Origin of the sequence: Flavobacterium sp. (assembly GCF_017744675.1) — a bacterium.
GTDB lineage: Bacteria > Bacteroidota > Bacteroidia > Flavobacteriales > Flavobacteriaceae > Flavobacterium.
On the sequence record NZ_JAGIAV010000002.1, the window covers coordinates 173,015 to 403,700 of the forward strand.

Below are 230,686 nucleotides of genomic sequence, written 5' to 3' on the forward strand. Positions count from 1 at the left end.
TATTTTCAACTTCAAAAGCCTGTATAAACTTATTGATATTGTTCTCGTCTTCGCCTTTGTAGGTTTTCAAATTAAAAATCAAACCTGTTAAACGCAAATCGCCAAAAATTAAATCTCCGTCTAACAATCTGCTGAAACTAGCAATATCAGTAGTAATGATATCCGAATAAATCATCGTTTTTTTATGATGATCTAAAATCGTCACTGTCTTTAATTTGACTCCGCCAAAAATATTGATAGCCGTTTTTTCAACGTTAATATTAACCTTGTAATCCTCGTTTAATCGGTTGGTAACATAATTGGCAATCTGTGTTTGAACCACAGGAAGAGAGAGTATGATAGCCAATGCTAACAAAAGTAAAATCAACCCAATTAGGGTTCTGGATATTATTTTCTTTACTTTTTTGATAGCTTCTTTAATTTTAGTTTCTTTTAAATTTACTTTGAACAGACAAAAGAACGGCTGTTTTTGATAAAAATTCTTTAATTTTGGGGCACTGCTTAAATCAAAGAAATGTAATAATTTGATTTGTCAAATATAATTCAAAATTTGTGCCTTTATATGCAAAATCCAGAGGTTTTTATTCTAGCCATCGAAAGTTCATGCGATGATACTGCTGCCGCGGTTTTACATAACGACAAAGTATTGTCAAATGTTGTAGCCAATCAATTAATTCACAACCAATACGGAGGTGTTGTTCCTGAATTGGCCTCACGCGCACATCAGCAGAATATTGTTCCTGTGATAGATGCTGCACTTCGCAAAGCAAATGTACAAAAAGAACAGTTAAGCGCAATTGCATTTACGCAAGGTCCAGGCTTAATGGGCTCTTTATTGGTGGGAACTTCTTTTAGCAAATCACTATCGTTAGCTTTAAATGTGCCACTAATTGCTGTAAATCATATGCATGCCCATATTTTAGCTCATTTTATTGATGAAGAAGGTTATGACAAACCTGAATTTCCGTTTTTAGCATTAACAATCAGTGGCGGACATACTCAAATTGTAAAAGTGAATAGTTTTTTTGATATGGAAATTATTGGCGAAACTACAGATGATGCTGTAGGTGAAGCTTTTGACAAGAGTGCCAAAATTCTAGGACTTCCTTATCCTGGCGGTCCTTTAATCGATAAATATGCTAAAGAAGGTAATCCGAAAGCATTTCCTTTTACAAAACCAAAAGTTCCAGGATTGGATTTTAGCTTCTCCGGATTAAAGACGGCCATTTTGTATTTCATTCAAAAAAACAAACAGCAGAACCCGAATTTTATCGAAGAAAACCTAAATGATATTTGCGCGTCTATACAGCATACAATTATCGAAATTCTGATGGATAAAATAAAACTTGCTGTAAAAGAAACTGGAATTACACAAATTGCTATTGGCGGAGGAGTTTCGGCAAATTCTGGCATTCGAAATACATTGAAGGAAACCGAAAGCAAATACGGCTGGAAGACTTTTATTCCAAAATTTGAATACACAACAGACAATGCGGCAATGATTGGAATTGTGGGATACCAAAAATACTTATCTAATCGTTTTGAAACTTCTTCTGTGGTTTCTAAAGCCAGAATCGAATTTTAAATCATGCAGTTATTCTTTAATCCGAATATAGACGAAACGACTGAAAGTTTTTCTTTTGATAAAGAAGAAAGTCGTCATATTATAAAAGTGCTTCGAAAAAAAGATGCAGATATCCTGCATGTTACCAATGGTTTTGGTTTATTATTTGAAACCCAAATCACATTGGCTTCAGATAACAAATGTACCGTTGAAGTGCTTTCGATAAAAAATGCCGAAAAGCCAAAATTTCATTTGCATTTAGCTGTTGCGCCAACCAAAATGAACGATCGATTTGAGTGGTTTTTAGAAAAAGCGACAGAAATTGGCATTCAAGAAATTACCCCAATTTTCTGCGATCGCTCAGAGCGAAAAGTCATTAATCGAGATCGTTTCGAAAAAATCATTTTATCGGCAATGAAGCAATGCAACGAAACGTTTCTCCCAAAATTGAATGAAGCCATTTCGTTTAAAGATTTTATCAAACAGCAACAAAAAGGCTTGCAATTGATAGCGCATTGCGAAGAAACCGATAAAAAATCATTAAAAGAGGTTTTAAAGCCAAATGAAGATGTTACCATTTTAATTGGTCCCGAAGGTGATTTCTCCGAAAAAGAAATTGCATTGGCATTAGAAAACAATTACAAACCTGTCACTTTAGGAAATACACGTTTACGAACAGAAACAGCTGCAGTTGTAGCTTGCCATAGTGTGGTTTTCTTTAATGAATAAATATAAGTTTGTCATCCTGAGGAACGAAGGATCACATTCGTAAATCAACAAAGATTGGCAAATTCTGTGCAGAGTTTCTTGTGCGATCCTTCGTTCCTCAGGATGACAAAAAAGCATCTCAAGGAAAATGAAGCAAAAAAATATAATTACATGAAAAAAATATTTTACTTACTATTATTAATTTCCTTTACTTCTTTTTCACAAGAAATTGCTTTGCTTAAATACAGCGGTGGCGGCGATTGGTATGCAAATCCGACTTCTTTGCCTAATCTAATCAGTTTTTGCAATGCGAATATAAATACTCGCATCAAAAACAAACCTTCGACTGTAGAACCAAGTAATCCAGATTTGTTTTCGTATCCGTTTGTACACATGACTGGTCATGGAAATGTTGTTTTTAGCGATGCAGATGTGACAAACTTAAGAAATTATCTTACCGCTGGAGGTTTCCTGCACATTGATGATAATTACGGAATGGATCAATTTATTAGAAAAGAAATCAAGAAAATATTTCCAAATAATAATTTAGTCGAGCTTCCGGCAAATCATCCTATTTTTCAGAAGCCGTTTCCTTTTCCTAACGGATTACCAAAAATTCACGAACATGACGGAACACGCGCACAGGCTTTTGGAATTTTTATAGACAACAAGTTGGTTTTACTCTATACTTACGAATGTGATTTGGGCGACGGCTGGGAAGATCCAGAAGTACATAACGATCCTGCAAACGTAAGAGACAAAGCGCTAAAAATGGGTGCCAACATTATCAATTATATTTTTACCAATTAAATTTTAGAAGGTGCAATTAACTCACGAAGAAAATCAATTTGAGAGAAAAACATTTCCCATCACTTTAGTATGCGATCATATTTACTTTCAGCAAAATATTGGTTCCTTATTTAGAATTTCTGAAGCTTTCGGAGTTGAAAATATTATCTTTTTCGGAAAAGATATTCCGCTCACGCCTCGCAAAATCAATAAAACTTCACGAAGCACACATCTTCATGTGGCACATTCTGTAATTGAAGATTTTACAGAACTTCAATCCTATCTTCTAGACAATGATTTTGAAATTATTGCACTAGAAATCGCATCTAATAGCAAACCTTTAAAAGAAGTTATGATTCCTTTCGACAAAAAAATAGCACTTTTGATTGGAAGCGAAATTAACGGAATATCAGAAGAGCTTCTAAAACTTTCCCACCAAATTGTGCATATCAATATGTTTGGTAAAAACAGCAGTATGAATGTGGTACAAGCTGCGAGTATTGCACTTTATGAAATTACTTCTTTGTAGACTTTACAATCAACTTCTTGTCTATAAAATTTATGCTGCAATGCAATTGACTTAAATGAAAATTACATTGAAGAGCAGCAAAGAATAAAAAATAAAAAATCCAATAATCATTGTCAGAAGAATCAAGGCAGAACAAGGTCTTGAGCAGATAAAACACATAAATAATTTAACGTTTTATTTGTAAATTCTTCCTCGATATTTTTACATTAAAACATTTTAATCGATTAAAGGCAAATAATGTCGTTAAAATGCATTCAAAAAATAAAAAGAAAGAAAATACTGCTTAATTTTTTGAAGTCGTTTTTTGTAGGAATCAGTGTTTGTAAGGGGTTGAAAAAATTCCCACAAAATTTTTATTATAATATTTTGCGAAAAAAGTATTTTGTTATAAAATTGCCGCATTATTCAACTAATCAACATTTTTATAACAAAAAACCCAATTTATTATGAAAAAAGTTATTATTACCACATTTACAGCATTAATGCTGTTTGCTTGTCAAAATGATCAATCGGCTGAATCTGCTAACGCAGATGCAAGTGTTCCATCTAGAAGAGGATGCGCAACACAGGAAGTTTTAGAAGCTCAATTAAAAGCTGATCCAACATTGGCTATTAGAATGAACGAAATTGAAACTTTTACTGCACAACATGCTGGTTCAAATTTTACAGGCCGTTTGGTAAATGGCAAAATTGAAATTCCTGTTGTCGTTAATGTTTTATACAGAACGGCTGCTGAAAACATTTCAGATGCACAAATTCAATCACAAATTGATGTGCTAAACAAAGATTTCAATGCTTTAAACTCAGATTACAATAATGTGCCAGCATTATTTGCAGGAGTTAAAGCAAACATCGGAATCTCATTTGTTTTAGACCAAGTTATTAGAAAATCAACAACTAAAACTTCTTGGGGAACAAATGATGCGATGAAAAAAACAGCTCAAGGCGGACTTGCTCCAACTAGCCCAACTACAAAATTAAACTTGTGGTCATGTGTTATTGGCGGCGGAATTTTAGGTTATGCACAATTCCCTGGTGGTGCTTCTGCTACTGATGGAGTGGTAATTGATCCTAAATACTTCGGATTATCTGGTTCTGCAAATGCGCCATATAATTTAGGTAGAACAGCTACTCACGAAGTAGGTCACTGGATGAATTTACGTCACATTTGGGGAGATGCAACTTGCGGAAGCGACTTAGTTGCAGATACTCCTACTCATAACACAGCAAACTACGGAGTTCCTGCTTACCCACATTACAGCACTTGTTCTGGAACACCTGTAGAAATGACAATGAACTACATGGATTATGTTGATGATGCAGCAATGTATATGTTCTCTACAGGACAAAAAAACAGAATCTCTGCTATTTTCACAACTGGAGGAGCTAGAGCTGCATTTGCACAATAAGCTAATCATAAAAAGACAATCAAAGCGAGATGTTTTCATCTCGCTTTTTTTATTTAGGCTTATATTTTAGAATGCTTTTTCCTATATTTATAGTCTAAAACTTAAATTTAATGATAACATCAAAAATTATTGCAAACGGAATTTTAAGAGCTCTTGCTGTCATTTTAATTGTAGCAGGCGCATTATATTTTTTATATGAAGTTCAGACTGTAATTGTCTATTTATGCATCTCATTAATTTTATGTTTGATTGCCAATCCGTTAGTTTTATTTTTAAAAAACAAACTGAAATTTAGCAATTCGCTGGCCGCAACTACAACCATTATCCTTTTTATATTCTTAATTGTGGGTTTTATTCTTTTGTTTGTGCCATTAATTATTTCTCAAGCAAATAATTTGGCGCTTCTCGACACCAACCATCTGCAGTCTAAATTTATGGAGACAGAAATGCATCTTGAAAAATACTTTAATATCCAGCACATTGATTTAAATAAAATAATAAAAGATTCTAAACTTACTTCGCTACTAGATTTTAGCTATTTTACAGGTTTTATCAATTCGATTATTAATTTTATGGCCAATATGGGTATGGGATTAGTTTCTGTATTTTTTATCACTTTCTTTTTTATTAAAGATCAGGATATTTTTAAAGATCAGGCAAGAAGAGTGCTTCCTGATTCTAATGAAGATAAAATTCTGAATTCGATCACAAAAATAAACCATTTATTGACCCGATATTTTATTGGCTTGTTACTGCAATTGATTGTGGTATTTATTCTTTATCTCATTGTATTGCTCATCTTCGGAAATCAAAATGCTTTTGTAATTGCTTTTTTATGTGCAATCCTAAACATAATACCATATTTGGGCCCAATCATTGGGACAACTTTGGCAGCAATTTTAACTATGATAAGTATGATTGGCCAAGATTTTCAATCTGAAATATTGCCAAGAACTATCTACGTAATTATAGGATTCTTGTTAGTTCAAGCGATTGACAACAATATTAGTCAGCCTATAATTTCGTCAAAAAGTGTAAATTCGCACCCGCTAGAAATATTCTTAGTAATCTTGATCAGCGGTATCACGTTTGGAATTGTTGGTATGATAATCGCAATTCCGGCATTTACGATGATAAAAGTGATTTTAAAAGAATTTTTTCCTGAAAATAAAATTGTGTCCGTATTAACCGAAAGAATTTAGCTTTGAACACTTCCCTTTTGCATCCAGATATTCAGAAATTTATAATTGAAAATACTGGTGCAGATATAACCAAATTGGCATTGCAAAAAAATCCGTTTCCAAAAGTGGAATGGATTTTAATTTTAAACCAAATTGAAGCGCGAACAAAAGCTAAAGAAAAACTTCCGACTTGGTTTGCTTCGGAAAATGTAATTTACCCAAGCAAAATCTCGGTAGAACAAACCTCTTCAGAAAAAACTGCGACTTACAAAGCTTCTTTAATTTCTGGTAAAACTTTAATTGATTTAACTGGCGGTTTTGGCGTTGATGATTATTATTTTTCGAAGAAGTTTCAATCAATCACACATTGCGAAATAAACGAGGATTTATCTGCAATTGTATCGCACAATTTTAAACAGTTAAAAATTGAAAATTGCACTTTTCATGCTGGCGATTCTACAGAAGTATTAGAAAAAACCAATCAGAAGTTTGATTGGATTTATATTGATCCTTCACGAAGAAATGACAGCAAAGGCAAAGTTTTCATGCTGAAAGACTGTTTGCCTAATGTTCCAGAACTGCTTGATTTTTATTTTGAAAAATCTGATGCTATTTTAATTAAAACGGCACCTTTATTAGATATTTCAGCAGGATTATCAGAATTAAAAAATGTCAAAAACATTCATATTATTGCGCTCGAAAATGAAGTTAAAGAATTGCTTTTTGAAATTAGAAAAGGGTATTCTGGCGAAATAACTTTAAAAACTGCCAATATTTTAAAAGAAAAAATTGAGGCTTTTGAGTTTGTTTTAGGTGAAGAAATCTCCTATCCGCTTTACGATTTCCCAAAGAAATATCTTTACGAACCCAATGCTGCTATAATGAAATCTGGCGGTTTTGATGAAGTAAGCATCATTTTCCAAATCGATAAGCTTCATAAACATTCTCATTTGTATACTTCTGAAAATTTAATTGATTTTCCAGGAAGAAAATTTGAAATTCAGAAAGTCATTCCGCACAGCAAAAATGAGATGAAAAACGAACTTGCCAATAAACAGGCCAATATTACAACTCGTAATTTCCCAGAAACTGTAGAAAACATTAGAAAAAAATGGAAAATAAAAAATGGCGGTAATTTGTATTGTTTTTTTACAACTGATGCAAAAGATAACAAAATAGTTTTAATTTGCACCAAAATAAACTAATACAATGAAACAACTAATTACACTAGCTCTTTTTTTACTAACCTTTACCGCATTTGCCCAAAAACCATGTGATTATAGTGTAAATGTAAATGACTCAATTGGAAGTTATAAAGCAACAAATGAGTATTTAATGAGTGAGAAATATTTTGGAGGAAACTTTGATTATATCTTCTTTTCATTAGCTCAAACCGACGGATTGCCTACTTTAAATTTACAATCTATTCAAAAAAGCAAAGATTTTATTAAAGCCAACTGTTTTGATAAAAATTCAAAAATCTTTTTACAATTAGAAAACGGAAAAATTGTAACATTGATGCATATCGATCAGGAAAACTGCGGAACCTTAATTCGTGATGACAAAGGATTTAACAATCGTATAAACACAGGAATTTTTATGTTTATGAAAGACAATTACGAAGAACTAAAAAAATCTCCTGTTTCTATCATGCGCGTAAAATACCTTACCAATATTGAAGATTACATCGTAAAAAGAGAACTCACATCTGAATTAAATGGCAAGGTAACCCATCCGAACACCTATTTTATGGAAAACATAAGATGTGTTGAATAATTAATTGCATTTCCATTTCTGGTTCGACACTTTATCTTTTAAACCTGTTTTTAAATTATAGTGCCACCACTCAGAATCAAACGAATTAAAGCCATTTTTAATCATAGTCTTTTTTAAATAAGCTCTTTGCGAAAGAATCTCTTTTGAAAGCTGTTTAAAATTATGGCTAGCCATGATTCCAAAAAAATCAAAAGAAGTTCCCATATCGACTTCTTTTCCTGTTATATCAACCAAAGAAATATCTACGGCTCCTCCTCTATTATGGATGGAGCCTTTTTTTGGATCAGCAACATAGATAGGATCAGACACAATCTCCCACATTTTTTTCTGAATATCCAAAGGACGGTAACAGTCAAATATTTTAATTCTGTAACCTTTCTTTAAAAAATCATTATTGGCAGCAATTAATGCTTTAACTGTTTTTAATCGAAGCATACATTCAGCACAATCGTATACTTTTGTTTTTAAAAAATTATCTTCGGTTGCATACTTCATATCATAAACAAAATCATTGCTGTAGTCGCGCAGATTTACAAACGTCGTATCAGCTATTTTGGTCGCTGCAGCCGAAGTATAAACTTCATTTTGAGCTTGCAAAAAGCCTATTCCCAAAAGAAAAAAGAAGAAAGTTTTTAGAGTATGATTCATTGTCGTATAATTTAAAAAAATGAAATTAATCAAAAAATCTCAAAAATCGGTTCTTATCATTTCTCATTAAATCTAAAAGTTTACTTTTTGAGTTCGTAATCCGTCATAAATTACTTTCAAAACAAACAATATTTTTAATATCTTTATGAAAGTTAGATCATTACGACTTTGTAAATTAAATTATTAATTCAAAAATCAGTTATGTATGAATTACAGAGCCAAATACATTTCAGCAGTTTTATTAACTAGTTTACTTTCTTTTTCGTGCAAAAAAGAAAGTATAAAAAGCGTTCCTAAAACAGATTCTACTTCTATAAAAACAGAAGCTCTAAAAGCAGACAGTACTGTTTTAAATCCAAATGATTCTTTATATGCTTTAGTAGATAAAAGTGTTATCGGCACACAGTTTTTAACTAAAAGCAGTTTAGCTCCAAGATTACAAAAATTACTTGGCGCCAACTACGACGAAATGGTAAAAAACTGGAATACCGAAACTCCTTTTGAAAAACAAGACAATATACTGCACGCTTGGGGATGTAAACAGCATGATTGCAACACCTATTCGTATGATTTGTACATTGATGTGAAAAACAATAAAATAAATGTGTATAAATTTGCCGAATCTAAACTGACCGTTTTTAAAGAAGATAATTTTGATATTGAAATTAAAGATAATTTCTTAAAAGATCTGGACATCAAAAAGCAGAATACTGAAACAAAAAAATAATTCAAATCATAAAAAAAGCGGTCTTAAGACCGCTTTTTTTATGATTTTCAGAGTTATATTTCTCCCGTAGCTAGAATATTCTCTTTCACACCTTTGTTTTTCAGCATTCTAAAATGAGAACGAACCGCATGATAGAAAGGATATGAGGTATAAGGAAGATTATATTCTTCTGCATAACGTCTTATAATTGGCGTAATGTACGGATAGTAAGTATGACCAACAGCCGGAAAAAGGTGATGCGCTACGTGATGCGTAAAGCCACCGTATAAGAAATTAGCCAATTTGCTTTCTGTACTAAAATCTTTAGTCACAATCATTTGGTGCATTACCCATGTATCAGAAAGGTTTCCGTCTTCATCTGCATGCGGAAAATGAGCATCTTCATCGACATGAGTAGAAACCAATGCCACTACACCAAGTGCACTACCGCATAAATGCATAGAAAGCCAAGCAAAAAGAACCATATACCAAGGCTGACTTAAAAGCATCATGGGTATAAAAAGCAGGTAAATTAAATTAATAATTTTGGCCGCAAACAATCTGTACACTTCCTGTCTCGGGATTTTATCAACCACTTTCTTTACATAATTATCTTTTGTACCAAAAAAGTCTTTAAAATCTCTGATATAAAGCCAATTTAAGCTGTAAAGAGGATAAATAAACCACATGTAAATGTGCTGGTATTTGTGGTAGTCAAACAGCGGACTAGTTGGAAATATCCTAATGATATCGCTTTGTTTGATATCGATATCCCAATCTGGCACGTTTGGATAGGCGTGATGCAAACTTATATGACGTCGCATCCAAAGCCAATGATTACTCCCAAAGAGTTCTAATACATATAAAAACCATTCATTGTGCTTTGGCTTTTTGAATAAAGCTCCGTGTGCAGCATCATGAAAAGCATTTATAAATAAAACGATCATGGTAATACCAGACAAAACATAAAAAAGAAATAGTAGCGGAGTCTGGTTCCCGAAAATTAAAATGCAGGCGTAAAACACAAAAAATACCGCCAAAAGCCCAAGAGACTTTACAACATTTAACACATACAAAGACGAATTTTTTAAGACCGTTTCATTCACTTCTAAACGCATCTTTTTAAAAAAATCATCTGTTCCTGGTTTAACATAAACCGGTCGTTTTAATTTTTCCATATTGGTTACTGCTAGAAATTGTTAACCAAATTTAATAAAAAAAAACTTAACCTATTAGTTCATATTCAATTAAAAATCAAGTATTTTATAGTAAAAGACCACTCAAAAAGAGTGGTCAATTTAATGCTGTAAAATTTAGAATTGTTAGATTTTTGGGATGCTTTCTATTATTCTTCAAACTTTTTATCTGCTAGACGAAGTCTGATATTATGAAGTCGCCCTTCTATTTCCTGCAAATCATTCAAAATAGTTTGCTTTTCATATATTGCTCCAACTTCATTAAGCATGTTTTGCTCATCGGGAGCAAAAAGATCATTTAAATCCACGTCTGGAAAATGTTTACTTAGGCTAAGAATAAATTCAGAACCTATGCTAGCTGTGCCGTGTAAATACCTTCCAATCATTGCTGGGCTAAATCCTAAAATTGCCCCAACTTCCTTTTGTTTTAATCCTTTATCCCTAAAGAATTTACTTAGTTTCTCGTGATACATCATTTTTCAATTCAAACAAAATATAGTTAAAATATATTTTTTAACATTAAAAAGAATAATAAATATAATATTATTCCTACATTTACACTTACCAATAACCATGTCATTAATAATTAGCAAATATATGTCAAAATTAATCAATAATAGCAATTTTAAAGAAGATAATTCTCACAATAAAAAAGCTTATGAATTTATAGATAAGCATTTACCTTCAACCTATGTAGATTTAACAATTGCTTGTATCGTTAAAAAAGGACAGCCTGCACCAACCAAATCATTAATTAGAAATGTTAGAAACAAAACCATACTCAGAAATGACATCTTACTCGCATTGGTAGAAGTCGCAAATGAAAACAAACAAGCAATTGAAAAAATAAAACTTTTAACCTCAGAACCATAAAAAAACAATACTAACCCATTTTCAATTAAAGCCCTAATTTTTATGACAACTCAGAATATCAACAAAGAAGAGAACAACCAATCTGACTCTATTCAACATCCATTTGAAATTTCATCTCCAAATAAAATCGATTTACAAAATACACCCTATCTGTACGGAATGACTCTTGAGCAATACAAAGAAGGTTTGGAAATTCACTCTAAATGTTTTGATCAAATTAGAAATGTGAAAAGAATAATCAATTGAGAAATTTTATCCATAAAATCACATCAAATACACATCAACGATTTTTCGTTTGGAGCAAAAATGCTAATAAATCTAGTCTGACTTTTTAAAGCTTGCATTTTAAGATAAAGCCGATTATTAAGATATTTTGTAATTTGCTTTTCATAAAGCCAAAAAGGATATTAGTTTTACAAAATCCTATTTGCTTTAATCTTATTTTTTTGTGCTAAATGAAAAACTTTGCCTTATTTATTCTGCTTTTTTTAAACTGTTTCTTGCTGCAGGAATGTCTGGCTCAGAAACAGAAAAAAACACGTTTTAAAATCTTGGTTTTGTACGAAAACGGCGGACATCATCTTGACTTTACAAAAACAGCAAAACCATGGCTAAACAAATTAGCAATCGACAGCAGTTTTACAATCGATTATATCGAAAGCACAAAAAACATCAACAAGGCATTTTTAAAACAATATCGAGTTTTTATACAATTAGATTATCCGCCTTATACGTGGAGCGAAGAATCGATGCAAGCGTTTCAAGAATATATCAATAGCGGAAAAGGTGGATGGGTTGGCTTACACCATGCCACTTTGCTTGGAGAGTTTGACGGATACCCGATGTGGAAATGGTTTTCTGATTTCATGGGCGGAATTCAATTTGTCAATTACATTCCAGATTTTGCAAGTGGCAAAGTTACTGTAGAAGATAAAGTTCATCCTGTGATGAAAGGAATTCCAACAAATTTTACCATCCAAAAAGAAGAATGGTACATTTATAATAAAAGTCCGCGCCCAAATGTTCATGTTTTGGCTTCTGTTGACGAATCTACTTATCAGCCTGATTCAAAAATAAAAATGGGAGATCATCCTGTGGTCTGGACAAACGATCATTTCAAATCAAGAAATATCTATATTTTTATGGGGCATTCACCCGAATTATTTGAAAACGAGGCTTACAGTACTCTGCTTCGAAATGCTGTTTTTTGGACAGCCGGAAGAAAATAATGTTATTTTTACAAAAATAACCTCTCAATTTTAGAGTATTTATTTCTTTATTTTCTCCAATGACTTACAAACAAGTCATATAATCTATTTGCATCAATATCAATTTCCGAAGCGGAGTACATTATATTCAATTTAGAATTTTGTTCATCATGAGCCATTTTCCAAACAAACTTAGAAACCTGACCGTCATACTTAGCTATATTATCAATTGTAACGGCAACCAAAGTATCGCCTCCTACTTTGTTCAGTTGCAAATCGGTAACATCTTGCCATTCTATTCTTCCAAAAGCTTTCGCTACTGGCGTTGTTCTTCCAGAAAAACCTTTTGAATCTATATGAATTAATGGCGATTTGTCTTTTATACTTGCAAGCATTTTAAAAATCAAAGCAAGCATTATCAGAATAAAAGCGCCCGAGGCAATTGATAGTTTTATTTTAAATACTCCATCAAAAGTCCCTATTGCGTATACAAATGCAATTACTAGTAAAATGCCAATTCCGCTAACATATAAAAGTAAGTTTAAGGTTTTCTTGGTGTTTCTGTAGAAATTTATTTCTTCATTCATGGTGCGTAGTAAAAATTCTATTTGTTGTTAAGATTAAAAATGAAGAAGCAATTTACTACAAAATATTTTAAGAAAGCAAAAAACACCCGTAAGCACTGGCCTTATTAAAAAATCACTAATGAAGTATTTTAAGCAACTACACTTTCAAGCAACTATAAATCAATTTTTTATCCAACTGGAAATTGTATAACTTCTGCTTGAAATTAAATACTTCCGAACGCCATCCTCATTTGTACCTTTATTATAAAATTAAATATTCACAATAAAAATATAGGTTATGGCAGAAATTAAAATCGAGAAAAAGAAGCCAATTTGGCCATGGATTGTAGCAGTCCTATTAATCTCGGCACTTGTATACTACGTTTTTTTAAGAGATGATCAAGTGCAAAATGAAAACAGAATGGAAATCGAAAACAATTCTAGTGCAGATAGCACAGCAAATTATTAAGAAACTATGGAAAATAAAGATAGAAATTTATACAGACTAGACGAGCTTTCTGATTATAAAGTCGCTTCGAACTATTCTGATGTAAGAGGTTGGAAAATTGTAGACTCAGACAACCGCACAATAGGAAAAATTGACAATCTCTGGGTTAATAAAGATATGCAGCGCGTTGTGTATCTCGATGTTAATCTAGACAAAGGATTAATTGAAGACAGCCGCAATGAGGTACACGATGCAATAGCTAATGACAACGGAAAAGAATTTGTATACAAAGATGGAAACAGCCATATCATTATACCAATTGGCTCTGTTAGCATAAATAAAGACACTAAGATTGTCATGGCCAATAATATTGGATATGACACATTTAGAAAAACAAGCAGATACAACTTGCAAAATGATTTTGATAGGGAGTACGAAAGAAGAGTATTGAATTCTTATTATCCTACTGAAGAATCGCGCCTTGCATCTGAAAGTAATGATGATACTTTTTACAAACGAAGAGAATTTGACAATTACTAATACCTCTAATTGGCATTAAAAACAAACTCATAAAAAAAAGATCAAACGTTTAAAATAGTTTGGTCTTTTTTTATTTGGGTAAGGTTTCAAAACAAAAAAGCCACTCGATTTGAGTGGCTTCTTGTGATCGCAGAAGGATTCGAACCTTCGACCGCCTGCTTAGAAGGCAGGTGCTCTATCCAGCTGAGCTATGCGACCATTATTTCAATTGTAGTCGGGGTGGCAGGATTCGAACCTGCGGCCTCCTGCTCCCAAAGCAGGCGCGATAACCGGGCTACGCTACACCCCGAGGCAAAATTTAAGCGGAGAGACAGGGACTCGAACCCTGGCGACGGTTACCCGTCGACAGATTAGCAATCTGCTCCATTACCGCTCTGGCACCTCTCCTTGCTCAAGGAATTGCTTCCGTTTTGCGAGTGCAAATGTATAACAACATTCCTTTTCTCACAAGCTTTTTTTTCAGTTTTTTTAGTTTTTTTTTATCTTTTTTCAAAACCACTTCACAATCAAACAAATAGAATTAACAAAAAATTGACCTTAAATTTAAAATCACACCTGTTCAATACAAAATTTGAATTTATTCAAATAAACAGTAAATTTGCTTACTAACTATTATTAAACAGAAAATGAACAAAAGAGTTGTTATCGTTTCTGCCGTTAGAACACCTATCGGAAGTTTCATGGGCGGGTTATCTACTGTACCTGCACCAAAATTAGGCGCTGCTGCTATAAAAGGAGCCCTTTCAAAAATTAATCTGGACCCAAAATTAGTCGATGAAGTTTTCATGGGGAATGTAATTCAGGCAGGTGTCGGACAAGCTCCAGCACGCCAGGCTGCATTATTTGCCGGATTATCAGAAGAAGTTGCGGCTACAACAGTAAACAAAGTCTGTGCTTCTGGAATGAAAGCCGTAATGTTTGCCGCACAAGCAATCGCATGTGGTGACGCTGAAATTGTTGTGGCAGGCGGAATGGAAAGCATGAGCTTGATTCCTCACTATGTGCAAATGCGCGCTGGAAACAAATTTGGTCCTGCAACAATGTTGGACGGAATGCAAAAAGATGGCTTGACAGATGCTTACGACAACAACGCAATGGGAGTTTGCGCTGATTTATGTGCATCTGAATACAAAATCAGCCGTGAAGAACAAGACGCATTCGCCATCCAATCTTACGAAAGAAGTGCAAAAGCTTGGGACGCTGGAAAATTCGACAACGAAGTGGTTCCTGTTGAAGTGCCGCAAAGACGTGGTGAACCTGTTATATTTTCTAAAGACGAAGAATATACGAATGTGAAATTAGATAAAATTCCATCTTTAAGTCCAGTTTTCACCAAAGACGGAACGGTAACTGCTGCAAATGCTTCAACAATAAATGACGGAGCTGCTGCTTTAGTTTTAATGTCTGAAGAAAAAGCAAATGCTTTAGGTTTAAAACCTCTTGCTTACATAAAAGGCTACGCAGATGCTGCACAAGAACCAAAATGGTTTACAACAAGTCCAGCAAAGGCATTGCCAAAAGCTTTAGACAAAGCAGGAATTTCAATCTCAGACGTAGATTTCTTCGAATTTAACGAAGCATTCTCTGTAGTTGGACTTGCCAATGCAAAAATATTAAACCTAGATAACAATAAAATAAACGTAAACGGTGGCGCTGTTTCTTTAGGACATCCTCTTGGAGCTTCTGGAGCACGTATCATTGTTACTTTACTAAATGTTTTAGAACAAAACAATGCTAAAACTGGAGCTGCTGCTATTTGCAACGGTGGCGGTGGCGCATCTGCAATTGTTATCGAAAGAGCTTAAAACAATATCACAAAAAATCAGGAGTTATACTTATACCTCCTGATTTTTCAACTTATAAATTTCCTTAGATGTTTGGAATTTGCAATTTAGCCATAGTACCCGTTCGAGCTGAAGCCAGCGACAGAAGTGAAATTGTCACACAACTTTTGTTTGGCGAACATATCGAAATTTTAGAACGCAAAAATCAGTGGGCGCGAATTAGGATTCAGTTTGATGACTATGAAGGCTGGGTCGATTCTAAGCAATATCAGGAAATTTCCAAAGAGCAATTTGATCTTTTAAGCAAAGAGGCCATTATCTTAAATGCCGATTTAATTGACTATATCACGGCTCCTAACAATTTATTGCTTCCAATTCCGCTTGGAGCTTCCTTATCTTTTTTAAACAATAACGAAATCAATACTTCCAATTTTGATTTTGAAGGAACCAAAACTAGCGGCATCAAACCTAAAAGCGCTTTAATCAAAACGGCTTTTATGTATTTGAACGCTCCGTATTTATGGGGAGGAAAAACACCTTTCGGCATTGACTGTTCTGGTTTTACCCAAATGGTTTATAAATTAAACGGCTATAAAATTCATCGCGACGCCTCACAACAAGCACTTGAAGGAGATCCTTTAAGTTTTATTGAAGAATGCGAACCAGGTGATTTGGCTTTCTTTGATAATGATGAAGGAAATATTACCCATGTCGGAATCATTATGGAGAATAATTATATCATTCACGCAAGCGGAAAAGTTCGTATTGACCGTTTGGATCATACTGGAATTTACAATCCAGAATTAAACAAACACACTCATAAACTTCGTGTAATTAAAAAGATTATCTAAAAAAAAGCACGCGGATAAAACAGATTCGCTTTGCGAAAACACGGATTTATGCGGATTTTTTCTTTTTTCTCTCGCAGATTGAGCAGATTGCGCAGATTATTTTAAAAAAAAAATCTATTTAAATCTGCCTAAATCATATAAAATCTGTGTGAAATAAAATTAGTGCAAATCAGTGAAATTCGTGTTTTTAAGCACTCAATCTAATCGTCTTTCTAAACTCAGATGGACTATTTCCTTTTTGTTTTTTAAAGAATTTATTAAAGTGGCTTTCATCCGTAAAACCAAACTCATAAGCAATTTCATTAATACGCTTATCGCTGAATTGCAAACGATGTTCAATCAGTTTTGTTTTATAATTACTGATATATTGTTGCATCGTTTCGCTAGCATGCTTCTTAAAATATCGACCTAAATAGGTATTCGAAATCCCGAAATAATCGCTGATCGATTCCGCCTTAATTTTTTCAGGGTAGTAAATATTGTTCTGAATGTATTGCAGAATATCCATTGCTTTGGCTTCTGTGTTTATCGTTACTTGCTCAGGAAGATATTTTGCAATATTTCTCGCCACAATAATAATAAGCGTATTTACTAATTGCTGAATCAATTCTTGATTATATACATCTTTATCCTGATGTTCGCGACAAATGGCTTCAATCATCACTTTTACCAAACATTTATCAGGATCATTTTTAAGAATACAGCCTGGCTGATGATTGGCATTTTGAAGAATATATTCCAATCGCTGAATATTTTCATTCTGCAAGCTCGAATTTTTCAAATAAATATCATTGAATCGCAAAAAGAAGAATTTCGTTTCCGTTTCAATCGTGAAATTATGGCAATCCTCAGGCGTTAGTAAAAACAAATGCCCTGGATCGTATTCAAAAATATTCTTATTGATACACTGTCTTCCCGTTCCTTCTAAAATATAAACCAATTCGAAAAAATTATGGCGGTCTCCCACATCTGGATATTCATTCAGCGTTTCAAAAGAAACCGTAAACGGCTCGTATAAATTTTCTTTTTTCATAATTCCATTTATTTGAAGATGCAAATATACCTAAAAAAGACAAATATATACCAAATAAGAATCATAAAAACAGTATAATTTTGCCTCATCAATTTTAAACGAAAAAAATCAACATCATGGAATATAGAAAATTAGGCAACTCAGAACTAGAATTATCAACCATCACATATGGTGCTTTTGCTATTGGCGGAACCATGTGGGGCGGAACAGAAAAGAAAGATTCAATCGACTCCATTCACGCTTCAATCGACCACGGTGTAACTACAATTGACACTGCTCCTTTTTACGGATTTGGTTTAAGCGAAGAAATGATTGGAGAGGCTATTAAAAGCCAAGACCGTTCTAAAGTGCAACTGCTTACTAAATTTGGTTTAGTTTGGGACGGAAGCAATAATGGAAAAGGCGATTTCTTTTTTGACGCAGACGACAATGGTAAAAAAGTTCCGGTTTACAAATATTCATCAAAAGCAAACGTTATTAAAGAAGTAGAAGAAAGCTTAAAACGTCTTCAAACCGATTATATCGATTTACTTCAAATTCATTGGCCAGATTCCACTACTCCAATTTCTGAAACAATGGAAGCCGTTGAAACTTTAATTCAGCAAGGAAAAATTAGAGCATTTGGAGTAAGCAATTACAGTATTGCACAAATTCAGGAAGCCCAAAAAACAGTTCAAATCGCTTCAAACCAAGTGGCGTACAGTATGCTGAACCGTAAAATTGAAGACGAATTAATTCCTTTCACCGTAGCACAAAACATCGGAATCATTGCTTACAGTCCAATGGAAAGAGGTTTATTGACTGGAAAATATTTCACAGACAGCAAACTAAAAGAAAACGACCATAGAAACAGTTATTTCAGCCAGTTCGATCTTCAAAAAGTAAAAACTTTAGTGGAAGAATTAACTTCGTTAGCACATGCAAAAGAAGCAAGTTTATCTCAATTAGTTTTACGTTGGACTTCTTTACAAAAAGGAATCGCAATTGTTTTAGCAGGAGCTAGAAATGCAGAACAAGCCATTTCAAATGCCAAAACAATGGATTTCGATTTATCAGCTTCAGAATTGGAATTCATCAATCAAGCAATTGCTAAAATAAAATAATTCTCTTTTAAAATTTTTAAACACATAGAAACATAGATCCCCTTTGTTTAAAAAGGCGTTTCACTTGCATAATCACACATAGCTATGTGTTAGAAACTAGTTTCTTTCAATTCCCTTTTCAAGAAAGAAAAATCTATGTTTCTATGTGTTAAAACAAAATCTCAAAAAGTATAATAATTTGGGTGTGTTCGCCGCGGCGAACCGGGCTATCCGTTGCAATCTTTTATGCCGAACCCCGGCACAAAAGGATTTCCACTCCTATCCCTCACACATCCGTTTTCATAAGAACAATTAAAATGAAAAAGATATTTATAATCAACGGCGGACAAAAATTCGCGCATTCAGGAGGAAAATTCAACAAAACCGTTCAGGATTGGACCGTTGAATTTCTTTCAAAAAACAACGATTACGAAATAAAAATAACTCATATTGAAGATGAAATTGATCTTCAAAAAGAAGTAGAAAAATTCGTTTGGGCAGATTTAATTATCTACCACACACCTGTTTGGTGGTTTCAATTGCCAAACCTTTTCAAGAAATACATCGATGATGTTTTTACTCAAGGACACAACAACGGAATCTACAAAAGCGATGGAAGAAGCCGCGTGAACCCAGATATCAACTACGGAACTGGCGGACTTTTGCACGGACGCAAATACATGCTTACCACAAGCTGGAATGCACCTGCAACCGCTTTTACACTTCCTGGAGAATTCTTCGAAGAAACTTCTGTTGATGACGGCGTAATGTTCGGTTTCCATAAAATGAACAAATTTACCGGAATGGAACGCATAAACGGATTTCATTTCCATGATGTAGAAAAAGGTGCTACACCAGAAAATATCGTTATCTTTAAGGAGAATTACACGAAACATTTAGAGCAAACCTTTAAAAACTTATAATTATGATTTCGATTACAGCAATTTTAAAAAGTAAACCAGAGCATTTAATTGAAGTTCAAAACTTGATATCACATTTAGTAACCGAAACTAGAAAAGAAGCCGCTTGTATTCGCTACGATTTGCACACTTCAGAAAATGTTTTTATTCTTTGGGAAGAATGGAAAGACCAGCCTGGTTTAGATTTACATAACAGCCAGTCTTACCTACAAGATTTCATCAAAAAAACCGAAAATCTAGTTTCAAGTCCAATTCAGGTTTACAAAACAGCACAGACACTATAAGTTTTATAGCCACGAATTCACGAATTATTTTTTTTAATCTATGCGCAAATATTTTTAAATTAATTCGTGAATTCGTGGCTATAAAAAAGCTAAATTGCCTCTCATTCAGAAACACAAAACTATGAGCCATTATCATCTTGCTGAAATTAATATTGCCAAAATGAAAGGAGTCGATATTAACGACCCCATAATGAAAGAATTTGTAGATAATTTAGACGCTGTAAACACTTTAGCCGAACAAAGTGAAGGTTTTGTTTGGCGTTTAAAAGACGAAACCGACAATGCTACAAGTCTTAATCCGTACAATGACGAACAGGTTATCATCAATGTATCTGTTTGGGAAAGTATCGAAACATTAGAACATTATATGTACAAAACTTTTCATAGCGAATTTTTAAAACGCCGAAAAGAATGGTTCCATAAATTCGGAAAAGCACATACCGCAATGTGGTGGATTCCTAAAGGACATATTCCAACACTTGAAGAAGCCGTAGAAAAATTAGATTACCTTCAAAAAAACGGCCCATCAGAATTAGTTTTCGACCTAAGAAACAAATACCCGATGCCAGTTAACGCATAGTTTTTTTTATAGCCACGAATTCACGAATTTTATTTTTTAAAAGCTATGCGCAAAGCTTTTAAATAAATTCGTGAATTCATGGCTATAAAACTACTTAATCCCTCCAAAAGCTCCGAAACACATGTTTTTGTGTAAAATTTCAACTTTTGAAAAACCCACTTTTTTCATCAAATCCAATTGGTAATTCATAGATCTTGGAGAATCTTCTTTTTCAATATAATCTAAAACCTTCTGGCGATACTCTGCCCCTCCTATTCCTTCCAAATATTCTCCATAACGCTGCCAAGTATATTCATTCAATAAATCGGTGTCTTGTGTGATTAAATCAGAAATCATCAAACAGCCTTCTGGTTTTAATAATTTGAATAATTTAGCGAAAGTCATTTCCCAATCTTGATCATTTCTTAAATGATGCAAAACAGCGCCCGCCAAAATAATATCAAAACTTTCTTCTTCTAAAGCCACTTCACGAATATCACCTTGTTTTATTTCTACTTTCCCGCTTGTTGCTGACGAAACTCTTTCAAAAGCACGATCCAACATTGGCAAACTCAAATCGACCAAAGTGCAATTTAAGTTCGGCACTTTAGACAACATCATTAAAGTATAATTTCCTGCTCCACAACCTACATCTAAAATAGTCGTAGCATTCGGAACAATTCTTTTTGAAGCTTCCGTTATTAATTCTAAAGAAATAGTAGCGTCGATTGTGGCTACTTGTCCTGTTTCTAAGTTGGAAAATCGTTCGACATCATTGTCAAATCGTTCTTTGATTTCTGCAATAGTTGATTTTTTCATGGTCTTTGTTTTTAATTTTTTCACGCAGATTTAAAGGAGATTTAAAAATGATTTTCTTTTTTTATTCTTTCCGATTCAAATAAACAAATCTGCTTTGATCAGCTTAAATCTGCTAAATCTGTGTGAAACTTATTTTCCTTTTTCTTTAATCTCTCGCAGATTGAACAGATTAAGCGAATCTTTTTGCTATTATATGATCGGGATATTATTATGATTAAAATGATTTATCTAAAAATTAATAATCTGCTCAATCTGTTTAAATCTGCGAGAGATTTATTTTTTTCATTTTCAAAACTACTTTATTAATATATACTTTAAAAATACTATTTTTATCAATCATTAATACCTTAAAAGTATCATGGAATTACGTCATCTAAAATATTTCTTAGCTGTAGCTGAAGAACTGAATTTTACCAAAGCTTCAGAAAAACTCTTTATTTCTCAACCGCCGTTAAGCCGACAAATAGCGGAACTAGAAGAAGAACTTCAGGCAAAACTTTTTATTCGAAACAATAAAAAAGTAGAATTGACCGAAGCGGGAAAATATTTTAAAGAAGAAATTATTGCTGTTTTTAAGAACCTAGATCGTATTGCCGCTAAAACAAAAAAGATTGCAGAGAACGTTTCGGGCGAATTCAGAATCGCTTATATCAGTTCGATTTATTCTTCCATCATTTCCGATTTAATAAAACATCTGAAAGCGCAATTTCCTTACGTCAATTTCAAACTTTTCGAAATTTCCACCACCAAACAAATCGATGCTTTAGAACAAGGAAAAATAGAAATGGGAATCATTAGATCGCCCATCCACTCACCGAAAATAAAATCGCACTTATGGTTTAAAGACGGATTTTCATTGGTTTACAATAAAAACGCTTTTCAGATAAAATCGGAAAACGATATTTTAAAACTCAAAAACGAAACCTTTGTTTTCTTTAATAAGGATTACGCGCCACATTATCATGAAGTTTTATTAGAACTTTGCGCTTTTTATGGCTTCACGCCGAAGATTATTCACGAAGCCAATAATATCAATTCAATAGTGCAATTAGTCAAAAATGGATTAGGAATTTCGATTGTTCCGTCAAACATTGCGAAAAATAATCAGGATACAGAGATTGCTTTTATCGAACTAAAAAAGGTTAATTTATTTACAAATGTGTCAATAATAACTTCAAAAGACGATCATTCTGAAATCACGCAATCTGCTGTTGAGTTTTTATTGCTACAAAGGCGCTAAGTCACAAAGTTTTTTTGTCAAAGTAGTCATAAAGTATGCCTTCCTGAGCGAAGTCGAAGGACATGCACTGTATGGATTCAGCATGCGGTCCTTCGACTTCGCTCAGGAAGGCATACTTTATGACTACTTTGACAAAAAAACTTTGTGACTTAGCGCCTTTGTGGCCATAACAAAAATTCGTTACAAATTAGTACAGAAATCCACATCAGAAAAAGAGAACTTTTAAATACCTTAGCAAACTATAATTCCATTCCATAAAAATCAATACAAAATGGCTGAACAATCTTCAATTCAGTGTCCAAACTGCGGAACTCCTATCGATGTCAATGATGTTTTAAAACATCAATTGGAAGATAGCATCCGTAAAGAATTTCAACAGAAAGCAAACATTCAAAACCGTGAATTAGAGCTTAAAAATGAGCAATTGGAAAAAGCCAAAGCAGAGTTTGAAGCGAAGAAAAAACAAGAGAACGAACTTTTTGCTGAACGTTTGGAGCGCGAGAAAAAGACAGCTGAAAAAGAAATTTCAGAAAAATTAAAAGCCAAATTGGAAGAAGAAAACAGAGATCGTTTGTTATTGATGGAAAAAGAACTTTCTGAAAAGTCTGAAAAAATTAGGGAATTAAATAAAATGGAAGGTGAAATCGCAAAATTACAGCGCGAAAAACTGGAAATGAAAGAAGCGATTCAGGCAGAAGCCGAAAAGCAGTTAAATGCTCAATTGGCTTTGGAACGTGAAAAAATCAGAAAACAAGAAGACGATAAAAACGAACTGAAATTCAAAGAACTTCAGAAACAGCTGGAAGAACAAAAAAAGCTGACTGAAGAAATGAAACGCAAGCAAGAACAAGGTTCGATGCAATTGCAAGGCGAAGTAATGGAATTAGCAATTGAAGAATGGTTGGCCAACAATTTCCCTCTAGACAGTATTGACGAAATAAAAAAAGGTGCCAATGGTGCCGATTGTCTTCAAGTGGTAAACACAAGGGAACATCAAAATTGCGGTTCTATTTATTACGAAAGTAAAAGAACTAAAGCGTTTCAGCCATCTTGGATTGAGAAATTCAAAAACGATATTAGAACCAAAAGAGCCAATATTGGAGTTCTAGTTACCGAAGTAATGCCTTCGGGAATGGACCGAATGGGAATGCGCGACGGAATCTGGATTTGCACATACGAAGAATTTAAAGGTTTAAGCGCGGTTTTACGTCAGTCTTTAATTCAAATTAATCAAGCGGTTCAGGCGCAAGAAAACAAAGGCGATAAAATGTCGATGTTATACGATTTCCTTACAAGCAACGAATTCCGTTTGCAGATTGAAGGAATTGTAGAAGGTTTCACTCAAATGCAAAGTGATCTCGATTCTGAAAAAAGAGCCATGCAGAGAATCTGGAAACAAAGAGAAAAACAAATCGAAAAAGTAGTTCATAATACTTTAGGAATGTACGGCTCGATTCGCGGTATTGCTGGAAATGCAGTTCAAAGCGTAAGAGCTTTGGAATTGGATTTTATTGAGGGAGAAGAATCAGAAAATGATGAAGAACCTAAGGAATTGTTTGAGTAAAAGATCAAGTTTTGTCATTCCGAGGAACGAGGAATCACACTCGAAACTCCGCAAAGAATATTTTCAATCTTTGTCGACAAACTAGTGTGATTTCTCCTTTCAGTCGAAATGACAACAGCAACTTGAAACTTTAAACCTGAAACAAAACAAACAAAACCTTTAATCCACTTTCTTAAAAACAACCAATTTCCCTGAAGGATTCGACAAAGTCAATTGGTTATTTCCGATAGAATAGGTTGTTGTGCTTTGTAAAGCTTTTAAAAACTCACTTTCCTTATTTCCTTGCGGACAAGCCATTAAAGTAGAAATGACTTTGGTAAAACGAAGGAGATCTTTTTCAAAGAAGATTTGTCCACTTACTGAATTACAACCGCCATATCCCATAAACTGATTTTCTGTTGAATTAATCTCAATTCTCGGAAATTCTTTTTGGAAATCAGTCGCAAAGACTTTATAGCCATTTAACTCCTCCAAAACCCAAATATCGTGAAGTCGATAATCCGTTAGATATTTTCCGCAACCGCTTAATTTCTTCGCTTCTAATTCTGAGTTATTTTTGATTTCAACTTTTACACTATATGGCGAAATCGCACCAGACATCGAATCCTGACAATCCAATTGCTGAATTGTAATCGTCGCCGAAGTGGTTTCATTACTCACTTTATACATTTTCACATTAGCATCCATTGCTCTAACTGCTTCAACAGCAGGAAAAGTGATTTTTTCTTTTCCAGGAATTAATGATGTAAAAACGATTTCCTCATTTCCAATTTTGATTCCCCAAAACGGTTCATTTCCGGTTCCTTTAAAATAATATTTTAAATCTTCCTCTGTGGAACTTGTTGATGCAGTTGCGACAGAATCTTTGTTTGCAGCCGTTTTGCATCCTAACATTACGAATGATAACAACAATATTGAAAGTACTTTTTTCATGAGATTTCAGTTTAAAAATGCTCCTTTTTTATAAAACACCTATAAAATTCTTATGAATTTACGATATTTTTTTTGAACACTTATTTAGAATCCTTTCAAATTTAAAAAAACTAAGTAAGTATAAAATTTATTTCAAACCCGTACTACGTATGAGATTACAACAAAATACGTAGTCTTTAAAAACACATCAATATTAAAAATAAAAAATACTTACGTATTTTTATAAGTATAAATACTTATATTTGCGTAGTAATACTTAATTAAAGAAATCATGATTAGAGTAATAGTAGTTGGAAACGGCATGGTTGGTTATAAATTTTGCGAAAAATTTGTTGCAAAATCAGGACAAGAAAAGTATCAAATCACAGTATTTGGAGAAGAACCGAGACGCGCTTACGACCGCGTTCATTTAAGCGAGTACTTTGGCGGAAAGACGGCAGACGATCTATCGCTCTCAACAACCGACTGGTATGCCGAAAACAATATTATTCTAAACACGTCTGAATTAATTACAGATATTAATCGTGATGTAAAAACCATACATACGCACTTAGGTAAAACACATACGTACGACTACTTAGTTTTAGCCACAGGTTCTTCGGCTTTTGTTCCACCAATTGAAGGCGTAGAAAAAGAAGGTGTTTTTGTATATAGAACCATCGAAGATTTAGACGCTATTATGTCTTACGCTAAAAAGATAAAGCAAAAAGGCGCGACTGAAGCCGCAGTTTTAGGTGGAGGATTATTAGGATTAGAAGCAGCAAAAGCGGTTCGCGATCTAGGACTGAATCCGCATGTAGTGGAATTTGCACCGCGTTTGATGCCAAGACAATTGGATCAAGGCGCGAGCGATATGCTTCAATCCAAAATAGAAGAATTAAATATTGGAATTCATCTGAACAAAGCAACACAATATATCGACGGAAAGGAAAGTATAACAGGAATGATGTTTGCGAACGACGAATTTTTAAAAGTAGACATGTTGGTTATATCTGCCGGAATTAAACCTCGCGATGAACTTGCCAGAGTTTCAGGACTTGAAGTTGGTGTAAGAGGCGGAATTGTGGTAAACAATCAAATGCAAACATCAGATCCTTCTATTTTTGCAATTGGCGAAGTGGCTCTTTACAACCATAACATTTACGGACTTGTTGCTCCAGGTTACGAAATGGCTGATGTGGCTGCCGAGCAAATCTTACATGGCGATAAAACCATGAGAGAAACCATCGATATGTCGACACAACTGAAATTAATTGGTGTTGAAGTGGCGAGTTTTGGTGATCCTTTTATTGAAAACAATGACGTTACCGCTATTATTTACGAAAATAAACTAAGTGGCGTTTACAAAAGAATCAACGTTACCAAAGATTCTAAAAAACTTTTAGGTGGAATTTTAGTTGGAGATTCTAGCGATTACGGTTCGCTTTTCCAGATTTATATTAACGAAATGGCCTTGCCTAAAAATCCAGAAGATTTAATTTTAGGTTCTCGCGACGGTTCTGAAGGTTCTTCTTTAGGAAGCGTAATTGATTTGCCAGACACAGCGGTAATCTGTTCTTGCGAGAATGTGACCAAAGGCTCTATCTGCTGTAAAATTCTAGACGAATCTTGCGCTACTTTTTCAGATGTTGTAAAAGCAACAAAAGCAACTTCGGGTTGTGGAGGTTGCAAACCTATGGTTTCTGACTTGGTAAAAGCCACTCAAAAATCTTTAGGAAAAGAAGTAAAAGAAGTTATTTGCGAGCATTTCGGCTATACGCGTCAAGAGTTATTCGATTTGGTAAAAATCAATAAATATGAGAATTTCTACGATGTTCTGGATCATCACGGAAAAGGCGACGGATGCGAGGTTTGCAAACCAGTTGTGGCTTCAATCTTCTCTAGTATTTATAATGATACAGCGAATAAACATGTAACAACGCAAGATACAAACGATAGATTTTTAGCTAATATTCAGCGAAACGGAACCTATTCTGTTGTTCCGAGAGTTGCCGGGGGAGAAATTACAGCTGAAAAACTAATCGTAATTGGTGAAGTCGCAAAACAATTCGATTTGTATACTAAAATTACTGGAGCACAAAGAGTAGACTTATTCGGAGCACACTTAAGCGACTTACCAAAAATCTGGAAAATCTTAATAGAAAATGGTTTTGAAAGCGGTCACGCTTACGGAAAATCGCTTCGTGCTGTGAAAAGCTGTGTTGGAAATGCTTGGTGTCGTTACGGAATGGACGATAGCGCCGGATTTGCCATCGAACTAGAAAACAGATACAAAGGAATTCGTTCTCCTCATAAATTAAAAGGCGGTGTTTCTGCCTGCATTCGCGAATGCGCCGAAGCACGCGGAAAAGATTTCGGATTAATCGCTGTTGAAGGTGGATGGAATTTATACATCGCAGGAAACGGTGGTGCAAATCCAAAACATGCGGTTTTATTGGCTGAGAAAATCGACAAAGAAACGGTAATCAAATACATGGATCGTTTCTTAATGTATTACATCCGCACTGCTGGCCCACTGATTAGAACATCAACTTGGTTAGAAAAACTAGACGGTGGTTTAGAGTATTTAAAACAAGTCATTATTGAAGACAGCTTAGGAATTTGCGAAACCCTAGAGGCGGAAATGCAGACTTTGGTAAACACTTTCGAATGCGAATGGAAACAAGTTCTAGAAAAACCAAGATTATTGAAACGTTTCAACCATTTCGTGAACTCTGATGAGAAAGATGACAATATCGCGTTTGTTCCGTTAAGAGATCAAAAAATGCCAAAAGCGTGGACTTAACAAGTCATTTTAATCTTGCAAAGACGCAAAGACGCAAAAAATTTAAATTATAAAACTTAAGAAAAAAACTTTGCGTCTTTGTGGCTTTGTGACAAAACATAATCGCTCCAAAAAAAGAAAAAAAATCATTAAACGTTTGCTGTCCTTCTTACCCTCTTTTTTACTGCGCCATCATATCTCTCTTGATTGTAAAAAGAGGGCTAAGAAACAGGAAACCTAAACGTAATCAAAATGGAAGAAATCTTAAATCAATATGAAACAGTTCACGCGAGCGACGCGACAATTTGGTTCAAAGCTGGTAAAGTTGAAAATTTTCCAACTAACCGAGGAGGCTGCATCAAATACAAAAACAAACAAATCGCAATTTTCAATTTTACGCGCCGTAATGCATGGTACGCTTGCCAAAATGCCTGTCCACACAAAATGGAAATGGTGCTTTCAAGAGGAATGACGGGTTCTGCCGATGATATCCCGAAAATTGCCTGCCCAATGCATAAAAAAACTTTTTCTCTTGTTGATGGTTCAAATTTAAATGGCGAAGATTATAGTATTGCAACGTATCCGATTAAGATTGTTGAAGATGAAGTTTTTGTTGGTTTTGTTGACTAGTGAAATGTAAAAATGTGAAATGTGAGAAGTAAAAACATAACCTCCATCTAACATCTCACTTTTCACATTTAACTTCTCTACTAATTTCCATATCTTTGAAATCTATTATCCAACCAAAAAAATGAGTACACCTTTTCAAAAAGCAAGCGAATGGATAGATGCCGAAAACGCTCAAGATCCAAATATCGAATTAGACCAAAACACCGAATATCCAAAAGAATTATTGTATTCGAACAGGATGTATGAAAAACTGATGCAGTTTGAACCAAATGCTTCAGAAGAAGTTCAGATTGCCTCAAAAGCACAGCACATCTGCCGTTGGAAAGTGGCCCGCGAATCGTACCCTATGGATCGGGTTGGCTATTTAAAATGGAGAGAAGAGCTAAAAAAATTCCACGCAAAAACTACTGCAGAAATATTAGAAAAGGCAGGATATAATCAAACTTTTATTGATCGTGTTTCTTTCTTAATTGAAAAAAAACTGCTTAAAAAAGACGCTGAAACCCAATTACTGGAAGATGTAATTTGCTTGGTGTTTTTAGAATACTACTTAGAACCTTTTGTTGAAAAACATGATGAAGAAAAGCTAAAAAACATCATCAAGAAAACTTGGGACAAAATGTCTGATAAAGGACATCAGGAAGCTTTAAAAATCAAATATTCTGAAGAAAACTTAAACTTAATAAAAGCTTCTTTAGGATTGTAAAAAGATTTAGATGAAAAAAAGCAATCAGGAAGCTGCAGAAAAAATCACTTTCAAAAATTTACGACGACTGTATTTTTTTGCGCTTCTTACTATTGCCTTAACTATAATTATCAGTCAGTTTCTGGTTCAATACAACTTGAATCAGCAGTTAAGTGATTCTAAGATTATCAATTTTTCTGGAAAACAAAGAATGCTGAGTCAGAAAATCGTCAAAGAAGTACTGATTTTACACTACGTTTCAGACTCGGCTACAGCCAAAAAAACTTCTCACTTAAAAGAGGTTTTAGAACTTTGGAAGAAAAACCAAAATGCATTAGAAAACGGAAATGACAGCTTAGCTTTCCCAAAAGAAAAAAGTGAAACGCTAAACAAATTGTATCTGGGAATCAATCCGATTTTCAATAAAATTGCGCAGACGACCGATTCCTTTTTACTCAATTTACAACAGAAAAAATTAGCTTCTGAAAACCAAAAACTAGTTCAGACTATTTTAGAAAACGAAGGAATCTTCCTTTCAAAAATGAATCAGATTGTAACCCAATACGATCTCGAAGCGCACGAAAAAGTAACCGAACAACGCCGAATCGAATATTGGATTTTTGGTTTTACATTGCTCGTTCTTCTATTAGAATTCTTCTTCATTTTCAAACCAACCAATAAGAAAATCGAAAGGTTAATTGCTCAGCTTTTATCCTCTGAAAAAAAGGCCTTAAAACTAGCATACGACACCGAAATATTAAGCGAAATCAAAGAAAACTCGGTAAAAGAACTGAAATCGCTCAATTATGCAATGGAAAATACTTTATTGTATTGCCGAATTTCGCCAGATGGTTCTATCATTCATATTGGAGAAAAATTTGCTAAACTTTTAAATTACACTAAGTTTTCATCTAATAAAAAATTCTCTGAAGTACTGACTGAAGACGAAAAAGAACAGGTCAATTTTGACCGCTTGATTTTCGAAAAACAGCGAAGTGGCTGGCAGGGCGAAATCAAGATTGTAAATAAAGACGAAAAAGAAATCTGGCTCGATTTATCAATGGTTCCCGTAATGATCAAAAAAGATGAACTAGAACTTTTGATCGTTTGTTTCAACATCACCGAACGCAAAAAAGCGCAACGAGAAGTCGAACGATTAAACCTTGAAAACACAACTGAAAAAATCAATCAGCAGAAGATTATTTCGAGCAAAATTGTTGAAAATCAGGAAAACGAACAAAACCGAATTGCTAAAGAAATTCACGACGGAATCGGCCAAATGCTTACGGGTTTAAAATTCAGTTTGGAAAGCATCAATCTAGATGACAGAGAAAAATCGGAACAAAAAATTGAGTACTTAAAGAAACTTTCTTTAGACATTATCAAAGGCGTTCGTACGGCAACTTTCAACCTAATGCCTCCAGAATTAAGCGATCACGGAATTGTTTCTTCTCTTTCAAAACTAACTCAGGAACTTTCTAAATTAACCGGAAAAGAAATCCTTTTTTATAACAAGACCGATTTTGACCAGCGTTTAGATTCTCTAATCGAAATCAATATTTATCGCCTAACGCAAGAAGCAATCAACAACGCCATCAAATACGCCGAGTCGTCGCATATTATTGTACAACTTTCGCATAGTGACACTCTTTTAAGCATCATTGTAGACGACAACGGAAAAGGTTTCGACGTCAATTCTGTCCACAAAAAACGCAACAGCGAATCTGGAATGGGACTTTTGTTTATGAAAGAAAGAATCCAGTATATCAACGGGCGCGTTTTCATGAACTCGATTCCTGGCGAGGGAACTAGGATTACTTTTAACATTCCCATACTTAGATAAATTCCAATCTTTTAAAATTCCAAATTCCAATTCTGCGTAGTTCTGTCAGGCTGAGCGAAGTCGAAGCCTGCGCAAAAAAATTCCATAATCTAAATCGATAATCTTTGTCGAATCTCGCGTGAGATCCTTCGTTCCTCAGGATGACAAATTGGACGGAAAGAACTTTGTCAAAGTTTGAAACTTTGACAAAGTTGGCTCAATCAGCTTTTGGAATTTGGAATTTTCAACATTAGAAATTTTAATATTGGAATTTATTCTTAAAAAAAGTACGTATATTAGCGTCTTCTTTATAGATGAATATACGTAAAAATCTAGAATCTAAATTAAGTAAACTATGAGCAATATCATTCGTGTAGTATTGGCAGATGACCATGTTTTTGTTAGAGACGGAATCAAATCTTTACTGGAAAACGAAGCAAACATCGAGGTTGTAGGCGAAGCTATTGATGGTGTTGATGCACTTGAGGTTGTTGCCGAAACAAAACCCGATTTACTTATAGCCGATATTCGTATGCCAAACATGACCGGTATAGAATTAGTAGAAAAACTTAGAAACGAAAACAACAATGTAAAAATCATAATGCTTTCGATGCATGAATCGGAGGAATATGTATTGAAATCTATAAAAGCCGGAGCTGACGGTTATTTACTAAAAGGTTCGAGCAAAGAAGAATTTTTAAAAGCTTTACACAGTGTTGCTGCAGGCGGAAAATACTTTAGCGGTGATATTTCTTCAATCTTAATTAGTCAATTGACCAATTCTTCTGCATCGTTAGAACCTAAACAAACTTTAGGCGAAGAAATGATGATTACTAAAAGAGAAAAAGAAATTCTTACTCTTTTATTGTCTGGAAAAGGAAATAAAGAAATCGCCGAAGCTTTGGATATTAGTAAACGAACTGCCGAAGTACACCGTTTCAATTTAATGAAAAAGCTGAAAGTAAAAAACCTAATGGAACTTTCTAACAAAGCGGCTGAGTATTCTTTAATTTAAAAAATACGTATAAATACGTAATTATTTTTCAAAAACTGCGTTTTAGCAGGTTTTAACTAAGTTATAGTACTTATTTTTGCATAAAAATATAAGTACTATGAAAAATTCAAACTCACTATCGCAATCACACAAAATTTTATTTTTGAACACATTGGCATTTACAGTGTGTTTTGCCTGCTGGACATTAAACGGGGTTCTGGTAACCTTTTTAGTAGATAACGGAATTTTCCATTGGGATGTTATTCAAGTAGGATGGCTTTTGGGTATTCCAATCCTGACGGGATCAATCATGCGCCTGCCAATCGGAATCCTGACAGATAAATTTGGCGGAAAATACGTTTTTTCTCTTTTATTACTCCTTTGTTCAATTCCGTTGTTTCTCCTTCCCTACTCTAACAGTTTTGCCATGTTTGCTTTACTAAGCTTTTTATTCGGAATGGTCGGAACCAGTTTTGCTGTTGGAATTGGCTACACTTCAATTTGGTACCCAAAAGAATGGCAAGGACGTGCATTGGGAATCTTCGGAATGGGAAATGCGGGAGCGGCAATCACCACTTTTTTAGCTCCATCCTTATTAAACCATTTTTCAATTGACGATCCGCAAAACGGCTGGAAAGTACTTCCTGTTATTTACGCTATTTCATTAGTCGTAATTGGCGTTGCTTTTTTAATTTTCGCTCAAAATAAAAAAATAGAAAGCAGTGGAAAAAGCATTTCACAAATGCTTATACCTTTAAAATCAGAAAGAGTTTGGCGATTTGGAGCTTATTATTTCCTAGTTTTCGGATGCTTCGTTGCCTATTCGCAATGGCTGTTGCCGAACTTTATGAATGTGTACCAAACCAGTTTGGTTATGGGCGGTTTATTCGCAACGATGTTCAGCTTGCCCTCTGGTGTTATTAGAGCCTTTGGAGGTTATCTATCTGATAAATTTGGAGCTAGAAAAGTAATGTATTGGGTGTTAGGTTCATCTGTAATTTTAAGTTCATTACTGTCAATTCCTAAAATGGAAATTACTACCTCTGGGCCTGGAATCTTAGCGGCAAAAAAAGGTGTTGTAAACGAAATCAGTGATAAAACAGTAAAAATTGGTGACAAAGAATATGCAATTGCTCAAAAGAAAGCCAGTACAATCGAAAATGCAATTTTCCCAACCACTTCAAGCTGGCAAGATGTTGTAGTAGCTCACAATCAAAGCGTGGCTAAAAAAGAACTGATTGCAAAAGGAGTTACCGTTATTAAATTTGATGCCAATATGTGGGTATTTCTGGTATTGGTAATTCTAATAGGAATTTCTTGGGGAATTGGCAAAGCGGCTGTTTACAAACATATTCCAGAATATTTCCCGAATGAAGTGGGTGTTGTAGGCGGAATGGTTGGAATGATCGGTGGTCTAGGTGGATTTTTCGGACCAATTATCTTTGGATATTTATTAACTGCAACAGGAATCTGGTCAAGTTCATGGATTTTCATTTTAATCTTTTCTACTATCTGTTTGGTTTGGATGCATTACACTATAACACAACTATCTAGGAAAAAAGAAGTCAAAGTTGCTAAAGCTAAATTAAAGCCAGCCTATTAGATTTAGATTAAAAAAAATTAGAAATATAACGGCAATCTTGGTATATGGCAACATTTTCTTATAAATTTACCTTCCATATAAGCACAATAATTTTATGAAAAAACTTAAACTAATTTTAATACTTATCCTCGGATTAAGTTTCGAAATCCAAGCACAAGAATTAGATGTTAATCTGCAGATTAGGCCTCGTTTTGAATATCGTAACGGTTACAAAACGCTTCTGCCAGAAGGGCAAAAAGGAACTTCACAAATTTCACAGCGTTCTCGTCTAAATATTAATTTCAAACAAGAAGATTTAATTTTAAAATTGACTTTCCAAAATACCAGAACATGGGGAGATGTGCCAACCACAGCAGTTGCAGATAAAAATGGTGTTGCTGTTTTTGAGGCTTGGGCACAATATAATTTTACTGAAAATTGGAGCGCCAGAATGGGGCGTCAAGTACTTTCTTATGACAATCAGCGTATTCTAGGCGAAATGGATTGGGCGCAACAAGCACAAAGCCATGATGCGTTAACTATTTCCTTCCACAACGAAACTCAGAAATTAGATTTTGGAGGCGCTTACAATTCAAATGCAGAAAATGTGGTACAAACTCCCTATACGGTTGCCAATTACAAAGCAATGCAATATGCATGGTACCACAATCAGTTCAGCGAAAATTTAGGCGCAAGCTTTTTATTCCTCAATACAGGTTACGAATACGCTAACGCCGATGCCAAACTTTTGGTAGATTACAAACAGACTTTTGGTCCGTATGTAACTTATAAAACGGGCAAACTAGATACTAGCTTTTGGCTATATGGACAAACAGGAAAAAGTACCGATTTGCAAGTAAGCGCTTGGAATATCGCTGCTAATTTAGGATACAATGTAACAGAAGCTTTTAAAGCAAGTCTTGGCTATGAGTTTTTATCTGGAAAAGCAACAAATGACGGAAGCACTGTAATTAAATCATTTAATCCCCTTTTTGGAACCAACCATGGATTTAACGGTTATATGGATTATTTCTATGTTGGAAATCACTTAAACAGTGTTGGTTTGCAAGATGCTTTCTTAAAACTGAATTACAACATAAACAAATGGCAATTTGCTTTGATTCCTCACGTGTTCTTATCTGCAGCAGATGTTGTTACGCCTGCAAATGAAAAACTAGATTCGTATTTAGGCACTGAGATCGATGCCACTTTCGGGTATAATTTCAAAAAAGACATCACTGTAACAGGCGGTTATTCTCAAATGTTTGGTTCTAAAACCATGGAGTTTATCAAAAAAGGAGATGCAAGCCACACTAACAACTGGGCCTGGCTGATGATTTCTGTGAATCCTAGAATTTTTACTTATAAAAAATAATATATCTGTAAAATTAACTTGTAATTTTTACCCTTTTACCATTTCGGAAAAAGGGTATTTTTTTTAGTTGAAAAAACACTTTAGATAAGCTTTAATTATTTATATTTGAATCGATTATGAACCCCCAATTCTATCCTAATGAAACCATTTTTAAAATTATCTATGTTGACCTTTTTGGTTAGCCAAACTGGTATTGCCCAAAAATTTAATGATGCCTTGATTTCAAAAAGCTCAGAAATTAATTTTGCCAAAACGCAAAAAAGAGGCATCAAGAGAAACAACATTGTCTATTATGTTGAAAACGACTTGCAAACCATATCTGCTTACAAAAGGAAGAAATTAAAATGGCAAACCAATGTCATTTCTGTTTGCGGAAAACCCAAAAAAGGAAATCCTGAAATAAGATATGTTGGCTATAACACAGACAAACTTCTTATTGTAATGGGAAAACATCATTTTGCAGAAATTGATATCAATTGCGGCACAACAAGACTTGTTGGTTAAGAAATAAAACTATGATTAAAATACATCTTTAATTTGCCTTTTTTCAGAATTGAGAAAAGGCATTTTTTTGTTCTAGAAGAACTGATTTTAAACTTCTAAATTAAGTATATTTGATAAGGATTTTGGTTATTCTTATTTCTTAAGAGCTATTTAAAAAATGAAAATCATCACTTGGAATTGTAATATGGCATTCAGAAAAAAAGCTCAATTTCTTCAAGCTTTCAATCCTGATATTGTTGTAATTTCTGAGTGTGAAAATCCTCAAAAACTCCAATTCCCAGAAGGAACAAAACTACCTTCGGATATCCTTTGGTATGGAGCAAATCCGAATAAAGGAATTGGCGTTTTTTCTTATGGAGATTATCGATTTCGGCTTCTAGATTGCCATAACCCAGATTTCAAAAATATTCTTCCAATTGCTGTTACAGAAGGAAAAATCGATTTCACCCTATTTGCTATTTGGGCAAATAACCCAACAGATAAAGATGGGGCTTATGTAACTCAAATTTGGAAGGCGATCAATTACTACGAAGATTTAATTCGAGAAACCAAAACTATTTTAATTGGAGATTTTAATAGCAATACCATTTGGGACAAGCCGCGGAGAGAAGGAAATCATACCACAGTGGTAAATAAATTAGCCGAAAAGAAAATTTTCAGCACCTATCATACATATTTCAATCAAGTTCAAGGCAAAGAAGAACATCCGACTTGGTATCTCTATCGCCATGAAAACAAACCGTATCATCTTGATTATTGTTTCGCTTCAAATGACTTTATCAAGGCTTTAGAACATGTCGAAATTGGAAGTTATCAAGATTGGACTATGCATAGCGATCATAAACCTTTAATCATTAAATTCAATATATAAACCAAATGAACAACACCTGGACTCAAAGATGGGACGACCGTTACAAAAGCGAAGAATTTGCATACGGCGAAGAACCCAACAATTATTTAAAAGAACAAATTGAAAAATTGGAAATCGGCACTATTCTTTTTCCTGCTGAAGGCGAAGGAAGAAATGCTATTTTCGCAGCAAAATTAGGCTGGGAAGTTTCGGCTTTTGATATTAGCGAAGAAGGAAGAAACAAAGCGCTCCGTTTAGCAGAAAGCAATAATGTCTCAATCGATTATCAAGTTGGCGAACTAGAAACTTTAGATTTCCTAGAAAACCAATTTGATGTTATTGCTTTAATCTATGCACATTTTCCCGCCGCTATAAAATCTGAAATTCACAAACAATTGAATCAACTTTTGAAAAAAAATGGCATCATTATTTTTGAAGCTTTCAGCAAAAAGCATTTGGAATATGTAACTAAAAATGAAAAAGTTGGCGGACCAAAAGACATCGAGTCCTTATTTTCTATAGAAGAAATAAAAGCTGATTTCCCTAATTACGAAATCATCGAATTGGAAGAAAAAGAAATCGAACTCAACGAAGGTTTATTCCATAACGGAACTGGTTCTGTAATTCGATTTTTAGGAAGAAAAAAATAAAAACACGACGTAGAGACGCACTGCAGTGCGTTTCTACAAACCTTTGCCCCTTTGTCACTTTGTTACTCTGCACCTCACTAAAAATATTTATGCTCCATAATTTCAGATCGAAGTGCAGCAACTTCCAAAATCCCCACTCGTTTTCCTTCTGTTTTAATCAAAGATTCCTTTTTAAGGCTTGATAAAATACGAATAGCCTGTTCTTCTGTAGTTCCGGCAAAATCGGCAATTTCCTTTCGCGAAAGCTCAATATCAATCAGACCATTTGTTTGTCCGAATTTGCGATGAATATAAAGCAGCAAATCAATCACACGCTCACGCACATTCATGTGTGCAATCTTGCGAATATTATTTTCGCTTTTGTTCAATTCATCGGCATAAAATAACATTAGAGCATAAGTAAATTCAGGAACGTGCTGTAAAATTTCTTTCATCGTTTCATTACTAAAATTGCACAAAACAGTGTCTTCTAGCGCATAAGCACCAATTAGATAGCGTTTGCTCGTTCCGAAGCCGCGGAAACCTACAATGTCTCCGTTCTTTGTTAAACGAACAATTTGTTCACGACCGTTAATTCCCGTTTTTACTGTTTTGGCTTTGCCCTTACAAATAAAATAAAGTCCTTGCAAAGGTGCTCCTTCTGTAATAAACTGATCTGACTTTTTACAGATTATATTCTGTTTTTTAGAAATATAGCTTGCCATCTGCGCCAAATGCAAATGTTTCTTGATAAAACAATTCTTATTCTCGCAGGAATAACATACATCTTGTTCTTCTTTCATGAGTTCTCATTTTTAGCGTATTAAAAACTAATTTGTTGTTCCTCATTTATTTTTATCAAAAATAGAAAAAATAAAATCAAAAAATAAGTATTAATACGTAAAAATACTTATTTTTGCGTAAGTATTTTTTCAAAAGTCAGACCATCCAATAAAAGTAGTATCTCTAAATAGAACTAAATGCAAACTACGAAGATCAAAACTACCTGTTCTTACTGCGGCGTTGGCTGTGGCATAATCGTGACCAACGATGCCAAAAATGGTGTAATGGTCGAAGGCGATAAAGATCATCCTGTAAACAAAGGAATGTTGTGTTCTAAAGGAATGAACCTTCACTACGTAGTCAATGATACTTCAGATCGAATTTTATATCCAGAAATGCGTGGCAGCAAATCGTATCCGTTGGAACGCGTAAGTTGGGATACGGCTCTGGATCGTGCCGCAGCTGTTTTTTCTTCTATCATCAAAAAACACGGACCAGATAGTGTTGGTTTTTACATTTCAGGACAATGTTTAACAGAAGAATATTACTTAGTTAACAAGCTCGTAAAAGGTTTCTTGAAAACCAATAATATCGACACCAATTCTAGACTTTGCATGAGTTCGGCAGTTGTGGGTTATAAAAAAACGTTTGGAGAAGATTCTGTTCCTATTGCTTATGATGATATCGAATTGGCAGATACTTTCCTGATTACAGGAGCAAATCCGGCTTGGTGCCACCCTATTCTTTTTAGAAGACTGGAAAAACATAAAGAGAAAAATCCGAAGACGAAAATCATCTGTATCGATCCAAGGCGGACCGATACGGCAGCTTTTGCCGATTTACATTTGCAGATTATTCCAGGTTCGGATATTATTTTATATCATGCCATTGCCAGACGAATTATCGAAAAAGGTTATGTGGATCATGATTTCGTTAAAAATCACGCTGAAAATTTCAAGCAATACAAAGACTTAGTTTTAGGAACTTCGCTAGAGAAAGCTTCTAAACTTTGCGGAATTTCGGTAAATGATATTAAGCTTGCAGCTGATATTATCGGAAAAGCAAAAGGATTTATTTCGCTTTGGGCAATGGGATTGAATCAAAGCGCGGTTGGCGTGGATAAAAATACGGCTTTACTGAATTTGTCTTTATTAACGGGACAAGTTGGAAAACCAGGTTCTGGACCATTTTCACTAACTGGTCAGCCAAACGCAATGGGCGGGCGCGAAGTGGGTGGCATGGCGACACTTTTGGCCGCGCATAAAGATATCGCTAATCCAACGCATCGCAAAGAAGTGGCAGACTTTTGGGGTGTCGACGAGATTTCAGACAAACCCGGTTTAACCGCCACAGAAATGTTTGAAGCTTTAGAATCAGGAAAAATGAAAGCCGTTTGGATTATTTGCACCAATCCATTAGTGAGTTTACCCGATTCCAGAAGAGCCGAAAAAGCACTTCAGAATGCTAAATTCGTTGTTGTCCAAGATATTTCGCACAATGCCGACACAGCCAAATTTGCCGATTTATTATTGCCTGCAGCGGGCTGGTTAGAGAAAGAAGGAACAATGACCAATTCGGAACGTCGTATTTCGTATTTGCCAAAAGGAATCAACGCCCCAGGCGAAGCACTTCCAGACATTGAAATCTTAATTCGTTTTGCTAAAAAAATGAATTTTAGCGGCTTCAATTTCAACAGTGCCGAAGAAATCTACAAAGAACATTGCGCGCTTACCAAAAATACCAATATTGATATTTCATTTCTAAATTACAATCGTTTAAAAACTGAAGGCACTTTCCAGTGGCCCGTTCCAGATTACAATCATCCGGGAACTCCAAGGTTGTTTACCGATAAAAAATTCTACACGCCTTCTGGAAAAGCAATTTTTAATCTTCCAACTTCTATCGAAAATACTTCGGTGCAACCAAATGACGAATTTCCTTTTATTTTGACCACAGGGAGAATTCGCGATCAATGGCATACGATGACCAAGACCGGAAAAGTTTCAAGATTATTAACGCATATTCCGAGTCCCGTTTTAGAAATAAATCCGATTGATGCTTTTAAAAACGATATTAAAAATGGTGACATTGTGGTGGTTTCAAGCAAAAACGGAGAAGTTCGCGTAAAAGCAAAAGTTACGGATTCCATTAAAGAAAAAGTGGTTTTCCTGCCCATGCATTGGGGGAAACAGCTTCAAAACGATTTGAATAGAACCAATAATTTAACCAATACAGTTGTCGATCCGATTTCAAAAGAACCCGACTTTAAGTTTACAACCGTTTCGATTAAAAAATATATAAAGCCATTTCAGAAAATTGCTATTATAGGTGCTGGAGCGGCCTCTTTCCGTTTCATACAAAACTATCGAGAGTTCAATACAACCGATGAAATTATTGTATTTTCAAACGAAGCAAATCCGTTTTATAATCGCGTTTTACTTCCTGAATATATGACAGGAGAATTTACTTGGGAACAGCTTTTAAAAGTTAAAGACGGCGAAACTTTCAATAAACTAAAAATCACCATGAAAGTTGGAGTTTCTATTGACAAAATAGATTCTAAGCTAAAAACAATTACCGATAGCCAAGGAGAAACGCATACATTCGATTCGCTGATTATGGCAACCGGAAGCCGTCCGTTCGTTCCAGAAAATGCACAGCTTCATCTGCCAGGGCGTTTCACCGTGAGAAGAAAAGAAGATGCCGATCGTTTGAAAAAACATTTAGACAGCACCAATCTTCCACCAGAAGAACAGCATGTGGTTATCATTGGTGGCGGATTATTAGGATTGGAATTAGCTGCAGCTTTAAAACATAAAAAAGTAAAAACTACGATTATTCAGCGTGCCTCACGTTTAATGGAGCGTCAGTTAGATCGTATTTCAAGCAAATTATTGGCCGAAGAAGTACAGCTACGTGATATTCAGATTTACTTTGATAATGAAGTCAGTACGGTTTTTGAAACCGATAATCCGAATGAAATCGAAATTGCTTTAAAAAGCGGAAAAATTATTACAGCCAATGCAATTGTATATACGATTGGAACGATTCCGAATATCGAAATTGCACGCGAAAGTGGTTTGGCGTGCGGACGTGGTGTAAAAGTAAATCAGTATTTGCAAACTTCAAATCCGAATATTTTTGCCATTGGAGAAATAGCCGAATTCAATAATAAACTTTTCGGAATCACTTCTGCTGCAGAAGAGCAAGCTGACATTCTAGCCAATTATCTTGCGGGCGACATCAGCAGCTACTACAAAGGTTCTATTTTAATGAATATTTTAAAACTAGAAGACATTAACCTTTGCAGTATTGGCGATATTGAAATTCCAGAAAATGATGATTCTTATGAAGAAATTGTTTTTACTGATTTGAAAAAACGCTATTACAAAAAATGTATTGTAAAAGACGATCTTTTGGTCGGAGCGATTTTAATGGGCGACAAAAACGAGTTTGCCGAATTTAAAACCATGATTGAAAGCAAAATAGAATTGTCTGACAAACGAAATACGCTTTTAAGAGGAAGCTCAAATGCAAAACCTGTCTTAGGAAAATTGGTTTGTTCGTGCAGTCAAGTTGGAGCTGGAAACATCGAAGAAACGATTAAAAGCGGCGTAAACAATTTTACCGATTTATGCAAAAACACAGGTGCAGGTTTAGGCTGCGGAAGCTGTAAAACAGAAGTTAAAGAGATATTGGCGAAGTGTAAATAGTTTATTTTGTTTCAAGTTTCACGTTTCAAGTTATTGGAACGAGCAAAACTTGAAACTAAAGATAATGAAATGTCACCCTGAGCGGAGTCGAAGGGCGTTCCAATTGGAATCGGGCTTCGACTCCGCTCAGCCTGACAAACTTGAAACAAAGAAAACCTGAAACTTCAAACCTGAAACATGAAACAAAGAAAACTATGGAGTTAACAAGATTAATAGTAAAAGGAGGTGTAATATCACCAGGAGAACTTCGAGAAATTGTAAATATGGCAATGAATCAAGGTTTGGATTCAATTTCGTTTGGATCGAGACAGGATATTATTTTCCCAAAAGGTTTTAAGGATTTTGACAAAGAAGATTTTGGCAAGTTTCATTTTGTTTATCCAGACCAAAAAAGCGGAAACAATATTGTTTCTTCTTATGTTTCGACCGATATTTTTAGAAATACCAACTGGCTTACCGGAAACCGTTTTTTGTATATTCTAGAAGAGTTTAAAGAACAGCCAAAACTGAAAGTAAACATCACCGATCCGAAACAGCAATTGGTTCCTTTGTTTACAGGACATTTGAATTTTATTGCTTCAGAGCACGAAGATTATTGGTATTTGTACATTCGTCTTCCAAAATGGGAAAAAATAGAAGTGTATCCTGTTTTGCTTTACAGCTGGGATTTGGCTAAAATTTATTACGAAATCGAAAAAATATCTGAAGAAGATGCTGTTGATATCGAAATGCTTTTCACTTTCGTTAGCGAAGCTTTAGACACCAATAATAGAACCATTGATAAACCGTTAAATATTCCGTTTTATCCATTTCCATATTACGAAGGAATGAATAGAATGGGAATCGATCAATATTGGTTGGGATTGTATTGGCGAAATAATCTTTACGATTTGGATTTTTTAAAAGAAATGTGCGATTTGTGTTTTGAATGCAAAATCGGGAAAATCTGTATCACGCCTTGGAAATCCTTCATTATAAAAGGAATTCCGAAAGATAGAAAATTAGAATGGGAGAAATTCTTAGGCAAGAGGGGAATCAACGTTCGTCATTCTTTACTGGAATTAAACTGGCACTTGCCCGTTGCAATGGAATGGGCTTTAAATCTAAAAACACTTTTAGTTCGTACGCTAGACCAATTCGATATCAGTACATACGGATTGAATTTCGGCATTTCAGAATACAACCGTGACGGACATTATTTCACTTCAATTGTCATCGAAAAAAATGAACTTCCCGCAGCTTTAGAATCCATTAAAATTAGAGATACCTATAATGTATTGTTTGCAAAGAATTTCGACTCGAATACACGCGAATATATTGTGCATTCTCAGGATATTGACAAACTGGAACTTCCAACGATTTTAATAGAATTAAGCCGAAAATATTTTGAAGAACTTGGGAATACAGCTTCAGAAACGGCAGAGAATCTACAAAAAAAAGAAAAACCACAATTAGACGTTTACCAATGCCAAGAATGCTTAACGCTTTATAATTCTGAATATGGAGATGAACCACAAGGAATTCCAAAAGGTCTTTTATTTGAAAATCTCCCAGAAACCTATTGCTGCTCTCTTTGCGAAGCCCCAAAAAGTAATTTTAGAATTTTGGAAGCCGTTGAAAATTAATGACTTCTAAAAATCGTCTTATTTTGTATTCAAAAATTGCGTATATTTAACTTAACTAAGAATTTGCATTAAAACATCACACTTCAATAGCTTTAAAACCACTTGGTTAACATCTATTTACTCAATAAAAAATACAGTTATGATAAAACGAAATCCAAGCACACCTGCTGTAACTAACACTGATATTCCAGCAGAAATAGCTGTAGAAACTACTACAGAAGTGCAGCCAGAAACTAAAACAACCGTTAAAAGAACGACTAGAACTGCTGCAAAAACACCCACTACTAAAGCACCTGCAACAAAAGCGACTGCTACAAAGGCACCCGCAACAAAAACAGCAACTACACGAACAGCAACTACAAAAGCGCCTGCAGCCACAGTAAAACCTGCTGTAAAAACGCCTGTGAGCGCAGCTTCTAAAACGACTCCTAAAGCGACTGTAAAAAAAGCAGCAACAACACCTGCAAAAACAGCACCTATTGTTTCTGAAATTGTGGAAATTAAAACTAATGATACAGAAAACAAACCTATTGTAACTGTCGAAAAAATTGGTAAAGACAAAAACGATATCAAGTCTAAGCTGAAAGCTAAACTGAAAGCCAAAAAAGAGAAGGAAAAGAAAAGAGAAAAAGCGATTAAGGCTGTTATCAAAAAATTAGAGAAAGCTAAAAAAGCGAAACTAAAAGTTGCCGAAAAGAAAAAAGAAAAAGCGAAAAAAGCAAAAGCAAAAGAACAGGCTAAAAAAGCAGCTGAAAAAAAAGCGAAAGCTTTGAAAAAGTCTAAAGCAAAAGCTAAAAAGAAAAAATAATTGGAAGAAAGGTTTGACGTAATGTTGAGCCTTTTTTGTTGTCGTTACAAAGAAAGAAGCAATCACACCAGAAATTCCAGAAAGAGATCGTGATTTTTGTCATCCTGACGAAGGAAGGATCTTCGCAAGTAACTCGGTACAGTAATTCGCCAATCTTTGTAGAGCTCCTCGTGGAGATCCTTCCTTCGTCAGGATGACAAACTAGACGAAAAAAAAAGATTACCCTCCAATTGCAATCATACTACGATTATCAAAATGAAGAGTGGGATCGTTAATTTCAGAAACGGTTGCCATTCCTGCCCTAACTTTCTTTTTATTTTGAATGGATTCTGAAATCAAGCTCTCAATAGATTCTCCGTTTCTAAACGCTGTCAACAAGTCTGTTTCTGAATTAGAGAAAAGGCAGTTTTTTATTTTACCGTCAGCCGTCAAGCGGATGCGGTTGCAGCTGTCACAAAACGGATTGGTTATCGAACTGATGATTCCGAAATTGCCTTGAAATCCTTTTATTTTATAAGTTCTAGCCGTGAAGTTTTTTTCGTCTTCTAATTTTTGAATGTCACCTGCTGAAAATTGAGTTTCAACCAAAGATAAAATCTCTTTTTGCGAAACCATTTTGCTTCTGTCCCAATCGTTTCCTGCAAAAGGCATAAATTCGATAAAGCGAACAGAAATAGGTATAAACTGAGTGAGTTTTACAAAATCGATAATTTCATTATCATTAAAACCTTTCATCAAAACGACATTTACTTTTACTTCAAAATCATTATTCAAAAGCAAATGCAGGTTATCAATTACTTTCTCAAACTGATCTCTGAGCGTTATCGTATGAAATTTAGAAGAAACCAAAGTATCTAAACTCAAATTGATTTTTTTGACCTTAAATTGCTTTAAAACATCAATGTGCCGATCGATTAAGATTCCGTTTGTTGTGATAGAAAGTGAAACATTCAGATCTGATAATTTAGAAACTATTTCAGGAAAATCTTTTCTCAGCAAAGGCTCGCCACCCGTTAATCGTATTTTATCAACACCATTTTTTACGAAAGTTTCGGCAATAGCAAAAATCTCTTCTGCCGTCATTAAACTGGCTTTTGGAGATAAAGCGATTCCATCTGCTGGCATGCAATACGTACAACGCAGGTTGCATTTTTCTAGCAGGGAAATGCGCAAATAATTGTGTTTGCGCCCGAAACCATCTGTCAAAATAGTGTTAGAGGTTGTCATGGTTTTTACCTTTTAAAATATGAAAAACGTGCAATACATGCGGAAAAACAGCATCCATTGATTCTCTTACTCCGTTTGTTGAACCTGGCAAAGCCAAAACCAATGTCTTTCCTAAGGTTCCTACAACGCTTCTAGAAAGCATTGCATAAGGCATTCTTTGCTGGCCGTAATTGCGAATCGCTTCTTCAATTCCTGGAATTCTGCTTTCTAATAATGGTGTCAAAGCTTCTGGTGTAACATCTCTTGGAGATAGTCCCGTTCCGCCCGTAAAAATGACCAGCTGATTTTCTTTAGCGAAAGCTTTTGTTTTTTCCTGAATGATATCCAATTCGTCCGGAATGATTTCGTAATGAGAAGTTTCGACTCCATACGAATCCAATTTTTCTACAATCACTTTTCCTGATCGATCTTCTTTATCGCCTGCAAAAATCGAATCGGAACACACGAAAACTGCGGCTTTAATTGCATTCGGAAATTTATTTCTGAAAGACGATTTCCCGCCTTCTTTATTGATTAATTTGATGGTCGAAATTTCGATTTCTTTATCAATTGGCTTTAGCATATCATACATTGTCAACGCCACAATCGATGCGCCGTGCATGGCTTCAACCTCAACTCCGGTTTTGTAAACGGTTTTTACTTTGAAAATAATATGAATGTCTAAACCCTCAATATTATATTCTACCGAAGTAAATTCAATAGGAAGCGGATGACAATCTGGAATAGATAAATGCGTGTTTTTTACCGCAAATAATCCGGCAGTTTTTGCCATTTCGAACACGTTTCCTTTTGGCACTAAATTATTGACAACAGCATCAATTGTTTCTTGTTTGCTGACTTTTACAATTGCGGTTGCGGTTGCAACTCTTAAAGTACTTATTTTATGCGTAATATCTACCATTATAATTTTTTAGGTATTTTGTTTCCAAGTGAAGGTATCGTTTTCAAACATTTCTTTGCCAAAAATTGGCACATCGGTTTTAATCCAATTGACTATCGCTTCTGTCGCTTCATAAACTTGTTTACGACGTGTTGCCGAAACAAAGACAAACAAACAGATCTCACCTGCTTTTACAACACCCAAACTGTGGTAAATGTGCATGCAGGTTAAATCGAATTTAGCGAAAGCTTTTTCACGAATCGCATACAAAGCTTCATTTGCCATGTCTTTATAAGCCGAATAGTCAATTGCTACAACAGTATTGTCATGAATAACATCGGCACGAACTTGCCCTAGAAAAATATTGTGCGCTCCAATTGTATGTTTGGATTGGTGTTTGGCGATCGATTCTGCGATAAATTCTGGAGAAATCGATCCTTCTACAAATACATTTTTACTCATTTTTATGTTTTTTTTTCTGCCACGAATGCACGAATCTTATTTTTTCAATTTTATGAATTTATTGATGCAAATTTTATTTTAATTAAAAACCTTCTAACAAACTTTTCAATTCTTTAGTTCTAGTCAAAGTTATCTGCATTCTACAATCTGCGTACATTTTATTTGATATTACTCCGCCAGAACCTTCTGGATAAGTTTTGAATTTACAATTTGAATCTCTAAATTTTATCCAGTCTTTTTGAGAAGTTACTAATGCTGTTTGATCTTTAGTTCCTAATTTGTTTTTTAGCTGATTATAGACTTTATTCAATTCTTTATCAGCCTTTTCGTAAGCATCATAAATTTCTGTTTCTCCTGTAGCATCTACATTTTTTTGGGAAAAAGAAAGTTGTGTAAAACATAAAAACAAAAAGAAACCAAACAATGCTTTTTTCATATTTCAAATCATTAAAAATCAAATAATTATTTTCCTTTCTATAAATTCTATATTTGTTTTTGTTAGGCTGAGTGAAGTCGAAGCCCGATCCCAACTGGAGCGCCCTTCGACTTCGCTCAGGGTGACAAATCCAAATTATAATCTTTCTAATCTGTGTAATCTGTGGCTATATCTTTTCTTCTTTTAATAATTGTTTCATTGCCAAAGCGCCGCCAACAATACTTTTTACATTTTGAAATTGATTTTTCTGAAGCAATTCAGCTGCCACTTTACTTCTAATTCCAGATTGGCAGAAAACGTAAATCGTTTGACTTGAATTCAGTTTTTTTATTTCGTTCTCTAAATTCATTAACGCAATCTGAATGCTATTTTTTAATTTCATTTTTGGCAATTCGTCTTCATTACGAACGTCTAAAAACAAAACGGCATCGTTTTCTATTTCATCCAAAAGATGTTCAAATTTTATTTCTTCTATTTGATTTTGAGCTTTATTGTATTTTTTATCAAAATCTTCTTTAGTCATTTCTACCGTTGAACTTTTTTCGAAATCATATTTCTGCTGTTCGTTTTTCAGGACATTATAAACTAATATTTTTCCGCTTAGAACTTCTCCTATTTCGAGAATCATTTTTATGACTTCGTTGGCTTGAAACATTCCGATAATTCCAACCGAAACTCCAACGACACCAGCATCTTCACAAGTTGCTGCGTTCGAATTTTCATCTGGATACAAACATTTGTAAGTTGGTCCGTTTTGATAATTGAAAACCGAAACTTGCCCTTGAAATCTAAAAATAGAACCGTAAACCATCGGTTTATTGGTTACAAGACAAGCATCATTGATTAAATATTTGATAAAAATATTATCTGTTGCGTCAACAATGATATCGTAATTTTCGAATAAAGAAATAGCATTTTTTCCAGATAATTTCTCCGCAAAAACATTTACCTTCACTTGCGGATTCAGTTCTGAGATCATGGCTTTGGCTTCAGCCACTTTTCCTTTCCCAACAGCCGAAGTTTTATAAATTACTTGCCTTTGAAGATTTGAAACTTCGATTAAATCATCATCTACAATCCCGATTTCGCCAATTCCTGCACCTGCTAAATAAGGCAGAATTGAGGCTGCAAGACCTCCTGCACCAATTACCAAAACTTTCGATTTCAATAATTTGTACTGGCCTGCATCTCCTATTTCAGGAAGAATGATTTGTCGGTTATATCGTGTTGATTCTTTCATTACTTCTTTAGCTCAGCCGTCGATTATATTTTTTTTAAACACATAGAAATATAGTTTTTGCAACTTTAAAAAAGGCGTTTCACTACTCTAAATACACATAGATTATCTATGTGTGGAAACTTGTTTCTTCTAATCTCTTTTTCAAGATAAAGAACTATGTTTCTATGTTAAGTTTTTTTCACATTACCCTCCAGCAAACGGTGGCAATAAAGCCACAATATCGCTAGTCTGCAAAGTATAATCTGCCGATTTTGAAACTATTTTTTGATTTACTGCAACGCTAAAAGTCAGTGATTCGAACTCGTATTTTTCGTTTAAATCCTGCAATAATTTTTGCAGTGATAGTTCTTCAGAAAAAGTTAGTTTTTCGAATTCACATTTTGTTTTTTCGGCAACAGCTCCAAAATATTTTACCTCGATCATTTTATAAATTTAAATTTTGAAAAATGAATTCATCATCAAAATGTTCTTGAAAATATTCGGTCAATTTTGATGTATTTTTCACCACTTCACCAATAACAATAATAGCTGGTGATGAAATGTTTTTTTCGGATACCAATTTAGTAATTGTGTTGATAGTTCCGATTACTTTTTGCTCTGAATTTTTCGTTCCGTTCTGAATAATCGCAACTGGAAGATCGTCTGTTCTATTCTTTTGATAAATCGAAATAATTTCATCCAGTTTATGCATTCCCATCAAAATCACTACTGTTGCAGCCGATTTTGATGCCAAATGAATATCATTCGACAATTTGTGATTGGAAGTTGTTCCTGTAATTACCCAAAAACTCTCTGCAATTTTACGTTCCGTCAGGCTAATTCCGGCACTAGCAGGAACACCCAAAGCAGACGAAATTCCTGGAACAACAGCCGTTTCTAAACCAAATTTCACAGCATAATCAATTTCTTCGCTTCCTCTTCCAAAAACAAAAGAATCGCCGCCTTTTAAACGCACCACATGTCCGTAACGGTTTGCCATCGAAACAATCAATTCGTTAATCTGATCTTGTGTATACGCATGGCAACCTAATCGTTTTCCAACAAAAACAATTTCTGCATTTGATGCATATTCTAGCAACTCTTCGTTTACGAGGGCATCGTACAAAACGACATCGGCACTTTCTAAAGCTTTAATTGCTTTTAATGTGATCAATTCCACATCACCTGGACCTGCGCCTACAATCGTCAATTTTGGTGTTTTTAAACTTCGCATAGCCTCTAGGTTAAATTGATATTCAGGTCGTTTAATTCATCAGTAGAATTAATATTGGTTAAATGAAAGTTTTCGCTTTCTTCGATATTGATAATCTGATGCGGCAGTTTCGCCAGCAAATCCATCATTTTTAATTCGTTTGAATCAATCGCTTCTTTAATGATTGGAACTATATTTTTAGAATAAATTCCGATTAACGGATGTGTTTTGCTTTCTGAGGCAAAAACTGTTATTTCAGCTTCTTTGGTATGTTTTGAAATTAACTCTTGCAACAATTCGGTCGAAATTAACGGAATATCACAGCTTAAAATCAGATTGAATTCGGTTTCAGAATGCGACAATGCCGTGTAAATTCCGCCCAACGGACCTTTATCTACAATTAAATCTGGAATTTTTTCATATTCCAAATAATCGTATTCTTTTGATGCCGTAACTAATTTAATGTTATCGGTAATTGGTAAAATCGCCTGAATGATGTGCTCGATAAATGGTTTATCCTGAAACAAAACCAATCCTTTCTCTGACTGCATTCTGGTGCTTTTTCCTCCGCAAAGAATAAATACTGATATTTTCATGGTTTCTTCTTTTTGTTTCATGTTTCACGTTTCATGTTTCAAATTTCAAGTTTCACGTTTCAAGTTTCAAGTTCCAAGTTTTCTCGGCTTGCGTTCCAGTGGCTGAAACCACTGGTTATGTTCAAAATATTTTCGTTTTCTATTTTTAACATAGCCCAAGGTTTCAACCTTGGGTACACAATGCTCCTCATTTTTTAATCTAAATTATTTAAGGAAAAATCAATTTAACGCTTGCCATTAAAATCACTGTTCCTAAAACCATTTTTAATGTTCTGTTCGAAAAAGAACCGCTTCCGTAAAATCCGCCTAGCATTCCTCCGATAACTGCAATCGGAACTAAATAGAAACTTTCCATCGGAATTGTTTTTCCTCCTAGAAAGAATCCTAACATCCCAGCGAAAGAATTCACAAAAATGAATAAACTCGAAATTGCTGCTGATTCTTTAACCGAAGCCCATCCTAAAAACAATAGAATCGGACTTAAAATAATTCCGCCGCCAATGCCTAACATTCCAGATAATAATCCGATAGCAAAACCAATGGTTAAGGCAAACGGAAGATTGATTTTTACTTCTTCTTTTTCTTTAAAATTAAATACCCCAAACAACCTCAACGCTGCAAAAACGAGTACAAGTCCTAAAACAATTTTATAAATCGCATTATCTAAAGTGATAAAACCTCCGATAAATGCCGCTGGAATCGACGCAATGGCAAACGGGTAAAAGAGTTTAGGCTTGAAATAATTATTTTTATAGTAAAACAAAAACGAAATACTAGAAACAAACAAGTTTAGAAGCAACGCCGATGGTTTCATAATTGAAACCGGAAATGCAAAAATGCTCATCAACGCCAAATATCCTGAAGCTCCGCCATGTCCAACGCTAGAATATAAAAATGCAATTACAATTAAGGCAAAGCTGAATAATAGTATATTTTCGGAACTTAGAAGATTCATTTTTTTTGTTTGTTTTTGTTTTTGTTTTTGTTTGTTTCAGGTTTCAAGTTAAATGCGATATGTTTTTATTTATATAGCGCTCTTTATTCTTTATTCTTTATTCTTTATTCTTCAAAAAAACTCTAATCAATAGGCAGAATCGTAACCGACGCGCCTTTCTTTATACTTTCTATATCATGCGGAACGATTACTAAGCCATTCGCTACAGCGAAAGAATTCAGCATGGCAGAACTTTGTCCGTCCAGAATTTCAACACTATTTTCATTGTACAATGCTTTTAAGAAAAGTGTTTTTCCGGTTGCATTCGTTATATCGTTATCTAGTTTTCGAACAATTTTCGGCAGGTGCGTATTAGAGAATCCCATTTTGTTTTTGACTGCAGGATATACATAAATATAAAAATTAGTCAATGATGACGCTGGATTTCCTGGAAGCGCAAATACCAAAGTATCTTTTTTAGCTCCAAAAAACATTGGTTTTCCTGGTTTCTGATTGATCTTGTAAAAAAGTTCTTCAACTCCATTTTTCAATAACGCGTCTTTTACAAAATCATAATCTCCTACTGAAATTCCGCCAGAAATTAATACAATATCGTTCTTTTTTAAGATTGGCTGCAACGCTTTCTTTGTCGCTTTTAAATTGTCTTTAACTGTATGAACTTTTATTTTAGTAATTCCGATCGTCTGAAGCGCAGCTTGCAGCATTACGGAATTACTTTCGTAAATTTTTCCTTTCGGAAGTTTTTTACCCGGTTTTACCAATTCGTTTCCTGTCACTAAAATAGCCACTTTAGGCTTTCTGTAAACCGTTATTTCTGTTATTCCTAAACAGGCTAAAAAACCAATTGCTGCTGGAGTAATTAAGGTATTGGCATCAAAAACAAGATCTTCTGCATTAATCTGTTCGCCTTTACTTCTTACATTGGCAAAAGTTTCTGGCATTTTTGCAATTAAAATAGAATCTCCATTTACCATTACATCCTCTTGCATTACTACAGTATCTGCATTTTTAGGAACATAAGCTCCAGTAAAAATACGAACAGCTTCGTTTTCTTTTAGTTTTATATTCTTATGGTCTCCTGCCTGAGAAATTCCCACGATGTCGAATTGATGTCTAATAGAACGAGTAAAAGCATAGCCATCCATGGCAGATTGGCGAAATGGAGGCATTGAAATTGGCGAATAAATCGTTTCTGCCAAAATATATCCTAATGCCTTATGAACAGGTATTTTTTGAGTTGACAAAACGGAACTATTTGCTGCTACAATTTCTAGCGCTTCTTTTACTTCTATCATTTTTTCTTATTATAAAACTAAGTAAAAATACTTAATACAAATATAAGTATTTATCATTAGGTTGGTTAAAAATTTAAGTTTCTTTTTAAGAGTCTATAAAATTACTCTAATTTATTCAAAATCAACTTTAAATTTAGATTTAGATTTTACAAATTAAAGTAGCCAAACTGGCATTTTACGACTTTTTAAATCTATTTCTTCAATTAAGAAATCTATTTAAAGCTTTTCTAGCGTTTAAAAATAAGTATAAAATACTACAATTTTAATTACCAGCTAAACTTTTTTTTAACATTTGTTTCAAACTCCAATATAGCGTTAAGTCTTTTAAAATAAGGCAACACACAAGTATATAGCTCTTACACCACCTTTACAAAAGCATATTTTTCAAAAAAAAATCAACAAACTTTTGGTTTTTATTATATAAAATTTAACTTTGTCTATAGGATTAGTAGAGTTTAAAAATAATATTTCAAACCATAAAAACTATTATTGTGAAAACAACAGAAAGCATATCGCATTACATTCTTCCTAAAAATTACACTTATAACACTATTTGTTGTATGTGTATCTGTTGTTAATAATCTACTTTTTTATTTTGTTTGCCTTTAGAGTACATATCGAAGCAAATCATAAAAAACACCACCAAAAATATTTACTGGATTTAACTAAAGAATTCTTCCGATGCATTCAAATGTATGGGGTCAGATTCTTGAAAGTATATCTAATATTCAACATTTTAAATAACTAACAACTAAAAAAACTAAAATGAAAACAATGCAAACCTGTTGCTGTAAATAAAAAAAGCCATTTCTGCGGCAACAGAAATGGCAAGGCTTAAAGAACATTTATCACTAAATCAAGAACACTTTTAGAGTGCTGTATAAACAGTGCTCAGGGCGTCTTGTTAATTACTTAAAACCAACACAAAGAAATGAAAAAAAAGTTAAACATACACATACTGCTGTTTCTACTCTTGACAACGGCAGGAATACAAGCCCAGAATACCACCCCACTTATTCAATCCAAACTAGACGGAACTGTTGTAGATGCTATTACAAATCAGCCAATTATAGGAGCTTCTGTTACGATTAAAGGAACAACGCACGGAGTTGTGACAGATACAGAGGGAAAATTTTATTTTCAGACGGGACAGAAATTTCCTTATACTTTGATTGTAAGTTACATCGGATATAAAAAACTAGAAATAGTTGTGGAGAAAAATCCAGTTATTATTAATCTTAAAGAAGAACGCCAAGAACTAGACGAACTAGTTGTTGTGGGTTACGGAACTCAAAAGAGAAAAGACATTACAGGATCTGTGGCTTCGGTTCCAAAAGCCAATTTGTCTCAGGTAACTTCTTCTGCAGACAATTTATTAAGAGGTGCTGTAGCCGGAGTTGTAGTTACACAAAGTTCTGGCCGTCCAGGCGCTTCTTCAAGTGTACGTATTCGCGGAGGAAACTCGATTACTGCTGGTAACGAACCGCTTTATGTGGTTGACGGAATCTTAATTTACAACGATAACAGCAATAGTTCGGCAGGAGTAACTTATGCAGGTGCCTCTGTAAACGTTCTTTCTACTATTAATCCTGCTGATATTGAGTCTATAGAAGTTCTGAAAGACGCCTCGGCAACTGCTATTTATGGTTCTCGTGGTGCAAATGGTGTTGTAATTATTACGACTAAAAAAGGAACAAAAGGACAAGATAATATTTCGTACCAAGGCTATTTCGGATTCCAAAATATTTCAAAGAAATTAAGACTAATGAACGCTAGCGAATGGGCAAGTTTAAGAAACGACGTTCAGGCTAGTATTGGTCAGGCTCCTTCTTTTTCTCCTGCGCAAATCGAAGCTTTAAAAACTTCTGGAAATTACGATTGGCAATCGGCAGCTTTTGTTACTGCAGCACCTGTTCAAAATCATAATTTATCTTTCTCTGGAGGTGACGAAAAATCAAGATATGCCGTTTCTGCTGGGTATTTTGATCAGGATGGTATCGTTTTAGGATCTGATTTTAAACGTATTTCGCTTCGTGCCAACTATGAAAGAAACTATTCTCAAAAATTTAAATTTGGCGTAAATGCCAACTACACCAATTCAATTGCAAATGGTGTGGGAACCAATGGAGGTGCAGCAGCCGGAAGAAACCCAAACCCATTGGTTAGTGTGGTTTTGAATGCTCCAGTAGTCCCTATTAAAAATGCAGACGGAAGCTATAATGTAACCAACAATCCTTATGCAACTTCTGTAAATGGATATGTTCCAAATCCGATTAATGATTTGGATAATACGACAAACGAAACCAAATTAAACCGAATCTTAACGAGTTTATTTGGCGAATATAAATTCAATAAAGAATTAACAGCAAAAGTGGCAGTAAGCGGTGACGTTTTAAATACAAAACAAAATTACTACGCACCATCGAACACTACTACAGGTGCAGGAACAAAAGGATTAGCTTCTATTGGAGAAAGATTAGTGACTTCTGTTTTAAATGAAAACACGCTTACCTATAACACCAATTTCGGTCAAGATCATAAATTCACCGCTTTAGGAGGATACACGCTTCAATATACAAAAGGTGAAGTGGTCAATGCAGGAGCACAAACTTTTGTAAATGACAATACAACTTACAATTCCATTCAGGATGGTGTTGCCGTAAAACCATATAGTGAAGCTTATGAAAGCGTACTAAAATCTTGGCTGGCCAGAGTAAACTATTCTTATAAAGGAAAATACAATTTCACATTATCTGGTCGTGCAGACGGTTCTTCTAGATTTGGTTCAGAATCGCTTTGGGGCTACTTCCCTTCTGCTGGATTTTCTTGGAATATTACTGATGAAGAATTTGCCAACAACATAAAAGGCGTAACGGAAGCAAAACTGAGAATTACAGCGGGAACAACAGGAAACCAAGAAATTGGAAATTACCTTCCGCTAGCTTCAATGGGTTCTGTAAATTATTCTTTTGGAGGAACTTTATATACAGGTCTTGCTCCTACTCGATTGGCAAATCCAGATTTGAAATGGGAAAAAACAAATCAGTATAATGTTGGATTGGATTTATCCTTATTAGACCGAAAAATCAATTTTGTTTTTGATGTGTATTACAAAAAGACAAAAGATTTATTAATCAACGTTCCAGTGCCTTTGAGTTCTGGTTATGCAACAGTGCTTCAAAATATTGGCGGAGTTGAAAATAAAGGTTTCGAATTTGGTTTAACGACAGAAAATGTAAAAACAGAAAACTTTGCTTGGAATTCTAATCTTGTGTTTTCTCTTAACCGAAATAAAGTTACTGAGATTGGAAATGGTGTAGATCAGTTTTTTCCAGTAGTGCCAAACGGTTCTTTATTGCAACAGCAGCCTGTCACAGTAAAAGTAGGTTTGCCATTAGGAACTTTCTGGGGATACAGAACGAACGGAATTTTCCAGACTCAGGAAGAAGTCAACACACAGCCAAAAATCAACAGTTTGGCCAACACAAAAGTGGGAGACAGAAAATATGTTGATACAAACGGAGATGGTGTAATTACAGCTCTTGATAAAGGAAATCTAGGAACTTCTCAGCCAAAATTTGTTGGAAGTTTCAGTAACACAGTTTCGTACAATGACTTTGATTTGAATTTCTCTTTTCAAGGAGCTTATGGAGGAAAAATCTTCAATGCTTTAAATCAGCAATTAGAAATTTCTACACTTGGAACTAACGCGGCAGCCACTTTAAATGACCGTTGGACACCAACAAATCCAAGTAATGAAATTCCGAGAGCTTCTAGTTCGCCGCTTGGAATTGTTTCTGAACGCTACGTAGAAGATGCTTCTTTCCTAAGATTAAAATTAATCACTTTAGGATATACTTTGCCAAAAAGCACTTCTAAAAAATTAGGTGTAAAAGCGGTAAAAATATATGTATCAGCAGAAAATCTAGTTACATGGACCAAATATACTGGCTATGATCCGGAGGTAAGTTCATACGAACAAAACAATTTATATCCGGGAATTGACTTTGGTTCTTATCCAAACTCCAAAACATTCATCTCGGGCTTGAACGTAACTTTCTAAGTAAAAAAATATCAAAATGAAAAAGATAATTATAACATTCCTTTTTAGTGCCGGACTATTAATATCGTGCACCGATCTTGAGGTAACGCCTACCTCTTTTGTAACCGAAGACAATTATTTTGTAACTCAAGATGATGCTACGGCTAGTGTAACTGCGGTTTACGCCTCTTTAAGTATTGATCCGGGCGAGCAGAGTTTGTTTGGACGAAATCTGTATTTCTTAACCGATATGGGATCTGATTATGCAGCGGCCGGAGTTTCTGCTACAAACCCACAAGTTAGAGCAATGAGCAGTTTAACGCACGATGCTACTAATGACCGTGTTCAGGTAGCTTGGAGACAAATTTATAACGGAATCAATAGAGCTAATGTTTCGATTGATAATATTCCGAAAGTATCAGGTTCTGAAGTAATCAAAACTAGATTGATCAATGAAGCTAAATTCATCAGAGCATTACTTTATTTTCAAGCTGTTCGTCTTTGGGGCGGAGTACCGATTGTTTTACACGAATCAAAATCAATCAATTTAGGAGATTTAAAAACCAATCGTTCTACGGCTGAAGAGGTTTACACTCAAATCATAAAAGATTTAACCGATGCTGAAGCATTGCCAAAAACCTATACAGCGGCAGATGCTGGCCGTGCAACTTCTGGTGCTGCAAAAGCCATTTTAGCAAAAGTATACCTGACTAGAAAAGATTGGCCAAATGCTATTGCAAAATCAAGAGAAGTAATTAATGGCGGTTACGGATATGCTTTGTTTGAAGATTTTCAAGATATTTTCACTAAAACAAAAAAGAACGGAAAAGAGCATATTTTCTCTGTTCAATTTGAGCCAAATCAGGCTGGAAACGGATCGAGCGGAAGTACTTTCCAATCTACTTCTTTTACCGGATTTACAGCAACAGAACCAGCCGATATTATTTCAGATGTTGCGTTGTTTTACGATATCTATGCACCTGGAGACAAAAGAAGAGATGTAAGTTATGCCAAACAGCTGCTAAATCCATCAACAGGAACGCTTTATACATTTCCTAAACCAATCTTCAAAAAATACTTGGATTTAAGCAATCTGGCAACTCCTGGAAATGTCGCGATCAACTTTCCTGTTATTCGTTATGCAGATATCCTTTTGTCTTTAGCGGAAGCTATAAATGAACAAGGCGCACCAACTGCGGAAGCTTACGAGCTAATCAATCAAGTGAGAAGAAGAGCATTCGGCAAACCCATCACAACTCCAGATCCTACAGTAGATCTTGTAGGATTAAATCAGACCACTTTTAGAGCTGCTATTCAGGAAGAGCGCAAAAAAGAATTTGTTCAAGAAGGACAGCGCTGGTACGATTTGGTAAGATGGGGAACATTGGTTACTGAAGTGAAAAAAGTAACAGCCAAAAACTCAGTTTCAGAAAGAAATAATCTGTATCCGATTCCGCAAAGCGAAAGAAATATCAATCCTGACGGTTTGCCTCAGAATCCTGGGTACTAAATCATTAAATTTTAAACATATAGAAACATAGAATTTATTCCTTAGATAAAAGAGTTAAGAGAGAAACACATTTCTAACACATAGATTGCTATGTGAATTGAAATAAGTGAAACGCCTTTTTAAGACAAAGCAAATCTATAACTCTATGTGTTTAGAAAAATCTGATCATTTAAAAAGAACCTTTAACTAAAAAAATTATAGACTATGAAAAATTTTAAAAATAACATTGCTGTCAAAAGTCCGAAGAAAGGGCTTTTGCTTACGGCATTCCTGATTGCCCAATTAGGAATAGCCCAGGAAAAAACAGAGTTTAAAGGAACAATTGGTAAAACTTTAGCCGATTCTAAAGAATATTGGCCAGATCCTGTAACAGCTCCAAAAGGTGCTCCAAATATTGTTTGGATTTTATTGGATGATGTTGGATATGGAGCTGCAAGCGCTTTTGGAGGATTAATCAATACACCAACTTTTGATAATCTGGCAAACAACGGACTTCGTTATACGAACTTCCATACAACTGCAATTTGTGCTCCTACCCGCGCCGCTTTATTAACGGGAAGAAACTCTGGAAGAGTTCACGTAAGCGGTTTTTCTCATACCATTCTTTCAGCAGGTTTTCCTGGTTGGGACGGAAGAATTCCTGCTGATAAAGGAACTATTGCAGAAATCTTGCGCGACAACGGCTACAATACATTCGCAGTTGGAAAATATGGAGTTACGCCAGACGAAGATGCAACAGATGCTGGTCCGTTTGACAGATGGCCTACAGGAAAAGGATTCGATCATTTCTATGGATTCTTAGGTTCTCAAACCGATCAATACAATCCTGATCTGGTAGAAGACCAAGCTCATATTAAACCAGACGGACGCCATTTAAATGAATTGATTACCGACAAAGCCATTAGCTATATTCAGAAACAGAAAAAAGCGGCTCCAGAAAAACCATTCTTCTTGTATTATGCGCCGGGAGCAGTTCATGCACCTCATCAAGTGGCTGAAAAATGGGTTGAACCATACAAAGGCAAATTTGACGAAGGTTGGGATGTTTACCGCGAAAAAGTATTGGCAAACCAAAAAAAATTGGGTGTGATTCCTCAAAATGCTATTTTGCCAGATCGTAACGCCTTAATTACAGAATGGAAAAAATTAACTCCAGATCAAAAGAAAGTCTATGCAAGATTCATGGAAGTTTATGCTGGATATTTAACCTATACCGATTACGAAATTGGAAGAGTAGTAAATTATCTGAAAGAAAGCGGACAGTTGGATAACACTTTAATCTTTGTTGCAATTGGAGATAACGGAGCAAGTAAGGAAGGAACTTTGCAGGGAACTATCAACCAGAGTTTATTTGCTCAAGGTAAAACAGACGAAGAAAACTTTGAGAGTAATTTAAAAAACATTGGAGAAATCGGAACAGCTAAAGGTTTAAATACCAATTATCCTTTAGGATGGGCTCAGGCAACAAATGCTCCTTTCAAAAACTGGAAACAAGATGCGCAGTCTGAAGGCGGAACACGCAACCCGCTGATTGTATTTTATCCGAACGGAATTAAAGACAAAGGCGGCATCAGAAATCAGTACAACCACGTAACCGATCTTTTGCCTACAACTTTGGATATTGTTGGAATTAAAGCTCCAGAATACATCAAAAATATCAAACAAGATATTATTCAAGGTTCAACTTTCAAAGCTTCTTTAGACAATCCGAAAGCAGAATCGTTGCATAAAGTGCAGTATTACTACATCTTTGGAAACAGAGCCATTTACAAAGACGGATGGAAAGCTTCTGCTGCTCATTTACCAGATTCTTTTGCTGTGAAAAAATCTTTAGGAAGCAACGAAAAACCTGCTCCAAGCAACTTCGACACGGATGTTTGGGAATTGTACAATCTAAACGAAGATTTTAACGAACGTAATAATCTAGCGAAAAAATATCCTGAAAAACTGGCTGAGCTTCAAAAATTATTTGACGAACAGGCAAAAGAAAACAATCTATATCCATTGATCGATTGGCAGGATGTTTACAACAGAAGAATTCATAATACAGGAGCCGACAAAGGAAAAACAGTTTCTGATTTAATCAAACAGGCGACAAAACCTGGAGGAACAAATAATTAAAAAAAACTTTTTCAGAGCTATTTATTTCGAATAGCTCTGAAATTTAAATTAAGTAAAAGATGGCAGCAGCAAAACCAATTATTAAAAAAAGCATTTTCGCTTTGGTTCTTGTAGTAATTGCAGTAAGTTTTTACTACCTGACAATATGGGCAACGCCTTATTATGTGCAGCATAAATTTGCTTCAAAAAACGAAGGTTACGAAAATACGCCTCGATTTGGCGATCAGCCCAATGCAGAAAACAGCAGAGTGATTCCTTTACCAAATCCTGATTTTTTATACTCTACAATTAATTACGATCTGAAAGAGAACATTCTCAAAATTTCTGGAGTTGTTCCCGATTCAACCTATTGGTCAATATCGGCTTATCAGGAAAATACAACCAATTATTTTGTTGAAAACGAAGAAAAAGTGAAATCAAAATTTGAATATTATCTAGCTCCGCAAGGAAGTACTTCTGCAGCTTTGAAAGATATTCCAAAAGAAAAAATCATTTACAGCCCTACGACAAAAGGATTAATACTTTTTCGCTATTTAGTTTCAAAGGCTTATCCGGTACAAACATTAGCACAATTACAGCACGGCGTAACAGTAGAAAAAATAGCGAACTAATATTTAAACTTTAAAATCAATTCAAATGGCTTTAAATCAAAAAATAAAGAAAATAGCATCCGGACTAGGATTAGTTCTTTTGGCTATACTTTTAGGAAGCGGTGTTGGCATTTATAACATAGCATCAGGAAAAAGCGATTCGCAACGCACTATTGGAAACTGGAAAACGGTCGATAAAGACAAAGACTTAAACACAGCCGATTTGCTTACAATTGCCCAAGTTGCCGTTTACGGACCTTATGCACTAACTAAAAAAGAAGTAATTTATTTAAGCACAAGTACCGATAGCGAAGGAAATGCAATAGACCCAAAATCAGATTACATTATTAACGGGAAAAAGCTGGATGCAAAATACTGGAGCATTACCGCTTATGACGAAAATGGCTTTTTGATTAAAAACCCAATCAATAAGTACAGCTACAATCTAGAAGATGTCAAATATGAAGCAGACAGCACTTCTTATAAAATCAACCTTTCGGGTTCAGAAAAGAAAGAAAACTGGCTTCCAATCCAGAATGTACAGAAAGCAACTTTGGTCATCCGTTTGTATTTGCCTTCAGAAAAATTAAGAGAGAACCTAACAGTTGAAACGCTGCCAAGCATTCAAAAAGTGAAATAAAAATAAAAATTATAACAAAAAACTAAAAAAATAAATGATTAAATTCTACTATATCTATAGAATTAGAAGTTATTTTATTTATTTTTACATTAAAGAATTAAAATTCAGAGAGATATGAAACGAGTAGATTATGAAATTATAGGAAAAAAGATTGTCGTTGGGATAATCTTATTTTTGGTTCCGCTGGCCATTTTAGCTGGAGGATTATCACTAGTAAATCAATTTTTAAAATAAGAAATCATGGCAATAGTTCAAAAAGAAAAATTAACAAGAGACTTAACAATAAGCTTCTTTATTTATTCATTGCCGGTTGTGGCAATTTACCTTTATTTTAAGTTGACAGGCGGAGCTATAAGCGAATCGCACTTAACATTACCTCCTTTTTTAGAGTTTGCACAACCTGTTTTTGCTAATATCAGAACTTGGGGATTAACGGTATTTATGATCGTTTTAGGAATTATAGAATTTGCCGCAGGCTTGTACGATGACGAATGGACTGGTGAAGAACGCAAAATAGATATTGTTTGTTTCTTAGCGCCAAAATTGCTTCTGCCTCCTGTAATTGCTTTTTTCAGTTTAACAGCTTTACCTTATTTATTGCCAAATTTGGCCAACTCCTTATCATGGGTTCCTTTTTGGGGCGGCTTTTTCTTAATCGCAATTGCAGATGATTTAACGCAATATTGGTATCATAGATTGCACCATCAAGTTCCGTTTTTATGGCGTTTTCATAGAACGCATCATTCTGCTCCTTATATGGGAATGGCAATGGCTTCTAGACAAAATTTTATCTATACGGTTTTCTTCTCTCAGATTTATTTGACCGCTACTTTAACCTATTTGGGCTTAGGATTACCAGCTTTATTCGTATTGGTAATCAAAAGTTTCATCACTTTAGGAGCACACTCAAGCATTCCGTGGGATAAGCCTTTTTACAAATACAAAGTGCTGCACCCAATTGCATGGGTTTTAGAGCGATTAATTTCGACTCCTGCAACACATCACGCACATCACGCAGATACAAGCGGAGATGGTGTTGGACATTTTAAAGGAAACTTCGGAAACATGTTCTTTATCTGGGATGTTATTTTCGGAACGGGATTAATCACTCGTCAATACCCAAAATCTTTTGGAACAAAATCATACAAACAAGAAGAATGGTATGCGCAGTTTCTTTGGCCAATTTTCAAATCTAAAAAAGAAGGAAGTTCTCTTGCCGAAGGAGTACTAGCACTTCCGTTAAAACCTAAAGCTGTAGCAGTAGAAGAAAATCCTGCACCAGTATTAGAACAAGTATAATACTTCTTTGACATGAAAAATCAAATCTTAAAAACCAGTATAACAGCAATTGCCTTTTTATGGGCAGTTGCTGCTTTTTCGCAAAATGAAATTCACAGTTCTTTATCGTTAGATTCATTTTATTCGAAAATAAAAAGCCAGCAGCATCCGCAGATTGTTGATGCTAGAACCCCAGAAGAATTTGCCTTAAATCACATTGAAGGAGCGGTAAATTTCAATCTTCAATCTGATAATTATGTGCAATCTGTTGCCAAATTAGACAAATCTAAACCTGTTTTTATTTATTCTATTGGAGCTGGAAGAAGTGTCGCTTTAGAGAAAGAATTATTAAAAAATGGTTTCGCAGAAGCTTACAGTTTAGAAGGCGGAATTGCCAATTGGATTGGAAACGGAAAACCTTTTTATTCTAACCTAAAAAGCAAATTATCGCTAGCAGAATTCAATAAAATAGTTGCCGATAATAAAACCGTTTTGGTTGATATTGGTTCGAAATATTGCGCTCCTTGTAAAAAAGTAAAACCTGTTTTGGAAACCATCAGATCAGAATACGGAAGCAACTTAAAAATCGTAGAAATCGAGCTAGAAGACAGTCCGCAGGTTATTGCCGATTTAAAAACGGTAAAAGTTTTCCCGACTTTAATTTTATATCAAAACGGAAAAATTGTTTATAAAAAAGAAGGGATAAATGACTTGAAGAATGAGGTTGATGTTGCACTGGCTTCAAAGTAACGCTTTTAAGCTTTGTCAAAGTTTTCTATAAACGTACAGTTTCTCAGGCTGAGCGAAGTCGAAGCCCTGCAATCAAAATCGCCAACCTTCGCGGAGTTACTCGTGGAGATTTGCTCTATCGCTCGGGTCTCCTTCACCGAAATGACAAAAAATGCGCGTAAAACTTTGTCTAAGTTTGAAACTTTGACAAAGTTCCTATAGACAATTCCATTCAAAAACTAACCAAAACCTCATATGGCAACCTATAAAAAAAGAACCAAAATCGTTATCTCCATTTTGATAGTGCTGCTCCTTATAGCAGTATTTTTATTCTGGCCCATTAATACCGATGGAACATTAGTAAAAGAAGACCAAAAACTAGCAGAAGGCAAAAAAGAGTTTTTAGCTTCAAAACCTCTTGATTCTATTGCTGAAAAAAAGCCTAACATCATTATCCTATTAGCTGATGATTTAGGCAAATATGATATTTCGCTCTACGGCGGAAAATCGACTCCTACTCCTCAAATTGATTCTTTAGCCGCATCTGGAGCGACTTTTACTGACGGTTATGCATCTGCTGCAATCTGTTCGCCGTCGAGAGCAGGGCTAATTACCGGAAGATATCAGGAACGTTTTGGGCACGAATATCAGCCAGGAGACCGTTATCCGAAAAACAATCTCGAATATTATGCCTTTAAATACTTAATCAATACAAATGGCTGGAGATTAAATGATAAAATCGATTATCCAAATGAAGCTTCTATTAAAACACAAGGACTGCCAAAATCTGAAATCACTTTTGCTGACTTAGCCAAAAGACAAGGCTACAGCACAGGAATAATCGGAAAATGGCATTTGGGTCACAACAAAGGCTTTTTTCCTCTAGATCGCGGTTTCGATTACCATTACGGATTTTATCAAGCTTTTTCGCTTTATGCGCTAGAAGATAACAATCCCGACATCATTAATCACCATCACAGAGATTTTACAGATAAAACCATTTGGGGCAACGGCCGTGTTGGAATTGGTCAAATTCGTCGCGATACCACTATTATTGACGAAAAAGCTTATCTAACCGAAAAATTTGCTGATGAAGCAGAAGCCTTTATTGATAAAAATAAAAACAAACCTTTTTTGCTTTATATTCCGTTTAATGCGCCTCACACGCCATTTCAAGTTCGCAAAAAATATTACGATCGTTTTCCGAATGTAAAAGACGAAAACAAACGTGTTTATTTTGCCATGATTAGCGCTCTGGATGATGCGATTGGAAGAATTCGCGAAAAAGTCAAAAAAGAAGGTTTAGAAGACAATACCTTAATCATTTTTGCAAGTGATAATGGCGGTGCCGATTATACTTTTGCTACAACAAATGCTCCACTTAAAGGCGGGAAATTTTCTCATTTTGAAGGCGGAATTAATGTTCCTTTTGCACTTTCGTGGAAAGGAAAAATCAAACCGCATACGGTTTACAAAACTCCGGTAAGCACTTTGGATATTTTTACCACAATTGCTTCGGCGATTGGTTCTGATCTGCCAAAAGACCGAGTTTATGACGGTGTTGATTTGATTAAAACAGTAAATGAAAATAAAATCGCCCATAACGATTTATACTGGCGTTCTGGCGATGCAAAAGCAGTTAGAAGCGGTGACTGGAAATTGGTCATTAGCGGCAAAACACACGAAAAATGGCTTTATAATCTTGCTAAAGATAAATCGGAAAACAAAGACCTCTCACAACTAAATCCTGAAAAAGTAAAAGAGCTGGAAACAGCTTTGCAAAATTGGGAAAAAGGTTTAATCAAACCGCTTTGGCCTAATTTGACTTATTACGAATTCGACTTTGGTAAACAAAAATACTTTGTTGATTTGTAGTTTTCAGTTAAAGAAAACCCGATAGTTTTTTTTAACCTGTCGGGTTCAAAACTAAAGAAATAATTTTTCAAATAACAATACCAAACTCAATTGCCTCCAGCTTTAGCTCGAGGTTCTAATTGTCTCAGAAAAGGGCTTTAGCCAAAATCGGATTCGGCTAAAGCCTCTTTATATGCAAATCTTTGACCTCCAGCTAAAGCTGGAGGCAATCCAAAATAAAACCCTTCAAATAAAATGTCAACTTCAACCAAACAATTTAATCTTCACGAAGACTGGACAGTCGTTATTCTCGGCTTTCTAATTATCGGGATTTCGCTTTTTATTTATCTTCCTGAAGTTCCTGTTTTCAAATGGACAAACGGAACAGATTTACTAACAAATGTTTTCAACTTTGGAAACCTAAAAATCATTGCTTTTCAATTTCTTTATTTTCTTTTTATTGGAAGTATCGGAATCTTTTTGGTTGGAAAATCGATCAAAAATTTCATTATCGGATTTCCTATAATTTACGTTTTAACGGTTCTAGCTCTAATTATTGCCGGAAATACGGAAGTAAAAGCGCTCAATCTAGAAGCCGTAATTTTCAGTTTAGCCATTGGTTTGCTCATTGGCAATTTATTTACACTTCCAGAATGGTTTCGTTCTGCTTTATCCACCGAACTTTTTGTCAAAATCGGATTGGTTTTATTGGGAACCAGCGTGATTTTCTCCGATATTTTAAAAGCGGGCTCGTTAGGTTTAATACAGGCTTTAATAGTGGTTTTATCGGTTTGGTATTTTGCTTTTTGGCTTTGCAAAAAATTAAAAGTCGATGACGAATTAACGATGATGATTTCCAGCGCAGTTTCCATCTGTGGCGTTTCGGCTGCGATTGCTACGTCTGGAGCCATAAAAGGCGATTCTAAAAAATTGTCTTATGTTATTTCGATGGTTTTAGTAACCGCCATCCCGATGATGATCTTTATGCCAATTATAGCAAGTCATTTTAATTTTCCCGAAGAAGTTACGGGCGCTTGGCTTGGAGGAAGCATCGATACTTCTGGTGCTGTTGTAGCTTCTGGAACTTTGGTTGGCGAAACGGCTTTAAAAATCAGTACAATTGTAAAATTTTCGCAGAATGTTCTATTGGGTATAGCCGCTTTTGCCATTTCAATTTATTGGACTTATACGCATAATCAGTCTTCAGAAGTTCAGAATTCTAAACCCACTCTTGGCGTCATTTGGGAACGTTTCCCGAAGTTTGTTCTCGGGTTTATTGGAGCTTCAATTCTTTTCTCTTTTTTTATTGCTCCAGAAACGCGTGATACTATAAAAGAGAATTTAAAAAATCTGCAAGGACTTTGGTTTGCATTGGCCTTTACCAGTATTGGTCTTGAAACCAATTTCAAAGATTTGCTTCAAAATAATAGCAAAAAACCTTTGATAGCTTTTCTTACAGCCCAATTCTTTAATATCATTATTACTTTGATTATTGCATTTTTGCTTTTTAATCCTTTAAAATAAAGTAGAGCCAAATCTTGTTCAATTGCTTCCAGATTTAGCTGGAGATAATTGATTAGTATAAAAAAAGGCTTTAGCCAAACCTCGTGTTCGGCTAAAGCCTTTTTCTTTGAAATTTTAAACCTCCAGCTAAAGCTGGAGGCAATTCAAAAAAAATCTTCATAATTTCATTCCGTAGGAATGTCTCGTCGGTAGCCCCAAATTTGAATTGCGGTTATACGTTCCGTAGGAACGTTTGGATTATTAATTTTACAGCTAAACCCGACAGGTTTCAAAAACCTGTCGGGTTTTATATTCTCTTATCGTAAAAATCAGATGTCCCTACAGGACACACTAACTCTGCTCAATATTTTCTACCGACCAGATATTCCTATGGAATATGAAATTTTTGGCGTTATATAAATAACCCTCTATTCTACCCACACATACTGCATATTTTTCTGCCGACAAAATATTCCTACGGAATATGAATAATTAAAAAGCAAGTAAAAACTGCTTAAAGAATATGTTTTTTTCATTTTTTACTGCTTTTTACAAACGTAAATAAAACACTAATAAACAAATAGTTAAAGCAACAACAAATCAAATATAAGCCTCATATTATACACTAGGCTCCAAAAAAATTAAATAATCTTTTGGTTTTCATTATAATAAAATTAACTTTGTCTATAGGATTAGTAGAGTTTAAACTATAAAAACTGCATTTTGAAAACAACAGCTTATACATCACATTACATTCTTCCTAAAAAAAACACTTATAACATCTTTGGTTATATGTGCATGTGCTGTTAAAAATCCTATTCTATTTTCATTTTATATTCAAAATGAAATCAAACTAAAATTTATATTGGCAAATCACGATGTCAAACCGTATAACTAAAAAAAATAATAACTAAATCAAGATTACAATGACCATAATGCACTGCCCTATTCTTTCATAACAAAAAACCATTTCTGCGGCAACAGAAATGGCAAGACTCAAAGAACATTTATCACTAAAGAAAGCCTCGGGAATTGAAGTCTCAATTTCTCGTAAAGCTTTATTATTTAAATCCAAAAAAGTAATGAACAAGCAATTACACGCCTTTTTGTGGTTTTTTGCATTTTTAGTTTCAACTGAAATTAAAGCACAAAATACACAGCCATTAATTAATTCGACCTTAAATGGTACCGTAGTAGATCAGGTAACCAATCAGCCTATTCCTGGCGTAACTATTCAAATCAAAGGAACAACTCACAGTTCGGTGACCGATTTAGATGGAAAATTCTATTTTCAGACAGGTCAAAAATTCCCTTATACTTTAATTGTTAGCTATTTAGGCTACGTTACAGCAGAGCATATAGCGACCAAAGATTTTATACAGATTTCATTAAAAGAAGACGTAAAAGAATTAAATGAAATCGTAATTATCGGATACGGCAGCACTTCTAAAAAAGATTATACTGGAGCTGCCGAAACCGTGGCACAAATGTCATTAAAAGCAACCCAAAAAACACTCGAAAGTTCCCTGCAAGGTTCTGTTGCAGGAGTTAATGTAACACAGACTTCGGGTCAGCCAGGCGCTGGAATGAGCATTCGTATTCGTGGCGGAAGCTCGATTCAAGGCGGAAACGAACCTTTGTACGTAATTGATGGTTTCCCATTATACAATTCTGAAGTAACTTCTGGTGTTTTGAGCGGTACGCCAACCAATCCGCTTTCAACGATAAATCCGTCAGATATCGAATCGATTACGGTTTTAAAAGATGCTTCTTCAACTGCCATTTACGGTTCTAGAGGAGCAAACGGAGTGGTTATTATTACGACCAAAAAAGGCTCAAATAATGCTACAACTGTAAATTACGATTTTACAATTGGTCAGCAATCGGTTCGCAAAAAAGTCGACGTGTTAGACGCGCAAGGATTTTCTAGATTGCGAAATGCGGCATTATACGATTCTAATCCGTCAGGCGGAACAAATCAATATCTAAGCGATGCCCAGATTGCGCAATTAGCAAAAGGAACCGATTGGCAGGACGCCGCTTTTCAGAAAGGCCTAACACAAAATCATCAATTGAGTGTTTCTGGCGGAAATAATCAAACGAAATATGCAGTTTCTGGAAACTATTACAATCAAGAAGGAATTATAAAAAATACAGGTTTTGAGCGTTTCAGCGGACGTGTAAACTTAAATTCTAAAATAAGCAGCAAAGCCCGATTCGGATTGAATTTAACTGTTGCAGAAACCAAATCTAAAGTTGCTCCAACTGGATTGGTAACCGCTTTATTAAGCATGCCTCCAACAGCAACGATTTACGAACCAGATGGAAGCTATACCTTAAGAAATCCGTTTGAGAATATTTTTGCCAATCCAATTGCGACTTTAAACGAGCGTAAAAACCAATCTATTACTGATCGTATTTTAGGAACTGTTTATGGCGAATATGACATTTTGAAAAATCTAGTCTTGAAAGTTTCATTTGGAACCGATATGATTTTCAACAAAGAAAAAAGTTATTTGCCGTCTAGCATTTACGAAGGTTCAATCACGAACGGAGAAGGAAAAATTGGAAATGCCGAATCTAGAAGCTGGTTAAACGAAAATACTTTGACCTACACGACTGTATTTGGCGAAAAACATCATTTGAATGCTCTGGCGGGTTACACGCAGCAAAGTTCTACAAGAGAATTTAATACTTCGGGCTCGCAGCAATTTGTAAATGATATTACGTCTTATTATAGTTTACAAAGCGGAAATGTGGCACTAATGCCAACTTCTGGCGAGAGCACTTGGGCGTTAAATTCTTTCTTAACCAGAGTAAATTACAATTACGATTCAAAATATTTCTTAACAGGAAGTTTAAGAGCCGATGGTTCTTCTCGTTTTGGAAAAGACAATAAATGGGGCTACTTCCCTTCTGTTGCGGCAGCTTGGCAAATCAGTAATGAAAATTTCTTTGCTCCTGTAAAAGACGTTGTGAATAGTTTAAAAATTAGAACGAGCTGGGGTACTACAGGAAATCAGGAAATTGGAGAATATCAGTCTTTATCGACTTTAACAAGCGTAAAATATCTTTTTGGAGATCAGATCTATACAGGTTTTACGCCTACGCGAATTGCAAACGACAATCTGGGTTGGGAATTAACCAATCAGTTTGATGCTGGTGTTGACGTTGGATTTTTCAATGATAAATTAAACTTGACTGTCGATGTTTATCGCAAAACGACAAAAGATTTATTGTTAGACGTTCAGCTTCCGTACACGACTGGATTTACTTCTTCTTTACAGAATTTTGGTTCTGTTCGAAATCAGGGAGTCGAGTTTGGTTTGAATGCTTCTCTTGGCAATACGGCTTTCTCTTGGACTTCGAACTTTAATATTGCCTTCAACCAAAACAAAATTATTGCTTTAGGAAATGGTGCCGAATATTACACTTTCGGAAATTATATTTTAAAAGTAGGACAATCTCTAGGAACTTTTTACGGAGCGGTTACAGACGGAATTTTACAAACGAATGAAGTGGCTACAAAAGGCGTTTATACCGGAAATGCTACTCCAAAAGCAGGAGATCGTTTGTACAAAGACATCAATGGCGACGGTACTTTTACAACTGCCGCAGACAGAACAAGCATTGGCGATGCACAGCCAGATTTCGTTTTCGGATTTTCAAACAACTTCACTTACAGAGGTTTTGAATTGGCCATTTTAGTAAATGGTTCTGTTGGAAATAAAATCCTTAACGGAAACCTGCAAGCGCTAGAATTGTACAACGGACAGCAAAATGCTTCTACCTCAGCTCTAGATGCTTGGACACCAACAAATCCGAGTAATACAACCCCTAGAGCAAAATTAGATCCTGCACCTGTTTTTTCTAACCGATTTGTAGAAGATGGTTCATTTGTTCGTTTGAAAAATATCGCTTTGAGTTACAATCTACCGAAAAAAGTATCGGAGAAATTGAGTTTAACATCAGTAAAATTCCGTGTTATTGGAGAGAACTTATTGACTTGGACAAAATACACAGGTTACGATCCTGAAGTAACCAACGGAACCACGATTTCTCCAGGTACAGATACTGGAATTTATCCGGCTTCTAAAACCATTTCTGGCGGTTTAATTGTAACATTCTAAAAGATTTATCATGAAAAAGACACTTATATTCAGTTTCGCGGCGCTCTTTTTAATTAGTGCCTGCAATTCTTTAGACGAAGATCCAAAAGCATTCATTTCGTCTACCAATTTCTATAAAACAACCGAAGATGCCGATGCAGCCGTTATTGCCATTCATAATGCGATCAACAGTTCGACGCATACGCTATACAATAGATTAATTCAGATTGCGACCGAAATGGCAACCGACGATTATGAAGCGGGACCAAGAGCCAGAAATGCACACGTTAGAGCTTTGTCTAATTTGACTCACGATGCCTCAAACGACCGTATGATCGAGTTATGGAGACAAAGTTATGACGGAATCAACAGAGCAAATGTTGCAATAGATAATATCACAAAAAACCCAAATCTAAACTCGCAAAAAGATAAAGATTTGATTAATGAAGCAAAGTTTTTAAGAGCACTTTTATACTTCAATTTGGTAAGATGGTTTGGCGATGTTCCGTTGGTTTTACACGAAACCACTGTTCTTACGCCAGAAGCGATTAACGTAAGCAATACGCCAGAAGCCGATGTTTACATTCAAATAGAAAAAGATTTGATCGATGCAGAAGCACTTCCTGTCGTTCAGCAAAATAAAGGACGCGTAACTGCAGGCGCCGCAAAAAGTATTTTGGCAAAAGTATATTTAACAGAAAAAAAATGGCAGAAAGCCGCCGAAAAAAGCAAAGAAATCATTGACAGTAAAGTGTATGATTTGTTCGAAAATTTTGCTGACGTATTTAATGTGGCAACCAAAAACGGAAAAGAGCATATCTTCTCTGCTCAGTTTAAAGGTTTAACCAACTGGAACGGAAATATGTTGGCCTCAACTGCGGCGCCAACTTCAGTTCCTGGAATTGCAGGAGATCAAGCCGATGCTTTGCATAAAGAAGGCGGACTTTTTGAAGCTTTTGCTGAAAATGACAAAAGAAAGTACATCACTTTTGCAGTAGAATTTGTGAGTCCGACAGATGGAAAAACGTATAAAGTAACACCTCACTTCAATAAATATTTTGATCCATCAACTCCAGCATCGCCTGGACAATCTTCTAAAAACACGCCAATTATCAGATTTGCAGAAGTATTGCTGATTTATGCAGAAGCTTTAAACGAACAATATAGTGGGCCAACAGCAGAAGCCTATGCCGCAATAGACCGCGTGAGAACAAGAGCAGGAATTCCACTTTTATCTGAAACTTCGCCAGCATTAAGTCAGAACGATTTTAGAGAAGCGGTTTTTGAAGAAAGAAGAAAAGAATTGGTTTACGAATACCAGCGTTGGTTTGATTTGGCAAGAAGAGGCCCAGATTATTTTGTAGCAAAATTAAAAGCCGCAGGAAAAACCAATGCACAGCCCAAACACGTTCACTTTCCTATTCCACAGAGAGAATTGGATTTGAATCCGAATTTAAAGCAAGTTCCAGCTTGGAGGTAAAAAATTTAAACACATAGAAACATAGTTTTTAAATATTTTAAAAATCTAATTAATCAGCCAAAATCTTTTAAATCTGCGTGAAAAAAACTCTGGAGAAAAAGTATTTCACGCAGATTTAAAAAGATTAAAGCAGATAAACACAGATTAAATCTAACTATGCTTCTATCATGAGAAGACATTTTACAAATTAAAAATATACTAATAGTAAATTATAAATAAGATGAATAAAAGAATAAACATTTTATTTTCTGTCTTATTGACAGGAATAATAGGCACGTACGAAGCCGATGCGCAAACTGCATCATCAAAACCAAACGTCATTTTGATTCTGGTGGATGATATGGGATATTCAGATTTAGGAAATTATGGATCTGAGATTAAGACCCCAAACCTAGACCGTTTAGCCAAAGAAGGAACACGCTTGCGTGAATTTTACAACAACTCCATTTGTGCTCCTACAAGAGCTTCATTATTAACAGGACAATATCAGCATAAAGCTGGAGTTGGTTATTTTGATGTGAATTTAGGTTTGCCGGCTTACCAAGGTTATTTGAATAAAGAATCTCTGACCTTGGGAGAAGTCTTCCGTTCTGGAGGTTACAGCACTTTAATGTCTGGTAAATGGCACGTTGGTTCTGAAGATCAAGCGCAATGGCCGAATCAAAGAGGTTTCGATAAGTTTTACGGAATCTTAAAAGGTGCGTCGAATTATTTTGATACTAAACCGCTTCCTTTCGGTAAAACGCCTTATCCGGTAAAATTAATTCGCAACAACGAAGAACTGCATCCAAAAGACGATTCTTACTACTTTACAGACGAAATTGGAAACAATGCGGTTACTTTCTTAGAGGAACAAAACAAAGAAAATAAACCTTTCTTCTTGTATTTAGCTTTTACGGCACCGCACTGGCCATTGCAAGCAAAACAAGTTGACATCGCTAAATACAGAGGAAAATTTGATGAAGGTTGGGATGTTTTAAGAGAAAAAAGAATCCAAAAATTAAGAGAAAGCGGCATTATCCTTCCAAACCAAACCATTTCACCACGTGATCCAGAAGTTCCAGAATGGGATAAATTAACGTATGACGAAAAACAGTTCTGGAAAGCTAAAATGGAGGTTTACGCCGCAATGGTAGACAACATGGACCAAAACGTGGGTAAAGTTTTAGACAAATTGAAAGCGTTGAAGAAAGACAAAAACACCTTAATCATTTTCATTGCAGATAATGGTGCTCAAGGCGGTTTTAATACTTACAATCCGTTAAGAAGAGGTTTAGTTCGAAATGACGGACCTGTGGGTTCTTCTGGATCTTTTGATTATCAAGAGCAAAACTGGGCTTATTTATCCAATACTCCGTTACAGGATTATAAAAACAATATGCACGAAGGCGGATTCAGTTCTCCATTTATCGCTTGGTATCCTTCAAAAATTAAAGCAGGAAGAATCGATAAAGGAACAGGACATATTATTGACTTAGCTCCTACTTTTTACGAATTGGCGGGAATTGAATATCCGAAAACTTTAAACGGTGTAAATTCTAATCCGCTTGCTGGAAAAAGTTTACTGCCAGTTTTATTCGACAATGCTTCTGAGGTAAATCGTGGTGCTCCATTATTCTGGGAAAGAGCTGGAAATAGAGCGGTTAGAGAAGGCAAATGGAAATTGGTTTCTACCTATCCTACTTACCAATGGGAACTTTACGATCTTGAAGCAGACCGTGGAGAGACTACAGACGTCGCGGCTCAAAACCCTAAAATTGTAAATGACCTTTCAGCAAAATATTTTGATTGGGCAGACAAAACAGGCGTTGTAGAATACGGCAAATTCAAACAAAAAGGAGAATTAATTCCGGGTGCCGCACCAAAGAAATAATAAGAAATTATAAAAATTCACCTTTTTGAATTTTTAAAAAGCATTTAAAGATCGAAAAATAAGTGTAAAAAGGATATTCTTTACTTATTTTTCGATCTTTTTATTTCGTTAAAACCAAAACACAAAACACTAATTAACAATATACTACAAACAACAAAACAGATTTATAACCTATTAATTTCATCTCGTTTCAAATAAATTTCAAAAAAGATTTGGATTTTATTTTAATAAATTTAACTTTGTCTATAGAATTGGTAGAGTTTAAACAATTAAAGACTACATTTTGAAAACAGCAGAAAAAATATCGTCTCACATTTTTCCTAAAAATTATACATATAACACGCTTTGTTATATGTGTTTCTGTTGTTAATTCTTCCAACCTTTAGTTTAGCCGATGCGACTTTCATCGGATCGTAAAACGAAATCTTTCATTCAAACACTTTCTTTCCGAACATCGATTTGTTTTGAGGCATTTCTGTTTCAAAATGACAACATGTTGTCTGAAAGATATTTAAGTTGATTTTCCCTGAAATTTATTACCAACTAAAAACATTCTGACATGAATTTATTTTACCAGAAAATAGCAAAGCAACATCAAGAATTGGCGATTCTTCCTGAGAAAAAATTAATACATGAGTTTATAGATAATCTGTTTGCAATATTGTTTTCTAATACGTCAAAATCATTTGAATTTGAAGAAACAATCAAATTTAAATTCAATCAGCTTGAAAAACAGTTTGACGAATTGGTTTCGAATTTTTCATCCAAAAAAGAACAGAAACAGCAGACAAAAATATTCTTTAATGCGATTCCACATTTGCATTACACAGCCATAAATGATGCCCAAACTATTTTTGCCAAAGATCCAGCTGCAAAGTCATTAGAAGAAGTGTTGTATTCTTATCCTGGATTTTTCGCTATTTCAATGTATCGATTTTCCCATCAATTATGGAAACAAGATTTAAGAATTTTAGCCCGGACGCTTTCAGAATATGCGCATATTAAAACAAGTATCGATATTCATCCAGGAGCTCAAATTGGAAATGATTTTGCAATCGATCACGGAACTGGAGTTGTTATTGGCGAAACCTCAATTATTGGCAACAATGTGCAAATTTATCATGGTGTCACTCTCGGTGCTTTGACAGTAAAAAAAGAAGATGCTTTTACAAAAAGGCATCCTACAATAGAAGACAATGTTATCATATATGCCAACAGTACTATCCTTGGCGGCCAGACCACAGTTGGAAAAGACTCTATTATTGGCGGCAATGTGTGTCTAACTTATAGTATTCCTTCTAATTCTGTTGTTTACCATAAAAATGAAATCAAAGTTAAAACTTTATCAAGAGAACCAAAAGGCATTGCTACAGACCATACGCTGCTAACTCTTAACTACGGCACAACCGAAAGATATTTATCTGTCAACGAGTCTTTTGAATAAAAATTATGAATAACTTTAAGGAATCAAAAAATAAATTATAAACCTATTAAAACTCAAAAAATGGCAGAAACAAAACCACAGCAGACCGCATTAGGCGATGTTGCAGCAAGACAACTCGCAATAGCAACTCGTACCGTTCCTCAAATTGGAACTGTAACTCCAAGATGGCTAACGCATCTATTGCATTGGACACCAGTAGAATCGGGAGTATTTCGTTTAAACAAAGTAAAAAACGCCAACCATATCGAAGTAGATTGTTCGGCTCGTGACGAGAGAGTTTTACCTAACACTTTTGTCGATTATATCGATAATCCTAGAGAATATAATCTGGCCGCCGTACAAACTATTGTTGACGTTCACACTCGTGTTTCTGACTTATACAGCAAGCCTTACAATCAAATTTCAGAACAATTGCGTTTGGCTATCGAAACTATTAAGGAACGTCAGGAAAGCGAATTAATCAATAATAAAGATTATGGTTTGCTTAATAATGTTGTGCCTTCACAAATTATTAAAACACGCACGGGAGCACCAACTCCAGACGATTTAGACGAATTGCTTACCAAAGTCTGGAAAGAGCCAGGATTCTTTTTATTGCATCCTTTAGCCATTGCCGCTTTTGGCCGCGAATGTACACGCAGAGGTGTCCCTCCTCCTACTACCTCTTTATTCGGATCTCAGTTTTTAACTTGGAGAGGAATTCCGCTTATTCCATCAGATAAATTGCCAATTAAAAACGGAAAATCAAAAATCATCTTATTGCGTACGGGCGAAAGCCGTCAAGGCGTGATCGGATTGATTCAGCCAGGATTACAAGGCGAACAGTCTCCAGGATTATCGGTTCGTTTTATGGGAATCAACGAAAAAGCCATTGCCTCTTATCTGGTTTCACTTTATTGCTCACTAGCCATCTTAGTTGATGATGCAATAGCCGTTTTAGAAGACGTAGAAATAGGAAAGTATCATGAGTATAAATACTAACACAAACGGTTTACCAAATATAGACGATTTGCAAAATTTAGCAAACGAGCTGTTCAGTGCCTTGCCCAACGAATTTCCAAAAGAAATTTCGTTAAGTCCAGACAAAAGCGAACATCCTCGTGCAACTAAAATTGCAGAAACGCTTTTGAATTCCGGAAATGCAGAATCTTTATCTTCATTTTCTGAGCAAAGTCCGTTGCAGGTAATATCGGTTCCGCAAACTTCGTTTAGTGGTCTTGGAGCTTCTCCAACTGCCGCTGCCAATTATGGAAATACAGTATCATCATCGGCTTTATACCCAAATGCTGGTGCTGGATTTTCTCCGCAAAATGAAAAAATTTCGTATGAAGCTCCAAAAGAAAAGACGCTCAACATTGAGGATCCACACACCGGTTTTCATGATATTAATCTAAAAAGCACTGGCGTACCTCAACTCAATGAAGAATCCTTCTTTTCGCCATTCTTTTTAAACCATAATTATCTTCCTTTTCAAGGCGGCAATTCTTCTTTTGAAGCAGAACTCAAAGCCGCATTAGAAAGCGTTGATACTTATTTTAAAAAACGAATTGATTTTCCGTCAAGCGGAAGTGATCTTCAAAACTCGTATTATTTTTTAGAACAGAATCCATTTGCTTTTGATCAAAAAAATAGCAGTCCGATTGTTGGAAGCTCATTTAGTCCCAAAGGAATTTATGGTTCTTCAGCACCTCATTTTAATGCAGATCTGGTAAAGAAAGATTTTCCGATTTTAAGAGAAACGGTAAACGGAAAACCTTTGGTTTGGTTTGATAATGCTGCAACGACTCAGAAACCGCAATCGGTTATTGATAGAATTGCGTATTTCTACGAGCACGAGAATTCGAACATTCACCGTGCAGCGCACGAATTGGCCGCAAGAGCATCTGATGCTTACGAAGCGGCTCGTGAAAAAGTAAAAGCTTTTTTGAACGCACAATCGGTAAATGAAATTGTTTTTGTTCGTGGCGCTACCGAAGGAATCAACCTCGTTGCTTCCACTTGGGGAGAACATAATTTGGTTGCAGGCGATGAAATCATTGTCAGCAATCTGGAACATCATGCGAATATTGTTCCGTGGAAAAGGCTGGCCGATAGAAAAGGCTTAAAACTGCGAGTAATTCCTGTGGATGATGATGGACAGATTCTATTGGATGAATATGCCAAACTACTCAACCCTAGAACTCGTTTGGTTGCTTTTACTCAAGTTTCTAATGCTCTTGGCACGATTACGCCTGCGAAAAAAATAATAGAACTAGCACATTCAGCTGGAGCAAAAGTTTTGGTAGATGGCGCACAATCTGTTTCGCATATGAAAGTTGATGTACAGCATTTAAATCCAGACTGGCTTGTTTTTTCTGGACATAAATTATTTGGTCCTACAGGAATTGGCGCTTTGTACGGAAAAGAAGATTTACTGAATGAAATGGAACCTTATCAATCGGGCGGAAATATGATTCAGGATGTGACTTTTGAGGAAATCAAATACCACAAAGCGCCAAATCGTTTTGAAGCCGGAACTGGAAATATAGCCGATGCCATAGGACTTGGAGCAGCTATCGATTATGTAACTAAACTCGGAATTGAGGCAATCGGACAATATGAGCATTATCTATTGGAATATGCCACAAGTCAGTTAAAAGAAATTCCAGGTGTACGTTTGATTGGAACGGCCAAAGACAAAGCCAGTGTTTTGTCGTTTACGCTTCAAGGCTACACCAATGACCAAGTGGGTCTGGCATTGAACCGAGAAGGCGTTGCGGTACGCACAGGACATCATTGCGCACAGCCAATTTTACGCAGAATGGGAGTAGAAACTACTGTTCGTCCATCATTAGCTTTTTACAACACGACACAAGATGTTGATACTTTCATCAAAACAGTGTGGGAATTGAAAAAGGTTAGATTCTAAAATAAAATGAGTCAATGCTTTTAACAAACATTGACTCAAAAACATAATTGCTTTTTTTGATATTTTAAGTAATTATAACCAGAAGGCGGTTGTTTTATGCAATCGCCTTTTTATATGATTAAAATTACGCAGAAATATTTAATTTTTAAATTCATTTAAAGATTTCTCGATAATCTCCAAACATTCCTGAATCTGCTCTTCGGTCATGACCAAAGGCGGAGCCAATCTAATTTTGTTTCCGTGTGTTGGTTTTGCCAATAATCCGTTGTCTCTAAACTTCAAGCAGATTTCCCAAGCTAGATCTGATTCTTCGTTTGTCTTGATTACAATAGCATTCAATAAACCTTTTCCGCGTACCAGAGTAATCAAATCATTTTTAGCTGCGATTTCATTCAATCCTTTTCTTAAAATTACTCCAAGACGTTCTGCATTTTCAGCCAGTTTTTCGTTTTTAACAACTTCAAGCGCCGCAACGGCAACAGCTGCTGCAACAGGATTTCCTCCAAAAGTAGATCCGTGCTGGCCTGGTTTAATTACGTTCATGATTTCGTCATTGCACAGAACCGCAGAAACTGGATACACTCCGCCAGAAATTGCTTTTCCTAAAATCAAGACATCAGGCTGAACGTTTTCGTGATGAACCGCCAATAATTTTCCTGTACGGGCAATTCCTGTTTGAACTTCATCTGCAATAAACAATACATTATGCTTTTCGCAAAGTGCTTTCGCTTTTGCTAAATAACCTTCAGAAGGAACATAAACTCCTGCTTCACCTTGAATTGGTTCAACTAAAAATCCAGCAATATTTTTTGATGAATTCAAAGCGTTTTCAAGCGCCTCAAGATTATCGTATTCTATTTTAATAAAACCATCCGTAAAAGGACCGAAGTTTTTACGTGCCGTTTCATCGTTTGAAAATGAAATAATAGTAGTGGTTCTTCCGTGAAAGTTATTTTCGCAAACAATAATCTGCGCTTGGTTTTCTGGAATTCCTTTTACTTCATAAGCCCATTTTCTAGAAATTTTCAAAGCCGTTTCAACCGCTTCGGCTCCTGTATTCATTGGAAGAACTTTGTCAAAACCAAAATAGTTGGTTACATATTCTTCGTAGTTTCCTAATTTATCATTGTAAAAAGCACGAGAAGTCAAAGTCAGTTTTTGCGCTTGCTCCACCATTGCATTCACAATTTTTGGATGGCAGTGTCCTTGATTAACTGCAGAATAAGCAGATAAAAAATCAAAATATTTCTTTCCGTCAACATCCCAAACATACACGCCTTCTCCACGTTCTAAAACGACAGGAAGCGGATGATAATTATGAGCTCCATATTTGTTTTCTTTTTCTATCAAAACTTCAGATTTTGACGAAAGTGTTTTTTCTGTACTTATCATAATATGCTTTTTATTTCTACAAAAATATTAAAATTAAATTAAAATTGGATATAAAATTAAAATTTTGACTTACAAATAACAAAATTAAAGTCAAAACACATATTTTTTAACTTCAAAAAAAGCAAATTTCCTTTGCTAGAATTATTATTTATGAAGGTTTATTAAAAAAAATAATTACTTTTATGAATTCGGAAATGTTGATAAAAATACTTATCGATATTTATCCCAACGTGATTATTCGTTAAGAATAGTACATTGGTAAAATTTATAATATCCCGATAAAATGTTCCATAGGAACTATATAATTCACTAAAAAGAATAAAACAGTTTATAACCCAATTTAAAATAATGGAATTATTAGACGAATTTGATATTAGCATTATTAAGGAATTAGAAAAAGACGGCAGAATGGCTTTTTCGGCAATCGCAGCTAATTTAAAAATATCAAATACGATGGTGCATCAGCGTATTAACAGAATGATTGAGCAAGGTGTCATTGGCGGCATCAAACCTATTATTCAAGAGAAGAAAATAGGTTACGATTGGGCTTCTTTTACAGGAATTACGCTCAACAAAGATTCTGATTCTGATCGCATTATCGAAGCGCTTAAAGAAATACCTGAAATTACAGAATGTTATTATGTAACGGGTTCTTTCACGCTTTACATTAAAATTATTGCTAAAAATCACGAACACATGCGTCGTATTCTTTACGAAAAAATTGACGGAATTCCCGGCATTGCCAAAACCGATTCTATTGTAGAATTGGGTTGCGCTTTTAAGCGAAACATATCTTTATAGAAAAGAAAAACATTCTTTTAAAATATTCGTTACAGACCTCACAAGAATTTAGTTGTGAGGTTTTTTTGTAACATAATATTTCTGATATTTGTTAAAAATTGAAGAAATCATGAAAAATACCATACTCATTTTATTCAGTGCAATCTTATTTTCAAACTTTATGAACGCACAGCTAAAACCTGTAAAATACGCTGAAGGAAGTCAGCAGCTAAATGGCTTGTTTATAAAATCTGCTAAAAAAAGCAGCAACAATCCTGGAATCTTGCTTTTGCCTGCTTGGCTTGGAATTGACAATGCTTCTAAAGGAATTGCAGAAGAATTATCTAAACTAGGTTACAATGTTTTTATCGCTGATATCTACGGCGAAGGAAACTATCCTAAAAATACTGGCGAAGCTGGAAAACTAGCTGGTTTTTACAAAACAAATTACGAAGCTTATCAAAAACGTATCGATGCGGCTTTGAAAGAATTAGTAAAATCTGGAGCAAATGCAGATAATATTGTCGCTATCGGATATTGTTTTGGAGGAACTGGAGTTCTTGAAGCTGCCCGCGGACATCTGAAAGTAAAAGGTATTGCTTCTTTTCACGGCGGTTTAGGAAAAGATGCCAGCAGAAAAACTGAAACCATCCATGCAAAAGTTTTAATCTGTCATGGTGCCGATGATCCGTTTGTTCCTAAAGATGAAATTGCTACTTTCCAACAAGAAATGCGTGACTCTAAAGCAGATTGGCAAATGATTTATTATGCAAATGCTGTTCACTCTTTTACAAATCCAGAAGCTGGAAACGATAACTCTAAAGGTGCGGCATATAATGCGCTTGCAGCTAAAAGATCTTTTGAACATCTACAGCTTTTCTTGAACGAAGTGCTAAAAAAATAAAAACTAAACAACGACACCAAATCAAAACCAACTGAAATAACCAATGTCACACAACAAAATCAGAGAAGACAAAACCTGTTTAAACTGCAGGCACGTTGTAGAGCAAAAATATTGCCCAAACTGCGGACAAGAAAACAGCGATTCCAGAAAAACCTTTCATCATTTATTTGTTCACTTTTTTGAAGATTTAACGCATTACGAAAATGCATTCTGGAAGACCATAAAAAATCTTCTTTTCAAGCCTTCAACACTTACTAAAGAATATCTTTCAGGAAAACGTTTGTCTTATTTAGCTCCTGTTAGATTGTACATCTTCATCAGTTTTATTACCTTCTTATTAATTGCTATGTTTCCTAGCAAAATAAGCGGTGACATTGACAAAAGCGAAAAGGAAATAAATAAAGAAATTAGTAAAGCAACTAAAGATCTAGACATTAAAAAGGAAAACAAGAAGTACTTTACTTTTTTAAATATGAAGAAAATTGATTCTCTTCAGAAATATGGAAGAGAAGATGAAAAGCTTAATGCTAGCAGCTATTGGTTTGCTGAAAAAGCAAGTCATGTCACGGAGAAGTACTCCAAAAAAGAGATTTATGAAAAATTCGTTGACTCTTTCTTTCACAATCTGCCTAAAATTCTATTTATCATTATGCCATTTTTCGCTTTTTTCTTGTGGCTTTTTCACAACAAGAAGAAATGGTATTATTTTGACCACGGAATTTTTACATTGCATTATTTTTCGTTTCTCTTATTGATTTTCCTTATTATGTTTATCATTGACAGAGTAGTCGGTTTATTTGGAGAAAACAGTCCGTTATCTTTTATTTCTGGTATTACGACTTTTGTGGGAAGCATCTGGATGTGTTATTACTTCTACCCCGCCCATCATCGTTTTTATGGCGAATCTAGAATTGTGTCGTTTGTTAAAAGCGTATTGCTCTTTGTAATAAACTCATTTTTTATTCTATTTTTACTAACCTTTTACGTTCTTTACACATTTATTAATTTACACTAACTATAGGAATGAAAAAATTACTCCTTTTATTATTAGTTGTTTCTGCGTATTCATGTAAAACTGCGCAATCAACTGCTTCCAAAGACAATTCTGATCCTTCAAAATATATTAAGGCAATCAGTGAAAAAGATCTTAAAACAATGCTTTATACTGTTGCCTCTGACGAAATGGAAGGCCGAGAAACAGGCTCTAAAGGACAGAAAAAAGCAGGTCTTTACATGATTGACCAATACAAAAAAAACGGAATCTCTTTTCCGAAAGGAGCTAAAGATTACTATCAGCCTATTCCTGCTTCATACTTAAATGCAAAACGCAATCAGAATCTGCCTGATTCAGAAAATATCTGGGCTTACATTGAAGGTTCTGAAAAACCAGATGAAGTTTTAGTAATTTCTGCTCACTACGATCACGTTGGCATTAAAGATGGCGAAGTTTACAATGGAGCTGATGATGATGGTTCTGGAACTGTAGCAGTTATGGAAATTGCGAAAGCTTTCGCGAAAGCAAAAAAACAAGGTCACGGACCAAAACGTTCTATCTTATTCCTACACGTAACTGGTGAAGAGCACGGTTTACACGGATCTCGTTTTTATTCTGAAAATCCGTTATTTCCAATCGCTAATACAATTGCAGACATCAATATTGATATGATCGGACGCCGCGACGTTGAGCATGCAAACACGAATAATTATGTATATGTAATTGGTGCTGATAGATTATCATCTGATTTGCACAATGCTGTTGTAGCTCAAAATGAAAAATACATCAAAATGAACTTGGATTTTAAATTTAACGATCCTAAAGATCCAAATCATTTTTACGAGCGTTCTGACCACTATAATTTCGCTAAACATGGCATTCCAGCTGTTTTCTTCTTCAACGGAGTTCACGAAGATTACCACGGAAAAGGCGACGAACCTCAAAAAATCGAATACGATGCTTTAACCAAAAGAACCAAACTTGCTTTTGTTGTAGCTTGGGATTTGGCTAATAGAGCGGAAAGACCGGTAGTTGATAAAAAATAGTTACAAAGGTTCAAAGTAACAAAGTGACAAAGTGACAAAGATTCAAAGTTTTTTCTTTGAGCTAAAAATAAAATAAAAAAGGATGAGTTTTAACTCATCCTTTTTTATTGGTACAGATTAGAAGCCTTTGTCACTTTGTCACTTTGTTACTTTGAACCTTTGCCCCTTCCTCCTAGTCATTCATAGAAATCAAAAACTCTTCATTATTCTTCGTTTTCTTGAAACGATCGTTTACGAAGTCCATAGATTCTACTGGGTTCATATCTGATAAGTATTTACGCATGATCCACATTCTTTGTAATGTTTTCTCATCTAATAATAAGTCATCACGACGTGTACTAGACGATGTAAGATCGATTGCTGGGAAAATACGTTTATTGGCTATCTTACGGTCTAATTGTAACTCCATGTTACCAGTTCCTTTAAATTCTTCGAAGATTACCTCGTCCATTTTAGAACCAGTTTCTGTCAATGCTGTTGCAATGATACTTAAAGAACCTCCATTTTCTACATTTCTAGCTGCTCCAAAGAAACGTTTTGGTTTTTGCAATGCATTGGCATCTACACCTCCACTTAATACTTTTCCAGATGCTGGCTGAACGGTATTGTAAGCTCTTGCTAAACGCGTAATAGAGTCTAATAGAATCACAACATCATGACCGCATTCTACTAAACGTTTTGATTTTTCCAATACAATATTGGCAATTTTTACGTGCTCTTGCGGTTCTCTATCGAAAGTTGAAGCAATAACTTCACCACGAACACTTCTTTGCATATCGGTAACCTCCTCAGGACGCTCATCGATAAGAAGAACGATCAAATAAACTTCTGGATGATTGGCCGCAATTGCGTTTGCAATATCTTTAAGAAGCATTGTTTTACCTGTTTTAGGCTGTGCAACGATCATACCACGCTGACCTTTACCTATTGGTGAAAATAAATCTATAATTCTTGTTGAAATAGAACTGCCCTTTTCGGCTAGTTTGAATTTTTCTGAAGGAAAAACTGGGGTCAAGTGTTCGAAAGAAACTCTATCGCGAACCACTTGCGGATCGTGTCCGTTAATTTTTAACACACGAACCAATGGGAAAAACTTCTCGCCTTCTTTTGGCGGACGAACCACTCCTTTTACAGTGTCTCCGGTTTTTAAACCAAATAATCTGATTTGTGAAGTTGATAAATAAATATCATCTGGAGAAGCTAAATAATTATAATCTGATGAACGTAAAAATCCGTAACCATCTGGCATCATTTCTAAAACGCCTTCACTTTCAATAATTCCGTCAAATTCAAAATCTGAATCTCTGAAGTTATTGTTATTCTTTTTATTCTTGTGATTAGGGTTTTGGTTGTGATTTCCGTTTCCATTGCCATTCCCGTTCTGATTTTGGTTCTGATTTTGGTTCTGATTCGGGTTTTGATTTTGGTTCTGGTTCTGATTTTTATTCGGATTCGGATTGATCTTTTTTGCAGGAGCAATTTTTGGAGTTTTTTCAGCTGTTTCGGCTGTAGGCTCAGAACTAATTGATTCTGATGGAGATGATTCTGTAACTTCTTCAGCAGCGATTGGTTCTTTTACTGCTTCTTTCTCTTTTTGTTGCGCTACTTTTTTCTCGTATGCCTGTTTGTTGAATTTTCCTCCTTTAGGCTCTTTTTTTACCGCTGGTGTTTTATTTTCCTGTACTGCTTCAGTTGCCGTTTCTGCAATTGGCTGAACTGTTTCAGCAGTATCATTTTTTTGAACAGTTTCCTCTACTTTATCAAATTCTAAAACAGGAGCATTTTTGGTATTTGCTGCTTTTGGTTTTGCTGGTGCAATTCTAGCGCGTTTTGGTTTTTCTTCTTTAGCTTCTGCAACAGCCTTTGTTTGAGGAGCTTCAGCAGGCTCAAGAGTACTTTCCTGGTGTGCTAAAATCTGACTAATTAAAGTCTCTTTTTTGACACCGGTAATCTTTATTGTTTTAGCTAACTTAGCTATTTCTTGAAGCTCAGAAAGCTTCATTTCTTTTAATGCAGAAATATCAAACATGAATATTCTATGAGTTTAATTATTTTAAAGGAAATACTGTAAAAAGAATAGGTAGATAATTAATTTGAATTGACCGCAGTATGAAGTGCTTACGGTATTATGATGCAATAATACGAATAAAATTTTATCATACAATAGTATTTTAAAAAAAGAAAATATATTTTTGTAAAACATTTTTAGACCATGATACAAAGAATTCAAACTGTATATTTATTTCTGGCTTTTGCAGCAACGGGCATTTTAATGCTTTTTGTTCCGCTTTGGACAACTAGTGCAGGAAAGCCATTCTTTTTTATGCAGGATCAGCTTTATACTGTTTTGTTAGGTTTAACAACCATGCTTAGCATTATCAGTATAATTTCATTTAAAAAGAGACAAAATCAGTTTGTATTAAACAGACTGAACATCATATTAAATTTAATTTTATTAGGATTATTTGTATATCGATCACTAAATTTATCTGGAGGGACTGAGGTCTCTGAGAAAGGTATTGGGATGTTCATGCCAATTGTTGCTATCGTGTTATTAGTTCTAGCTAATAAGGCCATCAAAAAGGACGAAGATCTTGTAAAATCTGTAGATCGTTTGAGGTAAACCTATAAACTTAGTTTATTTTGTGCGAAGAAAAACCCGAATCGAAATTCGGGTTTTTTTTATGTCTTATTGTATTATAAATCAAGCTTAAAGAGCACGATATGATGCAATTTGCGTGATAAATTTGTATTTTCAAATTCAAATATCATGACACCAAAAATAAGGATCCATCTTGCAGATGATCATCAGGTTTTAATTGACGGCCTGTCTAATCTGCTCCAAACCGTTTCAAACTTTGAAGTGGCAGGAACTTCCCTAGATGGCACAACTGTTTATGATGATGTTATGAAAGACAAAGCCGATGTCTTGATTTTGGATATCAGCATGCCAAAAAAAGATGGCATAGAAACGCTGAAAGAATTTAACGAAAAACAACTTCCCTGTAAAGTCATTATTTTATCCAGTTATGACGATCTAAAAATCATTAAAGAAGTAATGAAGCTAGGCGCAAAAGGCTATCTTACAAAAAATTGCGCTGGAGAAAATATCATCGAAGCCGTTGAAGCCGTTTATCAAGGACAGGAATATTTTAGCGATGCTGTGAGAGAAAAAATCTTCAACACCTTCAGAGACAATCCAAAACTGAACTCCAATGTAATTATAGAAAATCCGATTTTAAGTCCGCGTGAAATCGAAATCATTACTCTAATCGCTTTAGAATACAGCGGGAAAGAAATCAGCGAAAAACTATTCATCAGTTCCCATACTGTCGAAACACACCGCAAAAACATTATGAAAAAGCTTAATATAAAAAGCACAATCGGTTTGGTAAAATACGCGCTAAAAAACAATTTGATTAATCCTTAAAAATTGCTTTTATGTTTCGTTTTAAATTCTTTATAGCACTGCTTTGGCTTTTTGCATTTGAAGGAATAAGTATTGGACAGCCGAAAGATGGAACAAAAGTTCTGCTAACTGAAACCAGCTGCAAAACACCTATTGTCCATCTTGACAAATCAGAACAGTTGCAAAACAAAAAAATCGTTAGTTTATCTATTATTCTTGCGATTATCATTTTTCTTTTGTTTTACTTTTTATATCAAAACAACATCCTAAAACAGAAAATAAAACGGAAAGACACCAAACAAAAAATCCTTCTTAATATTATTAATTCGGGGATTGACACACAGGAAGTAGAACGTAAAAAGATTGCCTCTTTCCTACACGACAATATCAATTCGCTGCTGTCTTCTGCTGGATTACATTTAAATACTTTCACGACTCAGCATGATATAAAATCAGATGAAATAACGAAAGCAAAAGCTATTCTATCAGAAGCCCACGAACTTTTACGAGATATGTCTCACGATCTTGTCCCGTCACTTTTGGTTCGTTTTGGGTTAATTTATGCCTTAGAAGATTTATGCGAAAAACACTCGAATTCTGCAATTGAATTTGAATTTTCTAGCTCGATCCCAACAAGCAGAAGATATGTTGAAAAATTTGAGATGAAGATTTATTTTATCGTTAGTGAATTATTCAACAACATCATAAAACACAGTGAAGCACAAAAAGCAAACCTTTCATTGATTGAAAAAAAAGACCAGCTTTTCTTGACTATTCATGATAACGGAATTGGTTTTCGAACTCAAAAATTAAAGGATGCGGAAGGTTTTGGTTTAAATAGAATTAGAGCCCGAATCAAAAAGTACAAAGGCACTTTATCTATTGTTTCAAAAGAAAATCAGGGTACGCAGATAAAAATTCAGATTCCGCTGCCTCATTAATTTACTTTGCTCCTATTTCAATAATTTCCAAATCTTTGATTTTATCACCATCGATCACAAATCGAAGCATAGTTCTCACTTTATGAAATCCGCTTTTTCCTGCTGCGCCTGGGTTCATGTGCAATAGATTATTTTTCTTATCGAACATGACTTTTAAAATATGCGAATGCCCGCAGATAAACAATTTTGGTGGATTCAAAGCCAGTTCCTCTCTCACATTCTGATTGTATTTGCCTGGATAACCTCCAATATGCGTAATCCAAACCGATACGTTTTCGCATGAAAATCGATTGTTTAACGGAAATTCTAATCTTGCCTGTGCATCGTCGATGTTTCCGTAAACTGCCTTTAAAGGTTTTAGTTTTTTAATAGCATCTGTAACTGCCAAATCTCCAATATCTCCGGCATGCCAAACTTCATCTGCTTGAGCAACATATTTTAAAATAGTATCATCGATGTGACTGTGCGTATCTGAGAGCAGGAGGATTTTAGTCATTTTTTTTAAGGGGCTAAGGTTCTGAGGTGCTAAGGTACTAAGTTTTTCTTTTTAGAAGCAAAGGTTCAAAGAGACAAAGAGACAAAGGCTTTTTTCAGATTTTTGATTATCGAAACGCACTTTTGTGCATTAAATTTTTGATTGGAAAATTCACAAACAAAAAAACCGATTCACTTTTGTAAATCGGTTTTAAACCTAACAGGTTTTAAAAAACTGTTAGATTTGTTTCAAAATGATTATTGTTTTTTAGGGTTTTTACCTTCTTTTAGATCTTTGGTGTCCATCATTTCCATTAATTTCAATCCTAGTAATCCACTGATAGAGCCATCAGAACCACCGTTTCCTGAAATTAATACATCTGGAATTACTTTGATGTTTCCTTTACCAATTTCTTCGGTTACTTTATAGCGAGTAAAGTTATCTCCTCCCATCGCACTAACTTGCAATTGATATGCTTCTGCGGTTGATTTACCAATTGCCATAATTTTCTCTGCTTCAGCCAAACCTGTTTTTGAAATCTTTTCGGCCTCTGCGCTTGCATTCAGCCTTGTTGCTTCTGCTTGTGCTCCTGCTCTAGCTTTCGTAGCTTCAGCTTCAGCATTGGCACGCATTTTTGTAGCTTCCGCTTCGGCATTTACATTCAATTTCAAACTTGTTGCATCTCCTTCTGCTTTCTTAACAGTTGCATCTGCGGTTCTTTGTGCAATTTCAACACTTTGAGAAGCGCGAACAATTTCTTTCTGCATATCGGCAATTGCGGTTTCTTTTTCCATCCCCTGACGCTGTTCTTGTGCCATTCTTTGCGTTTGATAGGTCTTTTGCTCCTCTTCTGCCAATTTTCTATCGGTTAACGTTTTCATTAACGAATCTGGCGGCACAATGTCTCCAATCAAAGTGTCAACTGCATTAACATTATATTCGTCAAGAACTAATTTAATATGGTTTTTAGCCGATTCTTGACGTTCTTTTCTGGTTGTCAGGAACGAAATCACATCGCTATCTTGAGCTGAGTTTCTGAAATAGTTACCAATTGTAGGTTCCAAAACTTGAGAAACCAAATTATTCATACTTCCAAAACGCGCAATTACTTTTGGTGCTTCAGCAGCCGGAACGTGAATGATTTGCGCAACATCTAAATTGAATGGGAAACCGTCTTTTGAACGCACCGTTATTGTAGATAAATTTTTATCTAAATCATGCGATTCGCTTCTTGCATTTGCCCAGTTTAAGACCAAGTTCGTTGTTGGAACAGGTTCTAGTTTTGTTGTGTATTTATTCAAAGCATATTTCCCTGGTCCGAAAGGTTCCATCCAAACACCTCGCTGTCCTTTTGACACAATATTTCCATGTTTGAAAGTATCTCCGGTAACATCTTGGCCGTCTTCACCTATATAAGAAATTACAACTCCTACATAACCAATTGGCACATCTGTCATTGGATTTTGTTCAATTTGAACTCCCCAAGTATTAATATAATAAGAACCTGCTAACATAACCTGAGGCTGTAAACCACGATTTCCGCCATGTTCTAAAAACTTGTCGAAATCCTGAAAATTATTATGCCCATCAACAAATTTACCAGCAATCTGACCTTGTGGAATCGGCTCTCCGTCAAGTGCAGTCACAATACCAATCATGTTTTCATAAATCTTGATCTGATCTGCAATTACAATTTCAAACAAGAACGTATTAATACGATATGATCCCGTTGTAATAAACGCAGTCTGACGACCTTTTTGCCCTCCATTGTTTAAGAAAGCTGTAGCATCTTGAAAATTGTCGCATTCGACTTTTCTGGCTAAAATTCGTCCAGTTGGAATTTCCTTTCCGTCTTTACTTAAAACCAATCCAATTTTACCCTCTGGAATAATGGCAAATCCCGTCATATCGATTGAATATTGCCAAATCCACATTCCCCAATATAAACCTGGAGCAAGAGTTTGAGCTTGAAAACCTGCTTCTCCTTTTGTTGCAATAATACGTCCGTCAGGCAATGATTTGTCTGCGCCAAACAAAACAAATTTCTTGGTTACCAAACCAATTTTATCTTCAGGAACAATGACCATCCCGAAGAAAACGCGCAAAATAAACTTGTAAAAAAGAAAGGCAAATAAAATTAAAATTATCCACCAATAAGAAGTAATTTCATTCATAGTTTTTGATATTTAGTATCACAAACATAGGAGAAATATGAACTGTTAAAATGCAAAATTTAAAAAAATTAACATTTGGAATTTTCTGCCTAAAAATGTTAAAAAATGATTTTACTTATATCGTTGGAATTGTCAATTTCTGACACGAATTTTAACTGAACAAACTATGATTTGCATTTTGGGTTTTAATCGGTTTTAACAAAGTTCTACGCTTCTGGAACACCAAAGAACAGTATTTTCTTTTTTTGATTTTTAAATTTATATAGAAATCGGATACTTATTATATAGATATAATTTACCAATCTAGAATTAGACGCACTGCAGTGCGTCTCTACAATTAACCACACAGAAAAAACTTAGTCCCGATAACTATCGGGATAGCTCCTAAGAATCTTAGCATCTTCAAAAAAACCTTTGTACCTTTGTGCCTCAGAACCTTTGAACCTCAACTGTGAGATATTTTATTCAATTCGCTTATAACGGAACACATTATCATGGCTGGCAAATACAGCCAAATGCTTCTTCAGTTCAAGAAACCTTAAATAAAGCTTTTTCGGTTTTATTAAATGAGACTATCAGCATTATGGGTGCTGGAAGAACAGATACTGGCGTTCATGCGAGCGAAATGTATGGGCATTTTGATACAGAAAAAACTCTGGATGTTCCGGTTTTAATTCATAAGCTGAATTCCTATTTACCAAAAGACATTGCTATTTTTGACATTATCTTAGTTCACGATGATGCACATTGCAGATTTGATGCGACAAAACGAACTTACGAATATCATATTAATACTGTAAAAAATCCGTTTTTACAGGAATTGAGCTGGTATGTTACGCAGAAATTGGATGTTGGTTTAATGAATGAAGCTGCAAAATTATTGTTGAAACACACCGATTTTCAATGTTTTTCAAAAGTCAATACAGATGTAAACACATTTGATTGCACAATTTTTGAGGCATATTGGAAACAAGAAAACGAAAAACTGATTTTCACTATTTCGGCAAATCGGTTTTTAAGAAATATGGTTCGCGCCATTGTAGGCACTTTAATTAATATAGGTTTGCACAAAATCACACTGGCAGATTTTGAAAATATTATTGCCAGCAAAAGCAGAGAAAAAGCAGGGTTTTCGGTTCCGGCACACGGTTTATATTTAACCAAAATAGATTACGATTATTTATAGCAATAAGCTATAAGCTGTAGGCAATAAGCTCCAAACTTTGCCTAAAGCCTAAAGCCAAAGCTTAAAGCGTTAAAAAAAATGAAAGCAAAAGCATTCGATACTGGATTATTCAAACGAATTTTAAAATATACTCGTCCTTATAAATGGCGTTATTATGGCGTAATCTTATTTGCCATTTCGCTGTCTATCTTCGCAGCGCTTCGTCCTTACCTGTTAAAAGAAACGGTCGATGGCTACATCAAAACTCATGATAAAATGGGTTTACTCCTATATATTATATTAATGGGAGTAGTTTTATTGATGGAAGTTTTTTCTCAGTTCTATTTTGTCTATTGGGCAAACTGGCTCGGACAAGATATTGTGAAAGATATTCGAACCAAACTTTTCCAGCACATTTTGAGTTTCAGAATGAAATATTTTGATTTGGTTCCAGTCGGACAGTTAGTAACACGCGCCGTTTCGGATATTGAATCGATTGCCCGTATTTTCAGCCAAGGATTGTTTATGATTATAAGCGATTTGATGAAAATGTTCGTCGTGCTTATTTTTATGTTTTATATGAACTGGAAACTGACTTGGATTGTTGTTGTTGCCATGCCGATCTTGGTTTATATTACTCGAATTTTTCAACGCAAAATGCAGGTTGCTTTTGAGGAAGTAAGAACACAGATTGCCAACATGAACTCGTTTGTACAGGAACGCGTAACGGGAATGAAAATCGTGCAGCTTTTTAACCGTGAAAAAATCGAAGCCGAAAATTTTAAAGAAATCAATAACAAACACAGAGTCGCTTGGATCAAAACTATTTTGTACAACTCGATCTTCTTCCCAATTGCCGATATTATTTCATCTATCACTTTAGGTTTGGTTGTGGTTTATGGTGGTTTCAGAATTTTGAACGGAGATCATTTTACGACTTTTGGAGATTTGTTCTCGTACACGATGTTTATCGGAATGCTATTCAATCCGTTGAGACAAATTGCGGATAAATTCAATGAGATGCAATTAGGAATGATCGCTGCCAATCGTGTTTTTGATATTATCGATACGCAAGATCATATTCAAGATACAGGAACAATAGAAGCGCCTGTTTTTGAGGGAAGAATTGATTTCAAAGATGTCCGTTTCAGCTATATTCCGGAAGAAGAAGTTATCAAAGGAATCGGTTTATCGGTTTCGGCTGGACAAACTATTGCCATTGTTGGTTCTACAGGAGCAGGAAAATCTACGATTATTAATTTATTGAATCGTTTTTACGAAATCAATAGCGGAACAATCTGCATTGATGGAGAAAATATCGAAAACTATACGTTGGCTTCTTTAAGAAACCAAATTGCTGTGGTGTTGCAAGATGTGTTTTTGTTTGCCGATACGATTTATAATAACATCACTTTGCATAATCCAGAAATTACTCGAGATAAAGTAATTGATGCAGCAAAGAAAATTGGCGTTCATGAATTTATTATGAATCTGCCAGACAATTACGATTTTGATGTAAAAGAGCGAGGCGTTATGCTTTCCTCTGGACAGCGCCAGCTGATTGCTTTTTTACGTTCGTATGTGAGTAATCCGAGTATTTTGATTTTGGACGAAGCGACTTCTTCTATCGACACGTATTCTGAAGAAATGATTCAGCGTGCAACCGAAACGATTACAAAAGGAAGAACTTCGATTATTATAGCACACAGACTAGCAACAATTGTAAATGCAGATAAAATTGTGGTGATGGACAAGGGATTGATTGTTGAACAAGGAACGCATCAGGAATTATTGCAAAAATCTGATGGGTACTATAAAAATTTATATGACTCGCAATTTGCCGTGGCAAACTAAGTCATAATGATGCTATTTGAAATTTAGATTAAAAAATATTACTTCAAGACGTGCTTTTTTAATATACGTTATTGTCTCGATTCTGATTACGGTTTCATCGGTTTACATTCTGAGCAATCTGATTACAGATTTAACCGAAAAATCGAATGATGATGTTGCAACGCGTAACTTTTTTAAAAAACAGGAATTCCTTTCTGAAGAGCTTGCAAAGTTTTTAGAGCAGGAGAAAAGGATTGAACATGTTTTAAAAATTAGTGCTCCCGAATACCTCAACAACAATTTGAAGCTTTTGTCTTCACTTCAGACCAACAATAAGCTGATTGTAAACAACTGGTTTCAAATTAATAATAATGCTATTCATTATGGAAACAATACCACTTCTGACGAAATTAAAAATGACGTAAAATCATTTGTTCTTCAAAATAAAAATGTTGAGCATCTCAGCATGGTTCTCCCACAAGGAAACGAATGGATATGGCGTATTTATTTCAAATTAATTTCAAAGAACAGAACAACTGTAAAATATGGTTATGACATCAATCTAAGACTGCTTCATAGTTATATTTCTAAAACAGATAAAACGGCTTCCAATTATGCCTTTGTTTTTGACAAAAACGGAACCTGTGTTTACCATCCTGAAATTGCCTTTCTTGGAAAGAATATCTTTAAGATTTCCTCATTTAACCCATCAGATACTATTTATAGCAAAAACGAAGATTTTTCTAAAAGGACAACCATGTCTGAATTTTTGAAAATGGATGTCGTTCGTTTTACCAAAAAAATGGATATTAAAAATTCCAATTGGTTTGTCTGCGTAAGCATTCCTAAAATATATGTAGATGAAAATGTGACTTTGATTAAAAAGTATACGACTTCTATTTATTCCATTACCACTGTAATGCTTCTCTTGATTTTTTATCTTTTCTCTTATGCCAACAGACGCGCTTATCGCGAAAAAGGAATTGCTATAAAAGAGAAGAATAGACTCTTGGTTGAGAATGAAAAAATCATCAAAGAAAAAGCTTTGATTCAGCTGCAACAATTAAAAGAGCAGATAAATCCGCATTTTTTATTTAATTCGCTCAATTCGCTTTATATGCTGATTGGAAGTGATATTAAAGTCGCGCAAAAATTTACATTAAACCTATCCCGTATTTATCGTTATCTAATTGATCCGCCAGAAAAGAACATTGTTCCTTTAAAGGATGAATTATTATTTATCGAAAAATATATCTTTTTACAGCAGACTCGTTTCAAAGACGAATTATTCTTTTCTATAGAGATCGAAAATGAAACTGCTTTAAACAAACACATCCCCTATCTTGCTTTTCAGATTGCGGTCGAAAATGCTATTAAGCACAACGCCGCCACTCAAGAAAGCCCCTTAACTACAAAAATCCTGATTCAAGAAAATCAGGTCATTATCAGCAACAATCTTCAAAAGAAATTGACTGCTGAACCAAGTACTAAATTTGGGTTAAACTATCTGAGTAGCATTTACAATTACTACTCAAAAACCGATTTTAAAACATCAGAAAAAGACGGCGTTTTTATCTGTATTCTTCCATTAATATCCATTCACTCCTAAAAAAAAGCCACTCACTCCTTTTTGTTTTTTTTCTGAACTAAAATAAAATAGTTTCGATCAAAAATTAACCTAAACTTAACATCTGATGAAGGAAAAGGCATTCCTGCATAATTTGATAACAATTTGCATACTCCTATTATTATTATCGCCGCTTACTGTTCAATCTCAAAAGAAAAAGAAGGACAGAAAAGAAGCTGCGACTGAAATTAAAAAAGATTCTACCGATTCTAAAAAAGGTAAAAAATATGACGACCTAGTAAAAAAAGGTTCTGTAAAAAAAGGGCTCTTCAATATCATTCAAGTTAAAACCGATGTTTATTTTGAAATTCAAGACAGTTTATTTAAAAGAGAGTTTTTAGTAGTAAACAAATTATCTCAAGTTCCTTTTCAGGTAAACGAAGCTGGTTTAAATAAAGGAATGAATTATGAAAACAAGATTATCAGTTTTTATAAAGATACCATCGCAAAGAAAGTCTGGGTAAAATCGTATGTGCCAAAGGTTTCTTCACCAAAAGAAGATGCAATTACCCAATCGGTTCAAAATAATTTTGCCGAATCTATTATTGAAGTTTTTGATATTGAAACAAAAAATAACGATTCGACATCTGTTGTAATTAAAGTAAATAAGATTTTTGACGGAAAACAAAAAAGCTTCAACGATGTTTTGAGCAGCATTGGTTTTGGCGGTTCTGTCAAATCTGATCTTTCTTATATTGAAGGTTTAAAATCTTTCCCAAAAAATATTGTTGTCAAATCTCAGCTGACAACCTCTATAAGCGAAGGCGGCCCTGCATTGTCAGTGACTCTTGGCGTAACAAGTAATATTATTTTATTGGATAAAACTCCAATGAAACCTCGTTTTTCTGATAACCGAATTGGTTTTTTTACTGAAAAGCATTGGTATTTTGCCGATGCACAGCAGGCAATGCTTGAAAAAGAATTGATTACCCGCTGGCGTTTAGAACCAAAAAAAGAAGATGAAGAACGATATTTAAAAGGTGAATTAGTAGAGCCGAAAAAACCAATCGTTTATTACATCGATCCTTCCACTCCAAAACAATGGAGAAAGTACATAATTGATGGGGTACGCGATTGGCAGGCAGCTTTTGAAAAAGCGGGATTTAAAAATGCCGTTATTGCAAAAGAACCTACTGAACAAGATTTAGATTTTGATATTGATGACGTTCGCTATTCTGTAATTACGTATGCTGCATCACCAAAATCAAATGCAATGGGACCATCTGTGGTTGACCCAAGAAGCGGTGAAATTATCGAGGCCGATATTATCTGGTGGCATAATGTAATGACTTCGCTTCAAAGCTGGATGCGCATTCAGACAGGACCAATCGATCCGAAAGCTAGAGGAAATAAATTTAGTGACGAACATATGGGAGAAGCAATTCGTTTTGTTTCGTCTCACGAAGTGGGTCATACTTTTGGTTTAAAACATAATATGGGTTCTTCTTTTGCTTATGATGTAGAATCATTGCGTTCTAAAGAATTCACAACAAAAATGGGCGGAACTGCTCCGTCAATTATGGACTACGCTCGTTACAATTATGTAGCACAGCCAGAAGACAACGTAACGGTTATTACTCCAAAAATTGGAGAATATGATAAATATGCTATTGAATGGGGTTACAGATGGTACTCGCCTAACGACAACGAAACAGCAAAACTAAACGCCTTAATTACCAAACATCAAGATGACCCCATTTATTTTTATGGCGAACAGCAGGAAAACATAATCGATCCGCGTTCTCAATCTGAAGATTTAGGAAACGACGCTGTAAAAGCAAGCGAATATGGGTTGAAAAATCTAAAACGAGTTGTAGATAACATTTTAAGCTGGACTTATGATAAAGATCAATCTTATTATGAAACTGGAAAACTATACATCGGAACTATTGGCCAATGGCAACTGTACAACCGACATGTAATGAACAATATTGGCGGAGTTTATTTAAACACTACCGTTCACGGAGACAACAAGCAAAGCTACATTCCAGTTCCTGCAGCAATGCAGAAAAGAGCTGCCGATTATTTAGCTAAAAATGTACTTACGATTCCGCAATGGCTGTTTTTCAATGACATTTTAGACAAAACAAATCCATTAAAAGATTCTCCGCTTGGTCCTTACGAATATACTCCGTATACACTTTCTAGAGAATTGCAATACGGCATTATGTATGATTTATTTAGCGATGATCGCTTGCTTCGAATGACCGAAAATGAACTGTATCAGCAAAATAAAACCAAAGATCCAGCTTTTACCGTAAATGATTTGTTTAAAAAAATGCATCAAAGCGTTTTTGCTGGAACAATTGCCAATAAATCATTATCAATTCTAGAGCGAATGACGCAGAAGAATTATGTAGATGTTTTGATCGTTTCGACCAATAAAATATTTGAAAAAACCGATGCTAAAAAATTAATAGACATTCAGCAGACTTTAAATATGCCTCATTTGTGCACCTATTTAGACGATGCTCACATGGCTAAAAACATTAATCAATCTTCTTTAAAAAGAGTTACAGAAGTGACTTCAGACAAAAAAGGAGAATTAACAAAAATCCTTCAATTATTAAAAACTAAAAAAAGTACAGGAGACCAATCTACCCAAAACCATTACCGCGATTTGATCCAACGAATCGAAAAAGCCTTAAATAATACAACCTTTTAATACACATTCCAAAAACATGACAAAAATTTTACATGCCTTACTGCTGTTCCTGGCCATTGCAGGATATTCGCAGGAATCCCGAACTATTACGGGTATCATTCAAGATGAAGCAGACTTGTCACCGATTCCTGGTGCGTCTATCTTCGTTGAGAATAATTCAATCTCAAACAAAACTGCTATGGCAGGTATTATTCATAGTGAAGCAATTGGAACTACTTCAGATTTCGATGGTAAATTCACTTTGAAAATCGGAAAAAACGTTACTTCTTTGAGAGTTACTTTTATGGGATACAAATCGTACACTCTTGAATTAGATGCTCAAAAAAATTATACAGTTAACTTAACATCTGAAACCGCAAAACTTCAAGAAGTTGTGGTAACAGGTTACCAAAAAATTGAGAAAAGAAAACTTACCGCTGCTGTTTCTAAAATAGATATGTCGGCTATTCAGCAGACTGGGGTTTCAAGTATTGACCAATTATTGGTAGGACAAATAGCTGGGGTTGCTGTCTCTACTCCATCTGGAGCACCTGGAGCGCCAGCTAAAATTAGAATTAGAGGTACAGCTTCTCTATCTGGTTCTCAAGATCCTCTTTGGGTATTGGATGGACTACCTTTGGAAGGAAATGATGTTCCAAAAAACTATGACAAAGATAATATCGATCAATTGAACAACTTTTCTATTGCTGGTTTAAACCCAGACGATATTAAAGATATTACAATCTTAAAAGATGCTGCTGCAACTGCTATTTACGGTGCTCGTGCTGCAAATGGTGTTATCGTTGTAACTACTAAAAAAGGTAAAGCGGGTAAAATGGTGATTAACTTCAACACCAATACTTTTATCACACAAAGACCTGATATCTCTAAATTAAATTTAATGGATGCAAATCAAAAAGTTGATTTCGAACTTGATCTTGCAAGCCGTTCTGACTTAACATACAGAGACAATGCTGGAGAGATTTCTCGTATCTTAAACGGATCAAATGAGTTAGCAGCTTATAGAGCGGGAGGATTTTCTGCATTAAGCCCTGCTACACAGCAATCAATCAATGCTTTAAGAAGCAACAATACTAACTGGGGTAATTTAATTTACCAAACTGCAATCAACACGCAACACGGTTTAAGTTTATCTGGTGGTGGAGAAAAATCCGATTACTATTTCTCTTTAGGATATTATGATGAGAAAGGAACTACTATTGGAACTGGTTTCAAACGTTACAATTTAACTTTGAAAAACAATTTCGAAATTACAGATAAATTCAAAGTTGGAGTTGGAATTTTTGGCTCTGAAAACAAAACTACTTCTTACTTAACAGATACAGATGCTTACACAAGCCCAAGTAACTATTCAAGAAACGTAAATCCGTATTTAACTCCTTATAATGCAGATGGAAGTTATAAATATGATCAGGATATTTCTGGTTACTCAGATCGTTATGTTCCTTTTAATATTTTAGAAGAAAGAGCAAACACTTCTTACGATTCAAAAACAAGAGCTGTAAAAGCTTTATTAGACGCTGAATACAAAATTACTAGAGATTTAAAAGTAACCTCTCAATTAGGTTTACAATTAGACAATACTTCTAGCGAAAAATTTGCCGATAAAAACACTTATTATACTAGAAAAGAAAAAGAAAGATCTCGTTACTTTACAAACGGAGCTTTTAATTACTTCCTACCTGAAGGAGGTATTATCCAAAACGCAAACACCGACTTTTTCCAATACAATCTAAAAACAATGGTGAATTACTCTAAAACTTTTGGAGAAAAACACGAAGTTGAGGCTATGATTGGTAATGAGTTAAGAAGAAATTATTCAACCACTATCGCAACAAAAGGTTTTGGATTTGATAAAACCACTTTGACTACTAAGCCAATTATGTTCCCAAATAGCTCTTTTGCTAATGATGCGATATACAGAACGTACCAGAAATTGGAAAATGAAAATGCTTTTGCTTCATTTTTTGCTACAGCTGCTTATACTTACAATAGAAAATATAGTGTATTTGGAAGTGTAAGATATGATGGTTCAGATTTATTTGGTGTAGATCCAAAATACAAATACCTGCCACTTTGGTCAACTTCTGCTTCATGGGCTGTTTCTGAAGAAGATTTCTTAAAAGATAACTTAACACTTTCTAACCTAAGATTACGTGCTTCTTACGGTATACAAGGTAATATCGACAAAAATACTTCTCCGTTTGTAATGGGAAGATATAGCAATACAACAATTTTACCTGGACAGACAGAACAAACTATTTCTGTTGAAAGTCCACCAAACGACAAATTACGTTGGGAAAAAACGACTAACACCAACTTAGGTATGGATCTTGGCTTATTCAACAACCGTATCAGCATTGTTACTGATTTATACGGAAGAAAAAGTACCGACTTAATCGGTTTAAGAGCAGTTCCATTCGAAAATGGTTTTGAGTATAGTAACATGAACTGGGCACAAGTAAGCAATAAAGGTTATGAAATTACTTTGTCTACAAGAAACATTGACCGTCCAAACTTCAAATGGAATACGAGCATTAACTTTTCTCATAACAAAAGTAATGTAGACAGAATTGAAGTACGTGATACTGATTTACTTCCAAGCAGAGAAGGTCGTCCTGTAAATTCAGTTTTTGGATTAAAAACAAACGGAATCGACGAAAATGGTTATCCTTTATTTGTTAACAAAAACGGTGAAACAGTAAATGCTCAGACTTTCTTCAAATTGTACGATCCTTATGCTGATTTCTTCCCAGGAGAACTTACAGAATCTTCTTTAACACCGGCTGAGTATAGAGATTTATTTGTTTATTTAGGTGATAGAGATCCTAAATTCACTGGAGGTATTACTAATACAATTCAAGTACATAATTTTGATTTTACAGTTGCTGCTGCATTTAATTTGAAACAAACTGTTGTAAAAACACCTCCGTACAGTGGAACTGAAGTAGACAGAGGACAGAATTACTCTACTGATATTTTGAATGCATGGTCGCCAACCAATACTTCTTCTAATTTGCCAGGAATTGTTGGTAAAGATTCTGGAACAGGAGATTCTTGGATGGCATATCAATGGTTCTCATCAGGTACTCCATTAGACTGGAATAAATACTTAGATACATGGGTTAGCGAAATGAGTTATATGAGATTAAGCAGTATGCGTTTAGGATATACATTCCCTAAAGCATTTACAGATCACATCAACATTCAAAGCATCAGATTGAACGTTGAAGCAAGAAACTTATTTGTAATCAGTTCTGACTTTAAAGGATATTTTGATCCTGAAACTTACGGAAACATTTATGCACAGCCAGTTCCTAAATCATTCACTATTGGATGTAATGTAACTTTCTAATACAATTAAAGATGAAAAAAATCTCAAAATACATATTACTTTTTACTGCAGCAATTGCAGTAACTAGCTGCGATGATTATCTGGATATAACACCAGTTGGGCGTGTCATACCAGAAACACAAGAACAATTTCGCGCGGTATTAACAACTGGATATTCAAAATATCCGGAACACAAAACATTGACAACACTTCGTACAGATGAATTGACAATGAATGATTTTAGTGAAGATCTTAATATTTACAAAGACATTTTTATTTGGAAAGATGGCAACCCAGACCGTATTACAAGAGATTTCCAATATCAGGATTTATATAATGTAATTTTCTATACAAATGTAGTAATCAATGAAGCATCAAAAAAAGTAGCTCCTTCTGAAGAAAGAAATCAGTTAATTGGAGAAGCTTATGCTTTGAGAGCAATGGCTTATTTTGATTTGGTTAATCTTTTCGGAAAACCTTACAACACTGCAACCGCTTCTTCAGACAAGGGAGTTCCATTGGCTTTAGAAATTGACTTAGAGCAGGTTTTCGTTCCTCAAAGTGTCGAAGTAATTTATAACCAAATTATTACTGACACTCAAGAAGCAGAAAAATTAATTAATTTAAGTTCACAGACAAAAGGTTTAAATTATCGTTTTTCAAAAGTTGCTTTGTACAGTTTAGAAAGCCGTGTTTACTTACACCAGAAGCAATGGCAGAAATCTTTAGATGCTGCTAATAAAGCATTAGCAATTAAGAACGATCTAGTTGATTTAAAAGCTACTTCTGTTTTTGCAACAAAATACGATTCAAAAGAATCTATTCTAGCTTTAGAAGATGGATACATTAACAGATTAAAAGGAGCTTCATTCGCTTCGTCTGAATTAGTTGCTGCTTACAATAAAACAACAGATTTACGTTTTCCTCTTTACTTTTTAGCAAGCGGAAGCCGTTTTAGAATTCAAAAAGGTGGTAACGATGATCAAAAATGTACACTAAGAACTTCTGAATTATATTTGACAAAAGCAGAAACACAAGTTCAGTTAAACAATATCGCTGATGCTAAAGCTACTGTTTTATCTTTCATTAAAAACAGATATACTCCAGCAGGATATATAGATCTTGAAATCGAAATTAATGCTATGAACGCAACAGATTTAACAAACTTCATTTTAGAAGAAAGACACCGTGAGTTTGCTGTTGAAGGACACCGTTGGTTCGATTTAAGAAGAACTACTCAAAAGCAAATCGTACATACTATTAATGGCACCGATTATACTTTGATACAAAATGATCCGCGTTATACCATTATTTACCCTGCAAACGCGAGATTGAACAATCCCAATCTATAATTTTACCTAAATTGTTTTTTTTAAGAGGTCTAGTTTTTACAGCTAGGCCTTTTTTTTATAAAATCGCTACAACAAAATGCACTCTTTTTTGCGAATAAGAATTTCTGAATTTATCTTTGCGTTATAACTAGGTTACAAATTTCCTTTAAAATGAAAATTGCCATTGTCGAAGACGAACACCTTGCCTCTAGCTATCTAAAATCGATTTTAGAGCAGCAGAACGTTTTATCGATTTCGGAAATCAGCATTTTAAAATCTGTAAAAGAAGCGGTTGTTTTTTTTAGCGAGAACAAGGTTGATCTTGCTTTTATGGACATTCATTTAGGCGACGGAAAAAGTCTCGAAATCTTCGAAAAAACCATTATCGCCTGCCCTGTCATTTTTATTACCGCTTACGATTCTTATGCCATTTCGGTTTTCAAACACTTTACAATCGATTATCTTTTAAAACCTTTTGAAGAGGATGAATTGCTTGAAGCACTTCATAAATTCAAAAAAATAAAAGATAGCTTCAATAGTGATTCTACGCTTCAATCTTTGGTAGCAATAGAGAATCCTGAAAACAGTAAAATACAGCGCCATTTCTTGGTAAATCATGGCTATAAAATGATTTCTATTAACGAAAGTGAAATCACTTATTTTGCCGCAACAGGGAAGCATCTTTTTATTCATGTAAAATCAGGAAACAGCTATTTGTACAATAATACTTTGACCGATATCATAAACAGTCTCGATCCTTTCAATTTCTTTAAAATAAACCGAAAATATATTGTGACTCGAAACAGCATTAAAGAAGTTCTAAAACACTCCAACCAAAAAGTCGAATTGATTCTGAATGTTCCTCCAGCCGAATCTGATGCAATTTTCATCAGTAAAAAGGAAATTAATAATTTCAAAAACTGGCTAGATCAATAATTTAATAATTATTTAGCTATAAATTGATGTTGGTTTCCTAAATTAAAAAACTGCAGTATTCTTAAATTGTGAATTAAAATCCGACTAAAAACTGTCAAAAACGCTTTAAAACGTTAAATTAGCGTTATAGAAATCATAAAATTGACCCTTCGCAATCAATGAGATAGCTGAAATTTTTGGTTTATTCTTTATCTTTGAGAATATAGAAATCAAATGTAAAAGACAATGCCACAAAATAGATTTTATCCTGATGAAAAATTCAAAGAAATAGAAATAAATGCCTCATTACAATTAAGATACGCCATTTCAAACAGAGGTAGACTTATAAGTTTTACCGATGAAATTGAAAACGGACGCATCCTAAAAGGAGGTTTAAGCGACGGATATCCTACTTTCCGTTTTAAGGTTAAAAAAGACGATAAAATCGTAAACAAATATCTCTTCTTATACAAATTAGTTGCCCAATATTTTATTCCAAAAGATTCTGAAGATCAAACATACGTGTTGCACTTAGATTACAACAGAGCAAACGATGATGTAAGAAATCTGCGCTGGGCTACCAAACAAGAGATGATGGCGCACAGCCGTAAAAGTCCGCGTGTGATTCAGGCAAAAAAGAACTTAATCGAGCACAATCTAAAAGCCGATGGAAGAAAATTAACCACTACAAAAGTGATGTTAATTAAAAAAATCCTTGCAAGACCAGAGCAAAAAACACGTCTTAAAATGATTGCCAAACAGTTTGGCGTAAGCGAAATGCAAATTAGAAGAATTGCCAGCGGAGAAAACTGGGGACACGTGAAGATTTAATTGTTAATGGTTAGTTGTTGATGGTTAATTGTTAATTGTTCACTCATAACTCAAAATTAAAAGCCACAGATTATACAGATTAACACTGATCCAAAAAATCATTTTAATCCTAATAATCTGTGGTTTATTTTTTATTCGCAAAAATATTTTACATTTTACATTTTACAATTCACGATTCACAACTAACAATTACTAATCACTTTTCACTAAATCACAAAAATCACTTCATAATTCACAATTTACAATTCACAATAACTTCAGTTTCTGTGAAAAGACCAATATGGCTGACTTTAAAAACAAAATTTAAAGTGTTCATATAAAATAAATCCTTAAATTCGCAAACACAAATAACAAAAGAAGAAATCGAAAGATGAGTTTCGGAAATACAAACTTCATTTTCGATAGTTAATACTAAAAGCAAAAAAAATGAAATACGACGTTATTGTTTTAGGAAGTGGTCCTGGAGGATATGTAACAGCGATTAGAGCTTCTCAATTAGGCTTTAAAGTAGCTGTAGTAGAAAAAGAAAATCTTGGTGGAGTTTGTCTTAACTGGGGGTGTATCCCAACAAAAGCGCTTTTAAAATCTGCTCAAGTTTTCGATTACCTTAAACACGCTTCTGACTACGGATTGAAAGTTTCTGAATTTGATAAAGATTTCCCAGCAGTTATTCAACGTAGCCGTGGTGTTGCGGAAGGAATGAGCAAAGGAGTTCAGTTCTTAATGAAAAAAAACAAAATTGACGTTATTGAAGGTTTTGGAAAACTAAAACCAGGAAAAAAACTTGACGTTACTGATAAAGACAATAAAGTTACAGAATACAGCGCTGATCACATTATCATCGCAACTGGTGCTCGTTCTCGCGAGTTGGCAAACTTACCTCAAGATGGTGTAAAAGTAATTGGATACCGTCAGGCAATGACATTGCCAACTCAGCCAAAATCTATGATTATTGTAGGTTCTGGAGCAATTGGAGTTGAGTTTGCTCACTTCTACAACTCAATGGGAACAGATGTTACTATTGTAGAATTTATGCCAAATGTAGTTCCTGTAGAAGACGAAGATATCTCAAAACAATTTGAGCGTTCTTTGAAAAAATCAGGAATAAAAGTGATGACCAACTCATCTGTTGAGCGTATTGACACAACTGGTGCTGGAGTTAAAGCTTTCGTTAAAACTGCAAAAGGAGAAGAAGTTCTTGAAGCTGACATCGTACTTTCTGCAGTTGGAATTAAAACAAACATCGAAAACATCGGATTAGAAGAAGTTGGTATTGCTGTTGACAGAGATAAAATCTTAGTAAACGCTTACAACGAAACTAATATTCCAGGATACTACGCAATTGGAGACGTTACTCCAGGTCAAGCTTTGGCACACGTTGCTTCTGCTGAAGGTATTAACTGTGTAGAGAAAATTAAAGGTTTACACGTTGACCCAATCGATTACGGAAACGTTCCTGGTTGTACGTATGCAACTCCAGAAATCGCTTCTGTTGGTTTAACAGAAAAACAAGCTAAAGAGAAAGGTTACGAATTAAAAATTGGTAAATTTCCATTCTCAGCTTCTGGAAAAGCAAAAGCTGCTGGAAATGCTGACGGATTCGTAAAAGTAATCTTCGATGCTAAATACGGAGAATGGTTAGGATGCCACATGATTGGTGCTGGTGTTACAGATATGATTGCTGAAGCAGTTGTAGCTCGTAAACTAGAAACTACTGGTCACGAAATCTTAAAATCTATCCACCCTCACCCAACAATGAGCGAGGCTGTTATGGAAGCTGTTGCTGATGCTTACGGCGAAGTAATTCACTTGTAAAAAATATACAATGTAGAGACTTAAATGTCTTTGCGGAGTTATATATAATTTTCAATTTATAAAATCCGATTTGTCGAAACAAATCGGATTTTTTTTCATTCAAAAATTAAATTACAAAATTGTAGTAAAAATATTACTTTTTATTATTTTTGCTGAACGTAATCAATAATTTAATTTCAAAAAAATGAAAACAAAAATTTTAACGCTTGCACTTTTTAGTTTGGTCTTAACTGGATGTGAAAGTAAAAAAACACAAAATGAAGAAAAGAATACACAAGAGACTGAAGTAATGAGCGAAGATAATTCTAAGAACTCTCTAAACTGGTCAGGAGTGTATAAAGGAGTAATTCCGTGTGCTGACTGCGAAGGTATAGAAGAAGAAATTACCTTGACTGATGATGGAAATTTTACCAAAAAATCGACTTACTTAGGTAAAGAGAAAGAAAATATTTTTACTGATACGGGAGTTTTCACTTGGGACAAAACCGGAAGTATCATTACCACAATTACAAAAGACAAAAGCTCAACAATATCATACCAAGTTGGAGAAAACAAACTAATACAACTAGATAATGAGAATAAAGTAATAACAGGACCTCTTGCCGAAAAGTATATCCTAAACCAAATAGAAGTAAAACATGCACAATAAATCAAAATCCGATTTGTGAAAACAGGTCGGATTTTACTTTAATAAGCTGTTTCTCAAAATGAATATTTTTTCATTTCAAAACCAAAACTAATCTTTTTTCAGTGGTTTAAAATAAAGAATGTGCTACTTTTGCTGCACCAAATCTAATCCGCCACAGAATGAAAAAATTATTCTATACGCTCGTACTGTTGTTTTCAGTTCTTTTATCTGCCCAAACAAAAAAAGACATTGATTTTGCTTCTCAACTAAAAAGCTCTTTTTCAGAATCTACAAATTGCGTTAACGACTTCGAAAAGGTTTTAAAACCAGAAGAACTTCAATCTTTAAATACTACTCTCAACGCATTCGAAAAAAAATATCTCTATAAAATTGTTATTATCACCACTCCTTCTTATGCCCCATTTCAGTCATTTGAAGAATTTGTATTAGATATTGACAAGTTTTTAGCAAAAGATCCTCGCTTAGATCCTACCCTATTAATCGTAGTCAGCAAATCATTGAGACAAATTCAGGTTATAAGCGTCAATTTTATAAAATACAAATTAACCGAAGAAGAAACTCAAAAAATAATCAGCACTTATTCTATTCCAGAACTTAAAAAAGGAGACTATTACAAAGCTCTAGAGCTAGCTTCAAATGAGTTCATGAAAAAATTACAATAATAAATAGATCAAAATCCGATTTGTGCCAACAAGTCGGATTTTTTATTTGAATCTAATTATATAAAAACAACCTTTTTATTTTCATAACTTTACAATTATTCGTCCTGTTATGAAAGAAATATACATTGTTGAATTTCCATCAAATTTAGGTTTAAAAGAACCTCAGCCTGGAAAAGAACCCGGTGCAAAAAAACTGCCTGATTGGCTTCGGAAACATAATTTGCATAAAATCATCAATCCAAAAGAAATAATTAGAGTTGATGCTCCAAAATACAAAAGCGACCGCGATTCCGAAACTCAAATTCTAAATACAAACGCTTTGATTGATTATGCCAGAGAAGAGGCTTTTTTGATTAATAACTTACTTTCTCAAAATAAATTCCCTTTTATACTAGGCGGTGATTGCAGCATTCTTTTAGGATCGGCCATAGCTTTAAAACAAAAAGGCAATTACGGTTTGTTTTATCTTGATGGTCATACCGATTTTATGGATGTTTCGTTATCTGAAACCGGCGGCTTAGGCGGAATGGCAGCTTCTATAGTAACTGGAAACGGACATGATAAGTTAACAAACATGCTTAATTTATCGCCTTACATAAAAGAAGAAAATCTTTGGTGCGTCGGCAATCGGGAATACGATGAGGAATACGAAAACGAAATCATAAAATCTTCTGCAACGTACATCAATCTTGATTCTTTACGAAAACAAGGAATCAAAAATACCGTTCAATCATTTCTATCAGAAATAGAAAATAAAAATCTTGACGGATTCTGGCTTCATATTGATGTTGATGTTTTAAACGATTCAATAATGCCTTGCGTAGACAGCAGAACTCCAGACGGACTTACCTACAACGAATTTAATGAGCTTACCTCCTATTTGTTTCAAAGTAAAAAATTAAGCGGGCTAGAAATCACTATTCTAGATCCCGACTTAGATCCAACTGGCAAATACACAAACGATTTTGTAGCACAATTTACTCACACTTTCAACGCCTTTAAAAACGAGCTTTCATAATATAAAATGGCACTCATAACAGAATTCAGAAATATCGACTTGCAGGCTTTAAGAAAACTTTTCTTAACCGAAAGGCAACGCACCTTTACAGATCAAGATACATCAGAATTCAAACTAGAAGATTTCGACAAACAAACGCAGGGAGAGTATATTTTAACGGCTCTTATAGACGATATTCCTGTCGGATTTATTTCGATTTGGATGTCCAACAATTTCATTCATCATCTTTATGTTGCTTCTCCTTATCAAGGAAAAAATATTGGCACCGAATTACTAAAAGCTGCAATACAGAAAACTACATTTCCAATTACCCTAAAATGCCTTGTAAGCAATACCAAAGCAATTGCATTTTATATAAAAAAAGGATTTGTCGAAAAATCGAGAGGTCATTCTGGAAACGGAACTTATATTTTATTTGAACTAACACAAAACATAGAATAACAGCATAACCAATTAATTTTCAGAATTTTATTTTTAATTTTATTACTGACATACTGTTGTCACAAAGGCATTTTATCTTTATCGAATAAAACTAAAAAGATGGAAACTAAAGACGGAAAATTAGCAGTTTATGCTCCAACTAGACAAGATTGGCGCAATTGGCTCGAGACCAACAGCCAGACAGAAAAATCGGTTTGGTTAATCTTATATCACAAAAAAAGCAAAACCGAAAGCGTTAATTTGGTAGAAGCTACAGAAGAAGCGCTTTGTTTTGGATGGATTGACAGCCTCTGCAAAAAACGCGACGCCGAAAGCTATTACCTCACTTTTTCGCATCGAAACCCTAAAACCAGCAAATGGAGCAAACCCAATATTGAAAGAGCCGAACGTATGATTCAGCAAAATTTAATGACCGAATACGGCCAGAAATTAATTGATATTGCCAAAGAAAAAGGAAAATGGATTATTGATAGTCCAGAATAATACGTTTCAGTTTTATTAAGGCGTGCCCTTTCGGGTCAGGCTTTCCGCTATATTCCCGATTAACAAAAACTACGGGCTAAAATCCTTGTTTTTCTAAATCGGGAGATGCCGCTCCCATCCTTCACGCATCTGCATTTATAAGAAGATTTTGTGTTAAAATAATTTGTATTTTAGTAAGACCAGAACCTCAACCTAAAACCATATAAATCATGCAAAAACGACTAGTTCTTCTTCTTATTCTCTGTTTCGGATTCCAGCTAAATGCCCAAGAAACTGGCTTTACAACACCAGATTATAAAGCCATCGAAAAAGAAATTACCGATAAAAATTCGAAATTCTTTTATCCGAAATTAATGGAAAGACTGGTCAAAAACGATACGCTATTAACGCATGATGAATATCGCCATTTATATTTAGGTTATGTTTTCCAGCCCAAATACAATGCCTTTTGGACCTCACCAGACGACGAAAAACTTCGCTCCTATTACAACAAAGAAAATCTAGAACCTTCAGATTATGATGAGATTATCAAACTAGCCAATAATTCTTTAAGTGACTTTCCATTTGACTTGCGTCAGCTCAATTATCTAGCTTATGTTTATCATTTAAAAGGCGATGAAGCGGCAGCTAAAATTAGTGCTTTTAAATTTCATAGTATTATGAATGTTATTCTTTCTTCGGGCGACGGCAAAAAGTGCGAAACTGGTTTTCATGTCTTAATGGTAGATCATGAATATATTCTGCTCAACCTTTTTGAAATAGAATCAAAAGGACAATCTCTTGTTGATAATTGTGATTATCTCAGCTTCGAAAAAGGCGTTTATAAAGTAGACGGCATTTATTTCAATATCGAAAAAATGCTCGAAAACGAAAGAAAGGCACTCAAATAATACATTTCCAAATACAGAAAAAAGCAACTCCAGCAAATCTTATAGCTGGAGTTTTTTTTTGATAAAAAGCATTTATTTATTATTTATCAATAAATTTTTATTATTTTAGCAGCATAACTTTAATCTCAATTACAATGGAAATTAAAATTGGAACACCGCAAATCCTAAAAATTCTGAATGTTTTATCCTGGATTATTTTTATTGGCTTATGCGTAGAAGCCGGAATGTATCTTTTTAATGGGATTTATACCATGACGATAAATTCATACAATGCCCGCTTTCTTGATTTACTAGATTTGTACAATTACAGTCCTACTTATTACATTCAAGAAATATCCTTTATCAGTATTGTAGCAATATTAAAATCAATTATGTTTTACTTAATTGTAAAAATGCTGCACGAGAAAAAATTAAATATGGAACAACCTTTTACAGCCGAAATGGGACGCTTTATATCTTATCTTTCCTATCTCGCTTTCGGAATTGGGTTGTTTTCTTTCTGGGCTTTCAAATTCAATAAGTGGCTAATTGTTAATGGCGTGAAGCTTCCTTCTTTAGAATCACTTAATTTAGAAGGTCACAGCATTTGGGTTTTTATGGCAATTATCATGTTTGTTGTAGGACAGATTTTTAAAAGAGGAATCGAAATTCAATCTGAAATTGACTTAACTATTTAAACAAAAAATTATGCCCATTATAGTAAATTTAGATGTCATGATGGCAAAGAGAAAAATGTCATTAAACGAACTTTCAGAAAAAGTAGATCTAACCTTATCAAATCTTTCCATTTTAAAAACAGGTAAAGCAAAAGCAATTCGTTTCAGCACGCTCGAAGCCATCTGCAAAGTTTTAGATTGTCAGCCTGGTGACATTTTAGAATTTTCTGAAGAATAATTTTGTTTCAGTATAATTTGTAATTTCGTACAAATCAGATTGCCAATTTTAACTCTAAAAAGTCTGGAAATGAATATTCTAATCGTTTACGCTCACCCAAGCAAAAAATCGTACACTTTTCAGGTTCTAGAAAGATTAAAACTGGTCTTGAACAATGAAAACTGGAATGTAGAAATCTCCGATTTGTATGCTTCAAATTTTGTCAGCGATATGTCTGAGGAAGAATACGAGCGAGAAGGTTTTGCCAAAACGCACCTTCCTATTCGGGCAGATGTTTTGGCAGAGCAAGAAAAAATAGAAAAAGCAGACTGCATTATTTTCCTCTATCCTGTTTGGTGGAGCGATTGCCCTGCAAAACTAAAAGGCTGGTTTGACCGTGTATACTCGGTAGGATATGCCTATGGACAAAACGAAACTTCGAGAAAAATGAAAACCATTCCGTATGGCATTGTAATTTGTACAGCAGGTCATCCTAATTCTTTTTTAGATGAAATTGAAATCGCTCAAAGCATGGAAAAAATCATGCTCGAAGATCGACTTGGAAAGCGTTTTATCCACAAAGAAATGATTATTCTCGGAGGAACTTTGGAACTGGAAAATGTAATGGCAAAACACTTTGAACTCATTAATAAAATTCCAGAAAAAATTAAAACACTACTTTAACTCGAAAATTCCAAATTCCAAATTCCAAATCTAAAATCTAAAATTTCCTCATGTCCGAAACACACCTCAAAATTGTCTTTTAAACACCTTAAATAATTGTTTTTTAGATTGTAATTTTACCTTACTAATTTAAAAATCAATTCATTATGAGTGCTCAAGATTTTACCACAACTATAACTTTCGATCAATCACCAGAAGAAGTTTTTAAAGCCATACAAAATGTTCGCGGCTGGTGGTCTGAAGAAATTGAAGGAAAAACAGCCAATCAAGGTGACGAATTTAAATATCATTACGAAGAGGTTCACCGCTGTAAAATAAAACTGATTGAAGTAATTCCGAATCAGAAAATCGTTTGGCTGATCGAAGAAAATTATTTCAGCTTTACCAAAGACGATACCGAATGGACTAATACCAAAGCTGTTTTTGATATTTCGAAAGAAAACAACAAAACAAAACTCACTTTTACCCATGTTGGTTTGGTGCCAGAATACGAGTGTTTTGATGTCTGTAAAGCAGGCTGGACCAATTACATTGAAAACAGTTTAAAAAAACTAATTGAAACTGGTAAAGGACAACCAAATGCTACTGGAAAACCTCAGCTAGAAACAGAAAGAAAATTATCTGAAAGATAAAATCACATTTTCATAATACTATTACCCGTTGGGTGAAATGGAACAAAATTCAATTTAAACATATATAAACATAGCTTTTTATTGCTTCTGCTTAAGATTATAGAAAAAGTAAGCTTTAACACATAGTGATATGTGTAATATTTGAAGTGAAACGTCTTAATTAATCACTTAAAGACTATGTTTCTATGTGTTAAAAATAGTTTCACCCAACGGGTACTACTATTATTTTAGGCTACATCTATCATAGATTTGGCTAAATCTATTTCGTTAATGATGCCCAACTTTGTATCATTAAAATAATAGTATTATGAAAATTATAATTACAGGTTCTCTAGGGAACATTAGCAAACCTTTAGCAAAAGCTTTATTAAAAGAAGGACATCAAATTACTGTGATTGCAAGCAGTAGCGAAAGAAAATCTGAAATTGAAAATCTCGGAGCTGAAGCTGCAATTGGTTCTATAAATGATGTTAAATTTTTAACTGAAACATTTACAGGTGCAGATGCCGTTTACTGCATGATTCCGCGTGCAAACTATTTTGACCCGAATCTTGATTTAGACACTTTTACCCGTACAATTGGAAATAATTATGCAGAAGCTATCGAAAAATCTGGCGTAAAGCGTGTCGTTTTCCTAAGTAGTATTGGCGCACATTTAGAAGAAGGTTCTGGAATTATTCAGCGTTATAATGAAATCGAAGCCGTTTTGAATAAACTTTCAGGCGTTTCGATTACATTTATGCGTCCAACTTCTTTTTACTACAATTTACTAGCGTATATTCCGATGGTTAAAAATCAAGGTTTTATTGCTGCAAATTATGGAGCCGACCAATTGATTCCGTGGGTTTCACCAAACGATATTGCCGAAGCAATTGCAGAAGAACTCGCTACTCCGCATGAAGGAAGAAAAATACGTTATGTAGCAAGTGAAGAACTTACTGGAGAGCAAACAGCCAAAATTTTGGGAGAAGCAATCGGAAATCCAGATTTAAAATGGACATTAATTAGCGACGAGGAAACTCTAAATGGATTAATAGCTGTTGGCATGCAGCCAAAAATTGCGCACGGTTTGGTAGAAATGTACGCAGCGCTTTACAATGGTTTGCTTGCTGAAGATTACAATCAAAATCGTCCTGCGATTTTAGGAAAAACAAAACTGGCAGATTATGCAAAAGAATTTACTGCTATTTTCAATCAAAATTAAGTATCTTGTACTATGGCCAATTTACAACCTCTCCGATTTAAAACAATAAGCGAATTTCATGATTTTAGAAATTTGCCCAAACCAGAACATCCTTTGGTGAGCGTTTACAATTTTGAAAATTTGAAATATCTTAATGCCGAAGAACCCAAAAGCCTGATACTTGATTTTTATTCGATTGCTTTAAAAAGAAATGCCAATGCAAAAATGCGTTATGGCCAGCAGGTATATGATTTTAAAGAAGGGGTTTTACTTTTTCTTTCGCCAGGACAAGTTTTTTCTATTGAAGGAAATGCCGAAATGCAACATACAGGATGGTCATTATTGATCCATCCTGATTTTCTTTGGAATACACCGCTTGCGCAAAAAATCAAACAATATGATTATTTTGGCTATGCCGTAAATGAAGCGCTCCATCTTTCTGATAAAGAAGAAAATATGCTAATTGATATTATTAAAAATATTCAGCAGGAATACCAATCTAATATTGATAAATTTAGCCAAGACGTCATTATTGCCCAAATCGACTTGTTTCTCACTTATGCCGAGAGATTCTATAATAGACAATTTATTACCAGAAAAATAAGCAACCATCAGATTTTAGCACGTTTAGAAAAATTGCTTGATGATTATTTTACTAATGATTCCTTAAAAAAGAAAGGACTTCCAACAGTGCAATTTATAGCCGAAAACTTAAACGTTTCTCCCAACTATCTAAGCGCACTATTAAAATCGCATACGGGTCAAAGCACGCAACAGCACATTCACAATAAACTGATTGAAAAAGCCAAAGAAATGCTTTCGACCACTACTCTATCCATCAGCGAAATTGCATTCGAACTCGGTTTTGAGCATCAGCAATCGTTCAGTAAATTATTCAAAACCAAAACAAACACTTCACCTTTAGAATTCAGGCAATCATTTAACTAATTGCTTTATTTTTCATAAATTCGTTAGTTAAAAGCGAAAAATATGAATCCATTTTTAAGAAATACTTTGGCTGTAATTGCAGGACTTGTTATTGGCAGCATTGTCAATATGAGCATCATTTTACTAAGCAGTTCCATAATTCCCGCTCCAAATGGTGCAGATGTTACCACTACCGAGGGGTTAAAGGCAACGATGCATTTATTTGAGCCAAAGCATTTTCTTTTTCCATTTTTGGCTCACGCGTTAGGAACTTTTGCAGGAGCATTGACAACCGCTGTTGCTGCCGTTAAACACAAAACAAAACTGGCTTTTGGTATTGGCGCTTTCTTTTTATTTGGCGGCATTGTTACGATGTTTACACTGCCATCGCCAATTTGGTTTGGTTTTGTAGATTTAATTTTCGCATATATTCCTATGGCGTATTTGGCTTCTAGAATTGCGGTAAAAAAGAAAATAAAATGAGCGATACAACTATAAAACCAGCTAAAAAATGCTACGAACATATTGGTGGCAAATTGGGAGAATTGCTTCTGGAAACATTTGCCGATAAAAAATGGATTGCAAAAAACAATCCAGCCGATAAGCATTTTTATATAACCGAATTGGGCGAAAAAGAATTTACCAAACTTGGCGTAGACCTTAGCAAAATAAAATCGGAAGTCCTTTAATTTTATAAATTTACAATCCTTTTCTGCAAAATTTATCGCGCTTAATTTCATAACTTAGTTTGCTTTTAAAACAGAAATCATGACTAAGAAAGAAATCGCTAAAAACTTCTTGAAATTAGCAGCAAAAGGGCATCCTCACGAAGGTTTTCGATTGTATGTCGGAAAGAATTTCAAACACCACAACGCCTACTTCAAAGGCGATGCAGACACTTTAATGCTGGCCATGGAAGAATCTGCTAGAACCAATCCGAATAAAATTTTCAAAATCCACCATATTTTAGAAGATGATAAATTCGTTGCTGTACATTCTCATTTAAAACAAAACTCAGAAGATATTGGTTTTGCAGTAGTTCATATTTTAAAGTTTAAGGACGATAAAATCATCGAACTCTGGGATCTAGGCCAGCCCGTTCCAAAAGATTCTATTAATGAAAACGGAATGTTTTAAATTAAATTTTTGTTTCAGGTTTCAAGTTAAAAGTTACAAGTTATTCCTGAAACGTGAAACTTGAAACCTGAAACTTGAAACAAAAAAACTCACCATAACCAAAATGAACTTCATCACCAAAATTTCCTTATTACTGCTAGTAATCTTAACCAGTTGCCAATCTTCAGCACAGCAAAAAAACAATCTCAAAAAAAGTATTGATAGTATAATTCAAAATTCAAATCCTAAATTTAATGGTACGGTTTTAATTTCTCAAAACGGAAAAACACTGTATTCTAAAGCAGAAGGCTTTTCGAATTTCGAAACCAAAAAACCTTTAAAAATAGATACGCAATTTGAAATTATGTCCAACAGTAAATTAATTGCTGCCGTTTTGCTTTTATTGGAAGTAGAAAAAGGAAAAGTCGATTTGAATGCTCCAATTAAAAAATACTTGCCTGAACTTACGCAAACTTGGGCAGATTCTGTTACTGTTCATCAGCTTTTAAACCATTCGCACGGAATTGTCGATTTACAGAAACCATTGGCTTTTAAACCTGGAACACAATTTAAATATGGCAATTTAAACTTTAGTTTAATAGGTAAGATTGTTGAATTTGCCACGAAAAAAAGTTATACAGAAGTAGCTGAATCACTTTTTACAAAATTAAAAATGAATCATACTTTTTGTTATGCTAAAAATAAAACTCAAAATTTAGCTACTGGATATTACAGCAATAAAAATGTACTTACTGCAGTTGAACGAGGTTTTATAAATGATGATAATTTAGGAGCAGACGGGGTTATTTCGACCGTTTCAGATTTGGCAATTTGGAATAACAATTTGCATAAAGGTAAAATTTTAAAACCAAAATCGTATCAGTTATTAACTGCAAACACAATTTTATCACAGCACAATTTCTTTGGAAAAGAAAAACAACCTTATGGTTACGGAATTAGAATAGTTGAAGAAGAAGGTGTAAAATATCTCGGACACACGGGATTAGGCGATGGTTTTTCTTCTGTAAATTTGTATTTCCCAGAAAGCGATGTCAGTTTGATTGCAATGGAAAACCAAATGCCAGAAGAAGCCGATTTGTTTTATGCAACCGAATTTAAAATCAAAAACTATTTGCTCAAAAGCGATTTAGTAAAGAAAAATAATTCTCAAAATGGCAAAAAATAAAACCACCGAAACAGCAGAAAGCGTTATTGATTTTATTAACGCTGTAGCAGACGAAACCAAACGCAAAGATGCTTTTGAACTTATCGAAATAATGCAACAAACAACAGGTTTTGAACCCAAAATGTGGGGACCAAGCATTATTGGTTTTGGAAGTTATCATTATAAATACGACAGCGGACACGAAGGCGATGCACCTCTTTTAGGTTTTTCTCCAAGAAAAGATGCTATCTCGCTTTATCTAAGTTCTACTTTTGAAAACAAAGACGAATTAGTATCGAAATTTGGAAAACACAAAGCTGGAAAAGGCTGTATTTATGTCAAGAAGCTTTCTGATATTAATATCGACATTTTAAAACAAATGATTTCTCTTTCTGTTTCTTACTTACAAAATTTATATCCTTCAAAATAAAATGATTACATTCCTAATTCTATTATTTATACTAGTTATTGCCGTTTACTTTTTTCTACAGCATCCTAAATTTGGAAAAGCGCCGTCTGGCGAAAGATTGACTTTAATTCAGAATTCACCGCAATATAAAAACGGAAAATTCGAAAACCAGAGCTTTACGCCAGATTTAGCAGAAGGTGCGAGTTACTCTAAAGTTTTATATGATTTTTTCTTTAAAAAAGTAGAAAGAAAAACTCCAACAGATCTGATTCCTTCTGTAAAAACCAATTTGAAAGAACTCCCTTTAGATCAAGATATTTTGGTTTGGTTCGGGCATTCTTCTTATTTTATTCAGTTGGAAGGAAAACGATTTTTAATTGATCCTGTTTTTAGCGGAAACGCCTCTCCTATTCCAGGAACAACAAAATCGTTTAAAGGAACTGATATTTACACGGTCGATGATTTTCCAGAAATTGACTATTTGCTGATTACGCACGATCACTACGATCATTTGGATTATGAAACCTTTTTAAAACTAAAACCTAAAACAAAGCAGATAATTACGGCGCTTGGTGTAGGTTCGCATTTAGAATTCTGGGGATTTCCAGCAGAAAAAATTATCGAAAAAGATTGGTACTACACCATTCCATTAGATGAAAATCTAACTATTCATACCGCTCCGTCAAGGCATTTTTCGGGTAGAGGCTTTAAAAGATGTAATACGCTTTGGACTTCTTTTGTTTTAGAAAGCAGAGATTTTAAAATGTATCTGGGCGGAGATAGCGGTTACGACAAACATTATGCAGAAATTGGCGAAAAATACGGTCCGTTTGATGTTGCTTTAATCGATAATGGACAATATAATGAGAGTTGGAAATATATTCATAATTTACCAGAAGATGTCATAAAAGCTATGAAAGACTTGAAAACAAAAAGAGTATTTCCAGTGCATTCTTCTAAATTTTCATTATCGCTTCACGCTTGGGACGAGCCTTTGAAAAAAGTAACCGAATTGAATAGTTTGTCTGAGAATCCGATTCCATTAATTACACCAATGATTGGCGAAGCAGTCGAGCTGAAAAATGAAAAACAAGAATTTTCAGCATGGTGGAAAATCATAAATTAAATCTCCAATCAAAAAATGAATACTTCAGAATATATAATACGAAATGCTGATCCGTCAGAATTTGAGGAAATTGGAAAACTTTTAATTCGCGTTTATTCAGCCTTGGAAGGTTTTCCTAAAGAAGATGAACAACCTAATTATTATAAAATGCTAGCCAATATTGGCGCTTTCACCCAATATCCAGAAACAGAACTTTTAGTTGCGCTTGACAATACTAAAATAGTTGGAGCTGTAGTTTATTTTAATGATATGCAATATTATGGCTCTGGGGGAACCGCAACTCAGGAAAAAGATTCGGCCGGATTTCGTCTGCTTGGAGTTGATTCTAATGTACGAGGCAAAGGAATTGGCAGGCTTTTAACTTTGGAATGCATCAGAAAAGCAAAAGAAACTAAAAGAAAACAAATCATTATTCATTCTACCTTGGCAATGAAAACAGCTTGGCGCATGTATGAAAATATCGGATTTAAAAGAGATGAAATCTTAGACTTTATGCAAGGAGAGCTTCCTGTATTTGGTTTTAGATTCCCTCTTTACTCATAACAATATCAAAAACATAAAAAATTGAACTTAAAAACTAACCTTTTTATCGTTGTTTTTCTCGTAACATCCAACATTTTTTCTCAAAACACTTATGTCTTTTTAGGATCATACAATCGTGATAAAACAGCTGAAGCAATTCAGGTTTATCAATTGGATACCATAAGCGGAAAACTGACCAAATTTACTTCGGCTAAAAACATTGTGAATCCGTCGTATTTGACCGTTTCTCCAAACGGAAAATATGTTTATGCCTGTACCGATACCAAAACGCCAAATGCAGGAAGCGTGAGCAGTTTTGAATTTAATCCGTCAGCCAAAACATTGACTTTTTTAAATAGTCAGCGAAGCGGTGGCGAAAACCCTGTTTATGTGAGCGTGCATAAAAACGGAAAATGGCTGGCCAATGCCAATTATACAGAAGGAAGCGTCTCGGTTTATCCGCTTTTAGAAAACGGTAAAATCGATTCGATTGCGCAGAATTTTCAATATTCAGATGGCAGCGTAAACAAAGAAAGGCAAACTAAATCTCATGTGCATTCTGCTGTATTTTCTCCGCAATGCGATTATTTGTTCTTACCCGATTTAGGAGCAGATAAAATACGCTGTTATGCTTTTAATGAAAATCTGAAAAAACCATTGGAAGCAACTCAAAATCCGTTTACCAAAACTGATTTAGAAGCTGGCCCAAGACATTTTACTTTTCATCCCAATCAAAAATGGGGATATTGTATTGAAGAAATGGCGGGACAAATAAGCGTTTACCATTATGAAAATGGTGTTTTGAATAAAATGCAGCGCATTGCCACACACCCAGATAAAATAAAAGAAGGTTTTGAAAGCTCTGACATCCATATTTCTCCAGATGGAAAATTTATGTATGCCACAAACCGAGGAAAAGAAAATAATATTGCCATTTTCGCTATCGATGAAAACGGATTATTGAAAAACATTGGCTACCAATCTACTTTAGGAAAACATCCGAGGATTTTTGCTATTGATGAAAGCGGGAAATTTTTAGTAGCTTCAAATGTAGAAACGGGAAATGTTGTCGTTTTTAAAAGAGATTCCAAAACAGGATTATTGAAAAAAACAGGAAAAGAAATTAAGATGGAACATGTTTCTTGCGTGCAGATTAAACGAATTTAAGATTACTATCAAACAAAACTATAAAACCACAAAAAAATGCAAATATCAAACTTCAATTTACAGCCGGATTTCTTAGAAAACGAAATCTCAAGGTTAATTCCATTAGAAGAAAAACATTTTGAAGCCTTATTTGAAGCCGCTTCAGATCCTTTAATTTGGGAACAAAATCCAGTTAAGGATCGACATGAAAGAGAAGCCTTTAAAACTTATTTTGATTTGATACTTACTAAAAATCCGTTCTTAATTCTCGATAAGCAAACAGGTGAAGTAATGGGTACAACGAGTTTTTACGACTACAATCCAGAAAAATCGAACGTTGGAATTGGCTATACTTTTATTACACGAAAATATTGGGGCGGTCCGTACAATAAAGCAAACAAAAAGTTAATGATTGATTATGCATTTCAGCACGTTGACTCGGTGCTTTTTCATGTCGGATCAGAAAATTTCCGTTCGCAAAAAGCCGTTTTAAAACTCGGAGCAGAAAAGGTCAATGAGCTTATGTTTAACATCAATGGTCTTGAAGTGCCTTATTTTGAATATGAATTGAAAAAGAAGTAAGATGTAAAATGTAAAAATGTAAAAAGTAACACAAGAATCACATTTTACATTTTACATCTTACATTTCACTAAAAACAAAAAAAGTAATGAAAAGAATAACCGTTTTCTGTGCATCAAGTTATGGCACCGAAAAAATTTACGAAGAACAAGCCATTACTTTGGGCAAAACCCTTGCTGAGCAAAATATAGAATTAGTTTATGGCGGTGCAAATGTGGGGTTAATGGGTGCTGTTGCTGACGGAGCTTTAAATGCTGGCGGTAAAGTAATTGGTGTACTTCCTAATTTTTTAAGATCGAAAGAAATTGCGCATTTAGGCTTAACCGAATTGATTTTGGTCAAAAGCATGCATGAAAGAAAAACTAAAATGAACGATTTATGCGATGGCGTGATCGCGCTTCCAGGAGGTTTTGGAACTCTTGAAGAGCTTTTCGAAATGCTCACATGGGCGCAATTAGGATTGCATAAAAAACCAATTGCTATTCTAAACGTAAATGGCTATTATGACGCACTGATAGAATTACTGCAAACCATGACAGAAAAGGGTTTGCTGAAAGAAGTCAATCAAAAAATGCTTTTGGTTAGCGATTCTATTGATGATTTATTAAATCAAATGCGAAATTACACAGCGCCGACTGTCGGAAAATGGATTGATAAAAAAAAGTTATAACTCAGAACTTAAAAGCTCAATACAAAATTTAGAGTTATATTTACATTTACTCTCTTACCTCTAACTTATTAACTTCAAACAAAATGAAAACAGAAAACAATAAATATGCAAAGGCCGAAATGCTGATTCGAAAACCTGTTTCTGAAGTTTTTCAAGCTTTTATTGACCCTCAGATTACAAGTAAATTTTGGTTTACAAAAGGTTCGGGGAAATTAGAAGAAGATCAAAAAACCGAGTGGACTTGGGAAATGTATGGCTTCTCACTTTCGGTTAAGACACTTGTCATTCAAGAAAATAAAAAAATTGTTATTGAATGGGGAAATCCGGACGAAATTACATTGGTAGAATGGGTTTTTAGTCCGTTGAACGAAAACGAAACTTTTGTAAGCATCACCAATTCTGGCTTTCATGGCGACACCGATAAAATTATAGATCAGGTTCGCAATTCGACTGAAGGCTTTACTTTGGTTTTGGCTGGAGCAAAAGCGTATTTAGAGCATAATTTAAGATTGAATTTGGTTTTGGATCGTTTTCCGAAGGGACTTGCGTGATGAAAATTTAACTGCGTTGAATATTTTTTTAACCGCAAAGCACGCAAAGGTTTTACGCAAAGAGCGCGAAGTTTTTTTTGAGAATCATTAAAATGAAAAATTCGCTAAGCTTTGTCTACAAAGTTTATCCGGACACAACTTTGCGAACTCTGCGATAAAAATTTTAAACGCAAAGAACGCAAAGGTTTTACGCAAAGTACGTTAAGTTTTTTTCACAAAGCTTTGTATAGATAAAGCTTTGCGTACTTAAAATGTAGATTTTGCTTAGGCTCTTAATAAAAATACCTTTGCGAACTTTGCGGTAAAAAAAATTAACACAAAGAAGAGCAAACTTGAAACCTGAAACTTGAAACAAAAAAAAACATCATGGAAGTAAAAAAACCAGAAAACATAGACGAATATATTGGCGGATTTCCTGCCGATGTTCAGGAAATTTTGGAGAAAGTTAGAATGACGATTCAGAAGGCGGCTCCTGATGCTAAAGAAAAAATCAGCTATTCGATGCCAGCTTTTGAACAAAACGGAATTGTAGTTTATTTTGCGGCTTTTAAAAACCATATCGGACTTTATGCCTTACCAAGCGGACACAAAGCTTTTGCATCAGAACTTTCCAAATATAAATCAGGAAAAGGCTCTGTGCAATTTCCTTTCAAAGATCCAATACCGTATGATTTGATTGCTGAAATTGTCAAATTTAGAGTCAAAGAAAACTTGGAAAAAGCCAAAAAGAAATAAACCGCAATGAATTTAACCGAACATTACGATCAGCTTTATAAAACATCTTCTGAAATTATTTCGGCGGGAAAATACTCGATCGATTCTGAACTTAAAAATGACTCCGATTCCCGTTTTGGAATTACGTTGCTTATTCGTCCAAATGATGAGATTAAAGCTAATATTGAGACTTTTATTAAGGAATTGAAAAAAGCCGAACCTGAACTATATTATTATCCAGATTCGGATATTCATATTACAGTCATGTCGATTATTTCTTGTTCTTCAGATTTTACTTTGAATCAGATTTCGCCAAACGAATATATTGAAGTGATTTGCAGAAGTTTGGTCGATGTTGAGAAAATTCAAATTCAGTTTAAAGGTATAACCGCTTCTCCATCTGCTCTTATGATTCAAGGATTTCCAAGTGATGAAACCTTAAATAATTTAAGAAACAGACTTCGCGAAAATTTCAAAAATTCAGGATTAAAGCAAAGCATCGACAGCCGTTATTCTATATCAACAGCGCATTCTACAATAATGCGTTTTCAGGAAAAACTTCATGATCCGAAAAAATTAATTGAAATTGCTGAGAAATTCCGTGATTTTGACTTCGGAACATTTGATGTTAAAAATCTAGAATTGGTTTACAATGACTGGTATCAGCGAAAAAGTACAACTAGAGTTTTGGGGGATTTTGGGCTGAGATGATTTTTGTTTGCCACGACTCGAGCGATAGCGAACAGGTGAAGCAATTCAATAATTTCCACTAATTATTACTGAATTACAAAGTGAAATAAATTCGCGTAAATTAGTGAAATTCGTGGCAAATAAAGTTTATTTAAACTTTCCAAAATGCCATAAAACTCCCGAAGGATCATGCAAAAAACATTCGCTTCCCCAATCTAGATATTTTATTGGCGTTAGTTTTACCCCTTCGTACTTTTCAGGAAGATTTAAAGCTAGGAGTTCGCTGTAATAGCGCTCCACATTATCGACTTCAAGAAAAATCATGGTGTTTTCAATCCAACTTTTATCGTAGTAATCTTGAAGATAGAAAGCGATCTCCCCTGTTTTAAAAACGGAGAAATTAGATTCTAAAACAAACTCTTCAAATCCTAAATCGCGATAAAAACTTCTTGAGATTTCAAAATTTTTAGCGCCTATAAACGGTCTGATAGATTTAGCATTGTGATTCATAGCATTACTTTAGTTTACGAAAACCATTCAACTCCTTTATCAAGTCGATCGAGAAAATCGGTAAATGAATCTCCTATTACGACATGATATTTTGCATCCAAACCAACAACAGGAGAAAGAACAATTTTTGTAGAATCGTCATCTTCAAATTCAATTCCGATAAATTCTCCACTTCCATTTGTACCTATAGCCAATGTTTGCGGTAGTTTTTCAAAAATATGATACTCCAAATTAGCATCAATAATTTCTTCCAGACTCCAAAGTTTTATAAACTCAGCTCCAATAAATTGATCTATTCCATGATAATTTTCGAGATAAAAAACATAATCTTCAGGAAGATCATATTTTAAATGTTCCTGAATATCTCCAATTCGGATTGACGGTGCCATTTCTCTTTTAGGAAAATCGTACTTCTTTAAAATCTCAAATAAAATCTCCATCTACTATAAATTTATGTCGTTATAATAAATTAAAAACCACTTATTATGAATGAGTTTAAATTGCCTTTCTACTTCAAAACCACTATTTGGAATCCAAAATCTTTCGGTTATTAAAGTATCTGTTTTTACCAATGAATGCTGATATTCTTCAATTTCAGATTTTTCGGCAACAGGAACGGCTTGAAATTGCCAGTTCTTTCGCGTCCAATTATATTGCTCAAAACCTGCAATATGTTTTCCTTCAATCGGAAAATCAACTCTTGAAACTTGAAAAAGAGAATCAGAATGGAATTTTATATTGAATTCATCAAAATTCTCGGGCAATTCTTTTTTTATAGGTTTTGCAATACTATCATTGCGAACAGCATTTAAATTTTGACTTTCTACTTTAACTTTATTACAGCTCGTAAAAATAAACGCGACAGCAAAAACAGTCAAAATATTTGAAATTTTCATGAAACGAGATTTAGCTTTTCTTCAAAATACTTCCCAAACCACGTCCGATTTGTTCTATAGCCTCTATACCTTTTGCTAAAGGCGATGCGGTAAAATCTTCGTAAGCATCCATTGCGCTTTCTTTTCTATCATCTTGCGGATAAACAAGCATCACATTATTGCTGCCGAAGTTTTTTTCAAATTTCGTTGGCAATTTATCAAAGATCGATTGGTACGAAACAGAACCTTTTCGAGACAAATTAACCACTATCAGATCAGTAGGTTTTATCTCGTCTGAAATCGTTTCAAAATCTTCCCAATCTGAAACATTTTTGAATCCGAATTTACTGTTCAATTTTAGATTTCCTGCAATCTGCTGAATAGCTTGATGCGTTTTTTCTTCGCCATAAATCACAATCGGAATACTTAATTCTTGTGCTAAACGGCTAACTTTCTGCATCAATAAATGAAATCCAATCCCTCTTTCTGAAAAAGGCGGGCAAATAAAAACTAGTCTTTTTTCTTCAATAAAATTCTTTTGAAACCTGCAGATAAACAAAGTTTTATCTACATTGTTGATGATCGAATCTACATTTTCTCCAAAGATTTTATCTAAAAATCCTGTTTTTCTAGGCCATCCAACAATCACGATATCAGACATGATTTCTTTTGATGTTCTGGCAATTCCGCTTGCTGGATTATGGTCGATTCTGGCAATGGTATTAATCTTTACTTCTGAAGCCGATCCTTGAATTACAAATTTATCGACTGCTTTTCTGTATTTTAAAATATTCTTTTCTGCCTGATTATTGTTCGGAACAATCGTTAATAAAGTTACAGGATTAGATGATTTTTTATCCTTTATTAAAAGTGCAAAATCCAACAAACTCACTGCAGCAGACGATTTTGCCAACGGAATTAAAATATGCTCGTCTAAAATCTGATCTCTTTCAGTATCTTCATGCGAGATTTCTTCTTCGCAAATAGCAATTTTCTTTGCCGCTTTTTCTGTTGCAAAAGAAGCTACGATACACGTAATTAATATTAAGATAATGGTTCCGTTTAAGATATTTTCATCTAAGATTTTAGCTTTAAAACCAACCAAAATTACGGCTAGAGTTGCAGCGGCATGCGCACTGCTCAACCCAAAAATAAGCTGTCTTTCGGTTCTGGTATATTTAAAAACAATTTGAGTAAAAAATGCCGCAATCCATTTTCCGAATATTGCCACAACACTCAAAGTTCCTGCAACAATCAAAGCCGTTGGTCCGCTTAAAATAACGCTAACATCAACGAGCATTCCCACAGAAATTAAGAAAAACGGAATAAATAAGGCGTTTCCAATAAACTCAATTCTATTCATCAAAGCAGAAGAATGCGGAATTAGCGGATTTAATGCCAAACCTGCAACGAATGCCCCAATAATAGGCTCTACTCCTGCTACTTCGGCCAAAAAGGCGGCGAAGAAAACCACAGAAAGCACAAAGATATAATGAGCGTGTTTCTCGCTTTCCAGTTTCTTAAAAAACCATTTGGCAACACGCGGAATAATCATAAACATGATCGCAGAAAAAATCGCTAATGAAACAATCAGTTTAACCCAAAATGCTTGATTTAGATTTCCTTGACTGCTTCCCATAATTACCGCCAGAATAATCAAAACCGCAGTATCGGTCAAAATAGTTCCACCAACGGTAATGGCAACCGCTTGGTTTTTGGCAATTCCTAATTTACTAACGATCGGGTAAGCCACCAATGTATGCGTTGCAAACATACTAGCTGTTAAAAAGCTAGCATTAAAATCGTATTTGAGCAAGTAAAAACAAACTGGAAATCCTATTGAAAGCGGCAGAATAAAGGTAAAAAAACCAAAGAGCAAACTCTTATTTCGATTGGCTTTAAACTCATTCATATCCAATTCTAGTCCTGCAATAAACATGATATACAACAGTCCGATTGTCGAAAACAAATCGACTGCGGAGTTTTTTGCCAGAATATTTAATCCGTGAGGCCCAATAATAACACCCGAAATAATAAGTCCGATAATGCCTGGAATATTAATTTTTTTAAGTAAAATCGGCGAAAGCAGAATTATGAAAAGTATTAATGAAAAAATTAATACAGGATTGCTTAAAGGTAATTCGAATTCTTGTAATAGATGTCTGAAAAATTCTATCATATGGTAACTTATCTTATTGTGGCATTAATATTTGTAAAAAGACGTTTTCAGAATTAAAACAAAATCCAATGAAGTATTAATATTAAAGAATCAAGCAGTAAACTCGTTCTTCTACAAAAATACCGAAAAAACGCTAACTTTTTACGGAAACTGCATATTAAGGTTTTAAATTTATTTCGTTGCCGAATTATTAAATTTTAATATTTTTTTTAACAAATACGCAAGATTAACAGTAAAAAAGAAATCATCATTGCATTATTCGATTATCTTTGTCTTAACAAAAATTGAACAATGGAAGAATGTATCTCTGTTTTTGATATGCTTAAAATTGGCGTTGGCCCTTCAAGCTCACATACTTTAGGTCCGTGGCGAGCGGCAGAACGCTTTCTGGAAGAGTTGAAAGACGAAGCGATTTTAGACGATATCACAAGGGTAAAAGTCGATTTGTATGGCTCACTTTCTTTAACTGGAAAAGGCCACGCAACAGATCTTGCTGTAATGCTTGGATTGAGCGGACAAGATCCTGAATATATTCCTGTAGAAGATATAGCAGGAATTATTAAAAAAATCGAAACTACAAACGAAATCAATTTGGGCAACCAAAAAGTGATTCCGTTCTTTTTTCTTCAAGACATTGTTTTCAATAAAGACTTTCTACCGTTTCATGCAAATGGATTGAAATTTACGGCTTACAAATCTGACGATTCAGAATATGAATCTACTTTTTATTCTATCGGAGGAGGATTTGTAGTTAAAGAAGAACGCACCAATGCCAAATTGAAGGAAGTTATAAAATGTGCCTTTCCTTACCCGATTCAAAACGCTGCTGAATTGCTGAATTATACGATTACCGAAAACAAATCGATTTCTGAAATTGTATACGAAAATGAAATTTCGATGCGTCCAGAAGCCGAAGTGCATTCTGAACTCATGCGTATTTGGAATACAATGCTCGAATGCATGTACATTGGCTGTCATTCTGAAGGAATTCTTCCTGGCGGACTTCATGTACGCAGAAGAGCTTTTGATATGCACCAAAACTTAATTGGATTATCTAATTATACCGATCCGCAAAGCTGGTTGGAAGAAATTAGAAAAACAGAAGTTAAATTCCGCCAAATCTTAAAATGGGTAAGCTGTTTTGCACTTGCCGTGAATGAAGTAAATGCTTCTCTAGGCCGCGTAGTTACTGCTCCAACAAACGGAAGTTCGGGTGTAATTCCTGCTGTTTTAATGTATTATATGGTAATTGAAAACCACAATGCAGGCGAAAAAGAAATCAAACAGTTTTTGATGGTGGCAGGCGAAATTGGAAGTATCTTCAAAAAAGGTTCTACCATTTCTGCAGCAATGGGCGGATGTCAAGCCGAAATTGGCGTTTCTTCTGCGATGGCAGCCGGAGCTTTATGCGAATTAATGGGCGGAACTCCTGCTCAAGTTCTTATGGCGGCTGAAATTGCGATGGAACATCATTTAGGTTTAACCTGCGATCCTATTGGCGGTTTGGTTCAGATTCCGTGTATCGAAAGAAATACAATGGGCGCCATCAAAGCAATAAATGCTGCTGAGCTGGCTTTAGAAACCGATTCTAAAAATGCTAAAGTTCCTTTAGACAAAGTGATTAACACGATGTGGGAAACAGCAAAAGATATGAACTCAAAATACAAAGAAACTTCTGAAGGAGGTCTTGCAGTTGCCGTAAATATGGCGGATTGCTAAAATTTAAGTCTGCCACGAATTCCACAAATTGTCACGAATTATTTTTATATAAATGAGTACTAATTTGCGGAATTTGTGGCTAAAAAATTTAAAAGATATTCATGAAAAAACTTTACTTTTTGTTAGCTTTTTACTCTTCTTTTTTACTACACTCTCAAGAAATATACTATATAAAATCGGACACAAGGTTATTTACTTCTAAGAGTAAATCATCTGATTTTCTGGGCTATTTTAAATATGGAGCATCTGTAAAATTACTATCCAAAAATGAAAACGGATGGTATAAAATACAATCTGATAATTTTTCTGAAGGTTATGTCGAGACAAAATATATTGCAGAAACGCTCAATTCATCTGATATAAAAACAAAAGATAAAGAAAACCCAATCATTGAAAGTGGTGACAGTTATTATGGTAGCCCGCATTTATTTGTTTTAGTTGCAGGTTTAAAAGCACGTGCAATGCCTGATAAAACTTCAAAAATCAGAGAAATTTTATTTACCGGAGATCCTATTCCTGTCAATTATTACCCTAAAAACCAAGATGAATGGGTTAATATCAGCGGTACATTTGGAGATGATTATAACAAATTTGTACAAAGAAAATATATTGGGCAACGACCTGATTTTGATAAATTAATCAGTGAATTTGACAAACTGGATATTTCAAAAATAAATGAAAGAAAAACACTAAGCGAACGAATTGTAGAACTTGCTTGGAATAGTGGTTACAAAAAATTAATACCAGCTTACGAGCGTTATTCTGATGTTGCGAGACAGATTAATGATGAAAAATTAATTTCTGAAACAGAATTAAATCAACTTTTAGCTAAGAAACTAGGACAACAAAAAACTTTTGATGAAATTACAGCCATTTCTAAAAAAGCAGAATTTTTATTGAAAGGAGTCAAAACCAAAACATTCAATCTTCCACTAAGTGAGCTTTTAAAACTGTATAGTCAGCCTTTAAAAAAGAAAACTATGGAAGACGATTGTGGCATTTATTTAAGTGATAATTTTTATTATTATTCCGATCTAGAAGTCTCTGTAGACGAAAACAAAAATCTGGTTGAAATTGTAAAAATCTTTTTAAACGAAAACAACAAATTTATCCTCAATTCAAAAGCCGTTTTTGATCATAAACTAACTGAAAAAGACTTTATTGAAAAATATGGAACTTATATTGAGGCTTCTCTAAAAGCTCCACATCATTACTCACTAAACTTAGAAGACGGACAATTCCGATTAGAATTTAAAGACGGAAAACTATATTCTGTCGAAATATTCTATTATTGCTGATCCCCATTCTACAATTATTCAATACTTTTACAATATCAAAAAAACAAGAAAATGTCAGTAGCAAAAAAAGATTATAAAAGAATCACAACAAAGTCATTAATTGAAATGAAAAGCAATGGAGAAAAAATCTCTATGCTGACTGCGTATGATTATACAATGGCGAAAATTGTTGACACTGCAGGTGTTGATGTAATTTTGGTTGGTGATTCGGCATCAAACGTAATGGCAGGTCACGAAACGACTCTTCCTATTACTTTAGATCAGATGATTTACCATGCTTCTTCTGTAGTTCGCGCTGTAGAAAGAGGTTTGGTTGTAGTTGACTTGCCTTTTGGAAGTTACCAATCTGATCCAAAAGAAGCTTTACGCTCTTCTATCAGAATCATGAAAGAAAGCGGCGGACATGCAGTAAAATTAGAAGGTGGAAAAGAAATTAAGGAATCAATCAAAAAAATATTAAATGCTGGAATTCCTGTAATGGGACATTTAGGTTTAACTCCTCAATCTATCTACAAATTCGGAACCTACAGTGTTCGTGCAAAAGAAGAAGAAGAGGCAGAAAAATTAATTGAAGATGCTCAAATGCTTGAAAAAGTAGGCTGTTTTGCAGTTGTTTTGGAAAAAATTCCAGCGGCATTGGCTAAAAAAGTAGCAGACAGCATTTCTATTCCTGTAATCGGAATTGGAGCTGGAGGCGGTGTTGACGGTCAAGTTTTAGTAATTCATGACATGCTAGGAATGAATAATGAATTTAGTCCGCGTTTCTTACGCCGCTACTTAAATCTTTATGAAGAAATGACTAAAGCAATTGGTCAATATGCAGCAGATGTTAAGTCAAGTGACTTTCCTAATGCTAATGAACAATATTAATTTTTTTAAGATACTAAGTTGCTAAGGTTCTGAGATGCTAAGTTTTTATTCTTAGGTTCAAAGTAACAAAGTGACAAAGATTTAAAATATGAATTGCCTCCAGCTTTAGCTGGAGGTATCTTTTTTTTAAATATCTTAAAGGCTTTAGCCAAACTTCCCTTTCTAAATATAAATTCCATTCTATGAAAATTCTTTCAGACAAAAATAATCTCCAAATTCTTCACGAAGACAATCACATTATTGTGGTCAACAAACGTGTGGGCGATATTGTGCAGGGAGATAAAACGGGCGACAAGCCTTTGTCTGATGTGGTGAAAGAATATATTAAAGCCAAATACAACAAACCTGGTGATGTTTTCTTAGGCGTTATTCACCGTTTGGATCGACCTACAACAGGAATTGTCGTTTTTGCTAGAACTAGCAAGGCTTTATCTCGAATGAACGAATTGTTCAGCAATCGTGAAACAAAAAAAACATATTGGGCTGTTGTTAAAAACAAACCGAAAGAAGCAAAAGCAAAATTGGTTCATTATTTAAAAAGAAACGAAAAAAATAATACTTCAAAAGCACATCTAAAAGAAGTTCCAGACAGTAAATTGGCTAGTTTAGACTACGTGATTATCAAAGAGCTTCAAAATTATACGGCTTTGGAAATTAATCTGCATACTGGACGTCATCACCAAATACGTGCGCAGTTAAGTGCAATTGGGTCCCCAATTAAAGGAGATTTAAAATATGGCGCAGACCGAAGCAATCCCGATGGCGGAATTCATCTTCACGCCCGAAAACTAACTTTTCTTCATCCGGTTTCAAAAGAAAATATCACCATTATTGCCCCTACTCCAGACGATCCTATTTGGAATGCTGTCTGATTTTTATGATTTAATTGTTAATTTTTTAAATTTTATCGATTAACTTGCATAGCATAAAAAAAACAAGCTAATCGAAAAATGGACTTTAAAAGCGACATCGGATATCGAAAAGAAACTCTAAAAAAGTTATTGTATAATATTCAGAAAAGCGAAGATCTAATCGTAAAAGCTTTGTATGATGACTTTAAAAAACCAGAGTTCGAAGCTGTTTTGACCGAAACCAATTATGTCATTTCAGAACTTAAAGACGTTATCAAAAACATTAATAAATGGGCAAAACCAAAACGTGTTTTTCCTTCACTGCTTAACTTCCCTTCTAGCGACTATATCTACAAAGAACCTTATGGCGACGTATTAATAATTGCGCCTTGGAACTATCCTTTTCAGCTTGCTTTATGTCCGCTAGTTGCCGCAGTTGCCGCAGGAAACCGAGTGGTTTTAAAACCATCAGAACTTACGCCGCACACCTCTGCTATAATTGCAAAAATTATAGAAAAAACATTCCATATCAATCACGTTGAAGTTTTTGAAGGCGGTATTGAAGTTTCTAATAAATTACTGGCACAACGCTGGGATTACATTTTTTTTACCGGAAGTGTTGCTGTTGGAAAAATCGTTGCAAAAGCCGCAGCTGAAAATTTAACTCCCGTTACGCTCGAATTGGGAGGGAAAAATCCGTGCATTATTGATGAAACAGCCAATTTAAAACTCGCAGCAAAACGAATTGTATGGGGAAAATTCATCAACGCGGGACAAACTTGCATAGCACCCGATTATGTTCTGATTCAGAAAAATATGAAGGTCAATTTTATTTCTTATATGATTGAAGAAATCATTAAAGCTTATGGAAAAAAAATAGACAAATCTCCTGATTTTGCAAGAATTATAAACACTAAAAACTGGTACCGATTAACCAATATGATTCAAGACGAGCATATTTTGTTTGGCGGAGAAAGCGATGCCAACAAACTCTATATTGCTCCTACACTTCTTGAAGAACCTGATTTAGACAGCGCTGTCATGAAAGAAGAGATCTTTGGCCCTATTCTGCCGATTCTGGTTTACGAAAATGAAGACGACATCAAGAAGGTCGTAAGCCGTTATGAGAAACCTCTTTCATTTTATATTTTTAGCGAAAATAATTCGTTTGTCCAGAAATTAATTTCAAAATACTCATTTGGAGGCGGATGCATCAACGACACTGTGATTCATTTTTCTAACAATAGGCTGCCATTTGGCGGTGTTGGACATAGCGGAATTGGCGCTTATCATGGCAAACGAAGCTTCGACACATTTTCTCATCATAAACCAATTGTAAAAAAAGGAAACTGGCTTGATCTGCCTATGCGTTATGCGCCTTACAAAGATAAGTTGGCTTCGATAAAAAGAATATTAGACTGGCTATAAATCAGTTAAAAACATTTTGGAATGTTTTGTAGATTTTTATACGGAATTGATTAAAAATATTATATTTACGTCAAGATACCTTTCAAATATTACAAGTCTATAAAACAATCTTACATAAAAATGAAATCTACACTTAACCAAATTGAGGACATTAAAAAAAATGGCTTTTCCCTTGATTTTGCTACAGTTTTTAATCACGCTTTCGAAAACTATAAAAAAATAGCACTGTATTCCGGGCTCATCATCTTAGTTTTTTCTATTATTGCCGCTGTTGCCTTTATGGGCGTAATAGTTGCCTATTTTGGCGCTGAAGCGATGACAAAAGATTTCATTCAAAATATTGAAAACCAACAATTCACTGCCGTTCAATTAGTAATTCAAACGGTTGCTGTTTCTCTAGTAGCTGGAATTACGGCTCCTTTTGGCGCAGGTTTTCTAAAAATGGCTGACTCTGCAGATAAAGATGTTGAGTTTAATGTTTCTACTATTTTCACTTATTATAAAGCACCTTATTTTCCACAAATTTTTGTCGCGGCTTTTATTCCTGCTTTATTAGGAACGGCGCTTTCCAATTTAATTGAAAGTTCAGGAGTATTATTGGTTGGAAATATAATTTCGTTTATGGTTTCGTACTTTATGTATTTATCTATTCCTTTAATTGTTTTTGGAAATCTTAAAGCAATAGATGCCATAAAATCTAGCATTATTATCGTTACAAAAAATCCGCTTAACATATTTGCCTTTTTTATCATAGGTTTCTTGGGCTCGATGGTTGGTTTTATTGGCTGTTGTGTAGGAATTATTTTTACCGTTGTTTTTAACAGCTCAATGATTTATGCCACTTATTTTGCCATTTTTGGAACAAACGCTGAAGAAGAAGATTCAATAGATTCAATTGGAAAATATAATGTAGATTAAACTAGAAAATTCTTATTTGCAAAGAAACTAACCACTTCTTTTAAGAATTTTCAAAACGCTATTTATTAAACCAACATACTCCAAATTCTATGGTCGCAAACTGTAGTTTTTTCAATTCGGTGATTTCAGGAATTTCCACTATCGGAAGTACCTTCGAATCAATTATGACCGGATGGTATGTGTTTAATTCTGATATCATTTACTATAACAACCATAAACTTTTTGTTTTAGGTTTATCGCTCCTTGCCTTTCTTGCGCTCTTGGTTTATCAATTTTTTAAAATTAAGTCAAAGATTGGATATTTCATCGAAAAAAAGAAAGAACAAGATAAAGTAAGTCGAGAATATCAGCTTTACATTTTATTTTTTGGCATAGCCGTAATTGTAATCGAAATTATAAATGAAATTTTTAAAATAAGACCCAAAAGCCTCTTAGTTGTAAATGTTTCTATTGGAATTTCGGTACTTGTTATTTACCTCATAACAGACAAAATCAAATGGGTAAGAGATCATATCCAGCAGATTTTTATTTCTTGTTTCTTCATTTACATCAGTTATGTTGCTTACAATATTGTCACTTTGACCAATGATGTGGTACCCATTATTGTTTTTCTGATTTCGTTTTTCTTTTCGTACAGCATTCTTAAACCTATAAAAATTTATTGGACTTTTGTTGCTTTAACGTTTATTTTCCTCCTTGCAACGTTAGGTTTTCATCTCATCCCACTAAAATCTTCCATTCTGCTGCTTAATTTCTGCATTCTGATTTTTATTATCAATCAGGTAAAATATGCGGTTTTATTAAACAATCGCGACAATTTCAGGTTTGCAAACGAAATTGTCCATAAAGGGAATTCGCTTTCAATAGCATCCAACCAAAAAGGAGAAATACTCTTTTGCAGCGAAACCATAACTCCTATTTTAGGTTATCTTCCTGATGAAGTTATGGGCTTAAAATTTTGGGAATTACCTCATGAATCAGAAGTAGAGGAAAAATTGAGTTCTATTAAAAGCCAAGAAAACAAACTTTACATTAGAAAATTGAAAGCCAAAAACGGCGAGTACAAATACATTCAATGGCAAGATAAAAATTTCTCAGAAGATTTAATTATCAGCATTGGGCAGGATGTTACCGAACAGGTTATCGTTCAGGATCAATACAAAAACCTAATCCAAACCGCAACAGATATTATTTTTGAAATTGATACCGAAGGTTATTTTACCTTCATAAATGAATTTGGAATTTCTACTCTTGGCTATACGGAAGACGAAATAATTAAAAAACATTATTCCAATTTCATACACGAACACTATATTACTAGCGCGGTCGATTTTTACGAAAATTTAGTGCTTAACGAAAGTAATTACCCAATCATCGAAATTCCAATTTTAAAGAAAAATGGTGAGGAAATATGGATGTCGCAAAAAATTATTGTTCGCAAAAATGAGTTAGGCTTAACAACCGGATTTTCTGGAATTGCGCGAGATGTAACAGATAAAAAGAATATTGAAAACGAGAAAAAAAGACGTCTCAAAAAAATTGAAGCTTACAATAGCTCAACCAAAAAATTATCGACAACGGACTTTAGCAAGTATGACAAACTCAATACTGTTATTGATTTAATCCTAAAAGAAGCCGCTTCGATAAGTAATGCCAATCGGGTAAGTTTCTGGAAATATGATGATGATTTAATTACCTGCAAAAATCTTTTTAGTCTTGACAATCAAAGTTTAAACGACAAAAATATTTTAAAAAAAGAATCATATCCTATCTATTTTGAAACGTTAAACAACAAAGCAATCATTAACGCACCAGACGTATTCAACAAACTGGAAACATCTGAATTTCAAAAACTTTATTTTACCAAAAACAATATCAAATCGATGCTCGATGTGCCTATTTTTCTAACGGGTCAATTAGCAGGAGTTGTCTGTTTTGAAAACACCGAACAAAAACGAGAATGGGACAATGAAGACATCAATTATGCGAGAACCATTTCAGATGTGATTTCGCTTGCCATTTCGTCTCAAATGCGTTTAGAAGCAGAACGGAAATTAGAACTCAAAAGCCAGCTCTTGTCTGCCCTTTCTCTATGCACCGAAAAATTCCTGCTAAGCAAAACAACGCATCAAATGTTTGAGGAGACTTATAACATTATCGGAAAAGCAGCCAAAGTAGACCATATGTATTACTACGAAAAAGATGTGATTTACAATACGGTCAGCCAAAAATACAAATGGTCGCGTGAGGGTGTTACCCATCAGATTACGCCTTTGCGACAGATGACCGAAGAAAATCTCCAAGAAATTTACGATGCCGCATCGCAGAGAAAAATTCTAAATACATTAACCCGAAGACTCAAAGACAGTTACTTTAAAAAGCTTTTAATCGATAATGAAATCCAATCGATTCTAATTCTACCTATTTACATTAACGATATTTTTACTGGTTTCATTGGTTTTGACGATTGTACCACTGAAAGAAAATGGTCTGAGGATGAAATTAATATCTTTCAGGTCTTGGCCAATAACATTTCGTCTGCATTAGAAAGAAATCGAAATGAAACTAAAATTATTGAAAGTGAAGAAAAATTCAAATTGATTGCCAACAATATTCCAGGAACGGTTTATTTGTCAAAATTTGATGCTTTTTCGACCAAAATATTCTTAAACGACGAAGTTTTGAATCTAACAGGATATTCAAAATCTGAATTTATTGAAAATAATTTATCCTTTCTATCGTTAATTCATCCAGAAGATAAAGAAGAAGTAATTAACAATCAAATCGATAATCTGCAAAACGGAATGCCTTTGCACAATGTGTATCGCATTCAGCGTAAAAGCGGCGAGTTTATTTGGATAGAAGAATTTGGAGACGTAATTAAGCGAGATGATGAAATTGAATTTGTTGGCGGAATTTATTTTGATATTACAAGCAAAAAAGAAACCGAAGACGCGATAAAAGCTAAACAGCTCGCAGAAGCGGCAAATAAATCAAAATCTGACTTTTTGGCCAATATGTCTCACGAAATCAGAACTCCTTTAAATGGAATTATTGGTTTTACACACTTATTAATGAAAACAGAATTGGAAGAAATTCAAGAAAAATACATGACCACCATTAACCAATCGGCTCATTCTCTTCTTGAAATCATAAATGATATTCTGGATTTTTCAAAAATTGAAGCAGGAAAACTAGAGCTTTTTATTGACTTATACGATATTAAAAAAATCTTAGGACAAGTCTTTGACTTAATTGTTTACGAGTCTAACAAAAAAAATCTGGAACTTGATTTTAATATTGATCCTGATGTTCCCAAATATATATGGACAGATATTGTTAGAATCAAGCAGATTTTGATCAACCTGCTGTCAAATGCTGTCAAATTTACAACTGAAGGCTCGATCAAATTAACCGTTTCGGTTTTAGAAAAGAAACATAACAATAGCTGCCTTATCCGTTTTGCGGTAATTGATACTGGAATTGGTATTCTGGAAAAAAACCAAAAGAAAATTTTTACGGCTTTTTTACAGGAAGACAGTTCTACCACGAGAAAATTTGGCGGAACGGGATTAGGCTTAACCATATCTAACCAACTGCTTGCTTTAATGGAAAGTCGTTTACAACTGAAAAGTAAAATTGGCAAGGGAAGCACTTTTTTCTTTGACCTAAATTTAAAAACAAGCAACCAAAGCCTTAATGATAAATACAATGCCGAGCTTAAAAGTTTAAATATCGATTCTAACGAAGTTGAAACAAACAGCAATACGATTACTTTTTTAATTGTAGAAGACAACAAAGTAAATATGCTTCTTCTCAAAACAATTATAAAAAACCTATACCATAATGCTTTTATTTTTGAATGCGAAAACGGATATGAAGCCATTCAGCAATTTGAAGAAATCAATCCTACCATTATTTTCATGGACATTCAAATGCCAATTATGAATGGTTACGAAACTGCAAAAGCCATTAGAAACACAAAAAAAGGGCGCGACGTTCCTATAATTGCTGTTACTGCCGGTGCGGAAAAGGAAGAACGAAATAAATGCATTTCAGCAGGAATGGACGATTATATTTCTAAACCCATCATGAAAGGAAGTGTAGAAGAAGCCTTAGTAAAATGGCTGGGTTAATTTAGTTTTCAAGTCTCAGCGACAGTCCCAGTCCCAGTCTCAAGTAACGCTTCAACTAAAAACTGCGAACAAAAACTTAATACTCGAATTGTGAAATTTATCATAAAAAATCTATAAATTCGTACAACGCTTTAAATAAACAAGTTTAAAAACAAATCAATATGAAATGGCAAGGCAGAAGACAAAGTGATAACGTAGAAGACAGAAGATCAATTTCTGGAGGAGGCAAAGCACTTGTCGGCGGAGGAGTTATTGGAATCATTATTTTATTGCTTAATGTTTTTGGTGGTGAAACTGGCCAGCAAATAGCGCCTATTTTAGAACAAATGCAAGGCGGACAGCAACAGCAAACTGAAACTGCAGCTCCTTTAAGCGAGGAAGACAAAAAAATGGGAGATTATGTCGGAGTTGTTCTAGCAGACACTGAAGACATTTGGAGCAAAATATTTGCCGAACATGGCATGACGTATGAAAAACCAAAATTAGTCCTTTTTAAAAACTCTACACAAACTGCATGCGGCGGGGCTTCATCTGCTTCTGGTCCGTTTTACTGTCCAGCTGATCGTAAAGTATATATGGATTTGGCTTTTTTTGAAGAACTACAAACCAGATTTGGTGCAAAAGGAGGTGACTTTGCCATTGCATACGTTATTGCGCATGAAATTGGCCATCATATTCAAACTTTAATGGGAACGTCATCTAAAATGCGTCAGATGCAACAAGGAAAAAGCGAAGCCGAAGCCAATAAATTATCTGTAGCTTTAGAATTGCAAGCTGATTTTTATGCTGGAGTTTGGGCACATTACAATCAATCAAATTTAGATACTGGAGATATAGAAGAAGCTTTAAGCGCGGCAAATGCGGTTGGAGACGATGCTATTCAGAGTAAAATGCAAGGACACGTTGTTCCCGATTCTTTCACCCACGGAACATCAGAACAAAGAATGTACTGGTTCAATAAAGGCTTTAAATCCGGAGATATAAAGCAAGGCACTACATTTGAAGAAATTCGATAATACATAAACCAAATATAATAACCGCAAAAAAGCACAACTTGTCCGTTGTGCTTTTTTTTGTGAAATTCCAAAATAAAAAATTCCAAAATTCCAACCTGTAGCGAGTTGGAATTTGGAATTTCAAAAACTTGGAATTTACTTTTTTTGTTTTCGCCAGAAAACAAAAAAAGCCTTGAATTTCTTCAAGGCTTCTTATCTGGGTGGCTGACCGGGTTCGAACCGGCGACCCGCGGCACCACAAACCGCTACTCTAACCAGCTGAGCTACAACCACCATTTTTCTGCTTAGCGAGTGCAAATATAGAACAAAGGTTCAGTTCTGCAAAGAAAAAAATGAAAAATTTTTATAAAAATTAAATCAAATTTTCTAAGCTGTTGACTGCCAAACACCTTTCAACAGTAAAACCTTCTGCAAAATCTTTCCCAACTAACCTTCCTAAGTCTTGCGCACGATAATTTAAGCTTTCAAAGAAGTTTTTGCTCGTAATTGGCGTTGCCGGTTCGTTTGAATTCGGATCATAAAATTGCGTTTTATAAGCCATAATTGCTTCTACCTTCTTTTCTTCAAATCCTGTAATATCTACCACAAAATCTGGTTTTAGATTTTTCCACTGAATATAGTGGTACACTACCTTAGGTCTCCACGCTTCCTGTTTCTCTCCGTCAACAGTAGTTTCAATTTTCATTAAACCCGATAAAAAGCATGAATCAGAAACCAGTTTGCTTCCTCTTCCATGATCGATATGGCGATCGTCAATTGCATTACACAATACAATTTCAGGTTTATATTTACGAATCATTTTAATAACCTCTAATTGATGTTTTTCATCATTAACAAAAAATCCATCACGCATGGCTAAATTTTCACGCACCAGAACTCCCAAAATCTTCGCAGCATCTTTCGCTTCTTGATCTCTGGTTTCTGCTGTACCACGAGTTCCTAATTCGCCTCGCGTTAAATCTACAATGCCTACTTTTTTCCCTAAGGAAACTTCTTTTAAAATTGTTCCAGCACAACCCAATTCAACATCGTCTGGATGCGCCCCAAAGGCTAATATATCTAATTTCATTTTTGTTTTTTGTTTTTGTTTGTTTCAGGTTTCAAGTTTCAGGTTTACTATGCGATATGTCAGGCTGAGCGGAGTCGAAGCCCTTTACGCCCTTCGACTTCGCTCAGGGAGACAATCCATTCATAACTCATAACTTCTAACTCATAACTCTCAAGACTCTTTTCATCGTCATTGATTTATTGACGCTTTCTTCCCATTCTTTTTCTGGAATGCTTTCTTTGGTAATACCGCAGCCCATGTATAAAATCGCTTTATCTTCCTCAATCTGCATGCATCGTAAATTTACAAATAAATCAGAACTCGAATTATTGCCTGCAAAAGTGCTGTTTAATTCACCCAGAAAACCCGTGTAGAAAGTTCTATCGTAATTTTCGTTTTCTATAATAAAAACTTTTGATTTCTTTTTTGGAAGTCCGCATACAGCTGGAGTTGGATGCAAAGTATCAATTACTTCTTCTAAAGTGGAATTGTCTTTTAAAACTCCTGAGATATCAGTTTTAATATGCCAGATCGATCCCGCTTTCAAACTGTATGGTTCAGAAACGACAACCGAAGCAGTAAATTCTCGAAGCCTTTTTACAATAAAATCAGTTACAAATTGCTGTTCGTCTTTTTCTTTCTGATGCCAGACAATTTCAGATTGTTGATTATCTTTCTGTGTTCCTGCCAAAGCCATGGTTTCAAAAACATTTCCGTTTGCTTTTAGCAGTTTTTCTGGTGTTGCTCCCATCCAAAGTCCGATTTTAGGATGAAAGAAACAATAGCAAAAAGTAGCGGGATATAGCTGAACCAAGTGCTGGAAAGTTTCAATAAAATCAAATGCAGCCAAAGGAACCTCTTCGCTTCTCGATAAAACCACCTTTTTGAATTCTTCATTTTTTATGGCCTGGATTCCCTGTGCTACTAAATACTCGTACTGAAATTTAGCCTCAGGATCAAAGTTTACATCATCAATTTCGATTGGTTCAAATGACGTTGTTTCTTTTTCGGCTGTAATAATCTCCGATTCCTTTTCTGGAATAAGAATCAATTGTTTTTCATCAAAAGAAGCAAAAACAAATCCTTTCTCGCTATAATCCGAAACTGTATTTAAAGTATTATTTTGCTGTAAAACCCCAACATAGTGTTCTGAATTGGGTTTTGAATAAAGTACAAAGGGTAGATTTTGTTCTTTATGATTTTTAATTTTTGAGAAAAATGAATTCATGCCTATTCGCTTTTCTTTCTATCCAAAACCATATTCGTCAATTTGCAAAGCGAAACCAAGTTTCCTTCTTCGTCAGTAATTTTAATTTCCCAAAGATGAAGGCTCCGCCCTTTGTGAATAATTCTGGCTGTTCCGAAAACATAACCTTCACGAATACTTTTTAGATGATTTGCCGAAATTTCGATGCCTCTTACCTCCTGCTCCTTCGGATTGATAAAAAAGAAAGATGCGGCACTTCCTACACTTTCTGCCAAAGCTACAGAAGCGCCTCCGTGAAGCAATCCCATAGGTTGGTGAACACTTGGATTTACAGGCATTCTTGCAGTTAAAAAATCTTCTCCGGCGTCTATATATTCTATTTTTAGCGTTTCCATCAATGTGTTTTTAGAAAACTCATTGCAGCGCGCCAAAATCTGTTCTTTTGTATAATTCATTAAAATAAACTTTAAAATCGTAAAATTAAAGAAAGATTAGACATAAATCTAAAATCATCCTGAAATTTCGGCACTAAAATTTAAAATTCAACTTCAAACCTGTAGGTTTTTTGTTATTTTTACAAAAACAATCAAAACCAATCTTTGGCTTATTTTTTTGCCACTGATTACACTGATTAACACAGATTAATTTTTGTTTGCCACAAATTTTACCAATTTGCACTAATTAAATTCGGGAAATTAGCGGAATTTGTGGCGAAAAATAATCATTTAAATCCTTTTATCCTGATAGCTATCGGGAGTGGCTATAAAAAATTAAATATTAAATGCGTCAAAACTTTATACTTTTCATTTTCGGAATAATTCTAGCATTCAGCTCTTGCCGAACTGACTTTGATACGGTTGCCAGTTCTGGCGATTTAAAGTTCTCAAAAGATACTGTTTATCTAGACACTGTCTTCAAAAACATTGGATCCAGCACTTACCAATTGAAAGTTTACAACCAAAGTAAAAATGACATTTCGATTCCGATTGTACAATTTAAGAAGGGTTTAAACTCCAAATACAGAATGACTGTTGACGGAATGACGGGCAACAACGGAAAAATTTTCCAAAATGTTACGCTTTTAGCAAAAGACAGTTTGTACATTTTTATAGAAACAACGGCTGATATTACAGATGCCAATCCAGATGATTTTTTATATACCGACGAAATTCAGTTTGACAGCGGAGCCAATTTGCAAGAAGTAGCTTTGGTTACTTTAATTCAAGATGCTGTTTTTTTATATCCGAACCAAAATCCTGACGGAACCAAAGAAAAAATTAAAATCGACGGAAAAGATGTCGACGGATTTTATTTAAGTGAAAATGATCCTGTAAACGGAAACGAGCTTCTCTTTACAAACAAAAAGCCATACGTAATTTACGGATATGCAGGAGTTCCCGAAAACAAAACTGCAACTTTTGAAGCCGGTGCTAGAGTTTATTTTCATGCCAATTCAGGTTTGTATGTTGGTAAAAATGCTTCTCTAGAAATTAACGGTACAACTTCTACAACAGATAAATTAGAAAAAGAAGTTGTTTTTGAAGGCGATCGTTTAGAATCATTGTATTCGGATATTCCTGGACAATGGAAATCGGTTATTTTAGAGAAAGGAAGCGCGAATCATTCTATTAATCATTTAACCTTAAAAAATGGGACAATAGGTTTAGATATCAGAAGTGCGCAAAACCCAATCGAAATTAAAAACACTCAAATCTACAACTGTGCCGAATACGGAATTTTAGCTCAAAATGCCCAAATTACAGGAGAAAACATTGTTGTAAATTATGCCGGTTTAGCCAGTTTGTCTTGTGTTTATGGAGGAAATTATAGTTTTACGCATTGCACGTTTAACAATAGCTGGTCGAGCAATTCACCGTTTGCTGTAAATTTAAGCAACTCATTGGCTGGTGCAACTCCAGATACCAATCCGCTTACTCAGGCTACTTTTAATAATTGCATTATTTACGGTTCGGCGACAAACGAATTTAATTTAAACAAAAACACAAAAGCGCCATTCGTTTATAAACTCAACAATTGTCTGTTGAAATTTAGCAGTTCTACAAACAATCCTGATTATCAGTTCAAAACCGATACAGAACACTATACGAACATTATTCTGAATGAAAATCCGAAATTCTACAATGTCGCTCAGAATAAATTCAACATCGATAAAACTTCTGCCGCTTTCGCGAAAGGGAATCAGGCATACATAATTCCAACAGATATTTTAGGAATTACGAGAACTTCTCCGCCAGATTTGGGCGCTTATCAAAGTCAAGATTTTCCTAAGTAGTTTGTTTTGCCGCAAAGGCGCAAAGACGCAAAGTTTATTTTTACACAAAGTATATTATAGAGACGCACTGCAGTGCGTCTACGCAACGAATATCCACAAATACGTTAGACTAAGTTTTTAATCTCGCAAAGACGCAAAGATTTTTAATTAACTTAAAAAATAAACTTTGCGTCTTTGCGACTTTGCGAGCCAAAACACGCCACCGCATAAAAATAAACTTTGCGTCTTAGCGCCTTCGTGGCAATAAAAAAACTCCCGTAAGAAAATATATCCAAAATTAAACATCGCTTAACATTTTCGATTCATAAAAGTAGTAGATTTGTTACAACGAAATTTTAACTTTCTAAAATTCAAACATTTAAAAAGTTCAAAATTCAATTCCAAACCAAATCTTAAAAACTATTATTTATGAAAAAAAACTACTTTTTACTGTTATTGACGTTTACCACAATTGGTTTTGCCCAAATTCCTTCGGGATATTATAGTACCGCAACGGGAACGGGTTACACTTTAAAAACACAATTGTATAACATTATTAAAGGACATACCGATAACGGATATGCAGGACTTTACACTACCTATCAAACTTCTGATGTTGATAATTTTTACGAAAATGACGGAACGGTTTTAGACATGTATTCTGAAAATCCTTCTGGAACAGATCCGTACAATTATAGCACTGGGACCACACAAAGATGTGGCACTTATTCTGTTGAAGGCGATTGCTACAATAGAGAGCACATTATTCCGCAATCGGTTTTTAGTGAACAGTCGCCAATGGTTGCCGATGCGCATTTTATTACACCAACCGATGGAAAAGTAAACGGAATGCGTTCCAATTATCCGCACGGAAACGTAAGCTCTGCAACTTATACTTCGCAAAACGGAAGCAAATTAGGGTCTAGTGCTGTTTCTGGATATTCGGGAACCGTTTTCGAACCTATAAATGAATTTAAAGGAGATATTGCCAGAATGTATTTCTATTTTGCAACACGATACGAAAATACTGTTGCAGGTTATTCTTATGCCATGTTTAATGGATCAAGCAACCAAGTTTTTACCACTGCATTCTTGAATATGCTTTTGGCTTGGCACGCGCAAGATCCTGTGAGCGCGAGAGAAATTGCTAGAAACAATGCTGTTTATGCCCGCCAAAATAACAGAAACCCCTATATCGATCATCCTGAATATGTAAATCAAATTTGGGGAGGAACATCTTCTACAGATACTCAAGCGCCAACTGCACCAACAAGTTTGGCTTCAACGGCAAAAACTGCCACTTCGATTTCGCTTAGCTGGACAGCTTCTACCGATAATGTTGCTGTAACAGGATATGATGTTTATGCTAATAGTGTTTTAAAAACCACTGTTTCAGGACTAACGGCAACGATAACTGGATTAACAGCATCGACTAGTTATTCTATTTACGTAAAAGCAAAAGATGCGGCAGGAAACGCTTCTGCTGCAAGCAATACTATTTCAGTTACCACCAACAGCAGCGGAACAGGAACTGCAACCGATCTTCTTTTCTCTGAATATATTGAAGGTTCTGGAAACAACAAAGCTTTGGAAATTGCCAACAATACAGGAAGTTCTATTAACCTATCAGCTTATACCATCAAAAAACAAACCAACGGAGCTGGTTCTTGGAGCACAGGATTGGCTTTGAGCGGAACCTTAACAACAGGAAGCAAATTTGTAATTGTAAACAGTTCGATGTCCTCTACCTGTTTTTCTACAAGCGCGGCCAACATTTCGACAGCTGCGACCGAACTGACTTTTAACGGAAATGATGCTGTCGGTTTATTCAAAAATGGCGTTTTAATTGACATTATCGGAACTTTCAATGGCGGAACGGCTAATTTTGCGATCGATGTTACTTTAAGAAGAAAAGCTACTGTGACTTCTCCTAACACGACTTTCAATTTAAGTGGCGAGTGGGATTCTTATTCGCAAGACACCTGCAACAACTTAGCAAGCAAAATGGTTCAAACTGCTGAAGTTGCAGAAGAAGTGGTTACCGACCAAATTGTAATTTACCCTAATCCATCTAACGGAAACTTTGATATTCAGCCAGGAATTGTAAACGGTCCGTATTCAGTTGAGATTTTTTCATTTGCGGGACAAAAAGTATTCGAAAAACAAAACATCACTTCGTCTGAAGTTTCTGTGCATAATCTTTCAACAGGAATCTACATTATAAAAATTATAAAAGGAGAAAAAACAGCATTCAAAAAGGTGATTATTAATTAGAATTTAGTTTTTTCATTGACTAAAAAGCGGCAAATTGCCGCTTTTTTCATGAGCAACGAAAGAATTTTCTTTAAAACATAATTTTTCATAATTCTTAACTTTCATAAATTTTGCAGATTCATTCACTATACATCACTAAAATTCTGTTGTTTAAATTTTGATTCTTTTCTTTCTAAAACTTTAATATTGCAGAACATATCAAAGAAGACATTTTATTAAATCTTTATTTTTTTCAAAAGACCGAAACCCTTGATTTTGCGTCTTTTTGGTAGAAAAAATGCAAGAAAAAAGCAATTTCATTTTTTTTAGAAAGAGATCGTTTTCAAATTTGCGCTTACTATTTATTTACATTAAATTTGCAGCTCAATACAACAAACTACACAAATGATCCATTTCTTTGAAAACCAAAGCAAAACTGTTTTTGCCGTACAAACGCAAAACGAAATTTCAGCTCAAGACATTTCAAAATTAAACTGGCTTTTTGCCGACGCGAGTAAAATCGAAAAATCAGCATTATCTGGTTTCTTCGTTGGTCCACGCGCTACAATGATTACACCTTGGAGTACAAATGCTGTAGAAATCACTCAAAATATGGGTATTTCAGGTATTATCAGAATCGAAGAATTTCATCCAGCAACGGCTGATTTTACTGATTTTGATCCGATGCTTTTCCAAAAATTCAACGAATTAGATCAGGAAATCTTCACTATCAACATTCAGCCAGAACCAATTTTGGAGATTGATGATATTGCGGCTTACAACAAAGTTGAAGGTTTAGCTTTAAGCGAAGAAGAAGTTGAATACCTAAACAATCTTTCAACTAAACTGGGAAGAAAATTAACTGACTCCGAGATTTTTGCTTTCTCTCAAGCAAATTCAGAGCACTGCCGTCACAAAATTTTCAACGGAACTTTTGTGATCGATGGCGAAGAAAAAGAAACTTCTCTTTTCAAATTAATCAAAAAAACATCTCAGGAAAATCCTAACGATATTGTTTCTGCTTACAAAGACAACGTTGCTTTTGTAAAAGGACCAAAAGTGCAGCAATTTGCACCAAAATCTGCTGATAAACCTGATTTTTACGAAATAAAAGAATTTGATTCGGTTATCTCATTAAAAGCCGAAACACACAATTTCCCAACTACTGTTGAGCCTTTCAACGGTGCTGCTACGGGATCAGGAGGAGAAATCCGTGACCGTTTAGCAGGAGGACAAGGTTCGCTTCCTTTAGCTGGAACTGCGGTTTACATGACCTCTTACTCTCGTTTGAAAGAAGACCGTAAATGGGAAAATGCAGTGGAAGAAAGAAAATGGTTGTACCAAACTCCAATGGATATTTTGATCAAAGCTTCAAACGGAGCTTCAGATTTCGGAAATAAATTTGGTCAGCCGCTTATTACAGGTTCTGTTTTAACTTTTGAACACGAAGAAGAAAACAGAAAAATTGGTTACGATAAAGTAATCATGCAAGCGGGTGGAATTGGATACGGAAAACTAGACCAATCAATTAAACACAAACCAAAAGAAGGCGATAAAATCGTTATTCTTGGAGGTGAAAACTATAGAATTGGAATGGGTGGTGCTGCAGTTTCTTCTGCAGATACAGGAGCTTTCGGTTCAGGAATTGAGTTGAATGCGATTCAGCGTTCAAATCCAGAAATGCAAAAACGTGCTGCAAATGCAATACGCGGATTGGTAGAAAGCGACAATAACCCAATTGTTTCGATTCACGATCACGGTGCGGGCGGACACTTAAACTGTCTTTCTGAATTAGTGGAAGAAACTGGAGGTTTAATCGATTTAGACAAATTGCCTGTTGGAGATCCTACTCTTTCTGCAAAAGAAATTATTGGTAACGAATCTCAAGAAAGAATGGGATTGGTTATTGGTCAAAAAGATATCGATACCTTACAAAGAATTGCTGACAGAGAGCGTTCTCCAATGTATCAGGTTGGAGATGTAACGGGCGATCACCGTTTTACTTTCGAATCAAAAACTACTGGTGTTAAACCAATGGATTATGCTTTGGAAGATTTCTTCGGAAGTTCTCCAAAAACAATCATGACAGATAAAAAAGTAGACAGAAAATATGCTGATGTTGCTTACAACGCTGGAGATTTTGAAAGCTACTTAAAAGATGTTTTACGTTTAGAGGCTGTTGCTTCAAAAGACTGGTTGACTAACAAAGTCGACCGTTGTGTTGGAGGAAAAGTTGCTAAACAGCAAAATGCAGGTCCGTTACAATTGCCTTTGAACAACGTAGGTGTAATGGCTTTGGATTACTTAGGAAAAGAAGGAATCGCAACTTCTATCGGGCACGCTCCTATTGCGGCTTTGATCGATCCAGTTGCGGGATCTAGAAATGCTATTGCAGAATCTTTATCTAACTTAGTTTGGGCACCAATTATCAATGGTTTAAAAGGAGTTTCATTATCTGCAAACTGGATGTGGGCTTGTAAAAACGAAGGGGAAGACGCTCGTTTATACGAAGCTGTACAAGGTTGTTCTGAATTTGCAATCGAATTAGGAATCAACATTCCGACAGGAAAAGATTCACTTTCAATGAAACAAAAATATCCAAATGACGAAGTAATTGCGCCTGGAACGGTTATTATTTCGGCTGCTGGAAACTGTACAGATATTAGAAAAGTGGTTGAGCCTGTTTTACAGAAAAACGGAGATTCAATTTATTATATCAATTTGTCTCAGGATGATTTCAAATTAGGAGGTTCGTCTTTTGCACAAATCAGAAATACAATTGGAAACGAAACTTCTACGATTAAAGATTCGGCTTTCTTCAAAAATGCATTTAATACAGTTCAGGAATTAATCGGCGAAAGCCAAATTTTAGCAGGACACGATATTGGAAGCGGTGGTTTGATCACTACTTTATTAGAAATGTGTTTTGCTGATGTAAATCTTGGAGCTAAAATTGATTTCAGCGCTTTCGCGGAAAAAGACTTATTGAAAATCCTTTTCGCAGAAAACATCGGAATCGTATTCCAAGCAAAATCAGATGCAGCTGTTGAAGCTAAATTAAAAGCGAACAATATCGAGTTCTTTAAATTAGGTTCGGTTCAGGAAACGGCGAGTTTGGATTTTGGAACTTATAAATTGGATATTCCAACCTACAGAGATGTTTGGTTTGAAACTTCTTATTTATTAGACCAAAAACAATCTAAAAACGGAAGAGCTCTAGCACGTTTTGAAAACTATAAAAATCAGGTTTTAAATTATACTTTCCCAACTCACTTTACAGGAAAGAAACCAGAAATCGACAATTCTAAACCAAGACCAAAAGCAGCGATTATCCGTGAAAAAGGAAGTAATTCTGAGCGTGAAATGGCAAACGCAATGTACTTGGCTGGATTTGACGTAAAAGACGTTCACATGACCGATTTAATTTCTGGTCGCGAAACTCTTGAAGATATTCAATTCATCGGAGCTGTTGGTGGATTCTCTAACTCTGACGTTTTAGGTTCTGCTAAAGGTTGGGCTGGAGCTTTCTTGTACAACGAAAAAGCAAAAACAGCTTTAGATAATTTCTTCAAAAGAGAAGATACATTATCTGTTGGAATCTGTAACGGATGCCAATTGTTTATGGAATTGGAAGTAATTAATCCAGAACATGAAGTTCACGGAAAAATGCTTCATAACGAAAGCCAGAAACACGAAAGTATCTTTACATCTGTAACGGTTCAAGAAAACAATTCTGTAATGTTATCTACTTTAGCAGGAAGCACTTTAGGAGTTTGGGTTTCTCACGGAGAAGGTAAGTTTAAATTGCCTCTTGCAGAAGAAAATTACAACATTGTTTCTAAATATGCTTACGAAGGATATCCAGCAAACCCTAACGGTTCTGATTACAACACGGCTATGATGTGTGACAAAACCGGAAGACACTTGGTTATGATGCCTCACATTGAGCGTTCGACTTTCCAATGGAACTGGGCGCATTATCCAAAAGACAGAAACGACGAGGTTACACCTTGGCACGAAGCTTTTGTTAATGCCAGAAAATGGATTGAAAAAAACTAAGAAATATATTTTTAATATAGAAAGCGCTCGAATTTATCGGGCGTTTTTTTTTGATCACCACGACCCGAGCGATAGGAATAGGCGTAGCAATTCACGAATTTTCATTAAATCAATTTTTGCAAATAAAAATTCGTGAATTCGTGGCTATTAAACCCCATTTAAAAAGACTCTAAGATTAATTTAATGGTATCTTAAGACAGTTTAAGCAAACGCAACCCTTTTGAGTAAATATCTTTGCAAAATGAAAAAACTGAAACAAAATTTACTCGCTGCAATTCTCTTATTTGCTATAAGCCAATACTCTTTTTGCCAAAAAACAAATTCTATTAACGGAACTGTATCAGATGGAAAAAATCCGATCGAGTTTGTTGATGTGGTTTTAAAACCAGTTACCGATACCACCAAAACTTTGGCTTACGCCAGTACCGATGCTTCTGGGAAATTTATTCTTGAAAATATAAATCCTTCAGAATATATTTTAAAATTCCGTTTGATTGGTTTTAAATCCTATAATCAAAAAATAAAATATACAGGTTCTCCTATTTCGCTTAACACAATTGTTTTACAGGAAGATGCCAATTTACTGAATACCGTTGTCGTTAAATCGGAGAAAAAACAAATCCAGAAAACCGCTGAAGGTTTTGTTTTTAATGCGGTTTCGAATATTTCGCAATCTGGCGGAACGGCAATCGATCTGCTGAAAAATATTCCAACAGTTGCGGTAGATGCTGATGATGCTATTTCGCTAAGAGGAAAAACACCTCTAATTTTGATTAACGGAAAAAATTCTGCTATTACCAATATGAATCAGATTCCAGCAAGCAGTATTGAAAGCATTGAAGTTATTACAAGTCCGACGGCAAAATATGATGCCAATGCTGAAAGCGGGATCATTAATATTAAACTCAAAAAAAATAACTTAAACGGGATAAATGGTGCAGCCGTTCTGGGTGGCGGATTTGGAGCAAAAGGAAGAGTAAGCTCTTCTGCGCTATTGAATTATAAAAATGATAAATGGAATGTGGGCCTAGCTTATGATAATCGTTTTGCAGGCAGAACCAAGGAAATAAATGGAGAAAGAACCAATTATTTTATTGATGATGAACATTATATCAAACAGCACAGGAATGATGAACGAACTGAAGGTTTACAGAATTTAAAGTTTAATCTGGATTTTACTCCAAATGAAAAAAACAGCTTTTCATTTGAAGCGCTTGGAAATATGGAAAGTCAGGACAATCACGAAACTTTGTACACACAGGTAAACACTAGCAGTGATGCTTTTTTCTCCAAAAACAAAAGACATTCTCTAGAACTTGAACGCTCCAAAGTAGCCGAATTTTCTTTTAACTATGACAGAAAATTTGATGACATCCAAAAATCTTTGAATGCAAGCATTACCTCTTCATTTAATCATGATCGCGAGAACACAGATATCGACACCTATAATTATGACGAATACAATCAGCAAATTGGCGATGTTTTGCTGCAGCGAACCCACAACTACGAACACGAAAACATTACAAACGCAATTTTAAATTATGCTGTGCCCGTTTCTGCAAAAACAACGCTCGAAACAGGTTATAAAGGAACTTTCAGATTCTTTAATTCTGATTTTCAAAGTGCCGATTTCGTCAATGGTGACTATGTAATTAATCCGCTTGCTAGTAATATTTTCCATTTTAACGAACAGATAAGTGCATTTTATGGTCTGTTAAATTCTTATTCAGGAACGAAAGACAATCAGAAATGGAAATACAACTTAGGACTCCGCGCCGAACAAGTTTCAAATAACGGAAAAACAGAATCTGGAACTGATAATTTCTCGAACAGCTATTTAAAATTTTTCCCATCAGCATCTGTTCAATTAAATCTGAAATCGGATGAGTTTGTAAAATTCGGTTACAGCAAACGTATCAATCGTCCAGATTTAGATGATTTGAATCCTTTTATTGACATTACAGATGCATTGAATCCGCATGGGGGAAACCCTTATTTAAAACCTGAAATCATCCATATTGTAGAATTAAGTTATAATAAAGAATGGAGTAATTATTCTCTTTCTGGAAATGCTTTCTATAGAAATGCCAATAATACCATTAGACAATATGGAACACTTCAAGACAATGGTGTTGTTTTATTGCAGCCACAAAATATTGGAAACATGGTTACCTACGGACTTGAAGGTGTTTTCAGCCTCAAACCATTTTCTTTTTATGATGCCAATATTAGCTTAACAGCTTTTCAGCAAAATATTAGCGCCGGCAATTTAGAACAAGCAGAAGATGTTGTAAAAAGTGCTTTCAGCTGGTACGGAAAAGTCATTAATAATTTTGTACCGTGGAAAGGCGGAAAACTTCAAATTATAGGAAACTACAATTCTGCTGTTGCAACTCCGCAAGGAAAAAGAATTCCGATTTATAATGTAGATATGGGATTCCAACAAAAATTAGGAAAGGGAAATGCCCGATTAGGACTAGTTGTGACCGATATTTTTAACACGTTAGAAAGCGGTTATAAAAACAATACGCTATTATTCAGAAATCAAAGAACTTCAAAATCAGACACGAGAGCTTTGATGATTACATTTGCTTACACCTTTAGATCTGACTTTAAAGAAAAATTATTAGAAAATCAGTTCTCGGCAGAGTAAAAACTGATCTTTAATGCTAAAAAAAGAAAAATTTCATTCTTGTATTTTTAAGCCATAATTCTATTGAAAATTGAATTATATTCGCCGAAAGAAATCATCCCCACCGATTTTTTTCAGTCCCAAAAACACTTAATCCTACATAGAATGAAATTTTTCCATTTATTAGTGGCAACACTATTCTTTACTGCCTTTCAATCGCATTCACAAGTTCATGTTGATCCCATTATCCATAATTCAAAAGAACGTTATATTACCACCACAATTGGCTATCCAGTTCTAGGAACTTATGCTCCGTTAAACCAGAAAGAACCTATTACCGTTTTAAATCCAGACGGAACAGGTTTTATTCAGGCAGACGATTTAAGCAAACAGAAAATCAATTGGGGAATTGAGTGTACAGATGAAGGCGTTCCTATTTTTAAAGAAGGATTCAACAGCGCTTCTTATACTTTCTGGTACAGGCCAAATGACAGTGAAGAATGGTATTATTCTCAATTCTCTATTCATTTTGCCAAGAAAAAAATGTTTCTAATGGGCGAAAGAGTAAAAACATACGAAGATTACAACGTACAATAGCTTTTAAAAAACAGTTTCAAATTAAATTTTTCTCGATTTTTTAGAAATTTCCCGACAAAAAAGAAAACGTTTTCGTTGATTTTTAATAGTCTCTGTAAATTTTCCCATTAAATTTTATAAAACTGAAAATCATACCCAAATTTTATTTAATTTGCAATAAAATTCAATATATTAAACATGGTTTCAATCACACGCCTTTTTGATTTTCCCTATTATCAACAAGAAACTTATAATCTTCCGGTTGCCCTAGCAACTAAAAAAAATGGAGTCTGGGAAAAAACATCTAGCCAAGAATATATTGCAAAAGCAAATGCTGTTTCGAGAGCATTATTGCGTATGGGCGTTCAGAGAGATGATAAAATCGCATTAATTACTTCAAATAACAGAACGGAGTGGAATATAATGGATATTGGTATTTTGCAGACAGGCGCTCAAAATGTTCCGATTTATCCAACTATCGCAGAAGAAGATTACGAATATATTTTAAATCATAGTGGCAGCATTTACTGTTTTGTTTCTGATGAAGAAGTGTTGCAAAAAGTAAATGCCATTAAAGCCAATGTGCCAACTTTAAAAGAAGTATATTCTTTTAATGAAATTCCAGGATGCAAACATTGGACAGATCTTCTTGCTCTTGGCGAAGACGAAAGCAATCAAAGCGAAGTTGAAGCTAGAAAAGACAGCATCAAAACAGATGATTTGGCTACTATTATCTATACTTCTGGAACAACAGGAAGACCTAAAGGAGTTATGCTTTCGCACAAAAATATTGTGTCAAATGTTTTAGACAGCGCGCCTAGAATTCCGTTTGATCCAGGAAAAAGCACTGCATTAAGCTTCTTGCCTATCTGCCATATTTTTGAAAGAATGATTTTGTACATCTATCAATTTTATGGTGTTTCGGTTTATTTTGGAGAATCGATCGATAAAATTAGTGATAACTTAAAAGAAGTTCGTCCAACTGTAATTACAGCTGTTCCAAGACTTTTAGAAAAAGTTTACGATAAAATTTATGCTAAAGGAGCAGAACTTACAGGAATTAAGAAAAAACTATTTTTCTGGGCTATTGATTTAGGTTTAAAATATGAACCATACGGAGCAAATGGCGCTTGGTATGAGTTCCAATTAAAGATTGCCCGTAAACTGATTTTCAGCAAATGGAAAGAAGGTTTGGGCGGAAATTTAGATTTAATGGTTTCTGGAAGTGCCGCTTTACAGCCACGTTTAACACGAGTTTTTGCTGCTGCAGAAATTCCTGTTATGGAAGGTTACGGTTTATCTGAAACATCGCCAGTAATTGCGGTTAACGACCAAAGAAATAGAGGTTTTAAAATTGGAACTGTAGGGAAACCAATTCGTAACCTTGAAGTTAAAATTGCCGAAGATGGCGAAATTTTATTAAAAGGACCAAACGTAATGTTAGGTTACTACAAAGATCCAGAAAAAACAGCAGAGGCAATTATTGACGGTTATTTCCATACAGGAGATATTGGAGAAATTGACAGCGAAGGTTTCTTGAAAATTACAGATCGTAAGAAAGAAATGTTCAAGACTTCTGGAGGTAAATATATCGCTCCGCAAATGATTGAAAATGCCATGAAACAATCTCGTTTTATTGAGCAGATTATGGTTATTGGCGAAGGCGAAAAAATGCCTGGCGCTTTTATTCAGCCAAACTTTGAATTTGTAAAAGAATGGGCGAAAATCCATAAAATTGCTATAGGAACTACAGATGCGGAAATTGCTTCAAATCCAGATGTCATAAAAAGAATTGATGAAGAAGTAGAAAGCATCAACAAAAAATTCGGCCATTGGGAACAAGTTAAACGCTTTGAGCTGACTCCAGATGTTTGGTCTATCGATGGCGGACAGCTTACTCCGACTTTAAAATTGAAGCGTAAAATTATTAAAGAGATTTACAAAGATCTTTATGCTAAAATCTACGGAAACAATTAATAATCAAAATAATATAACCAAAAACCAAAAGGTCATCTCGATGAGATGGCCTTTTTTTGTTTTGAATATTTTTTTTCTCATCCCACTATTTTTTTTACTTATTTTTAACGCACTAAAAACAAAACAATGAGAGAATATATCTACAATATAGATTGGGCAGAAGTTTGGAATTTTTCAAAACAATTTATCCTGCCAAACATAGGTTGGTTTATATTTTGGATTGTTTTATTTATTGTTTTAGGAATTATTCTGGGCATTGTTTTCAATGTATTTTTATACCGAAAAGAATTCTTTTATCGCGACAAACAATATTACAACTGGATTGCAAAACTTTGGATTCCGTATTTCATGATTGTAATCCTGTATTTCATTACCATGATTGGTTTGTTCTACGGCACACATTCAATTCTCTGCAATGAAAACAAAAACATTGCAGCTCATATTTACAATAACACTTTCGGAAATACATTTTCTTCCGAAAAAGAAAAAAAAGATTTTTTGCATGCCGTGCAAATGCTCTCCAACTCTTCAAACGATGCCAGCAAATCGATTGCCAAAGCATTTGGCACTTATATCAAACAAAACAATAGCGGTTTAAGTGCTCTGGATAACTTCAAAAATTCTTCTACTTCCTATTTGCTTCAAAAATACGAATCGGATGTTTACAGCGCTTGCGTATACGGTTTTATGAAAGCTATTGATAAAAAAGCCGATATGAAAAATGTAAAAAACATTGATTATAACGAATTCAAATCCATGTTAGCAAAACTAGATCAGATTGAACCTCAAAGAATTGAACTTTCTTTACAATCTGAAATGGCTAGAAAATTGCGATCGGTAGAGAATTTTATTTTCTACGAAATTATTAAACATGAATTGCTCTTTCTGCTGTTATTTCTTTTAATTCCGTTTATCGAGTTTCTTATTTACATCAAATTTGTAAAAACGCCAACAACGATTCAGAATACAGCTGCAGTTTAATTTAGGTTAAGATTTAATATTAAATTAATTAACGAGTAATATCTTTTTTAGCATTAAAAAACAGGTATTTTTACTTTAAACGCCTAAATGTAAATCGAGTAATTTTAGTTTTTCTTTCAGATAAAATGAAAAACTATGCCTTGGACAGTTCTCGAACAAATATGGAAGCGTGCAGTAAATCCTCAAAACACAAATCCAAACCTTTCTGATTGGGATAACGAAATTAAAACACTGTACCAATTAGGCATTGGCATGGAAGATACTTTGCATTTTTTATATTTTGAAAAACCTGATTTTGAAACTTTCAAAACCTGGATTAATAATAGAAAGCGAAATACTGCCTCAGAAATCGAAGATTTAACCGAAGATGTATTGTCTGAACAAGATCTTGAATTTTGGAATGAGAACGGTTATATTGTAGTTAAAAATGCCATTTCTAAAGAAGACTGCGAAGCCACACAAAAAGCGATTTGGGACTATCTAAAAATGAACCCGAATGAAAAAGAAAGCTGGTACAGTCGACACGAAGAACAGAAAGGACTCATGCTGAATTTTTCGGATCATGAAACCTTAAACCGCAACCGTTTTTCGCCAAGAGTAAAAAAAGCATACGAACAGCTTTATAAAACCAACAAAATCTACAAGACAATTGACAAAGTTAGCTTTAATCCGCCCGAAACAGATGATTTCCGTTTTCTTGGAAGCGCGCTGCACTGGGATATGAGTTTAAAAAAACCGCTTAATTATGCACTTCAGGGATTGCTTTATTTAACAGACTGTGGCGAAAACGACGGTGCTTTTCATTGCGTTCCGGGATTTCATAACCAAATTAATAAGTGGTTGGACAAACTTGAAACGCACGAAAATCCAAGAACAAAGGCTTTGCAGACATTACAGCCAAAACCAATTACTGGCGATGCAGGCGATTTTATAATTTGGCATAATGCATTGCCACATTGTGCAACGCCAAACAAAGGTAAAAGTCCGCGAATGGTGCAATATCTCACCTATCTTCCAAATGATTATAATGCTGCAGGAGAATGGATTTAAATCGTTTAGAGCGATTGCCCAAAACGCGAAAAACTGTAAATACAACGACTTACAGTTTTCTACAGTTATCGCTATCCTTTGATAACTGCGATTAACAAATTAAAATCTAATTTTTAAGACACCAGTGCAAAATCTTAGCGATGTTTTTAGCATCATCAATGCCACGGTGATGTGTTCCTTCTAATGGAATATTCAATAATTGAAGTGTGCCATTCATTCCTGTTGGTTTAACCAGACCGAACTTTTCGGCAAAATGCTCTTTTACGTTGATATGTTCCTCTCCCATCGGATAGGAAACACCAAACGACCTGCATTGTTTTTTCAGCATATTCAAATCGTATTGGCCGTAACTTGCCCAAGTATACAAATCTGGATTGTACTCATCAATCAATTGATTGATGGCATCTTCAAAACTAACACCATTTTTATCCAGCAAATCTTCTGTAATGGTTGTCAATTCGGTACAAAACAAACTAACGCTCGAACGTTGCGGTTTTACCAATATTCCTTTATTCTTAGAAATTTCACCAGTTTGTGTATCCAAAACAGCCAAACCGATTTCTATAATTTCATTTTGTTGTCCGCTCGGGACTGCACCTTGCCAACACGTGGCTTCTAAATCGATAATAATAATTTTATCTGTAGTTTTCATTTTTTTTAATTTTTAAATAATTGTGTTTAATCTTTTAACCGCAAGGGTCGCAAAGATTTACGCAAAGAAACGCTAAGGTTAGTTTCACGCTCCCGATAGCTATCGGGAGTGGCATAAAACTTTGCGCCTTAGCGCCTTTGTGGCAAAATACCTAGAAGAACATGCTTTTAAAATCTAGAAAGAAACTTCTTTTCTTAGACTTTTTTTCAGCCTTTTCTTTTTTAGCACTGCTTTTCTTCTTCTCAAAAACCGTTTTAACTTTCTCAAGCTTTTTAACCGGTTTTATTTCTTCTTTTTTAGAAGTTTCATAGAACTTTTTGAAAGGACGTGGCTCAAAATCAACCAAAATAGCTGCCATATTTATAGCATCGATGTTTGATGGATCTGTTTCTCCTTTGAAGAACGTTTCGATAGGACGGAACTTGTCTTTCTTTTCCTTGAACTTGTTCTTTTTGGTATGATCGAAATCTAACCCCAAAAGATTCTTGAAAACATTCAAGTCATCTTGAGTTGGATTATTTTCGAAAATAAGCCAGCACAAATCACGAAGCTTACCACGAGATGGCTTGTACAAATAATCAAAGTATTGACCGCCTTTTTCTATCTCGTATTTTTTTCTAATCTCTTTTTTATATTTATCTAATGTATTGTTTTGCATGGCGTTTTTTTTTTTTGCAATTCTTGGGAATCTCAGGAAATCGAAGGCTTTTCTGGGAAATCCAATATCACAAAAGTTTAAAAGCACCCTTGCTTTACCAGAGAAATATCTCTACATGATATATATGGTTTCCCGAAAATGTACCTTTTCATTCCATAGGAAAATGAGCTTCAAATTCATTTTTCCAATTGAGGCAAATGGCGACTCACTAAACTCCATTGCATCTGTTTGACCACCGTGGCCCGACGAATATCCTATTTCTTGATTCATCCTTAAATTTTTATTGTTAAACCTAAAACCTCAGCCTTTACTGCTTATGGTCTTTACTTTTTAGTTCATTCTTATTTTTTTCACGAACAAATTTTACAATTGTTCTACGCAATTATTTTGCGCATTTATTTTTCTTGCCGTTAAGGCACTAAGACACAAAGTCTTCTGTTTATTAATCTTTCTTAAATCTTGCGCCTTTGTGCCTTCCATGGCAAAAAAGCATAAAAAAAGCACCCAATAAAAGGGTGCCTCATTACAAATACGATATATCTATCCTACTGCCTATATTGATGCACCAAAATGTAAAAGCGTTCACGGTCCGAAGCCGCTGACACTAGTCCTGGGTTATGTATGTATAATTTAAAACTCATTTTTTTTATTTTTAAATTGTTGTTGTTGTTGTTGTTTTCTGAAACTTGTTGTTTCAATTTTGTCTGGCAAAGATATGATGGAAAAATTCATATTTCCAAATCTTTTATTAAGATTATTTTTCTGATTATCAAGTGATTAAGCTAAAATTAAAGCAAAGAAATTCCTGTCCGCAAACTGGTGCAGATCTCACTTTTGTATCAAATGACTGTTACTCATCAGATTACTTTCCAAGACTATATCCCTCTATTTTTATTACTCATTAAACATTTTGGTTAAATATTTTTTTAGTTTTTTTTAGTTCTGGTTTGTTTCTTTATCATTTTCCTGTCATGTTGAGCGAAGTCGAAGTGCTTTTTAAGCGAAATCGAAAGTCTTTAAAACAAAAAAAGCGTCCTGAAATGAGGACGCTTTTCTATTTTATGATGAGTTTGACTCTAGTTTTTATACTTCAAATTCATAAAAATACATACGCATCCTGAGCTATTAGCTGGAAAATCTCCGGCCAAACGTTCAAAAAATGGGCTTGATAAAAGTTTCATATGTATTTTTCTGTTTATTAATTACAGATACAAATGTAGTATATTTTAGATTAATTTAACAAAACATACTGGAAATATATTTTTTATAACAAAAAAATCCCTGCTATAATGAACTAAAATTGAATATGAGTTTTAACGATAATCCTTCAACTTGTTTGTTATAATACAAGCTATTATTTGTGTCGTCAAGAGCATTGTAAAAACCTGTTCCATTCGGAATTGGCTTATTTTCATATTGCTCTACAATATATTCTCGTAGCTGTCTATAACTTTTTATTTCATAAAATATACCTGCCATCAAACTGGGAGAAAAGGAATAACCTATACCAATTCCTCCATCAATCTGTTTATTGTAGGAAATTTTATCTGATTGAATATTAAGCAAATCAGTAGACAGTAATAATGATAAACGTTTGTAACTATTCCATGGAAGTTCTTTTTCTTGTTTGTTTTTAGTTATTTCAACAAACGTTTTTTTACCTTCTTCCTCTTTCATTTTTATTTCTCCTAAACGAAATATTATTACTGGCGAAACAACAATGCTGTTTTTATTTAATTCAGTAATCTTTAAGTTATAGTTAGCGTCAGTAGTTAGTGAGTAATCATAAATGTTTTTAAATAAATGATTCGCTCCTATTCCAATTCCTAAAGTCAATCTACTTCCATCTTTAGTTTCTTGTCCTTTTACACTTGTCCCTATTACAAGGAATAATAAAAATAGTTTTTTCATAATACTCCTTATTTAATTTGCCCATCTTACAATTACATCATCTGTAACTGGGTTTATGTTTACCTTAAAAAAAACATTTGCCACAGACGGAGTAAGAATTATTTCTTTATTGTCATAAGTTAGAATTTTGACATAACTTAAATTAGGTCTTTTATTATCAATAGGATCAGGTAATTCAAATAATACTGGATTAACAGAAGATATATTCTTAGCAGAAGTTTGTTCCTTATAGATTTTATAAATAATATCATATTCTTTATATTCAAAAGTTATTGTAGAACGACCACCTCCGCCGTATGGTTTAGCATCAGAGCTACACGAAATACTTCCCATAATTTGTTGCTCTGTTTGATGGTTAAATTTGTAACCTCCTCCAAAACGCTGATACCAATTTTTAACTACTATAGTGCTTGGATCGAATAAGCGACCGCTCGAAGGATTAAAGTTAAAAGCTTTAGAGCTCTTCTCTTTATCTCCTTTCCAGTTACTTGAACCAGTAGAACACTCACAACTATACGATATAAAATCTGTATATCTTTTTTCTGGTTTTTCTTGTTCATAAAAGACTGTCGCACTTCCTATATTTAAAGGAACAACTTGTATAATGAATGGTTCTGATTTGCTTTTTTGCGTTTTAAATAATCCACTTCTGTAATTAAAACTTATTTGAGCATTAAGATAGGTTTCGTTTGAATTAGGTTTAATATCAGATGAATCAATTTTAAAGACTAATTCACTATAATTAGATTGAACAGGCTTGAACTTTTTCCCGTTTATAATTACTGCCACTGATTCTGATCTGTCAAAACTTGTCCCATTAATTTTTATCAGATATTCCTTTGTATAATTGCTTATAAATGGTGGAGTTTGAAATTTAAAAACATTTGGCTCTTTCTTTTTTACGAAAAAGTCATTTGCTGCCTGCGTAATTTTTAATGATATTACATCAATATCGCTAATTCTTTCTTTGATAATTTTATTAAATTCATCAGATAAATTTAAAATTTGATTGTAAGCATTTTGCTGATTTTCTCTTAATACCTTATCAGTATTACCAATAGTTTCATTAATATCCTTCTTCAATCTTGCTGTCATGGAAAGTATCATGTTACCTGAATTTCCAATAGCATTTGTGACTAAATTATCAATTGAATTAATTTGTTTCGATACTGTTGCATCGATTTCATCCAAAGCTATTAAAGCTGCCGCAGCTGTAGTTTGTGCTTTTGTGCTGTTATAATTAAACAACATAATTAGTACTAAAAAAAATAGTTTTTTCATGATTTCTAATGTTTTTGGTTAAACATTTCAAATGTATCCTGAGAACACTATATCAATCAATTACCCTTTCGGGTGATATTTTTTTCATGAAATCTTACATCTTTTTTTTGTAAGTTTATCCACGTTAAGCTTAATTTTAAAAATCACCCAAAAGGGTAATTGCAACAAGTAGGGATATTGTACAACTTTGTGATGAAAATGTTAGCACATGAAAATAAAAGTTGCCATAGTAGAAGACGATAAAAATTATAGTCAAGCACTGAAAAACATAATCGATTTTCAGAAGGACATGGAATGTACAGCCCAATTTTTTAATGGTAAAACTGCTTTGCAAAAACTAGAAGACGTAGAACCAGATGTGGTTTTAATGGACATAAACCTGCAGGATTTATCTGGAATTGATATCGTTTTTGAGTTAAGAGAACTCATGCCTGGAACTCATTTTATAATGTGTACCAGTTTTGAAAATGACGAAAAAATCTTTTCGGCATTGCGCGCCGGTGCGAGCGGTTATCTTGTAAAAGGTGATCCGCTTGACAAAATTATTCAGGCCATTCTGGAAGCGCATAACGGAGGCGCGCCTATGAGTTTTACGATTGCAAAACGTGTGTTACAGCATTTTCAGGAATCAAAAGTACAAGTGCAAAGTCTTGCCTTGCTCACAGTAACTGAAAAAGAAGTTCTCGAACTACTGGCTCAAGGGATGCTTTACAAAGAAATTGCCGATAAAAAGTACGTCACCATCGACACTATAAAAAAGCATATTGGCAACATCTACAGAAAACTGCAGGTAAACAATAAAATTGAAGCTATTAACAAGTTTAACACCAAAAACTAGAAACCATGGAATTAGAAAAATTACAACAAAAGGGAATTGATGCAATTGACTTTGTAAAAAAGATCGATAAAGAAATAGAAGATGCCTTTATCGAAAACTACAAAAAAATTGGCATTGAAGGACTGACAGAAAGTTTTCTTTTAGATGTAGAAACATTTAAAAAAGCACTTTCAGAAAATAAAAATAAAGAGTTTTGCAAGTTTTATTATATCCAAAAAGGCAAATCCTTAAACATAGGTTTATCATTTTCTGATAATGATGAATGCCCGATTAAAAATGATGATGTAAAATACATTTTAGATAATAAATCGATCTTAAAAGAAGATTTCTCAAAAATGAAAAATGATTTTATGAATGGTATAGGAGCAAAATTACCAACTCATCCTCAAAATAAGAAAGACACCTTAATTTCGTATTCTTTACAAGAAATTAATGATTTCTTAGAATTAATGGAAGGAGAATATTCTGATATTTATAACTTAAAATTCAATATGTTTCAGTACTCTCCTAACGGTAAAAATCCTAAACTTGCAGCTCGTTTTACAGAAAGAAAGAATAGAATTGCTTTTTGCGTTCATGCCCTATTCAATAAAAAAGACCTATACGGCGAAAGCGAAGGTTACGATCTAGGAAATCTAAGACCTTAATGATCTATGTTTATCAAATAATATTACTCTTAACACTATTAAAATCAATAGTCTTGGTTAGAAAATTTAGTCTTTCTAGCCAGAACTATTTGTTTGTATATCTCCTTATCACCTTTCTTATCGAATTATCCTCTTGGATTATTATTTTAATTAAGAAAGATTGGAGTTGTCAATATACAGCTTACTGTGTCTTTTGCATTGTTTTTTTCTGGTTTTACTATGCGCGATCCTTTCAAAAAAAATTGCGGAAAAAAGTGCACTTGACATCTGTTCTTATTACCGTAGGCTTTTTATTTCTTTCGTTTTTTTCAAAAGAAGATTTAGGTTCTATAGCAATAATAGTACTGCCTATTTTTTACATTATGTTTTCGCTATTTTGGTTTTATCAAAAAGTCGCTTTGCCTTCAAAATCTAAAATTACAAACGACCCCTATTTTTGGATTTCAACAGGTTTACTCCTCTGGAGCTGTTTTTTTATATTTAGAGTTATTCCGAGAGATTTCTTCAATATCGAAGACAAACCCTTTCTAGAATTACTTAGAGAATTTCTGTACGCGATCAATTGCATCATGTATCTTTTATTTTTTAAAGCTTTAATAGAATACGAGACAATCTCAAAAAACTTAAAAAAATGAGAGAACTTCCCCCAGAAATAAAACTAACCTATACGATCGCCATTATCATAATGCTGCTCTTTGTATGCTTTATTATTATGATGGTTTTTATCTACAACAAAAAACAGCTCATTCAGCAACAAAAAAACCAAATAAAAGAAAGCGAATTCCAGAACCAATTGCTTCAAAAAGAACTAGAACGCCAGAAAGCCATTCAGCTGGAGAGAGAACGCATTTCGCAAGATATGCACGACGATTTGGGCGCCGGAATTTCGGCTATCAAACTGCAGGCTGAATTTTTAAAATATAAAATGTCCGAAGAAAGTTTTTCTGAAGATCTAGAAGCAATCATCAACACTTCTGAAGAAATGAATTTAGCCATGCGCGAAATTCTTTGGAGTTTAAACTCGCAAAACGATACGGTGGATAATTTTATCGAATACACTACTCTGTATATCAAACGTTTTTTGAGTAAAACCAATATCGATTCGCATTTCCATTTGAGCGTTCCCGAAAAAGAAACCAATTTATCTGTAAAAGCCAGACGAAATCTTTTTTTAGCGCTTAAAGAAGCCGTTCATAATGTGTATAAACATAGTGGAGCGAATAACATTAGCATTGCATTTGAAGAAACCGAAAATAATTTTCAGATCACCATTACAGATGATGGAAATGGATTATCACATACACCACAAAAGGGAAACGGATTAACCAATATGACGCTACGAATGGAAGCCATAAATGGTGCTTTTAAAATCATTCCTGCTCAAAAAGGCACGTCTTTACTATTTGTATACCCGCTAGAGAATTAGAATTTCAATTTTCTCATAAAAAACCTGCAAACTAGACATTCGCAGGGTTTTCTATTTTTATTACGTTATTTTTAAACTGGCGCAAGCCTTATAAATTTGCTTGTCTGAAAAAAAGCCTTCAAACCAAGGACACCCCCCTGATTTAAAGGCCAACTTTTTTGCCATTAAAGTCATTAATAATTCTTCTAAAAATTCTACAGACTTTTTTCTTGATTGTGTTTCATTTCTTATTCACAATATATTATAGTTTCTTTTACACTCATTTGCGACAGTATATATTTCATTAAATTGAAATTAGCAGAAGCGTTATCCAGAATCCAAGCGTCTGAAGTTACAGCTATGTAACTACTTTCAGCCATTACTTTATCAGGATTGTTTACTAATTGTACTTCCCAATTGAAATTATTATTTAAAGCTATTTCTTCTATAATTTGCTTTAATCTTCCACTATTTGAAACAGGTTTATCAAATAACCAAAGTGCCTTTTTAATTTTTTCATTTCTAAAAAAATCGCCAATCAACTCAATTGCTTCAGAAGTTTGTTTTACTTTTTTATAAGTTCCATAAACACTTGACAAATCTCGGATAAAACCATCTTGTCCTTTAAAAACATAAGCGTTTGACAAAATACTTTCAAGTAAAATCAGAACATTAAATCCGTCAAAACAAATCTCTTTTCCTTCTAGATCTTGACTTGCAATTTCTTTTGATTTTCGGTCATCAATCTGTTCTTGAGAAGCGCTCATTCCACGAACCGCCTGTTGCTGACGCGCATTTAAACGATAACGGTTTCCAACTAAAGCCAATGTCGATTTTTCGCCATAACCTCGGCTTAAAAAATAATGCATATCGGTTACGGCTTCTTTTAGTTTGAACTGCATTTTCTCAGTTCCAAACAAAACGTCGTCGCTAGCTTCTTTTCCTCGGTTTTTGAGATTTGTCATTGATAAAACTTTTCTATTTCAATTAAGTCCTAAATATTAAAAAAACTTTTCGAATTCCTAGTCGTTTCCTCCGCAATTTTATCCAAAGCAATTCCTTTAAACTGTGCGATTGTTCCCGCTACATAAGGCAGAAAAGACGGTTCGCATCGCCGTTCGTGGTATTTCTTCAAAAGACTGTTCGGGACGTTTTTAGGAAGCATAAACGGCGCATCGGTTTCAATCATCATTCGGTCGAGCGGTACATACTGTAGCACTTCTTTTAAAGGACTGAAACGTTTGGCATCTGAAATCGCTCCCGTAAAACCCAGATAAAATCCGTTATCGAGATAGGTTTTGGCTTCTTGCAGACTTCCTGTAAAACAATGTACAACGCCTTTTGGCAGTTTCGACAGATAGTCTTTTGTGATATTCATAAAAGAACTAAAAGCTGCTCTTTCGTGCAAAAACAAAGGTTTCTGTACTTCAATCGCCAATTCTAACTGCGCTCTATAACATTCTTCCTGTTTGTTTCGGGGCGAAAAATCACGATCAAAATCGAGTCCGCATTCGCCAACAGAAACTACGTGTTTCTGCTGTAATAAATTCTTTAATTTCGAAATGCTCTGCGCATCAAAACTCTTCGCATCATGCGGGTGAATTCCTGCCGTGGCATACAACACGCCTGGGTATTGTCGCGCAATCTTAGCCGATTCTTCGCTATTTCGTACACTTGTGCCTGTAAGTATCATTTGCGATACGTCGGCGTCGAATGCGTCTTGTACGACATCGTCTATGTCGTTTTGGAATTGTTTGTTGGTTAAATTAATTCCGATATCTATATATGTCATTTTTTTTAAGTTGCTAAGGTTCTGAGAGGCTAAGATGCTAAGTTTTTTCCTCTCAGTTGCCTTAAATTATTTTCTTATTTTTTTGCCACGAAGGCTCTAAGACACAAAGTTTTTTTATTCTTTGTGTTGGTTATTGTTTTTTGCTTTTGCCACTAAGGCACTAAGGCGCAAAGTTTTTTGTTTCACGTAGATTCTAGCAGATTTAATTAGATTTTTTTTAAAATAATCTGCAACGATCTGCTTAAATCTTTTTTAATCTGCGTGAGACAAATTTTACGCAATATTTGTCATTCTGAGGAACGAAGAATCTTCGCAAGTAGCTCCGTAATGTATTTCCAATCTTTGTGGAGTTTCTCATGGAGATTGCTTCGCCAGTTCGCTAACGCTCGTGTCTTCGTTCCTCAGAATGACATAAAATGAGGAAAAACCTTTATCGCTTTATTTCTCTGTCACTTTCAATCTATCAAATGACAAAGAAATGAGAATATGTTGCGTAAGACGCACTGCAGTGCGCCTCTACACTGAAAAAACTTAGAACCTTAGCATCTTAGTATCTCAGCACCTTAAAAAGAACTAATCCTCACGACTTCCGTCATCTGCCATTCTCACAAGCTTCGGTGTAAACTTGGCCACAACATCTACTAAATCTTGTTGGGCTTCCATCACTTGATTGATATCTTTATATGCCATTGGGGCTTCGTCTAGTCCGGCACCGATAAGCGTAACGCCATGATCTCTCAAAATGGATTTCATCTCGGTTTGTGTAATGTTTTTTATGGCTTGAGTTCTGCTCATTTGTCTTCCCGCTCCATGCGAAGCCGAATTAATGGCGTTCTCCTCACCTTTTCCTCTCACCAAAAATCCTGGCGCGGTCATACTTCCCGGAATGATTCCCATAACGCCTTTTCCGGCTGGAGTTGCTCCTTTTCTATGTACGATTACTTCTTCGCCGTTCCAGATTTCTTTCCAAGCGAAATTATGATGGTTTTCGACTTTGGCTAAAATCGTTGCGCCTAACGCTCTTTCCATTTTGTTATGGATAATCTCGTGACAAGCCGAAGCGTAATCTCCCGCCAAATTCATCGCCAACCAATATTCCTGACCTAATTGCGAATTCATATCCAAATAAGCTAAGTTTTTCGCCACTTCTGGAAGTTTACATTCCTCTTTGGCAATTTTGGTGTAATGTCCAGCAATTGTAGCACCCATTCCGCGTGAACCAGAATGCGTCAATAAAGCCACATATTTCCCTTTTGGAATACCCAAAATAGCATCGTCTTTAGAAAATTCCATAATTCCAAATTCCACAAAATGGTTTCCACCGCCAGAAGATCCTAATTGCGACCAAGCTTTATCTTTCAAGTTTTTCACAAACGGATTCATATTGAAAGTCTCGTTCTCCAAAACCGCATGATCTGATTTGTATTGACCGTGAAATCCGTGGCCTGCTCCAAAAATAGAATTCGCGATTAATTCTTTTTTGAATTTAGCTTCGTTTTCAAAGTAAAAATCTTCTGGAATATCGTAAACCGACAAAGCCATTCTACACCCAATATCAACTCCAACTCCATACGGAATAATAGCATTTTTAGTGGCTAAAACTCCGCCAATCGGCAATCCGTAACCTTGATGCGCGTCTGGCATTAAAGCACCTGCAACGGTAACAGGAAGTTTCATGGCTACTTCCATTTGCTTTCTCGCACCGTCTTCGATATGATCCAATCCGTAAGCAGAATATGCATTCGGATTTTGATTTAAAGCAATGAAATCTTCTGATTTTTCATTCGATTTTTCGATTAAAGCAACAGCCAGTTTGCTGAAGACTTTATCATCTATATAATTTTCTGGAGCTTCTAAAACGTTTTTATAATTCTCGATCATTTCTTCTCGAGTAAATCCGTTTCTTTTGCTGTTTATTTTTAAAGCAATTCCAATTATTTTTCCTTCAGGAAATCCTAATTCTAATATATCTGTACCGTTTATTTGTGTTTTCATTTTTTTTCTTTTTTAAGGGACAAAGTGCCAGAGTAACATAGTGACAAAGGTTCTTTACTGCTGCGCAGTTATTTTGCGTAGATTATTTATTTCTCGCAAAGTCGCTAAAACGCAAAGTTTTTTTTTCTCGCAGATTGCGCAGATTTAAGGGATTTTTTTTGTCATCCTGAGGAACGAAGGATCACATCCAATATTCCTCAAAGAGAATCGCCAATCTTTGTCGAGCTTCTTGTGTGATCCTTCGTTCCTCAGGATGACAAACAGTGCGTTTAATAAAAAACTTTGCGCCTTCGCTCCCGATAGCTATCGGGATTGCGAGATTAAATTTACCAAGCTTTGTGGAGACGCACATTAAATCGCTTCCACAAAAAACTTAGCATCTTAGAACCTCAGTATCTTTGCATCTTTGTTAATCAATCAACAATTGCGTCACCACCGCTGGGTTCATTGCCCATTGTGCTGTGTACACCTCATCAGCGATTTCATTTTCGGTAATCGTTAAACCTTGAGCTTCCGCTTTTAGCTGTAATAAATTACCAATATTCAATTTGCTGTTCAATTTTGCCAATAGTGCCTGAACTCCTTTGAAATCCAAACCTCCCACAATCTGACCTCCGAAAGTCATCTCTAACCAAACGATTTCTCTTTTGGCTACATCCAACACTCCAAAAGCTAAACCTTTGGCAACACTTTGCGTCACACGAACCTGATGGGCTACACACGACGGATCGTAGGCAACACCTGTTTTCTCCGAAATTTTCATCGGATATTTGCTGTTCATCCAACCTACAACTAGATTTGGCGTAATACTTCCGTTGCTGTACGCATTACAAGTAAAAGTTACAAATTTTGCCTTAGCTTTCGCCAATTCGTCGATGTTGATATTGATGTATTCAGCCGTTCCAATTTTATTCGGAATACTTCTGATATCACCGCTATGCTGACAACCTATTGTGGCCAATCGGCTGAAAGAACAAATATCTGAACGGTCTTCGTATGCGATATGACAGCTTAAATCCATATCTAAATGTTGCGCTGGAAGGTCTTTACCCCACTGCATAAACAATCGTAGTTCGTTTCCTTCAACTGGGAAACGTGTTCCCATTAAAGCAACTGGCAAATCTTGAATGGTCTCGCTTCGGTCTCCAATAGAAACCGGCATGTTAAACAATTGCGGATCGATATAAATTGTTTTATTTAGATTTGAAACCGACGCAAATCGTTTTTTCATTGCCAAAATAGTCAATCCTTCGATTTGATTTTTCATTGTTTCCAACTGATTATCATCGTACAACTTCAACAATGGGTTTGATCCCACACGTTTGTTTGTTCCTCCCAAAGGTTTCACGCTTCTCTGCATGTTCACATCAAAATAATTTTTCGCATACATGTTTAAGGTAAACACCAATCTCGCCGGAACTTTATCGATAACTTCTTCGAAATGAGCGATTGTTTCATCGGCTCCAAACCAAAGCATATTCGAAAATAACGAACGAGCAAACAAACCTGGACGTTGTTTCAACAATCCAAAAGTTTTATCAGCATCAAATTTCAATCTTGACGAATTCACTTTGCTTTGCCAAACATCGTACACTTGGTTGTAGAATACATCCATTAAAAAATTCAATTTCTCAAATCCTTTTCTTTTGCTGTATTCTGCCAAACGCAACGCTCGGATAAAACGAACCCACATTCCTCTTTTTGGATGCATGATTTCGCACATGGCTTCTACATCCAAATTCATATTATTCAACCAATTTGCCACCATTAAACATTCTTTTCGAGAATATTTTAGTTTCAAATCTTTTTTAGAAGCAATTCTAGCTTGCGCACTTGTATCTAACGGATAATGAAAATGCTGATTGTTTTTTGCCGCTCTTTTGATAATCGTTTTTGGTTCGATAATCTGTAGCATTCCAGTATTTTTATACCATAGATAACGCAAAATATCGGTTGGCGTTTTCAAAAATTGAGAAGCCAACTCTTCATTACCGTTTTCAATCAAAAGATCGATCACCAGCATTAAAGTTTCCTTCATTGCGATTTCAGTTTTAGGCAAAGCCAAGTATTTCATCGCCATTTTTAAACTATCTACCTGAGTAGCGTCTAAAGCTGTTTTTGACTGCAATAATGAAATATAAAAATCCTCTAAATCTTTTTCATTCCATAATTCAAGAACTTTTAATTTGCTTCCTTGTCCTGTGTTTTCCAGTTTACCAAATTCAAACGGAGTACCGCAAAAAGGGCAACCGTTATATCTTTCTAATGGAAAAGTGTTATCTGGAATTGTATGTCCGCATTCTAAAACTGTTCCGTTTTTAGTTTGGAAAACATTTCCGAAAAAAGTAATGATATGATCTATCGCAGATTCATTTGTTGGCACATTCCATTCTTTTACCAATGGCGTCCAGTTTTTATCTGTTCCTAAAACTTCTCTCAGCACTTCTAAAACCTCGATTTTATAATTAGGGCTGACATTATTTAAAGCATGCAGTAACGATTCAGAAAATGTATATCCCAATTTTGAAACATTGGCTGCTAAAACCGATGTTGTTCCTGATAAATTCTGGTTATCACTCGCAATCATTTCTGATGGAATGAAAATAGCATTTTGACGTAAACTGATTTTTAATAATTCTTTTGTTTTCATTTTTTTAAATTTTTAAAATTTAGATAATTGTGCTTCTGAGTTCTACCTAAAAGATTTTGAAGTAAGAAGCACTTGACCTTAAATTGGAGTGTAATGAATTAGCTAATTCAAATTGGAAGTTTGTGGGTTTCCCCGAGAAGTAAGCTAATTTTGACCCTCGTTTTTTTATTAATGATGATTTTAAAACTTGCCGGATTCGAACCGGAGTACCAATTTTCTAGACGTAAGCTTCAATTGACCATTAACAGTAAAGCAGATGGGATTCGAACCCACGACCCGGACATTAAAAGTGTACGAAGTAAGTTTAGATTGACCTTTTAAGGATAATTTCGAAACTACCTGCTCTAACCGCTGAGCTACTGCTTCATGAGAATTGAATTAAGCGGTAATGGTATAAGTATAAATCGTAAAAGGTTTCTAGAAGTAACTTAAACTTGACCTGCTTTTTTTCAATTTTTTATTTCTATGAACGTTTGTTTTTATTTCTTGAACAAAGATTTCTAAACTAGTGCGCAATTATTCTGCGTAGTGAAATTTTTGTTTCATTTTTTAGAAATACTGTTTGTTTTATTTCTTGAACAAAGATTTCAAAACTACTACGCAATTATTTTGCGCAGTAAAAAAAGAATTTTACATTTGAGTAAAATATTTATCTAGCAATATCACATAAGTCCCAGCGGGACGGCATATTTCTAGCTATTTTATGATTGCTAGTAAAGAGCCCCAGCGGGGTGAAATATTTTAAATAAAGTGTCGCTCCGCTGGAGCTTTACGTCTTCGTCCTGTAAATTAGGCTATAAATATTTCGCTTCTCCGAAGCTCTATTCAAACACACATTAATATGAATTTAAAAAAAATCTACACCGATTTACTTCTAAATATTGGCTTTTCAGAAAATGAAATTCAGCAAAACTGGCTTGATTTAGAAAAAGCATATTCCAAGAAATCAAGACATTACCATAATCTGACACATTTAGAAGAAATGATCGAGAGTTTTGAAATGTATCGCAATCGTATTCAAAATCCAGAAGAAATATTATTTTCTATTTTTTATCATGATGTTGTGTATTCGGCTTCCAGGAAAGATAATGAATTAAAAAGTGCAGAATATGCTTTGTCAATTTTATCTGAAAAACACGATTTAAATAAGCAATTCGTTTTTGATGCTATCTGTGCGACGCAACTTCATTCACATAATTTAAATGAAGATATTAATTGGTTGATTGATTTTGATTTGAAAATCCTTGCCAAAGACTGGGAAGATTATAAAATCTATTTTGAACAAATACGAAAAGAATACCGCATTTATCCTGATTTTCTCTATAAACCTGGACGTGCAAAAGCATTGAAACATTTTCTGGAATATGAATTTATTTTTCAAACGGATGAATTCAGAGGTTTATATGAAGAAAAAGCGAGACGAAATATTGAAAAAGAGATTTCATTATTAACGTGATTCCGTTGTTAAACTAAACCCGACAGGTTTTAAAAACCTGTCGGGTTTTGAACACAAAGCATATTTGTAGAGACGCACTGCAGTGCGTCTAACGTTATGGATATCCGTTGCGTAGACGCACTGCAGTGCGCCTCTACAATACAAACCTAAAAATAAACATTTTTTTATGTCACAAAACAAAAATGCCTTAATACGCTACAAAGTAATCGACAAATGCCTGCAGAATAAATACCGACAATGGACACTTGAAGATTTAATCGAATGCTGTTCTGAAGCCTTATCTGAATATGAAGGTCGAGACATTCCTATAAGTAAACGAACCATTCAGATGGATATTCAGCTGATGAGAAGTGAAAAACTCGGTTATAATGCTCCAATCGTGGTTTACGATAAAAAGTATTATAAATATGAAGACGAAGATTTTTCGATAACAGATATTCCGCTGACGGAAACTGATATGAATGTTCTGACGGAAACCGTTTCTATGCTAAAGCAATTTAAAGATTTCTCTTTATTTAATGATGTATCGGATATTTTACAGCGATTGGAAGATAAAATCTACGCCGAAAAGTCACATACCAAACCTGTTATTTATTTGGACAAAAACGAAAAGCTAAAAGGACTTCATTATTTGGATGAAATTTATCAGGCGATTATCAAAAAGATGGTTTTGATTATTACTTATAAATCCTTTAAATCGCAGGAAGAAACGAAATTCCATTTTCATCCTTTTATATTAAAGGAATACAATAATCGTTGGTTTTTGATCGGGAAGAAAAAAGCAACTCAACCTATTACCAATTTAGCTCTGGACAGAATCGTTTCTATAGATTACGATTTTAACCTTCCTTATATAGAAGAAGATTTTGATGCCGATACCTATTATAAAGATATTATAGGTGTAACTGTCAATTCTGGTTTACAGCCAAGACGTATTGAACTTTGGATTGATGCTTCAAATGCGCCTTATGTCATTACGAAACCTTTGCATACCTCTCAGCGTTTAATTAAGGAAAATGAAGACGGAAGCATTATCGTACACTTGTTTATTTCCCCCAATTACGAGATGGAAAGGCTGTTATTAGGTTTTGGAGATTCTATAGAAATTTTACGTCCCGAAAGTCTGAGAATTCGCATGAAAAAGATCTTGCAGCGGGCAATTTCGAGATATGACCCAGAGAATAATACTGAAACAAACTCATAATTTTTTGAATAATCCAAAATTTATCCTAAAATAAATACCACAAAAAGATTTTTACGGTACTTAAATTGTTAAAATCCAAAAAAAGAATAGTATATTTCAAAATAAAATAACCACAAAACCCAGTAAATCAGGGATATTAATTAACTAACCAAAAATTTATGAAAAAATAATATGCATGCATAGTATTTTTTGATTATATTTGAAATCGATATAGTTACCTATGAAAGACAAAACGATAGATTATATTTTGAGAGCAACATGGCAGGCTGTTTCAAGAATGTATAATGAAGAGGCGGCAAAATACGATGCTACAATGGCAACCGGGTTTGCGCTTTTGAGTATGGATAAGGAAGAAGGAACGCCATCAACTGCTTTAGGCCCAAGAATGGGCATGGAAGCGACGAGCTTGACTAGAACACTAAAATCTATGGAAGAAAAAGGTTTGATTGTTCGCAAAAAGAACCCTAGTGACGGAAGAGGCGTTTTAATCTATCTGACGGACTTTGGAAAAGAAAAAAGAGATTTATCTAAAAATACAGTTCTGAAATTTAATGAAACGGTAAGAAAACATGTTTCAGACGAAAAACTGAATCATTTTATCGAAGTTGCTGAAATCATCAACGAATTAATTCAGGACAAAAACATATTTAATCAAACAGAAAACGCAGAAAACGAATAGCATTTCATCAGACAAGAAATAATTCGAAAACTGCAAAAAACAAACAAGTAACAAATTATGAAACGCACAATTAAAAAAGTTGCTGTAATTGGATCCGGAATTATGGGTTCGGGTATAGCTTGTCATTTTGCCAATATTGGTGTTGAAGTTTTACTGCTTGACATCGTTCCTCGCGAGTTGACAGAAGCTGAAGCTAAAAAAGGATTAACGCTTGAAAGCAAAGCCGTTCGCAACCGTGTGGTAAATGACCATTTGGCGAACTCATTAAAATCGAAACCCTCTCCTATTTACAGTCAGAAATTTGCAAGCCGAATCACGACTGGAAATACGACAGACGATATGGCAAAAATTGCTAATGTTGACTGGATTATCGAGGTGGTAGTAGAACGTTTGGACGTTAAGAAATTAGTATTCGAACAAATCGACAAATTCCGCAAACCGGGAACTTTGGTTACTTCTAATACTTCTGGTATTCCAATTCACTTTATGAGCGAAGGAAGAAGCGAAGATTTCCAACAGCACTTCTGCGGAACACACTTTTTTAACCCTGCGCGTTACTTAAAATTATTTGAAATTATTCCTGGTCCAAAAACTTCTACTGAAGTATTAAATTTCTTAAACGAATACGGTTCTAAATTCTTAGGAAAAACTTCGGTTGTTGCTAAAGATACTCCGGCGTTTATTGGAAACAGAATTGGTATTTACGGAATTCAGAGTTTATTCCATTTAGTTAAAGAAATGGGATTAACGATTGAAGAAGTGGATAAATTGACAGGACCAGTTATTGGCCGACCAAAATCTGCTACTTTCCGTACAGTTGACGTTGTTGGTTTAGATACTTTGGTGCACGTTGCCAATGGTATTTACGAAAACTGCCCTAACGACGAACAACACGAATTATTTAAACTTCCTGATTTCATCAACAAAATGATGGAAAATAATTGGTTAGGAAGCAAAACCGGACAAGGTTTCTACAAAAAAGTAGATAAAGACATTCTTTCTTTAGACTTAGATACATTAGAATATCGCGCTGCCAAAAAAGCCAATTTCGCGACTTTAGAATTAACTAAAACTATTGATAAACCTATTAATCGTTTTAAAGTTTTAGTAAAAGGAACAGACAAAGCAGGGGAATTCTACCGTAAGAGTTTCGCTGGAATGTTTGCTTATGTTTCCAACAGAATTCCTGAAATCTCAGACGAATTATACAAAATAGACGACGCTATGAAAGCTGGTTTTGGATGGGAAAATGGTCCATTCGAAATCTGGGATGCTATTGGTGTTGCAAAAGGAATCGAAATCATGAAAGCAGAAGGTTTAGAGCCTGCTGCGTGGGTAAACGAAATGTTAGCTTCTGGAAGCGAAAGTTTCTATACTGTAAAAGAAGGCGCTACGTATTTCTACAACCTTCCAACAAAATCTCAGGTAAAAGTTCCTGGACAAGATTCTTTCATTATACTAAACAACATCCGCGAAAGCAAAAAAGTTTGGAGTAACAGTGGCGCTATTATCCAAGATTTAGGAGATGGAATCTTAAACTTAGAATTCCAATCTAAAATGAATACGATTGGCGGCGACGTTCTTTCGGCAATCAACAAAGCAATTGAATTAGCTGAAAAAGAACATCAAGGCTTAGTTATTGGAAATCAAGCTGCAAATTTCTCTGTTGGAGCTAATATTGGAATGATTTTCATGATGGCAGTTGAGCAAGAATATGACGAATTGAATATGGCTATCAAATTGTTCCAAGACACCATGATGCGTGTTCGTTACTCTTCAATTCCAGTTGTGGTTGCGCCTCACGGAATGACTTTTGGTGGTGGATGCGAAATGAGCTTACATGCTGATAAAGTAGTTGCCGCTGCAGAAACTTACATGGGATTGGTTGAATTTGGTGTTGGAGTTATCCCTGGTGGTGGTGGTTCTAAAGAATTGACTTTAAGAGCTTCAGATTTATTCCGCAAAAATGATGTGGAATTAAACGTTCTTCAAGAGTATTTCTTGACTATCGCAATGGCAAAAGTTTCAACTTCTGGTTATGAAGCGTTTGACACTGGGCTTTTACAACATGGTAAAGATATTATCGTAGTAAACAAAGACCGTCAGATTGCTGAAGCTAAAAAACATGCGTTGTTAATGGCAGAAGCGGGTTACACGCAGCCAATTAGAAGAAACGATATTAAAGTTTTAGGAAAACAAGCTTTGGGTATGTTCTTAGTTGGAACGGATCAAATGGAAGCTGGAAAATACATATCCGAGCACGACAAGAAAATCGCTAACAAACTGGCTTACGTAATGGCTGGTGGTGATTTATCTGAAGCAACTTTAGTATCTGAACAATATTTATTAGATATCGAACGTGAAGCTTTCTTGAGTTTATGTACAGAGCGTAAAACTTTGGAGAGAATTCAATACATGTTGACTAAAGGAAAACCGTTAAGAAACTAGAAAATAGAACAAAGAGAATAGAATATAGATTTTAAGACTTCGTAAAGTCTATTTTCTATACTCTATCTTCTATACTCTTAAAAACAAAAACAAATGAAAACAGCATATATAGTAAAAGCATATAGAACAGCAGTTGGAAAAGCTCCAAAAGGTGTTTTTAGATTTAAAAGACCTGATGAATTAGCTGCAGAAACCATTCAGTTTATGATGGATGAACTGCCTGATTTTGACAAAAAACGCATTGACGACGTTATGGTTGGAAATGCAATGCCAGAAGCAGAACAAGGACTTAACGTGGGGCGTTTGATCTCTTTAATGGGATTGAAAGTTGAAGACGTTCCTGGAGTTACAGTAAACCGTTACTGTGCATCTGGATTGGAAACTATCGGAATGGCAACAGCTAAAATTCAATCAGGAATGGCAGATTGTATCATTGCTGGTGGTGCAGAAAGTATGAGTTATATTCCGATGGGAGGTTACAAACCAACTCCAGATTATAAAGTTGCTGCTGCAGGTCACGAAGATTATTACTGGGGAATGGGTTTAACTGCCGAAGCGGTTGCTAAACAATATAATGTTTCTAGAGAAGATCAGGATGAGTTTGCTTACAATTCTCATATGAAAGCTTTAAAAGCACAAGCAGAAGGAAAATTTGACAAACAAATCGTTCCTATTACGGTTGAGCAGACTTTCATCAACGAAAATGGTAAAAAAGAAACGAAATCATATGTAGTGAATAAGGACGAAGGGCCAAGAGCTGGAACTTCTAAAGAAGCTTTAGCAGGTTTAAGACCCGTTTTTGCTGCTGACGGAAGTGTAACTGCTGGTAACTCTTCTCAAATGAGCGACGGTGCTGCTTTCGTTTTAATCATGAGCGAAGATATGGTAAAAGAATTAAACCTTGAGCCAATTGCCCGTTTGGTAAATTTCGCTTCTTCTGGTGTTGAGCCAAGAATTATGGGTATCGGACCTGTAAAAGCAATTCCGAAAGCCTTAAAACAAGCAGGATTAACATTAAATGATATCGAATTAATCGAATTAAACGAAGCTTTTGCTTCTCAAGCTTTAGCAGTAACTCGTGAATTAGGTTTAAATCCAGATATCGTAAACGTAAACGGTGGAGCAATTTCTTTAGGACACCCTCTAGGTTGTACTGGCGCTAAACTTTCTGTTCAGTTATTCGACGAAATGAAACGCAGAGGCAACAAGTACGGAATTGTTTCTATGTGTGTGGGTACTGGGCAAGGTTCTGCAGGTATTTACGAAGTTTTATAAGACTCTTTAGAGGAAAGAAGCAAGAGGAAAGACTTTCTGTTTGGAATAAAAAGTTAATCTGAAATAGATTTTTTCAAAAGTAGTAAAAAACTTACTTTTAATTTTTCTTCTTATCTTGCCTCAAAAAACATGAAACACAATTTTAAGAATTTGAAGATTTGGATTTTAGCTATGGAGATAACAAACGATATTTATAAACTAACTTCTACTTTTCCAAAATCTGAAACTTATAGTTTGTCAAATCAAATGAATCGATGTTCTGTATCAATGCCTTCTAATATTGCTGAAGGTTCAAACAGAGGGAATAAACATTTTCAGCATTATCTGAATATTAGTCTAGGCTCATCATTCGAATTGCAGACACAATTGTTAATAGCTTGTCAAAATGACTATTTAACAAAAGAAAAAACAGAAAAATTAGAAAACAAAATAATTGAATTTCAAAAGATGACTACAGGCTTCATCAATAAGTTAGGTTAAAATCTTTCTTCTTGCTTCTTTCATCTTTCAAATCTAAAAAACAAAAAAGTCATGAGCGACAAAACAAGAGGAGGTCAATTCCTAGTTAAAGAAACAAAATGCGAGGACATCTTCACACCAGAAGATTTCTCAGAAGAGCAGTTAATGATGCGTGACTCTGTAAAAGAGTTCGTAGACAAAGAATTATGGGCGCATAAAGATCGTTTTGAAAAGAAAGATTACGCGTATACAGAATCTTCTATGCGTAAAGCAGGTGAATTGGGACTTTTAGGAGTTGCGGTTCCAGAAGAATACGGCGGATTAGGAATGGGATTCGTTTCTACAATGCTAGTTTGCGACTACATTTCTGGAGCAACAGGATCTTTCTCTACGGCTTTTGGAGCTCATACCGGAATTGGAACTATGCCAATTACACTTTACGGAACTGAGGAACAAAAGAAAAAATACGTTCCGAAATTGGCTTCTGGAGAATGGTTTGGTGCTTATTGTTTAACTGAGCCAGGCGCAGGATCTGATGCTAACTCAGGAAAAACAAAAGCAGTTTTATCTGAAGACGGAAAATACTACTCTATTACAGGTCAAAAAATGTGGATCTCGAATGCAGGTTTCTGTAGTCTATTCATCGTTTTTGCTCGTATCGGAGATGATAAAAATATTACAGGTTTCATCGTAGAAAACGATCCTTCAAACGGAATTTCTATGAATGAAGAAGAGCATAAATTAGGAATCCGTGCTTCTTCTACTCGTCAGGTTTTCTTCAACGAAACAAAAGTTCCGGTTGAAAACATGTTATCTGAAAGAGGAAACGGTTTCAAAATTGCTATGAATGCCTTAAACGTTGGACGTATTAAATTGGCTGCGGCTTGTCTTGACGCACAAAGAAGAGTGACTTCTGGAGCTGTAAAATATGCTAACGAAAGAATTCAGTTCAATACTTCAATTTCATCTTTTGGAGCTATCCGTTCTAAATTGGCTGAAATGGCAACTAACGCTTACGCTGGAGAAAGTGCTTCTTACCGCGCTGCAAAAGACATTGAAGACAGAATCGCTGCTCGTGAAGCAGAAGGAACTTCTCACCAAGAAGCAGAATTAAAAGGTGTTGAAGAATACGCTATCGAGTGTTCTATCTTGAAAGTAGCGGTTTCTGAGGACGTTCAAAACTGTTCTGACGAAGGAATTCAGGTTTTTGGTGGAATGGGATTCTCTGAAGATACTCCGATGGAAAGTGCTTGGAGAGATGCTCGTATCGCGCGTATCTACGAAGGTACAAACGAAATCAACAGAATGCTTTCTGTAGGTATGTTGATCAAAAAAGCAATGAAAGGACACGTTGATTTACTTGGACCAGCAATGAAAGTCCAAGAAGAATTAATGGGAATTCCATCTTTTGATACTCCTGATTTCTCTGAATTATTCTCAGAAGAAAAAGTAATCGTGGCAAACTTGAAAAAAGTTTTCTTAATGGTTGCAGGAAGCGCTGTTCAAAAATACGGTCCAGATTTAGATTCTCACCAGCAATTATTAATGGCAGCGGCTGATATCTTAATCGAAATTTACATGGCCGAAAGTACAATCTTGAGAACTGAGAAATTAGCAAAATCTCAAGGTGAAGATAAAGTACAAGAGCAAATTGCAATGGCAAAATTATACTTGTACAAAGCTGTAGATATCGTAAACTTAAGAGGAAAAGAAGGAATTGCTTCATTCTCTGAAGGAGACGAACAACGTATGATGTTAATGGGACTTAAACGTTTCACTAAATATACAAATCTGCCAAACGTTGTGGCACTTAGAGAAAAAATTGCAGAAAAATTAGTTGCAGAAAATACATACTGCTTCTAATAGAAAAATAGTTTTTAGCTTTTAATTTGTTTAAGCCCGCGCAAGTCCGAAACTGCGCGGGCTTTTTTTTGCTCTTTCTGTGAAAGGCACTACTTACAAGTCGCAATATTTTTGCAGTAATTTGCAAAATATTCGTTAAAATTAGCGCTCTTCTAGCTATAGAATGGTTAAATATCAAATGTATTACAGTATATTTAACATTCTAAAAACTATAAAAACAAAATAATGAAACAAATTTCTCTAATTGCGTCCTTTTTATTGTGCTTTGGGTTAACTTCGACTTTCGCACAAAAAAACAAAAAAATGGACATTATTGCCTATTACACAGGCGACTCAGAACTTATTGATAAATATGAGGTTAGCAAATTGAACCAAATCATCTTTAGTTTTTGTCATTTAAAAGACGGAAAATTAACGGTTGATTCAGATAAAGATTCTAATACTATTAAGCATTTAGTATCGCTTAAAGCTAAAAATCCACAACTTAAAATTATTGTTTCTCTTGGAGGTTGGGGCGGTTGCGAACCTTGCTCTGAAGCTTTTTCTACAGCTGAAGGACGCCTAAAATTTGCAAAATCTGTAAAAGAATTAAGTGATTCTTATAACGTTGATGGTTTAGATTTAGATTGGGAATATCCTGCAATTGAAGGACTTCCTGGACATTTGTATCAAGCAGTTGACAAACCAAACTTTACTGAATTGGTAAAAATATTACGTTCTACATTAGGCAAAAAATACGAATTAAGTTTTGCTGCGGGAGGATTTCAAAAATACTTGGACGAATCTATCGACTGGAAAGCAGTTACTCCATTGGTTAACCGAATCAATATCATGAGTTACGATTTAGTAAACGGATACTCTAAGGTTACAGGTCACCATACTCCATTATACAGTACCAATCCAAAAGAAGAATCTACAGATAGAGCGGTTGAGTTTTTATTAAAACAAGGTGTTCCTGCTGAAAAATTAGTAATTGGAGGTGCATTCTATACCAGACAATGGAAAAACGTAGAAAACATCAATAATGGATTGTACCAAGCTGGAGAACACTTTCAAGGTGTAGACTTTAAAAACTATGGCACAACATATACAGAAGCAAACGGCTGGAAATATTTTTATGATGAAAAAGCTCAAGCGCCATATTGGTACAATGCTCAAACTAAAACTTTTGCAACATCAGACGATTTAAAATCTATCAAAGCAAAAGCAGAATATGTAAAAGCTAAAAAGTTAGGCGGCATTATGTTCTGGGAACTTACCTTAGACAGTTTCCGTGACGGAATGGTAAATGAGATTTACAAAGTTAAAACTGCAAAATAAAAAAAAGAGGGAATCAAATTGATTCCCTCTTTTTTTACAGACAACTATTTTACATCGTTTTAGTCTTAGTCTTATCCATTTCGCCAATAAACGGAATAGCTTCTAAAATTTCGCTTTTAATTATCGTTTGAAGATAAACTTCAAGCTGGATAAATTTAGCCGCATTTATTGAGCCAATTGCTTTTTTAGCTTGATTATACGTTTTAGAATAAAGTTTCTCATAGTCAACATGGTTTTTTAAAGTAGCTTTAGCTAATTCATCTGCTTTAGCATCGGTTAAAGTTTCGTAATTAGCCGCATAATCATTTAGCAATTGAAACTTTGTCTGCCCTAAAGCTTTACGAGCTGTTTCGTAATCTTCATAAACTTTAGCAAAGGCTGTTGCTTGAGCATCAGATAAATTCATGTACTGTTTAACCAAATCACTTTTAGATTTTCCGTAAACGCTTTGTACTACTTCTAAATCTTCTTTATATGAAGATTGTGCATAAGATGAAAACGAGGCTGCCGCCATAATAAGAATAAGACCTAATTTTTTCATAGTTTTAATTTTAAATTTGTTTTTAAAAAATATATGCATACTCAAATATACTGATTTTAAACACATTAAACCATAATTCAATTTTTAAAAAAAGGAATATTGGTAAACTGCTGACAGAGCATAATAATTTAACCCATTGTTAGTATATGCCCCAATGTGGTATTGCAATCTAATAGACTGTCCTTTTGCTATTGGCGTAGAAAAAGTACCTCCAACTCGCCAATTATCGATCTGACTATCTTCTGCAACTCCATCAATAATTGTTTTTCCTCCAAAAAACCAAGTGGTATTAAAACCCAGCCACATCTGGTTTTTAAAATAATAACTCGCATGAGCTTGCAAGCTATAAGTAGATTTCTGCTCCAATTTTTTACCCACATAATCATTATTATCGGTATAAAACCAAACTCCAGCGTACGCTTCGGCATAGACATGAGTAAATCTTTTAGAAACACCAATTTCTGGCTTAAATCCCCAACGGTTAGTGCCTATATTAACCTGTTTATCATCGTAATATTTTCCTGTAGGAACAGAGGTAACCAAACTAACTCCCAGAATTGTTTTCTGCTGAAAAGACCTAAACTCCGATTTATCTAAAGCCGGTGATCCTAGAAGATTTATACCTACCCTAATTTTCATATCGGCAAAACCCGTTCTAGATCCCGTTAAAACATCTCCATTGGTTCGCGTTACTTCACCATCCATAAAAGAATAAGGTAACGCTACCTGAATACGTGCCAGTTTATTGTACATACCAAATGTCCTAACATAATTTACTGCCAGATTATGACTCCGAAGCGTAAAGTCGGCAATAGGCAAAGCGGGATCTGTAAGTACATTTCCGTTCATAAAAACATACCCAGCCGCAATAACATTCAGATCTTTAGGAACATTGGCATAAGCTCGAGGTTCTAAATCCTGACCCGACACAGTGAACATACCAAAAGAGAAAAACAAAACCGAAAACTGCCACTTTTTTAATAACCAAAAAAAATTTCTTACCATATATTCAGACGAATTTGTGACAAGTTTGCTTATGAATTACACTATTTTTTCTCCGATGCTTTTGGAGCATATATTATTCCATCATAACTAATTGGGCCTCTATTATTACTAGAAACAGAAAGCGTTGTGTTTCCGTTGTAAAAGATAGAAAACAGCAAATCGTAAACATCACTCTTACCTCGCACTGTAGCCTTTAAAATGGTATTATTCTTTTTAGTTTCTATCCTAACGTTTTCAGGCTTGCCTTCAAACTTTATTCCGCCATCACCATTATAGGCAACATTATATCCTCTGCCAAAAAATGGAAGATCGCAAGTTGTACTATCAGCCTTAAACTTCAAGAAATAGGTATTATAATCTAACTGAATTAACCTTCCGCCCTGAGGCGTTGCTTTTTGGGCTTCAAAAACAAAATTTTGAGAATCTATTAGTGTCTTGATTTCATTTTGTTTCTGTAACTCTCTTTCTTGTTTGAGTTCCTTTTTTGATTTTTCCTGTGCTGAAACTGAAAAACTAACAACATTTATCAGCAATAGAAAAACAGATAATGTAGTTTTCATAAAAATCATTTTTTAGTAAAACGCATCATTGCAATATCTCCAGAAATAAAGTTTAAAGTCTTACCATCATCTGTTACGTCGTAAGAAGTTATTTTTTGTAGCGTGCTCAAGTACATTTGTTCCCCTTTCAATCCGTCCAGACACATCATTTTAGTTACTGCCATTGGCTGTGTAAAATCAATTTTATTGCCCTCTACAGCCAATTTTCCCGAATATGAATTACAGCTCGCATTGCCAGAAACCTGATTTGCTTTGGTGTCAAATTTTATAGTTGGCTTTTTATTTGGATATAATGCATCAAAAGTAGTTTGTGGACCAGAAATGTAATTCAGCTCCCAAGTTCCATCAAGTTTAGAAACAGCATCCGTTTTTGCGCATTTGCAGGAAATTAAAAACGAACTAAAAAAAACGAGGGTAAAAATCTTTTTCATCATAACATTAAGGATTAAATGTGAGCGAATTAGACAAAATGATTTCAGAAATTATTCGTTAAAAACCTATACGAATTTACACAATATTTTCGATTTTTAACTCAATCGATATCAAATTATAACGTATAGTTTGACTTTTTTTTAACTTTTAGAGTCAATCAAATCCGTTATTTTATGTTAAATTTACTTAATCTTTAACTAAAAATGCCCGTAGATATGAAAAAACTAATTGTTTCTTTCGCTATAATTACAGCCTTAATCATTGGCTGTAAAACAAATAACAAATCAAATGACGCAAAAACTCTAACTGTTGCATTAGAACCAAAAAGCAACAGTAAAGTAGCTGGAACTGCTACTTTTGTTGAGAAAAATGGTAAAGTAACTTTTACTGCAAAAATCACAGGATTAGAGCCAGGAGTTCACGCCATCCATATTCATGAAAAAGCAGATTGTACTGCTGCAGACGGAAGTTCTGCTGGAGGTCACTGGAATCCAAAGTTCAAAAAACATGGAAAATGGGGAGTTGGAGAATACCATGCAGGTGATATCGGAAACTTTACCGCTGACGCAAAAGGTAACGGATCTATCACTTTAACCACTGACGAATGGTGTGTTGGGTGTGGAGATGCAAATAAAGATGTTCTTGGAAAAGGTTTAATCGTTCACGCAGGAACAGATGATTTTACCACTCAGCCAACAGGAAATGCCGGAGGAAGAGTAGCTTGTGCAGGAATCATTAAATAAGAAAAATTTCAATAACCGCTATTTTTAACAAAATCTAGCGGTTATTTCATTTTAAAATGAATTCTAAAACAAGAAAAAGACATAGCTTTGCATCAGCAAAATTAAGTCCATGATTAATCCATCAGCGCCAGGCTGGATCGATAAGTTTTTTAGTGAACAGAAGTTTTCAGAAGCGATTCCTTTTGAAACTGTAGATTCGTTTTACTACAAAGTGAGAGAAACGGGATTTATCTATGGCCATATTATTGCTATAGATACACAGGTTCCGATCACTATAAAAGGCTGGTTTAAAACCGAAATTTCTAAAGTAGCTTTACTCAATACACTCTATCATGTTTTTTGTTTAGAGAAAAGAAATTCAGAACCTAAAAATTTTATTTCAGAAGTTTTAAAGTTTTATAAGCAAATGAATCCAGAAGGATTTAATTTGTTTAAAATTTTATTGCCAAAAGATACTCCTTCTCTATCGCTGGAAAATATTATCGATCAGAGAGTTCAAACCAATGATAGCATTATCAGCAAAAACTTTTCGCATTTGGTGACCAATGCTTTATTGTTTATTGATGTTCTGGCTTTCAGACAGTATTTAGAGCATGGAGAAATTCCTGAAAAATATTTAAAAAGAATTGAAGAAACCGTTCTCGGAATTGTGGGTTTGGCTTTGAAAACCAAAACAGTAAAATCCCAGCACGACGATCTTTTAATCAAACTTTTTGAAGCATCTATACGCTATTCTAAATTCTCTAAAGTAACTGTTGATACTTTAGAAACTTTAAATTTGGAATATTTCAAAAACAAATTGGAACAATATTACCTAATCGATATGGCTGGAATGGCTTTATGGAGCGACGGAGTTGTAGAAAATGAAGAATCGTATTTTCTATATGCCTTAGGTTCTACAATGGGAGTTGGCGACGATTTTGTAACCAAAAGTATGGACACAACCAATACTTTTATCACCACCCACAAAAAGAAAATACCGTACTTTAATTATTCAAATCCTGTTAAACATTTTTACGACCAAATGACTCACAGCGTAGTCAAATTAATCATAAGAAATAAAAACAGATTAATTAAAGAGATTGTTCAAAGTAAAGAATTAATGGTGCTTCTCGCCTATTCTACAACGAGAGATTTGGATGCCAAAGAAAAGAAGAAAGTAAAAAAACAGCTTTTGGATATCTGTAAAACTATTCCATCTTTGACGATATTTTTACTTCCAGGAGGAAGTTTATTATTACCGATATTAATCAAGTTTATTCCAACAATGCTTCCATCAGCATTTAATGAAAATCTAGACGAAAACGAATAAAAAAAATCGCCCTTTTTACAGGGCGATTTCTATTTCTTACTATTAAAGATCTAATTGATACACTTCGTCTAGTTCGGAATTTGAACTGATTGTAACATTTAAATCTGTTACGAAACCAGAATTCAATCCGTAAACCCAACCGTGAAGCATAAGGTCTTGTCCATTTTTCCAAGCACCTTGAACAATTGATGTTTTAGCCAAATTATAAACTTGCTCTTTTGCATTGATTTCAACAAAAGCATTGAAACGCTCTGTTTCATCTTCAATAGAATTCAAGTATTTGTCATGCAAACGGTATTCATCTTTAATGTGACGAATCCAGTTATCGATAATTCCAACTGACTGATTCCCCATTGCTGCTTTTACACCCCCGCATCCGTAGTGTCCGCACACGATAATATGTTTAATTTTCAAAACATTTACAGCATAATCCAAAACGCTTAGCATGTTCATATCTGAGTGCACAACCATATTAGCAATGTTTCTATGTACAAAAACTTCACCTGGTTTTGCTCCAACAATTTCGTTTGCAGGAACACGGCTATCCGAACATCCAATCCATAATAAAGGCGGCTGTTGTCCTTTTGCCAAATCAGCAAAATAATTAGGATCTTTTGCTAATGAAGTTTCAACCCACTTTTTATTATTTTCTAATAACTGCTCATAAAATTTTCTCATTTTTTTATTTTTTGTGTGGTAATTTCTAATTCTAGGAATGTCTCAAAAAAGAACTTAAATGTAAAGTTACCTAAAATTTGACATTTCCTTGCCCTCAAAAACACCTATTTTTAATTATTCTCCTCTAACAACTTCTTTCTGAACCAGTTCCCTTTTCGCCACATCATAATAATGTTCTATCGTAACATGATTATGATTTTCGGGCGTATTTTCTAATTCGTATGCTTCTTTAAATCCTTTAAGCTTCACTTTGATGTTTTCATCGATTGCTCGGATTTCTTTAAATTCACGAATTAAATCCAAAACATCGTGCGAAATATACTCCGTATCATGAGCATTGATAATTACTTTAGAATTTTCTGGAATTTCGTTCAACGTCTGTTTGATCGCTGCTTTATTTAAAAACGAAACTTCCTGAGCTAAATCAATATGAATGATATCACCATCTTCATATTCTTCTTTCTTAAAAGCATAAGCTCTTTTCAGGTTTCCTCTCAAAACAAAAATAATACTGATAACAATTCCCAGCGCAACACCTTTTAGCAAATCTGTCGCAACGACAAAGACCAAAGTTGCAATGAAAGGGACAAACTGGTATTTCCCCTTTTTCCAGAAATGCATAAAGGCTGCTGGTTTTGCTAATTTATATCCAACCAAAATCAAAACGGTTGCCAAAGTTGCCAATGGAATTTTGTTTAAGATTGCTGGTATAGACAATACACTTATTAATAAAAGCACACCATGAATAATGGCAGACATTTTAGATTTTGCTCCTGCATTATTATTGGCTGAAGACCTTACTACCACAGAAGTCATGGGCAAACCACCCAAAAGAGAACTCACAATATTACCAACACCTTGTGCTTTAAGCTCGACATTGGTATTAGTGTAACGTTTTTGCACATCCATTCTATCGGTAGCTTCAATACATAAGAGCGTTTCAATAGAAGCGACAATGGCAATTGTAACAGCAACGACCCAAACTTGCGGATTTGTAATAGCAGTGAAGTCTGGCGTAATTATAATTGATTTAAAATCATCAAAAGATTTTGGAACTGGCAAAGAAACCAAATGTTCTTTTGCAATTGCCAAAGTGCTTCCTGTAGATACAAATATTTCGTTTAAAACAACTCCAGCAATTACAGCAACCAAAGCTCCCGGAACCAGTTTTATTCTTTTTAAGAAAGAAACTTTATCCCAAGCCAATAAAATTACTAGTGAAACCGCAGAAATAACCACAGCTCCTAAGTGAATATGATTTAATACATCGAATAGAAATGAAAATGAATTGCTTCCATCATTTTGAATAAAAGCCTGATCTCCCTCAAAATCTGCATCGTAACCAAAAGCGTGTGGTATTTGTTTTAAAATGATAATAATTCCGATACCCGCTAACATTCCCTCGATTACGTTTGTCGGAAAATAATTTGATATACTTCCTGCCTTTAAAAATCCTAATGCTAATTGAATTAATCCAGCAATAAAAACAGACATTAAAAATACATCGAAAGCTCCTAAATCGGTAATTGCGGTTAAAATGATAGCTGTTAACCCAGCAGCTGGACCTGATACACTAATATGCGATTGGCTTAAATATCCTACTACGATACCACCCACGACACCAGCGATAATTCCAGAAAATAATGGTGCTCCAGAAGCCATTGCAATACCTAAACACAACGGAAGAGCCACCAAGAAAACCACTAAACCTGAAGCAAAATCAGATTTAAGGTTGGCAAAAAGATTGATTTTTTTTGTCATAATATAATACTAAAAAAATTATTCATTAAAGATTTACCCCATCTCGAGAGAAATGCGGCTAAAGTTCAAAATAATCGGAAGTATTATGCTACGTTAGGTGGTGGAGCAAAGATGCTCGGAGAGATGTTGTCTAGTTTGACAATGTTTTCAGAAATGATTGTTTTTTTCGCGATGTAAACCGGAATTAAAACTTCGTGCTCCAAAATAGTAGGATGAACTACATTTTTAAGCTCTTTATGCACTTCTTCTTCAGCGATACTAAAAGATATAGCCACATTATTCCCTTTCTTTAAGACCTGAACAATTGTTGGGGTCGATAAGAAGGCAATAAATATGAATAATAATATGCGAGCTATAAATTTCATCAAAACAAAAATAGCGTTAAACAAATAAAATCAAAGAGATTTTTATAGAAATTTAACATCAATAAAAAAAGCAGAATGCAATTTTCATTCCATTCTGCTTATAATTATCTAAAAATAAACATTTTATAAAGTCTCTTCCAGCCAAGCGTTCATCATCCAAATGGTCTTTTCCTGTTCAGAAATAAAGTCACTCATCATAGAATTGGTACCTTCATCATTAATTTCTGCAGATTTGTTCAATATCTCCCTTTCGATTTTTAATAAATCAGACAGCGAATGAACAATTAACTGAACCGCTTTTTCATCGTTGGAAATATTTTTTCCAACCGTTAATTTATTGTTTTTAATATAGTCTTCAAAAGTATGTAAAGGCGTTCCTCCAATTGTTAGAACTCTTTCGGCAATCATATCTATTTTTAATTGTGCATCTGTATATAATTCTTCGAATTTTACATGTAGATCAAAGAAACGTTTTCCGCGAATATTCCAGTGAATCCCTCTCAAGTTTTGATAATACACCTGAAAATTTGACAATAATACATTCAGTTCTTTTACTAATAATTCTGATTCTTTTACAGGCAATCCTAAAATATTTGTCTTCATAATCTATTTTTTTACACTAATTTACTACAAATTTAGAGTAACTTTATTAAAATAAACATAAATAAAAATTATATTTTCCTATTTTTGCATCACAAATTACTATCAACATGACTATAACTCAATTGCAATATGTGTTAGCGGTTGCTGAGCATAAAAACTTCACCCTTGCGGCAGAAAAATGCTTTGTAACACAGCCCACTTTAAGTATGCAAATACAAAAAATCGAAGAAGAGCTTAATATTTTAATTTTTGACAGAAGCAAAAAACCGATTCAGCTGACGGACATCGGACAAAAAATTGTAAATCAGGCAAAAAATATTGTAAACGAAGCCGATCGTATAAAAGATATTGTAGAACAGCAGAAAGGTTTTATTGGAGGAGAATTTCGATTAGGGATTATTCCAACGATTATGCCTACGCTTCTGCCAATGTTTTTGAATAATTTCATTAAAAAATATCCAAAAGTAAAACTCTTAATTGAAGAGTTGAATACCGAGGAAATTATATTGAAATTGAAAAACGGACATCTCGATGCTGCCATTGCCGCAACACCGCTTGAAGACGAAAAAATAAAAGAGATCGTTTTGTATTTTGAACCTTTTGTAGCTTACATACCAGAACATCACGCGAGTTTTCAGAAAGAAGAAATTGAAGTTTCTGACTTAAATCTGAATGAAATTCTGCTATTGCAAGACGGACACTGCTTTAGAGACGGGATTTTGAATTTGTGCAAAAATGTCTCAGACGTCGATCAATCTAATTTCCAGATTCAAAGCGGCAGTTTTGAAACCTTAATTAAATTGGCAGACGAAGGCCTTGGTACAACGTTACTTCCGTACTTGCACACCTTAGACTTAAAAGAATCCGACAAACTGAAGCTCCGTAATTTTAAGGAGCCAAAACCTGCTCGAGAAGTAAGTTTAATTTACCCAAAGAGCGAATTAAAAATGCAAATCATTGACGCACTTAGATCTACAATTGCAGGCGTTGTAAAAGGCGCAATTGTTTTTCAGAATGTTCAAATCATTAGTCCATTACAAAAGAAAGCGCAATAAAAAAGGAGCCAATTTGGCTCCTTTTTCTTTATACTTTAATTAGTTGTAGACTTTGTTTTAATTCTGGTTTTCCGACAACGAAATTCAGTAACCACTCTTGCAATTGTTCCATCTCGTAAGGTAACAGTGTTTTGATAGCTTTTTCTAGCTCTTTGCAGAAAAGTACCGGGTCGAAACTAACTCTTTCAAGTATTGATTTCGTGTAATCAAACATCATTTTTGACATAATAAAATAAGATTTTCGGGGGTTATCTATTTTTTTAAACTCGAGCCAAATTTAAACAATTAACTAACATAAATTCTACTTTTAACTTATTTTTTAAAAAATTTTAATAACGAATACGTTTTCTTAAAACATATAAATCAATGTAGAATTATTCTAAATAACTCATTTAAACCTTTTTAAAAGCTCTAAACATTTCTCTTTTCCCTGGAGGTCCCGCCAATTTTTCTACCGTGAATCCAACTTCTATCATGCTTCTTTTAACAACTCCTCTAGCAGCATAAGTAACTAGAACACCATTTGGTTTTAAACTATTGTACATTTTCTGAAAAATTTCAGTACTCCAAAGCTCCGGCTGTACTCTATATCCGAAGGCATCAAAGTAAATCAAATCAAAAATCTCAAAATCGTCTATTTCGTGAAAAAATTGTTTCCTTTTGGTTAACGAGAACTGGTCGCAAATTTCTATTTTTTCATCCCAATCCGATTTATGCATTTTTTCAAAAATGTTATAAAATTCAGATGCTTCCAATTCTTCTGCATAATTCATTTCTAAAATCTCTTCTGCATCTACAGGATACGCTTCTACTCCAACATAATCAATAGGCTGATTTTTTCTAACAGACTCTAAAAAAGTGATAAAAGCATTTAAACCAGTTCCAAAACCTATTTCCAATATACTTATAGGATTGTCAAATAAAGAAAGTCCATTTTTAATAAATACATGTTTCGCTTCTTGAATTGCTCCATGTTTAGAATGATAGCATTCGTCCCATTCTGGCAAACGAATTGTAGTTGAGCCATCTAGCGTTTTAATTATTTCTCTTTTCACCTTTTTAAGAATTTAATAATGCCTTTTTATTGATTTTCAAGCCATTTTAATATTCAAATTTAGTCAAAACTAATGCGTAAAGCCTTAAAAATCGACACTTTTTTCATAAATTCTTTATAAAAATCAAGTAAATATTTGAGTTTATTATAGGATAAACAAATCTCAATTAAAACCATTAAATAATGAATTTTCACTAAGCATTTTACAGATTTTTGCGTAATTTTGCATTCAATAAATTCCATTTTACACGATATCATCACTTTAGATTTCTGACAGTGAAAAATATCTCACAAAAAACTTACATAACTATGAGTACAACTCAAACGAGCAAAATTGAAATCATTAAAGCTACTTCTACAAAAATCAACGGAGTAGATTTTGACAACTTAAGTTTTGGTGCTGTATTTACAGACCATTTATTCGAATGCGATTTTAAAAACGGGCAATGGCAAAATCCTGTCATTAAGCCTTATGCTCCTATTTTGATGGATCCATCTTCAAAAGTCTTCCATTACGGACAAGCTATTTTTGAAGGAATGAAAGCTTATAAAGACGAAAATAATGACATTTGGTTGTTTAGACCAGATGAAAATTACAAACGTTTTAATAATTCTGCTGTTCGTATGGCAATGCCAGAAATTCCAGAAGCTATTTTTATGGATGGTTTAAATGAATTATTGAAAATTGATCAAGAATGGATTCAGAGAGGAAACGGGGCGAGTATGTATATCCGTCCTTTTATGATCGCTACAGGTCCTGGAGTTATCGCAAATCCTTCTGACGAATATAAATTTATGATTTTACTTTCTCCAGCAAAAGCATACTATGGAGGTGAAGTAAAAGTAATCATTGCTGAACATTACAGTAGAGCTGCAAATGGCGGAATCGGAGCTGCAAAAGCTGCTGGAAACTACGCTGCTCAATTTTATCCAACTAACTTGGCAAACAAAGATGGTTTCCAACAAGTTATCTGGACAGATGATGCAACTCATACAAAACTAGAAGAAGCAGGAACAATGAATGTTTTCTTCAGAATCAACGATACTTTATTGACAGCTCCAACAAGCGAAAGAATTTTAGATGGTGTAACTAGAAAAAGTTTGATCGCAATGGCTGAAAAAGAAGGATTAAAAGTAGAAGTTCGTCCTGTAATTGTTTCTGAATTGGTGGAAGCTGCTAAAAACGGATCTTTGAAAGAAATCTTCGGAGCAGGAACTGCAGCAGTTATCAGCGTTATCAAAGGATTCTCTTATAAAGATGAGTACTTCGAAATGGCGCCAATCGAAAATTCTTACGCTTCTTTCTTAAAAGAAAAACTAACAAGTCTTCAAAACAAACTTTCTGAAGATACGTACGGATGGACTGTTAAAGTTCAATAATCCAAAACCATATTACAAAAGAAACCCGATAAATTAAAGTTTATCGGGTTTTGTTTTTTAAAATAATTTCGAAAAATCAGGTTTAAAATAATTCGGACCTTTCATTACTTTTCCGTCTTCGCGGTAAATTGGTTGGCCATCTTCTCCTAATTTACTCATATTACTGCGCTGGATTTCATCAAAAACAGCTTCAATTTTATCTTGAAGTCCGTGCTCGATAATGGTTCCGCACAAAATATACATCATATCTCCAAGCGCGTCTGCAATTTCAACTAAATCATTATTCTGAACCGCTTCATAATATTCCTCATTTTCTTCCTTCATTAAATTATAACGAAGCAATTTTTTCTCTGCTCCTACATCAGCCTTTGGCGTTGTGCTGTGGCCAATTCTAAAAGCGGTGTGAAATTCTGTTACGGCGTCAAGTTGTTTTTTCATATAGTAGTTTTCTTTTTTTGGCTAAATTAAGTCACTTTCTCATAAATCTGAAAATTTATTGAACGAAATGAAAAGGCAATTTAGCAGCAAATCGTTTACAAATGGCTAAATTTGCCAAAAAATTTTATAACTATGTTCAGTCAAGGTCAAATACAATTTGGAATATGTTTTTTTATCGCTTTTGTAATCGTTATGATATTTGCTTATCGAAAAGATTTGAAATTACATAAAGTCTTTTACAAAGGAAATTACAAAGTATTGCTCGCCTTTCTGCTTTTCATTGCCCTTCTGTTTGTGATTAAAATCTTTTTGAAAAGATAAATTTTCTTTGCCGCAAAATAAACCTAATAATTGCGGGTTATTAGTAAGACTCACGATAAAATTTATAACTTTACCGAAACCAAACAATCTACCATGAAAATTCTAAAGTATTTATTTCTTTTCGCCCTATTAAGCTTTGTAGCTCTTACTGTTTTTGTTGCAACTCAAAAAGGCAATTTTTCTGTAGAAAGAAGTAAAGTTATCAACTCACCTCGTGCGACGGTTTATAATTACTTAAACGACTTTAGAAATTACGAAGATTTTGAATCATGGTCTGTTGAAGACCCTTCTATCAAAGTGACATACGCTAATAAAACTAGCGGAAATGGCGCTTCATTTTATTGGGATGGTGCCGATGGAAAAGGAAATTCTATAATCCTTAAAACAAAAGAAGGCGAAAGCATTGATCAAAAGATGCAATTTGACGGCTCCGAAGCTGATGTAAATTGGACTTTAAAAGATACTTTAAACGGAAAAACAAAAGTTACCTGGAAAGGAAAAGGAACAATGAGTTTTCTATTTAAAATATATACCGCTCTTCACGGAGGTTCTGACCGAGTTATCGGAACTATTTATGAAAAAAGTTTAGCCAATATTGATAAAAACTTAGATTACGAAACCAGAACGTATGCTGTAAAGGTAGATGGAGTGGTGAAGAAAACCGAAACACCTTATATCAAACAAACTTTTACAAGCGAAATTGCCAAAGTAGCTAAAAACGCTAGAATTGTAATTCCGAAACTTATTCATTTTAGCGAAACGAATGGTTTGGCCGCAAGCGGAAAACCTTTTATTATTTACCATACTTACGACACTAAAACCGGTTTAGCCAAAATTTCTATTTGTTTGCCTATTAATAGAGAGATTTCAACTAGCGCAGGAAGTGATATTTTATCTGGAAAATTAAATGGTTTTGATGCTGTAAAAACAACCCTAAACGGAGATTACTCTCATAGAAACGAAGCAATTACTAAAACAACCGCTTATATAAACAACGAAAAGATTATTCCAGACTTAAGCTGGTCGCATCTTGAAATCTTAACGTTAAGCAAGTTAGACGTAAAAGCTTCTTCGAAATTGGTGACTGAAATTTATTTCCCAATAAAACCAAAAGTAGTTCCTGTAGCTACTGAGCCTGCTTATGCTCCGACAAGTTCTAGCGAAACGCAAACCGATTCGTATACAGAACCACGTACAGAACAGCCACGCACAGAGCCAGTAAAACGCAAACCAGTTGCGCCTGCTCCTGCCCCTGCACAAACACCTGCAAAAGAAGAAGATTCAGAGTTTTAAATATTTTCAAAAGCATATTAAACCTTTTGCCTAAAATTCTGTCTAAATTCTATTAAAGAAAGTTTACAAAACAAAAAGTTTGATAGACGAGAAAGAATTTATAAAACAATTATTAAGCCCTGAAACGCAAAATACTGCGTTTCAAAAACTCTTGTCTGATTATCAGAAACCTTTGTATTCTCATATTCGAAACATTGTTTTGAATCATGATGATACAGATGATGTTTTACAAAACACTTTTGTAAAAGTCTTTCAAAATCTTAAAAACTTTAAAGGAGAAAGTAAACTTTTTTCCTGGATGTACCGCATTGCTACTAATGAAGCTTTGACATTTTTATCGCAAAAAGCAAAATTAAACGGAATTTCATCTGAAGATCTGCAGAATAAAACAATCGATAACTTAAAAGCTGATCTTTATTTTGATGGAGATGAGATTCAAATCAAACTTCAAAAGGCAATTGTAACACTTCCAGAAAAACAGCAATTGGTTTTCAAAATGAAATATTTTGAAGAATTAAAATACGAAGAAATCGCAGATATTCTAGGAACATCTGTTGGAGCTTTGAAAGCATCCTATCATCACGCAGTAAAAAAAATCGAATTATATGTTACGTCAAATTAAACCTTTTGTAACAAAAACTATCTTATTAGTATTATGAAAACATTTAAATTAGAAAACGAACCCAAAATAAAATCTGGATTTAAAACGCCAGACCATAATTATTTTGATGATTTTTCAGAAAAGGTTTTACAGCAATTAAACGAAAAAGAAGTTAAAGTAATTCCTTTTTACAAACGTAAAAAAACATTTTCTCTGGCGGCTGCAGCTGTAATTGGTTTTGCATTGTTAATACCAATCGTAAATAATTATAGAACAACCTCTAGCGATTTTGACGAAGCGACATTAGAAACTTATTTATCTTACCAATCGAATATAAGCCAATACGATTTGATTCAGAAACTGGACGACAGCGATATAGAAAAATTAAACAATGAAATTAATTTGGAAGACGAAACGCTAGAAGACATTTTATCTACAAGTCCGAATATCGAGCACTTAATTTCAGAACAAAATTAAACTTTACTTAACTCAACAACTTAGCTTAACAATGAAAATAAAAAACATTTTACCGCTATTGCTATTTCTGACAAGTTTTTCATTTTTTGCACAAAATGGAAATGTCGATGAAAAGCGTGAAAAAATTAAAGCTTTTAAAGTTTCTTTTCTAACCACAGAATTGGAACTAACTCCAACAGAAGCCGAAAAATTTTGGCCTATTTACAATGCTTATGACGATAAACAATTCGAATTAAGACATTTAAAAATGAAGACGTATCTAAAGAAGTTGAATGATGACAACATTAAAAATCTTTCAGATAAAGAAGCCTTAACTTTATTAGCTCAAATAGAAAGTACAGATAAAGAATTATATCAGCTTCGTGAAAAATTCATGAACAATGTCAAAAAAGTACTTCCAGCAAAAAAGATATTATTGCTTAAAAAATCGGAAGACGATTTTAACCGAAAATTATTGCAGCAATACCGCGACAAAGCTAATAAAGATTAAACTTAACGAAACAACAGCGATAAGAACCCTATATAATAATACTTACTTTATTATTTAGGGTTCTTATTTTTTATTTAAAATTAAGTCGCACCACTTTATTATGTCCTGCAGCGATTGCAGTATTTCTATTGACAAAACGAATGGTAAAAAATTTTGTATCTGTAGAAAGCTGCATCCAGTTTTCTCCTCCATTTTGAGAATATTGTATCCCTTCAGAACCTACGCAAACAATCTCTCTTCCATTACCTCCCGGAACATATTGTACACATGACGCATAACCAAATCCCATATTCTGGCCTATTAATTCCCATGTTTTGCCGCCATCTTTCGTAAAGGCTTTATTGTTTATTTTTTGATTCGGAAGATCATAATCTCCTCCTGCGATAAAACCTTGTTTAGAATCGTAAAAATCGGCAGTAAAAATTCCTGTCATTTGTTTTCCCTGCACTATAGGAGTTTCTACAACTTTCCATGTTTTTGCTTTATCTGGAGAATAAAAAACACGTGCTTTTTTTCCTCCTGACACTAGCCATGTATCATTTCCCTTAATCACTATATTAGTATTGCTGGCCGCAAAAGCTGCTTCTCCTGTACTATTTGTTGGTAATTTATCAGACAGCAATTTTGTCCACGTTTCTCCTCCGTCACGAGTTACAATAATGGAGAAAGTATCTTCTGTGGGATCGCCAATTGCAATTCCTTCCTTATCATTCCAAAACTGCATGCTATCGTAAAAAACTTTCGGATTAATTTCTTTATAAACCAATTTAACTTTGCGATCCTTTTTTGAAACAGAATATAGAAGTGCTGGATTGGCAACACTCAATAAAAAAATATCTTTAGAAGTTTGTGCGATACTTCTAAATTCTAATTTAAGAGTATCACGATAAATATGTTCTTCAAATTTTTCTTTTTTATCGAGATCATAATAACCAAAACGAGAATTATCGCCTCCGTACCAAACTTTATCTTTATCAATTAGAATTGCTCTAATGCTAATTCTATCCTTAAATAATGTATCTATTGTCATTGAAGTAAAACCATTGTTATAAACAATATCTGCTTTATGATTAAATGATCTAAAAGACATCAATAAAATAAAAATAACACAAAATAAAGCGAGTTTTTTCATAGGAAACTTAAAATTTGGTTAACGCTAAAATACAATTAATTCCCACATGGAAAATTAATTTTCGACTTTTTTCAACAATATTATTTAACCTTTCTTTTCTAGTTCTTTATGCGAAAAAAGAGCAAAACCATTTCACTCAAAAATCAAACACCTAACAATCAATAACTTAACCATACAAGAATAACATATAAATTTTATGGCACAATAATTGGATATCTCACAATACAAATAATTTAATATGAATTAGCCATGAAAGCGAAATTACTTTTAATAGCGATAACTGCCTTAGTTTTTGGTTCTTGTGCCGTACAAGGTCAAACTACTGTTTATGCAAAAAACTCAGATATAAGCGATAACTTAGATTTAAGGGCTGTTGCTTCGATGTTTGGAGAATCAGCCAACCTTCAAGATTTTGAAAGACGTTTAAACGATCCGAAATATCAAATATCAAACCTTGACCTTAATGGTGATGACGAAGTAGACTACTTACGTGTGATTGAAAGTGTGGAAAATAGAACACACGTTATTATTATACAAGCCGTTTTAGACCGTGATGTTTATCAAGACATTGCAACAATAGATGTTGAAAGAGACAATTACAATAAAGTAAGCGTTCAGGTTGTAGGTAATACTTATTTATATGGCGCAAATTACATTTATGAGCCAGTTTATACGGTAGCTCCTGTTATCTATTCTTCATTCTGGGTAACCAATTATAGACCATACTGCTCAACTTGGTATTGGGGCTATTATCCAACATATTATACAACATGGGCGCCTTATCCTATTTACAGATATAGAAACAATATTAATGTTTGCATCAATTTAAGCAATCGTTACAACTATGTTAATGTAAGAAGAAGCTATAGAGCTCCCGTAATTTACGAATCAAGACGTACTTATGGTTACGAAAGAATGCGTCCGAATTATAGTTTTGCAGAAAGACATGCCAACACAAGCAACAGATATGAGTTAGATCAAAGACGTGTTGCAAGCAGAGACTATAACCAAAACACTTATAACACAAACAGAAATTACACAGGAAGAACAACATCTGACAATGGATTTTCTAACAGAACGTATGCCGAAAACAGAAACAATACCAATAGAGTTTCTGTAGACAGAAACAACAATGGTTATGGCAATAGCAATTCAAACAGAGGCTATAACACTACAGGAAGAAGCTCTGAAAATGTATATACAGAAAGAAATACTAATCGTGGTTATTCTAATAATGACAATAATGCTTCAAGAGGTGAGAATACTCCGAGAATGCAAAACACTCAAAGAGTAGAATATGGAAACAGCAATTCTTCTAATGCCTCAAGAGATTATTCTAACCGTGAAGCTTCTAGTCCGAGAATAGAAAGAAGTTCAAGAAGTTATTCTGAAAACCAATCTAGCAATTCAAACAGAGATTATTCTGCAAGACCACAGCAAAGCCAGCGTTCAGAATCTCCTAGAATGAGTCAAGAATCTCCTAGAATGAGCCAAGAATCAAGAGGTGGTCAAAACCAAAGAGATGGCGGTTCATACTCTAGAGGAAACGGCAGAAGAGGTTAATTTTAGAAATAAATAATATTCAAAAAGGAAAGCACAATTTTACGATTGTGCTTTTTTTTATCTTTTTAATTATAATTGCCGCTAATTTGTTTTAAAACAGTAAATTTGCAACCGTCTTTTTATAAAATTATACATGAGCGCATCGCATAAAAACTTACATAGTAAGTTGTCTATTGGGGGTTTATTAATTACTTTAGGGATTATTTATGGAGATATTGGAACTTCTCCATTGTATGTAATGAAGGCTATTTTAGGCGATCATACTATAAATGCCGATATTGTTTTAGGAGGTATTTCCTGTGTTTTCTGGACTTTAACACTACAAACTACAATAAAATATGTACTTATTACTTTGAGTGCAGACAACCATGGTGAGGGAGGAATTTTTGCATTGTATGCATTGGTCAAGAAAACCAAAATTCAATGGCTCATTGTACCCGCCATTATTGGAGGTAGTGCCCTGCTCGCCGACGGAATTATTACTCCACCCATTTCGATTTCATCTGCCGTAGAAGGAATTAGAGCATTCTATCCAACTATGGAAACCCAAACAATTGTATATATCGTAATTACAATTCTGTTTGTTTTATTCACCATTCAGCAGTTCGGAACTAAATTGGTTGGTAAATTCTTTGCTCCAATGATGTTAATTTGGTTCGTTATGCTAGGAACTTTAGGAGCAATTCAGGTACTTAATTATCCTGAAGTAATCAAAGCAATCAATCCGTACTACGCTTATCACTTATTATCGATACATCCTGACGGATTCTTTGTTCTTGGTTTCGTATTCTTATGTACTACAGGAGCTGAAGCTTTATATTCTGACATGGGGCACTGTGGTAGAAAAAACATCAGAATCAGCTGGATTTTTGTAAAAGCAACCTTAGTTTTAAACTACTTCGGACAAGCCGCTTATTTAATTCACCACGAAGGAAGCACATTGCAGCAATTAGGTGGAGAAAATGGAAATCCATTTTACTTAATCATGCCGCATTGGTTCTTGCCATTCGGAATTGTAGTTGCAACTCTTGCAGCCGTAATTGCTTCTCAAGCACTTATTTCTGGTTCGTTTACTTTGATTAACGAGGCAATGCGTCTGAATTTCTGGCCAAAAGTAAAAATCAAATATCCAACAGAAGTAAAAGGTCAATTATATATTCCTTCTATTAACTGGCTATTGTTTTTTGGCTGTGTTGGAATCGTTTTACATTTCGAAAAATCAGGAAACATGGAGCATGCTTATGGTCTTGCCATTATCTTGTGTATGATTATGACAACCATTTTGCTAAACTATTACTTAATCATGAAACGTGTAAAACTGTACTTTATGGTACCGCTTATCACTATTTATTTATTGATTGAGTTTAGTTTCTTGTTTGCTAATATTACCAAATTTGCCGAAGGTGGTTACGTAACCCTGATTATAGCAAGTATGCTGATTTCTGTAATGACAATCTGGTATCTGGCTAAGAAAATCAACAAAAACTATACAAAAGTGGTTAAAATTGACGACTACAAACGTGTATTAGTTGAGTTAAGCCAAGATTTGTCTATTCCGAAATATGCTACTCACTTGGTTTATATGACCAATGCCAATCGCGTAGATGAGCTGGAGGAAAAAGTAATTTATTCTATCCTTCAAAAACGTCCAAAAAGAGCAGATATCTATTGGTTTGTTCACGTTAATATCTTGACTGAACCATACAAAACGCAATACAAAGTAACCGAAATTGCAAAAGACGATATTTACAGAATTGATTTCAATTTAGGTTTTAGAGAACCAACCAAAATCAATTTAATGTTTAGAGAAGTTATCAAAGACATGGTAAAACGTGGCGAAGTGGATATTACCAGCCGTTACGAGTCTTTGAACAAAAACAATATTATTGGAGACTTTAAATTTGTATTGTCTGAGAAATTCCTATCCAATGACAACGACCTAAGATGGCATGAAAACATTATCATGAATTCTTATTTCTTCATCAAAAAACTGAGTTTGTCTGAAGAAAGAGCTTTTGGTTTAGACAGCAGCTCTGTAAAAATAGAGAAATTCCCAATGGTGCTTCATGCTCCAGAAAATATTGGATTAACGCGTATTACTAAATAATTCGCTTTTAAATAATTCAAAAAAAACACTCTAAATTAGAGTGTTTTTTTTCTTTTAATGAGAGTTAGAACAAGATTCGCTATTAAAAATTTAACTTTCAATCAATTAATAGTACCTTTGCACCTTCAAATAAATAAAATGAGATTACACAGAAATTTAGTTTATACGACAATCGATTCTTTGAACGCAATTTTCAACGAAGGGGAATATGCAGACAAAGTGGTAGCCAGAGCCTTAAAAAAAGACAAACGCTGGGGAAGTTCTGATCGAAAATTTGTTGCTGAAACCATATACGAAATTGTTCGCTGGAAACGATTATACGCCGAAATTGCCGAAGTAAAAGAACCATATGACAGAGATAATCTATGGAGAATGTTTGCTGTTTGGGCTGTACTACGCGGCTATCCAATTCCAGATTGGAGACAATTGGAAGGAACTCCAGAAAGAAAAATAAAAGGCCGTTTTGACGAATTATCTAAAACCAGAGCAATTAAAGAATCTATTCCAGATTGGATGGATGAATTGGGAGTTAAGGAATTAGGAGAAAAAGTCTGGGCAAAAGAAATTGCAGCTCAAAATCAGCCTGCAAAGGTTATTCTTAGAACTAATACTTTAAAAGGAACAAAAGAAAGCCTTAGAAATACTTTAATGGATTTAAATATTGAAACTGAATATTTAAAAGACCAGCCAGATGCTCTTGTTTTGAAAGAAAGAGCAAATGTATTCTTGACAGACGCTTTCAAACAAGGTTTATTTGAAGTTCAAGATGCCAACTCACAATTAGTTGCGGGATTTTTGGATGTAAAGCCAGGAATGCGGGTAGTGGATACTTGCGCAGGAGCGGGCGGAAAAACATTGCACATGGCTTCTTTAATGCAAAATAAAGGTCAGCTGATTGCAATGGATTTGTATGAAAGTAAATTAAAACAATTGAAATTAAGAGCGAAAAGAAACGGCGCTTTTAATATTGAATACCGTATAATCGACAGCACAAAGGTGATTAAAAAACTGCACGAAAAAGCAGATCGCGTTTTAATCGATGCGCCTTGTAGCGGATTGGGGGTTTTAAAACGAAATCCAGATTCTAAATGGAAATTGCAGCCTGAATTTATCGATAACATCAGAAAAGTTCAAAGCGAAGTTTTAGAAAGCTATTCCAAAATTGTAAAACCAGGCGGAAAATTGGTTTATGCAACTTGTTCAGTTTTACCTTCAGAAAACCAAGAGCAAGTAGAGAAATTCTTGAAAACAGAAATCGGAAAACAATTTACTTTTATTGAAGACCGTAAAATGTTAGCCTCAGAATCTGGTTTTGACGGATTCTATATGGCGCTTATGGAACGTAAAGCTTAAGGGGTAAAATTCCAATATTTTAAATTCCAAATTCCAATTAATAAAGAAATTCCAATTCTTGGAATTACTTAATATTCAAAATCCCAAATTTCAATCTTAGTTATTGAAATTTGGGATTTTTATTTCTAGTCCAACTTTGTCAAAGTTTAAAACTTTGACAAAGTTCTAAACGCAAAGCTTGGAATTTGGAATTTTAAGCTTGTAAGCTTGGCTTTCGAAGCAATTTTCCGTTTTCATTTTCTTTAAATTTTGAAACAAAAACGACCTCTTTTGGTTTTTCATATTTTCCTAAACCATCAAAGAAGTCAGGCTCAAATTCTTGTTTTTCTCCTTCAATAACCAAAACCAATTTCTCACCTAAAGTAGTATCTGGGAGTCCGGTAACGAAAAATCTGTTGGCAATTTTCCCAATCAATTTAGCCTCAATCTGTTCTGGAATCAGCTTTACTCCCCCACTATTGATTACGTTATCAATTCGTCCTAAAAATTTAAACTGCTGTTCGTTCAGCAATTCAACCAAATCATTTGTTACAATTGGTTCCTCTGAAATTGAAGCTACATTAATAACCAAACATTGGCGATCGTCTTGAGAAATTTTCACATTTGGCAGAATCGAAAAAACAGAATCGCCCAAACGTTTTGCCGCAATATGCGTAATGGTTTCTGTCATTCCGTATGTCTCGTAGATTTCTGTTTTAAGTGGTAACAGTTTTTCTTCCAAAGCCGAATCTAATTTAGCCCCTCCAATGATCAACTTGCGAACTTTAGAAAGCCCTTCAATTGAATTTTGTACTTGAAGCGGTACCATCGCTACAAAATCGTAAGTCGTTTTATTGAACTCCAGCGGATTAAGACTTGGAGAAACCACATCCAATTCTAAGCCTAAAATTAAACTTCTTACCAACATCATTTTTCCAGCAATAAACTGGGTCGGAAGGCATAGTAAAGCTTTATCTCCTGGCTCTAAATCAAAAAAATCACCTGTTGCTAAGGCAGATTGAATCATTGCCTGCTTTTTTAGTCTGACTAATTTTGGAAGACCTGTTGTTCCAGAAGTGGTCATTTCGATATAATCTTTTTTATCAAACCAGTCCAAAAAGAACTCTCCAATAGATTGTTCGTAAGCATCTCCCTCTTTGATGAAACTATAAGCAACACGACACAGATCTTTGGCATTTAAATGATAACCATTTAATTTGAAATAATTGTGAACGTTATTTTGAGTTAAGTTTTGCATATTCTTAAGCTTTTAATTCGACATTAGTAATATTTCCTGTTAACTTTTCTTTCCAATTTGTCCAACCGTATTTTTTACTGAAAATAAAAAGCAGAATCGGATAAATAACCACAATTGGCAGAATTACATCTATTCCTGCCGAGGGTTCTGAAAGATCTTTAAATATAGAATTCGTTTGAAAAACGGTCCAATCTGAAGTAACTAACAATGCTCCAACAAGGTTATTTGCAGCGTGAAATCCAAGTGCAAGTTCCATTCCTTCATCCATCAAGGTTATCACCCCTAAAAACAATCCTGTTCCTATGTAGTAAATCATTATAATATTTCCCATTTTTTCCACTTCTGGATTGGTCCAGTGCATCGAGCCAAATATGATAGAAGTCATCAGGAGCGGAAACCATCTGTTTTGAGCTAAATTGGCAAACCCCTGCATTAAATATCCTCTAAAAACATATTCTTCTGTACTGGTTTGAATTGGTATTAAAAGACAACCTAAAACGGCTAATATCAAAAAAGGAACTAATTTAAATTGCAGCACAAATTGCTCTGGAGCTTTCAAATACACAAATAAAAAACTAAGCAGTGAGAAAAATGTCCAAAGGAAAAAAGAAAACCAAATCCGCTTCCAATCTACTTTTGCTCTTGAAGTGGTAATCGAAAGCAAAGTTTGATGATGAATAAATTTTATCACAAAATAAATTCCCACAAAAGCAAAAACAAAGGAAATCATTATCAGAAAAAGCGTCGTATTGGATTCGAACATATTCATAATACCTTCGTTAGTTGTTGGAAATGCAATATGTTCGGTAAATGTTTTATAAAATACGGCTGCGGTAAGCGGAATTTGTCCTACAAAAGATGCTGAAATAATGAAGACAGATCCTAAAAGATATTTCCAAAATTTATTTTCAGGTTTAATTCCTTGTTCTAAAAACATACATTTAAAATTTTAAAAAAATGAGAATTCAAATTCGATAAGTTAATCTTACTTTTGGTACTGCGAAAATACCCCTTTTTACATTATTAATATTTGAAACTATTAAATATAGCAAAAATGATACAAATTTACCATAATCCGAGATGCGGAAAATCAAGAAATTGTCTTGCTTTTATCGAAAAATCGAATCAAGATTTTGAAATTATACCTTACTTAACTGAAACTCCAACTTTTGAACAGCTAAAAACATTATTGGGCCAATTAAATCTTGAACCAATTCAACTTATTAGAACCAAAGAAAAAATATGGGTTGAAAATTTTAAAGGCAAAACTTTGAGCAACGATGAGATTATTAATACTATGGTAGAAAATCCTATTTTAATTGAACGTCCGATTGTTGTAAAAGACGGAAAAGCTATTATTGGACGAGATCCAGAATTGGTTGCTTTCTTTTTAGATTGATTCTAAAATATTCCTATTAACATTTTTTTGTGATTTCTCTCTTTAAACCAAAAACTACATTTGCCGTCTAAAGAGAAAAGAAAACCAGAAAATGAAAAAAATCAAATTTGCTGTATTACTTGTATTCTTGTTTACAAGTTTTTACAATTACTCTCAACAAGGAAGCCCAGGAGGTAAAAACAAAGTGAAAGTCTCTGGAAAAGTCTTCGAAAAAGTAAGCAAACAACCATTAGAATATGCTACTATTTCGATTACTGCGCCAAATGATACAAAAGTTGTTGCAGGAGGTATTACAAATCCAAAAGGAGAATTTGAAGTTGCTGTTGCACCTGGAACTTACGATATAAAAGTGGAATTTATTTCCTTTAAATCAACCGAAATTAAAGGGAAAAACATTCAAGACGACACCAATTTAGGCGTAGTAAATCTATCTGAAGATGCTGCTCAATTAAATGAAGTTGTAGTTCGTGCTGAAAAATCGACAGTTGAGATTAAACTAGACAAAAAAGTATATAGCGTTGGACAAGATATGATGGTAAAAGGAGGAACTGTAAGCGATGTTCTTGACAATGTACCATCTGTTTCTGTTGATACTGAAGGAAATGTAAGTTTAAGAGGAAGCGACAATATTCGAATTTTAATTGATGGACGACCATCTAATGCGATCAATATTGCCGAAGCACTGCGCCAGCTTCCTGCCGATGCGATTGACAAAGTAGAAGTTATCACTAACCCATCTGCGCGTTACGACGCAGAAGGAGGTTCTGGAATCATCAACATTATCCTTAAAAAAGGTAAAAATCAAGGTTTCAACGGAAGTGTAATTGCTTCAGGTGGTATTCCTGAAACTTATGGATTAAGCGGTAATTTAAATTATAAAACCGAAAAATTAAACTACTTCACGACTTTAGGTTACAACCACAGAACCAACGAAGGAGCTGGATTAACTAATACTGAATATCTAAACGCAGATGGAACTCCAAAAGGATATTTGGACGAAGATCGTGACACCAAAAGAACATCTGATGGTTTTAACGGAAGAGCGGGAATCGAATGGACTGTCGCTCCAAACACCTACTGGACAAATGCCATTAACTATCAAAAAAGTTCAGGCGATACGCGAGATCTGATTAATTACTATAATTATGATGCAGCACATGCTTTTACTGGAACTTCTTTCCGATTAAACAATGGAGATACTGGAAGCCAAAACGTAGAATATACTTCTAATTTAATCAAAAACTTCAACGACAAAGGACATAAGCTAACTGCCGATTTATCGATTTCAAAAAACAATGACGATAACACCAGTATCATTACAGCTTCTCCAAATTACAACAATACATTAAACGATCAGGTTCAAAAGCAAGTATTATTTCAAGCAGATTACGTTTTGCCATTAGGAAAAGGAAGCCAGTTTGAAGCGGGTTACAAAGGTAGTTTTGGAGATTTGAATAACGAATACTATGTAACTGACGAAAATGGTTTAAAAGATCCAAACTTGTCTAATACATTAGAATACAAAGAAAACATCAACGCTTTATATACGCAATATGGTTTCAAAGTAAATAAATTCTCTTACTTGTTTGGTCTTCGTTGGGAAGACACAGACATTCACGTAAACTTGCTTGAAACTAAAGATTTCAATACAAAAAAGTACAATAACTTGTTTCCAAGTGCATTTGTGAGTTATGAACTTTCAGATGAAAGCAGTTTTTCTGTAAGCTATAGCAAGCGTTTAACGAGACCTAGAGGACGTTTTATGAACCCAGCGGTAAACTATGCAAGCAATATCAATATTTTTCAAGGAAATCCTGATTTAGATCCGTCATTAACAGACAAATATGATATTGGATATATCAAACGTTGGAGTAAATTAACATTCAATACCTCTGCTTATTTTGAAGACACAAAAGATGTTTTCAGTTTTGTGCGTACACCAAACGGAAATGTAGTAAATGGTATTCCTGTTATTTTAAACCGTCCTATCAACCTTGGAAGAGAACAAAAATTTGGTTTTGAATTTACCTTAAATTATACGCCATTCAAAATCTGGAGAATTAACAGTAACTTCAATTTTTATAACGTAAAAACAACTGGTGAAAACACTTATGTTGATTTCAACGGAAATACAGTAGTACAAAATCTTGATAATCAAGCCAACACTTGGTTTGCTCGAATCAACTCAAAATTGACTTTGCCGTACAAAATCGACTGGCAGTTAAGTGCAAACTATAATGGTTCACAAAAAACAGCTCAAGGAAAAAACTTAGATATGTTTGGTATGAATACAGCATTTAGCAAAGATGTTTTAAAAGACAAAGCGACTATTGCATTCAATATCAGCGATATTTTCAACTCTAGAATTATGAGATCGTATACCTATCTTCAAAATTCTACAACGCTTGAAAGTCAAACTGCTTATAGCGAGTTCCAGTTCCGTAAACGTCAGTTCAATTTATCGTTCACTTATCGTTTCAACAAACCAAAAGGCGAAAGAGATAAAAACGCACAGCCTAAAAATGAAGGCGGCGGTGAAGGCGGTGGAGATTTTCCTGGATAAACTTGTTTAAATTCCAATATCAAAAATTCCAAATTCCAATTCTTTTTGGAAAACTCAATATTAAAATTCCAAATTCCAACTTTACAATTGGGATTTGGAATTTTTCTTTTTAAGCCTATTTTACTTAATTATCCAACTTTGTCAAAGTTTAAAACTTTGACAAAGTTCTAAACGCAAATTATATTAAATTGAATTTTTCATTTTACAAAGAAACCCGACAGGTTTTTAAAACCTGTCGGGTTTAATTAGATACGTTCCAATTTTGGAATTTAGAATTTTGATATTGGAATTTTGATATTGGAATTTCTTTTTTTTTGGCACAAAAAAAAAGGACTCGCAAAACGGTCCCTTTTTTATGACATCAATCTAAAATTAAATAGATTGTTCTTCTTGTCTTTTTCTGGCTCTTTTTTCTTTAATCATTTCCCAGCTCGCTCCCGTAACCCAGTAAGATACGAAACCAACTAAGAAAAACATTAACCAAAACCCTATAGTTAGTATGGTTAAGAAAAGTAAAAAACCTAAGTACTGTGAAAATTCAAACATGTTTTCCGGAATTTTTGAATGTTACGACAAATGTAGGCTATATATTTTTTTTCAGCAATAAAATCTAAATCAATTTTCGTTAAATAACATTTATCCGTATATTTATACTCATTTTAAATAAGCTTTTTTTCAAACTTGAAGTCCTTTAAAATAAAGAGCTCAAAGAAATCATAATAATTTTCAGGAGCTATTTCCTGCTGTCCGCTGTATTCCCGATAAACAAAAACTACGGCTAAAAAGCCTTGTTTTTCTAAATCGGGAGATGCCGCTCCCATCAGCTAAGAGACTCATTTTCAAAAGAAGTTTAATTTACATCTTACATTTCACAAATAACATTTTTACATACAACATAATGAAATATAGAATAGAAAAAGACACTATGGGCGAAGTTCAAGTCCCAGCCGATAAATATTGGGGTGCACAAACAGAACGTTCCAGAAACAATTTCAAAATCGGACCAGCGGCCTCTATGCCAAAAGAAATTATAGAAGGCTTTGCTTATCTAAAAAAAGCTGCCGCTTATGCCAATTACGACTTAGGCGTTCTACCAATCGAAAAAAGAGATGCCATTGCCGCAGTTTGCGACGAAATTCTAGAAGGCAAACTAGACGATCAGTTTCCCTTAGTAATTTGGCAAACAGGTTCTGGCACACAAAGCAATATGAATGTTAACGAAGTAATTGCCAACCGTGCTCAAGTTCTTAAAGGTTTTGAAATTGGTGAAGGCGAACAATTCATAAAAGCCAATGATGATGTAAACAAATCACAATCATCAAACGATACTTTCCCAACCGGAATGCACATTGCAGCTTATAAAATGGTAGTAGAAACTACAATTCCAGGAGTTGAAAAACTTCATGCTACTCTAGCAAAAAAAGCAGCGGAATATAAAGACGTTGTAAAAATCGGACGTACGCATTTAATGGACGCGACACCTTTAACGCTTGGACAAGAAATTTCAGGTTATGCAGCGCAATTGGCCTTCGGACTGAAAGCTTTAAAAAACACTTTAGCCCATTTATCTGAAATCGCGCTTGGAGGAACAGCTGTCGGCACAGGATTAAACACTCCGAAAGGATACGATGTAAAAGTGGCGGAATATATTGCCAAATTTACCAATCATCCTTTTGTGACAGCAGAAAACAAATTTGAAGCTCTTGCTGCTCACGATGCCATTGTAGAAACTCACGGCGCTTTAAAACAGTTAGCCGTTTCTTTAAATAAAATCGCCAATGATGTGAGAATGCTGGCTTCGGGTCCGCGTTCTGGAATTGGCGAAATTCACATCCCTGAAAACGAACCTGGTTCTTCTATCATGCCTGGAAAAGTGAATCCGACGCAATGTGAAGCTTTAACAATGGTGTGCGCTCAAGTTATCGGAAACGATATGGCAATTGCTGTTGGAGGTATGCAAGGGCATTATGAGCTAAATGTTTTTAAACCTGTAATGGCTGCCAACTTTTTACAGTCGGCACAATTGTTAGGAGATGCTTGTGTTTCTTTTGACGAACATTGCGCACAAGGAATTGAACCAAACCACAAAAGAATTAAAGAATTGGTAGATAATTCTTTAATGCTAGTTACAGCTTTAAACACCAAAATCGGATATTACAAAGCAGCGGAAATTGCTCAAACCGCTCATAAAAACGGAACGACTTTAAAAGAAGAAGCTGTTCGTTTGGGTTATGTAACTCCAGAAGATTTTGATGCTTGGGTGAAACCGGAGGATATGGTGTAAATAAGTTTTTTTTGTTTCATGTTTCATGTTTCATGTTTCATGTTGGAAATACTCAACGTATAAAAAAACTATATAAATGAAAAAGGAGAAAATTAAAAATTTTCTCCTTTTTCATAACTTGAAACTTGAAACTTGAAACTTGAAACTTGAAACTTGAAACTTGAAACCTCAAGACATGAAACCAAAATTTACTTCCCATCCACGTAATCCTGAAGATAGCTAAATCTTTCTGTCAGTTTTCCGTTTTCTGTGATTTTGGCACGTTTTAAGATTCCGTCTTTGTCTCCGTTGAAGAAAGCTGGAATTACATGTTCCATAAATTGCTCTCCAAAACCTTCGCTGGAATCTTTTGGGATTTCGCAAGGCAAATTATCAACCGCCATCACTGCAACAGCCGCTGGATGAAAGAAATCTACTTCGCGATCTTCTAATGGAAAATATCCGTACAACGGATCTTCAATTGTAGAAGAACGAACTGTACACGCAATTGGTCCGTTAACATCACAAGAAATATCGGCAACCACTTTCAATTTGCAGTCACTCGCATTCAGCATTTCTTTTGTTAAAATCATTGGAGCATTACTTGCATAAAAATGTCCTGCAAAATAAATATCCGACACTTTTGTGAATCTCTCAAAATCTGATTCATATTCTTCTGGATGATTCACAAAATCAACAAAATCCAAAACTTGACCGTCTTTTCTTTTGTTATATTCTAAAACATCCAACTGCACATAAACCGCTTGAGCATATTTTTTAGTCAAATAATTATCTATCGTAATTTCTTTTACTTTTATAGCATCTAGAATTTCTTTTGCTCCGCTCCCTACCTTTCCAGTTCCCGTAACTACAAATTTTAGAGCTGGCATTGTAATTCGTTTTAAATGCTTGATCAAATCTTCTTTTCCTGAAAGCGTTTCGGCTTTAGGAAGTTTGAACAATTCAAATTTAATTCCGAAAGCTCTAATACCGTTATATACACCAACCATTCCGGCATATTTTCCAAAACCAATTAAACGATGGTCGTGTTCGTTTACAATAGTTTCATGATCGTATAAATCGATATTTTTTTCTAAAATAGCTTGAAGCAATTTTCTATTATGAGGCTGTTTTTTAATCGTATGAGAAAAAAAGAAGTACGCTTTATTTGGAATCAAATTTTCTACAGGAACCTCTTTTACACCAAACAAAATATCACAATCAGATACATCATCGGTAATGGTAATTCCCATATTTTTATAATCATCATCAGAAAAAATTCTGATATCAGAGCTTTCAACTTTTACAGAGGCATCATGATAAAGTTGTTTTAGCTTTGTCAATTCATTTGGAGAAAATACTACTCTTCTATCTGGCGGGTTTTTTCTCTCTTTTATGATTCCAAATTTCATTTAAATTGATTTTTTAATATTAAATAATATAACTTTTTAAAACATATTTGTTTCAAATATAACAAATTTAGTTAAAATTTTGTTTTAAAAATTCTTTTTAAAATGTTTCAAAACCGTTAAAAGCTGAAAAACAAATGACTAAAATTTACTTTTCTTAAAAAAATGTTAAAAAACACAAATTAGAGCCCCAGAACCAAGAATACAACAAAATTGAATTCGATATATTTGTTTTTAAAGAACGATGCAAATGATTTTCCTTAAAAAAACAAAGATACCACAAATACTTTTTTCTATACTAGTTTTAAGTTCTTGCGGTGAAAACAAAAAAACAGCAACAGATACTACTCAAGCAGTCGAAGATACCTTACCAAAAATGAAGCCGTTAGGAGCTGAAAAGCCCGTTTCGCAGGCTTATAAAAATTCGGTTGTCGGCAGAATAAATCACTTTTACAATAAAAATTGGCCTAATAATACCATGAACGGAAGCTTCTTGGTGGCCAAAAACGGACAGATTTTATTTGAACGTTATAATGGTTTTGCCAATAAAAATGAAGGCACCAAAATAACACCGGAGACACCCGTGCAAATTGCTTCTGTAAGCAAGGTTCTAACAGCTACAGCGGTTTTAAAACTGGTTAATGCAGGTAAAATTGATTTAGACCAAAAGGTAAATACGATTTTAAAAACTTTCCCATACGAAGAATGCACCATCAGAATGTTATTAGATCATCGCACTGGAATGCGTAATTATGCTTATTTTACAGATCGCGATAAATCTATTTGGGACAGACACAATCAATTAACTAATAAAGATATTCTAGACATTTTAGCCACAAAAAATATTGGTTTAGAGTCTAGAACCGGAACTCGTTTTAGCTACTGCAATACCAACTATGCGATGCTTGCTCTTATTATTGAAAAAATTACAGGTTTAAGTTATAAAGAAGCTATGTCTGAAATGATTTTCAAACCGCTTGGAATGACTCATACGTATATTTTTGACGACGATAAAGACAGAAAGAAAATTGTTCCTTCTTATAAAGGTAACGGTGTAGAAATTGGTTTTGACTATCTTGATAATGTTTACGGAGATAAAAATGTTTTCTCTACAGCTAGAGATCTTTTAAAATTTGACAGAGCAAGACAATCGCCAGATTTCTTAAAACCTGAATTATTGAAACAGGTTTACACAGGTTACAGCAACGAACGCAAAGGAACTAAAAATTATGGTCTAGGAATTAGAATGATTAACTGGGAAACAGGTCAGAATTTCTATTTCCATAATGGCTGGTGGCACGGAAACACCTCATCTTACATTACTTTGATGAAAGAAGGTGTAACAATTATTGCGCTTTCTAATAAGATGACAAGAAACACTTATGCGGTTCGTAAACTAGCTCCGATCTTTGGAGATTATCCTTTTAATTTTAAAGACGAAGAATAAAATTATAGTCGCAAAGCCGAAAGTCAAAAGTCGTAAAGTCTTAAAAAACACTTGCCAATGCTGACTTTGGACTTTCGACTTTTGACTTTATGACTTTTTTTTAAAAATTTTAGCAGAAAGTAATTTCAAATACTCTAAATTTGCAGACTTATTTTTTGGGGTCGACTGGTTTTGACAGCGAGTCGAATTGAACAGTAAGCACGTCGAGCATTGAGACCTTGCTCGTAAATATAAGATCTCAAACTTTTACACGGCGAAAATAATTACGCTTTAGCTGCATAATCCGAATCATAGTACGATTGCGCCACGTCTCTACAAGGTAGAGAAGCTGGATTCTCCTGGAAAGCCTTGGTTTGTGGCGTTCCGTTCAGGGGAACCGTAAAAATAAACCTAGATTTCCATGAGCTTCGGGTGGATTTCGAAAATTAAGAAGATAAGTGTTGGGTGGTTGTTTCTGGCCTAGCTCAACATCGAAAATCCAATCAGGAAATAAGCGTGTAGAAAGCTCTTTAGTTGCTCGTTTGGACCCGGGTTCGATTCCCGGCGACTCCACAGAAAAGGAAGGTATTAAAAATACCTTCCTTTTTTTATTCCATTTGATTTTATTTTTCACTTCACTTATATTCTAATCAAGCTTGAAACTATGCTTTATTGAAGCAGGAGATTTCTAAACAATTCCTTTAAAATTTTCTTGTTGAAAAAAGTTATTAAACAAGTACATGAAAAACAAACAACTAAATATCAACAAATTACAAGTAATTATTAAAATTTATTACATATTAAGATTTTTTCATTTTAACATATTCAATATATTTTTAGTACATTTTTTAATTTATGAAGTATTTTTTTGATAAATTAGTTAAAATTTTCTTAACAGGAATACTATGGCAGAAATAGGCTAATTTATTTTCAATACAATTTGAAGTAAAGAAAATATTTCTCCATTTATAGATTCAACCAAAATAATCCTAAATAATACCACACAGTTTATGAAATGTTTGCATTCAATTAGGAAAATTATTCTTACTACCTATTCAAGTAAGCATAAGAGACAGGTTCAATTTCTTATCAAATTTTACAGCCCTTGTAAAATCCTTCAAACCTAACCGCTTACACAGCTAAAAATCTAAAGTCTTTTATTCAATAAATGATTACATGTTAATGGCTCTTTTTTATAGAAACGAATGCCAAAGCGCTACCTAAAAGCATTAATATCTTTATACTTTACACCAGCGTATTTTAGCATAATCATTATATGGAATATAAAAACTATTTGATTTTTAATTGAAATCAAAAAAGCATCGAATTCCTTAATGGAGTAACTCCGTTTGAACTTTATTTATGCTTTATTTTTTTTGAATATCATCTTACTTAAATCTAGTTATAATGAAAAAAAACTACACTCTCCTCTTATTGTTAATGTATTTATTTTTATTACCGGGATTTTCAGCCAATGCACAAACAGGTAATCCAGATTTTGAATTCTGGTTTGGCGTGCCGGGATGGGCTCCTGGGTATAACTCACCTCAAAAGATCCATTTTACTGGGGTTGGTTTACCCTCGGCGACCAATTATTATACGATCGACATGCCTGCTGCCGCAGCGCAACCTGCAGGATGGCCGCTATCGGGTTCTGTAGCAGGTGGTGGATCTGCTATTGTAGATCTGTCTTCAGTTATCAATAGCATCACAGTCGCCCCAGCCAACAGTGTAGAAAACAAAGGAATCCGCATTCGCATTTGGGGCAAAATGGGTGCCTATTATGCTAACGAAACAGGTAATAATTACGGTACTATTCCGTTACGCGGACCAAATGCTTTGGGTACTTCTTTTATTGTTCCAGGACAAAATTTATATGCCATTGGTAATGGATATGGCGGAGCAAATTCTGAAGCTGTAATTACAGCTACAGAAGACAACACGATTGTTACCATAACACCTTCCGAGGCCATTGTCGGCCATGGCGCCAATGTGCCTTTTAGCATCACACTCAATAAAGGGCAAAGTTATAGAGCTGAAAGCATGACAAAAACGGGCAAACATTTGGCTGGTACTATAATTACTTCCACCAACCCTGTTGTGGTAACTTATAGTGATGATTTGCTACAGGCAGGTAGTGCAGCAGACAACGGAGGAGACCAGTTGGTTCCAATTAGTAAGCTAGGCAATGATTATGTACATGTACGCACCAATCTTACAACGGCATCAGAAAGCATTTTTCTTACGGGAAGCCAAGATGGCACCACTATAACAGTTTTTGATGGTACTACTACAACGACGTTGGTAGTGGATAAAGCCCAAACCGTTCGATATGCTCTAGCAGCAGGAAAAAATGTGGCATATATACATTCAGACAAGCCTATTTCTGCCTATCAATTGGGAGGAAATGGAGGTGAATTGGGCTCAGGAATTCTTACCCCTGCTGCAGATTGTAAGGGTATTGATTTTCTAGCATTTCAATATCCCAGCTCTGCATCTACGACTTTTTTTAATATAGTAGTTCCTAGCAGTGCTATTGGAGGCTTTACAATAACTAGCAGCAGCGGCACTATGACAAGCCAGCCTATTACAGCGGCTGATTTTATTGATGTTCCTGGTTTTACGGGCTGGAAATATGTGCGAAAACAGATCAACGGCTTTCCGGGCATTTCTCCTGGCAATACTTTAACCATACGAAATTCTATAGGCAAATTCCTTTTTTATCAAAATATGTATTCATCTGCCGGAGGTGGCGGTGGAGATTTTAGTAATTTCTCTGATTTTGGAAATATCGTTCTATTCCCTAAAGCTGAACATGTCTGCGGTTCTAATACTATTGAGCTAAAAAGTGGCATTATAAAATACAATACCGATATTGCCAGTATCAGTTGGACTGGCCCGAATGGTTATACCAGCAGTGCCGCAGATCCAGTTTTGAGCAGTTACACGGCTGCTAATGCAGGCACTTATCATCTAACCGTTATTGATGCCAACGGATGTCCATATTCTGAAAATTTGATAGTAAATCTTCCAATAACCGATATTACAGTATCTCCAAATAATCCAACGGCCTGTACTGGTGCAGCCGTTCATTTTAGTTCTGCAGCTGTTCCCGCAGAAGCCGTTCCAAGCAGCATAAGCTGGACGGGACCAAATGGTTTTACCAGCACTGAGGCCAATTTCGATATCAATGCGCTCAATGCTTCACATTCGGGCACTTATACCAGCACATATATTGACAAATATGGCTGTCCAATATCCAAAAGCACTACCCTCACAGTAGATCCAAGTACAGTGACACCTTTTACCGTTACCGTATTAGGTTCCAATAAATTAAACTGCGGCACGCCTTCTGTAACACTGAGTGCTGCAAGCTATACTGCTGGCTTAGATTATGAGACCTTTAGGCCTTATAATGCAACTTCACTTTTTGCCAGTGGAGATTTTAGCACTATAACTACTGGATTTTACAATCAGGCACCTACTAGCACAGGAGTGGCATCACAAATGAATCTTGCAGGACTTATTGGAATTACGCCAGCTTCTTCGACTGCTTATGGTGTAAAGTATAAAGGCTTTATTAATATTGCCACTGCAGGCACCTATATTTTTTACACCAATAGTAAGGACGGCAGCAATTTATATATAGACGGATCATTGCGTGTAAGCAATGATGGCGGGCATGCTGCAACAGAGGTTGCCTCTGCTGCGTTTTCGCTATCGGCGGGCTATCATACTATTGAGGTAAATTATTTTGACGGTCCATCAGGAGCTGGTTCATTAACGGTTTCTTACGAAAGGACTTCTGCCCCTCTCCTAGCAAAAGCAGCAGTGCCTGCATCTGTCTTGTTTCATCCAGGAGGAGCTGGACCATCACTCACCTATACATGGACAAATAACAATGATGCAAATGTGGTAAATGGAAGTTCAATCTCTGTTACAGCACCTGGTATCTATACCTTAACTGGTACTAGTGCTGGTGGAGGCTGTAGTTCATCTTACAACTATGAAGTAAAAAAGATTGAAGATTACGATTATAGCGACTTAGCATCTCCATGGCCTGTAGCGCAGGCAAAAATTTTGAGCTGTGTGGCTGCAGGCGTGCCATCTGGCAATAATGGCGCTGTTTGGGCAGGAAATGGGATAAGCATTGAAACAAGTCCATTACGAAATGCAACAGGAACTGCCGATACATTTGATGATGGATTAAGTTTTCCTTTAGTTTCAGGAACATCTATTACAGCCAATATAAGTTTGAACAGCAATACGCCAGGAACAGCAGTAAACTACGGTCTGTGGTTTGATTGGAATAATGACGGTGATTTTTCTAATGATGTTGACGGCAATGGCAATAATGCTTTTTATAGTGGCAGCGGTACTGCCGGAAGCACTGTTTCTAGAACAATTGTTGCGCCAGCTGGAGCTTCTTCAACATATAAAGTCAGACTCATTGTGGCCAGCATACCAGTTGTATTCACTGGATTTGATGATATTTTTGATAATGGAGAGGTGGAAGATTATGCCAATTTACAAATAAGCGGCATTGTTTTTAATGATGCCAACGGCTTAAATGGAAGTCCTGCCAATACAGTAAACGGAACTGGCACCAATGCTGGCGGTTTGACAGCCGTATTGGTGAATAGTACAGGAAACGTAGTAGCCAATGCCTCAGTAGCCGCCAATGGCACCTATAATTTTTCTTTAGTAAATCCTGTTGTAGGAACATATAGCATTGTTTTGAGTACAGTAGCGGGAACCATTGGTTCTTCTGCTCCAAATGCCAGTTTACCAGCTGGCTGGGCAAACACAGGAGAAAACCTTGGAACTGCAGCTGGAAATGATGGAACGGTAAATGGTGTTTTGACCAATGTTGTTATAGGCACAACTGCTATTGCCAATGCCAATTTCGGAATTGATAATATACCAGTGGCAAATACCGCATCAGATTGTCAGGTTGATCCAGGCGGAAACACAAAAATGAATGTACCGGTTTTAACTGGTAGTGACATTGAGGATGGCACTTACAATGGCACAAGCAGTACCAATACTATAAAAATTGCTACTTTGCCTGCCAATGGAATTTTGTTTTATAATAATGTTGCTGTAACTGCAGGACAAATAATTTCAAATTACAACCCTAACCAATTAACTATTGATCTTAACGATGGTTTTGATACGGTATCATTTACTTTCAGCGAAATCGATGCAGCAGGTGTTGAAAGTGCTCCTGCAACTGTAACGGTATCTACTGCATACGCTGGACCAGATCAGTCAACTTTTCCTGGATCTCCTGCTACTATGGCAGCTGTTGGAACAGGTACATGGACGGCAGATGCCAGCAATCCTGATCCTGTAACGATTACTGACCCAACAAGTCCAACAACTACAATAACAGGTTTTGACACACCTTCTGGAGTTTATCATTTTACTTGGACAAGTTCTAATGGATGTACAGATACTGCTTTAGTGGGAACTCCCCTATCTGTAGTTATTGCCAACGATGATACAGGAAATACCGTAAACGGATTTACTGGCGGAACCTCATTTACAAATGTATTGTCTAATGACACTTTAAATGGAAATCCAGCAACAACGCTAAATGTAAATGTTTCTTTTGTCAGCTCGACCAATGCAGGAATCAGTTTGTCGGGGACGAATGTTATAGTTGCTCCTGGCACACCTGCTGGAAATTATACCCTAACGTATAGAATTTGTGAAATTGCAAACCCAACAAATTGTGATGACGCAATAGTTACTGTTCCTGTAATAGGAGCTGATTTAGCAGTTGCTAAAACTGCTGACAATGCTACACCTACCGTTGGCACAAATATCACTTTTACGATAACTGCTACTAATAATGGTCCAGTTAACGCAACAGGTGTAAATGTTTCAGATGCATTGCCATTAGGATATACCTTGGTAAGCGCAACTCCAAGTATCGGAACGTGGACAGCTCCAAATTGGGCTATTGGCAATTTACCTAATGGTGCAAGCGCAACCTTAGTTATAGTTGCCAAAGTCAATTCTAGCGGACCTTATGCCAACACAGCTACTATTTCAGGAAATGAGTCAGATACTGTCCCAACAAATAATACAAGTACTTTTACTCCAACACCAGTATCAAGCAGTGATTTATCGGTTGTTAAAACGGTAAGTACAAGCTCTCCTACGGTCGGAGCAAATGTAACTTTTACAATAACGGCCACTAATAATGGTCCAAGTGATGCAACAGGAGTCAATGTTGCGGAAACATTGCCAGCTGGTTATACCTTGGCAAACTCAGTTCCTTCGATAGGAACATATAATGGGACAACTTGGTTTATAGGGAATTTGGCTAATGGAGCAGCTGCCACTTTAACCATAACCGCTACTGTCAATGCTAGCGGTTCTTATGCCAATACGGCTACCATTTCAGGAAATGAACCCGATCCTACACTTCCAAACAATACAAGCACGAGCATACCAACACCGGTGGCAAGCAGTGATTTGTCGGTAGTAAAAACGATTAGCAATGCATCTCCTACAGTAGGCACAAATGTAACTTTTACAATAACGGCAACCAATAACGGTCCAAGTAATGCAACAGGAGTAAACGTCACCGAAACACTGCCAGTGGGCTATACTTTTGTGAGTGCAACCCCATCTGTCGGAACTTATAATGGCACTAATAATTGGGCAATAGGAAATTTGGCTAATGGTGCAAATGCAACTTTAACAATAGTTGCCACCGTTAATGCAAGTGGTCCATACGCCAATACCGCTACTATTGCAGGAAACGAGACAGATCCTGAACTATCAAATAATACAAGTACTGCTACCCCTTTACCTGTCTTTAGCTCTGATTTATCAATTGTTAAAATAATTAATACTGGTTCTCCAATAGTCGGTACCAATGTAACCTTTACCATAACAGCTACAAATAATGGCCCGAGTAATGCAACAAATGTAAATGTTGCAGAAACGCTGCCGTCTGGTTATACGTTTGTGAGTGCAACCCCATCTGTTGGAACTTATAATGGCACCACAAATTGGGCTATAGGCAATTTGGCTAATGGTGCAAATGCAACTTTAACAATAGTTGCTACAGTTGTTCCAAGTGCCCCCAATAACTATGCTAATACGGTGACTATATCAGGAAATGAACCAGATCCAACAACGCCAAATAACACAAGTACAAGTACGCCAATACCTATAGCAAGTGCAGATTTATCGGTTGTTAAAACTGCGAATATAGCAGACCCTATTGTGGGAACAAATATAACTTTTACCATAAGGGCTACCAACAATGGACCAAGTAACGCCACAGGAGTCAGCGTTGCAGAAACACTTCCTTCAGGTTATACCCTTGTGAGTTCAACACCATCAGTTGGCAGTTATAATGGCACAACTTGGAACATTGGCAACATGGCCAATGGAACAGTTGAAACCCTAACCATAATTGCAACAGTTCTTCCAAGTGCGACCAACGATTACGCAAACACGGCTACCATTTCAGGAAATGAGTCCGATCCTTCATTGTCAAACAATACAAGCACAGTTACCCCAACGGCAACGCTAAATGCCGATATATCGGTTGTTAAAACGGTTAGCACTAACTCTCCAAGAGTAGGAACTAACGTAACTTTTACAATAACAGCTGCTAATAATGGACCAAGCGATGCCACAGGAATAATTATTGAAGAAATAATTCCGGCGGGATATACTTTTATAAGTGCAACACCAAGTATTGGGAATTGGACAGCACCAAACTGGACGATCGGAAGTTTAACAAATGGATCCAGTGCCACTCTAACGATAGTGGCTAAAGTTAATGCTACTGGCCCATATGCTAATACAGCGTCTGTTACGGGAAGCGTCCCTGTCGATCTTGTACCGACAAATAATTCAAGCACAAGCACGCCAACTCCAGAAGCAAGTGCAGATTTATCGGTTGTTAAAACAGTTGACACCCATACTCCAATAGTTGGCACCAATGTAACTTTTACGATAACAGCTGTCAATAATGGTCCAAGTAACGCTACAAATGTAAATGTACAAGATATACTGCCGTCGGGTTATACTTTTGTAAGTGCTGCCCCAAGTACAGGATCATGGTCAGCGCCAAACTGGACAATTGCTAATTTAGCCGATGGCGCAAGTGCAAGCATAACAATTATTGCAACGGTCCTCCCAAGTGGCATATACGACAACACAGCCACGATTTCAGGAACTGAAACCGATCCAGTATTGTCAAATAACGAAAGTACAGTCCAACCAATAGTTCCAATATTTAGATCTGACTTATCAGTGGTTAAAACGGTAAATACCAATTCTCCAATAGTTGGCTCGAATGTAATTTTTACAATTACTGCTACTAATAATGGCCCTAGTGATGCTACAGGAGTGAACGTTGCCGAAACATTGCCGGCAGGATATACTTTTGTTAATGCAAGCCAATCGGCAGGTTTATATAATGGTGTAAATTCTTGGAATATAGGCGATTTATCAAGTGGAGCAACCGTTACTTTAACAATAATAGCTACAGTAAACGCAACTGGACCTTATGCTAACACGGCATCTATTTCGGGCGACCAGCCAGATCCATCTACAGCAAACAATACTAGCATAAGCACGCCAATACCGGTGGCTAGCAGTGATTTATCAGTCACTAAAACAGTTAATACCAGTTCTCCAATAGTTGGCTCTAATGTAATTTTTACAATTACAGCCACCAACAACGGGCCTAGTAATGCTACAGGAGTGAACGTTGCCGAAACACTGCCGTCAGGCTACACTTTTGTCAGCGCTACGCCATCAGCGGGAACCTATAACGGAACCGTTTGGACAATAGGAAGCCTTGCCAACGGAGCAAACGCCACCCTTAGCATTGTTGCAACAGTTAACGCGTCAGGATCGTATGCCAATACGGCAACGGCATCAGCAAACGAGCAGGATCCAAACCCGGCAAACAATATCAGCACGATTACTCCAATACCGGTTCCTGCTTCAGACCTGTCGGTAGTGAAAACAGCCGATAATGCTACGCCAGCCGTTGGAGCCAACGTGACTTTCACGATAACCGCCACCAACAACGGGCCTAGCGATGCTACGGGCATAAACGTTGCCGAAACACTGCCTTCAGGCTACACTTTTGTCAGCGCCACGCCATCAGCAGGAACCTATAACGGAACCGTTTGGACAATAGGGAGCCTTGCCAACGGAGCAAGCGCAACCCTTAGCATTGTTGCAACAGTTAACGCATCAGGACCGTATGCCAATACGGCAACAGTCTCTGCAAATGAGCAGGATCCTACCCTAGCAAACAATACTAGCACAAGCACACCAATACCAATGGCTAGCAGTGATTTATCTGTTGCTAAAACAGTTAATACCAGTTCTCCAATAGTTGGCTCGAATGTAATTTTTACAATTACAGCCACCAACAGCGGGCCTAGCGATGCCACAGGAGTGAGTGTTGCCGAAACACTGCCGTCAGGCTATACTTTTGTCAGCGCCACGCCATCATCGGGAACCTATAATGGAACAGTTTGGACAATAGGAAGCCTTGCCAACGGAGCAAACGCCACCCTTAGCATTGTTGCAACCGTTAACGCTTCAGGGTCGTATGCCAATACGGCAACGGCATCAGCAAACGAGCAGGATCCAAACCCAGCAAACAATATCAGCACGATCACTCCAATACCGGTTCCAAGTTCAGACCTGTCAGTAGTGAAAACAGCTGATAGCTCAGCGCCAGCCGTTGGAACCAACGTCACTTTCACGATAGCCGCCACCAACAACGGGCCTAGCGATGCTACGGGCGTAAATGTTGCCGAAACACTTCAATCAGGCTACACTTTTGTCAGCGCAACGCCATCAACTGGAACCTATAACGGAACCGTTTGGACAATAGGAAGCCTTGCCAATGGAGCAAGCGCCACCTTAAGCATTGTTGCGACTGTTAACGCTTCAGGATCGTATGCCAACACGGCAACGGCATCAGCAAACGAGCAGGATCCGAACACAGCAAACAATACTAGTACAAGCACGCCAATACCAGTGGCTAGCAGTGATTTATCAGTTACTAAAACAGTTAATACCAGCTCTCCAATAGTTGGCTCGAATGTAATTTTTACAATTACAGCCACCAACAACGGGCCTAGCGATGCCACAGGAGTGAGTGTTGCCGAAACACTGCCGTCAGGCTACACTTTTGTCAGCGCAACGCCATCATTGGGAACCTATAACGGAACCGTTTGGACAATAGGAAGCCTTGCCAATGGAGCAAGTGCCACCTTAAGCATTATTGCGACTGTTAACGCTTCAGGATCGTATGCCAACACGGCAACGGTATCTGCAAACGAGCAGGATCCGAACCCGGCAAACAATATCAGCACGATCACTCCAATACCGGTTCCGAGTTCAGACCTGTCAGTAGTGAAAACAGCTGATAATGCGGCTCCGGCCGTTGGAGCCAATATCACTTTCACGATAGCCGCCACCAACAGCGGGCCTGGCGATGCCACAGGAGTGAATGTTGCCGAAACACTGCCGTCAGGCTACACTTTTGTCAGCGCCACGCCATCAGCGGGAACCTATAACGGAACAGTTTGGACAATAGGAAGCCTTGCCAACGGAGCAAGCGCAACCCTTAGCATTGTTGCAACAGTTAATGCTTCCGGATCGTATGCCAATACAGCAACGGTATCAGCAAACGAGCAGGATCCGAACCCGGCAAACAATGCCAGCACCAGTACTCCGGCACCGATAGCAACTCCTCTTAAACAAGCCGATTTAAGTGTTGCAAAAACTGTAGATAACGCTTTCCCAAATGTTGGAGATACTGTTATTTTTACTCTTACGGCCTCTAATTTAGGGCCTAATGATGCGACAGGAGTTCAAGTGACCGAGTTATTGCAATCGGGTTACACTTTTGTAAGTGCCACGGCAGCAACAGGTACTACTTATAACAGCACTTCGGGACTTTGGACTATTGGAAATCTTGCCAACGGAGGCATTGCAGTGCTAACTGTAACAGCCAAAGTAAATGCAAGCGGGAACTATACCAACAGCGCTGCCATCTCAGGCAATCAGTCTGATCCTGTAAATACCAATAACAATCAAAGTGTTACCCCAATTCCGGTCAATAAAATAGTAGCTGTTAAAGATGATTTTACAGCCAATCCGGTTAGCACTTTAGGAGGCATTCTGTCAAATGTAATAAGCAACGATTTATTTAATGGCCAGCCGGTGAATCCAGCCAATGTAACCATTTCGCTGGTAAATGCTCCTTCTGGTTTTTCAATTGATGCCAACGGAAATATAACTATTCCAGAGGGGTTAGATATCGGCAGCCATTCTATTGAGTATCAAATATGCGACAAACTAAATCCAAACGTTTGCAGTACTTCTATTGTAGAATTTAGAGTAGCTGATGCGTGCGATTTTGACGATTCGCCAGTAAACTGCGATATTATTGTTCACAATGCCTTTACTCCTAACGACGATGCGGTAAACGATTATTTTTATATAGAAAATATCGAACGATATAAAGACAATAGAGTGCAGATTTATAATATATGGGGTGTTTTAGTTTATGAACAGCACGGATATGATAACAAAGCAGTTGCTTTTAAAGGATTCTCTGAAGGAAGGACCACAATCAACAAGTCAGAAGGACTGCCTGATGGGACTTATTATTATGTAATCGAATATGTCAAATCTAATAAAAAGGCCAAAAATGCTGCTGGCTATTTGTATTTAACCAGATAAAAATCCTTTTATCATAAAATAAATTCTACACTATGAAAAATATAAAATATATGAAAATAAGGGTACTATCATACGTTTTGCTCGTAATTGGCTGTTGCAGTTATGCCCAGCAAATTCCACAGTACACACAATATATGTATAATACAGTCACTATCAATCCAGCTTATGCAGGCACTAGAGAAGCTATCAGCATTTTTGGATTGCATCGTACCCAATGGGTTGGATTGGATGGTGCTCCAAAAGATAACGTTTTCTCAATAAATGCCCCTTTTAAAAGTGAAAGTCGCCTTGGGATTGGTTTTACTTTTGAAAATCACAAAGTAGGTCCAACTACTCAGAATAATTTTTCTGGAGATATTTCATATTCAATACCAGTTTCAGAAGATTCCAAACTTTCTTTTGGTATTAAAGCATCGGCCAACCTGTTTAATTTGGATGTCTCAAAATTAAACCCAGAACAAAGTAATGATACCAGATTGTATAACTACAATGAGTTTTCTCCTAACATTGGAGCAGGAGCCTATTGGTACTCTGACAAAGCTTATGTTGGTTTCTCGGTACCTTATTTTCTAGAAACCGAACGTTCTACAAACGAGGTAGCTGTTTATAAAGAAAAGATGCATTATTACTTGATAGGCGGATATGTATTTGATCTTTCCGATTCGGTAAAATTCAAGCCAGCCACTCTAGTCAAAATGGTTCAAGGAGCACCTTTGCAGGTTGATGTATCAGCCAATTTTCTTTTCAACGAAAAATTTGTTTTAGGAGCCGCTTATCGTTGGAGTGCGGCCGTAAGCGCCATGGCAGGATTTCAAATTTCCAACAGTATGTATATAGGATATGCCTATGATCATGATACTACTAATTTGGGCAATTACAATTCGGGTTCACACGAAATATTCCTGCGTTATGAAATATTTCCAAGGATAGTTAAAATCATAACTCCAAGATTCTTCTAATACTGAAAGATTATGAAAAGCAAGCAATTTATTTATATAGCAGCACTCCTTTTATTGGCAAACCCAGATTTGTCGGCTCAAAAAATTAAAGTTGCCAAAGCAGACAAAACCTATGATCGTTTAGGATATATGGATGCAATAAAGGTTTATGAACATGTAGCCGAAAAAGGTTACGAATCGAAAGAAATCTTTGAAAAATTGGCCAATTCTTACTATTTCAACGGAGAACTCCCAACAGCTGCAAAATGGTATGACAAATTATTTGCAGCGGGAGCTCCAGCGCAGCCTGAATATTATTACCGTTATGCCCAAAGTCTTAAAGCTACGGGAGATACTGTAAAGGCTGACGCAATAATGGCGCAGTTTAGCAATTTGGCGCCTAATGATTCCAGAGCCATCGAGTTTTTAGGAAAGAGAGATTACTTGGCTGAAATTAAGGCCAATTCTGGAAATTATGAAGTAATGAATGCAGGCACAGCAATTAACACGGAGCAGTCAGATTATGGTGCGATTTATTTTGACAAAAAGATAATTTTCACTTCCACTAAAGACGATAGTTCTGTAAAGAATAAAAAGCAAAACTGGACGGGACAAAACTATTCTAACCTGTTTGCCGCGAATGTAAATGAAGACGGAACTTTTAGCGACACTGAATTATTTTCTAAAGAAATTAGCAGCAAATACAATGAGTCAACACCTGTTTTTACTAAAGATGGGCAAACGGTTTACTTTACGCGAAATAATTTTAATAATGGAAAAAGAGGTAAAGATGAAACCCAAACAACCCTTCTTAAGATCTATAGAAGTAAAAAAGTAAATGGAAAATGGGAAGATATTATCGAATTGCCGTTTTGTTCAGAGAATTACAGCGTAGCGCATCCAACTTTGAGTCCAGACGAAAAAACGCTTTATTTTGCCTCTAATATGCCTGGAACCATTGGCCAGTCTGATATTTTCAAGGTAGCGATCAATTCAGACGGAACTTTTGGGAAACCAGAAAATTTAGGCAAATCGATTAATACCGAGGCTCGTGAGACTTTTCCGTTTGTTACTTCAGACAACCAATTGTATTTTGCTTCAGATGGGCATTTGGGATTGGGAGGATTAGACATTTTTACCGCTAATCTAAATGAGAATAATGCTACTGTAACAAACATTGGTATGCCAATCAATACGCAAATGGATGATTTTGCTTTTTTTCTTAACGAAAATAAGACTGACGGACTTCTAAGCTCTAATCGTGAAGGAGGCAATGGTTCTGATGATATTTATAAATTTAAAAAATGCATCGTAAATGTAAAAGGACAAGTTCTTGACGAAAACAAAAATACGCCGCTTGCAAATGCTACTGTTTACATTTTTAACAAGATGCAAAAACAAATTTTAAAAACAACGGCAGATGATTTTGGCAGATTTGAGTTTAAAGCAAATTGCAATGAGCAGTATTTTGTAAGAGCAGAAAAAGAAAATTTTGAAACTGCTGAAGTGCCACTTAAAACAGATCAATCTCAAGAAAAACAGGTTACAATAGCCTTAAAACCTATCGTTATACCTCTTGACGAAGGAACCGATTTGGCCAAAGTACTAAATATACCTATTATTTATTTTGACCTTGACAAATCCAACATCCGCAAAGATTCGGAAATTGAATTGCAAAAAATATTAACTGTTCTTGAAGAAAATCCAACTTTAAAAATCGGAATCCGTTCGCATACCGACAGCAGGGCTTCTAAAGAATACAATATTAAATTATCGGATAGAAGAGCCCAATCGACCCGAAATTACTTAATTGCGCATGGCATTGCCGCTAATCGATTAACCGCTAAAGGTTATGGCGAATCTCAATTGGTAAATAATTGTTCTGATGGGGTAAAATGCTCTGAAGAAGAACATCAAAAAAACAGACGAAGCGAATTTATTATAATTAAATAACTTTAGGTAACTAAAATAAACAGATCAAATTACGAGTGTATCCAATTCTACAAAAAAAGCCTGTAAACTTGATGTTTACAGGCTTTTTTATTTAATCAATCTTAAGAGTCTTTTTTATAGATTAGCGCAATTTGCCATAAACGACAAATACGGCTTCTCTACAAAGAAGACCGCATCTATCAAACTAATTCAAATTAAAAAAACTATAAACTTGCTTTTACTTCGCCGCAGGTTAACATGTTTTTTGGATAGTATGGATTTTTGATTTCTTTACTATCGCTTGTCCACATTGCACCTGTCATGGGGCAAACTTGCAAATATAAGGTCTCGTCAAGAGGTTTAAATTTCGAAGCCTGATCCCAGTATTTTACAGAAAGGGTTTCAAAAATTTTACGCTGCTTATTAATGTTTTTGGTTGCTGCAATCTGAGTTGCCAATTCGATAATTTCTTTTCTAGATATAGTCGCCACATTCATATCATTTTATTTTTTTCAACCTCCTTATTTTTTTGCCCTTTTGCGCTAACTTTAAGGCTAACTATAAATTTTATAATACTACTGGAAAATTATATAAAACAAGTAGCGGTCTTTGAAAGTAATTTTAGAATTAGATACAATTATTCTTTAAAATTATTTTATATGAGATCAGGAAATTATATGTCAGAAGAATTTGGATTTGAAATGGATTCTTATCAGGAACAGCTATTATTAAATTATGACGATTATCTAGAAGTTGAATATGCAAATAGGCTGACAGCTTCTAACCACTACAATCTAGAATTGGGAGAATTGGAAGATAATCTTGAATATGATTTCCAATCGGAATATGATGAAAATGACTGGGAAGAAGAAGAAGATTTAAATGATAATCTTGCGGGAGAATATGACGAGAACGAAGAAAAACCTGGAAGTTTTGAAATGATAAACTAAAACATGGTACTATGAAAAATTGGCTTATACTAATACTTTCAATTTTCTTTTTCTCATGCCAGCAGAAGGGAAATAATAAAACTGCTACAGATTCTCCAAAACCTACTGTTCAAAGAGAAAACAAGCAAGAAAATAAGCAAACAGGAGATACAATTGCTATGAATTTTAAGAATGAAGAAAATGTGTTTTCAGCTGAAGGCCATTTAGATTCTCTGAATTCAAAAGTCTATGTCCAATTCAAAAATGAAGATCTGGGCGAATTAAATGCTCAAATTATTACAGATACCGGAAAAGGAAATATACGATTCAATCAGATTATTTTTCCTGATAAAACTTCTGACGGACCTTTTGGAATGGACTTAAAAATTCCACTTCAACAAAAAGGAACTCATATTTTAATTATAGGACATTCTTTAATGGCTGATAATCCGTATTATGGCAATTTCAAAGTGAAGTTAAAAAAGAATAAGGCACAATAAACTATGCCTTAATTTTCTTTTTATTTCTTGTCCAATAAGTAAGATATACAACTCCTATAACTAGTGCCAGAATATCAAACCTAATGATTTGAGGTATACGGTTGATTTGATCGTTATAGTAAGTTCCTCCTAAAAGAGCTCCTAAACCAATTCCAAGTTCCATCGAAATATACATCGTGGCAACCGCTTTTCCTCGGTGCTCAGGATTGCTCAAATCAATAGTCCAAGCGCTAATTGCTGGCGATAAAATACCAGTACCAACTCCGTAAATTGCCGCACCAACCAATAACATCTGCACATCTCTTCCTCCACTGATTACAAAAAGTGCAGAAGCCGTTATGATTAATCCTGCGAATATCACTTTTGGTCGTCCGTATCGGTCTGAAACTTTTCCTGCACCAAAACGAACCATAACCGAAGCTACTGTAAAAGCCGTAAAAAATATACCTTTATTGGTTGCTCCCACATGTTCGCTCCAATCTGGAATTAAAGTCAAAATAAGTCCAAATGCGGTGTACGAAAGGAAAGTGATAATTCCTGCTGGGAAAACATTTTTATCTACAATATCGTTTCGACCAATAATAAACATAGATCGGTTCAACTTTTCTTTTGTGGCAAGGGTTTCTTTCATGTTCAGAACAATAATGATTGAAAAAAACGCTAAGAAAGACGAGCAATAAAACATGACATTTATTCCGTACAAATTCACAATCATACTTCCTAATGCTGGGCCAAGCGCGCCTCCAATACTAAAACACAGTCCGTGCATTCCAAGTGCTTCTCCCCATCTGTGCTGCGGAATAATATCGGCCACATAAGCCGATGTCGACGTAGGCTTAAATCCGGTAGAAAAACCATGAACCAAACGCAGCAATAAAAATCCTGAAACAGAACTCAATATTGGATACAAAAATCCGCAGACTACACAAACCGAAGATCCAATTGCCATAACAGGAACTCGTCCCCATTTGTCGGTTAGCTTACCGCTGAAAGGTCTCGAAATGGCTGCTGTTAAGGTAAATAAGGAAATAATAAGTCCTTTATATTCAGCTCCTCCCAAACTGCTTAGATAGTTGGGAAGTTCCGGAATCATCATATTAAAACTTGATGAAAACAGTAAAGAACTCAAGCAAAGTAAAATGAATTGTAAGGTGTAAATTGATTTTTTGGTCTGTGGCATTATGGTATTTTTAAATAACTAAAGGCTGATAAGAAATTATAATTTTTAGAATAATTCCAGCTGATTGTTTGGGTTTATAGGTTTCTTTTTAGGAGGTTTTGCATCTCCAAAAACGGTTCTTCCTCCGTATTTATGCGATTCTTCTCTTTCTCTCTGTATCAATGCATCAAAATTGGAATTTGGAGTAAAGCTTTCTTCTGCTTTCCGCGAAATTTCAGATAGCTTTTGAATGGCGCTCAGTTTATCGCTGTTGCCAATTTTAGCGCGATGAATAGCTCTTTGAAGCGTATCGATGGTTTCGTCGTAAATTTTTACAGGAACAGGAAACGGATGTCCGTCTTTTCCGCCATGAGCAAAAGAAAAACGAGCTGGATCTTCAAATCGTGTCGGAGTTCCGTAAATGATTT

General features: G+C 34.9%; 197 protein-coding genes, 5 tRNA genes and 1 other RNA gene (2 of these 203 cut by a window edge). 140 read left to right on the forward strand and 63 right to left on the reverse strand.

Going from position 1 to position 230,686, the window contains the following annotated elements:
- A protein-coding gene (locus J7574_RS06195) for a translocation/assembly module TamB domain-containing protein (protein WP_290967149.1) crosses the window boundary here: on the reverse strand, positions 1–355 show its beginning. The gene continues 4,172 nt to the left of window position 1, outside the view; 355 of the gene's 4,527 nt are visible here — the first part of the coding sequence; it begins with the start codon at positions 353–355; its stop codon lies beyond the left edge, outside the window.
- A gap of 207 nt (positions 356–562) precedes the next feature.
- Between J7574_RS06195 and tsaD the strand changes: the two genes are divergently transcribed.
- The 8 genes from tsaD (at position 563) to J7574_RS06235 (ending at position 7,956) form a co-directional block, all read left to right on the forward strand.
- On the forward strand, positions 563–1,585 hold the full coding sequence (gene tsaD / locus J7574_RS06200; protein ID WP_066034076.1) for a tRNA (adenosine(37)-N6)-threonylcarbamoyltransferase complex transferase subunit TsaD: 1,023 nt from the start codon (positions 563–565) through the stop codon (positions 1,583–1,585).
- Between the two features lie 3 nt (positions 1,586–1,588).
- A complete protein-coding gene (locus tag J7574_RS06205) occupies positions 1,589–2,293 on the forward strand; it encodes a 16S rRNA (uracil(1498)-N(3))-methyltransferase (RefSeq protein ID WP_290965762.1) in 705 nt (234 codons plus the stop codon).
- 150 nt (positions 2,294–2,443) lie between these two features.
- On the forward strand, positions 2,444–3,082 hold the full coding sequence (locus J7574_RS06210; protein ID WP_290965765.1) for a DUF4159 domain-containing protein: 639 nt from the start codon (positions 2,444–2,446) through the stop codon (positions 3,080–3,082).
- A 10-nt stretch (positions 3,083–3,092) separates the two neighbouring features.
- Complete coding sequence (locus J7574_RS06215) at positions 3,093–3,590, forward strand: TrmH family RNA methyltransferase (protein WP_290965768.1); 498 nt, start codon at positions 3,093–3,095, stop codon at positions 3,588–3,590.
- A 446-nt stretch (positions 3,591–4,036) separates the two neighbouring features.
- Positions 4,037–4,999 (forward strand): zinc metalloprotease, encoded by a 963-nt coding sequence (locus tag J7574_RS06220; protein ID WP_290965771.1) that lies wholly within the window; start codon positions 4,037–4,039, stop codon positions 4,997–4,999.
- A gap of 110 nt (positions 5,000–5,109) precedes the next feature.
- Positions 5,110–6,201 carry an AI-2E family transporter gene (locus J7574_RS06225; RefSeq protein WP_290965774.1) on the forward strand — a complete coding sequence of 364 codons (1,092 nt, stop codon included), beginning with the start codon at positions 5,110–5,112 and terminating at the stop codon, positions 6,199–6,201.
- Positions 6,202–6,203: 2 nt separating this feature from the next.
- Positions 6,204–7,385, forward strand: coding sequence for a class I SAM-dependent methyltransferase (locus J7574_RS06230; protein WP_290965777.1), 1,182 nt, complete (start codon positions 6,204–6,206; stop codon positions 7,383–7,385).
- Between the two features lie 4 nt (positions 7,386–7,389).
- Positions 7,390–7,956 carry a hypothetical protein gene (locus J7574_RS06235; protein ID WP_290965780.1) on the forward strand — a complete coding sequence of 189 codons (567 nt, stop codon included), beginning with the start codon at positions 7,390–7,392 and terminating at the stop codon, positions 7,954–7,956.
- Here the strand turns inward: J7574_RS06235 and J7574_RS06240 are convergent, their stop codons facing one another.
- A complete protein-coding gene (locus J7574_RS06240; protein WP_290965783.1) occupies positions 7,957–8,604 on the reverse strand; it encodes a M15 family metallopeptidase in 648 nt (215 codons plus the stop codon).
- A gap of 205 nt (positions 8,605–8,809) precedes the next feature.
- On the opposite strand from J7574_RS06240, the gene J7574_RS06245 reads away from it, so the two are divergent.
- Positions 8,810–9,331: a hypothetical protein gene (locus J7574_RS06245; RefSeq protein ID WP_290965786.1), complete on the forward strand. Its 522-nt coding sequence runs from the start codon at positions 8,810–8,812 to the stop codon at positions 9,329–9,331.
- Positions 9,332–9,384: 53 nt separating this feature from the next.
- On the opposite strand, the gene J7574_RS06250 is transcribed toward J7574_RS06245, so the two are convergent.
- Together J7574_RS06250 and J7574_RS06255 are read right to left on the reverse strand one after the other, a co-directional pair.
- Entirely contained in the window at positions 9,385–10,488 is a 1,104-nt protein-coding gene (locus J7574_RS06250; protein ID WP_290965788.1) for a fatty acid desaturase, read from the reverse strand.
- A gap of 167 nt (positions 10,489–10,655) precedes the next feature.
- Positions 10,656–10,982, reverse strand: coding sequence for a helix-turn-helix transcriptional regulator (locus tag J7574_RS06255; protein WP_290965790.1), 327 nt, complete (start codon positions 10,980–10,982; stop codon positions 10,656–10,658).
- A gap of 121 nt (positions 10,983–11,103) precedes the next feature.
- On the opposite strand from J7574_RS06255, the gene J7574_RS06260 reads away from it, so the two are divergent.
- From J7574_RS06260 to J7574_RS06270, 3 genes are all read left to right on the forward strand, one after another.
- Positions 11,104–11,379, forward strand: a complete 276-nt coding sequence (locus J7574_RS06260; protein ID WP_290965794.1) for a hypothetical protein — start codon at positions 11,104–11,106, stop codon at positions 11,377–11,379.
- 42 nt (positions 11,380–11,421) lie between these two features.
- On the forward strand, positions 11,422–11,625 hold the full coding sequence (locus J7574_RS06265; protein ID WP_290965797.1) for a hypothetical protein: 204 nt from the start codon (positions 11,422–11,424) through the stop codon (positions 11,623–11,625).
- Positions 11,626–11,834: 209 nt separating this feature from the next.
- On the forward strand, positions 11,835–12,608 hold the full coding sequence (locus J7574_RS06270; RefSeq protein ID WP_290965799.1) for a ThuA domain-containing protein: 774 nt from the start codon (positions 11,835–11,837) through the stop codon (positions 12,606–12,608).
- 47 nt (positions 12,609–12,655) lie between these two features.
- Here J7574_RS06270 and J7574_RS06275 read toward each other — a convergent pair whose 3' ends face one another.
- Positions 12,656–13,174 carry an STM3941 family protein gene (locus J7574_RS06275; RefSeq protein WP_290965801.1) on the reverse strand — a complete coding sequence of 173 codons (519 nt, stop codon included), beginning with the start codon at positions 13,172–13,174 and terminating at the stop codon, positions 12,656–12,658.
- 277 nt (positions 13,175–13,451) lie between these two features.
- Here J7574_RS06275 and J7574_RS06280 point away from each other — a divergent pair, with 277 nt between their 5' ends.
- Together J7574_RS06280 and J7574_RS06285 are read left to right on the forward strand one after the other, a co-directional pair.
- A complete protein-coding gene (locus J7574_RS06280) occupies positions 13,452–13,622 on the forward strand; it encodes a hypothetical protein (protein ID WP_165352391.1) in 171 nt (56 codons plus the stop codon).
- Between the two features lie 6 nt (positions 13,623–13,628).
- Entirely contained in the window at positions 13,629–14,141 is a 513-nt protein-coding gene (locus tag J7574_RS06285; protein ID WP_290965808.1) for a PRC-barrel domain-containing protein, read from the forward strand.
- Between the two features lie 124 nt (positions 14,142–14,265).
- Here J7574_RS06285 and J7574_RS06290 read toward each other — a convergent pair.
- The 3 genes from J7574_RS06290 to J7574_RS06300 form a co-directional block, all read right to left on the reverse strand.
- A tRNA-Arg gene (locus J7574_RS06290) sits at positions 14,266–14,339 on the reverse strand.
- Between the two features lie 16 nt (positions 14,340–14,355).
- Positions 14,356–14,430, reverse strand: a tRNA-Pro gene (locus J7574_RS06295).
- A 14-nt stretch (positions 14,431–14,444) separates the two neighbouring features.
- Positions 14,445–14,528: transfer RNA gene (locus tag J7574_RS06300), tRNA-Ser, on the reverse strand.
- A 239-nt stretch (positions 14,529–14,767) separates the two neighbouring features.
- Between J7574_RS06300 and J7574_RS06305 the strand changes: the two genes are divergently transcribed.
- Complete coding sequence (locus J7574_RS06305; RefSeq protein ID WP_290965811.1) at positions 14,768–15,946, forward strand: acetyl-CoA C-acyltransferase; 1,179 nt, start codon at positions 14,768–14,770, stop codon at positions 15,944–15,946.
- Between the two features lie 68 nt (positions 15,947–16,014).
- Positions 16,015–16,776, forward strand: a complete 762-nt coding sequence (locus J7574_RS06310) for a C40 family peptidase (protein ID WP_290965813.1) — start codon at positions 16,015–16,017, stop codon at positions 16,774–16,776.
- Positions 16,777–16,963: 187 nt separating this feature from the next.
- Here J7574_RS06310 and J7574_RS06315 read toward each other — a convergent pair whose 3' ends face one another.
- Entirely contained in the window at positions 16,964–17,809 is an 846-nt protein-coding gene (locus tag J7574_RS06315; protein ID WP_290965816.1) for an AraC family transcriptional regulator, read from the reverse strand.
- Between the two features lie 116 nt (positions 17,810–17,925).
- Between J7574_RS06315 and J7574_RS06320 the strand changes: the two genes are divergently transcribed.
- From J7574_RS06320 to J7574_RS06335, 4 genes are all read left to right on the forward strand, one after another.
- Positions 17,926–18,912, forward strand: coding sequence for an aldo/keto reductase (locus tag J7574_RS06320; RefSeq protein WP_290965819.1), 987 nt, complete (start codon positions 17,926–17,928; stop codon positions 18,910–18,912).
- A 296-nt stretch (positions 18,913–19,208) separates the two neighbouring features.
- Positions 19,209–19,814: an NAD(P)H-dependent oxidoreductase gene (locus J7574_RS06325; RefSeq protein WP_290965822.1), complete on the forward strand. Its 606-nt coding sequence runs from the start codon at positions 19,209–19,211 to the stop codon at positions 19,812–19,814.
- Between the two features lie 2 nt (positions 19,815–19,816).
- Positions 19,817–20,095: a putative quinol monooxygenase gene (locus J7574_RS06330; protein ID WP_290965825.1), complete on the forward strand. Its 279-nt coding sequence runs from the start codon at positions 19,817–19,819 to the stop codon at positions 20,093–20,095.
- 121 nt (positions 20,096–20,216) lie between these two features.
- Positions 20,217–20,675 (forward strand): DUF3291 domain-containing protein, encoded by a 459-nt coding sequence (locus J7574_RS06335; protein ID WP_290965829.1) that lies wholly within the window; start codon positions 20,217–20,219, stop codon positions 20,673–20,675.
- 90 nt (positions 20,676–20,765) lie between these two features.
- Here J7574_RS06335 and J7574_RS06340 read toward each other — a convergent pair whose 3' ends face one another.
- Positions 20,766–21,473, reverse strand: a complete 708-nt coding sequence (locus J7574_RS06340) for a class I SAM-dependent methyltransferase (RefSeq protein WP_290965832.1) — start codon at positions 21,471–21,473, stop codon at positions 20,766–20,768.
- A gap of 358 nt (positions 21,474–21,831) precedes the next feature.
- Between J7574_RS06340 and J7574_RS06345 the strand changes: the two genes are divergently transcribed.
- Both J7574_RS06345 and J7574_RS06350 read left to right on the forward strand, forming a co-directional pair.
- Entirely contained in the window at positions 21,832–22,713 is an 882-nt protein-coding gene (locus J7574_RS06345; RefSeq protein ID WP_290965835.1) for a LysR family transcriptional regulator, read from the forward strand.
- A 271-nt stretch (positions 22,714–22,984) separates the two neighbouring features.
- Positions 22,985–24,277: a DUF2130 domain-containing protein gene (locus tag J7574_RS06350; protein ID WP_290965838.1), complete on the forward strand. Its 1,293-nt coding sequence runs from the start codon at positions 22,985–22,987 to the stop codon at positions 24,275–24,277.
- A gap of 159 nt (positions 24,278–24,436) precedes the next feature.
- Here the strand turns inward: J7574_RS06350 and J7574_RS06355 are convergent, their stop codons facing one another.
- Positions 24,437–25,210: an META domain-containing protein gene (locus J7574_RS06355; RefSeq protein ID WP_290965840.1), complete on the reverse strand. Its 774-nt coding sequence runs from the start codon at positions 25,208–25,210 to the stop codon at positions 24,437–24,439.
- A gap of 271 nt (positions 25,211–25,481) precedes the next feature.
- Here J7574_RS06355 and nirB point away from each other — a divergent pair, with 271 nt between their 5' ends.
- The 10 genes from nirB to J7574_RS06405 all read left to right on the forward strand — a co-directional run bounded on the left by nirB (position 25,482) and on the right by J7574_RS06405 (position 37,066).
- Positions 25,482–27,995: a nitrite reductase large subunit NirB gene (gene nirB / locus J7574_RS06360; protein ID WP_290965842.1), complete on the forward strand. Its 2,514-nt coding sequence runs from the start codon at positions 25,482–25,484 to the stop codon at positions 27,993–27,995.
- Between the two features lie 231 nt (positions 27,996–28,226).
- The gene (nirD, locus tag J7574_RS06365; protein WP_290965844.1) at positions 28,227–28,604 is read left to right on the forward strand and encodes a nitrite reductase small subunit NirD; all 378 of its coding nucleotides are present in this window, start codon (positions 28,227–28,229) and stop codon (positions 28,602–28,604) included.
- 121 nt (positions 28,605–28,725) lie between these two features.
- On the forward strand, positions 28,726–29,310 hold the full coding sequence (locus tag J7574_RS06370; RefSeq protein ID WP_290965848.1) for a DUF4202 domain-containing protein: 585 nt from the start codon (positions 28,726–28,728) through the stop codon (positions 29,308–29,310).
- 10 nt (positions 29,311–29,320) lie between these two features.
- On the forward strand, positions 29,321–31,132 hold the full coding sequence (locus J7574_RS06375) for an ATP-binding protein (RefSeq protein ID WP_290965851.1): 1,812 nt from the start codon (positions 29,321–29,323) through the stop codon (positions 31,130–31,132).
- A 334-nt stretch (positions 31,133–31,466) separates the two neighbouring features.
- Positions 31,467–32,126, forward strand: coding sequence for a response regulator transcription factor (locus J7574_RS06380; RefSeq protein WP_290965854.1), 660 nt, complete (start codon positions 31,467–31,469; stop codon positions 32,124–32,126).
- A 97-nt stretch (positions 32,127–32,223) separates the two neighbouring features.
- The gene (locus J7574_RS06385) at positions 32,224–33,708 is read left to right on the forward strand and encodes a nitrate/nitrite transporter (RefSeq protein WP_290965857.1); all 1,485 of its coding nucleotides are present in this window, start codon (positions 32,224–32,226) and stop codon (positions 33,706–33,708) included.
- A gap of 94 nt (positions 33,709–33,802) precedes the next feature.
- Entirely contained in the window at positions 33,803–35,062 is a 1,260-nt protein-coding gene (locus J7574_RS06390; RefSeq protein ID WP_290965860.1) for an alginate export family protein, read from the forward strand.
- A gap of 138 nt (positions 35,063–35,200) precedes the next feature.
- Positions 35,201–35,566 (forward strand): hypothetical protein, encoded by a 366-nt coding sequence (locus tag J7574_RS06395; protein ID WP_290965863.1) that lies wholly within the window; start codon positions 35,201–35,203, stop codon positions 35,564–35,566.
- A 157-nt stretch (positions 35,567–35,723) separates the two neighbouring features.
- Positions 35,724–36,437, forward strand: coding sequence for an endonuclease/exonuclease/phosphatase family protein (locus J7574_RS06400; RefSeq protein WP_290965866.1), 714 nt, complete (start codon positions 35,724–35,726; stop codon positions 36,435–36,437).
- A 5-nt stretch (positions 36,438–36,442) separates the two neighbouring features.
- Positions 36,443–37,066 (forward strand): bifunctional 2-polyprenyl-6-hydroxyphenol methylase/3-demethylubiquinol 3-O-methyltransferase UbiG, encoded by a 624-nt coding sequence (locus tag J7574_RS06405; protein ID WP_290965868.1) that lies wholly within the window; start codon positions 36,443–36,445, stop codon positions 37,064–37,066.
- A 77-nt stretch (positions 37,067–37,143) separates the two neighbouring features.
- Here the strand turns inward: J7574_RS06405 and J7574_RS06410 are convergent, their stop codons facing one another.
- Positions 37,144–37,848, reverse strand: a complete 705-nt coding sequence (locus J7574_RS06410; protein WP_290965870.1) for a Crp/Fnr family transcriptional regulator — start codon at positions 37,846–37,848, stop codon at positions 37,144–37,146.
- Positions 37,849–38,025: 177 nt separating this feature from the next.
- On the opposite strand from J7574_RS06410, the gene J7574_RS06415 reads away from it, so the two are divergent.
- From J7574_RS06415 to J7574_RS06425, 3 genes are all read left to right on the forward strand, one after another.
- A complete protein-coding gene (locus J7574_RS06415) occupies positions 38,026–41,541 on the forward strand; it encodes a nitrate reductase (RefSeq protein ID WP_290965873.1) in 3,516 nt (1,171 codons plus the stop codon).
- A 194-nt stretch (positions 41,542–41,735) separates the two neighbouring features.
- On the forward strand, positions 41,736–43,166 hold the full coding sequence (locus J7574_RS06420) for a rubredoxin (RefSeq protein ID WP_290965876.1): 1,431 nt from the start codon (positions 41,736–41,738) through the stop codon (positions 43,164–43,166).
- Between the two features lie 139 nt (positions 43,167–43,305).
- Positions 43,306–43,974: a hypothetical protein gene (locus J7574_RS06425; RefSeq protein ID WP_290965878.1), complete on the forward strand. Its 669-nt coding sequence runs from the start codon at positions 43,306–43,308 to the stop codon at positions 43,972–43,974.
- Positions 43,975–44,193: 219 nt separating this feature from the next.
- On the opposite strand, the gene moaA is transcribed toward J7574_RS06425, so the two are convergent.
- From moaA to glp, 10 genes are all read right to left on the reverse strand, one after another.
- Positions 44,194–45,201 carry a GTP 3',8-cyclase MoaA gene (gene moaA / locus J7574_RS06430; RefSeq protein ID WP_290965879.1) on the reverse strand — a complete coding sequence of 336 codons (1,008 nt, stop codon included), beginning with the start codon at positions 45,199–45,201 and terminating at the stop codon, positions 44,194–44,196.
- Positions 45,188–46,102 (reverse strand): bifunctional molybdenum cofactor biosynthesis protein MoaC/MoaB, encoded by a 915-nt coding sequence (gene moaCB / locus J7574_RS06435; RefSeq protein WP_290965882.1) that lies wholly within the window; start codon positions 46,100–46,102, stop codon positions 45,188–45,190. The genes moaA and moaCB overlap by 14 nt, the downstream gene beginning before the upstream one ends.
- 9 nt (positions 46,103–46,111) lie before the next feature.
- On the reverse strand, positions 46,112–46,543 hold the full coding sequence (locus J7574_RS06440; protein ID WP_290965885.1) for a molybdenum cofactor biosynthesis protein MoaE: 432 nt from the start codon (positions 46,541–46,543) through the stop codon (positions 46,112–46,114).
- A gap of 82 nt (positions 46,544–46,625) precedes the next feature.
- Positions 46,626–46,979, reverse strand: a complete 354-nt coding sequence (locus tag J7574_RS06445) for a lysozyme inhibitor LprI family protein (protein WP_290965886.1) — start codon at positions 46,977–46,979, stop codon at positions 46,626–46,628.
- A gap of 166 nt (positions 46,980–47,145) precedes the next feature.
- Positions 47,146–48,219, reverse strand: a complete 1,074-nt coding sequence (moeB, locus tag J7574_RS06450; protein ID WP_290965887.1) for a HesA/MoeB/ThiF family protein — start codon at positions 48,217–48,219, stop codon at positions 47,146–47,148.
- A 183-nt stretch (positions 48,220–48,402) separates the two neighbouring features.
- Positions 48,403–48,642, reverse strand: coding sequence for a MoaD/ThiS family protein (locus J7574_RS06455; protein ID WP_290965889.1), 240 nt, complete (start codon positions 48,640–48,642; stop codon positions 48,403–48,405).
- A gap of 1 nt (position 48,643) precedes the next feature.
- Positions 48,644–49,432, reverse strand: coding sequence for a uroporphyrinogen-III C-methyltransferase (gene cobA, locus J7574_RS06460; RefSeq protein ID WP_290965891.1), 789 nt, complete (start codon positions 49,430–49,432; stop codon positions 48,644–48,646).
- Between the two features lie 5 nt (positions 49,433–49,437).
- Complete coding sequence (locus J7574_RS06465; RefSeq protein WP_290965892.1) at positions 49,438–50,007, reverse strand: molybdenum cofactor guanylyltransferase; 570 nt, start codon at positions 50,005–50,007, stop codon at positions 49,438–49,440.
- Positions 50,008–50,215: 208 nt separating this feature from the next.
- Positions 50,216–50,962 carry a sulfite exporter TauE/SafE family protein gene (locus J7574_RS06470; RefSeq protein ID WP_290965895.1) on the reverse strand — a complete coding sequence of 249 codons (747 nt, stop codon included), beginning with the start codon at positions 50,960–50,962 and terminating at the stop codon, positions 50,216–50,218.
- 122 nt (positions 50,963–51,084) lie between these two features.
- Positions 51,085–52,257 (reverse strand): gephyrin-like molybdotransferase Glp, encoded by a 1,173-nt coding sequence (gene glp, locus J7574_RS06475; protein WP_290965897.1) that lies wholly within the window; start codon positions 52,255–52,257, stop codon positions 51,085–51,087.
- Positions 52,258–53,188: 931 nt separating this feature from the next.
- Between glp and J7574_RS06480 the strand changes: the two genes are divergently transcribed.
- The 15 genes from J7574_RS06480 to J7574_RS06550 all read left to right on the forward strand — a co-directional run bounded on the left by J7574_RS06480 (position 53,189) and on the right by J7574_RS06550 (position 78,338).
- On the forward strand, positions 53,189–56,320 hold the full coding sequence (locus tag J7574_RS06480) for a TonB-dependent receptor (RefSeq protein ID WP_290965899.1): 3,132 nt from the start codon (positions 53,189–53,191) through the stop codon (positions 56,318–56,320).
- Positions 56,321–56,336: 16 nt separating this feature from the next.
- Positions 56,337–57,809 (forward strand): RagB/SusD family nutrient uptake outer membrane protein, encoded by a 1,473-nt coding sequence (locus J7574_RS06485; protein WP_290965902.1) that lies wholly within the window; start codon positions 56,337–56,339, stop codon positions 57,807–57,809.
- Positions 57,810–58,013: 204 nt separating this feature from the next.
- Positions 58,014–59,930, forward strand: a complete 1,917-nt coding sequence (locus J7574_RS06490) for an arylsulfatase (protein ID WP_290965904.1) — start codon at positions 58,014–58,016, stop codon at positions 59,928–59,930.
- A gap of 59 nt (positions 59,931–59,989) precedes the next feature.
- The gene (locus J7574_RS06495) at positions 59,990–60,541 is read left to right on the forward strand and encodes a DUF1254 domain-containing protein (protein ID WP_290965909.1); all 552 of its coding nucleotides are present in this window, start codon (positions 59,990–59,992) and stop codon (positions 60,539–60,541) included.
- Between the two features lie 25 nt (positions 60,542–60,566).
- Complete coding sequence (locus J7574_RS06500) at positions 60,567–61,160, forward strand: DUF1214 domain-containing protein (RefSeq protein WP_290965912.1); 594 nt, start codon at positions 60,567–60,569, stop codon at positions 61,158–61,160.
- Between the two features lie 240 nt (positions 61,161–61,400).
- Positions 61,401–62,459 (forward strand): sterol desaturase family protein, encoded by a 1,059-nt coding sequence (locus J7574_RS06505; RefSeq protein WP_290965915.1) that lies wholly within the window; start codon positions 61,401–61,403, stop codon positions 62,457–62,459.
- Between the two features lie 12 nt (positions 62,460–62,471).
- Positions 62,472–63,188, forward strand: a complete 717-nt coding sequence (locus tag J7574_RS06510) for a thioredoxin domain-containing protein (RefSeq protein WP_290965918.1) — start codon at positions 62,472–62,474, stop codon at positions 63,186–63,188.
- A gap of 234 nt (positions 63,189–63,422) precedes the next feature.
- The gene (locus tag J7574_RS06515; RefSeq protein WP_290965920.1) at positions 63,423–65,042 is read left to right on the forward strand and encodes a sulfatase-like hydrolase/transferase; all 1,620 of its coding nucleotides are present in this window, start codon (positions 63,423–63,425) and stop codon (positions 65,040–65,042) included.
- A gap of 234 nt (positions 65,043–65,276) precedes the next feature.
- The gene (locus J7574_RS06520; protein WP_290965923.1) at positions 65,277–66,545 is read left to right on the forward strand and encodes a putative sulfate exporter family transporter; all 1,269 of its coding nucleotides are present in this window, start codon (positions 65,277–65,279) and stop codon (positions 66,543–66,545) included.
- A 1,061-nt stretch (positions 66,546–67,606) separates the two neighbouring features.
- Complete coding sequence (locus J7574_RS06525) at positions 67,607–70,654, forward strand: TonB-dependent receptor (RefSeq protein ID WP_290965926.1); 3,048 nt, start codon at positions 67,607–67,609, stop codon at positions 70,652–70,654.
- 10 nt (positions 70,655–70,664) lie between these two features.
- Positions 70,665–72,113, forward strand: a complete 1,449-nt coding sequence (locus tag J7574_RS06530; RefSeq protein ID WP_290965929.1) for a RagB/SusD family nutrient uptake outer membrane protein — start codon at positions 70,665–70,667, stop codon at positions 72,111–72,113.
- Positions 72,114–72,333: 220 nt separating this feature from the next.
- Positions 72,334–73,986, forward strand: a complete 1,653-nt coding sequence (locus tag J7574_RS06535; protein ID WP_290965932.1) for an arylsulfatase — start codon at positions 72,334–72,336, stop codon at positions 73,984–73,986.
- A gap of 559 nt (positions 73,987–74,545) precedes the next feature.
- Positions 74,546–75,430 carry a serine O-acetyltransferase EpsC gene (gene epsC, locus J7574_RS06540; protein ID WP_290965935.1) on the forward strand — a complete coding sequence of 295 codons (885 nt, stop codon included), beginning with the start codon at positions 74,546–74,548 and terminating at the stop codon, positions 75,428–75,430.
- A 60-nt stretch (positions 75,431–75,490) separates the two neighbouring features.
- Entirely contained in the window at positions 75,491–76,411 is a 921-nt protein-coding gene (locus tag J7574_RS06545) for a family 2A encapsulin nanocompartment shell protein (RefSeq protein ID WP_290965937.1), read from the forward strand.
- Complete coding sequence (locus J7574_RS06550) at positions 76,395–78,338, forward strand: family 2A encapsulin nanocompartment cargo protein cysteine desulfurase (protein WP_290965939.1); 1,944 nt, start codon at positions 76,395–76,397, stop codon at positions 78,336–78,338. The genes J7574_RS06545 and J7574_RS06550 overlap by 17 nt, the downstream gene beginning before the upstream one ends.
- A 138-nt stretch (positions 78,339–78,476) precedes the next feature.
- Here the strand turns inward: J7574_RS06550 and rocD are convergent, their stop codons facing one another.
- Entirely contained in the window at positions 78,477–79,730 is a 1,254-nt protein-coding gene (gene rocD, locus J7574_RS06555) for an ornithine--oxo-acid transaminase (RefSeq protein WP_290965943.1), read from the reverse strand.
- A gap of 348 nt (positions 79,731–80,078) precedes the next feature.
- Here rocD and J7574_RS06560 point away from each other — a divergent pair, with 348 nt between their 5' ends.
- From J7574_RS06560 to J7574_RS06575, 4 genes are all read left to right on the forward strand, one after another.
- Positions 80,079–80,531: an Lrp/AsnC family transcriptional regulator gene (locus J7574_RS06560; RefSeq protein WP_057116602.1), complete on the forward strand. Its 453-nt coding sequence runs from the start codon at positions 80,079–80,081 to the stop codon at positions 80,529–80,531.
- Between the two features lie 109 nt (positions 80,532–80,640).
- Positions 80,641–81,414: a dienelactone hydrolase family protein gene (locus tag J7574_RS06565; RefSeq protein WP_290965953.1), complete on the forward strand. Its 774-nt coding sequence runs from the start codon at positions 80,641–80,643 to the stop codon at positions 81,412–81,414.
- Positions 81,415–81,457: 43 nt separating this feature from the next.
- Complete coding sequence (locus J7574_RS06570; protein WP_290965955.1) at positions 81,458–82,429, forward strand: DUF3667 domain-containing protein; 972 nt, start codon at positions 81,458–81,460, stop codon at positions 82,427–82,429.
- Between the two features lie 8 nt (positions 82,430–82,437).
- Positions 82,438–83,454 (forward strand): M28 family peptidase, encoded by a 1,017-nt coding sequence (locus tag J7574_RS06575; RefSeq protein WP_290965958.1) that lies wholly within the window; start codon positions 82,438–82,440, stop codon positions 83,452–83,454.
- Between the two features lie 172 nt (positions 83,455–83,626).
- Here the strand turns inward: J7574_RS06575 and rho are convergent, their stop codons facing one another.
- The gene (gene rho, locus J7574_RS06580; RefSeq protein ID WP_290965961.1) at positions 83,627–85,483 is read right to left on the reverse strand and encodes a transcription termination factor Rho; all 1,857 of its coding nucleotides are present in this window, start codon (positions 85,481–85,483) and stop codon (positions 83,627–83,629) included.
- Positions 85,484–85,666: 183 nt separating this feature from the next.
- Between rho and J7574_RS06585 the strand changes: the two genes are divergently transcribed.
- From J7574_RS06585 to J7574_RS06595, 3 genes are all read left to right on the forward strand, one after another.
- A complete protein-coding gene (locus tag J7574_RS06585) occupies positions 85,667–86,077 on the forward strand; it encodes a DUF4293 domain-containing protein (RefSeq protein ID WP_008468670.1) in 411 nt (136 codons plus the stop codon).
- A 147-nt stretch (positions 86,078–86,224) separates the two neighbouring features.
- Positions 86,225–86,884 (forward strand): response regulator transcription factor, encoded by a 660-nt coding sequence (locus tag J7574_RS06590; RefSeq protein ID WP_290965974.1) that lies wholly within the window; start codon positions 86,225–86,227, stop codon positions 86,882–86,884.
- 11 nt (positions 86,885–86,895) lie between these two features.
- A complete protein-coding gene (locus J7574_RS06595; RefSeq protein ID WP_290965976.1) occupies positions 86,896–87,804 on the forward strand; it encodes an ATP-binding protein in 909 nt (302 codons plus the stop codon).
- 1 nt (position 87,805) lies between these two features.
- Here J7574_RS06595 and J7574_RS06600 read toward each other — a convergent pair whose 3' ends face one another.
- The gene (locus J7574_RS06600; RefSeq protein WP_290965978.1) at positions 87,806–88,300 is read right to left on the reverse strand and encodes a metallophosphoesterase family protein; all 495 of its coding nucleotides are present in this window, start codon (positions 88,298–88,300) and stop codon (positions 87,806–87,808) included.
- 236 nt (positions 88,301–88,536) lie between these two features.
- A complete protein-coding gene (locus J7574_RS06605) occupies positions 88,537–90,453 on the reverse strand; it encodes an SPFH domain-containing protein (RefSeq protein WP_290965980.1) in 1,917 nt (638 codons plus the stop codon).
- 451 nt (positions 90,454–90,904) lie between these two features.
- On the opposite strand from J7574_RS06605, the gene truA reads away from it, so the two are divergent.
- The 34 genes from truA (at position 90,905) to J7574_RS06775 (ending at position 123,121) form a co-directional block, all read left to right on the forward strand.
- On the forward strand, positions 90,905–91,639 hold the full coding sequence (gene truA / locus J7574_RS06610; protein ID WP_290965982.1) for a tRNA pseudouridine(38-40) synthase TruA: 735 nt from the start codon (positions 90,905–90,907) through the stop codon (positions 91,637–91,639).
- A 78-nt stretch (positions 91,640–91,717) separates the two neighbouring features.
- Positions 91,718–93,472, forward strand: coding sequence for an ABC transporter ATP-binding protein (locus tag J7574_RS06615; protein WP_290965985.1), 1,755 nt, complete (start codon positions 91,718–91,720; stop codon positions 93,470–93,472).
- Between the two features lie 16 nt (positions 93,473–93,488).
- Positions 93,489–95,060, forward strand: a complete 1,572-nt coding sequence (locus J7574_RS06620) for a histidine kinase (protein WP_290965991.1) — start codon at positions 93,489–93,491, stop codon at positions 95,058–95,060.
- An 85-nt stretch (positions 95,061–95,145) separates the two neighbouring features.
- On the forward strand, positions 95,146–97,743 hold the full coding sequence (locus J7574_RS06625) for a zinc-dependent metalloprotease (RefSeq protein ID WP_290965997.1): 2,598 nt from the start codon (positions 95,146–95,148) through the stop codon (positions 97,741–97,743).
- A 16-nt stretch (positions 97,744–97,759) separates the two neighbouring features.
- Positions 97,760–101,098, forward strand: coding sequence for a SusC/RagA family TonB-linked outer membrane protein (locus J7574_RS06630; RefSeq protein ID WP_290965999.1), 3,339 nt, complete (start codon positions 97,760–97,762; stop codon positions 101,096–101,098).
- Between the two features lie 11 nt (positions 101,099–101,109).
- Complete coding sequence (locus J7574_RS06635; RefSeq protein ID WP_290966002.1) at positions 101,110–102,429, forward strand: RagB/SusD family nutrient uptake outer membrane protein; 1,320 nt, start codon at positions 101,110–101,112, stop codon at positions 102,427–102,429.
- 150 nt (positions 102,430–102,579) lie between these two features.
- The gene (locus J7574_RS06640) at positions 102,580–103,344 is read left to right on the forward strand and encodes a LytTR family DNA-binding domain-containing protein (protein WP_290966004.1); all 765 of its coding nucleotides are present in this window, start codon (positions 102,580–102,582) and stop codon (positions 103,342–103,344) included.
- 225 nt (positions 103,345–103,569) lie between these two features.
- Complete coding sequence (locus J7574_RS06645; protein WP_290966007.1) at positions 103,570–104,154, forward strand: NUMOD4 domain-containing protein; 585 nt, start codon at positions 103,570–103,572, stop codon at positions 104,152–104,154.
- Between the two features lie 426 nt (positions 104,155–104,580).
- Entirely contained in the window at positions 104,581–105,969 is a 1,389-nt protein-coding gene (gene lpdA, locus J7574_RS06650) for a dihydrolipoyl dehydrogenase (RefSeq protein WP_290966010.1), read from the forward strand.
- Positions 105,970–106,153: 184 nt separating this feature from the next.
- A complete protein-coding gene (locus J7574_RS06655) occupies positions 106,154–106,618 on the forward strand; it encodes a copper resistance protein NlpE (protein WP_290966012.1) in 465 nt (154 codons plus the stop codon).
- Between the two features lie 158 nt (positions 106,619–106,776).
- Complete coding sequence (locus J7574_RS06660) at positions 106,777–107,280, forward strand: YgcG family protein (RefSeq protein ID WP_290966015.1); 504 nt, start codon at positions 106,777–106,779, stop codon at positions 107,278–107,280.
- A 109-nt stretch (positions 107,281–107,389) separates the two neighbouring features.
- Entirely contained in the window at positions 107,390–108,298 is a 909-nt protein-coding gene (locus tag J7574_RS06665; protein ID WP_290966018.1) for an arginase family protein, read from the forward strand.
- A 6-nt stretch (positions 108,299–108,304) separates the two neighbouring features.
- Positions 108,305–108,739, forward strand: a complete 435-nt coding sequence (locus J7574_RS06670) for a GNAT family N-acetyltransferase (protein ID WP_290966021.1) — start codon at positions 108,305–108,307, stop codon at positions 108,737–108,739.
- A 99-nt stretch (positions 108,740–108,838) separates the two neighbouring features.
- A complete protein-coding gene (locus tag J7574_RS06675; RefSeq protein ID WP_290966024.1) occupies positions 108,839–109,222 on the forward strand; it encodes a hypothetical protein in 384 nt (127 codons plus the stop codon).
- Positions 109,223–109,431: 209 nt separating this feature from the next.
- A complete protein-coding gene (locus J7574_RS06680) occupies positions 109,432–110,112 on the forward strand; it encodes a DUF4919 domain-containing protein (protein ID WP_290966027.1) in 681 nt (226 codons plus the stop codon).
- A 134-nt stretch (positions 110,113–110,246) separates the two neighbouring features.
- A complete protein-coding gene (locus J7574_RS06685) occupies positions 110,247–110,789 on the forward strand; it encodes a DUF2975 domain-containing protein (RefSeq protein ID WP_290966029.1) in 543 nt (180 codons plus the stop codon).
- A gap of 10 nt (positions 110,790–110,799) precedes the next feature.
- Entirely contained in the window at positions 110,800–111,006 is a 207-nt protein-coding gene (locus J7574_RS06690; protein ID WP_057116634.1) for a helix-turn-helix transcriptional regulator, read from the forward strand.
- A gap of 69 nt (positions 111,007–111,075) precedes the next feature.
- Positions 111,076–111,669 (forward strand): NAD(P)H-dependent oxidoreductase, encoded by a 594-nt coding sequence (locus tag J7574_RS06695; RefSeq protein WP_290966038.1) that lies wholly within the window; start codon positions 111,076–111,078, stop codon positions 111,667–111,669.
- Positions 111,670–111,815: 146 nt separating this feature from the next.
- Positions 111,816–112,301 carry an SRPBCC domain-containing protein gene (locus J7574_RS06700; protein ID WP_290966041.1) on the forward strand — a complete coding sequence of 162 codons (486 nt, stop codon included), beginning with the start codon at positions 111,816–111,818 and terminating at the stop codon, positions 112,299–112,301.
- A gap of 307 nt (positions 112,302–112,608) precedes the next feature.
- On the forward strand, positions 112,609–113,505 hold the full coding sequence (locus tag J7574_RS06705) for an SDR family oxidoreductase (protein WP_290966043.1): 897 nt from the start codon (positions 112,609–112,611) through the stop codon (positions 113,503–113,505).
- 12 nt (positions 113,506–113,517) lie between these two features.
- The gene (locus tag J7574_RS06710) at positions 113,518–114,432 is read left to right on the forward strand and encodes an AraC family transcriptional regulator (protein WP_290966048.1); all 915 of its coding nucleotides are present in this window, start codon (positions 113,518–113,520) and stop codon (positions 114,430–114,432) included.
- A 42-nt stretch (positions 114,433–114,474) separates the two neighbouring features.
- Positions 114,475–114,894, forward strand: coding sequence for a hypothetical protein (locus J7574_RS06715; RefSeq protein ID WP_290966050.1), 420 nt, complete (start codon positions 114,475–114,477; stop codon positions 114,892–114,894).
- On the forward strand, positions 114,891–115,100 hold the full coding sequence (locus J7574_RS06720; RefSeq protein ID WP_290966053.1) for an ArsR family transcriptional regulator: 210 nt from the start codon (positions 114,891–114,893) through the stop codon (positions 115,098–115,100). The genes J7574_RS06715 and J7574_RS06720 overlap by 4 nt, the downstream gene beginning before the upstream one ends.
- A gap of 79 nt (positions 115,101–115,179) precedes the next feature.
- Positions 115,180–115,548, forward strand: coding sequence for a nuclear transport factor 2 family protein (locus tag J7574_RS06725; protein WP_290966055.1), 369 nt, complete (start codon positions 115,180–115,182; stop codon positions 115,546–115,548).
- 103 nt (positions 115,549–115,651) lie between these two features.
- On the forward strand, positions 115,652–116,713 hold the full coding sequence (locus tag J7574_RS06730; RefSeq protein ID WP_290966057.1) for a serine hydrolase: 1,062 nt from the start codon (positions 115,652–115,654) through the stop codon (positions 116,711–116,713).
- Entirely contained in the window at positions 116,700–117,122 is a 423-nt protein-coding gene (locus J7574_RS06735; RefSeq protein WP_290966059.1) for a DUF1801 domain-containing protein, read from the forward strand. Before J7574_RS06730 ends, J7574_RS06735 begins: the two co-directional genes overlap by 14 nt.
- Before the next feature lies 1 nt (position 117,123).
- A complete protein-coding gene (locus tag J7574_RS06740; protein ID WP_290966064.1) occupies positions 117,124–118,227 on the forward strand; it encodes an MBL fold metallo-hydrolase in 1,104 nt (367 codons plus the stop codon).
- Positions 118,228–118,242: 15 nt separating this feature from the next.
- A complete protein-coding gene (locus J7574_RS06745; protein ID WP_290966072.1) occupies positions 118,243–118,770 on the forward strand; it encodes a GNAT family N-acetyltransferase in 528 nt (175 codons plus the stop codon).
- Between the two features lie 21 nt (positions 118,771–118,791).
- A complete protein-coding gene (locus tag J7574_RS06750; RefSeq protein ID WP_290966075.1) occupies positions 118,792–119,916 on the forward strand; it encodes a lactonase family protein in 1,125 nt (374 codons plus the stop codon).
- A gap of 36 nt (positions 119,917–119,952) precedes the next feature.
- Complete coding sequence (locus tag J7574_RS06755; protein WP_290966078.1) at positions 119,953–120,477, forward strand: GNAT family N-acetyltransferase; 525 nt, start codon at positions 119,953–119,955, stop codon at positions 120,475–120,477.
- Positions 120,478–120,563: 86 nt separating this feature from the next.
- Positions 120,564–121,145, forward strand: coding sequence for a TIGR00730 family Rossman fold protein (locus J7574_RS06760; protein WP_290966081.1), 582 nt, complete (start codon positions 120,564–120,566; stop codon positions 121,143–121,145).
- Positions 121,146–121,228: 83 nt separating this feature from the next.
- A complete protein-coding gene (locus tag J7574_RS06765; protein WP_290966083.1) occupies positions 121,229–121,696 on the forward strand; it encodes an SRPBCC family protein in 468 nt (155 codons plus the stop codon).
- A 366-nt stretch (positions 121,697–122,062) separates the two neighbouring features.
- Positions 122,063–122,431: a DUF1801 domain-containing protein gene (locus J7574_RS06770; protein WP_290966086.1), complete on the forward strand. Its 369-nt coding sequence runs from the start codon at positions 122,063–122,065 to the stop codon at positions 122,429–122,431.
- A 6-nt stretch (positions 122,432–122,437) separates the two neighbouring features.
- Positions 122,438–123,121 (forward strand): 2'-5' RNA ligase family protein, encoded by a 684-nt coding sequence (locus J7574_RS06775; RefSeq protein ID WP_290966088.1) that lies wholly within the window; start codon positions 122,438–122,440, stop codon positions 123,119–123,121.
- Between the two features lie 126 nt (positions 123,122–123,247).
- Here J7574_RS06775 and J7574_RS06780 read toward each other — a convergent pair whose 3' ends face one another.
- The 4 genes from J7574_RS06780 to J7574_RS06795 are packed head-to-tail and all read right to left on the reverse strand — an operon-like array spanning position 123,248 to position 126,664.
- Complete coding sequence (locus tag J7574_RS06780; protein WP_290966091.1) at positions 123,248–123,610, reverse strand: glyoxalase; 363 nt, start codon at positions 123,608–123,610, stop codon at positions 123,248–123,250.
- Between the two features lie 14 nt (positions 123,611–123,624).
- Positions 123,625–124,050, reverse strand: coding sequence for an SMI1/KNR4 family protein (locus J7574_RS06785; protein WP_290966092.1), 426 nt, complete (start codon positions 124,048–124,050; stop codon positions 123,625–123,627).
- Positions 124,051–124,053: 3 nt separating this feature from the next.
- Positions 124,054–124,506, reverse strand: coding sequence for a hypothetical protein (locus J7574_RS06790; protein ID WP_290966095.1), 453 nt, complete (start codon positions 124,504–124,506; stop codon positions 124,054–124,056).
- A gap of 10 nt (positions 124,507–124,516) precedes the next feature.
- A complete protein-coding gene (locus tag J7574_RS06795; RefSeq protein WP_290966098.1) occupies positions 124,517–126,664 on the reverse strand; it encodes a cation:proton antiporter in 2,148 nt (715 codons plus the stop codon).
- A gap of 291 nt (positions 126,665–126,955) precedes the next feature.
- On the opposite strand from J7574_RS06795, the gene J7574_RS06800 reads away from it, so the two are divergent.
- From J7574_RS06800 to J7574_RS06835, 8 genes are all read left to right on the forward strand, one after another.
- Positions 126,956–128,383: an L-serine ammonia-lyase gene (locus J7574_RS06800; RefSeq protein WP_290966100.1), complete on the forward strand. Its 1,428-nt coding sequence runs from the start codon at positions 126,956–126,958 to the stop codon at positions 128,381–128,383.
- Positions 128,384–128,484: 101 nt separating this feature from the next.
- Positions 128,485–129,681 (forward strand): SH3 domain-containing protein, encoded by a 1,197-nt coding sequence (locus J7574_RS06805; RefSeq protein ID WP_290966103.1) that lies wholly within the window; start codon positions 128,485–128,487, stop codon positions 129,679–129,681.
- A 51-nt stretch (positions 129,682–129,732) separates the two neighbouring features.
- Entirely contained in the window at positions 129,733–130,551 is an 819-nt protein-coding gene (gene panB, locus J7574_RS06810; protein ID WP_290966108.1) for a 3-methyl-2-oxobutanoate hydroxymethyltransferase, read from the forward strand.
- A gap of 182 nt (positions 130,552–130,733) precedes the next feature.
- Positions 130,734–131,423, forward strand: coding sequence for an RluA family pseudouridine synthase (locus tag J7574_RS06815; protein ID WP_290966111.1), 690 nt, complete (start codon positions 130,734–130,736; stop codon positions 131,421–131,423).
- Positions 131,424–131,501: 78 nt separating this feature from the next.
- Positions 131,502–132,830: an aldehyde dehydrogenase gene (locus J7574_RS06820; RefSeq protein ID WP_290966114.1), complete on the forward strand. Its 1,329-nt coding sequence runs from the start codon at positions 131,502–131,504 to the stop codon at positions 132,828–132,830.
- Positions 132,831–132,950: 120 nt separating this feature from the next.
- Positions 132,951–133,748, forward strand: coding sequence for a hypothetical protein (locus J7574_RS06825; protein ID WP_290966118.1), 798 nt, complete (start codon positions 132,951–132,953; stop codon positions 133,746–133,748).
- A gap of 89 nt (positions 133,749–133,837) precedes the next feature.
- Positions 133,838–137,884, forward strand: a complete 4,047-nt coding sequence (locus J7574_RS06830; protein ID WP_290966121.1) for a PAS domain S-box protein — start codon at positions 133,838–133,840, stop codon at positions 137,882–137,884.
- A 161-nt stretch (positions 137,885–138,045) separates the two neighbouring features.
- On the forward strand, positions 138,046–138,900 hold the full coding sequence (locus J7574_RS06835; protein ID WP_290966124.1) for a neutral zinc metallopeptidase: 855 nt from the start codon (positions 138,046–138,048) through the stop codon (positions 138,898–138,900).
- Between the two features lie 199 nt (positions 138,901–139,099).
- Here the strand turns inward: J7574_RS06835 and J7574_RS06840 are convergent.
- The 4 genes from J7574_RS06840 to J7574_RS06855 all read right to left on the reverse strand — a co-directional run bounded on the left by J7574_RS06840 (position 139,100) and on the right by J7574_RS06855 (position 141,610).
- Positions 139,100–139,173: transfer RNA gene (locus J7574_RS06840), tRNA-His, on the reverse strand.
- Between the two features lie 79 nt (positions 139,174–139,252).
- Positions 139,253–139,969 carry a bacillithiol biosynthesis deacetylase BshB1 gene (gene bshB1, locus J7574_RS06845; protein WP_290966127.1) on the reverse strand — a complete coding sequence of 239 codons (717 nt, stop codon included), beginning with the start codon at positions 139,967–139,969 and terminating at the stop codon, positions 139,253–139,255.
- A gap of 136 nt (positions 139,970–140,105) precedes the next feature.
- On the reverse strand, positions 140,106–141,176 hold the full coding sequence (locus J7574_RS06850) for a chorismate-binding protein (protein ID WP_290966129.1): 1,071 nt from the start codon (positions 141,174–141,176) through the stop codon (positions 140,106–140,108).
- A gap of 2 nt (positions 141,177–141,178) precedes the next feature.
- The gene (locus tag J7574_RS06855; RefSeq protein ID WP_290966132.1) at positions 141,179–141,610 is read right to left on the reverse strand and encodes a PaaI family thioesterase; all 432 of its coding nucleotides are present in this window, start codon (positions 141,608–141,610) and stop codon (positions 141,179–141,181) included.
- Between the two features lie 326 nt (positions 141,611–141,936).
- Here J7574_RS06855 and J7574_RS06860 point away from each other — a divergent pair, with 326 nt between their 5' ends.
- The 8 genes from J7574_RS06860 to J7574_RS06895 all read left to right on the forward strand — a co-directional run bounded on the left by J7574_RS06860 (position 141,937) and on the right by J7574_RS06895 (position 156,955).
- Positions 141,937–143,448, forward strand: coding sequence for a hypothetical protein (locus J7574_RS06860; protein WP_290966139.1), 1,512 nt, complete (start codon positions 141,937–141,939; stop codon positions 143,446–143,448).
- Positions 143,449–143,856: 408 nt separating this feature from the next.
- Positions 143,857–145,701, forward strand: a complete 1,845-nt coding sequence (locus J7574_RS06865; protein ID WP_290966141.1) for an endonuclease — start codon at positions 143,857–143,859, stop codon at positions 145,699–145,701.
- A 384-nt stretch (positions 145,702–146,085) separates the two neighbouring features.
- Positions 146,086–149,739, forward strand: a complete 3,654-nt coding sequence (gene purL / locus J7574_RS06870; RefSeq protein ID WP_290966144.1) for a phosphoribosylformylglycinamidine synthase — start codon at positions 146,086–146,088, stop codon at positions 149,737–149,739.
- 241 nt (positions 149,740–149,980) lie between these two features.
- On the forward strand, positions 149,981–152,392 hold the full coding sequence (locus tag J7574_RS06875; protein ID WP_290966149.1) for a TonB-dependent receptor: 2,412 nt from the start codon (positions 149,981–149,983) through the stop codon (positions 152,390–152,392).
- 144 nt (positions 152,393–152,536) lie between these two features.
- Complete coding sequence (locus tag J7574_RS06880; RefSeq protein WP_290966158.1) at positions 152,537–152,968, forward strand: hypothetical protein; 432 nt, start codon at positions 152,537–152,539, stop codon at positions 152,966–152,968.
- A gap of 177 nt (positions 152,969–153,145) precedes the next feature.
- Positions 153,146–154,924, forward strand: coding sequence for a long-chain fatty acid--CoA ligase (locus J7574_RS06885; protein ID WP_290966160.1), 1,779 nt, complete (start codon positions 153,146–153,148; stop codon positions 154,922–154,924).
- Between the two features lie 126 nt (positions 154,925–155,050).
- Positions 155,051–155,905: a hypothetical protein gene (locus J7574_RS06890; RefSeq protein ID WP_290966163.1), complete on the forward strand. Its 855-nt coding sequence runs from the start codon at positions 155,051–155,053 to the stop codon at positions 155,903–155,905.
- A gap of 135 nt (positions 155,906–156,040) precedes the next feature.
- Positions 156,041–156,955 carry a phytanoyl-CoA dioxygenase family protein gene (locus tag J7574_RS06895; protein ID WP_290966166.1) on the forward strand — a complete coding sequence of 305 codons (915 nt, stop codon included), beginning with the start codon at positions 156,041–156,043 and terminating at the stop codon, positions 156,953–156,955.
- A 106-nt stretch (positions 156,956–157,061) separates the two neighbouring features.
- Here the strand turns inward: J7574_RS06895 and J7574_RS06900 are convergent, their stop codons facing one another.
- The 4 genes from J7574_RS06900 to J7574_RS06915 all read right to left on the reverse strand — a co-directional run bounded on the left by J7574_RS06900 (position 157,062) and on the right by J7574_RS06915 (position 161,457).
- Complete coding sequence (locus J7574_RS06900) at positions 157,062–157,607, reverse strand: 3'-5' exonuclease (RefSeq protein ID WP_290966168.1); 546 nt, start codon at positions 157,605–157,607, stop codon at positions 157,062–157,064.
- A gap of 151 nt (positions 157,608–157,758) precedes the next feature.
- Positions 157,759–158,265, reverse strand: a complete 507-nt coding sequence (locus J7574_RS06905) for a hypothetical protein (RefSeq protein WP_290966170.1) — start codon at positions 158,263–158,265, stop codon at positions 157,759–157,761.
- A 1,284-nt stretch (positions 158,266–159,549) separates the two neighbouring features.
- The gene (locus J7574_RS06910; protein ID WP_290966172.1) at positions 159,550–160,176 is read right to left on the reverse strand and encodes a hypothetical protein; all 627 of its coding nucleotides are present in this window, start codon (positions 160,174–160,176) and stop codon (positions 159,550–159,552) included.
- 12 nt (positions 160,177–160,188) lie between these two features.
- Positions 160,189–161,457 carry a hypothetical protein gene (locus J7574_RS06915; RefSeq protein ID WP_290966175.1) on the reverse strand — a complete coding sequence of 423 codons (1,269 nt, stop codon included), beginning with the start codon at positions 161,455–161,457 and terminating at the stop codon, positions 160,189–160,191.
- Positions 161,458–161,665: 208 nt separating this feature from the next.
- On the opposite strand from J7574_RS06915, the gene J7574_RS06920 reads away from it, so the two are divergent.
- The 3 genes from J7574_RS06920 (at position 161,666) to J7574_RS06930 (ending at position 164,368) form a co-directional block, all read left to right on the forward strand.
- Positions 161,666–162,295, forward strand: a complete 630-nt coding sequence (locus J7574_RS06920; protein WP_290966177.1) for a response regulator transcription factor — start codon at positions 161,666–161,668, stop codon at positions 162,293–162,295.
- Positions 162,296–162,300: 5 nt separating this feature from the next.
- On the forward strand, positions 162,301–162,942 hold the full coding sequence (locus J7574_RS06925) for a hypothetical protein (protein WP_290966179.1): 642 nt from the start codon (positions 162,301–162,303) through the stop codon (positions 162,940–162,942).
- Positions 162,943–163,573: 631 nt separating this feature from the next.
- Entirely contained in the window at positions 163,574–164,368 is a 795-nt protein-coding gene (locus tag J7574_RS06930) for a histidine kinase (RefSeq protein WP_290966181.1), read from the forward strand.
- A gap of 227 nt (positions 164,369–164,595) precedes the next feature.
- On the opposite strand, the gene J7574_RS06935 is transcribed toward J7574_RS06930, so the two are convergent.
- The 5 genes from J7574_RS06935 to J7574_RS06955 all read right to left on the reverse strand — a co-directional run bounded on the left by J7574_RS06935 (position 164,596) and on the right by J7574_RS06955 (position 171,150).
- The gene (locus J7574_RS06935) at positions 164,596–165,312 is read right to left on the reverse strand and encodes a DUF434 domain-containing protein (protein ID WP_290966183.1); all 717 of its coding nucleotides are present in this window, start codon (positions 165,310–165,312) and stop codon (positions 164,596–164,598) included.
- A 29-nt stretch (positions 165,313–165,341) separates the two neighbouring features.
- The gene (locus J7574_RS06940) at positions 165,342–166,139 is read right to left on the reverse strand and encodes a TatD family hydrolase (RefSeq protein WP_290966186.1); all 798 of its coding nucleotides are present in this window, start codon (positions 166,137–166,139) and stop codon (positions 165,342–165,344) included.
- A gap of 573 nt (positions 166,140–166,712) precedes the next feature.
- Complete coding sequence (locus J7574_RS06945; RefSeq protein WP_290966189.1) at positions 166,713–168,134, reverse strand: RtcB family protein; 1,422 nt, start codon at positions 168,132–168,134, stop codon at positions 166,713–166,715.
- A gap of 409 nt (positions 168,135–168,543) precedes the next feature.
- Complete coding sequence (locus tag J7574_RS06950; protein ID WP_290966191.1) at positions 168,544–170,784, reverse strand: hypothetical protein; 2,241 nt, start codon at positions 170,782–170,784, stop codon at positions 168,544–168,546.
- A 248-nt stretch (positions 170,785–171,032) separates the two neighbouring features.
- Positions 171,033–171,150 (reverse strand) — tRNA-OTHER (locus tag J7574_RS06955).
- 475 nt (positions 171,151–171,625) lie between these two features.
- Here J7574_RS06955 and J7574_RS06960 point away from each other — a divergent pair.
- The 8 genes from J7574_RS06960 (at position 171,626) to J7574_RS06995 (ending at position 181,488) form a co-directional block, all read left to right on the forward strand.
- Complete coding sequence (locus J7574_RS06960) at positions 171,626–172,240, forward strand: hypothetical protein (RefSeq protein WP_290966194.1); 615 nt, start codon at positions 171,626–171,628, stop codon at positions 172,238–172,240.
- A gap of 166 nt (positions 172,241–172,406) precedes the next feature.
- Positions 172,407–173,444, forward strand: coding sequence for a WYL domain-containing protein (locus tag J7574_RS06965; protein ID WP_290966197.1), 1,038 nt, complete (start codon positions 172,407–172,409; stop codon positions 173,442–173,444).
- Positions 173,445–173,664: 220 nt separating this feature from the next.
- Positions 173,665–174,123, forward strand: a complete 459-nt coding sequence (locus J7574_RS06970; RefSeq protein ID WP_290966200.1) for a MarR family transcriptional regulator — start codon at positions 173,665–173,667, stop codon at positions 174,121–174,123.
- Between the two features lie 57 nt (positions 174,124–174,180).
- Entirely contained in the window at positions 174,181–176,571 is a 2,391-nt protein-coding gene (locus tag J7574_RS06975) for a 3-hydroxyacyl-CoA dehydrogenase/enoyl-CoA hydratase family protein (RefSeq protein WP_290966202.1), read from the forward strand.
- Positions 176,572–176,664: 93 nt separating this feature from the next.
- Positions 176,665–177,846, forward strand: coding sequence for an acetyl-CoA C-acyltransferase (locus J7574_RS06980; protein WP_290966205.1), 1,182 nt, complete (start codon positions 176,665–176,667; stop codon positions 177,844–177,846).
- Positions 177,847–177,975: 129 nt separating this feature from the next.
- On the forward strand, positions 177,976–178,326 hold the full coding sequence (locus J7574_RS06985; RefSeq protein WP_290966208.1) for a four helix bundle protein: 351 nt from the start codon (positions 177,976–177,978) through the stop codon (positions 178,324–178,326).
- Positions 178,327–178,377: 51 nt separating this feature from the next.
- Entirely contained in the window at positions 178,378–180,168 is a 1,791-nt protein-coding gene (locus J7574_RS06990; RefSeq protein ID WP_290966210.1) for an acyl-CoA dehydrogenase family protein, read from the forward strand.
- A 303-nt stretch (positions 180,169–180,471) separates the two neighbouring features.
- Positions 180,472–181,488 carry a glycoside hydrolase family 18 protein gene (locus tag J7574_RS06995; protein ID WP_290966213.1) on the forward strand — a complete coding sequence of 339 codons (1,017 nt, stop codon included), beginning with the start codon at positions 180,472–180,474 and terminating at the stop codon, positions 181,486–181,488.
- A 49-nt stretch (positions 181,489–181,537) separates the two neighbouring features.
- Here the strand turns inward: J7574_RS06995 and J7574_RS07000 are convergent, their stop codons facing one another.
- From J7574_RS07000 to J7574_RS07015, 4 genes are all read right to left on the reverse strand, one after another.
- Complete coding sequence (locus J7574_RS07000; protein WP_290966216.1) at positions 181,538–182,029, reverse strand: hypothetical protein; 492 nt, start codon at positions 182,027–182,029, stop codon at positions 181,538–181,540.
- Positions 182,030–182,113: 84 nt separating this feature from the next.
- Positions 182,114–183,034, reverse strand: coding sequence for a transporter (locus J7574_RS07005; RefSeq protein ID WP_290966219.1), 921 nt, complete (start codon positions 183,032–183,034; stop codon positions 182,114–182,116).
- 41 nt (positions 183,035–183,075) lie between these two features.
- Positions 183,076–183,594 (reverse strand): DUF4251 domain-containing protein, encoded by a 519-nt coding sequence (locus J7574_RS07010; RefSeq protein ID WP_290966222.1) that lies wholly within the window; start codon positions 183,592–183,594, stop codon positions 183,076–183,078.
- A 5-nt stretch (positions 183,595–183,599) separates the two neighbouring features.
- Positions 183,600–184,028, reverse strand: a complete 429-nt coding sequence (locus tag J7574_RS07015; protein WP_290966225.1) for an META domain-containing protein — start codon at positions 184,026–184,028, stop codon at positions 183,600–183,602.
- A 213-nt stretch (positions 184,029–184,241) separates the two neighbouring features.
- On the opposite strand from J7574_RS07015, the gene J7574_RS07020 reads away from it, so the two are divergent.
- Positions 184,242–184,769: a superoxide dismutase family protein gene (locus J7574_RS07020; protein ID WP_290966229.1), complete on the forward strand. Its 528-nt coding sequence runs from the start codon at positions 184,242–184,244 to the stop codon at positions 184,767–184,769.
- 109 nt (positions 184,770–184,878) lie between these two features.
- Complete coding sequence (locus J7574_RS07025; RefSeq protein ID WP_290966231.1) at positions 184,879–186,081, forward strand: LETM1-related biofilm-associated protein; 1,203 nt, start codon at positions 184,879–184,881, stop codon at positions 186,079–186,081.
- 42 nt (positions 186,082–186,123) lie between these two features.
- Here J7574_RS07025 and can read toward each other — a convergent pair whose 3' ends face one another.
- The 4 genes from can to J7574_RS07045 form a co-directional block, all read right to left on the reverse strand.
- Positions 186,124–186,759: a carbonate dehydratase gene (can, locus tag J7574_RS07030; protein ID WP_290966234.1), complete on the reverse strand. Its 636-nt coding sequence runs from the start codon at positions 186,757–186,759 to the stop codon at positions 186,124–186,126.
- 114 nt (positions 186,760–186,873) lie between these two features.
- Positions 186,874–188,520, reverse strand: coding sequence for a SulP family inorganic anion transporter (locus J7574_RS07035; RefSeq protein ID WP_290966237.1), 1,647 nt, complete (start codon positions 188,518–188,520; stop codon positions 186,874–186,876).
- An 83-nt stretch (positions 188,521–188,603) separates the two neighbouring features.
- Positions 188,604–188,795 (reverse strand): hypothetical protein, encoded by a 192-nt coding sequence (locus J7574_RS07040; protein ID WP_290966239.1) that lies wholly within the window; start codon positions 188,793–188,795, stop codon positions 188,604–188,606.
- Positions 188,796–189,008: 213 nt separating this feature from the next.
- On the reverse strand, positions 189,009–189,488 hold the full coding sequence (locus tag J7574_RS07045) for a Dps family protein (protein ID WP_290966242.1): 480 nt from the start codon (positions 189,486–189,488) through the stop codon (positions 189,009–189,011).
- Positions 189,489–189,595: 107 nt separating this feature from the next.
- Between J7574_RS07045 and J7574_RS07050 the strand changes: the two genes are divergently transcribed.
- Positions 189,596–190,543: a LysR substrate-binding domain-containing protein gene (locus J7574_RS07050; RefSeq protein ID WP_290966250.1), complete on the forward strand. Its 948-nt coding sequence runs from the start codon at positions 189,596–189,598 to the stop codon at positions 190,541–190,543.
- Between the two features lie 28 nt (positions 190,544–190,571).
- Here J7574_RS07050 and J7574_RS07055 read toward each other — a convergent pair whose 3' ends face one another.
- Positions 190,572–190,769: a hypothetical protein gene (locus J7574_RS07055; RefSeq protein ID WP_008468486.1), complete on the reverse strand. Its 198-nt coding sequence runs from the start codon at positions 190,767–190,769 to the stop codon at positions 190,572–190,574.
- Positions 190,770–190,935: 166 nt separating this feature from the next.
- Entirely contained in the window at positions 190,936–191,598 is a 663-nt protein-coding gene (gene mnmD / locus J7574_RS07060) for a tRNA (5-methylaminomethyl-2-thiouridine)(34)-methyltransferase MnmD (RefSeq protein WP_290966257.1), read from the reverse strand.
- A gap of 308 nt (positions 191,599–191,906) precedes the next feature.
- Here mnmD and J7574_RS07065 point away from each other — a divergent pair, with 308 nt between their 5' ends.
- Positions 191,907–192,977, forward strand: a complete 1,071-nt coding sequence (locus J7574_RS07065) for a branched-chain amino acid aminotransferase (protein ID WP_290966260.1) — start codon at positions 191,907–191,909, stop codon at positions 192,975–192,977.
- A 57-nt stretch (positions 192,978–193,034) separates the two neighbouring features.
- On the opposite strand, the gene J7574_RS07070 is transcribed toward J7574_RS07065, so the two are convergent.
- On the reverse strand, positions 193,035–193,415 hold the full coding sequence (locus J7574_RS07070) for a nucleoside triphosphate pyrophosphohydrolase family protein (protein ID WP_198856490.1): 381 nt from the start codon (positions 193,413–193,415) through the stop codon (positions 193,035–193,037).
- Positions 193,416–193,547: 132 nt separating this feature from the next.
- On the opposite strand from J7574_RS07070, the gene J7574_RS07075 reads away from it, so the two are divergent.
- The 5 genes from J7574_RS07075 to J7574_RS07095 all read left to right on the forward strand — a co-directional run bounded on the left by J7574_RS07075 (position 193,548) and on the right by J7574_RS07095 (position 196,597).
- Positions 193,548–193,736, forward strand: a complete 189-nt coding sequence (locus tag J7574_RS07075; protein ID WP_290966266.1) for a hypothetical protein — start codon at positions 193,548–193,550, stop codon at positions 193,734–193,736.
- 93 nt (positions 193,737–193,829) lie between these two features.
- Positions 193,830–195,029 carry an SRPBCC family protein gene (locus J7574_RS07080; RefSeq protein WP_290966269.1) on the forward strand — a complete coding sequence of 400 codons (1,200 nt, stop codon included), beginning with the start codon at positions 193,830–193,832 and terminating at the stop codon, positions 195,027–195,029.
- 79 nt (positions 195,030–195,108) lie between these two features.
- Complete coding sequence (locus tag J7574_RS07085; RefSeq protein ID WP_290966271.1) at positions 195,109–195,651, forward strand: sigma-70 family RNA polymerase sigma factor; 543 nt, start codon at positions 195,109–195,111, stop codon at positions 195,649–195,651.
- A 33-nt stretch (positions 195,652–195,684) separates the two neighbouring features.
- Positions 195,685–196,107: a hypothetical protein gene (locus tag J7574_RS07090; RefSeq protein ID WP_290966274.1), complete on the forward strand. Its 423-nt coding sequence runs from the start codon at positions 195,685–195,687 to the stop codon at positions 196,105–196,107.
- Between the two features lie 31 nt (positions 196,108–196,138).
- On the forward strand, positions 196,139–196,597 hold the full coding sequence (locus J7574_RS07095) for a sensor of ECF-type sigma factor (protein ID WP_290966278.1): 459 nt from the start codon (positions 196,139–196,141) through the stop codon (positions 196,595–196,597).
- A gap of 70 nt (positions 196,598–196,667) precedes the next feature.
- Here J7574_RS07095 and J7574_RS07100 read toward each other — a convergent pair whose 3' ends face one another.
- Complete coding sequence (locus J7574_RS07100) at positions 196,668–197,729, reverse strand: oxidoreductase (protein ID WP_290966286.1); 1,062 nt, start codon at positions 197,727–197,729, stop codon at positions 196,668–196,670.
- 249 nt (positions 197,730–197,978) lie between these two features.
- On the opposite strand from J7574_RS07100, the gene J7574_RS07105 reads away from it, so the two are divergent.
- From J7574_RS07105 to J7574_RS07115, 3 genes are all read left to right on the forward strand, one after another.
- Positions 197,979–199,292, forward strand: a complete 1,314-nt coding sequence (locus J7574_RS07105) for a hypothetical protein (RefSeq protein ID WP_290966289.1) — start codon at positions 197,979–197,981, stop codon at positions 199,290–199,292.
- 133 nt (positions 199,293–199,425) lie between these two features.
- Positions 199,426–201,399: a KUP/HAK/KT family potassium transporter gene (locus J7574_RS07110; protein ID WP_290966292.1), complete on the forward strand. Its 1,974-nt coding sequence runs from the start codon at positions 199,426–199,428 to the stop codon at positions 201,397–201,399.
- A 138-nt stretch (positions 201,400–201,537) separates the two neighbouring features.
- Positions 201,538–202,752 (forward strand): methyltransferase domain-containing protein, encoded by a 1,215-nt coding sequence (locus J7574_RS07115; protein ID WP_290966294.1) that lies wholly within the window; start codon positions 201,538–201,540, stop codon positions 202,750–202,752.
- Positions 202,753–202,945: 193 nt separating this feature from the next.
- On the opposite strand, the gene J7574_RS07120 is transcribed toward J7574_RS07115, so the two are convergent.
- Both J7574_RS07120 and J7574_RS07125 read right to left on the reverse strand, forming a co-directional pair.
- A complete protein-coding gene (locus J7574_RS07120) occupies positions 202,946–203,989 on the reverse strand; it encodes an AMP-binding protein (RefSeq protein WP_290966297.1) in 1,044 nt (347 codons plus the stop codon).
- A gap of 4 nt (positions 203,990–203,993) precedes the next feature.
- The gene (locus J7574_RS07125) at positions 203,994–204,926 is read right to left on the reverse strand and encodes a CPBP family intramembrane glutamic endopeptidase (RefSeq protein ID WP_290966298.1); all 933 of its coding nucleotides are present in this window, start codon (positions 204,924–204,926) and stop codon (positions 203,994–203,996) included.
- Between the two features lie 117 nt (positions 204,927–205,043).
- Here J7574_RS07125 and J7574_RS07130 point away from each other — a divergent pair, with 117 nt between their 5' ends.
- The gene (locus J7574_RS07130) at positions 205,044–205,388 is read left to right on the forward strand and encodes an arsenate reductase family protein (protein WP_290966301.1); all 345 of its coding nucleotides are present in this window, start codon (positions 205,044–205,046) and stop codon (positions 205,386–205,388) included.
- A 91-nt stretch (positions 205,389–205,479) separates the two neighbouring features.
- Positions 205,480–207,951: a TonB-dependent receptor gene (locus tag J7574_RS07135; protein ID WP_290966304.1), complete on the forward strand. Its 2,472-nt coding sequence runs from the start codon at positions 205,480–205,482 to the stop codon at positions 207,949–207,951.
- Positions 207,952–208,323: 372 nt separating this feature from the next.
- Here J7574_RS07135 and J7574_RS07140 read toward each other — a convergent pair whose 3' ends face one another.
- Together J7574_RS07140 and J7574_RS07145 are read right to left on the reverse strand one after the other, a co-directional pair.
- The gene (locus J7574_RS07140; protein ID WP_111288649.1) at positions 208,324–208,497 is read right to left on the reverse strand and encodes a hypothetical protein; all 174 of its coding nucleotides are present in this window, start codon (positions 208,495–208,497) and stop codon (positions 208,324–208,326) included.
- Positions 208,498–208,610: 113 nt separating this feature from the next.
- Complete coding sequence (locus tag J7574_RS07145; protein ID WP_290966309.1) at positions 208,611–208,772, reverse strand: hypothetical protein; 162 nt, start codon at positions 208,770–208,772, stop codon at positions 208,611–208,613.
- Positions 208,773–208,849: 77 nt separating this feature from the next.
- Here J7574_RS07145 and fumC point away from each other — a divergent pair, with 77 nt between their 5' ends.
- On the forward strand, positions 208,850–210,235 hold the full coding sequence (fumC, locus tag J7574_RS07150; protein ID WP_290966311.1) for a class II fumarate hydratase: 1,386 nt from the start codon (positions 208,850–208,852) through the stop codon (positions 210,233–210,235).
- A 188-nt stretch (positions 210,236–210,423) separates the two neighbouring features.
- On the opposite strand, the gene J7574_RS07155 is transcribed toward fumC, so the two are convergent.
- Entirely contained in the window at positions 210,424–211,626 is a 1,203-nt protein-coding gene (locus J7574_RS07155; protein ID WP_290966316.1) for an NAD(P)-dependent oxidoreductase, read from the reverse strand.
- Positions 211,627–211,867: 241 nt separating this feature from the next.
- On the opposite strand from J7574_RS07155, the gene J7574_RS07160 reads away from it, so the two are divergent.
- The 5 genes from J7574_RS07160 (at position 211,868) to J7574_RS07180 (ending at position 227,691) form a co-directional block, all read left to right on the forward strand.
- On the forward strand, positions 211,868–213,070 hold the full coding sequence (locus J7574_RS07160) for a serine hydrolase (protein ID WP_290966318.1): 1,203 nt from the start codon (positions 211,868–211,870) through the stop codon (positions 213,068–213,070).
- Positions 213,071–213,227: 157 nt separating this feature from the next.
- Positions 213,228–213,625: a transfer-messenger RNA gene (gene ssrA / locus J7574_RS07165) on the forward strand.
- Positions 213,626–214,456: 831 nt separating this feature from the next.
- A complete protein-coding gene (locus J7574_RS07170) occupies positions 214,457–224,800 on the forward strand; it encodes a gliding motility-associated C-terminal domain-containing protein (protein WP_290966321.1) in 10,344 nt (3,447 codons plus the stop codon).
- Between the two features lie 50 nt (positions 224,801–224,850).
- Positions 224,851–225,759, forward strand: a complete 909-nt coding sequence (locus J7574_RS07175; RefSeq protein WP_290967150.1) for a type IX secretion system membrane protein PorP/SprF — start codon at positions 224,851–224,853, stop codon at positions 225,757–225,759.
- 12 nt (positions 225,760–225,771) lie between these two features.
- A complete protein-coding gene (locus J7574_RS07180; protein ID WP_290966324.1) occupies positions 225,772–227,691 on the forward strand; it encodes an OmpA family protein in 1,920 nt (639 codons plus the stop codon).
- Between the two features lie 203 nt (positions 227,692–227,894).
- On the opposite strand, the gene J7574_RS07185 is transcribed toward J7574_RS07180, so the two are convergent.
- Positions 227,895–228,167, reverse strand: a complete 273-nt coding sequence (locus tag J7574_RS07185) for a hypothetical protein (RefSeq protein WP_290966327.1) — start codon at positions 228,165–228,167, stop codon at positions 227,895–227,897.
- Between the two features lie 162 nt (positions 228,168–228,329).
- On the opposite strand from J7574_RS07185, the gene J7574_RS07190 reads away from it, so the two are divergent.
- Together J7574_RS07190 and J7574_RS07195 are read left to right on the forward strand one after the other, a co-directional pair.
- Positions 228,330–228,620, forward strand: a complete 291-nt coding sequence (locus J7574_RS07190) for a hypothetical protein (protein ID WP_290966329.1) — start codon at positions 228,330–228,332, stop codon at positions 228,618–228,620.
- Between the two features lie 11 nt (positions 228,621–228,631).
- Positions 228,632–229,099 (forward strand): hypothetical protein, encoded by a 468-nt coding sequence (locus J7574_RS07195; protein WP_290966331.1) that lies wholly within the window; start codon positions 228,632–228,634, stop codon positions 229,097–229,099.
- A 1-nt stretch (position 229,100) separates the two neighbouring features.
- On the opposite strand, the gene J7574_RS07200 is transcribed toward J7574_RS07195, so the two are convergent.
- Together J7574_RS07200 and J7574_RS07205 are read right to left on the reverse strand one after the other, a co-directional pair.
- Positions 229,101–230,279 carry an MFS transporter gene (locus tag J7574_RS07200; protein WP_290966336.1) on the reverse strand — a complete coding sequence of 393 codons (1,179 nt, stop codon included), beginning with the start codon at positions 230,277–230,279 and terminating at the stop codon, positions 229,101–229,103.
- Between the two features lie 45 nt (positions 230,280–230,324).
- Positions 230,325–230,686, reverse strand: the end of a protein-coding gene (locus J7574_RS07205) for a DUF763 domain-containing protein (protein WP_290966338.1). 859 nt of this gene lie beyond the right edge of the window; 362 of the gene's 1,221 nt are visible here — the last part of the coding sequence; its start codon lies beyond the right edge, outside the window — the gene reads right to left on this strand; its stop codon occupies positions 230,325–230,327.

What these genes read in the sequence shown, in the direction of transcription:
- tsaD (WP_066034076.1), top strand. Translation starts at nt 563, where the DNA reads ATGCAAAATCCAGAGGTTTTTATTCTAGCCATCGAAAGTTCATGCGAT.
- J7574_RS06205 (WP_290965762.1), top strand. Translation starts at nt 1,589, where the DNA reads ATGCAGTTATTCTTTAATCCGAATATAGACGAAACGACTGAAAGTTTT.
- J7574_RS06210 (WP_290965765.1), top strand. Translation starts at nt 2,444, where the DNA reads ATGAAAAAAATATTTTACTTACTATTATTAATTTCCTTTACTTCTTTT.
- J7574_RS06220 (WP_290965771.1), top strand. Translation starts at nt 4,037, where the DNA reads ATGAAAAAAGTTATTATTACCACATTTACAGCATTAATGCTGTTTGCT.
- J7574_RS06225 (WP_290965774.1), top strand. Translation starts at nt 5,110, where the DNA reads ATGATAACATCAAAAATTATTGCAAACGGAATTTTAAGAGCTCTTGCT.
- J7574_RS06235 (WP_290965780.1), top strand. Translation starts at nt 7,390, where the DNA reads ATGAAACAACTAATTACACTAGCTCTTTTTTTACTAACCTTTACCGCA.
- J7574_RS06240 (WP_290965783.1), bottom strand. Translation starts at nt 8,604, where the DNA reads ATGAATCATACTCTAAAAACTTTCTTCTTTTTTCTTTTGGGAATAGGC.
- J7574_RS06245 (WP_290965786.1), top strand. Translation starts at nt 8,810, where the DNA reads ATGAATTACAGAGCCAAATACATTTCAGCAGTTTTATTAACTAGTTTA.
- J7574_RS06250 (WP_290965788.1), bottom strand. Translation starts at nt 10,488, where the DNA reads ATGGAAAAATTAAAACGACCGGTTTATGTTAAACCAGGAACAGATGAT.
- J7574_RS06255 (WP_290965790.1), bottom strand. Translation starts at nt 10,982, where the DNA reads ATGATGTATCACGAGAAACTAAGTAAATTCTTTAGGGATAAAGGATTA.
- J7574_RS06260 (WP_290965794.1), top strand. Translation starts at nt 11,104, where the DNA reads ATGTCAAAATTAATCAATAATAGCAATTTTAAAGAAGATAATTCTCAC.
- J7574_RS06265 (WP_290965797.1), top strand. Translation starts at nt 11,422, where the DNA reads ATGACAACTCAGAATATCAACAAAGAAGAGAACAACCAATCTGACTCT.
- J7574_RS06270 (WP_290965799.1), top strand. Translation starts at nt 11,835, where the DNA reads ATGAAAAACTTTGCCTTATTTATTCTGCTTTTTTTAAACTGTTTCTTG.
- J7574_RS06275 (WP_290965801.1), bottom strand. Translation starts at nt 13,174, where the DNA reads ATGAATGAAGAAATAAATTTCTACAGAAACACCAAGAAAACCTTAAAC.
- J7574_RS06280 (WP_165352391.1), top strand. Translation starts at nt 13,452, where the DNA reads ATGGCAGAAATTAAAATCGAGAAAAAGAAGCCAATTTGGCCATGGATT.
- J7574_RS06285 (WP_290965808.1), top strand. Translation starts at nt 13,629, where the DNA reads ATGGAAAATAAAGATAGAAATTTATACAGACTAGACGAGCTTTCTGAT.
- J7574_RS06305 (WP_290965811.1), top strand. Translation starts at nt 14,768, where the DNA reads ATGAACAAAAGAGTTGTTATCGTTTCTGCCGTTAGAACACCTATCGGA.
- J7574_RS06310 (WP_290965813.1), top strand. Translation starts at nt 16,015, where the DNA reads ATGTTTGGAATTTGCAATTTAGCCATAGTACCCGTTCGAGCTGAAGCC.
- J7574_RS06315 (WP_290965816.1), bottom strand. Translation starts at nt 17,809, where the DNA reads ATGAAAAAAGAAAATTTATACGAGCCGTTTACGGTTTCTTTTGAAACG.
- J7574_RS06320 (WP_290965819.1), top strand. Translation starts at nt 17,926, where the DNA reads ATGGAATATAGAAAATTAGGCAACTCAGAACTAGAATTATCAACCATC.
- J7574_RS06325 (WP_290965822.1), top strand. Translation starts at nt 19,209, where the DNA reads ATGAAAAAGATATTTATAATCAACGGCGGACAAAAATTCGCGCATTCA.
- J7574_RS06330 (WP_290965825.1), top strand. Translation starts at nt 19,817, where the DNA reads ATGATTTCGATTACAGCAATTTTAAAAAGTAAACCAGAGCATTTAATT.
- J7574_RS06335 (WP_290965829.1), top strand. Translation starts at nt 20,217, where the DNA reads ATGAGCCATTATCATCTTGCTGAAATTAATATTGCCAAAATGAAAGGA.
- J7574_RS06340 (WP_290965832.1), bottom strand. Translation starts at nt 21,473, where the DNA reads ATGAAAAAATCAACTATTGCAGAAATCAAAGAACGATTTGACAATGAT.
- J7574_RS06345 (WP_290965835.1), top strand. Translation starts at nt 21,832, where the DNA reads ATGGAATTACGTCATCTAAAATATTTCTTAGCTGTAGCTGAAGAACTG.
- J7574_RS06350 (WP_290965838.1), top strand. Translation starts at nt 22,985, where the DNA reads ATGGCTGAACAATCTTCAATTCAGTGTCCAAACTGCGGAACTCCTATC.
- J7574_RS06355 (WP_290965840.1), bottom strand. Translation starts at nt 25,210, where the DNA reads ATGAAAAAAGTACTTTCAATATTGTTGTTATCATTCGTAATGTTAGGA.
- nirB (WP_290965842.1), top strand. Translation starts at nt 25,482, where the DNA reads ATGATTAGAGTAATAGTAGTTGGAAACGGCATGGTTGGTTATAAATTT.
- nirD (WP_290965844.1), top strand. Translation starts at nt 28,227, where the DNA reads ATGGAAGAAATCTTAAATCAATATGAAACAGTTCACGCGAGCGACGCG.
- J7574_RS06370 (WP_290965848.1), top strand. Translation starts at nt 28,726, where the DNA reads ATGAGTACACCTTTTCAAAAAGCAAGCGAATGGATAGATGCCGAAAAC.
- J7574_RS06375 (WP_290965851.1), top strand. Translation starts at nt 29,321, where the DNA reads ATGAAAAAAAGCAATCAGGAAGCTGCAGAAAAAATCACTTTCAAAAAT.
- J7574_RS06380 (WP_290965854.1), top strand. Translation starts at nt 31,467, where the DNA reads ATGAGCAATATCATTCGTGTAGTATTGGCAGATGACCATGTTTTTGTT.
- J7574_RS06385 (WP_290965857.1), top strand. Translation starts at nt 32,224, where the DNA reads ATGAAAAATTCAAACTCACTATCGCAATCACACAAAATTTTATTTTTG.
- J7574_RS06390 (WP_290965860.1), top strand. Translation starts at nt 33,803, where the DNA reads ATGAAAAAACTTAAACTAATTTTAATACTTATCCTCGGATTAAGTTTC.
- J7574_RS06395 (WP_290965863.1), top strand. Translation starts at nt 35,201, where the DNA reads ATGAAACCATTTTTAAAATTATCTATGTTGACCTTTTTGGTTAGCCAA.
- J7574_RS06400 (WP_290965866.1), top strand. Translation starts at nt 35,724, where the DNA reads ATGAAAATCATCACTTGGAATTGTAATATGGCATTCAGAAAAAAAGCT.
- J7574_RS06405 (WP_290965868.1), top strand. Translation starts at nt 36,443, where the DNA reads ATGAACAACACCTGGACTCAAAGATGGGACGACCGTTACAAAAGCGAA.
- J7574_RS06410 (WP_290965870.1), bottom strand. Translation starts at nt 37,848, where the DNA reads ATGAAAGAAGAACAAGATGTATGTTATTCCTGCGAGAATAAGAATTGT.
- J7574_RS06415 (WP_290965873.1), top strand. Translation starts at nt 38,026, where the DNA reads ATGCAAACTACGAAGATCAAAACTACCTGTTCTTACTGCGGCGTTGGC.
- J7574_RS06420 (WP_290965876.1), top strand. Translation starts at nt 41,736, where the DNA reads ATGGAGTTAACAAGATTAATAGTAAAAGGAGGTGTAATATCACCAGGA.
- J7574_RS06425 (WP_290965878.1), top strand. Translation starts at nt 43,306, where the DNA reads ATGATAAAACGAAATCCAAGCACACCTGCTGTAACTAACACTGATATT.
- moaA (WP_290965879.1), bottom strand. Translation starts at nt 45,201, where the DNA reads ATGACAACCTCTAACACTATTTTGACAGATGGTTTCGGGCGCAAACAC.
- moaCB (WP_290965882.1), bottom strand. Translation starts at nt 46,102, where the DNA reads ATGGTAGATATTACGCATAAAATAAGTACTTTAAGAGTTGCAACCGCA.
- J7574_RS06440 (WP_290965885.1), bottom strand. Translation starts at nt 46,543, where the DNA reads ATGAGTAAAAATGTATTTGTAGAAGGATCGATTTCTCCAGAATTTATC.
- J7574_RS06445 (WP_290965886.1), bottom strand. Translation starts at nt 46,979, where the DNA reads ATGAAAAAAGCATTGTTTGGTTTCTTTTTGTTTTTATGTTTTACACAA.
- moeB (WP_290965887.1), bottom strand. Translation starts at nt 48,219, where the DNA reads ATGAAAGAATCAACACGATATAACCGACAAATCATTCTTCCTGAAATA.
- J7574_RS06455 (WP_290965889.1), bottom strand. Translation starts at nt 48,642, where the DNA reads ATGATCGAGGTAAAATATTTTGGAGCTGTTGCCGAAAAAACAAAATGT.
- cobA (WP_290965891.1), bottom strand. Translation starts at nt 49,432, where the DNA reads ATGCGAAGTTTAAAAACACCAAAATTGACGATTGTAGGCGCAGGTCCA.
- J7574_RS06465 (WP_290965892.1), bottom strand. Translation starts at nt 50,007, where the DNA reads ATGAAAATATCAGTATTTATTCTTTGCGGAGGAAAAAGCACCAGAATG.
- J7574_RS06470 (WP_290965895.1), bottom strand. Translation starts at nt 50,962, where the DNA reads ATGAATCTTCTAAGTTCCGAAAATATACTATTATTCAGCTTTGCCTTA.
- glp (WP_290965897.1), bottom strand. Translation starts at nt 52,257, where the DNA reads ATGATAGAAGTAAAAGAAGCGCTAGAAATTGTAGCAGCAAATAGTTCC.
- J7574_RS06480 (WP_290965899.1), top strand. Translation starts at nt 53,189, where the DNA reads ATGAAAAAAAAGTTAAACATACACATACTGCTGTTTCTACTCTTGACA.
- J7574_RS06485 (WP_290965902.1), top strand. Translation starts at nt 56,337, where the DNA reads ATGAAAAAGATAATTATAACATTCCTTTTTAGTGCCGGACTATTAATA.
- J7574_RS06490 (WP_290965904.1), top strand. Translation starts at nt 58,014, where the DNA reads ATGAAAAATTTTAAAAATAACATTGCTGTCAAAAGTCCGAAGAAAGGG.
- J7574_RS06495 (WP_290965909.1), top strand. Translation starts at nt 59,990, where the DNA reads ATGGCAGCAGCAAAACCAATTATTAAAAAAAGCATTTTCGCTTTGGTT.
- J7574_RS06500 (WP_290965912.1), top strand. Translation starts at nt 60,567, where the DNA reads ATGGCTTTAAATCAAAAAATAAAGAAAATAGCATCCGGACTAGGATTA.
- J7574_RS06505 (WP_290965915.1), top strand. Translation starts at nt 61,401, where the DNA reads ATGGCAATAGTTCAAAAAGAAAAATTAACAAGAGACTTAACAATAAGC.
- J7574_RS06510 (WP_290965918.1), top strand. Translation starts at nt 62,472, where the DNA reads ATGAAAAATCAAATCTTAAAAACCAGTATAACAGCAATTGCCTTTTTA.
- J7574_RS06515 (WP_290965920.1), top strand. Translation starts at nt 63,423, where the DNA reads ATGGCAACCTATAAAAAAAGAACCAAAATCGTTATCTCCATTTTGATA.
- J7574_RS06520 (WP_290965923.1), top strand. Translation starts at nt 65,277, where the DNA reads ATGTCAACTTCAACCAAACAATTTAATCTTCACGAAGACTGGACAGTC.
- J7574_RS06525 (WP_290965926.1), top strand. Translation starts at nt 67,607, where the DNA reads ATGAACAAGCAATTACACGCCTTTTTGTGGTTTTTTGCATTTTTAGTT.
- J7574_RS06530 (WP_290965929.1), top strand. Translation starts at nt 70,665, where the DNA reads ATGAAAAAGACACTTATATTCAGTTTCGCGGCGCTCTTTTTAATTAGT.
- J7574_RS06535 (WP_290965932.1), top strand. Translation starts at nt 72,334, where the DNA reads ATGAATAAAAGAATAAACATTTTATTTTCTGTCTTATTGACAGGAATA.
- epsC (WP_290965935.1), top strand. Translation starts at nt 74,546, where the DNA reads ATGAATTTATTTTACCAGAAAATAGCAAAGCAACATCAAGAATTGGCG.
- J7574_RS06545 (WP_290965937.1), top strand. Translation starts at nt 75,491, where the DNA reads ATGGCAGAAACAAAACCACAGCAGACCGCATTAGGCGATGTTGCAGCA.
- J7574_RS06550 (WP_290965939.1), top strand. Translation starts at nt 76,395, where the DNA reads ATGAGTATAAATACTAACACAAACGGTTTACCAAATATAGACGATTTG.
- rocD (WP_290965943.1), bottom strand. Translation starts at nt 79,730, where the DNA reads ATGATAAGTACAGAAAAAACACTTTCGTCAAAATCTGAAGTTTTGATA.
- J7574_RS06560 (WP_057116602.1), top strand. Translation starts at nt 80,079, where the DNA reads ATGGAATTATTAGACGAATTTGATATTAGCATTATTAAGGAATTAGAA.
- J7574_RS06565 (WP_290965953.1), top strand. Translation starts at nt 80,641, where the DNA reads ATGAAAAATACCATACTCATTTTATTCAGTGCAATCTTATTTTCAAAC.
- J7574_RS06570 (WP_290965955.1), top strand. Translation starts at nt 81,458, where the DNA reads ATGTCACACAACAAAATCAGAGAAGACAAAACCTGTTTAAACTGCAGG.
- J7574_RS06575 (WP_290965958.1), top strand. Translation starts at nt 82,438, where the DNA reads ATGAAAAAATTACTCCTTTTATTATTAGTTGTTTCTGCGTATTCATGT.
- rho (WP_290965961.1), bottom strand. Translation starts at nt 85,483, where the DNA reads ATGTTTGATATTTCTGCATTAAAAGAAATGAAGCTTTCTGAGCTTCAA.
- J7574_RS06585 (WP_008468670.1), top strand. Translation starts at nt 85,667, where the DNA reads ATGATACAAAGAATTCAAACTGTATATTTATTTCTGGCTTTTGCAGCA.
- J7574_RS06590 (WP_290965974.1), top strand. Translation starts at nt 86,225, where the DNA reads ATGACACCAAAAATAAGGATCCATCTTGCAGATGATCATCAGGTTTTA.
- J7574_RS06595 (WP_290965976.1), top strand. Translation starts at nt 86,896, where the DNA reads ATGTTTCGTTTTAAATTCTTTATAGCACTGCTTTGGCTTTTTGCATTT.
- J7574_RS06600 (WP_290965978.1), bottom strand. Translation starts at nt 88,300, where the DNA reads ATGACTAAAATCCTCCTGCTCTCAGATACGCACAGTCACATCGATGAT.
- J7574_RS06605 (WP_290965980.1), bottom strand. Translation starts at nt 90,453, where the DNA reads ATGAATGAAATTACTTCTTATTGGTGGATAATTTTAATTTTATTTGCC.
- J7574_RS06615 (WP_290965985.1), top strand. Translation starts at nt 91,718, where the DNA reads ATGAAAGCAAAAGCATTCGATACTGGATTATTCAAACGAATTTTAAAA.
- J7574_RS06625 (WP_290965997.1), top strand. Translation starts at nt 95,146, where the DNA reads ATGAAGGAAAAGGCATTCCTGCATAATTTGATAACAATTTGCATACTC.
- J7574_RS06630 (WP_290965999.1), top strand. Translation starts at nt 97,760, where the DNA reads ATGACAAAAATTTTACATGCCTTACTGCTGTTCCTGGCCATTGCAGGA.
- J7574_RS06635 (WP_290966002.1), top strand. Translation starts at nt 101,110, where the DNA reads ATGAAAAAAATCTCAAAATACATATTACTTTTTACTGCAGCAATTGCA.
- J7574_RS06640 (WP_290966004.1), top strand. Translation starts at nt 102,580, where the DNA reads ATGAAAATTGCCATTGTCGAAGACGAACACCTTGCCTCTAGCTATCTA.
- J7574_RS06645 (WP_290966007.1), top strand. Translation starts at nt 103,570, where the DNA reads ATGCCACAAAATAGATTTTATCCTGATGAAAAATTCAAAGAAATAGAA.
- lpdA (WP_290966010.1), top strand. Translation starts at nt 104,581, where the DNA reads ATGAAATACGACGTTATTGTTTTAGGAAGTGGTCCTGGAGGATATGTA.
- J7574_RS06655 (WP_290966012.1), top strand. Translation starts at nt 106,154, where the DNA reads ATGAAAACAAAAATTTTAACGCTTGCACTTTTTAGTTTGGTCTTAACT.
- J7574_RS06660 (WP_290966015.1), top strand. Translation starts at nt 106,777, where the DNA reads ATGAAAAAATTATTCTATACGCTCGTACTGTTGTTTTCAGTTCTTTTA.
- J7574_RS06665 (WP_290966018.1), top strand. Translation starts at nt 107,390, where the DNA reads ATGAAAGAAATATACATTGTTGAATTTCCATCAAATTTAGGTTTAAAA.
- J7574_RS06670 (WP_290966021.1), top strand. Translation starts at nt 108,305, where the DNA reads ATGGCACTCATAACAGAATTCAGAAATATCGACTTGCAGGCTTTAAGA.
- J7574_RS06675 (WP_290966024.1), top strand. Translation starts at nt 108,839, where the DNA reads ATGGAAACTAAAGACGGAAAATTAGCAGTTTATGCTCCAACTAGACAA.
- J7574_RS06680 (WP_290966027.1), top strand. Translation starts at nt 109,432, where the DNA reads ATGCAAAAACGACTAGTTCTTCTTCTTATTCTCTGTTTCGGATTCCAG.
- J7574_RS06685 (WP_290966029.1), top strand. Translation starts at nt 110,247, where the DNA reads ATGGAAATTAAAATTGGAACACCGCAAATCCTAAAAATTCTGAATGTT.
- J7574_RS06690 (WP_057116634.1), top strand. Translation starts at nt 110,800, where the DNA reads ATGCCCATTATAGTAAATTTAGATGTCATGATGGCAAAGAGAAAAATG.
- J7574_RS06695 (WP_290966038.1), top strand. Translation starts at nt 111,076, where the DNA reads ATGAATATTCTAATCGTTTACGCTCACCCAAGCAAAAAATCGTACACT.
- J7574_RS06700 (WP_290966041.1), top strand. Translation starts at nt 111,816, where the DNA reads ATGAGTGCTCAAGATTTTACCACAACTATAACTTTCGATCAATCACCA.
- J7574_RS06705 (WP_290966043.1), top strand. Translation starts at nt 112,609, where the DNA reads ATGAAAATTATAATTACAGGTTCTCTAGGGAACATTAGCAAACCTTTA.
- J7574_RS06710 (WP_290966048.1), top strand. Translation starts at nt 113,518, where the DNA reads ATGGCCAATTTACAACCTCTCCGATTTAAAACAATAAGCGAATTTCAT.
- J7574_RS06715 (WP_290966050.1), top strand. Translation starts at nt 114,475, where the DNA reads ATGAATCCATTTTTAAGAAATACTTTGGCTGTAATTGCAGGACTTGTT.
- J7574_RS06720 (WP_290966053.1), top strand. Translation starts at nt 114,891, where the DNA reads ATGAGCGATACAACTATAAAACCAGCTAAAAAATGCTACGAACATATT.
- J7574_RS06725 (WP_290966055.1), top strand. Translation starts at nt 115,180, where the DNA reads ATGACTAAGAAAGAAATCGCTAAAAACTTCTTGAAATTAGCAGCAAAA.
- J7574_RS06730 (WP_290966057.1), top strand. Translation starts at nt 115,652, where the DNA reads ATGAACTTCATCACCAAAATTTCCTTATTACTGCTAGTAATCTTAACC.
- J7574_RS06735 (WP_290966059.1), top strand. Translation starts at nt 116,700, where the DNA reads ATGGCAAAAAATAAAACCACCGAAACAGCAGAAAGCGTTATTGATTTT.
- J7574_RS06740 (WP_290966064.1), top strand. Translation starts at nt 117,124, where the DNA reads ATGATTACATTCCTAATTCTATTATTTATACTAGTTATTGCCGTTTAC.
- J7574_RS06745 (WP_290966072.1), top strand. Translation starts at nt 118,243, where the DNA reads ATGAATACTTCAGAATATATAATACGAAATGCTGATCCGTCAGAATTT.
- J7574_RS06755 (WP_290966078.1), top strand. Translation starts at nt 119,953, where the DNA reads ATGCAAATATCAAACTTCAATTTACAGCCGGATTTCTTAGAAAACGAA.
- J7574_RS06760 (WP_290966081.1), top strand. Translation starts at nt 120,564, where the DNA reads ATGAAAAGAATAACCGTTTTCTGTGCATCAAGTTATGGCACCGAAAAA.
- J7574_RS06765 (WP_290966083.1), top strand. Translation starts at nt 121,229, where the DNA reads ATGAAAACAGAAAACAATAAATATGCAAAGGCCGAAATGCTGATTCGA.
- J7574_RS06770 (WP_290966086.1), top strand. Translation starts at nt 122,063, where the DNA reads ATGGAAGTAAAAAAACCAGAAAACATAGACGAATATATTGGCGGATTT.
- J7574_RS06775 (WP_290966088.1), top strand. Translation starts at nt 122,438, where the DNA reads ATGAATTTAACCGAACATTACGATCAGCTTTATAAAACATCTTCTGAA.
- J7574_RS06780 (WP_290966091.1), bottom strand. Translation starts at nt 123,610, where the DNA reads ATGAATCACAATGCTAAATCTATCAGACCGTTTATAGGCGCTAAAAAT.
- J7574_RS06785 (WP_290966092.1), bottom strand. Translation starts at nt 124,050, where the DNA reads ATGGAGATTTTATTTGAGATTTTAAAGAAGTACGATTTTCCTAAAAGA.
- J7574_RS06790 (WP_290966095.1), bottom strand. Translation starts at nt 124,506, where the DNA reads ATGAAAATTTCAAATATTTTGACTGTTTTTGCTGTCGCGTTTATTTTT.
- J7574_RS06795 (WP_290966098.1), bottom strand. Translation starts at nt 126,664, where the DNA reads ATGATAGAATTTTTCAGACATCTATTACAAGAATTCGAATTACCTTTA.
- J7574_RS06800 (WP_290966100.1), top strand. Translation starts at nt 126,956, where the DNA reads ATGGAAGAATGTATCTCTGTTTTTGATATGCTTAAAATTGGCGTTGGC.
- J7574_RS06805 (WP_290966103.1), top strand. Translation starts at nt 128,485, where the DNA reads ATGAAAAAACTTTACTTTTTGTTAGCTTTTTACTCTTCTTTTTTACTA.
- panB (WP_290966108.1), top strand. Translation starts at nt 129,733, where the DNA reads ATGTCAGTAGCAAAAAAAGATTATAAAAGAATCACAACAAAGTCATTA.
- J7574_RS06815 (WP_290966111.1), top strand. Translation starts at nt 130,734, where the DNA reads ATGAAAATTCTTTCAGACAAAAATAATCTCCAAATTCTTCACGAAGAC.
- J7574_RS06820 (WP_290966114.1), top strand. Translation starts at nt 131,502, where the DNA reads ATGGACTTTAAAAGCGACATCGGATATCGAAAAGAAACTCTAAAAAAG.
- J7574_RS06825 (WP_290966118.1), top strand. Translation starts at nt 132,951, where the DNA reads ATGAAATCTACACTTAACCAAATTGAGGACATTAAAAAAAATGGCTTT.
- J7574_RS06830 (WP_290966121.1), top strand. Translation starts at nt 133,838, where the DNA reads ATGGTCGCAAACTGTAGTTTTTTCAATTCGGTGATTTCAGGAATTTCC.
- J7574_RS06835 (WP_290966124.1), top strand. Translation starts at nt 138,046, where the DNA reads ATGAAATGGCAAGGCAGAAGACAAAGTGATAACGTAGAAGACAGAAGA.
- bshB1 (WP_290966127.1), bottom strand. Translation starts at nt 139,969, where the DNA reads ATGAAATTAGATATATTAGCCTTTGGGGCGCATCCAGACGATGTTGAA.
- J7574_RS06850 (WP_290966129.1), bottom strand. Translation starts at nt 141,176, where the DNA reads ATGAATTCATTTTTCTCAAAAATTAAAAATCATAAAGAACAAAATCTA.
- J7574_RS06855 (WP_290966132.1), bottom strand. Translation starts at nt 141,610, where the DNA reads ATGAATTATACAAAAGAACAGATTTTGGCGCGCTGCAATGAGTTTTCT.
- J7574_RS06860 (WP_290966139.1), top strand. Translation starts at nt 141,937, where the DNA reads ATGCGTCAAAACTTTATACTTTTCATTTTCGGAATAATTCTAGCATTC.
- J7574_RS06865 (WP_290966141.1), top strand. Translation starts at nt 143,857, where the DNA reads ATGAAAAAAAACTACTTTTTACTGTTATTGACGTTTACCACAATTGGT.
- purL (WP_290966144.1), top strand. Translation starts at nt 146,086, where the DNA reads ATGATCCATTTCTTTGAAAACCAAAGCAAAACTGTTTTTGCCGTACAA.
- J7574_RS06875 (WP_290966149.1), top strand. Translation starts at nt 149,981, where the DNA reads ATGAAAAAACTGAAACAAAATTTACTCGCTGCAATTCTCTTATTTGCT.
- J7574_RS06880 (WP_290966158.1), top strand. Translation starts at nt 152,537, where the DNA reads ATGAAATTTTTCCATTTATTAGTGGCAACACTATTCTTTACTGCCTTT.
- J7574_RS06885 (WP_290966160.1), top strand. Translation starts at nt 153,146, where the DNA reads ATGGTTTCAATCACACGCCTTTTTGATTTTCCCTATTATCAACAAGAA.
- J7574_RS06890 (WP_290966163.1), top strand. Translation starts at nt 155,051, where the DNA reads ATGAGAGAATATATCTACAATATAGATTGGGCAGAAGTTTGGAATTTT.
- J7574_RS06895 (WP_290966166.1), top strand. Translation starts at nt 156,041, where the DNA reads ATGCCTTGGACAGTTCTCGAACAAATATGGAAGCGTGCAGTAAATCCT.
- J7574_RS06900 (WP_290966168.1), bottom strand. Translation starts at nt 157,607, where the DNA reads ATGAAAACTACAGATAAAATTATTATTATCGATTTAGAAGCCACGTGT.
- J7574_RS06905 (WP_290966170.1), bottom strand. Translation starts at nt 158,265, where the DNA reads ATGCAAAACAATACATTAGATAAATATAAAAAAGAGATTAGAAAAAAA.
- J7574_RS06910 (WP_290966172.1), bottom strand. Translation starts at nt 160,176, where the DNA reads ATGAAAAAACTATTTTTATTATTCCTTGTAATAGGGACAAGTGTAAAA.
- J7574_RS06915 (WP_290966175.1), bottom strand. Translation starts at nt 161,457, where the DNA reads ATGAAAAAACTATTTTTTTTAGTACTAATTATGTTGTTTAATTATAAC.
- J7574_RS06920 (WP_290966177.1), top strand. Translation starts at nt 161,666, where the DNA reads ATGAAAATAAAAGTTGCCATAGTAGAAGACGATAAAAATTATAGTCAA.
- J7574_RS06925 (WP_290966179.1), top strand. Translation starts at nt 162,301, where the DNA reads ATGGAATTAGAAAAATTACAACAAAAGGGAATTGATGCAATTGACTTT.
- J7574_RS06930 (WP_290966181.1), top strand. Translation starts at nt 163,574, where the DNA reads ATGAGAGAACTTCCCCCAGAAATAAAACTAACCTATACGATCGCCATT.
- J7574_RS06935 (WP_290966183.1), bottom strand. Translation starts at nt 165,312, where the DNA reads ATGACAAATCTCAAAAACCGAGGAAAAGAAGCTAGCGACGACGTTTTG.
- J7574_RS06940 (WP_290966186.1), bottom strand. Translation starts at nt 166,139, where the DNA reads ATGACATATATAGATATCGGAATTAATTTAACCAACAAACAATTCCAA.
- J7574_RS06945 (WP_290966189.1), bottom strand. Translation starts at nt 168,134, where the DNA reads ATGAAAACACAAATAAACGGTACAGATATATTAGAATTAGGATTTCCT.
- J7574_RS06950 (WP_290966191.1), bottom strand. Translation starts at nt 170,784, where the DNA reads ATGAAAACAAAAGAATTATTAAAAATCAGTTTACGTCAAAATGCTATT.
- J7574_RS06960 (WP_290966194.1), top strand. Translation starts at nt 171,626, where the DNA reads ATGAATTTAAAAAAAATCTACACCGATTTACTTCTAAATATTGGCTTT.
- J7574_RS06965 (WP_290966197.1), top strand. Translation starts at nt 172,407, where the DNA reads ATGTCACAAAACAAAAATGCCTTAATACGCTACAAAGTAATCGACAAA.
- J7574_RS06970 (WP_290966200.1), top strand. Translation starts at nt 173,665, where the DNA reads ATGAAAGACAAAACGATAGATTATATTTTGAGAGCAACATGGCAGGCT.
- J7574_RS06975 (WP_290966202.1), top strand. Translation starts at nt 174,181, where the DNA reads ATGAAACGCACAATTAAAAAAGTTGCTGTAATTGGATCCGGAATTATG.
- J7574_RS06980 (WP_290966205.1), top strand. Translation starts at nt 176,665, where the DNA reads ATGAAAACAGCATATATAGTAAAAGCATATAGAACAGCAGTTGGAAAA.
- J7574_RS06985 (WP_290966208.1), top strand. Translation starts at nt 177,976, where the DNA reads ATGAAACACAATTTTAAGAATTTGAAGATTTGGATTTTAGCTATGGAG.
- J7574_RS06990 (WP_290966210.1), top strand. Translation starts at nt 178,378, where the DNA reads ATGAGCGACAAAACAAGAGGAGGTCAATTCCTAGTTAAAGAAACAAAA.
- J7574_RS06995 (WP_290966213.1), top strand. Translation starts at nt 180,472, where the DNA reads ATGGACATTATTGCCTATTACACAGGCGACTCAGAACTTATTGATAAA.
- J7574_RS07000 (WP_290966216.1), bottom strand. Translation starts at nt 182,029, where the DNA reads ATGAAAAAATTAGGTCTTATTCTTATTATGGCGGCAGCCTCGTTTTCA.
- J7574_RS07005 (WP_290966219.1), bottom strand. Translation starts at nt 183,034, where the DNA reads ATGGTAAGAAATTTTTTTTGGTTATTAAAAAAGTGGCAGTTTTCGGTT.
- J7574_RS07010 (WP_290966222.1), bottom strand. Translation starts at nt 183,594, where the DNA reads ATGAAAACTACATTATCTGTTTTTCTATTGCTGATAAATGTTGTTAGT.
- J7574_RS07015 (WP_290966225.1), bottom strand. Translation starts at nt 184,028, where the DNA reads ATGATGAAAAAGATTTTTACCCTCGTTTTTTTTAGTTCGTTTTTAATT.
- J7574_RS07020 (WP_290966229.1), top strand. Translation starts at nt 184,242, where the DNA reads ATGAAAAAACTAATTGTTTCTTTCGCTATAATTACAGCCTTAATCATT.
- J7574_RS07025 (WP_290966231.1), top strand. Translation starts at nt 184,879, where the DNA reads ATGATTAATCCATCAGCGCCAGGCTGGATCGATAAGTTTTTTAGTGAA.
- can (WP_290966234.1), bottom strand. Translation starts at nt 186,759, where the DNA reads ATGAGAAAATTTTATGAGCAGTTATTAGAAAATAATAAAAAGTGGGTT.
- J7574_RS07035 (WP_290966237.1), bottom strand. Translation starts at nt 188,520, where the DNA reads ATGACAAAAAAAATCAATCTTTTTGCCAACCTTAAATCTGATTTTGCT.
- J7574_RS07045 (WP_290966242.1), bottom strand. Translation starts at nt 189,488, where the DNA reads ATGAAGACAAATATTTTAGGATTGCCTGTAAAAGAATCAGAATTATTA.
- J7574_RS07050 (WP_290966250.1), top strand. Translation starts at nt 189,596, where the DNA reads ATGACTATAACTCAATTGCAATATGTGTTAGCGGTTGCTGAGCATAAA.
- J7574_RS07055 (WP_008468486.1), bottom strand. Translation starts at nt 190,769, where the DNA reads ATGTCAAAAATGATGTTTGATTACACGAAATCAATACTTGAAAGAGTT.
- J7574_RS07065 (WP_290966260.1), top strand. Translation starts at nt 191,907, where the DNA reads ATGAGTACAACTCAAACGAGCAAAATTGAAATCATTAAAGCTACTTCT.
- J7574_RS07070 (WP_198856490.1), bottom strand. Translation starts at nt 193,415, where the DNA reads ATGAAAAAACAACTTGACGCCGTAACAGAATTTCACACCGCTTTTAGA.
- J7574_RS07075 (WP_290966266.1), top strand. Translation starts at nt 193,548, where the DNA reads ATGTTCAGTCAAGGTCAAATACAATTTGGAATATGTTTTTTTATCGCT.
- J7574_RS07080 (WP_290966269.1), top strand. Translation starts at nt 193,830, where the DNA reads ATGAAAATTCTAAAGTATTTATTTCTTTTCGCCCTATTAAGCTTTGTA.
- J7574_RS07090 (WP_290966274.1), top strand. Translation starts at nt 195,685, where the DNA reads ATGAAAACATTTAAATTAGAAAACGAACCCAAAATAAAATCTGGATTT.
- J7574_RS07095 (WP_290966278.1), top strand. Translation starts at nt 196,139, where the DNA reads ATGAAAATAAAAAACATTTTACCGCTATTGCTATTTCTGACAAGTTTT.
- J7574_RS07100 (WP_290966286.1), bottom strand. Translation starts at nt 197,729, where the DNA reads ATGAAAAAACTCGCTTTATTTTGTGTTATTTTTATTTTATTGATGTCT.
- J7574_RS07105 (WP_290966289.1), top strand. Translation starts at nt 197,979, where the DNA reads ATGAAAGCGAAATTACTTTTAATAGCGATAACTGCCTTAGTTTTTGGT.
- J7574_RS07110 (WP_290966292.1), top strand. Translation starts at nt 199,426, where the DNA reads ATGAGCGCATCGCATAAAAACTTACATAGTAAGTTGTCTATTGGGGGT.
- J7574_RS07115 (WP_290966294.1), top strand. Translation starts at nt 201,538, where the DNA reads ATGAGATTACACAGAAATTTAGTTTATACGACAATCGATTCTTTGAAC.
- J7574_RS07120 (WP_290966297.1), bottom strand. Translation starts at nt 203,989, where the DNA reads ATGCAAAACTTAACTCAAAATAACGTTCACAATTATTTCAAATTAAAT.
- J7574_RS07125 (WP_290966298.1), bottom strand. Translation starts at nt 204,926, where the DNA reads ATGTTTTTAGAACAAGGAATTAAACCTGAAAATAAATTTTGGAAATAT.
- J7574_RS07130 (WP_290966301.1), top strand. Translation starts at nt 205,044, where the DNA reads ATGATACAAATTTACCATAATCCGAGATGCGGAAAATCAAGAAATTGT.
- J7574_RS07135 (WP_290966304.1), top strand. Translation starts at nt 205,480, where the DNA reads ATGAAAAAAATCAAATTTGCTGTATTACTTGTATTCTTGTTTACAAGT.
- J7574_RS07140 (WP_111288649.1), bottom strand. Translation starts at nt 208,497, where the DNA reads ATGTTTGAATTTTCACAGTACTTAGGTTTTTTACTTTTCTTAACCATA.
- J7574_RS07145 (WP_290966309.1), bottom strand. Translation starts at nt 208,772, where the DNA reads ATGGGAGCGGCATCTCCCGATTTAGAAAAACAAGGCTTTTTAGCCGTA.
- fumC (WP_290966311.1), top strand. Translation starts at nt 208,850, where the DNA reads ATGAAATATAGAATAGAAAAAGACACTATGGGCGAAGTTCAAGTCCCA.
- J7574_RS07155 (WP_290966316.1), bottom strand. Translation starts at nt 211,626, where the DNA reads ATGAAATTTGGAATCATAAAAGAGAGAAAAAACCCGCCAGATAGAAGA.
- J7574_RS07160 (WP_290966318.1), top strand. Translation starts at nt 211,868, where the DNA reads ATGCAAATGATTTTCCTTAAAAAAACAAAGATACCACAAATACTTTTT.
- J7574_RS07170 (WP_290966321.1), top strand. Translation starts at nt 214,457, where the DNA reads ATGAAAAAAAACTACACTCTCCTCTTATTGTTAATGTATTTATTTTTA.
- J7574_RS07175 (WP_290967150.1), top strand. Translation starts at nt 224,851, where the DNA reads ATGAAAATAAGGGTACTATCATACGTTTTGCTCGTAATTGGCTGTTGC.
- J7574_RS07180 (WP_290966324.1), top strand. Translation starts at nt 225,772, where the DNA reads ATGAAAAGCAAGCAATTTATTTATATAGCAGCACTCCTTTTATTGGCA.
- J7574_RS07185 (WP_290966327.1), bottom strand. Translation starts at nt 228,167, where the DNA reads ATGAATGTGGCGACTATATCTAGAAAAGAAATTATCGAATTGGCAACT.
- J7574_RS07190 (WP_290966329.1), top strand. Translation starts at nt 228,330, where the DNA reads ATGAGATCAGGAAATTATATGTCAGAAGAATTTGGATTTGAAATGGAT.
- J7574_RS07195 (WP_290966331.1), top strand. Translation starts at nt 228,632, where the DNA reads ATGAAAAATTGGCTTATACTAATACTTTCAATTTTCTTTTTCTCATGC.
- J7574_RS07200 (WP_290966336.1), bottom strand. Translation starts at nt 230,279, where the DNA reads ATGCCACAGACCAAAAAATCAATTTACACCTTACAATTCATTTTACTT.